Annotated in this window: 191 protein-coding genes, 5 tRNA genes, 3 pseudogenes and 2 riboswitches (1 of these 201 only partly in view); of the genes and pseudogenes, 66 read left to right on the top strand and 133 right to left on the bottom strand. The window is 71.4% G+C overall.

All coding sequences use genetic code 11. From position 1 onward, the window contains the following. From PZB75_RS24210 to PZB75_RS24175, 8 genes are all read left to right on the top strand, one after another. A protein-coding gene (locus tag PZB75_RS24210; protein WP_275537399.1) for a hypothetical protein crosses the window boundary here: on the top strand, positions 1-252 show its final stretch. 447 nt of this gene lie to the left of the window's left edge; the window shows 252 of its 699 coding nt (coding positions 448-699); its start codon lies off the left edge, out of view; the stop codon is at positions 250-252. 86 nt (positions 253-338) lie between these two features. Continuing rightward, a complete protein-coding gene (locus PZB75_RS24205) occupies positions 339-572 on the top strand; it encodes a DUF397 domain-containing protein (RefSeq protein ID WP_275537398.1) in 234 nt (77 codons plus the stop codon). Between the two features lie 451 nt (positions 573-1023). Further along, positions 1024-4077 (top strand): SCO5717 family growth-regulating ATPase, encoded by a 3054-nt coding sequence (locus tag PZB75_RS24200; protein WP_275537397.1) that lies wholly within the window; start codon positions 1024-1026, stop codon positions 4075-4077. A gap of 194 nt (positions 4078-4271) precedes the next feature. Then, positions 4272-6152: an ABC transporter substrate-binding protein gene (locus PZB75_RS24195; protein WP_275537396.1), complete on the top strand. Its 1881-nt coding sequence runs from the start codon at positions 4272-4274 to the stop codon at positions 6150-6152. Between the two features lie 2 nt (positions 6153-6154). After that, positions 6155-7237, top strand: a complete 1083-nt coding sequence (locus PZB75_RS24190) for an ABC transporter permease (protein WP_275537395.1) — start codon at positions 6155-6157, stop codon at positions 7235-7237. Continuing rightward, positions 7234-8154: an ABC transporter permease gene (locus PZB75_RS24185; protein WP_275537394.1), complete on the top strand. Its 921-nt coding sequence runs from the start codon at positions 7234-7236 to the stop codon at positions 8152-8154. The genes PZB75_RS24190 and PZB75_RS24185 overlap by 4 nt, the downstream gene beginning before the upstream one ends. After that, positions 8151-9218 carry an ABC transporter ATP-binding protein gene (locus PZB75_RS24180; protein WP_275537393.1) on the top strand — a complete coding sequence of 356 codons (1068 nt, stop codon included), beginning with the start codon at positions 8151-8153 and terminating at the stop codon, positions 9216-9218. Before PZB75_RS24185 ends, PZB75_RS24180 begins: the two co-directional genes overlap by 4 nt. Beyond that, positions 9215-10261, top strand: coding sequence for an ABC transporter ATP-binding protein (locus tag PZB75_RS24175; protein WP_275537392.1), 1047 nt, complete (start codon positions 9215-9217; stop codon positions 10259-10261). The genes PZB75_RS24180 and PZB75_RS24175 overlap by 4 nt, the downstream gene beginning before the upstream one ends. 52 nt (positions 10262-10313) lie before the next feature. Here PZB75_RS24175 and PZB75_RS24170 read toward each other — a convergent pair whose 3' ends face one another. The 9 genes from PZB75_RS24170 to rimP all read right to left on the bottom strand — a co-directional run bounded on the left by PZB75_RS24170 (position 10314) and on the right by rimP (position 22758). Continuing rightward, on the bottom strand, positions 10314-11267 hold the full coding sequence (locus tag PZB75_RS24170; RefSeq protein ID WP_275537391.1) for a bifunctional riboflavin kinase/FAD synthetase: 954 nt from the start codon (positions 11265-11267) through the stop codon (positions 10314-10316). 41 nt (positions 11268-11308) lie between these two features. Beyond that, a complete protein-coding gene (locus tag PZB75_RS24165; protein WP_275537390.1) occupies positions 11309-15367 on the bottom strand; it encodes a trypsin-like peptidase domain-containing protein in 4059 nt (1352 codons plus the stop codon). A 197-nt stretch (positions 15368-15564) separates the two neighbouring features. Next, positions 15565-16521, bottom strand: a complete 957-nt coding sequence (gene truB, locus PZB75_RS24160; protein WP_275537389.1) for a tRNA pseudouridine(55) synthase TruB — start codon at positions 16519-16521, stop codon at positions 15565-15567. Further along, complete coding sequence (gene rbfA, locus PZB75_RS24155; RefSeq protein ID WP_275537388.1) at positions 16518-16982, bottom strand: 30S ribosome-binding factor RbfA; 465 nt, start codon at positions 16980-16982, stop codon at positions 16518-16520. Before rbfA ends, truB begins: the two co-directional genes overlap by 4 nt. A gap of 73 nt (positions 16983-17055) precedes the next feature. Beyond that, a complete protein-coding gene (locus PZB75_RS24150) occupies positions 17056-17349 on the bottom strand; it encodes a DUF503 domain-containing protein (protein WP_275537387.1) in 294 nt (97 codons plus the stop codon). Between the two features lie 137 nt (positions 17350-17486). Further along, a complete protein-coding gene (infB, locus tag PZB75_RS24145; RefSeq protein ID WP_275537386.1) occupies positions 17487-20582 on the bottom strand; it encodes a translation initiation factor IF-2 in 3096 nt (1031 codons plus the stop codon). Between the two features lie 174 nt (positions 20583-20756). Next, the gene (locus tag PZB75_RS24140) at positions 20757-21035 is read right to left on the bottom strand and encodes a YlxR family protein (protein ID WP_275538846.1); all 279 of its coding nucleotides are present in this window, start codon (positions 21033-21035) and stop codon (positions 20757-20759) included. Positions 21036-21214: 179 nt separating this feature from the next. After that, positions 21215-22258 carry a transcription termination factor NusA gene (gene nusA / locus PZB75_RS24135; RefSeq protein WP_275537385.1) on the bottom strand — a complete coding sequence of 348 codons (1044 nt, stop codon included), beginning with the start codon at positions 22256-22258 and terminating at the stop codon, positions 21215-21217. A 2-nt stretch (positions 22259-22260) separates the two neighbouring features. Continuing rightward, on the bottom strand, positions 22261-22758 hold the full coding sequence (gene rimP / locus PZB75_RS24130; RefSeq protein WP_275537384.1) for a ribosome maturation factor RimP: 498 nt from the start codon (positions 22756-22758) through the stop codon (positions 22261-22263). 173 nt (positions 22759-22931) lie between these two features. Between rimP and PZB75_RS24125 the strand changes: the two genes are divergently transcribed. Genes PZB75_RS24125 through PZB75_RS24115 form a run of 3 tightly spaced genes read left to right on the top strand, consistent with a single transcriptional unit; the run spans position 22932 to position 24933 of the window. Further along, positions 22932-23483 (top strand): hypothetical protein, encoded by a 552-nt coding sequence (locus PZB75_RS24125; RefSeq protein WP_275537383.1) that lies wholly within the window; start codon positions 22932-22934, stop codon positions 23481-23483. Continuing rightward, positions 23480-23977 carry a ferritin-like domain-containing protein gene (locus tag PZB75_RS24120; RefSeq protein ID WP_275537382.1) on the top strand — a complete coding sequence of 166 codons (498 nt, stop codon included), beginning with the start codon at positions 23480-23482 and terminating at the stop codon, positions 23975-23977. The genes PZB75_RS24125 and PZB75_RS24120 overlap by 4 nt, the downstream gene beginning before the upstream one ends. Positions 23978-24030: 53 nt before the next feature. Further along, the gene (locus PZB75_RS24115; protein WP_275537381.1) at positions 24031-24933 is read left to right on the top strand and encodes an aminoglycoside phosphotransferase family protein; all 903 of its coding nucleotides are present in this window, start codon (positions 24031-24033) and stop codon (positions 24931-24933) included. A 250-nt stretch (positions 24934-25183) separates the two neighbouring features. Here the strand turns inward: PZB75_RS24115 and PZB75_RS24110 are convergent, their stop codons facing one another. From PZB75_RS24110 to PZB75_RS24055, 12 genes are all read right to left on the bottom strand, one after another. After that, on the bottom strand, positions 25184-26884 hold the full coding sequence (locus PZB75_RS24110) for a proline--tRNA ligase (RefSeq protein ID WP_275537380.1): 1701 nt from the start codon (positions 26882-26884) through the stop codon (positions 25184-25186). 118 nt (positions 26885-27002) lie between these two features. Beyond that, on the bottom strand, positions 27003-27581 hold the full coding sequence (locus PZB75_RS24105) for a GNAT family N-acetyltransferase (RefSeq protein ID WP_275537379.1): 579 nt from the start codon (positions 27579-27581) through the stop codon (positions 27003-27005). An 88-nt stretch (positions 27582-27669) separates the two neighbouring features. Continuing rightward, a complete protein-coding gene (locus PZB75_RS24100) occupies positions 27670-28515 on the bottom strand; it encodes a GNAT family N-acetyltransferase (protein WP_275537378.1) in 846 nt (281 codons plus the stop codon). Positions 28516-28744: 229 nt separating this feature from the next. Beyond that, on the bottom strand, positions 28745-29899 hold the full coding sequence (gene ispG / locus PZB75_RS24095) for a flavodoxin-dependent (E)-4-hydroxy-3-methylbut-2-enyl-diphosphate synthase (RefSeq protein ID WP_275537377.1): 1155 nt from the start codon (positions 29897-29899) through the stop codon (positions 28745-28747). Between the two features lie 139 nt (positions 29900-30038). Then, complete coding sequence (locus PZB75_RS24090) at positions 30039-31349, bottom strand: site-2 protease family protein (RefSeq protein ID WP_275537376.1); 1311 nt, start codon at positions 31347-31349, stop codon at positions 30039-30041. Beyond that, entirely contained in the window at positions 31346-32611 is a 1266-nt protein-coding gene (gene dxr / locus PZB75_RS24085) for a 1-deoxy-D-xylulose-5-phosphate reductoisomerase (protein WP_275537375.1), read from the bottom strand. Before dxr ends, PZB75_RS24090 begins: the two co-directional genes overlap by 4 nt. A gap of 164 nt (positions 32612-32775) precedes the next feature. Then, positions 32776-33270, bottom strand: coding sequence for an amino acid transporter (locus PZB75_RS24080; RefSeq protein WP_275537374.1), 495 nt, complete (start codon positions 33268-33270; stop codon positions 32776-32778). After that, positions 33267-34574, bottom strand: a complete 1308-nt coding sequence (gene aroA, locus PZB75_RS24075) for a 3-phosphoshikimate 1-carboxyvinyltransferase (protein ID WP_275537373.1) — start codon at positions 34572-34574, stop codon at positions 33267-33269. The genes PZB75_RS24080 and aroA overlap by 4 nt, the downstream gene beginning before the upstream one ends. Before the next feature lie 110 nt (positions 34575-34684). Then, positions 34685-36634: an acyl-CoA dehydrogenase family protein gene (locus PZB75_RS24070; protein ID WP_275537372.1), complete on the bottom strand. Its 1950-nt coding sequence runs from the start codon at positions 36632-36634 to the stop codon at positions 34685-34687. Positions 36635-36989: 355 nt separating this feature from the next. Further along, a complete protein-coding gene (locus tag PZB75_RS24065) occupies positions 36990-38435 on the bottom strand; it encodes an aldehyde dehydrogenase family protein (protein ID WP_275537371.1) in 1446 nt (481 codons plus the stop codon). A 424-nt stretch (positions 38436-38859) separates the two neighbouring features. Next, entirely contained in the window at positions 38860-40434 is a 1575-nt protein-coding gene (locus PZB75_RS24060; protein WP_275537370.1) for a PucR family transcriptional regulator, read from the bottom strand. Positions 40435-40668: 234 nt separating this feature from the next. Beyond that, positions 40669-43371: an ATP/GTP-binding protein gene (locus tag PZB75_RS24055; protein WP_275537369.1), complete on the bottom strand. Its 2703-nt coding sequence runs from the start codon at positions 43369-43371 to the stop codon at positions 40669-40671. Positions 43372-43624: 253 nt separating this feature from the next. On the opposite strand from PZB75_RS24055, the gene gabT reads away from it, so the two are divergent. Both gabT and PZB75_RS24045 read left to right on the top strand, forming a co-directional pair. Further along, positions 43625-44965, top strand: a complete 1341-nt coding sequence (gabT, locus tag PZB75_RS24050) for a 4-aminobutyrate--2-oxoglutarate transaminase (RefSeq protein WP_275537368.1) — start codon at positions 43625-43627, stop codon at positions 44963-44965. Positions 44966-45447: 482 nt separating this feature from the next. Then, positions 45448-46152, top strand: a complete 705-nt coding sequence (locus tag PZB75_RS24045) for a phosphatase PAP2 family protein (RefSeq protein ID WP_343286259.1) — start codon at positions 45448-45450, stop codon at positions 46150-46152. On the opposite strand, the gene PZB75_RS24040 is transcribed toward PZB75_RS24045, so the two are convergent. Continuing rightward, positions 46137-47972 carry a glycoside hydrolase family 18 protein gene (locus tag PZB75_RS24040; RefSeq protein ID WP_275537366.1) on the bottom strand — a complete coding sequence of 612 codons (1836 nt, stop codon included), beginning with the start codon at positions 47970-47972 and terminating at the stop codon, positions 46137-46139. The two genes, PZB75_RS24045 and PZB75_RS24040, sit on opposite strands and share 16 nt — an antisense overlap. Positions 47973-48057: 85 nt before the next feature. After that, positions 48058-48666: a hypothetical protein gene (locus tag PZB75_RS24035; protein WP_275537365.1), complete on the bottom strand. Its 609-nt coding sequence runs from the start codon at positions 48664-48666 to the stop codon at positions 48058-48060. Positions 48667-48972: 306 nt separating this feature from the next. Here PZB75_RS24035 and PZB75_RS24030 point away from each other — a divergent pair, with 306 nt between their 5' ends. Further along, positions 48973-49521: an NADAR family protein gene (locus PZB75_RS24030; protein ID WP_275537364.1), complete on the top strand. Its 549-nt coding sequence runs from the start codon at positions 48973-48975 to the stop codon at positions 49519-49521. Positions 49522-49714: 193 nt separating this feature from the next. On the opposite strand, the gene PZB75_RS24025 is transcribed toward PZB75_RS24030, so the two are convergent. Then, entirely contained in the window at positions 49715-50596 is an 882-nt protein-coding gene (locus PZB75_RS24025; RefSeq protein ID WP_275537363.1) for a DUF4190 domain-containing protein, read from the bottom strand. 124 nt (positions 50597-50720) lie between these two features. On the opposite strand from PZB75_RS24025, the gene PZB75_RS24020 reads away from it, so the two are divergent. The 5 genes from PZB75_RS24020 (at position 50721) to PZB75_RS24000 (ending at position 55291) form a co-directional block, all read left to right on the top strand. Then, positions 50721-51755 (top strand): adenosine deaminase, encoded by a 1035-nt coding sequence (locus PZB75_RS24020; protein ID WP_275537362.1) that lies wholly within the window; start codon positions 50721-50723, stop codon positions 51753-51755. 128 nt (positions 51756-51883) lie between these two features. Continuing rightward, positions 51884-52597 (top strand): glycerophosphodiester phosphodiesterase, encoded by a 714-nt coding sequence (locus PZB75_RS24015; protein ID WP_275537361.1) that lies wholly within the window; start codon positions 51884-51886, stop codon positions 52595-52597. Between the two features lie 274 nt (positions 52598-52871). Beyond that, entirely contained in the window at positions 52872-53387 is a 516-nt protein-coding gene (locus PZB75_RS24010; RefSeq protein WP_275537360.1) for a hypothetical protein, read from the top strand. 98 nt (positions 53388-53485) lie between these two features. Then, entirely contained in the window at positions 53486-54331 is an 846-nt protein-coding gene (locus tag PZB75_RS24005; protein WP_275537359.1) for a DUF4097 family beta strand repeat-containing protein, read from the top strand. Positions 54332-54478: 147 nt separating this feature from the next. Continuing rightward, positions 54479-55291, top strand: a complete 813-nt coding sequence (locus tag PZB75_RS24000) for an SAM-dependent methyltransferase (protein ID WP_275537358.1) — start codon at positions 54479-54481, stop codon at positions 55289-55291. A 132-nt stretch (positions 55292-55423) separates the two neighbouring features. On the opposite strand, the gene PZB75_RS23995 is transcribed toward PZB75_RS24000, so the two are convergent. Beyond that, positions 55424-56872, bottom strand: coding sequence for a gamma-aminobutyraldehyde dehydrogenase (locus tag PZB75_RS23995; RefSeq protein ID WP_275537357.1), 1449 nt, complete (start codon positions 56870-56872; stop codon positions 55424-55426). A 178-nt stretch (positions 56873-57050) separates the two neighbouring features. Here PZB75_RS23995 and PZB75_RS23990 point away from each other — a divergent pair, with 178 nt between their 5' ends. The 4 genes from PZB75_RS23990 (at position 57051) to PZB75_RS23975 (ending at position 61104) form a co-directional block, all read left to right on the top strand. Then, complete coding sequence (locus PZB75_RS23990) at positions 57051-57548, top strand: Lrp/AsnC family transcriptional regulator (RefSeq protein WP_275537356.1); 498 nt, start codon at positions 57051-57053, stop codon at positions 57546-57548. Next, entirely contained in the window at positions 57527-58906 is a 1380-nt protein-coding gene (locus PZB75_RS23985) for an aspartate aminotransferase family protein (RefSeq protein WP_275537355.1), read from the top strand. The genes PZB75_RS23990 and PZB75_RS23985 overlap by 22 nt, the downstream gene beginning before the upstream one ends. A 234-nt stretch (positions 58907-59140) precedes the next feature. Then, positions 59141-59938 carry an ATP-binding cassette domain-containing protein gene (locus PZB75_RS23980; RefSeq protein WP_275537354.1) on the top strand — a complete coding sequence of 266 codons (798 nt, stop codon included), beginning with the start codon at positions 59141-59143 and terminating at the stop codon, positions 59936-59938. Continuing rightward, the gene (locus PZB75_RS23975) at positions 59920-61104 is read left to right on the top strand and encodes a hypothetical protein (protein WP_275537353.1); all 1185 of its coding nucleotides are present in this window, start codon (positions 59920-59922) and stop codon (positions 61102-61104) included. Before PZB75_RS23980 ends, PZB75_RS23975 begins: the two co-directional genes overlap by 19 nt. Before the next feature lie 39 nt (positions 61105-61143). Here the strand turns inward: PZB75_RS23975 and PZB75_RS23970 are convergent, their stop codons facing one another. The 4 genes from PZB75_RS23970 to rlmN all read right to left on the bottom strand — a co-directional run bounded on the left by PZB75_RS23970 (position 61144) and on the right by rlmN (position 66347). Next, on the bottom strand, positions 61144-62211 hold the full coding sequence (locus tag PZB75_RS23970) for an ABC transporter ATP-binding protein (RefSeq protein ID WP_275537352.1): 1068 nt from the start codon (positions 62209-62211) through the stop codon (positions 61144-61146). Between the two features lie 2 nt (positions 62212-62213). Continuing rightward, positions 62214-63830 (bottom strand): iron ABC transporter permease, encoded by a 1617-nt coding sequence (locus PZB75_RS23965; protein WP_275538845.1) that lies wholly within the window; start codon positions 63828-63830, stop codon positions 62214-62216. Between the two features lie 92 nt (positions 63831-63922). After that, positions 63923-65026, bottom strand: a complete 1104-nt coding sequence (locus tag PZB75_RS23960; protein WP_275537351.1) for a thiamine ABC transporter substrate-binding protein — start codon at positions 65024-65026, stop codon at positions 63923-63925. A gap of 71 nt (positions 65027-65097) precedes the next feature. Further along, positions 65098-65201: riboswitch (TPP riboswitch) on the bottom strand. Positions 65202-65240: 39 nt separating this feature from the next. Then, positions 65241-66347, bottom strand: a complete 1107-nt coding sequence (rlmN, locus tag PZB75_RS23955; RefSeq protein ID WP_275537350.1) for a 23S rRNA (adenine(2503)-C(2))-methyltransferase RlmN — start codon at positions 66345-66347, stop codon at positions 65241-65243. A gap of 159 nt (positions 66348-66506) precedes the next feature. Here rlmN and PZB75_RS23950 point away from each other — a divergent pair, with 159 nt between their 5' ends. Next, positions 66507-67274, top strand: a complete 768-nt coding sequence (locus PZB75_RS23950) for a nucleotidyltransferase domain-containing protein (RefSeq protein ID WP_275537349.1) — start codon at positions 66507-66509, stop codon at positions 67272-67274. Positions 67275-67356: 82 nt separating this feature from the next. Here the strand turns inward: PZB75_RS23950 and PZB75_RS23945 are convergent, their stop codons facing one another. The 5 genes from PZB75_RS23945 to rpsB all read right to left on the bottom strand — a co-directional run bounded on the left by PZB75_RS23945 (position 67357) and on the right by rpsB (position 71984). Further along, on the bottom strand, positions 67357-68442 hold the full coding sequence (locus PZB75_RS23945; RefSeq protein WP_275537348.1) for a phosphatidate cytidylyltransferase: 1086 nt from the start codon (positions 68440-68442) through the stop codon (positions 67357-67359). Beyond that, positions 68442-68999 carry a ribosome recycling factor gene (frr, locus tag PZB75_RS23940; RefSeq protein WP_275537347.1) on the bottom strand — a complete coding sequence of 186 codons (558 nt, stop codon included), beginning with the start codon at positions 68997-68999 and terminating at the stop codon, positions 68442-68444. The genes PZB75_RS23945 and frr overlap by 1 nt, the downstream gene beginning before the upstream one ends. Positions 69000-69159: 160 nt before the next feature. Further along, positions 69160-69936: a UMP kinase gene (pyrH, locus tag PZB75_RS23935; RefSeq protein WP_275537346.1), complete on the bottom strand. Its 777-nt coding sequence runs from the start codon at positions 69934-69936 to the stop codon at positions 69160-69162. 160 nt (positions 69937-70096) lie between these two features. After that, entirely contained in the window at positions 70097-70951 is an 855-nt protein-coding gene (tsf, locus tag PZB75_RS23930) for a translation elongation factor Ts (protein WP_275537345.1), read from the bottom strand. A gap of 100 nt (positions 70952-71051) precedes the next feature. After that, a complete protein-coding gene (gene rpsB / locus PZB75_RS23925; protein ID WP_275537344.1) occupies positions 71052-71984 on the bottom strand; it encodes a 30S ribosomal protein S2 in 933 nt (310 codons plus the stop codon). Positions 71985-72432: 448 nt separating this feature from the next. Between rpsB and PZB75_RS23920 the strand changes: the two are divergent. After that, a pseudogene (locus tag PZB75_RS23920) lies at positions 72433-73089 on the top strand (M23 family metallopeptidase); the annotation flags it as partial. 91 nt (positions 73090-73180) lie between these two features. Here the strand turns inward: PZB75_RS23920 and PZB75_RS23915 are convergent. The 17 genes from PZB75_RS23915 to PZB75_RS23835 form a co-directional block, all read right to left on the bottom strand. Beyond that, complete coding sequence (locus tag PZB75_RS23915) at positions 73181-73738, bottom strand: TetR/AcrR family transcriptional regulator (protein WP_275538844.1); 558 nt, start codon at positions 73736-73738, stop codon at positions 73181-73183. A gap of 153 nt (positions 73739-73891) precedes the next feature. Further along, positions 73892-74728 carry an RNA polymerase sigma factor WhiG gene (whiG, locus tag PZB75_RS23910; RefSeq protein WP_275537343.1) on the bottom strand — a complete coding sequence of 279 codons (837 nt, stop codon included), beginning with the start codon at positions 74726-74728 and terminating at the stop codon, positions 73892-73894. Between the two features lie 241 nt (positions 74729-74969). Further along, complete coding sequence (dprA, locus tag PZB75_RS23905; protein ID WP_275538843.1) at positions 74970-76082, bottom strand: DNA-processing protein DprA; 1113 nt, start codon at positions 76080-76082, stop codon at positions 74970-74972. 239 nt (positions 76083-76321) lie between these two features. Next, positions 76322-77944, bottom strand: coding sequence for an ATP-binding protein (locus PZB75_RS23900; RefSeq protein ID WP_275537342.1), 1623 nt, complete (start codon positions 77942-77944; stop codon positions 76322-76324). Then, the gene (locus PZB75_RS23895; RefSeq protein ID WP_275537341.1) at positions 77944-78318 is read right to left on the bottom strand and encodes a YraN family protein; all 375 of its coding nucleotides are present in this window, start codon (positions 78316-78318) and stop codon (positions 77944-77946) included. The genes PZB75_RS23900 and PZB75_RS23895 overlap by 1 nt, the downstream gene beginning before the upstream one ends. Before the next feature lie 84 nt (positions 78319-78402). Next, positions 78403-78711 carry a DUF2469 domain-containing protein gene (locus PZB75_RS23890; protein ID WP_003965949.1) on the bottom strand — a complete coding sequence of 103 codons (309 nt, stop codon included), beginning with the start codon at positions 78709-78711 and terminating at the stop codon, positions 78403-78405. Between the two features lie 63 nt (positions 78712-78774). Beyond that, positions 78775-79263, bottom strand: coding sequence for an NUDIX hydrolase (locus tag PZB75_RS23885; RefSeq protein WP_275537340.1), 489 nt, complete (start codon positions 79261-79263; stop codon positions 78775-78777). Beyond that, positions 79253-79990, bottom strand: a complete 738-nt coding sequence (gene lepB, locus PZB75_RS23880; RefSeq protein ID WP_275537339.1) for a signal peptidase I — start codon at positions 79988-79990, stop codon at positions 79253-79255. The genes PZB75_RS23885 and lepB (PZB75_RS23880) overlap by 11 nt, the downstream gene beginning before the upstream one ends. Before the next feature lie 52 nt (positions 79991-80042). Then, a complete protein-coding gene (gene lepB / locus PZB75_RS23875; protein WP_275538842.1) occupies positions 80043-80945 on the bottom strand; it encodes a signal peptidase I in 903 nt (300 codons plus the stop codon). Then, the gene (lepB, locus tag PZB75_RS23870) at positions 80833-81906 is read right to left on the bottom strand and encodes a signal peptidase I (RefSeq protein WP_275537338.1); all 1074 of its coding nucleotides are present in this window, start codon (positions 81904-81906) and stop codon (positions 80833-80835) included. Before lepB (PZB75_RS23870) ends, lepB (PZB75_RS23875) begins: the two co-directional genes overlap by 113 nt. Beyond that, positions 81899-82672, bottom strand: a complete 774-nt coding sequence (lepB, locus tag PZB75_RS23865) for a signal peptidase I (protein ID WP_275537337.1) — start codon at positions 82670-82672, stop codon at positions 81899-81901. The genes lepB (PZB75_RS23870) and lepB (PZB75_RS23865) overlap by 8 nt, the downstream gene beginning before the upstream one ends. Before the next feature lie 45 nt (positions 82673-82717). Continuing rightward, the gene (gene rplS, locus PZB75_RS23860; protein ID WP_275537336.1) at positions 82718-83068 is read right to left on the bottom strand and encodes a 50S ribosomal protein L19; all 351 of its coding nucleotides are present in this window, start codon (positions 83066-83068) and stop codon (positions 82718-82720) included. 130 nt (positions 83069-83198) lie between these two features. Further along, positions 83199-84020, bottom strand: a complete 822-nt coding sequence (trmD, locus tag PZB75_RS23855; RefSeq protein WP_275537335.1) for a tRNA (guanosine(37)-N1)-methyltransferase TrmD — start codon at positions 84018-84020, stop codon at positions 83199-83201. After that, a complete protein-coding gene (rimM, locus tag PZB75_RS23850) occupies positions 84020-84631 on the bottom strand; it encodes a ribosome maturation factor RimM (RefSeq protein WP_275537334.1) in 612 nt (203 codons plus the stop codon). The genes trmD and rimM overlap by 1 nt, the downstream gene beginning before the upstream one ends. 102 nt (positions 84632-84733) lie before the next feature. Beyond that, positions 84734-84973, bottom strand: a complete 240-nt coding sequence (locus PZB75_RS23845) for an RNA-binding protein (RefSeq protein WP_275537333.1) — start codon at positions 84971-84973, stop codon at positions 84734-84736. Between the two features lie 2 nt (positions 84974-84975). Next, positions 84976-85416, bottom strand: coding sequence for a 30S ribosomal protein S16 (gene rpsP, locus PZB75_RS23840; RefSeq protein ID WP_275537332.1), 441 nt, complete (start codon positions 85414-85416; stop codon positions 84976-84978). Between the two features lie 168 nt (positions 85417-85584). Then, positions 85585-86178 carry a hypothetical protein gene (locus PZB75_RS23835; protein ID WP_275537331.1) on the bottom strand — a complete coding sequence of 198 codons (594 nt, stop codon included), beginning with the start codon at positions 86176-86178 and terminating at the stop codon, positions 85585-85587. Between the two features lie 927 nt (positions 86179-87105). Between PZB75_RS23835 and PZB75_RS23830 the strand changes: the two are divergent. Further along, positions 87106-88004 (top strand): annotated as a pseudogene (locus PZB75_RS23830) (SAM-dependent methyltransferase). A gap of 92 nt (positions 88005-88096) precedes the next feature. Here PZB75_RS23830 and ffh read toward each other — a convergent pair. The 3 genes from ffh to PZB75_RS23815 all read right to left on the bottom strand — a co-directional run bounded on the left by ffh (position 88097) and on the right by PZB75_RS23815 (position 92933). Beyond that, a complete protein-coding gene (ffh, locus tag PZB75_RS23825; RefSeq protein ID WP_275537330.1) occupies positions 88097-89650 on the bottom strand; it encodes a signal recognition particle protein in 1554 nt (517 codons plus the stop codon). 143 nt (positions 89651-89793) lie between these two features. Continuing rightward, positions 89794-91155 carry an ammonium transporter gene (locus PZB75_RS23820; RefSeq protein WP_275537329.1) on the bottom strand — a complete coding sequence of 454 codons (1362 nt, stop codon included), beginning with the start codon at positions 91153-91155 and terminating at the stop codon, positions 89794-89796. Positions 91156-91457: 302 nt separating this feature from the next. Next, the gene (locus PZB75_RS23815) at positions 91458-92933 is read right to left on the bottom strand and encodes a hypothetical protein (protein WP_275537328.1); all 1476 of its coding nucleotides are present in this window, start codon (positions 92931-92933) and stop codon (positions 91458-91460) included. Between the two features lie 423 nt (positions 92934-93356). Here PZB75_RS23815 and PZB75_RS23810 point away from each other — a divergent pair, with 423 nt between their 5' ends. Then, positions 93357-94037, top strand: coding sequence for a bifunctional DNA primase/polymerase (locus tag PZB75_RS23810; RefSeq protein ID WP_275537327.1), 681 nt, complete (start codon positions 93357-93359; stop codon positions 94035-94037). Positions 94038-94185: 148 nt separating this feature from the next. Here PZB75_RS23810 and ftsY read toward each other — a convergent pair whose 3' ends face one another. The 5 genes from ftsY to PZB75_RS23785 form a co-directional block, all read right to left on the bottom strand. After that, positions 94186-95391, bottom strand: a complete 1206-nt coding sequence (gene ftsY, locus PZB75_RS23805; RefSeq protein WP_275537326.1) for a signal recognition particle-docking protein FtsY — start codon at positions 95389-95391, stop codon at positions 94186-94188. Between the two features lie 165 nt (positions 95392-95556). Further along, positions 95557-96975 (bottom strand): sugar porter family MFS transporter, encoded by a 1419-nt coding sequence (locus PZB75_RS23800; protein ID WP_275537325.1) that lies wholly within the window; start codon positions 96973-96975, stop codon positions 95557-95559. 208 nt (positions 96976-97183) lie between these two features. Then, positions 97184-100891, bottom strand: a complete 3708-nt coding sequence (locus PZB75_RS23795) for an AAA family ATPase (protein WP_275537324.1) — start codon at positions 100889-100891, stop codon at positions 97184-97186. Positions 100892-101179: 288 nt separating this feature from the next. Then, a complete protein-coding gene (locus tag PZB75_RS23790) occupies positions 101180-101392 on the bottom strand; it encodes a hypothetical protein (protein ID WP_275537323.1) in 213 nt (70 codons plus the stop codon). 414 nt (positions 101393-101806) lie between these two features. Continuing rightward, positions 101807-102088, bottom strand: a complete 282-nt coding sequence (locus tag PZB75_RS23785; RefSeq protein WP_275537322.1) for an acylphosphatase — start codon at positions 102086-102088, stop codon at positions 101807-101809. A 149-nt stretch (positions 102089-102237) separates the two neighbouring features. On the opposite strand from PZB75_RS23785, the gene PZB75_RS23780 reads away from it, so the two are divergent. Continuing rightward, positions 102238-103167 (top strand): CAP domain-containing protein, encoded by a 930-nt coding sequence (locus tag PZB75_RS23780; protein ID WP_275538841.1) that lies wholly within the window; start codon positions 102238-102240, stop codon positions 103165-103167. 39 nt (positions 103168-103206) lie between these two features. On the opposite strand, the gene mutM is transcribed toward PZB75_RS23780, so the two are convergent. The 8 genes from mutM to recG all read right to left on the bottom strand — a co-directional run bounded on the left by mutM (position 103207) and on the right by recG (position 111154). Beyond that, positions 103207-104067: a bifunctional DNA-formamidopyrimidine glycosylase/DNA-(apurinic or apyrimidinic site) lyase gene (gene mutM, locus PZB75_RS23775; RefSeq protein ID WP_275537321.1), complete on the bottom strand. Its 861-nt coding sequence runs from the start codon at positions 104065-104067 to the stop codon at positions 103207-103209. Between the two features lie 94 nt (positions 104068-104161). Continuing rightward, the gene (gene rnc, locus PZB75_RS23770; RefSeq protein ID WP_275537320.1) at positions 104162-104986 is read right to left on the bottom strand and encodes a ribonuclease III; all 825 of its coding nucleotides are present in this window, start codon (positions 104984-104986) and stop codon (positions 104162-104164) included. Between the two features lie 19 nt (positions 104987-105005). Continuing rightward, positions 105006-105179: a 50S ribosomal protein L32 gene (rpmF, locus tag PZB75_RS23765; RefSeq protein ID WP_003965982.1), complete on the bottom strand. Its 174-nt coding sequence runs from the start codon at positions 105177-105179 to the stop codon at positions 105006-105008. Between the two features lie 2 nt (positions 105180-105181). Further along, the gene (locus PZB75_RS23760) at positions 105182-105790 is read right to left on the bottom strand and encodes a DUF177 domain-containing protein (RefSeq protein ID WP_275537319.1); all 609 of its coding nucleotides are present in this window, start codon (positions 105788-105790) and stop codon (positions 105182-105184) included. A gap of 183 nt (positions 105791-105973) precedes the next feature. Beyond that, entirely contained in the window at positions 105974-107116 is a 1143-nt protein-coding gene (locus PZB75_RS23755) for a cell division initiation protein (protein ID WP_275537318.1), read from the bottom strand. Positions 107117-107213: 97 nt separating this feature from the next. Then, positions 107214-107693 carry a pantetheine-phosphate adenylyltransferase gene (gene coaD / locus PZB75_RS23750; protein ID WP_275538840.1) on the bottom strand — a complete coding sequence of 160 codons (480 nt, stop codon included), beginning with the start codon at positions 107691-107693 and terminating at the stop codon, positions 107214-107216. 26 nt (positions 107694-107719) lie between these two features. Continuing rightward, positions 107720-108304, bottom strand: a complete 585-nt coding sequence (gene rsmD, locus PZB75_RS23745) for a 16S rRNA (guanine(966)-N(2))-methyltransferase RsmD (protein ID WP_275537317.1) — start codon at positions 108302-108304, stop codon at positions 107720-107722. Positions 108305-108907: 603 nt separating this feature from the next. After that, entirely contained in the window at positions 108908-111154 is a 2247-nt protein-coding gene (gene recG, locus PZB75_RS23740) for an ATP-dependent DNA helicase RecG (RefSeq protein WP_275537316.1), read from the bottom strand. Between the two features lie 315 nt (positions 111155-111469). On the opposite strand from recG, the pseudogene PZB75_RS23735 reads away from it, so the two are divergent. Then, a pseudogene (locus PZB75_RS23735) lies at positions 111470-112597 on the top strand (HSP90 family protein); the annotation flags it as partial. Positions 112598-112809: 212 nt separating this feature from the next. Here PZB75_RS23735 and PZB75_RS23730 read toward each other — a convergent pair. Beyond that, positions 112810-114588: a DAK2 domain-containing protein gene (locus PZB75_RS23730; protein WP_275538839.1), complete on the bottom strand. Its 1779-nt coding sequence runs from the start codon at positions 114586-114588 to the stop codon at positions 112810-112812. Positions 114589-114846: 258 nt separating this feature from the next. Between PZB75_RS23730 and rpmB the strand changes: the two genes are divergently transcribed. Continuing rightward, entirely contained in the window at positions 114847-115032 is a 186-nt protein-coding gene (rpmB, locus tag PZB75_RS23725; RefSeq protein WP_275537315.1) for a 50S ribosomal protein L28, read from the top strand. Positions 115033-115242: 210 nt separating this feature from the next. On the opposite strand, the gene thiD is transcribed toward rpmB, so the two are convergent. Next, the gene (gene thiD / locus PZB75_RS23720; protein ID WP_275537314.1) at positions 115243-116091 is read right to left on the bottom strand and encodes a bifunctional hydroxymethylpyrimidine kinase/phosphomethylpyrimidine kinase; all 849 of its coding nucleotides are present in this window, start codon (positions 116089-116091) and stop codon (positions 115243-115245) included. Between the two features lie 9 nt (positions 116092-116100). After that, positions 116101-117072 carry a thiamine-phosphate kinase gene (locus PZB75_RS23715; RefSeq protein ID WP_275537313.1) on the bottom strand — a complete coding sequence of 324 codons (972 nt, stop codon included), beginning with the start codon at positions 117070-117072 and terminating at the stop codon, positions 116101-116103. A gap of 324 nt (positions 117073-117396) precedes the next feature. On the opposite strand from PZB75_RS23715, the gene PZB75_RS23710 reads away from it, so the two are divergent. Both PZB75_RS23710 and PZB75_RS23705 read left to right on the top strand, forming a co-directional pair. Continuing rightward, positions 117397-117630 (top strand): Lrp/AsnC ligand binding domain-containing protein, encoded by a 234-nt coding sequence (locus PZB75_RS23710; protein WP_275537312.1) that lies wholly within the window; start codon positions 117397-117399, stop codon positions 117628-117630. 20 nt (positions 117631-117650) lie between these two features. Then, positions 117651-118145: a DUF3515 domain-containing protein gene (locus PZB75_RS23705; RefSeq protein WP_275537311.1), complete on the top strand. Its 495-nt coding sequence runs from the start codon at positions 117651-117653 to the stop codon at positions 118143-118145. Between the two features lie 297 nt (positions 118146-118442). Here PZB75_RS23705 and PZB75_RS23700 read toward each other — a convergent pair whose 3' ends face one another. Genes PZB75_RS23700 through PZB75_RS23690 form a run of 3 tightly spaced genes read right to left on the bottom strand, consistent with a single transcriptional unit; the run spans position 118443 to position 121423 of the window. Further along, positions 118443-119600 carry a D-alanine--D-alanine ligase family protein gene (locus PZB75_RS23700; RefSeq protein ID WP_275537310.1) on the bottom strand — a complete coding sequence of 386 codons (1158 nt, stop codon included), beginning with the start codon at positions 119598-119600 and terminating at the stop codon, positions 118443-118445. A 60-nt stretch (positions 119601-119660) separates the two neighbouring features. Beyond that, entirely contained in the window at positions 119661-120671 is a 1011-nt protein-coding gene (locus PZB75_RS23695) for an NAD(P)H-dependent glycerol-3-phosphate dehydrogenase (RefSeq protein WP_275537309.1), read from the bottom strand. Continuing rightward, positions 120668-121423 (bottom strand): lysophospholipid acyltransferase family protein, encoded by a 756-nt coding sequence (locus PZB75_RS23690; protein WP_275537308.1) that lies wholly within the window; start codon positions 121421-121423, stop codon positions 120668-120670. Before PZB75_RS23690 ends, PZB75_RS23695 begins: the two co-directional genes overlap by 4 nt. Positions 121424-121672: 249 nt before the next feature. Here PZB75_RS23690 and cofC point away from each other — a divergent pair, with 249 nt between their 5' ends. Both cofC and PZB75_RS23680 read left to right on the top strand, forming a co-directional pair. Next, positions 121673-122299, top strand: a complete 627-nt coding sequence (gene cofC, locus PZB75_RS23685) for a 2-phospho-L-lactate guanylyltransferase (RefSeq protein WP_275537307.1) — start codon at positions 121673-121675, stop codon at positions 122297-122299. A gap of 10 nt (positions 122300-122309) precedes the next feature. After that, a complete protein-coding gene (locus tag PZB75_RS23680; RefSeq protein WP_275537306.1) occupies positions 122310-122513 on the top strand; it encodes a hypothetical protein in 204 nt (67 codons plus the stop codon). A 166-nt stretch (positions 122514-122679) separates the two neighbouring features. Here PZB75_RS23680 and PZB75_RS23675 read toward each other — a convergent pair whose 3' ends face one another. The 4 genes from PZB75_RS23675 to leuC form a co-directional block, all read right to left on the bottom strand. Beyond that, positions 122680-123357, bottom strand: coding sequence for an HU family DNA-binding protein (locus PZB75_RS23675; RefSeq protein WP_275537305.1), 678 nt, complete (start codon positions 123355-123357; stop codon positions 122680-122682). A 143-nt stretch (positions 123358-123500) separates the two neighbouring features. Then, positions 123501-123728, bottom strand: coding sequence for a hypothetical protein (locus PZB75_RS23670; RefSeq protein ID WP_275537304.1), 228 nt, complete (start codon positions 123726-123728; stop codon positions 123501-123503). A 104-nt stretch (positions 123729-123832) separates the two neighbouring features. Further along, positions 123833-124426 carry a 3-isopropylmalate dehydratase small subunit gene (gene leuD / locus PZB75_RS23665; protein ID WP_275537303.1) on the bottom strand — a complete coding sequence of 198 codons (594 nt, stop codon included), beginning with the start codon at positions 124424-124426 and terminating at the stop codon, positions 123833-123835. 5 nt (positions 124427-124431) lie between these two features. Then, the gene (gene leuC, locus PZB75_RS23660) at positions 124432-125856 is read right to left on the bottom strand and encodes a 3-isopropylmalate dehydratase large subunit (RefSeq protein ID WP_275537302.1); all 1425 of its coding nucleotides are present in this window, start codon (positions 125854-125856) and stop codon (positions 124432-124434) included. Positions 125857-126028: 172 nt separating this feature from the next. On the opposite strand from leuC, the gene ndgR reads away from it, so the two are divergent. Then, positions 126029-126745, top strand: coding sequence for an IclR family transcriptional regulator NdgR (gene ndgR, locus PZB75_RS23655; protein ID WP_024490257.1), 717 nt, complete (start codon positions 126029-126031; stop codon positions 126743-126745). A gap of 195 nt (positions 126746-126940) precedes the next feature. Here ndgR and PZB75_RS23650 read toward each other — a convergent pair. The 12 genes from PZB75_RS23650 to PZB75_RS23595 all read right to left on the bottom strand — a co-directional run bounded on the left by PZB75_RS23650 (position 126941) and on the right by PZB75_RS23595 (position 137555). Continuing rightward, positions 126941-127016 (bottom strand) — tRNA-Glu (locus PZB75_RS23650). A 17-nt stretch (positions 127017-127033) separates the two neighbouring features. Continuing rightward, positions 127034-127105: transfer RNA gene (locus tag PZB75_RS23645), tRNA-Gln, on the bottom strand. A 12-nt stretch (positions 127106-127117) separates the two neighbouring features. Then, positions 127118-127190: transfer RNA gene (locus PZB75_RS23640), tRNA-Glu, on the bottom strand. 61 nt (positions 127191-127251) lie between these two features. Beyond that, positions 127252-127324: transfer RNA gene (locus PZB75_RS23635), tRNA-Glu, on the bottom strand. Between the two features lie 17 nt (positions 127325-127341). Then, positions 127342-127413: transfer RNA gene (locus PZB75_RS23630), tRNA-Gln, on the bottom strand. Positions 127414-127499: 86 nt separating this feature from the next. Continuing rightward, positions 127500-128219: an HAD family hydrolase gene (locus tag PZB75_RS23625; RefSeq protein ID WP_275537301.1), complete on the bottom strand. Its 720-nt coding sequence runs from the start codon at positions 128217-128219 to the stop codon at positions 127500-127502. A 153-nt stretch (positions 128220-128372) separates the two neighbouring features. Continuing rightward, positions 128373-131945 carry a DEAD/DEAH box helicase family protein gene (locus PZB75_RS23620; protein WP_275537300.1) on the bottom strand — a complete coding sequence of 1191 codons (3573 nt, stop codon included), beginning with the start codon at positions 131943-131945 and terminating at the stop codon, positions 128373-128375. Positions 131946-132020: 75 nt separating this feature from the next. Further along, the gene (locus PZB75_RS23615) at positions 132021-133211 is read right to left on the bottom strand and encodes a restriction endonuclease subunit S (RefSeq protein ID WP_275537299.1); all 1191 of its coding nucleotides are present in this window, start codon (positions 133209-133211) and stop codon (positions 132021-132023) included. After that, positions 133208-134728: a class I SAM-dependent DNA methyltransferase gene (locus PZB75_RS23610; protein WP_275537298.1), complete on the bottom strand. Its 1521-nt coding sequence runs from the start codon at positions 134726-134728 to the stop codon at positions 133208-133210. Before PZB75_RS23610 ends, PZB75_RS23615 begins: the two co-directional genes overlap by 4 nt. Positions 134729-134920: 192 nt before the next feature. After that, entirely contained in the window at positions 134921-136399 is a 1479-nt protein-coding gene (gene gltX / locus PZB75_RS23605; protein ID WP_275537297.1) for a glutamate--tRNA ligase, read from the bottom strand. After that, positions 136392-137177 carry a fumarylacetoacetate hydrolase family protein gene (locus PZB75_RS23600; protein ID WP_275537296.1) on the bottom strand — a complete coding sequence of 262 codons (786 nt, stop codon included), beginning with the start codon at positions 137175-137177 and terminating at the stop codon, positions 136392-136394. The genes gltX and PZB75_RS23600 overlap by 8 nt, the downstream gene beginning before the upstream one ends. Before the next feature lie 183 nt (positions 137178-137360). After that, the gene (locus tag PZB75_RS23595; RefSeq protein WP_275537295.1) at positions 137361-137555 is read right to left on the bottom strand and encodes a hypothetical protein; all 195 of its coding nucleotides are present in this window, start codon (positions 137553-137555) and stop codon (positions 137361-137363) included. Positions 137556-138141: 586 nt separating this feature from the next. On the opposite strand from PZB75_RS23595, the gene PZB75_RS23590 reads away from it, so the two are divergent. The 8 genes from PZB75_RS23590 (at position 138142) to PZB75_RS23555 (ending at position 148875) form a co-directional block, all read left to right on the top strand. Further along, complete coding sequence (locus tag PZB75_RS23590) at positions 138142-141981, top strand: sensor histidine kinase (protein ID WP_275537294.1); 3840 nt, start codon at positions 138142-138144, stop codon at positions 141979-141981. A 9-nt stretch (positions 141982-141990) separates the two neighbouring features. Then, the gene (locus tag PZB75_RS23585; RefSeq protein WP_275537293.1) at positions 141991-142404 is read left to right on the top strand and encodes a roadblock/LC7 domain-containing protein; all 414 of its coding nucleotides are present in this window, start codon (positions 141991-141993) and stop codon (positions 142402-142404) included. Positions 142405-142541: 137 nt separating this feature from the next. Continuing rightward, complete coding sequence (locus PZB75_RS23580) at positions 142542-142949, top strand: DUF742 domain-containing protein (RefSeq protein WP_275537292.1); 408 nt, start codon at positions 142542-142544, stop codon at positions 142947-142949. Next, positions 142930-143511 carry an ATP/GTP-binding protein gene (locus tag PZB75_RS23575; RefSeq protein WP_275537291.1) on the top strand — a complete coding sequence of 194 codons (582 nt, stop codon included), beginning with the start codon at positions 142930-142932 and terminating at the stop codon, positions 143509-143511. Before PZB75_RS23580 ends, PZB75_RS23575 begins: the two co-directional genes overlap by 20 nt. A gap of 362 nt (positions 143512-143873) precedes the next feature. Further along, positions 143874-147167 (top strand): nitrate- and nitrite sensing domain-containing protein, encoded by a 3294-nt coding sequence (locus PZB75_RS23570; protein ID WP_275537290.1) that lies wholly within the window; start codon positions 143874-143876, stop codon positions 147165-147167. A gap of 10 nt (positions 147168-147177) precedes the next feature. Then, entirely contained in the window at positions 147178-147591 is a 414-nt protein-coding gene (locus PZB75_RS23565; protein ID WP_073771622.1) for a roadblock/LC7 domain-containing protein, read from the top strand. 89 nt (positions 147592-147680) lie between these two features. Then, positions 147681-148313 carry a DUF742 domain-containing protein gene (locus PZB75_RS23560; protein ID WP_275537289.1) on the top strand — a complete coding sequence of 211 codons (633 nt, stop codon included), beginning with the start codon at positions 147681-147683 and terminating at the stop codon, positions 148311-148313. Beyond that, entirely contained in the window at positions 148294-148875 is a 582-nt protein-coding gene (locus PZB75_RS23555) for an ATP/GTP-binding protein (RefSeq protein ID WP_014048542.1), read from the top strand. Before PZB75_RS23560 ends, PZB75_RS23555 begins: the two co-directional genes overlap by 20 nt. A gap of 118 nt (positions 148876-148993) precedes the next feature. On the opposite strand, the gene PZB75_RS23550 is transcribed toward PZB75_RS23555, so the two are convergent. After that, positions 148994-149200, bottom strand: coding sequence for an acyl-CoA carboxylase subunit epsilon (locus tag PZB75_RS23550; protein WP_275537288.1), 207 nt, complete (start codon positions 149198-149200; stop codon positions 148994-148996). Positions 149201-149253: 53 nt separating this feature from the next. Next, complete coding sequence (locus tag PZB75_RS23545; protein WP_275537287.1) at positions 149254-150837, bottom strand: acyl-CoA carboxylase subunit beta; 1584 nt, start codon at positions 150835-150837, stop codon at positions 149254-149256. Positions 150838-151135: 298 nt separating this feature from the next. On the opposite strand from PZB75_RS23545, the gene PZB75_RS23540 reads away from it, so the two are divergent. After that, positions 151136-151762 (top strand): YceI family protein, encoded by a 627-nt coding sequence (locus PZB75_RS23540; protein ID WP_275537286.1) that lies wholly within the window; start codon positions 151136-151138, stop codon positions 151760-151762. Between the two features lie 83 nt (positions 151763-151845). On the opposite strand, the gene cimA is transcribed toward PZB75_RS23540, so the two are convergent. From cimA to PZB75_RS23520, 4 genes are all read right to left on the bottom strand, one after another. Further along, the gene (gene cimA / locus PZB75_RS23535; protein ID WP_275537285.1) at positions 151846-153453 is read right to left on the bottom strand and encodes a citramalate synthase; all 1608 of its coding nucleotides are present in this window, start codon (positions 153451-153453) and stop codon (positions 151846-151848) included. 276 nt (positions 153454-153729) lie between these two features. Then, positions 153730-155064 carry an MFS transporter gene (locus PZB75_RS23530; RefSeq protein ID WP_275537284.1) on the bottom strand — a complete coding sequence of 445 codons (1335 nt, stop codon included), beginning with the start codon at positions 155062-155064 and terminating at the stop codon, positions 153730-153732. A gap of 250 nt (positions 155065-155314) precedes the next feature. Further along, on the bottom strand, positions 155315-156403 hold the full coding sequence (locus PZB75_RS23525; protein WP_275537283.1) for a branched-chain amino acid aminotransferase: 1089 nt from the start codon (positions 156401-156403) through the stop codon (positions 155315-155317). Positions 156404-156641: 238 nt separating this feature from the next. Continuing rightward, complete coding sequence (locus PZB75_RS23520; RefSeq protein WP_275537282.1) at positions 156642-157682, bottom strand: 3-isopropylmalate dehydrogenase; 1041 nt, start codon at positions 157680-157682, stop codon at positions 156642-156644. 129 nt (positions 157683-157811) lie between these two features. Between PZB75_RS23520 and PZB75_RS23515 the strand changes: the two genes are divergently transcribed. Next, positions 157812-159389 carry a metallophosphoesterase family protein gene (locus tag PZB75_RS23515; protein ID WP_275537281.1) on the top strand — a complete coding sequence of 526 codons (1578 nt, stop codon included), beginning with the start codon at positions 157812-157814 and terminating at the stop codon, positions 159387-159389. Between the two features lie 103 nt (positions 159390-159492). Here PZB75_RS23515 and PZB75_RS23510 read toward each other — a convergent pair whose 3' ends face one another. After that, complete coding sequence (locus PZB75_RS23510; RefSeq protein ID WP_275537280.1) at positions 159493-159621, bottom strand: hypothetical protein; 129 nt, start codon at positions 159619-159621, stop codon at positions 159493-159495. A 375-nt stretch (positions 159622-159996) separates the two neighbouring features. On the opposite strand from PZB75_RS23510, the gene PZB75_RS23505 reads away from it, so the two are divergent. Next, the gene (locus PZB75_RS23505; protein WP_275537279.1) at positions 159997-160701 is read left to right on the top strand and encodes a nitroreductase family protein; all 705 of its coding nucleotides are present in this window, start codon (positions 159997-159999) and stop codon (positions 160699-160701) included. 103 nt (positions 160702-160804) lie between these two features. Here PZB75_RS23505 and pruA read toward each other — a convergent pair whose 3' ends face one another. Both pruA and PZB75_RS23495 read right to left on the bottom strand, forming a co-directional pair. Further along, a complete protein-coding gene (gene pruA / locus PZB75_RS23500; RefSeq protein WP_275537278.1) occupies positions 160805-162436 on the bottom strand; it encodes an L-glutamate gamma-semialdehyde dehydrogenase in 1632 nt (543 codons plus the stop codon). Positions 162437-162494: 58 nt separating this feature from the next. Continuing rightward, entirely contained in the window at positions 162495-163421 is a 927-nt protein-coding gene (locus tag PZB75_RS23495; RefSeq protein WP_275537277.1) for a proline dehydrogenase family protein, read from the bottom strand. 181 nt (positions 163422-163602) lie between these two features. On the opposite strand from PZB75_RS23495, the gene PZB75_RS23490 reads away from it, so the two are divergent. After that, on the top strand, positions 163603-164745 hold the full coding sequence (locus PZB75_RS23490) for a PucR family transcriptional regulator (RefSeq protein WP_275538838.1): 1143 nt from the start codon (positions 163603-163605) through the stop codon (positions 164743-164745). A gap of 101 nt (positions 164746-164846) precedes the next feature. Here PZB75_RS23490 and PZB75_RS23485 read toward each other — a convergent pair whose 3' ends face one another. The 7 genes from PZB75_RS23485 to PZB75_RS23455 all read right to left on the bottom strand — a co-directional run bounded on the left by PZB75_RS23485 (position 164847) and on the right by PZB75_RS23455 (position 175345). Then, positions 164847-165434: a TetR/AcrR family transcriptional regulator gene (locus PZB75_RS23485; protein WP_275537276.1), complete on the bottom strand. Its 588-nt coding sequence runs from the start codon at positions 165432-165434 to the stop codon at positions 164847-164849. 83 nt (positions 165435-165517) lie between these two features. Beyond that, complete coding sequence (gene serA / locus PZB75_RS23480; RefSeq protein WP_275537275.1) at positions 165518-167110, bottom strand: phosphoglycerate dehydrogenase; 1593 nt, start codon at positions 167108-167110, stop codon at positions 165518-165520. Positions 167111-167436: 326 nt separating this feature from the next. After that, positions 167437-168438, bottom strand: coding sequence for a ketol-acid reductoisomerase (gene ilvC, locus PZB75_RS23475; protein ID WP_275537274.1), 1002 nt, complete (start codon positions 168436-168438; stop codon positions 167437-167439). Positions 168439-168553: 115 nt separating this feature from the next. After that, positions 168554-169081, bottom strand: a complete 528-nt coding sequence (gene ilvN / locus PZB75_RS23470; protein WP_275537273.1) for an acetolactate synthase small subunit — start codon at positions 169079-169081, stop codon at positions 168554-168556. Between the two features lie 21 nt (positions 169082-169102). Beyond that, positions 169103-170959 carry an acetolactate synthase large subunit gene (locus PZB75_RS23465; RefSeq protein ID WP_275537272.1) on the bottom strand — a complete coding sequence of 619 codons (1857 nt, stop codon included), beginning with the start codon at positions 170957-170959 and terminating at the stop codon, positions 169103-169105. A 205-nt stretch (positions 170960-171164) separates the two neighbouring features. After that, positions 171165-173933 (bottom strand): EAL domain-containing protein, encoded by a 2769-nt coding sequence (locus tag PZB75_RS23460; protein ID WP_275538837.1) that lies wholly within the window; start codon positions 173931-173933, stop codon positions 171165-171167. A 449-nt stretch (positions 173934-174382) separates the two neighbouring features. Continuing rightward, the gene (locus PZB75_RS23455; protein WP_275537271.1) at positions 174383-175345 is read right to left on the bottom strand and encodes a 2-hydroxyacid dehydrogenase; all 963 of its coding nucleotides are present in this window, start codon (positions 175343-175345) and stop codon (positions 174383-174385) included. Positions 175346-175480: 135 nt separating this feature from the next. Here PZB75_RS23455 and PZB75_RS23450 point away from each other — a divergent pair, with 135 nt between their 5' ends. From PZB75_RS23450 to PZB75_RS23440, 3 genes are all read left to right on the top strand, one after another. Next, complete coding sequence (locus tag PZB75_RS23450; RefSeq protein ID WP_275538836.1) at positions 175481-176437, top strand: aldo/keto reductase; 957 nt, start codon at positions 175481-175483, stop codon at positions 176435-176437. A gap of 286 nt (positions 176438-176723) precedes the next feature. Next, on the top strand, positions 176724-177899 hold the full coding sequence (locus PZB75_RS23445) for a PQQ-dependent sugar dehydrogenase (RefSeq protein ID WP_275537270.1): 1176 nt from the start codon (positions 176724-176726) through the stop codon (positions 177897-177899). A 216-nt stretch (positions 177900-178115) separates the two neighbouring features. Then, positions 178116-178394, top strand: coding sequence for a DUF6191 domain-containing protein (locus PZB75_RS23440; protein WP_275537269.1), 279 nt, complete (start codon positions 178116-178118; stop codon positions 178392-178394). Positions 178395-178525: 131 nt separating this feature from the next. Here the strand turns inward: PZB75_RS23440 and PZB75_RS23435 are convergent, their stop codons facing one another. The 4 genes from PZB75_RS23435 to PZB75_RS23420 all read right to left on the bottom strand — a co-directional run bounded on the left by PZB75_RS23435 (position 178526) and on the right by PZB75_RS23420 (position 184601). Continuing rightward, complete coding sequence (locus tag PZB75_RS23435) at positions 178526-179191, bottom strand: hypothetical protein (RefSeq protein WP_275537268.1); 666 nt, start codon at positions 179189-179191, stop codon at positions 178526-178528. Between the two features lie 60 nt (positions 179192-179251). Next, the gene (locus tag PZB75_RS23430; protein WP_275537267.1) at positions 179252-179806 is read right to left on the bottom strand and encodes a GNAT family protein; all 555 of its coding nucleotides are present in this window, start codon (positions 179804-179806) and stop codon (positions 179252-179254) included. 79 nt (positions 179807-179885) lie between these two features. Beyond that, positions 179886-182138: an MMPL family transporter gene (locus tag PZB75_RS23425; protein ID WP_275537266.1), complete on the bottom strand. Its 2253-nt coding sequence runs from the start codon at positions 182136-182138 to the stop codon at positions 179886-179888. A gap of 351 nt (positions 182139-182489) precedes the next feature. Next, a complete protein-coding gene (locus PZB75_RS23420) occupies positions 182490-184601 on the bottom strand; it encodes a phospholipase C, phosphocholine-specific (protein WP_275537265.1) in 2112 nt (703 codons plus the stop codon). Positions 184602-184839: 238 nt separating this feature from the next. Here PZB75_RS23420 and PZB75_RS23415 point away from each other — a divergent pair, with 238 nt between their 5' ends. Then, the gene (locus tag PZB75_RS23415; RefSeq protein ID WP_275537264.1) at positions 184840-186729 is read left to right on the top strand and encodes a protein kinase; all 1890 of its coding nucleotides are present in this window, start codon (positions 184840-184842) and stop codon (positions 186727-186729) included. Between the two features lie 31 nt (positions 186730-186760). On the opposite strand, the gene PZB75_RS23410 is transcribed toward PZB75_RS23415, so the two are convergent. The 10 genes from PZB75_RS23410 to PZB75_RS23365 all read right to left on the bottom strand — a co-directional run bounded on the left by PZB75_RS23410 (position 186761) and on the right by PZB75_RS23365 (position 199100). Continuing rightward, the gene (locus PZB75_RS23410; protein WP_275538835.1) at positions 186761-188020 is read right to left on the bottom strand and encodes an SLC13 family permease; all 1260 of its coding nucleotides are present in this window, start codon (positions 188018-188020) and stop codon (positions 186761-186763) included. 281 nt (positions 188021-188301) lie between these two features. Next, positions 188302-189810, bottom strand: a complete 1509-nt coding sequence (gatB, locus tag PZB75_RS23405) for an Asp-tRNA(Asn)/Glu-tRNA(Gln) amidotransferase subunit GatB (RefSeq protein WP_275537263.1) — start codon at positions 189808-189810, stop codon at positions 188302-188304. Positions 189811-189826: 16 nt separating this feature from the next. Beyond that, a complete protein-coding gene (locus PZB75_RS23400) occupies positions 189827-190066 on the bottom strand; it encodes a hypothetical protein (RefSeq protein WP_275537262.1) in 240 nt (79 codons plus the stop codon). Further along, complete coding sequence (gene gatA, locus PZB75_RS23395; protein WP_275537261.1) at positions 190063-191568, bottom strand: Asp-tRNA(Asn)/Glu-tRNA(Gln) amidotransferase subunit GatA; 1506 nt, start codon at positions 191566-191568, stop codon at positions 190063-190065. The genes PZB75_RS23400 and gatA overlap by 4 nt, the downstream gene beginning before the upstream one ends. Before the next feature lie 6 nt (positions 191569-191574). Then, positions 191575-191871: an Asp-tRNA(Asn)/Glu-tRNA(Gln) amidotransferase subunit GatC gene (gatC, locus tag PZB75_RS23390; protein ID WP_014048481.1), complete on the bottom strand. Its 297-nt coding sequence runs from the start codon at positions 191869-191871 to the stop codon at positions 191575-191577. A gap of 245 nt (positions 191872-192116) precedes the next feature. Next, entirely contained in the window at positions 192117-194264 is a 2148-nt protein-coding gene (locus PZB75_RS23385; RefSeq protein ID WP_275537260.1) for a bifunctional diguanylate cyclase/phosphodiesterase, read from the bottom strand. A gap of 236 nt (positions 194265-194500) precedes the next feature. Next, positions 194501-196717, bottom strand: coding sequence for an NAD-dependent DNA ligase LigA (ligA, locus tag PZB75_RS23380; protein ID WP_275537259.1), 2217 nt, complete (start codon positions 196715-196717; stop codon positions 194501-194503). 22 nt (positions 196718-196739) lie between these two features. Continuing rightward, positions 196740-197765 (bottom strand): methionine synthase, encoded by a 1026-nt coding sequence (locus PZB75_RS23375; RefSeq protein ID WP_275537258.1) that lies wholly within the window; start codon positions 197763-197765, stop codon positions 196740-196742. 24 nt (positions 197766-197789) lie between these two features. Further along, positions 197790-198479 (bottom strand): SDR family oxidoreductase, encoded by a 690-nt coding sequence (locus PZB75_RS23370; protein WP_275537257.1) that lies wholly within the window; start codon positions 198477-198479, stop codon positions 197790-197792. An 81-nt stretch (positions 198480-198560) separates the two neighbouring features. Beyond that, positions 198561-199100 (bottom strand): TIGR00730 family Rossman fold protein, encoded by a 540-nt coding sequence (locus PZB75_RS23365; protein ID WP_275537256.1) that lies wholly within the window; start codon positions 199098-199100, stop codon positions 198561-198563. Between the two features lie 134 nt (positions 199101-199234). Here PZB75_RS23365 and PZB75_RS23360 point away from each other — a divergent pair, with 134 nt between their 5' ends. The 5 genes from PZB75_RS23360 (at position 199235) to PZB75_RS23340 (ending at position 203743) form a co-directional block, all read left to right on the top strand. Next, positions 199235-199570 (top strand): DUF427 domain-containing protein, encoded by a 336-nt coding sequence (locus PZB75_RS23360; protein ID WP_275537255.1) that lies wholly within the window; start codon positions 199235-199237, stop codon positions 199568-199570. Between the two features lie 300 nt (positions 199571-199870). Beyond that, positions 199871-201013: an LLM class flavin-dependent oxidoreductase gene (locus tag PZB75_RS23355; RefSeq protein WP_275537254.1), complete on the top strand. Its 1143-nt coding sequence runs from the start codon at positions 199871-199873 to the stop codon at positions 201011-201013. Between the two features lie 29 nt (positions 201014-201042). Next, positions 201043-201549, top strand: a complete 507-nt coding sequence (locus tag PZB75_RS23350) for a flavin reductase family protein (RefSeq protein ID WP_275537253.1) — start codon at positions 201043-201045, stop codon at positions 201547-201549. A 41-nt stretch (positions 201550-201590) separates the two neighbouring features. After that, positions 201591-202109, top strand: coding sequence for an NADPH-dependent FMN reductase (locus tag PZB75_RS23345; protein ID WP_275537252.1), 519 nt, complete (start codon positions 201591-201593; stop codon positions 202107-202109). Positions 202110-202267: 158 nt separating this feature from the next. Further along, positions 202268-203743 (top strand): aldehyde dehydrogenase family protein, encoded by a 1476-nt coding sequence (locus tag PZB75_RS23340; RefSeq protein ID WP_275537251.1) that lies wholly within the window; start codon positions 202268-202270, stop codon positions 203741-203743. Positions 203744-203960: 217 nt separating this feature from the next. Here PZB75_RS23340 and PZB75_RS23335 read toward each other — a convergent pair whose 3' ends face one another. Further along, a complete protein-coding gene (locus tag PZB75_RS23335) occupies positions 203961-204962 on the bottom strand; it encodes an AraC family transcriptional regulator (protein ID WP_275537250.1) in 1002 nt (333 codons plus the stop codon). Positions 204963-205235: 273 nt separating this feature from the next. Further along, positions 205236-206033 carry an IclR family transcriptional regulator gene (locus PZB75_RS23330; protein WP_275537249.1) on the bottom strand — a complete coding sequence of 266 codons (798 nt, stop codon included), beginning with the start codon at positions 206031-206033 and terminating at the stop codon, positions 205236-205238. Between the two features lie 216 nt (positions 206034-206249). On the opposite strand from PZB75_RS23330, the gene PZB75_RS23325 reads away from it, so the two are divergent. Genes PZB75_RS23325 through PZB75_RS23315 form a run of 3 tightly spaced genes read left to right on the top strand, consistent with a single transcriptional unit; the run spans position 206250 to position 209121 of the window. Then, on the top strand, positions 206250-207332 hold the full coding sequence (locus PZB75_RS23325; protein WP_275538834.1) for a cupin domain-containing protein: 1083 nt from the start codon (positions 206250-206252) through the stop codon (positions 207330-207332). Then, positions 207329-208186 (top strand): fumarylacetoacetate hydrolase family protein, encoded by an 858-nt coding sequence (locus tag PZB75_RS23320; RefSeq protein WP_275537248.1) that lies wholly within the window; start codon positions 207329-207331, stop codon positions 208184-208186. The genes PZB75_RS23325 and PZB75_RS23320 overlap by 4 nt, the downstream gene beginning before the upstream one ends. Then, positions 208183-209121: a maleylpyruvate isomerase family mycothiol-dependent enzyme gene (locus PZB75_RS23315; RefSeq protein WP_275537247.1), complete on the top strand. Its 939-nt coding sequence runs from the start codon at positions 208183-208185 to the stop codon at positions 209119-209121. Before PZB75_RS23320 ends, PZB75_RS23315 begins: the two co-directional genes overlap by 4 nt. 201 nt (positions 209122-209322) lie before the next feature. Here PZB75_RS23315 and mnmA read toward each other — a convergent pair whose 3' ends face one another. After that, entirely contained in the window at positions 209323-210459 is a 1137-nt protein-coding gene (gene mnmA / locus PZB75_RS23310; protein WP_275537246.1) for a tRNA 2-thiouridine(34) synthase MnmA, read from the bottom strand. 61 nt (positions 210460-210520) lie between these two features. Here mnmA and PZB75_RS23305 point away from each other — a divergent pair, with 61 nt between their 5' ends. Next, complete coding sequence (locus PZB75_RS23305) at positions 210521-211210, top strand: N-acetylmuramoyl-L-alanine amidase (protein ID WP_275537245.1); 690 nt, start codon at positions 210521-210523, stop codon at positions 211208-211210. Between the two features lie 67 nt (positions 211211-211277). Here PZB75_RS23305 and PZB75_RS23300 read toward each other — a convergent pair whose 3' ends face one another. The 11 genes from PZB75_RS23300 to PZB75_RS23250 all read right to left on the bottom strand — a co-directional run bounded on the left by PZB75_RS23300 (position 211278) and on the right by PZB75_RS23250 (position 224169). Next, on the bottom strand, positions 211278-212447 hold the full coding sequence (locus PZB75_RS23300; RefSeq protein ID WP_275537244.1) for a cysteine desulfurase family protein: 1170 nt from the start codon (positions 212445-212447) through the stop codon (positions 211278-211280). A 272-nt stretch (positions 212448-212719) separates the two neighbouring features. Continuing rightward, positions 212720-213565, bottom strand: a complete 846-nt coding sequence (locus tag PZB75_RS23295) for a thioesterase family protein (protein WP_275537243.1) — start codon at positions 213563-213565, stop codon at positions 212720-212722. Positions 213566-213707: 142 nt separating this feature from the next. Further along, complete coding sequence (locus PZB75_RS23290; protein ID WP_275537242.1) at positions 213708-214379, bottom strand: trimeric intracellular cation channel family protein; 672 nt, start codon at positions 214377-214379, stop codon at positions 213708-213710. A gap of 102 nt (positions 214380-214481) precedes the next feature. Beyond that, positions 214482-215681, bottom strand: a complete 1200-nt coding sequence (locus PZB75_RS23285) for a dipeptide ABC transporter ATP-binding protein (protein WP_275537241.1) — start codon at positions 215679-215681, stop codon at positions 214482-214484. A 5-nt stretch (positions 215682-215686) separates the two neighbouring features. Beyond that, entirely contained in the window at positions 215687-216775 is a 1089-nt protein-coding gene (locus tag PZB75_RS23280; RefSeq protein ID WP_275537240.1) for an ABC transporter ATP-binding protein, read from the bottom strand. Beyond that, positions 216772-217782: an ABC transporter permease gene (locus PZB75_RS23275; RefSeq protein WP_275537239.1), complete on the bottom strand. Its 1011-nt coding sequence runs from the start codon at positions 217780-217782 to the stop codon at positions 216772-216774. The genes PZB75_RS23280 and PZB75_RS23275 overlap by 4 nt, the downstream gene beginning before the upstream one ends. Before the next feature lie 151 nt (positions 217783-217933). Further along, positions 217934-219691 (bottom strand): ABC transporter substrate-binding protein, encoded by a 1758-nt coding sequence (locus PZB75_RS23270; protein ID WP_275537238.1) that lies wholly within the window; start codon positions 219689-219691, stop codon positions 217934-217936. 59 nt (positions 219692-219750) lie between these two features. Continuing rightward, positions 219751-220749: an ABC transporter permease gene (locus tag PZB75_RS23265; protein ID WP_275537237.1), complete on the bottom strand. Its 999-nt coding sequence runs from the start codon at positions 220747-220749 to the stop codon at positions 219751-219753. A 654-nt stretch (positions 220750-221403) separates the two neighbouring features. Then, positions 221404-222186: an enhanced serine sensitivity protein SseB C-terminal domain-containing protein gene (locus PZB75_RS23260; protein ID WP_275537236.1), complete on the bottom strand. Its 783-nt coding sequence runs from the start codon at positions 222184-222186 to the stop codon at positions 221404-221406. Between the two features lie 216 nt (positions 222187-222402). Then, positions 222403-223173, bottom strand: a complete 771-nt coding sequence (locus PZB75_RS23255) for an enhanced serine sensitivity protein SseB (protein ID WP_275537235.1) — start codon at positions 223171-223173, stop codon at positions 222403-222405. Positions 223174-223407: 234 nt separating this feature from the next. Then, on the bottom strand, positions 223408-224169 hold the full coding sequence (locus tag PZB75_RS23250) for an AAA family ATPase (RefSeq protein WP_275537234.1): 762 nt from the start codon (positions 224167-224169) through the stop codon (positions 223408-223410). A 157-nt stretch (positions 224170-224326) separates the two neighbouring features. After that, positions 224327-224427, top strand: a riboswitch (glycine riboswitch). A gap of 140 nt (positions 224428-224567) precedes the next feature. Here PZB75_RS23250 and gcvT point away from each other — a divergent pair. The 6 genes from gcvT (at position 224568) to PZB75_RS23220 (ending at position 230686) form a co-directional block, all read left to right on the top strand. Continuing rightward, positions 224568-225683, top strand: a complete 1116-nt coding sequence (gene gcvT / locus PZB75_RS23245; protein WP_275537233.1) for a glycine cleavage system aminomethyltransferase GcvT — start codon at positions 224568-224570, stop codon at positions 225681-225683. Between the two features lie 159 nt (positions 225684-225842). Next, on the top strand, positions 225843-226220 hold the full coding sequence (gcvH, locus tag PZB75_RS23240; RefSeq protein ID WP_275537232.1) for a glycine cleavage system protein GcvH: 378 nt from the start codon (positions 225843-225845) through the stop codon (positions 226218-226220). A 20-nt stretch (positions 226221-226240) separates the two neighbouring features. Beyond that, complete coding sequence (gene glyA, locus PZB75_RS23235; protein WP_275537231.1) at positions 226241-227500, top strand: serine hydroxymethyltransferase; 1260 nt, start codon at positions 226241-226243, stop codon at positions 227498-227500. 192 nt (positions 227501-227692) lie between these two features. Then, complete coding sequence (locus PZB75_RS23230) at positions 227693-229075, top strand: L-serine ammonia-lyase (RefSeq protein WP_275537230.1); 1383 nt, start codon at positions 227693-227695, stop codon at positions 229073-229075. A 192-nt stretch (positions 229076-229267) separates the two neighbouring features. Next, the gene (locus PZB75_RS23225) at positions 229268-229873 is read left to right on the top strand and encodes a GPP34 family phosphoprotein (RefSeq protein WP_275537229.1); all 606 of its coding nucleotides are present in this window, start codon (positions 229268-229270) and stop codon (positions 229871-229873) included. A gap of 210 nt (positions 229874-230083) precedes the next feature. Further along, on the top strand, positions 230084-230686 hold the full coding sequence (locus tag PZB75_RS23220) for a GNAT family N-acetyltransferase (RefSeq protein ID WP_275537228.1): 603 nt from the start codon (positions 230084-230086) through the stop codon (positions 230684-230686).

Raw genomic sequence — 230686 nt, 5'->3', positions numbered from 1 at the left:
CTGCCGTACATGAGCCCGGTGGCGCCCCGGCTGATGCGCTCGGCCGCGCTGGTGGGCATCCAGCGGGTCTCACCCGAGGAGGCCGAACAGATCGGCCGCATTCTGGGGCTGTCCCGGGCCGAGAGCGAGGCCCTGCCGACGCTGGCGGACGGTGTCACGCTGTGGGGCGCGGGGCGTGAGCGCCACTGGGTGATGACGCGCGCGACGGACGCGGAGACCGGTCTGCTGGGCACAGCACGCAGAATGGACTGAATTCTGCCCGATTTTCGCCCTCACGGACATGTGCACCGGGGAGCATGGGCGGTGCGAATGACAGGTTCGATCGAAGGGACACCGATATGGGAACCCAGCAGGAGAAGGACGAGCTGTACGCGCTCGACATCTCGGACGTGAAGTGGCTGTGCCCTCCCGGCACGGAGGACGTGGAGGAGCGGGTAGAGATCGCGCATCTGCCGGGAGGCGCGGTCGCGATGCGGTCGTCGCTGGACCCGGACACCGTGCTGCGGTACACGGAGGCGGAGTGGCGTGCGTTCGTACTGGGCGCCAGGGACGGCGAGTTCGACCTCAAGTAGGCGTGACGCGTGCCCGGGAGGGCGCGACAGGCCGCCGACGCGGCACAGGGGTGGTCACCCGCCATGGGCGGGGCCACCCCTGTGCCGCGTCGGCGGTGGTACGCGCATCGCGCGGATTCCGCCGTGAGTTGTACGGGTCTGACCGGATCGAGCGTCATGTTCCTTCGGGTGCGCTTCACTTGGGCGGGTGAGTGCTCCCCGGAGAAGGGCTGTTCCCGCCGTGCGGTGCACGGGACCGTGCCCGCCGTGCCGTGCGCGGGGTCGCTCCCGCCGTGCGGTACGGGCCTGCCGGAGCGGGGCGTCCGGCGATTAGGGTGGGTCCGGGCGCGCGAGAAGAACCTACGGGCGGGCCAAGCGCGTCCCACGGGGTAGAGCCGGGCGTATCGGACATCGGGAACGGTCGCCCCCACCCACCACGGCACAAGGGTGCTCGACCACATCAGGAGGCAGAGTGAACGGCGATCGTGACGAGATCCGCAGGGCCTGGGAGACACCCGTCGACGATCAGTCCGACGCGGAGCCCGCCGAGATGACGGGTGAGTTCACCATCGACTACACCCCGCCCGCCTGGTACACGCAGAACGCGTCGGGAGACGCGTCGGGCGCGGCGGCGGGGCCGGGCGCCTCCGTGACACCGCCCCCGCCGAGGGGGGCGCCGGTTTCCGTGCCCGGACTGCCTGACGGCAGTGGTTTCGAACCGCACCGGACGCCGGAGCCGGCCACACCCGCCTCCTCCCCTGTCCCCGTCGCGACGGCGGACGGTGACGGTGCGCCGGACCCGTTCGGGGGTGGTGATGTGGAGAGCGGGGCGACCATGCGCTTCTCATCGGCCGCGCTGAAGCGTGAGTTCGCCGAGCGTGACGCCGCCGCGGGGATCACGCCCCCGGAGACGGGTCCGGACGGAGCGGGGAGCGGGAGCTTCGATACGGCGGTCAGCCCGGGAACCGACGCCGAGGGCGCCACCGGCGCCGAAGCTGAGCCCAAGCGCGAGATGCGCTCCGGAGCCGGGCCCGAGGACGCCCCTCCAGCGGAAGCGGGCGCCGACTCCCTGTCGGGCGACTTCCCGGTGGCCGGTCCCGCGGTCTCCGACGAGGCCGACGGCGGGACAAACGGTGATCCGGACGACGGTACGGGCCCGGTCGCCCCGACGGCCGGGAACGCCTCCGGGCCGGGCACGGACGCCCGGCCCGCCACGGCCCTTGGAACAGACACGGACACAGGTGCGGGCATCGACGCCGATGCCGCCGTTATCGGTTCGGACACCGGTGCCGACGAGGACGCCGAGCCCGGTCCCGGCCATGGGCCCGATGCCGTGGTCGCCACCACCGACAGCGGACCCGCCGACACGCCCTCCCCGGAACTCCCCGTCCACGTACCCCCGCCCGCGCCGGCACCCTGGTCCCAGGCACCTTCCGCGCAGGGGGGACTGCCGCCGCTGCCGCCCGCCTTCCAGCCCGCGACTCCGCAGCCCTCCGCTCCCCCGTCGGCCCCGCAGTGGCCCGCACCGGTTCCCGCCGCCGACGTACCGGGGGGTTACGGCTTCCCACCGGGCCCGCACTCAACGCAGGTGCCACAGAGCCCGCGGACGCCGCCCGTCCAGCAACCGCCCGCGTACCCGAACACCCCTGCTCAGCAGGGCGGTTATGGGTTCCCGCAGGGCACCGAACCGCAGCCCCAGGCTCAGCCGCAGCCGCAGCCGCAGCCGCAGGCCCAGCCGTACCCGCCGCAGCCCTACCCGCCGCACCAGCACCAGCCGCAGCCCCGGAACGGTTACGGCTTCCCCCCGGCCCAGCCCCTGCCCCAGCCACCGGCCCACCCCACAGCTCAGCAGCCCCAGCCTCCGCAATTCCCCGGCCGGCTGGGCGGCGCCCCTCTGCCGCCGGTCCAGGGGACGTCTCAGTCGCCCGCACCCGTGGCAGCGCAGCAGCCGCCCGCCCCTGAGCCCGTTCAGCGGCAGCAGCCTCCACAGGCGTATCCCCCGCAGCACCCGTACGACGGTCAGCTGCCCCCACAGGCACAACCGTCCCCCCAGCCCCAGCCGTCCCACACCCCGCCCGTCGATCCACGCGCGGGCGCCGCCTGGCCCACGCCCGTCACCCACGATCAGCGTGAGCGTTCCGTCCCGGGCGCCCCGCTGGGGTACACGGCGGCCGTCGAACTGTCGTCGGACCGGCTGGTCCGGGGCAAGCAGAAGGCCAAGAGCAGCCGCAACCCCTCCTCGGCGTCCCGGTTCAAGCTCGGTGGCAAGAAGGAGGAGATCGAGCGGCAGCGGAAGCTGGAGCTGATCCGTACCCCCGTGCTGTCCTGCTACCGGATCGCCGTCATCAGCCTCAAGGGCGGTGTCGGCAAGACCACGACGACCACCGCACTCGGCTCGACCCTGGCCACCGAGCGGCAGGACAAGATCCTCGCCATCGACGCGAACCCGGACGCCGGTACGCTCGGCCGCCGGGTGCGTCGCGAGACCGGGGCGACCATCCGCGACCTGGTCCAGGCGATCCCGTACCTCAACTCCTACATGGACATCCGCCGGTTCACCTCCCAGGCGTCCTCCGGCCTGGAGATCATCGCCAACGACGTGGACCCGGCGGTCTCCACGGCCTTCAACGACGAGGACTACCGGCGGGCGATCGACGTCCTGGGCAAGCAGTACCCGATCATCCTGACCGACTCCGGTACCGGTCTGCTGTACAGCGCGATGCGTGGCGTGCTGGATCTCGCCGACCAGCTGATCATCATCTCGACGCCGTCGGTCGACGGTGCGTCCAGCGCCTCCACCACACTGGACTGGCTCTCGGCCCACGGGTACGCGGAGCTGGTGCAGCGCTCGCTGACGGTGATCTCCGGGGTACGTGAGACCGGAAAGATGATCAAGGTCGACGACATCGTGCGGCACTTCGAGACGCGCTGCCGGGGCGTCGTCGTCGTACCGTTCGACGAGCATCTGGCGGCCGGGGCCGAGGTCGACCTCGACATGATGCGTCCCAAGACCCGCGAGGCGTACTTCAACCTCTCCGCGCTCGTCGCCGAGGACTTCGCACGCGCCCAGCAACAGCAGGGGCTGTGGACGTCGGACGGCAGCAGCCCGCCGCCGCAGTACGCTCCGCCGATGCCCGGACCCCAGGGGCCGGGCCGACAGCCCTACGCGCCCGGGCAGCACCCGTCGGCGCGGCAGTCACAGCAGCCGAATCCTCAGCATCAGCCGTACGGCGGTCAGGCGCCGTCGCAACAGCCGTCTCCCCACCAGCCGTCTCCCCACCAGCCGTTTCCTCAGCAGTCGTTCCCTCAACAGCCGTATCCGCCACAGCAGCCCTATCCGGCCCAACAGCCCCCGCAGCAGTACCAATATCCGCAGTACCCGCAACCACCTCAACAGCACCAGACGCAACAGCCCCAGGCACAACAGCCCCACCCTCCGCAGCCGAGCCCCGACGACCTGCGGCAGTCGCCGCCCGGCACGGCCGGACCGGCCGGTCCGCCGTCTTCGCGACCGCCCCAGCAGTAGGCCAAGAGGTCTGGACCAATGAGGGCCCGCACCGCCCCCCGGTGCGGGTCCTTCGCGTATTACCGCAGACCACACGGGGTGTCCACGGACCGTTGACGCGGCTCGACCGCCGCTGGTAGACCTCGCATCACCAGCTGACGAACCCGAGAGCCATCCGCCATTCTCCGTGCGAGTCATGACGCGAGGTCCCGTCCATGGTCACAAGCGTTCCGCCCAGCTCTCCCCACCAGCCACGCCTTCGACTGCGCCTGCTCCTCGCCTCCGGTGTCGCCGCGCTCGCACTGGCGGCCGGATCGGTCTTACCCGGCGCTCCGCTGTCCCCGGCCGCGCAGAGCGCGCGGGCCGCCGACGGTGGAGACGGCAGGACCACGCTCACGGTCGCGGTGGCGCAGAGCGTCGACTCGTTGAGTCCGTTCCTCGCCCAGCGGTTGGTGAGCACCAGTGTCCACCGGCTGATGTACGACTTCCTGACGAACTACGATCCCCAGGACAACCACGCGATCCCCGGCCTGGCCACCACGTGGGAGCCGTCGGCGGACAAGCTGACGTGGACGTACACCATCCGCTCCGACGCCACCTGGTCGGACGGGCAGCGGGTCACCGCCGAGGACGCGGCCTGGACCTTCGACAAGATCATGACCGACGAAGCGGCGGCCACCGCGAACGGCAGCTTCGTCACCAACTTCAGGAAGGTGACGGCGGCCGGGCCGGAGAAGCTGGTCATCCAGCTGAAGCGGCCGCAGGCCACGATGACCGCGCTCGACGTGCCGATCGTCCCGAAGCACATCTGGGAGAAGGTCGGCGACTTCTCGAAGTTCAACAACGACACGGCGTTCCCGATCGTCGGTGACGGGCCGTTCGTCCTCACGGACTACAAGGTCGACAGTTACGTCAGGCTCAGGGCGAACAAGGACTTCTGGCGCGGCTCGCCGAAGTTCGACGAGATCGTCTTCCGCTACTACAAGGACCAGGACGCGGCCGTCGCGGCGCTGCGCAAGGGGGAGGTGTCCTTCGTCGCGGGCAGCCCGAGCCTGACGCCCGCCCAGTCGGCCTCGCTGAAGAACACCGAGAACATCAAGGTGAACGACGCACCGGGCAGGCGCTTCTACGCGCTGGCCGTCAACCCCGGTGCCCGCACCAAGGACGGTACGGAGTTCGGCGACGGGAATCCCGCGCTCCTCGACCAGCGGGTCCGGCAGGCGCTCTTCCTGGCCGTCGACCGCCGGACCGTCATCGACAAGGTGTTCCAGGGCCACGCGGTGGAAGGCGCGGGTTACATCCCGCCCCGCTTCTCCACGTACTTCTGGCAGCCGCCCGCCGAGCGGAAGCAGGCGTACGACCCGCGGCGGGCCGCCGCCCTCCTCGACAACGCCGGCTACCGGAAGAACGCCGCGGGCAAGCGCGTCGGCAAGGACGGCAGGCCACTGGACCTCCGCATCCTCTGCCACGCGACCGACCCCAACGACAAGGCGGTCGGCAAGTACCTCCAGGAGTGGTGGGGCGGCCTCGGCATCGGTCTGAAGGTCGACTGCCTCGACAACGTCACCGACCCCTGGTACGCCGGTGAGTACGACCTCGCCTTCGACGGCTGGTCCGTCAACCCGGACCCGGACTTCGTGCTGTCGATCCACACCTGCGCCGCCCTGCCCACCAGGCCGAGGACGTCCGCGACGACCGACAACTTCATCTGCGACAAGGAGTACGACAGGCTCTACGACCAGCAGCTCGCCGAGTACGACCCGGCGAGGCGCGCCGGAATCGTCAAGCGGATGGAGTCGCGGCTGTACGACTCCGGGTACATGAACGTCATGGCGTACCCGAACGCCGTGGAGGCCTACCGCACCGACCAGATCGAATCGATCACCACGATGCCGGCCGCCGCGGGCAACATCTGGGGACAGGACGGCTACTGGAGCTGGTGGTCGGCGGTCCCGGCCGGATCGTCGGCCGACGGTGGCGGTGGCGGTGGGTCGACGGGGGTGCTCATCGGCGTCGGTGCGGCCGTCGTCGTCCTGGCCGGTGGCGGGCTGCTGATCGCCCTGCGGCGCCGGTCCACCGCGGAGGACCGTGCCTAGCCATGAGCGCTGACGACACTCCCGCGTCCATGACGGTCGCCACGGGCGTGGACCGCGCCGGGGCCGGGGGCCCGGCGGAGGCCGGTCCCCCGGCCCGTGGTCCGCGAACCCGCGCCTATCCGCTTTACGTGGCGGGCAAGTTGGGCGGCGCAGCCGTCTCCCTGTTCGCCGTGCTGGTGACCAGCTTCTTCCTCTTCCGGCTGATACCCGGCGATCCCGTCAAGCAGATGACCGGCGGACGGCAGGTCTCGAACGAGCAGATCACCTCCATGCGACGGGAGTTCGGCCTCGACCTGCCGCTGTGGGAGCAGTTCACCCACTACTGCGGCAAGGCGCTCACCGGGGACCTCGGCACGTCGTACCAGTTCCGCGCGCCGGTCGTCGACAAGATCTCCGAGGCACTGCCCGCGACCCTGTTGCTGACCGGTACCGCCTTCGTCCTCCACACCGTCATCGGGATCTGGCTGGGTTCGCGCTCCGCCTGGCGCGGCGGATCGGCCGGGGACCGCTTCCACACCGCGCTCGCGCTGACGCTCTACTCGGTGCCGTCGTTCTGGCTGGGTCTGCTGCTGATCGTCACGCTGTCGGTGGGCGTCGGGCCGGTCCCCGGACTCTTCCCGACCGGCGGCATGGAGTCGGGCGACGGGAGCGGCTTCGGGTACGTCCTCGACGTCGGCCACCACCTGGTGCTGCCGGTCGTCACCCTCGTCGCCGTCGAGTACGCGCGCACCCTGCTGGTGATGCGGTCCTCACTGCTCGACGAGATGGACGGCGACTATCTGACGACGGCCCGCGCGAAGGGGCTGCGGGACGACCTCGTACGCCGTCGGCATGCCGTGCCGAACGCCCTGCTGCCGACCGCGACCCTGCTCTTCGTCAACCTCGGCAACACGGTGGCGGGCGCGATCCTGGTCGAGACCGTGTTCTCCTGGCCCGGTCTCGGCGGCCTCTTCTACCAGGCGCTGAGCGTGCCCGATCTGCCTCTGGTGCAGGGGCTGTTCTTCGTCTTCGCCGCGGCGGTGATCCTGATGAACACGCTCGCCGACCTGATCCTTCCGCTGCTCGATCCCAGGGTGGGCCGATGACGACCTCGGCCGACGCGGTGGGAAGCGCGGGGCCGCGCGCCCTGGCACGGGCCCGCAGGCGCCGGGCCCTCGCCCTGTTCTGGCGGCGGTACCGGCGCCGTCGTGCCGGGCTCGTCGGCCTCGCCGTTCTCGTACTGATCGCACTCCTGGCGCTGCTCGCCCCCGTCCTGGTGGGTTCGGACTCGCTGAGCGTCACCGCCGCTCCGGGCGGTCCGATGGAGTCACCGAGCGCCCGGTTCCCGCTGGGGACCGACCAGTTCGGGCGCAGCCTGCTGGCGCTGCTGCTGTGGGGCACCCGGGTCTCGCTGACGGTCGGGCTCCTCGCGGCGTTCCTCTCGGTGGCCATCGGGGCCCTGGTGGGAATCACCGCGGGGCACTTCGGCGGCTGGTACTCGACGGTGGTCATGCGGATCACCGACTGGTTCCTGGTCATGCCCACCCTGGTGCTCGCGATCGCGCTGGCCACCGTGCTGTCGCACTCCCTCTGGACGACCGTCCTGGCGATCGGCGTGACCACCTGGCCGACGACGGCCCGGCTGGTGCGCGCCCAGACGCTGTCCGTCGAGTCGCGCCCGTACGTCGAACGGGCCCGCGCGCTCGGCGGCGGCCACCGGCACATCATGTCCCGCCATGTGCTGCCGAACGTGATACCGCTGATCCTCGCCCAGACCACGCTGGTGATCTCCACCGCCATTCTCACCGAGGCGACCCTCGCCTTCCTGGGACTCGGCGATCCCATGATCGTCTCCTGGGGCGGGCTGCTCCAGGACGCCCGCGAGGCGGGTGCGGTCAGCTCCGGCGACTGGTGGTACCTCACCCCGCCCGGACTCGCCATCGCGGTGGTCGCGCTCGCCTTCACCCTGTGCGGACGCACCATCGAATCCGTACTCAACCCAAGGACGGAGAAGGGCCGTTGACATCCTCCACGACCGGTCGGCCGCTGCTCGACGTCAGGAACCTCCAGGTGACCTACGGTTCGGGCGCCCTCGCCGTCCCCGCCGTACGCGGCGTCGACCTGCGGGTGGAAGCCGGCCGGAAGCTGGGCATCGCCGGGGAGTCCGGCTGCGGGAAGTCGACACTGGCGCTGGCGCTGCTGCGGCTGCTGCCCGCGTCGGCGAAGCTGTCCGGCGAGATCCTGCTGGACGGCGAGGACGTCCTCACCATGCGATGGGGGCGGCTGCGGGCCGTGCGCTGGGCGGGGGCGTCGATCGTCTTCCAGGGCGCGATGCACTCGCTGAACGCCGTGCACCGCGTCGGCGACCAGATCGCCGAACCGGTCCTGCTCCATCGCGGGACGACCCGGGCGGCGGCCCGGAGGCGGGCCGGGGAACTGCTGGAACAGGTCGGGCTGCCCGCCGCACGGGCGAGCGCCTATCCGCACGAGCTGTCCGGCGGCCAGCGCCAGCGCGTGATGATCGCGATGGCGCTGGCCTGTGATCCCGAGCTGGTCGTCGCGGACGAGCCGACCACCGCGCTGGACGTGATGATCCAGGCGCAGATCCTCCGGCTGATCGAACAGCTCGTCGCGGGCCAGGGACTCGGCCTGATCATGATCAGCCACGATCTGGCGGTGCTGGCCGACACCTGCGACCGGCTGGCGGTGATGTACGCGGGCCGGATCGTGGAGGAGGGCCCCGCCCGGCAGGTGTACGAGAACGCCCTGCACCCCTACGCGAGCGCGCTGTCCACCGCCTTCCCCAGGATCGGCGACCCCGCGTCCCGGCACGCCCCGCGCGGTCTGCCCGGTGACCCGCCGGACCCGTCGGCGCTGCCGTCGGGCTGTACGTTCCACCCGCGCTGCCCGGTCGCCGTCGACTCCTGTGCGACACGGGACCCGGAGCTGTGGGACGCGGGAGCCGGGCGGCGGGCCGCCTGTGTGCTCGTGGGGCCGCCGGGACAGGGCCGCACCGGGGCCGCCGGAGTCACCGGGGCCGGCTCGCCGGCCGGGCACGGCACCCCGGACGTCAGGAGCACCCCGTGACCGTCCCGCCCCCTCCCCCGCCGCTGCTCGGCGCGGACGGACTGGAGGTCACCTTCCCCGGCCGGCGTGGAGCCGCCGCGGCACGGGCCGTCGACGGCGTCGACCTCGCCATCCGGCCGGGCGAGATCGTCGCGCTGGTCGGCGAGTCGGGCTGCGGCAAGACGACGCTGGCCCGCGCGCTGCTGGGGCTGGTCCCGCCGACGTCCGGCCGGGTGACATTCGACGGCGTCCCGCTCGGCTACTCGGGGCGGGCCCTGAAGGCGTACCGCAGGCGGGTGCAGCTGGTCCTCCAGGACCCCAGCGGCTCGCTCAACCCCCGGCACACGGTGTACGACGCGGTGGCGGAGGGGCTGCGCATCCACGGGTACGGGGGTGACGAGCGGGCGGCGGTCACGCGGGCGCTGTCACGGGCCGGGCTGCGGCCGCCCGAGCGGTTCCTCCTGCGCCGTCCGCGTGAACTGTCCGGTGGCCAGCGGCAGCGGGTGGTGATCGCGGGTGCGCTGGTCCTCGAACCCGAACTCATCGTGGCGGACGAGCCGGTGGCGTCGCTGGACGCGTCCGTGCGCGGTGAGATCCTGGCACTGCTGCTGCGGCTCCGGGACGAACTGGGCCTGTCCGCACTGGTGGTGACGCACGATCTGGGGCTGGCGTGGAACATCGCCGACCGGGTGGCGGTGATGTACCTCGGCCGGATCGTCGAGACCGGTGACGCGGAGAAGATACTGACGCGACCTCAGCACCCTTACACCCAGGCACTGTTGTCGGTCCTGCCGGAGGCGCAGGGCGATCCGGTGATTCTGTCGGGCGAACCGCCGGACCCGTCCCGGGTGCCGTCCGGCTGCCGGTTCCACACCCGCTGCCGGATTCTCGCCTCGGGCGAGGCGGAGCGTGCCGGGGTCGCCGACGCGTGCCGCACGGAGGACCTGCCGGTGCTCGCGGGCGACGGCGGGACCCGTGTGGCGTGCCACTGGGCGACGGCGGTCGCCGCCGCTCCACCGTCCTCCTCGGAGACCTCCGCCACGACGGAGGCGGAGCGGGGGTAGGGCCGGGGCCGGTCCCGGAGGCGGCCCGGTGCCACGGGCGCCGGGCGGCGGATCAGCCCCGTTCGGCCGCCGCCACCAGCTCGCTCGCGCGCTTCACATCGGCGGCCATCGCCACGAGCAGCGCGTCGATCGAGTCGAACTTCTCCTGGCCCCGGACGTAGGCGAGGAAGTCGACGGCGACATGGAGCCCGTACAGGTCGAGCCCGACGCGGTCGATCGCGTACGCCTCCACCGTCCGGTTCTTGCCGTCGAACTGCGGGTTCATGCCGACCGAGATCGCGGCGGGCATCGCCTCGCCGTCCACGTGCAACCAGCCAGCGTAGACGCCGTCGGCGGGGATCGCGGTGTGCGGCAGCGTCTGTACGTTCGCCGTGGGGAAGCCCAGTTCACGGCCGCGCCGCGCGCCGTGGACCACGACGCCCTCGACGCGGTGCGGGCGGCCGAGGATCTCGGCGGCCCCCGCCACATCGCCCTCGGCGGTCAGCCGACGGGTCAGCGTGGAGGAGAACGGTTCGCCGCCGCCCGCCTCACCGCTCACATACAGGTCGATGACCTCGACGCTGTAGTCGTGGGCCGGGCCCAGCTCGGTGAGGAGCTGGACGTTCCCCGCCGCACGGTGACCGAAGCGGAAGTTCGGGCCCTCGATGACCAGCCGGGCGTGCAGCTTGTCGACCAGGACCTTGGCGATGAAGTCGGCGGGCGCGAGCTTCGAGAACTCGGTCGTGAACGGCAGGATCAGCACCGCGTCCACCCCCAGCTCCGCCATCAGCTCCGCACGGCGGTGGTGCGGCGCGAGCAGCGGCGGATGGCTGCCGGGCCTGACGACCTCGCTGGGGTGCGGGTCGAACGTGACGACGACGGACGGCAGCCCCAGCTCGCGCGCCCGCTCGACCGCCCGGCCGATGATCAGCTGGTGTCCGCGGTGCACCCCGTCGTAGGAGCCGATGGTGACGACGCTGCGTCCCCAGTCCTGGGGGATGTCCTCCAAGCCACGCCAGCGCTGCACTCTCACCGCTCCTCGCCCGAACCCGTGTACGTGATTGTCGATTACGCAGGTCTAAGACTGCCATGCCCGGGCCCCCCGGCCCGCATCGGCATCGGGGTGCGGGAGCACAGCGTCTCCAGTGTCCGTCGCGCGCCGGGGCCGACCACGGCCGCCCACTCCTGCGGGGCGTCCTCCAGCCGGCCCAGGACGGACGCGGCGAATTCGGGAAACTCGCGGGCGAGTTCGGCGAGTTCCCGGTCGAAGCGGGACGCGCCCTCCGGAGTACGGACGAGGAGCGTCCCGGCCCGGTGCACCAGGGCCAGGGTGCGGGATTCCGGTCCCCGGTCCGCGCCGGCGGCGGCCCGGAGCAGCGCGGCGAGGACGTCCGGATCGGGCCGTGCGCCCTGTTCCGCTGCCAGCAGCTCCTCCAGCAGCTCCGCCCGCGCCTCCCGGGAGTCCGGGCTGCCCGGGGCGGCGAGCACCGGGGCGAGCGCGGCGCGCACCGGCCCGGGGCGGTCCCGCAGCAGACCGGTGACCAGTGGCCTGAGCAGGGCGCGGGCGGCGGGTCCGTGTTCCAGCCTGCGGTCGATGTACGCGGCGGCGGCCCCGGCGTCGTCCGGGTGGTGGTCCAGGTACTCGCGTACGAGATCCGCGGCGTGCAACGCCAGCGCCGGGGAGTCCGTCCCGGCCAGCGCCGACAGGACCTCGCCGGCTGCGTCGCCGGGCCGTGCGAGGCACTGCCGGAACGCCGCGAGCACCGGCTCGGGATGGGAGGTGAGGGCTTCGGCGAGAGCGGCCACGGAGGCGGACCTGCCGGGGTCCCCCGCGGCGAGGGCCCGCAGGGCGGCGGGCAGATGACGCTCCCGGGTGGCCGGGTCCTGGACGAGCACGGTGAGTGCGGGGCCCCGGACATCGGGCTCGTCGGGGCGCGACAACAGGGCGACGGCGCAGCGGTGCAGCAGGACGCGGTCGGCGGGGTCCGCGGTGTACGGGGCGACGGCCCGCGCGTGGGTGGCCGCGTCGGTCCACCGCTCGGGCCGGGCGTCGTCCCGGGCCCAGCGGTCCACGGCGCGGCACATCGCGGACGGCTCGTCCTCGGCGAGCGCGGCGAGGAGTTCACCGGCACGGGGATGGGCGGTCACGACGAGCGCTTCGACCAGATCGTCGACGGCGAGGTCCCTGCGGGCGTAGAGCAGGGCCTGCGCGGCGGCGGCGACCGTGGGCCGCATCGACTCCCCACCGTCGACCGCGTCGAAGGTCAGGGGGCGCTCGTCGGTGAACCAGCGGCAGAGCAGCGGCTGTACGGTCCGTGGCGCGGCGGCGAGCCGACGGGCGGCCGCGTCCAGATACCGTTCGCCGCAGTCCGCGCCGGGCGGCCCGTCGGCGGTCACGAGTCGCCGTAACAGATCGAGCCGGTCCGCCTCGGGCAGCCGCGGCCTCGGCCAGAACCACGGCCCGAACTCCGCGTACGCCGACCGCTCGCCCGGCCCGCCCGCGCGGCCGGGCCGTCGGGTGACCCACCCGGCGAGCGCCCGGAGCACTTCGAGGTAGGGGCGTGCGTCGGGCACCCGGAGCAGCGTCCCCGCGAGCAGCCGGGCGGCCCACCAGCGCGCCTCGTCCGCCCGCGCGGGGTCCACGGGGTGGGACGGCGCAGTGTCAGGGGCGGGTGCCGTGCCGGAGGCCGACGCCGTGTCAGGGGCCGGCGCCATGTCTGAAGCGGGCGCCGTGTCAGGGGCCGGCGCCATATCTGAAGCGGGTGCCGTGTCAGGGGCCGGCGCCATGTCTGAAGCGGGCGCCGTGTCAGGGGCCGGCGCCATGTCTGAAGCGGGCGCCGCAGCCGAGACAGGTGCCGCCACGGAGGCTGCCGCCGCGCGTACGGACGCGCGGGCCGTGGGCACCCGGAGAGCCGGTGGCGCCGGAGCCGGTGGCGCCGACCGGTTCAGGGCGTCGGCCAGACCGGCCATCCGGCGGGCCAGCGCGTCCGTACCGTGGCGGCGCTCCAGCAGCAGCAGCGCCTGGATCACGGGGCCGACGCGGTGCCGGGGCACGGGAAGGACCCGGGTGCCCGGCGGCTGCGCCGGACCGCCCCGCGCGCCCCTCCCCGGACGGCCCGGCACAGCCGTCGGCGTCACCGCCGCCGCGCCCGTACCCGCACCCGCACCCGCACCCGCACCCGGGGCCCGTCCGGGCATCGGCTCGGACGGTTCCCGCCGTTCGGAACGCTCCTTCTCCGGCCGCCGCTCCCTCTCCGGCCGGGGGCAGAGCCGTCCGTCCCCTCGGGCCCGGGGCGGACCGCCCCGCTCCCCCGGCATCGGCGCGTCCGCACCCCATCGGTGCACCAGCGCGTGCAGTGCCGCGTCCACGTCCAGGTGCGCCCCCTGCACCCAGTCCCCCAGCTCCTCGTGGGCGAAGCGGTAGCCCGTGCCCGCCGCGACCAGCAGCCCCTCCGTCAGGACGGCCGCCGCCCAGCCCGTGTGCCACGGGAAGATCTCCTCGAACGCGGCCCGGTCCAGTTCGCCCTGTCCCGGTCCGAGGCACCGCCTCGCCGCCTCGTGGACCCGTCCCGCAACCCGCGCCGCCGTTCGGCGTACCTCTGCGCCGCGCGGGGCGGGACCGCTCCGCGCGGTGACACGGACCGCGATGCGCAGACACATCAGGTCCAGATGGGCGGCGAACACGTCCTCGGTGCCGGGCCGTCCGGGCACATCGGCGGGTAGCTCCTCCCGCACCCCGGCGAGCAGCCGCAGGGTGAGCGGATGCCGGTCGGCGACGGGGGCCACGGCGCCGGGCGGCAGGGCGTACCGTTCACGGGCCCGTTCCGCCTGGCGCGCGGTCAGATCGCCGATCCGGACGGCCGGCGGCAGCGCGGGGGCGGGCCGTGCGGGACGGTACAGCGCGCCGGGCGGCCAGTGGGTGCCGGCCGTCCCCCAGTGCTCGGGCCGGCAGGCGATCACCAGTCGCGCCCTGTTCGCCGTCAGCCAGCCGGTCGTGGCGGTGGTCCAGCCCGCGGGGCGGTGGGCGAGTGCGGGCGGCATCTCCTCGGGGCCGTCGAGGAGCACGAGGAGTGGGCTGCCCCAGGCGACGGCGAGCCCCGCGACGCGCTCGGGGGTGGTGTCGGCCATGGCGCCCCGCGCCCCGGCGGCAGTGACGATTCGCCCGGCCCGGCGCAGGGTGCGGGCGACCGCGTCGGCCAGCGAGGTGTCGTCGGCCCGCAGATCGGCGCCGCGCAGCCGGACGGTGAGTGCCGGGACGGTGCCCCGGGCCCGGCGCGCGGCGAGCGCGGCGAGTTCCGTCGTGCGCCCGGTGCCCGGCTCGCCGACGAGTCCGAGGACCACGGGGCCGCCCGGGTCCTCGCGCGCGGCGGTGAACGCCGCGAGCTCGGCGGCGATCCCGGGACGTTCGACCGGCTCGGGCCGCGTGTCCACCGGACGGCCGACCGCCGGACCGTCCGGGGCCGTGGTCAGCCGGGACGCTCCCGCGAGGTTCAGATCGCGCCCGTACCCGGGCACCACCACCGCGTTACGGCGTACCAGCTCGGCCAGTACCGGCTCGTCGTCCCGGCCCCACAGCGGCATGGCGAGCCCGGCGGCCGGATGTCCCGCGCTCAGCCGGGTGCCGAGGACGGCGAGCACCGCGCCGGTCTCCGGGTCGACGACCGGGCCGCCCACCGCCGCACCGCCCGACCGCAGCGCGTCCCGGCCGTCGGTGCCGAGCGCCAGCTCCATCGCCTCGCCGACCGGACGGCTGCGTCCGCCGCAGGTGTAGGTGGCCGTGGCCGGCCCGAGCACCCGCGCCTCCCGCCAGCCGTGGGCGGCGATCCGTACGTACGCGCCGGGTTCGATACGGCCTCGGACGGCGATCGGCAGCGGCCGTACGCCGAGCGTGTCCGTCCCGTCGGTGCGCAGCAGTGCGAGGTCCAGCTCAGGCAGAGCGATGACGGTGTCGGGACCGGCGGGACAGGTCCGGCCGTCCGCCCCGTGCAGCACGAGGCCGGTCCGGCCGTCGACGGCCTCGTGGCTGGTGACGACCGTGCCCCGGTCGTCCGCGACGAACCCGGTGCCCCGGGGCCGTCCGTTCTGATCGCAGATCGTGATCAGCGCCGACCGGCTCCCGCTACCCATGCGTACGACGGTAAGCCGGGAATGATCACCCCATGCACCGCTGGTGATGAAAGCGCCCCCCGGCGCACCCCTTGTTCACTCCGAGCGCCCGTCCATCGGAGTGAATACGCGAGGTGAGTTGGACAGCATGTCCGAGGGGGGACGGTGGAGCGGGCGGCGGGGGCCGCCCGCTCCGCTCAGGACTCAGGGCTCAGGACTCAGGCGAAGACGGCGAGGCTCTTGGCCTTGCCCCGCTGGTCCTCGACGAGGACCAGGAAGCGGCCGTCGGGTCCGAAGACCGCGACCGGCTTGCCCTCCGGGTAGCCGGGCATGTCCACCCGCACCCCGTTGAGCAGCAGTTTGGCCCGCTTCTCGTCGACGTCCCAGCGCGGGAACGCCGACGCGGCCGCCTCGGCGACGGGCATCACGGTCAGTTCCCGCTGGTGCAGGTCGAGCGACTTCGCCGCGTCGATCCCGTACGGTCCGACCCGGGTGCGCCGCAGCGCGGTCAGATGTCCTCCGACACCGAGCCCGGCGCCCAGGTCGCGGGCGATGGCGCGGATGTACGTGCCGGACGAGCAGACGACCGAGACGACGAGGTCGACGACCGGGGTCCCGTCCTCCGCCACCGCCGGGCGGACGTCGTAGACGCGGAAGGACGAGATGGTCACCGGGCGGGCCGGGATGTCGAACTCCTCGCCGCCCCGGACCCGGGCGTACGACCGCTTGCCGTCGATCTTGATGGCGCTGACCTTCGACGGGACCTGCATGATCCGGCCGGTCAGTGCGGCGACCCCGGCGTCGATGCCCTCGCGCGTCACCCCGGAGGCGTCGGTGGACGAGGTGATCTCGCCCTCCGCGTCGTCGGTGACGGTGTCCTGGCCGAGCCGGATCGTGCCCAGGTACTCCTTCTCGGTCAGCGCGAGGTGGCCGAGGAGCTTGGTGGCCTTCTCCACGCCGAGGACGAGTACCCCGGTCGCCATCGGGTCCAGCGTGCCGGCGTGGCCGACCCGCCGGGTGCGGGCGATGCCGCGCATCTTGGCGACCACGTCGTGCGAGGTGAAGCCGGCCGGCTTGTCGACGATGACCAGGCCGTCCGGCACCCCCGCGGCGCCCTCGTCCGAGGCCGCCGTGTTCGCGCCCCGTGCCCGGGGCGTCCTGCTCCGCTCTGTCATTCGGACGCCGGGGCTTCGTTCTCGTCGGTCCCGTCGGTCTCGTCCTCGGGCTTGCGGTACGGGTCGGCGTCACCGGCGTACTTCGCACCGGTCGACACCTGGCGCACCTCCGCGTCCTTCGCCCGCGCCTTGTCGAGAAGGTCCTCGATGGTGCGGGCGTTGTCCGGCAGGGCGTCCGGGACGAAGGCCAGGGACGGCGTGTGGCGGACCCCGGTCTGCCGGCCCACCTCGGACCGGAGGACGCCCTTGGCGCTCTCCAGCGCGGCGGCCGAGGCCGCCCGCTCCTCGTCGTCGCCGTAGACCGTGTAGAAGACCGTGGCCTCCCGCAGGTCCCCGGTGACCCGGGCGTCCGTGATCGTCACGAATCCGAGCCGCGGGTCTTTGATACGCCGGTCCAGGGTCTCCGCGACCACGACCTGGATCCGATCGGCCAGCTTGCGGGCCCGCGCGTTGTCGGTCACCGGTCCGTCACTCTTCCTTCTGGGTTTTGCTTACGGTCTGACGTTGTTGCGATGTGCTGATCCACGACGGAGTTCAGTCCTCGTCGCTGTGCAGCCGCCGTCGAACCGACAGCAGCTCCACCTCGGGACGGGCCGCGACCATGCGCTCGCACCGGTCCAGCACGTCCGAGAGGTGTCCGGTCTCCCCGGAGACCATCGCGAGGCCGATCTCGGCCCTGCGGTGGAGGTCCTGGTCGCCCGTCTCCGCCACGCTCACCGCGTACTTGCGCTGGAGCTCGGCGACGATCGGACGTACGACGGAGCGTTTCTCCTTCAACGAACGTACGTCGCCGAGGAGCAGATCGAAGGACAGCGTCCCCACATACATAGGTGTCCGGATGTCCCGCCGGTTCGGGTTCGCGCCCCGCCAGTGCTTGGCGGGGACACAAGAACCGTACACGGAACGGCCGGGGCCGATCGACGGAAATACGACCCGTCGACCGGCCCCGACTGTTGAGGTACGGGTCAGCCTCGCGGCTTCTCGCGCATCTCGTACGTCGCGATGACGTCGTCGATCTTGATGTCGTTGAAGTTTCCGAGGTTGATACCGCCCTCGAAGCCTTCGCGGATCTCGGTGACGTCGTCCTTGAAGCGGCGCAGACCGGAGATGTTGAGGTTCTCCGCGATGACCTTGCCGTCGCGGAGCAGGCGCGCCTTGGTGTTGCGCTTGACCTCGCCGGACCGGACCAGCACACCGGCGATGTTGCCCAGCTTGGACGAACGGAAGACCTCGCGGATCTCCGCCGTACCCAGCTCGACCTCTTCGAACTCCGGCTTGAGCATGCCCTTGAGGGCCGCTTCGATCTCTTCGATCGCCTGGTAGATGACCGAGTAGTACCGGACGTCCACACCCTCGCGCTCGGCCATCTGCGCGGCACGCCCCGCGGCGCGCACGTTGAAGCCGATCACGATGGCGTCGGAGCCGGTCGCCAGGTTGATGTCCGACTCGGTGACCGCACCCACACCGCGGTGCAGGACCCGGATGTCGACCTCTTCGCCGACGTCGAGCTGGAGCAGCGAGGACTCGAGGGCCTCCACCGAACCGGACGCGTCGCCCTTGATGATGAGGTTGAGTTCCTGGACCAGACCGGCCTTGAGCGCCTCGTCCAGGTTCTCCAGGGAGAACCGGACACCCCTGCGGGCGAAGTTGGCGTTGCGCTCACGAGCGGCACGCTTCTCGGCGATCTGACGGGCCGTACGGTCCTCGTCCACCACCAGGAAGTTGTCGCCGGCGCCCGGGACGTTGGTGAGACCCAGTACGAGGACGGGGGTCGAAGGACCCGCTTCCTCGACGTTGCCGCCCTTGTCGTCGAGCATGGCGCGGACTCGGCCGTAGGCGTCACCGACGACCATCGTGTCACCGACGCGGAGCGTTCCGCGCTGGACGAGCACCGTGGCGATGGCGCCCCGGCCGCGGTCGAGGTGGGACTCGATCGCGATGCCCTGCGCGTCCTGGTCCGGGTTGGCCCGCAGGTCGAGCGAGGCGTCGGCGGTGAGGACGACGGCCTCCAGGAGAGCCTCGATGTTGAGGCTCTGCTTGGCGGAGATGTCGACGAACATCGTGTCGCCGCCGTACTCCTCGGCCACCAGCCCGAACTCGGTGAGCTGACCGCGCACCTTGGTCGGGTCGGCACCCTCGACGTCGATCTTGTTGACCGCGACCACGATCGGCACATCGGCCGCCTTGGCGTGGTTCAGCGCCTCGATCGTCTGGGGCATCACACCGTCGTTCGCCGCCACCACGAGGATCGCGATGTCGGTCGACTTGGCACCACGGGCACGCATGGCGGTGAACGCCTCGTGGCCCGGGGTGTCGATGAAGGTGATCTTGCGGTCCTCGCCATTGACCTCGGCGGAGACCTGGTACGCACCGATGTGCTGCGTGATGCCGCCGGCCTCGCCCGCGATGACGTTCGTCTTGCGGATCGCGTCCAGCAGGCGGGTCTTTCCGTGGTCGACGTGACCCATGACGGTCACCACCGGCGGACGGGAGACCAGGGCCTCTTCGCCGCCCTCGTCCTCGCCGAACTCGATGTCGAAGGACTCCAGCAGCTCGCGGTCCTCCTCCTCCGGGCTGACGATCTCCAGGACGTAGTTCATCTCGTCCGCGAGGAGCTTCAGCGTCTCGTCGGAGACGGACTGCGTGGCGGTGACCATCTCGCCGAGGTTCATCATCACGGCGACGAGCGACGCCGGGTTGGCGTTGATCTTCTCCGCGAAGTCGGTCAGGGAGGCACCGCGCGACAGCCGGACGGCCTGTCCGTTGCCACGGGGCAGCATGACGCCGCCCACCGACGGGGCCTGCATGGCCTCGTACTCCTGGCGCCTCTGCCGCTTCGACTTGCGACCACGACGCGCGGGACCGCCGGGACGGCCGAACGCGCCCTGTGTGCCACCGCGGGCGCCTGGACCACCGGGACGACCACCGAAGCCGGGACGGCCGCCGAAACCGCCGCCACCACCGGGACGACCGGCACCGCCGCCGCCACCACCGGGACGACCGGCGAAGCCACCGCCGCCACCGCCGCCGCCACCGGGACGACCGGCGAAGCCGCCGCCGCCACCGGGACGACCGGCGCCGCCACCGGCACCGCCGGGACGACCGCCGCCGCCCGCACCGGGACCACGGCCACCGCCGGGGCCACCGCCGGGACGCGGACCCGCGGCCGGACGCTGCGGCATCATGCCCGGGTTCGGACGGTAACCGGCGGGACCGCCGCCGGGACGGGGAGCCTGCGGACGGGGCATGCCGCCCGGAGTCGGACGGGCACCGCCCTGACCCTGGGGACGCGGAGCGCCGCCGGGACCGCCCTGCGGACGCGGGGCGCCGGGACCACCCTGGCCACCACCGGGACGCGGAGCGCCACCGCCGGGACGGGGCGCCTGGGGGCGCGCCATGCCGGTGGAACCGCCGGAGGTGAAGGGGTTGTTGCCGGGACGGGGACCCGCCGGACGCGCGCCGCCGGGGCGCGGGGCGCCCTGACCGGCCGGACGCGCCGGACGCTCGCCGCCACGGCCGCCGTCGCGCTGGCCACCGTCGCGCTGACCGCCGGCCGGGGCCGGACGGGCGGGGCGGGGGCCGGGGGTGGCACCCGCGGGACGCGGGGCCTGCTGCTGCGGAGCGGCCGGCTGGGCCGGCTCCGGAGCGGAGAACTCGGCCACGGGCACCGGAGTGACCGGGGCGGGCTTGGGCGCGGGCTTCGGGCCCGGACGGGGGCCCGCGGCCGGCGTGGGAGCCGGGGCGCTGCTCGGGGCCTCGGGGGCGGCAGGCTTGCTGGCCGGGACACCGGGCTTCGGGGCAGCGGGACGTGCCGAGGCGGCCGGGGAGGGCGCCGCGGGCTTCGAGGGCGCGGCCTTGCGGGGCGCGCCGGGCTTGGCAGCGGACTTGCCGGCGTTGCCGCCGGGCCCCTGCAGTGCGTCAGTCAACTTGCGTACAACCGGCGCCTCGATCGTCGAGGACGCCGAACGGACGAATTCACCGAGTTCTTGGAGCTTGGCCATGACGACCTTGCTCTCGACGCCGAACTCCTTGGCGAGTTCGTATACCCGGACCTTAGCCACTTCGCTCCTTTTAGGTCCGGGTTACCGCCGGACCGTCGCTACTTCATGGGCGTACTCATCGCGTACTCATCGAGTGCTCATCGCAATCTCGACCTACTTCCAACTCGCGAGGTACCTGACCGCACGGGGACCCGTGCCGTTCCGTGTTCTTGCTTCGTACGTCTTCTTGCCGTCCTACGGTCCCGTCCGCCCGACGAACCGCTGCAACGCGGTGGAATCGAACGGCCCCTGGGCCTTGAAGGCCCGGGGGAAGGCCCGGCGGCGAACCGCCAGGTCGAGACAGTCGGAGGCGGGGTGGATGTACGCACCCCGGCCGGGCAGCGTACCGCGTGGGTCGGGTACACACTCGTTCCCGTCCACCACGATGCGCAGCAGCTCACTCTTGGCCGCTCGCTCCCGGCATCCCACGCAGGTTCGCTCGGGGCAAACCAGGGCTTGCGTCCGGCCAGACACGTCCAAGTCTACCTCCCCGCACCGGCCGCACCCCTTTGGGGCAAAAACCGAACGGATGTTGTCGTGATCTCAGCGGCGTACTGCCCAGATCTATTCCCTGAGGGCGCCCCGGCGCGACCCATTTTCCGACGGCCGGACCACCGTCACCACCCGGTGACGGGCCGCGCGCCGGGACCGGATCAGTTCCGCTCGGCCCGCTCCCGGGCCCGCTCGGCGCGCTCCCGGTCGGCGGTGTCGCGCTCGGCGTCGGTCTCGGTGTCCGGGCGGATGTCGATGCGCCAGCCGGTGAGACGGGCGGCGAGGCGGGCGTTCTGCCCCTCCTTGCCGATCGCCAGCGACAGCTGGTAGTCGGGTACGACGACCCTGGCGGAGCGGGCACCGAGATCCACGATGTCGACCGCGCTCACCCGTGCGGGTGACAGCGCGTTGGCGACCATCTCGGCCGGATCGTCCGACCAGTCGACGATGTCGATCTTCTCACCGTGCAGCTCGGCCATGACATTGCGCACACGGCCGCCCATCGGGCCGATGCAGGCGCCCTTGGCGTTGAGCCCGGAACGGGTCGAACGGACGGCCATCTTCGTGCGGTGGCCGGCCTCGCGGGCGATGGCCGCGATCTCGACGGAACCGTCGGCGATCTCCGGGACCTCCAGCGCGAAGAGCTTCTTCACCAGGTTGGGGTGGGTACGCGACAGTGTCACGGACGGCCCGCGGACGCCCTTGGCGACCCGGACGACATAGCTGCGCAGCCGCAGTCCATGGGTGTACTCCTCGCCCGGCACCTGCTCCTGGACGGGCAGCATCGCCTCCATGCGGCCGATGTCGACGAGGACGTTCTTGGGGTCCTTGCCCTGCTGGACGACGCCGGTGACGACGTCGCCCTCCCGGCCCGCGTACTCACCGAACGTCTGGTCGTCCTCGGCGTCGCGCAGCCGTTGCAGGATGACCTGCTTGGCGGTGCTCGCCGCGATCCGGCCGAAGTCCGACGGGGTGTCGTCGAACTCCTTTGGCTCCTGGCCCTCTTCGAGGTCGGCCGGGTCCTCCTTCGCCCACACCGTCACATGGCCGTTCTCACGGTCGAGCTGCACCCGCGCCCGGCGGTGGCTTCCCTCGGTGCGGTGGTAGGCGATGAGGAGGGCCGACTCGATCGCCCCGACCAACAGGTCGAAGGAGATCTCCTTCTCGCGGACCAGACCCCGCAGGGCACTCATGTCGATGTCCACGGCTACGCCTCCTCTTCCTTCTTGTCCTTGCGGCTGAATTCGATCTCCACGCGCGCCTTGGCGATCTCCGCGAAGGAGACCCGGCGGGACGTGGGCCTGCGGCCCTTGACGCCCGGCACTTCGAGGTCGAGTCCCTCGTCGTCGACGCCGAGGACACGGGCCACCAGCTCGCCGCCCTCGATCAGATTGAGCTTGGCCAGACGGCCGATGTTGCGTACGTAGTGGCGGTGCTCCGTCAGCGGGCGGTCGGCGCCCGGGGAGCTCACTTCGAGGACGTACTCGCCCTCGCCCATCGCGTCCGTCTCGTCGAGCTTCGCGGAGATCTCACGGCTCAGCTCGGCGCAGGTGTCGAGCTCGACGCCCTCCTCGGAGTCCACGATGATCCGCAGCACACCGCGGCGGCCGGCCCGGGACACCTCGATCTCTTCGAGATCCAGCTCCTTGGCGCTGACGAGCGGTTCCAGCAACCCGCGCAGCCTCTCGCTCTGGGTGGTGCTCATCCGGGTGACTCCTCGGCCGCGTGTGCTGTTGTGGGGATCGTCGTGTGTCAGGTCAAAGGGTATCCGGTCCTGAGGGGTGTTGCCGTCCGCCCCTGCCCCGGCCGCGGGTACGCTCGCCTGCGGTGATCACTTCCGGACACCTTCTCAGGACACCTTCGGGCCGAGGGAGACACGTGCGGCGGACGGGGACGACGCGCAGGGGTGCGCTCACGGCGACGGGGGCCGCCGCGGTGGCCGCGGTACTGGCGGGCTGCGGAGGCGGTGACGACAGCGCCGACAACCGGCGGGCCGCCGCCGCGGCCGAGGTCCGGGCCTCGGCCGCACGGGCCGAACGGGCCCTGCGAGCGGGCGCCGCACGCGTCAGCGGGCAGCTGCTCACCGGGTACGAACAGGTCCTGACGGCCCATCCGACGACCGCGGCCCGGCTCACGCCGCTGCGCGACGCCGTGGAGCGGCATGTGCGCGCGCTGACGCCGGACGGCGGACCCACGCGGACGCCGGGTACGTCACCGCCGCCGCCCCCCGCGCCGGACCGGCCGCCGACGGCCGGTCCGGGGGCCGCGGTGAAGGAGCTGGCCGCGGCGGAGCGGCGGACCGCCGACACGCACGCCGCGACGCTGCTGAAGGCGGAGCCGGAGCTGGCCAGGCTGCTGGCGTCGGTCGCGGCGGCCGGAGCCGCCCACGCGTACCTGCTGACCGAGCTGGCCCGGGAGCTGCCCGCATGACCACGGAACCGACCACGTCCACGCCCCCACGCACGGGCACGCGGCCCGGGACCGGACCGGCCGCCGAACCGCTGCGGGCCGCGCAGGCCGCGCTGGCCGCCGAGCACGCGGCGGTGTACGGGTACGGGGTGCTGGGCGGCCGGGTCGCCACGGCGCGCGAGCCGGAGGCCACCGCCGCCCATCACGCGCACCGGGCCCGTCGGGACGCGCTGACACGGACGGTGCGCGACCTGGGCGGTGAGCCGGTGGCGGCGGACGCCGCGTACACCCTGCCGTTCCCGGTGACGGACTCGGCGACGGCCGTGCGGCTCGCCGCCGTCCTGGAGGACCGGGTGGCGGGCGTCTACTCCGATCTCGTACGGACCGCGTCCGGGCCGCTGCGGGGGGAGGCGGCGGGCGCGCTGCGCGAGGCCGCGGTGCGCGCGGTGCGCTGGCGGGGCAGCGGCGTAGCCTTTCCCGGGCTTTCCGAGAGGACCACGGACGGAACCCACTGACGCCCCGGCGCACCGGCGCACCCGCGAAGGCTCTGAGAGGGGACAAGGCACGTATGGGTTTCGAACCGCCGCAGCGTCTGGTGCGCGCACTCGCTGAGACGTACGGGGAGACCGCCGCCGCGCACTGGCTGGGCCGGCTTCCCTCGCTGACCGGGGACGCCCTGGCCTCGGGCGGTCCCGGGCTGTCCGTCGAACGGGTGGTGGCGCCCGGTGGCCGCAGCAGCCTGGTGTTCCTCGTACGGAGGGCCGACGGCACCGCGGCGGCGCTGAAGTTCGCGCCCCCGGGAGCGGCGCCCGAGCTGGAGCGGGCGGCGCTGGAGCACTGGAACGGATGGGGCGCGGTACGGCTCCTGGAGGCCGGTGACGGGCTGCTGCTGGAGCGGCTGCATCCGGAGGTCTCGCTGCGTTCGCTGCCGGAGGCGAAGGCGCAGCTGGAGGCGGCGGGCACGGTACGGCGGCTGTGGGTGGAGCCGCCGGCCGGTCACTCCTTCGAGACCGTCGCCGAGCGCACCGGGCGTCAGACGGAGCCGATGCGGGACGCCGCCGACGCGGACCCGACGCTCGCGCCGCTGGTGACCGCGGCCCTGGCGGCGCGCGCGGAACTCACCGCGCACTCCCCCGAACTCCTGCTGCTGCACGGGAACTTCCGCCAGAGCAAGGTGCTCGCGGGTGAGCGGGCGCCCTGGCTGACGGTCGGCCCGGAGCCGCTGGTCGGCGAGCGGGCGTACGACCTGGGACGGCTGGTGCGCGACCGGGTCGAGGATCTGATCGCCTCGTCGGGCGGCGCGGCGACGGCCCGGCGCCGGATCAGGAAGCTCGCCGAGTCGCTGGAGGTCGACCAGGAGCGGCTGCACGGCTGGACGCTGTTCCGCGCGGTGGAGTCGGGCACCCGCGCGGTGGTCGCGGGCCGCCGCCAGGAGGGCGAGCTGACGCTGGAGTTCGCGGGCTGGCTGTAGCCGGGGCGCCGCTCCGGGACGCGGGCGTGTGCGGACGCCACGTCACAGCGTCGCGGTCGGTCCGTCGTTCCGCCGCTCTTCGGACGGTCCACCGCGCTCGGCCGCCGTCTTCCGCGCGATGCGGGGCGGGTGTCCTGGCAGCGGGAACACGGAAGCGGCCGCTGCACGGAAACGGCCGGGCCTCCGTGCCCTGCGGGAACGGCGTGGGCCCCGCACACCACGTGTGCGGGGCCCACGCTTCCGCTGTCGCTCAGCCCTGGTCGGTGAGGCGGGCGATCGCCTCGTCGACGGTCAGCTCCTCGCGCTCGCCCGTGCGGCGGTCCTTGAGTTCGAGGACGCCCTCCGCCGAGCGGCGGCCCGCGACGAGGATCTTCGGGACACCGATCAGTTCCGCGTCGGTGAACTTCACGCCGGGCGAGACCCCCGCGCGGTCGTCGACGAGGACCCTGAGTCCCGCCGTGTTCAGCTTCTCGGCCACGTCGAGCGCCAGTTCCGTCTGGAGCGCCTTGCCGGCGGCGACGAGGTGGACGTCGGCCGGGGCGACCTCGCGGGGCCAGCACAGGCCCTTGTCGTCGGCGGTCTGCTCGGCGAGGGCGGCGACGGCGCGGGAGACCCCGATGCCGTACGAACCCATGGTGACGCGGACCGGCTTGCCCTGCTGGCCGAGCACGTCGAGGTGGAAGGCGTCGGCGAACTTGCGGCCGAGCTGGAAGATGTGGCCGATCTCGATCGCGCGGTCCAGCTGGAGGCCGGTGCCGCAGCGGGGGCAGGGGTCGCCCGCCTCGACCACGACGACGTCGAGGTAGTCGTCGACCTCGAAGTCACGGCCGCAGACGACGTTCTTCGCGTGGGTGTCGGGCTTGTTGGCTCCGGTCACCCAGGCGGTGCCGGGCGCGATCCGCGGGTCGGCGATGTAGCGGACCTTCTCCAGGCCCTGCGGACCGACGTAACCGCGCACCAGATCGGGGCGGCCCTCGAAGTCCTCGGCGGTGACCAGCTCGACGACGGCGGGCGCCAGGTGCTCGCCGAGCTTGCCGAGGTCCACCTCGCGGTCGCCGGGGACGCCGACGGCGACGATCTCGCCGTCGACCTTGACGAGGAGGTTCTTCAAAGTGGCGGAGGCCGGGACACCGAGGTGTGCCGCGAGCGTCTCGATGGTCGGGGTGTCGGGGGTGTCCAGCTCCTCGACGGGGCCGTGCGCCGAGCCGTCCACGGGAGCGGCGGTGAAGGTCACCGCTTCGGTGTTGGCCGCGTAGTCGCAGGCCGGACAATCGACGAAGGTGTCCTCACCGGCCGGGGCGGGCGCCAGGAACTCCTCGGACGCGGAGCCGCCCATGGCACCGGACACGGCGGAGACGATGCGGTGGTCGAGGCCGAGCCGCTCGAAGATCCGGATGTACGCGGCGCGGTGCAGCCGGTACGACTCGACCAGGCCCTCGTCGGTGGTGTCGAAGGAGTACGAGTCCTTCATCTGGAACTCCCGGCCGCGCAGCACTCCGGCGCGCGGACGGGCCTCGTCGCGGTACTTCGTCTGGATCTGGTAGAGGATCACGGGCAGGTCCTTGTAGGACGTGCACTGGTCCTTGACGACCTGGGTGAAGATCTCCTCGTGGGTGGGGCCGAGGAGGTAGTCGGCGCCCTTGCGGTCCTTGAGCTTGAAGAGCAGGTCGCCGTACTCCTCGTACCGCCCGCTCGCCTCGTACGCCTCCCTGGGGAGCAGGGCGGGCAGCAGGACCTCCTGGCCGCCGATGGCGTCCATCTCCTCGCGGACGATCCGGGTGATGTTCTCCAGGACCTTCTTGCCCAGCGGCAGCCAGGACCAGATCCCGGCGGCGGTGCGGCGGACGTACCCGGCCCTGACGAGCAGCTTGTGGTTGAGCGTCTCGGCGTCCGCCGGGTCGTCGCGCAATGTCTTGATCATCAATCGGGACATGCGCTGGACCTGGGCCATGGTGAACTCCTGCTCGACTGTGTCTTCCGGGGCGACGTCTTCCGGGGGGCGACCCCCCGGACCCCCGAAGGTGATGTCAGCGAGGTTAGCCGGGCGGCCCGTGCGGGCGGAAATCGATTCAGCGTCCGCGCCGCAGCGGAAGCGGGGCTCCCATCACCGCGTACGGTCTGGGGGCGCTGGGGAAGAGCACCTGCCGGGCGAGGTCCTGGTAGCCGAGGCCGCGGTACAGCGCGCGGGCCGGGCTCTCCGTGTCGACGGCCGAGAGGATGGACCGGGGCTGGTGGACGGCGTCGGTGATGGTGGTGATCAGGGCGCGGCCGGCGCCGCGGCCCTGGAACGCCGGGTGGACGTGGAGTTCGGTGATCACGAAGGAGTCGTCGAGCCAGTCGTCGCTGCCGGTGGCCCGGAGACAGGGCTCGACCACCGTCGACCACCAGTGGGTGCGGTCGTTGGGCATGCCGTAGACGAAGCCGACGAGCCTTCCGGCGGGGGTGGTGGCGCCGAGGGCCCGGGCGTCCGGGTGTTCGAGGTGGCGGAGCACGATGTGTCTGCGCACCTCGATCTCCTCCCGGCCGAGGCCGAAGGCGACGGCCTGTACGGCCAGTGCCTCGTCCACGCGCGAGGTGAGGTCGACCGGTCCGACCGTGAGGCCGGGGACCGGGGAGTGAGGAGGATCGTCTCCTGGGGCTGCTGCCATGTCGCCGACCCTACTGTTCCCGGCGCGCGAGTGGCGCGGGGCCGGGGGCCGGACCGCGCGGGCGAGGCCGCCCGGCAGGGGTACGCGGTCAGAAGAGCACGCTCATGAAGGCGCCGACCTCACGGAAGCCGACGCGGGCGTAGGACTTGCGGGCGGCGGTGTTGTAGTCGTTCACGTACAGGCTGACGATGGGTGCGACATCGGCGAGGGCGAGCCGCAGGACCGCCGCCATGCCGGTCTCGGAGAGGCCCCGGCCGCGGTGTTCCGGGGCCACCCAGACGCCCTGGATCTGGCATGCCTGGGGGGTGGCGGCGCCGATCTCGGCCTTGAAGACGACCTTGCCGTCCTCTATCCGGGCGAAGGAACGGCCGGAGCCGATCAGCTCGGCGACCCGGGCCTGGTAGAGCAGTCCGCCGTCACCGGCCAGCGGGGAGATGCCGACCTCCTCGGTGAACATGGCGACGCACGCGGGCATCAGGACGTCCATCTCGTCCTTGCGGATGCGGCGGACCAGCGGGTCGGCGGCGACCGTCCCGGAGGGCTGCTCGGCGACCATGAGCGGCTGGTTGGCCCGGACGTCGCGGGCGGGGCCCCAGGTGGGTTCGAGCAGCCGCCACAACTGGGCGGTCGGTCCCGCGGGGCCGACGATCGAGGAGCAGCGGCGGCCGGCGCGGCGGGCCCGGTCGGCGAAGGCCCGGATGGCGTCGGGAGTGGTGCAGATGGGGACGAGGTTGGCACCGGAGTAGCAGAGCGAGCGCAGTCGCCCTTGTTCGTACCAGCCCCACATCTCGCCGCCGAGCCGCCAGGGGTCGAGCCCGGCGACCCGCACACGGGACGTGACGAAGGCGTTGGTGACGGGCTCGCTCTCAAGGATGGCGAGCGCGGCACCGAGCTCGCCGGGTTCGAGGACCCGGGTGGTGGTCTGCGTCAACACGAGGGGGCCTCACCATGCGGTCTGCTGATTTCCGCACTGTACCCAAAGAGGTCGGCGGACGCCGCCGCGAGGGGTGATCCCGCTGCCCGCCGGCCCGTCGGCCGAGGGCGTACGCGGTCCGCCGCGCTCGGCCGTCGGCCCCGTCGGAGGAGGTCCGACGGGGCCGAGGCGGTGGTTCGCGATTCCCGTCCGGGCCGGTGAGGCCCCGGGTGAAGGGTGGAGGGGACGATCAGCTGATGGAGACCTCGGGCTCGCCGGAGGCGATGCCGTCCTTCTCCATCTGCTCGGCGATCTTCATGGCTTCTTCGATGAGGGTCTCGACGATCTTCGACTCCGGGACGGTCTTGATGACCTCGCCCTTCACGAAGATCTGTCCCTTGCCGTTCCCGGACGCCACGCCCAGGTCGGCCTCACGGGCCTCGCCCGGTCCGTTGACGACGCAGCCCATCACCGCGACCCGCAGCGGCACTTCCATGCCCTCCAGGCCGGCGCTGACCTGGTCCGCCAGCTTGTACACGTCCACCTGGGCCCGTCCGCACGACGGACACGACACGATCTCCAGCCGGCGCTGCTTCAGGTTCAGCGACTCCAGGATCTGGAGGCCGACCTTGACCTCCTCGGCGGGCGGCGCCGACAGCGACACCCGGATCGTGTCCCCGATCCCCTCGGACAGCAGCGCGCCGAAGGCGACCGCCGACTTGATCGTGCCCTGGAACGCCGGCCCGGCCTCGGTGACGCCGAGGTGCAGCGGGTAGTCGCACTGGGCGGCGAGCTGTCGGTAGGCGTTCACCATCACGACCGGGTCGTTGTGCTTGACCGAGATCTTGATGTCCCGGAAGCCGTGCTCCTCGAACAGCGACGCCTCCCACAGCGCCGACTCGACCAGCGCCTCCGGAGTCGCCTTCCCGTACTTCTGGAGCAGCCGCGCGTCCAGCGAGCCCGCGTTCACCCCGATCCGGATCGGGGTCCCCGCGTCCTTCGCCGCCCGCGCGATCTCCCGCACCTTGTCGTCGAACTGCTTGATGTTCCCCGGGTTCACCCGCACCGCGGCGCATCCCGCGTCGATCGCCGCGAACACGTACTTCGGCTGGAAGTGAATGTCCGCGATCACCGGGATCTGCGACTTCCGCGCGATCGTCGCCAGCGCGTCCGCGTCGTCCTGCGTCGGGCACGCGACGCGCACGATCTGGCAGCCCGACGCCGTCAGTTCCGCGATCTGCTGAAGCGTCGCACCGATGTCCGACGTACGCGTCGTCGTCATCGACTGCACCGAGACCGGCGCGTCCCCGCCGACCGCCACCGAACCGACCTGGATCTGACGGCTGACCCGTCGGTCGGCGAGCTTGGTCGGAACGGCCGGCATTCCGAGAGAAATCGCAGTCATGCGCTGAGCATCCCCAAGGTGTGGATCAACGTCCCGAGATCGGCGGGCTCCGGCCTTCGAGGTTACGTCACCAGAGGAGTGCCGGGCACATCCGTGTCGGCATGTCCGCCGGGCCGCCGCACCGCCGGCCGGTCGCGGATCAGGAGATCTTGACCGGGTTGACGATGTCGGCGACGAGGACGAGCAGGGTGAAGCAGACGAAGACCCCGGCTACGACGTAGGCGACCGGCATCAGTTTCGCCACGTCGAAGGGGCCGGGATCGGGCCGCTTGAAGACCCGGGCCGCGTTGCGGCGCAGCGCCTCCCACAGCGCCCCCGCGATGTGTCCGCCGTCGAGCGGCAGCAGGGGCAGCATGTTGAACAGGAACAGCGAGAGGTTGAAGCCCGCCAGCAGGAACAGCATCATCGCGATCTGGTTCTGCGCGGGGATGTCCAGGGTCATCACCTCGCCGCCGATCCTGGCCGCGCCGACGACGCCGACCGGTGAGTCGGCCGCGCGGTCGCCGTCGCCGAAGGCGGCGTTCCACAGGGCCGGGATCTTGGACGGCAGGGCGATGATCGAGTCGACACCGTTCTCGATCATGTCGCCCATGCGGACGACGGAGTCCCCGAAGGAGAGCGGGACGATCTCGGTCCTGGCGGCGAAGCCCAGGTAGCCGGCGGAGACGAACTCGCCGGGGACGACCTCGCCCTTCCCGTCCTTCTTCGCCACCGGGTTCTTCTTCAGCACGGCGTGCAGGGTGTGTTCCCGCCCGTCCCGCTGGACCGTGAGGGTGGCGGGGCCGATGGTCCGGCGGATCAGGTCGGAGAGGGTCGACCAGTCGTCGACCTTCTTGCCGTCGAAGGCCACGATCCTGTCACCCTTGAGCAGTCCCGCGGCCTCCGCGGGGGAGACCGGGTCGGTGGGCCGGCAGGTGTCACGGTTCGCGTTCTGCGCGATCACGCACTTCTGGACCCCGGCGACCTCGGTGGTCTGGGTCTGGAACCCGAAGGTCATCGCGACGCCGAGGAAGATCGCGACGGCCAGGACCAGGTTCATGAAGGGGCCGGCGAACATCACGATCACGCGCTTCCACGGCTTGCGCGTGTAGAAGAGCCGTTTCTCGTCGCCCGGCTGGAGTTCTTCGAACGCCGCCGACCGGGCGTCCTCGATCATGCCGCGCCACGGCGAGGTGGAGCGGGCCTCCAGGCGTCCGTCCGGGCCCGGCGGGAACATGCCGATCATCCGGATGTAGCCGCCCGCCGGAATGGCCTTGAAGCCGTACTCCGTGTCGCCCTTCCTCCGTGACCAGACGGTCGGTCCGAAGCCGACCATGTACTGCGGTACCCGGATGCCGAAGAGCTTCGCCGTCGACAGGTGGCCGAGTTCGTGCCAGGCGATCGAGAACAGCAGCCCCACGACGAACACGGCGATCCCCAGGACCGTCAAAAGGACCGACGTCATGCTCATGCGCGCGCCTCCGCTGTCGCTTTCGCCTCTGCCGAGAGTTCACGGGCCCGGGCGCGTGCCCAGGTCTCCGCATCGAGGACGTCCGCGACGGTCAGTGAAGTTCCGGTGGCGGGGGTGCCGTGTTCGGCGACCACCGCTGTGACCGTGTCCATGATGCCGTTGAACGGCAGCCGTCCGGACAGGAACGCGTCGACGCACTCCTCGTTCGCGGCGTTGAACACCGCGGGCGCGGTGGCTCCCAGGGCGCCGACGTGCCTGGCGAGTCCCACCGAGGGGAACGCCTCGGAGTCCAGGGGGTGGAACTCCCAGCTGGACGCCTTCGACCAGTCGAATGCCGGTGCGGCGTCCGGGACGCGCTGCGGCCAGCCCAGGCCGATGGCGATCGGACCGCGCATGTCCGGCGGGGTGGCCTGGGCGAGCGTGGAACCGTCGCTGAACTCCACCATGGAGTGCACGTACGACTGCGGGTGGACGACGACCTCGATCCGCTCGAACGGAATGTCGTAGAGGAGATGGGCCTCGATGACCTCCAGGCCCTTGTTGACCAGGGTCGCCGAGTTGATCGTGATGACCGGCCCCATGGCCCAGGTCGGGTGGGCGAGTGCCTGCTCACGGGTGACGTCCGCCAGTTCGGCCCGGGTACGCCCCCGGAACGGTCCGCCGGACGCGGTGACGACGAGCTTGCGGACGTCGGCGCGCGTCCCGGCGTTCAGTGCCTGGAAGAGCGCCGCGTGCTCGGAGTCGACCGGGATGATCTGGCCCGGGGCGGCCAGTTCCTTCACCAGCGGACCGCCGACGATCAGCGATTCCTTGTTGGCGAGGGCGAGCGTGCGGCCCGCCTTCAGCGCGGCGAGCGTGGGGGCGAGGCCGATCGAACCGGTGATCCCGTTGAGCACGGTGTGGCAGTCGCTCGCGGCGAGCAGGCTCGCCGCGTCCGGCCCCGCCAGGATCTCGGGCTGCGGCTCGGTGCCGTAGCGCGCGCCGAGTGCCTCGCGCAGGGCCGGTACGGCGTCCTCGGCGGCGACGGCGACCGTCCGTACCCCGAGGCTCCTGGCCTGTTCGGCGAGGAGGCCGACCCGGCCGCCCGCGGCCGAGAGCGCGGTGACACGGAAGCGGTCGGGGTTGCGCAGGACCAGGTCGATGGCCTGGGTGCCGATGGACCCCGTGGAGCCGAGGATGACGAGATCCCGGCGGCCTTCCACGGCGTCGAAGACGAGATGCGGGTCTGCGAGGGGGGCAGGGCTGTCGCTCATGGCCCCCATTGTCGCCGCTTCTCCTGTGCGGCCGGACAGGGCGCCCCCGAAGGCGCCGTCCACCACGTCGTCGGGGGCGGTGGCGGCCGGGGTGCCGGGCGTCCCTGTCCGTGCCGGTACGGGCGTACCGACGGGGCCGTCGCGGCGGGTCGGCGCCGGGCCGGTCGCGGTGGTCAGAAGGGCAGGTCCGTGCCGAACCTCTCGTGGAGCGCGGCCATGTCGAGGCGGTCGCGCCCGGCCGGTTCGTACCCCCGGTGGAACGCCACCTGCTGGCGGGCCGAGAGACAGCGGACCCGGGCGCCGCCGATGGTGCCGGTGACGAAGCACTCGGCGGGGTAGCGGTACGGCTCCGAGGGGTCGAGCGACGCCTGGAGCGCCGAGCCGTCCGGGGCGAAGTCCAGTGGGTGCAGGTCGAGTCCGAGCCCGGACGGATGGGTCATGACGAACCGGGCCGGTCGCCCGTCGAACGTTTCGGAGTATCCGGCCGCCGTCAGCGCGGCGAGGACGGCGGGCTCCTGTTCGCGGCGGTGCAGCAGGTCCAGATCGCGGTGGTCGCGGGTCTGCTCACCGAGCAGGGCGTCGACGCCCCAGCCGCCCGCGATCACGACATCGGCGCCGGCCCCGTCCAGGAGGTCGAGCACGGACAGGGCGGCGCCGATGGTCATCATGCGGGGCAGCGTAGGGGCTTCCCCGGCGCGGTGCCCGCTATTTTCCGGCGGCCCCGGTGCCCGTCGTCGGCGCCGCTCAGCTCCGCGAACGCCTCGTGGAACCCGGGGAACGTCTTCCGCACGCAGCCGGGGTCGTCGAAGGTGATGCCGGGCACCCTCAGGCCCGCCACGGCGAACGACATGACGATGCGGTGGTCGCCGTGGGTGGCGATCTCGGTGGCGGCCGGCTCGCCCGGCCGGATCTCGATCCAGTCGGGGCCCGTGCCGACCGTGATCCCCATGCGGCGGAGGTTCTGCGCGCAGGCGTCCAGCCGGTCGCACTCCTTCACCCGGGTGTTGCCGACGTTCTCGATCCGGACGGGGCCCGAGGCGAAGGGGGCCAGCGCGGCCAGGGTCGGCATGGTGTCGGAGATGTCCCGCATGTCGACGGTGAGTCCGGAGAGCGTGCCGGTGCCGCGCACGGTGGTGGAGTCGGCGGTCGTACGGACGTCGGCGCCCATGCGGCGCAGTACGTCGACGAAGCGCAGATCGCCCTGGAGCGCGCCCGTACCGAGACCCGGGACGGTGATCTCACGGCCGGTGAGGGCGGCGGCGGCGAAGAAGTAGCTGGAGGTGGAGGCGTCGGGTTCGACGGCGTACGTGGTGGCGCGGTATCCGCCGGGCGCGACGGTGAACACCCGGTCGCCGGGGCCGCCGCGGCCCACCTCGGCGCCGAAGGCGCGCATCATCGCGAGGGTGATGTCGATGTACGGGGCGGACACCAGGTCGGTGACGGTGATCCGCAGCCCCTCCGCCGTCAGCGGGCCGAGCATCAGCAGGGCGGTGAGGTACTGCGACGACTCCCCCGCGTCCAGGGTGAGTTCGCCGCCCTTGATGCCCGCGGCCTCGATCCGCAGCGGGTGGTGCCCCTCTGCCGCGCCGTGCCGCAGATCGACACCGAGGGTGCGCAGCGCCTCGGTGAGCGGGGCGAGCGGGCGGCGGCGCATCTGCGGTGAGGCGTCGAAGCGGTACGTCCCGGAGGCGCCGGCCGCCGCCAGGGTGGGCAGGAAGCGGGCGGTGGTGGCGCCGTCCCGGCAGTGGATGTCCGCGTCGGTGACGGCGGGTCCGGCCGGTCGGCCCTCGACGTGCCAGCGGTCGGCTTCCCGGGTGAGGCGGTAGCCGAGGCGGGACAGCCCCTCGGCGAAGCCGTCGGTGTCGTCGGAGAGCAGCGGGCGTACGAGGGTGGTGGTGCCGTCCGCGGCGGCGGCCAGGAAGAGGGCGCGGGCGGTGACGGACTTGGAGCCGGGGATGTGGATGACGGTCACGGTCCCTCATCCTGCCGTACGGCGGCGGGCCGGGCGGGGCGCGTCCATCGCGTGGACCCGCCCCGCCCGCCGGCCGGTTCGTCCGCTGCCCGGCCCGTCGGCCGGCCGGTTCAGCGGACGGTGCGGTGGACGTTCTCCCCGGCCGACGGGCCCGGGGTGGCGTCGGCGATCCAGGGGCCCTCGCCGCTCGGGTCGATGATGCCCCGCTCCAGCCAGTCGTACGTACCGGACAGGACGCCGTCGACCACCCGCCGGTCCAGGTCGTCCGTGTTGGACCACAGCCGGGTGAAGAGTGCCTCGATCCGGACGCGGGACTGGTGGCAGAAGGCGTCGGCGAGTTGGTACGCCTCGCGGCCGTGGTCGCCGCCGGCGCGCAGGTGTTCGGCGCGGACGCAGGCGGCGCTCATGGCGAACAGTTCGGCGCCGATGTCGACGATCCGGCCGAGGAAGCCCTGTTTGGTCTCCATCCGGCCCCGCCAGCGCGACATCGCGTAGAAGGTGGAGCGGGCCAGTTTGCGGGAGGCCCGCTCGACGTAACGCAGATGGGTGGCCAGGTCGGGATGGCCCGAGGGGGCGAATTCCCGGTAGGTGCCGGGGAGTTGTCCGGAACCGGTGGCCAGCTTCGGCAGCCAGCGGGCGTAGAACCCGGCCGCTTCGGCGCCTGCCCTCGCCTTCGCGGAGAGCGGCTTGTCGGGGTCGATGATGTCTCCCGCGACCTTCAGATGGGCGTCCACGGCCTCCCGGGCGATCAGCAGGTGCATGATCTCGGTGGAGCCCTCGAAGATCCGGTTGATGCGCATGTCGCGGAGCATCTGCTCGGCGGGGACGGCGCGTTCGCCCCGGGCGGCGAGGGAGTCGGCGGTCTCGTAGCCCCGGCCGCCACGGATCTGGACCAGTTCGTCGGCCATCAGCCAGCCCATCTCGGAGCCGTACAGCTTGGCCAGCGCGGCTTCGATCCGGATGTCGTTGCGGTCCTCGTCGGCGAGTTGGGAGGAGAGGTCGACGACCGCCTCCAGGGCGAAGGTGGTGGCGGCGATGAAGGAGATCTTGGCGCCGACGGCCTCGTGCCGGGCGACCGGCCTGCCCCACTGTTCGCGGACCGCCGACCACTCCCGGGCGATCTTGAGGCACCACTTCCCGGAGCCGACGCACATCGCGGGCAGCGAGAGGCGGCCGGTGTTGAGGGTGGTGAGGGCGATCTTGAGCCCGGCGCCCTCCGGGCCGACACGGTTGGCCGCGGGGACCCGGACCTGGTGGAAGCGGGTCACGCCGTTCTCGATGCCGCGCAGGCCCATGAAGGCGTTGCGGTTCTCCACGGTGATGCCCGGGGCGTCCGCCTCGACGACGAAGGCGGTGATGCCGCCCGGGTGCCCCTCGGACTTCGGTACCCGCGCCATCACGACCAGCAGATCGGCGATGACGCCGTTGGTCGTCCACAGCTTCACGCCGTCGAGGAGGTAGTCGGTGCCGTCCGGGACGGCGGAGGCGGCGAGCCTGGCCGGGTCGGAGCCGACGTCGGGTTCGGTGAGGAGGAAGGCGGAGATGTCGGTGCGGGCGAGCCTGGGCAGGAACGCGTCCTTCTGCTCCTGGCTGCCGAAGGTCTTCAGCGGCTGCGGTACGCCGATGGACTGGTGCGCGGAGAGCAGGGCGGCGATCGCGGGGCTGGCCGATCCGGCCAGGGCGAGGGCCTTGTTGTAGTGGACCTGGGTCAGACCGAGGCCGCCGTACCGCCGGTCGATCTTCATCCCGAGCGCGCCCAGTTCCTTGAGCCCGGCCACCACCTCGTCGGGAATCCGCGCCTCGCGTTCGATGAGGGCGCCGTCGACCGAGGTCTCGCAGAAGTCGCGCAGCCGGGCGAGGAACTCCTCACCCCGCCGGGCGTCCTCGGGGTCCGGCAGCGGGTGCGGGTGGATCAGGTCGAGCCGGAAGCGGCCCAGGAAGAGTTCCTTGGCGAAGCTCGGTTTGTGCCAGTCCCGCTCACGCGCGTCCTCGGCCACCTGGCGCGCTTCGCGCTCGGAGACCTTCGGCGTCGCGCGGGCCGTGTCGTGTGCTGCGGTCATGAGGACTCACCTCGCCGGATCGTCGGTCGGCCCGGCCGGTCCACGCGGTGGATGCCGTCCGACGTGTCCGTCGGTCCCCGGCGCGTACCGACCGGTTCTGTTCGTCCGTATGTACCCGCGTTCGACCGCCTCCACCAGAATTGGCCGGTCGGCCGGGACTCCGGCCACTCCACCGGCGGGCGGGCGGGAGGCCATCCACCATGCGGATGGCGTCCCGTCCGCCGACGTCCACGCCTCACGCGCCGGTACGAAGTCGTCCCCGGGCGGCGGACATGAGGACCGGGTCTCCGGCAGGCAGTACCGAAACCGCCGCCCGGGTGCGACGATCCAGGATCGCCGAGGGTGCGTCCGAGGATCAGAGGGCGAGGCCGGTGAGGACCAGTACGCGCTCGTAGGTGTAGTCGTCCATGGCGTAGCGGACGCCCTCGCGGCCGACGCCGGACTGCTTCGCACCGCCGTACGGCATCTGGTCCGCCCGGTACGAGGGGACGTCACCGATGATCACGCCGCCCACCTCCAGGGCGCGGTGGGCGCGGAACGCGGCCTGAAGGTCGTGGGTGAAGACGCCCGCCTGGAGGCCGTACTTCGAGGCGTTGACCGCGGCGAACGCCTCGGCCTCGCCGTCCACCTTCCGGACCGACAGGACCGGTCCGAAGACCTCCTCGCCGGCCAGGGTGACGCCGTCGGGGAGGTCGGTGAGCACGGTCGGGGCGTACGTGGCACCGTCACGGCCGCCGCCGGTCAGGAGTACCGCGCCGCCCTGGACGGCCTCGTCGACCCATGCCTCGACGCGTTCGGCCGCCTTCTCGTCGACCAGCGGGCCGACGTCGGTGGCCGGGTCCGAGGGGTCGCCGGTGGCCAGGGCCTCGACGGCGGCGACGATCTTCGGGACGAGCCGGTCGTACACCGAGGCGTCCGCGATGACGCGCTGCACGGAGATGCAGGACTGTCCGCCCTGGTAGTTGGAGAAGGTGGCGATGCGGGTCGCGGCCCAGTCCAGGTCGGCCTCGGACGCGTAGTCGCCGAGGACCACCGCCGCGCCGTTGCCGCCCAGCTCCAGGGTGCAGTGCTTCCGGGGCACCGAGTCCATGATCGCGTAGCCGACCGGCGCCGAGCCGGTGAACGAGATCACGGGCAGCCGGTCGTCCTGGACGAGGGCGGGCATCCGGTCGTTGGGGACCGTCAGCACGGACCACGACCCGGCGGGCAGGTCGGTCTCGGCCAGCAGCTCGCCGAGGATCAGCGAGGAGATCGGGGTGGCGGGGGCGGGCTTCAGGATGATCGGGGCACCGACGGCGATGGCCGGGGCGACCTTGTGGGCGCTGAGGTTGAGCGGGAAGTTGAAGGGGGCGATGCCGAGGACCGGGCCACGCGGGAAGCGGCGGGTCAGCCCGAGCCGGCCGGTGCCGCCCGGGTCGGTGTCCAGGCGCTGGGCGTCGCCGCCGTTGAAGCGACGCGCTTCCTCGGCCGCGAACCGGAACACGGAGACGGCCCGGCCGACCTCACCGCGGGCCCACTTGACCGGCTTGCCGTTCTCGGCGGAGATCAGCTGGGCGATCTCCTCGGTGCGCTCCGCCAGCCGGCGTACGACGTGGTCGAGGGCGGCGACCCGGACGTGCGCGGGGGTCGCGGCGAACTCCTCGCGCACGGCGTGCGCGGCGGCGACGGCCTCCTCGACCTGCGCCTCGGTCGGCACGCTGACGGTACCGACGAGTCGGCCGTCCCAGGGGTTGGTGACGTCGAAGCTGTCCGGTCCGTCGGCCCGGCGGCCGGCCAGCCAGAAGGAGTGGGTGGAGGTCATGGCGGGTCCGGCCCTTCGAGTGGTGGGAATCGGGTGCTGGGGAGCGGGGGTGTCGGGGACCACCGTAGGGCCGCGCCCGGAGTGCGTTCTTTGTACGTCGTGGAGCGCAGAGGTCCGGGTGTACGCCGATCCGTCCAGGAAGGTGGGGCGGCGGGGTGCCACCAGGGCGCGGAAGGGTTCCGAGGGGGAAGCCCCGACGGGGTCCTGGGGTCCCGGGGTACCTGGGGTCACAGCGGTAGTAGCGGTAGCGGCGACGATGGCGATGGCGGAACCCGGCAAGGCACGCCATGGGCACGTGGTGGAGGAGGTTCGGAAGGCACGGCGGGTGGACGCGGCCTCCCGGACACCCACCGAGGTGCCCCCGAGACACCGGCCGGGACCCGGTACGGGGTCACGCCGGAGGAGACCCGCCTCGACCCCGGCCTCACTCCCCCGCGGCCGATGTCACCTTCAGTGCCAGCCACAGCTCCATCCGGGCGTCCGGGTCGTCCAGGGAGCGGCCCAGGATCTCCTCCACGCGGCGCATCCGGTAGCGCAGGGTGTGCCGGTGGACGCCCAGATCGGCCGCGGCGGCGTCCCACTGGCCGTGCCGGGAGAGCCAGGCGCGGAGCGAGGCGACCAGATCGCCCCGGCCTTTCGCGTCGTGCTCGTACAGCGCCCGGAGCGTGCCGTCGGCGAAGGCCCGTACCGCGTCGTCAGCGAGGAGCGGCAGGACCGACCCGGCCGCCAGTTCCTCGTGCTCGACCAGGGCCCTGCCCCTGCGGCGGGCGACCGAGAGCGCCTGTTCGGCCTGCTTGTAGGCGGCGGCGACGGTGACCGGGCCCGCCGGGGCTGACAGGCCGACGGCGATCTCACCGTCCTCGGCCGCCGCGGGCTCACGCGGGGTCCGCTGGTCCTGTGCCGCCGCCTGGGCGGCGCAGGCGGCGACCGCGGCGCCGCCGTCCGCGGCGAGCACCACGAGCCGGTCGCCCTCGGGCACCGCCAGGACCGCCTCGCCCGAGCGGACCGCCGCGGACTCCATGGCCTCGGCGAGGAGCGCCAGCGTCGGCGTCGCGCCGGGCGGCGCCTCGGCGATCAGCAGCCGGAAGGGGGCGTCGAGCAGCCCCCCGTACAGATCTCCGGCGACCGCCCGCGCGTGGTCGGGCTGGCTGGCGAGGAGCATCCGCAGGACCGCCGCGCCCAGCCGCTGTTCGGCGCCCTGGAGCGAGCGCGAGCGGTGCGTGGTGAGGGTGAGCAGGGCGACGGCCGAGTGCACGGCGTACCGCTCGGCCGTGCCGAGCGCGGCCCCGGTGCCCACGGCCAGCGCGCCGCGGGCCCGGCGGCCGGTGCCCAGGGTCTGGAGTTCGACCCGGTCGTCGGTGTCGCCGACGACCATGCTGGCCGGGGCGGGCCGCTCCCGCAGCCTTCCGACCTCCGGGGTGAGGCGGGCCGCGCGGCGGGCGGCCCAGTCGGGTGCGGCGGCCACCACGGCGCCGCCGGAGTCGTACAGCGCGGCCCAGCCGTCGACGTGGGCGGCGAGCCGGGTGAGGAGTTCGGCCGGCCCGTCGCCCATGAGGGCGGCCCGGGTCAGCTCGCGCTGGGCCTCGAAGCCCGCGGTGACGGCCCGGTACTGGTCGGCCGCGATGGCCGCCGACACGGCCTTGGCGATGGCGATGAAGGGGGTGCGGCGGGGTACTTCGAGGAGTGGCAGCCCGGTCTCGTCGGCGGCGTCGATCAGGGCCCGCGGTATGTCGTCGTGGTGCACGCCGACGGCGAAGCCGAGCCCGACGACACCGGCCCCGGCCAGCCGTCGCACGTACCGCCGCATCGCCTCGGTGTTCTCGGCGTCGAGGTTGGCGGCGGTGACGAGGAGGAGTTCCCCGCCCTCCATGTACGGGACCGGGTCGGCCAGCTCGCTGGCGTGCGCCCAGCGCACCGGGGCGTCGAGCCGGCCGGCCCCCGCGCGGACCGTGAGCTTGAGCGCCGAGTGCTGGACGAGCGAGGCGAGAGTGGGGGGCATGGGACCGCAGGACCTTCGGAGTCGATTACGCCGTCCCGTACGAACGGCCGCTTTCGATTCTGCCAGGAAGGCAGGGTTCGCCGTAACCTCGCCCGTCCCCGGACCATCCGTTTCAGGTCCGGACCGGCGCGAACCAGCCCTTTCGCACCCTCTCGGGCCCTGGTCGCCCGGACCGTCTCCGGGGACCCCGGCGCCAACTCCCCCGGGTCACCAAGGCGCCCCGGCCCTCGCTCCTCAGGGCCCGGACCGCTCCGGCTCCCGCCCGCCGAGCTCCACCAGCAGCGGCGGCGCGTGCTCACCGTCCACGGACGTCAGGGACAGCACGGCGTGCCCGGCCGGGACCCGGTGGGCGAGTTCGGAGGCCGACCAGCGTTCCCGCTCGACCTGCCGCACGGTCACCGCGTCCGTGGTGACGGCCTTCCCGGTGACCAGCTTGCGCACGGCGTGGACGGCCCTGGTGAACGGCTGGTCGGCGAAGACGGTGTGCTGGGCGACCTCACGGGTCTCCACCCATTCCTTGCCCCACGCGTCCGCGAACCGCCTGCCGTCCCAGGTGGTGACCCCGGCGAAGGCCATGCAGCAGCCGACCGCGCCGAGCAGCGCGGTGTGCAGCCCCTCGGCGACGTCGTCGATGGTGCGCAGCGCGAGGACCGCGCCCGCGTTCACCGAGCGCAGCCGCCGGATTCCCCGGACGGTCTCCGGGGTGAGGGTGTGCGTCGCGTCGTCCAGGATCAGGCAGGCGAAGAGGGAGCGGTCGGCGCGGGCCGCGGTGATGGCGGTGAACTGGGCGAGGACGAGCCGGGCGAGCAGCCGGGACGCCTCGGCGTGGGCGCGCTCCGGGAGGTCGACGCGGACGCGCAGCGGCAGGAGCCCGAGGGAGCGCAGCGAGAACGGCCTGGTCTCGGCCCCGGTGAGGAAGAATCCGGCGAACGCGGGCCGGTCGAGCAGGGCGATCCGGTCGGCGAGCAGCGGCCCGGGATCGCCCGATCCTCCCGACTGCCGTGCGCGGGCGTCGAGTTCGCGCAGCATCGCGTGGTGGCCGCCCAGGTGGAGCGCGCGCCGGAGTGCGGTGACGGCCTCGGAGGCGCCTTCGAGGAGTTCCCGGAGTTCGGGTACGGACGGGAAGTGGCCGTGGACGGTCCGGAAGGGCCCGATGAGCTGGGCGAGCGCGGTGGCCGCGCGCCGGCTGTCCAGGGTGTCGACGTCGCCGACCAGGCCCTGGGCCAGCACCGCCGCCGCCTCGTCGGGGTCGGTGGTCCCGCCGTACAGGTCGAAGTCGTGCACGGACGCGGGGTCGCCGATCCTGACGACGACGTCGTAGGCGTCGTCCGGGCCGAGCGGGGTCCCGGCGGCGCAGACGACGATGACCGCGGCCTGTCCGGCGAGGGTGCGCAGGGCGAGGGACTCGACGACGGGCCGCACCAGCAGGGCCGACTTGCCGGAGCCGGAGGGGCCGACCGCCAGCAGGGAGGTGCCGAGGAGCCCGGGGTCGAGGGCCATGCCGATGCCCCGGCGTTCGTACGGGTTACGGGGGTCGTCGGCGCACCTGCCGATGCGGACCTGGCCGGTGAGCAGATCGTGCCGGGCGGTGCGCCGGGGCAGATCGCGGGCGCCCGAGGGGTGTGGACAGGCGGCGGCGCCGGCGCGCAGCACGGCGCCGGTGAAGGAGTCCCGCAGATCGGGACGGGTCCTGGCGACGGACCAGGCGTGGCTGATCCGGGCACAGTCCACGTCGTTCATCCCGCCGGTGCGGACCTCGGCGGTCAGTGTCTCGGCGGCGTCCCTCTGCCCGGCGGCCCGGAGGTCCGGCCACTGGTCGGGGGTGGCGGGGCTCTCTCCCGGCGGGGGCGGCGCTCCGGCCGGGGACTCCTGGCCGGTGGGGTCCTGGCGGCGCCTGGCGGCGAGGAACACGCGCCAACGGCCGAGCCGGGCGAACGGCCACAGCACGCCCACGCTGATCAGAAGGTAGATGAGGTAGACGGTGGCCTGGGACCCGTAGATCTCGCCGCCCGCGACGGCCGCCACCAGGATCAGGGCAGGCCGGGCGACGGGGACGACCGGCTTCCAGACGAGGACGAGCGCGAGGACCGCCCCGGCCGCCGTGGTCCCGGCCAGGAAGGACGGTCCCCGGTCGGCGATATATCGGCGGAAGATGCCGGACCAGTTCCCCAGGCGCCCACAGCCGTAGACGATCAGCCAGAACGCGAGGGCGTTGTACACCGCGATGGCGCGCTCGGCGCCCACCGTCCTGGGGCCGCCGAAGCTTCCGGCGTACCACCAGTCGGCGGGGGTGAACAGCTTGAGCGGGACCAGCCGGTAGGGGATGTAGCCGTTGCGCCAGAGCGACCAGACCAGCATGCCGGACAGTACGGAGATCAGCAGACCGACCAGCAGCGCGCGGGGGGAGACGTCCTCGGACGCCTCGGGCGGGCGCGGCACATGGCCGTAACGCCAGACGCCCGGGGCCTCGGGGCGCCGGGGGGTGCGCAGCCACTCGACGAGGCGGGACCCGGTCACCGCCGGGCCGGACACCCCGGGGCCGCCCACGGACTTCGGCGCGGCGGCCGGGTTCCGGTGCGGCGGGAGGCGCGCGGGTTCCGGATGGGTGGGCGGGTACGCGGGGCCCCGACGCGCCGAGGGGTGCACGGAGTCCTGGCCGCGCCTCGGCGGGTACACCGGGTCCTCGCCACGCGTCGGCGGGTACGCGGGGTCCTGGCCACCGGCCGGCGGATACGCGGAGTCGGCGGTGCCCGCCGAGGGACGCACGCGGTCCTCGCCGCCCGTCGGCGGATGCCCGGAGTCCTCGCGCGCCGGCGGGTACACGGGCGCGGGCGGCGCGGGCACCGGGGGCGGGAGCGGAGGGAGTGGTGGCGCGGCCGGGTGGGGCACCGGCTGCGCGCGGGTGCCCCGTGGGTCGTACATGCCGTCGGTGTCCATGAACCGCTGCCCCCTGACCAGCCAGCCCGCCCTGTGCACCGGTCAATCTAGTGCCCGCGCACGGAGAGTTCAGCAGGACGCCCGGACCGTGCCCGGGTGGTGGGGCCGTCCCGGCCCCCGGAGGACGCGCATCTGTCCGTGACGGACAAGGACGCCCTCCTCAACACTCCCGATCGGAGCATGCCCGCGCCGTCGCCCCGCCCCTAGCCTGCAGGAAAACAGTCATGTCCGACACACCCCCCGGGAGCCCCGCATGACCGCTGTTCCGCAGGAGCGCCGCCTCGTCACCGCCATCCCCGGCCCGAAGTCGGCCGAGCTCCAGGCCCGCCGCGTCGCGACGGTCGCCGCCGGGGTGGGGTCCACCCTGCCGGTGTTCGTCGCCCGTGCCGGTGGCGGCATCGTCGAGGACGTGGACGGCAACCGTCTGATCGACTTCGGTTCCGGTATCGCCGTGACCTCGGTCGGCGCCTCCGCCGAGGCCGTCGTGCGCCGGGCCTCCGCCCAGCTCGCCGACTTTACGCACACCTGTTTCATGGTCACTCCGTACGAGGGATACGTGGAGGTCTGCGAGCAGCTGGCCGAGCTGACCCCGGGCGACCACGCCAAGAAGTCCGCCCTGTTCAACTCGGGCGCCGAGGCCGTCGAGAACGCGGTGAAGATCGCCCGCGTCCACACCGGGCGAACGGCGGTGGTCGTCTTCGACCACGGCTACCACGGCCGGACCAACCTCACGATGGCGCTGACGGCCAAGAACATGCCGTACAAGCAGGGCTTCGGCCCGTTCGCGCCGGAGGTGTACCGGGTGCCCGTGGCGTACGGCTACCGCTGGCCGACCGGTGCGGAGAACGCCGGTGCCGAGGCGTCCGCCCAGGCGATCGAGCAGATCAGCAAGCAGATCGGGGCCGAGAACGTCGCGGCGATCATCATCGAGCCGGTCCTCGGCGAGGGCGGGTTCATCGAGCCGGCGAAGGGCTTCCTGCCGGAGATCGCCCGGTTCGCCCGGGAGAACGGCATCGTCTTCGTCGCGGACGAGATCCAGTCCGGCTTCTGCCGCACCGGCCAGTGGTTCGCCTGCGAGGACGAGGGCATCGTCCCGGACCTGATCACGACGGCGAAGGGCATCGCGGGCGGTCTGCCGCTTTCCGCCGTGACCGGACGCGCCGAGATCATGGACGCGGCGCACTCCGGCGGTCTGGGAGGCACCTACGGCGGGAACCCGGTCGCGTGCGCCGGGGCGCTCGGCGCGATCGAGACCATGCGCGAGCTGGATCTCAACGCGCGGGCGAAGCGCGTCGAGGAGGTCATGAAGGACCGTCTCGCCGAGATGCGGGCCAAGCTGCCCAACGGCGACCTCATCGGCGACATCCGCGGCCGGGGCGCCATGATCGCCATCGAGCTGGTGAAGCCCGGCACGAAGGACCCGGCACCGGAGGCCACCGCGGCGCTGGCGAAGGCCTGCCACGCCGCGGGGCTGCTCGTCCTCACCTGTGGCACGTACGGCAATGTGCTGCGCTTCCTGCCGCCACTGGTGATCGGCGAGGAGCTGCTGAACGAAGGGCTCGACATCATCGAGGGCGCCTTCGCCCAAGTCTGAGCCGGCACGGGACCGGGGGCGACGCATCCCGCACCCCCGGACACCTTCCGCTCACCGGCCTCGCCCGAGAAGCCGGAAGCCGCCCCGCCGGCCGCGATCCGGGTACGGCCTGTGAAGAACGTGTGGGAGCCCGATGGCGGGATCGCCTTCCGGCTGTCGTGCCTCCCCGTACGGCGTTACGGTTTACGCAGATGAGAGAGACACCCCGTCCGCAGGACATCGCGGACGTCACCGGGCCGGCGCCTTCCCGGCACCGCCCCGGACGTGCCTTCGCGCACACCGCCGGAGCCTCGGACTCCGGAACTCCTCACCGATCGGGCAGCCGCGCGCCCCACACCCCCCGGGGCGCGCGGCACGCCGGTCGAGTCTGCCGTCCCGGAACCACCCCCCCTGTTCCGGGGCGGCCGACTTCTTTCCGCCCGTGGCGTCGTCCCGGGCGCCGCACGGGGCCGGGACATCGTCCCGGATTCCTCGCACCCGCCGTGTTCGTGGCCCTGCTCGGCCTGTTCGCCCTCGTCAGCGCGGAGATCGCGACCGACGGTCCGTTGCGCGCGGCCGACGAGCGGGCCGGGCGGGCCGTCGTCGGGCACGGCCCCGGCCGGTTGACGGAATTCCTCGCCGATCTCGGCGACGTCCAGGTCGCCCTGCCCGTCCTGGTGGGTGCGATCGGGTACGCGCTGTGGCGCGGAGCGCGCCGCGCGCCGGTGTACGCCGCCCTCGCCATGGTCGCGGTACCCGCCGTGCTCGTCCCGCTGAAGGCCGCCTTCGCCCGGTCGGGACCGCTGACGGAGGCCACCGGATACTACCCGTCCGGACACACCGCGACCGCCGCCGTGGCGTACTGCGGTGCGGCCCTGCTGATCCGCGCCGTGCTCCGCACCCCGCCGGACCCCGCTCCCCGTACCCCGCCGCGGGCCCTGCCCCACGTGGGAGCGCCCAGGGCCGTTCCCGTCCGGTGGGCCGTTCCCTTCCGGGCCGTTCGCGTCCGGGCCGTTCTCGTCCGGGCCGTACGGAAAGCGCCGATGCCCGTCGCCGTCATGGTGACGGTGGCGACGGGCATCGGCCTCGTGCTGCGCGGCTATCACTGGCCGCTGGACGTGCTCGGCAGTTGGTGTCTCAGTGGACTGCTGCTCTTCCCGCTCGGCTGCCGCGCCCGCCGGGAAGGGCGGGCTCAGCTACCGAAGTAGCTGTCGAAGTTGTTCGAGAACTGCCAGTTGTTGTAGCGGTCCCAGTTGATCGACCAGGTCATCAGGCCGCGCAGTCCGGACCAGGTGCCGTGGGTCTGGTAGCTGCCGCAGTCGGTCTTCTTGGTCAGGCAGTTGAGCGTCTTGGTGACCTCGGCCGGTGAGGTGTGGCCGTTGCCCGCCTGGGTGGACGCCGGCAGGCCGATGGCGACCTGGTCGGGACGGAGCGCCGGGAAGACCTTGGTGGTGTCGCCCGCCACCGGGAACCCGGTGAGCAGCATGTCGGTCATCGCGATGTGGAAGTCGGCGCCGCCCATCGAGTGGTACTGGTTGTCCAGACCCATGATGGAGCCCGAGTTGTAGTCCTGGACGTGCAGCAGGGTCAGGTCGTTGCGCAGGGCGTGGATGACCGGGAGGTAGGCCCCGGCGCGCGGGTCCTGACCGCCCCAGGGACCCGAACCGTAGTACTGGTAGCCGAGCTGCACGAAGAAGGTCTCGGGGGCCATGGTGAGGACGAACTTCTCGCCGTACTTGGCCTTGAGGCTCTTCACCGCGGAGATCAGGTTGACGACGACCGGGGTGGTCGGGCTGCGGAAGTCGGTGTCACCGGTGTTCAGCGAGAGCGAGTGGCCCTCGAAGTCGATGTCCAGACCGTCCAGGCCGTACTCGTCGATGATCTTGCCGACGGAGGAGACGAAGGTGTCACGGGCGGCGGTGGTGTTGAGCTGCACCTGGCCGTTCTGGCCGCCGATCGAGATCAGCACCTTCTTGCCCTTGGCCTGCTTGGCCTTGATGGCCGCCTTGAACTCGGCCTCGGACTCGACGTTCGGGCACTCGGTGACCGGGCAGAGCTTGAAGCGGATGTCGCCGGAGGTGACGGAGGTCGGCTCGCCGAAGGCGAGGTCGATGACGTCCCACGAGTCGGGTACGTCCGCCATGCGGGTGTAGCCCGAACCGTTGGCGAAGCTGGAGTGGAGGTAGCCGACGAGCGCGTGGGCCGGGAGGCTGCCCGAGCCACCGCCGTCACCGCCGCCGCCGCCGGTCGAGGTGGTGACCGTGATCGCGGCCGACTTGGCGGACTCGCCCGCCTCGTTGGTCGCGGCGACCTGGAAGCTGTACTGGGTCGACGCGGCCAGTCCCGTCACCGTGGTGGAGGTGCCGGTGGGTGAGAGGACCTTCTTGCCGCCCTGGTAGACGGTGTAGCCGGTGGCGCCGCTGGAGGCGGACCAGGAGAGGTCCACGGTGGACGCGGTGGCCGTACCGGCCTTCAGCCCGGCGGGGACGGCCGGCAGGGCGACCGGGTCGCCACCGGGACCGACGAGGCTGAAGTCGTCGACGTAGTAGGCGGGGGTGCCGTACCAGCCGTGGGTGTAGACCTTCACGGAGGAGGTGGAGGCGCCGGTCTTGAACGTGGTGGAGAGTTTCGTCCAGGTGCCCGCGGACTGCGTCCAGGTCGACACGTCGGTGGTACCGGTGCCCTCGGCGCCGAGGTAGACGTAACCGCCCTGCACCCAGGAGCTGAGGGTGTACGTGGAGTTCGGCTTGACCGCCACGGCCTGGGAGCACTTCGCGTTGTCACTGCCGGCCGGGGTCGCCTTCAGCGCCGAGGTGCCGCTGTGGACGGGGGTGCTGACGGCGACGCCGCTGCCTCCCGTGCAGCTCCAGCCGTCGAGACCTGCCTCGAAGCCGCCGTTGCGCGCCAGTTCGCCGTCGGCGGCCGAGGCGGACGGTGCGATGGCGGCCAGACAGCCTGCGGCGAGCAGTGTCGCCGAGAATGTCGCCAGAAGTCCGGAAAATCGGGCGGGGGGTCCCGTGCGTTCCACAACAGCCTCCGTGCGGGGGGTAATTGAGTGTGGCGCGCACAACATGGTCCAGACCAATCCGGTTGTCAAGACCTCTGGCAGCACGTCAGGGGAGGCGGCCCTCTTCGTCCCGCCCGTCAGGGCCGCCACTCCAGGGACGGCGCGGCTCCCCCGCCCCACGCGGGCGTCCGGTGTGCGGGTCGCCGTGTCCGGTAGCCGTCACGGCCGCCGCCTCGTGCATCGCGAGTTCCAGCCGCGCGACGTCGGTGAGGGCGCCGGAACCGTCGGGCGGAACCAGCCAGCGGACCCCCGCGCCGGCCGGGCCGACAGACCGGCCGGGGTGCGGGGCAGCGGTCCGGCCGGGGTACGGAGCAACCGCCCGGCCCGGATGCGGGACCGCGATCCAGGTGCCGGCCCCGACCCCACGCGTCCCCGTGCCGACCCAGCGATCGGCCGCACCCGGCGCCACGAAGAAGCCCGTGCGGGCACCGGAGGCGTCGCCGAGCACGGGACCCGGCCGCCCGGCGAACCGGGTGAGCACATCGAGCGTCGGACGCCCCAGCCCTTCCGGCAGGACGAGCACGTCCCAGCGCCGCCCGGCCGGAAGGAGCACGATTCCTGCCGGGTCGCGTTCCCAGGCCCACCGGCAGGCCGCTGGATCGAGTGCCACCGATACGAGCCAGTCGACTGCCGCCTTCACCTCCGAGCCGGCCATCGGCCCACCGCCCTTCATCCGTGCGCGGCGGCGTTCTGCCACCGCGTCGTACCGGGGAGAGCGAGGTGACGCCGATTCATGACGCGAGTTCGGCTACCGATCAGTAGTGAAGTGGGTCACACCAAGATCATCGAGGTCGGACTCCCCGCTCGACCGCCGGATTCCCGGCCGGACCGCCGCATGACCGGCGGCGGGATCGCGTAGCCCGGCGCCACGCTCTCCCACTCCGCACTATCGTCCCGAGGCGGTCCGCACCCCGGGAAAACCCCGTACCGGGGTGTCAGTGGCGGCTGCCACACTCGCGGCATGGAGCACATCGACGATCTGGTGGCGAGGGCCGCACGCGGTGAACGGGTCACGTACCTGCCGTTCTGGGGGCACCGCCCACGCCCGGACGGCCGGATCGGCGCGAGCTGCCTCAACCAGTGGTGGCCGTCACCCTTCACGGCCGACGGGGTGGCGTACGCGACGGCCGAGCACTGGATGATGGCCGGAAAGGCGCGGCTGTTCGGGGACGCGGAGGCCGAGCACCGGGCACTGACCGCGAGCAGCCCGGCCGCCGCGAAGAAGGCGGGCGGACTGGTCCGTGATTTCGACGAGGCCGTCTGGGCGCGTGAGCGGTTCGGGCTGGTGGTGGCGGGCAATGTGCGGAAGTTCGACAGCGATCCGGAGCTGCGGACGTTCTTGCTGAACACCGGGGAGCGGGTGCTGGTCGAGGCCGGCCCGGTGGACCGGACATGGGGCATAGGTCTGGCCGTGGACGGCCCCCGGGCCGAGCGCCCGGCCGACTGGCGTGGTCCGAACCTGCTGGGTTTCGCGCTGATGACGGCCCGTGAGGAACTATGGGCGGGGTGAGGGCACCAGCCCCGGAAGTCGGCGGCCTCAAGGACTCGGAGACACAGGGATTCAGGCCGCCGGGGTGCGTCGGCCCGCCTCCGGTGGTGACGCGGACCCGCGTGGCACGTCCGCGCCCGCAGGTCGCGGTGCTCCCCCGGGAGCGCCCGCGCCCCACGGGCGGAGAACGTGCGGTGCCGTGCCCGACGGCGGATCAGCGGGGGGCGTCGATGACCAGCGTGGTGGCGTACGAGTCGTCGTACGGGTACGTGTCCTCGTCCTCGAAGGACTCCCCCTGGGAGATCGCCCAGATCATGAAGCCCAGGAACGTCGCACTGACCGCGATGCCGACCGCGCCGAGGACGACCCCGGCGATCGCCATGCCGCCGTTGTTCGCCTCGCCCCGCTTCGCGCGGCCACGGCCGAGGAGACCGAAGACCAGCGCCAGGACACCGAGGACGATGCCGAGACCCCACAGACAGAATCCGACGACCGAGATGATGCCGAGCACCAGGGCTGCGGTGCCCATCCCGTTCGCGGGCGCGGGCCCCCACTGGTTCTGGCCGTATCCGGGATATCCCGGATAGCCGTACGTCGAGGCCGGCGCCGCCGGGTAGCCGTACTGGCCGCCCGGCGGGGCCGTCGGACCGAGGCCGTTCGGCGCGGTCGGCGGCGGCGGTACGTATCCGGGCATCGCCCCCGACGCGTCCGACGTGCTCCCCGGGTACTGCCACGGGTTCGCCCCCGCGCCGGCTCCGGGCGGCGAGCCGTCGACGGCGCCCGTGAACGTACCGGACTGCGCCGCGCCCGGCTGCTGCCAGGGATTCGCACCGGGCGCCTGGCCCGCGCCCGGTATGGGGTCGTGCGCGGAGCCGAAGTGCGGGGGCACGGGTGCCGTCGGCGACTGGGCCTGCTCCGGCCCGGCGCCCGGCATCGACGTGACCGTCGGCTGGTCGTGCACGGCCGGCCGGCGCGGTTCCCCCGATGCCTGTCCGGTGCCGCCACCGGGCTTCCCCAGCGAGACCCTGCTGTCCGGCGCGGCCCATGGATCGCGTGGCGCGGCCCCGCCTCCAGGCTGTTCTGTGTTGTCTGACATGGGCCTCCCCCATCGTGGTCCCGTCATGCTACGGGCCGCTCTCACCCGTTCGGCCCCATGCCTACGATGATCGGTGCCACCGGCCTGCCCAGCGGCCGGACAGGATCACCCACGGAGGAAACCGATGACCGCTCTGCACCCCTTCATCGCAGGGCTGCCCAAGGCCGAGCTCCATGTCCACCACGTCGGCTCCGCATCCCCCCGTATCGTCTCGACGCTCGCCGGGCACCACCCCGACTCCAAGGTCCCGACCGACCCCGAGGCACTGGTCGACTACTTCTCGTTCACGGACTTCGCGCACTTCATCGAGGTCTACCTCTCCGTCGTGGACCTGATCCGCACCCCGGAGGACGTCCGGCTGCTGACCTTCGAGATCGCCCGGGACATGGCCAGGCAGAACATCCGGTACGCGGAGCTGACCGTCACCCCGTTCAGCTCGACCCGGCGCGGCATCCCGGAGCAGGGGTTCATGGAGGCCATCGAGGACGCCCGCAGAGCGGCCGAGAGCGAGCTGGGGGTGGTGCTGCGCTGGTGCTTCGACATTCCCGGCGAGGCAGGTGCCGAGGCGGCCGCGGAGACCACCCGGCTCGCCCTGGACCTGCGCCCCGAGGGCCTGGTCTCGTTCGGTCTCGGCGGCCCCGAGATCGGTGTGGAGCGCCCGCCGTTCAAGCCCTACTTCGACCGCGCGATCGCGGAGGGACTGCACTCCGTCCCGCACGCGGGCGAGACGACCGGGCCCCGGACGATCTGGGACGCGCTCACCGAGCTGCGGGCCGAACGCATCGGTCACGGCACCAGCGCCGTACAGGATCGGAAGCTGCTGGCCCACCTCGCCGAGCACCGCATCCCGCTGGAGGTGTGCCCGACGTCCAACATCGCCACCCGCGCGGTCGCCGACCTGGACGCGCACCCGGTGAAGGAGATGGTCGCCGCGGGTGTGCTGGTCACCATCAACAGCGACGACCCGCCGATGTTCGGCACGGACCTCAACAACGAGTACGCGGTCGCCGCCCGCCTCCTCGACCTCGACGAGCGGGGCCTCGCCGACCTCGCGAAGAACGCGGTGGACGCCTCGTACCTCGACCCGGCGGGCAAGCGGAAGCTGGCCTCCGAGATCGACACGTACACGGCGCAGTGGCTGTCGGCCACCGGCCGCTGACGCGGCCCCGGCCCGGAGCCACGGATCAGGGGCCATGAGGCGCCGCGGCTCCGGGAATCCGGTCCCCCCAGCCCCGCGACCCGCGACCCGCGACCCGCGACCCGCGACCCGCGACCACAATGGAACACATGACCACCACCGTCACCGCCGTGGGGCACCGGGGCGACCCCTATCGTGCCCGCGAGAACACCCTGCCCTCGATCCGCTCCGCCCTCGAACGGGGGGCGGACGCGGTCGAGATCGATGTGCGGGTCACCCGTGACGGCGTACCGGTGCTGCTCCACGACGCCACCCTGGAACGCCTGTGGGGTCATGACATCCGGCTGGACCGGCTCCCCCACCAGGAGCTGACCCGGCTGACCCGAGGGGGAGTGCCCACCCTGGCCGAGGCACTGTCGGCCGTCGGGGCGCACCGGGTGATGATCGATCTGCCCGGCTCCACCCGGGAGTCGGTACGGAGCATCGTGGGCGTGGTCCACGAGTGCGGGGCCGCCGAGCGCGTGTACTACTGCGCGGGTCCGGACGCCATGCTGCGGGTGCGGGCCGCGGACCCGGGCGCCGAGATCGCGATGACCTGGACGACGCTGGCACCGCCGCGCGCCGCGCTGCTCACGGCGGTCCGGCCGCGCTGGCTGAACTACCGGTTCGGCCTCGTCGGCCGGGAGCTGGCGGACCGTGTCCACCGTGACGGGCTGCTGGTGTCCGCCTGGACGGCCGACACCAAGCGGATCATGCGCCGTCTCGTGGCGCACGGGGTCGACTCGATCACCACCAACCGGGTCGACGCCCTGCGTGCCGTGCTCGCCGCCGACCTCGTCCCCCCTGACGGTCCGGTGCGTTGAGGCGGATCGAGCACAAATGTGTGGCTGGCATTCCGACGAGTTCCGATCATGCGGCGCCAAGGCGGCACCATATGGCACCACTCAGGCGCCCCCCATGACGTCATTGTCGCCAGCACGAGCCAACCGTCGACAGTCTTACGCCTCGGCACGTCCACCTTTCACTACCTCGCCGACCTGCGGAAACCTGAACTCGGGGACCCTCGGACCCTTCCACCGACCACTGGATCGATATCGACCCTTGCCAATGGTGCCACTCTGATGCCACCATGACGCCATGGACCTCACGCCCTATGTCGACACACTCCGCCGGGAACTCGCGGTGGCCGCCGAAGCCGGCGGGAAGGAAGCCCGGGAGCTGGCCGAGCGGCTGACCGCTCCACTGGAGTCGGCAGCCCGCCTGACACTGCTGAACGTGCTGTCCGCCGCCATGGACGAGATCACCCGCGAACTCGCCCCCGGCTCGGTCGACGTACGGCTGCGCGGGCTCGACCCCGACTTCGTGGTGACGCCGCCGGGTGGTGCCCGGTTCGAGGGGCCGGGCGCGCGGCCCGAGCCGCTGAAGGCCCCGGCGTCCGCCGACACCGAGGACGGCACCACCGCACGGGTCAACCTGCGCCTTCCGGCCCACCTCAAGACGCGCGCCGAGGAGGCGGCCTCGCGCGAGGGCCTGTCGGTCAACGCGTGGCTGGTGCGCGCGGTGAACGCGGCCGTCGAAAGCGGCGACATCCGGGCCCGCTCCACCGCGTCGAACCGGAACGGCGGACAGCACTACACCGGCTGGGTCCGCTGAGACCGCCCCGTAGCGCCGGTGCCGGCCCCGCACGCACCGCACCACCGTGCGGACACATACGTCGAAGACTTCGCGAGCAACCCAGAGGCGGGACAGTCATGCCTTCTTTCGAGACCCCGGAACCCATCTCGGCGACCGTGCAACTCGGCGCGGGAGCCGTCCAGTTCCTCGCCGCCGACCGCGTCGACACCGTCGTGGAGGTGCTGCCCACCGATCCGGGGCGGGACGCCGATGTGCGGCTCGCCGAGCAGACGCGGGTGACGTACGAGGGTGGGCGGCTGCACATCAAGGCGCCCAAGCAGCGCTCCTTGTTCGGCCGGACGCCGTCCGTGGACGTCGTCGTCGAACTGCCCGCCGGCTCCCAGGTGGAGTCGGACGCGGCCTGGGCCGACTTCCGCGCCGAGGGACGGCTCGGCGAGACACGTGTGAAGACCTCGTCGGGCGACATCCAGCTGGCCGAGACCGGACCGCTGCGCCTGCACACGTCGTACGGGCGCATCACGGTGGACCACGCCAGGGGCGACGTGGAGGCGCAGACCGGTTTCGGCAACATCCGCATCCGCGCCGTCGAGGGCAATGTCGTACTGAAGAACTCGCACGGCACGACGACCGTCGGCGCCGTCGCCGGACAGGCCAGGATCAGTGGCGCCAACGGCGACATCGTGGTCGAGCGGGCCGGCACCGGATTGCGCGCCACCACTGCGCACGGGACGCTCCGGGTCGATGAGGTCGCCCGTGGTTCGGTGGAGCTGGAGACCTCGTCCGGCGACATCGAGATCGGGGTACGGGCCGGTACCGCGGCCTGGCTGGACGCGAGTTCCGGACACGGCCGGGTGCGCAATCTGCTGACCGCCTCCGACACCGCCGGGGAAGCCGAGGACAAGGTGGAGGTGCGGGCCCGTACCCGCTACGGCGACATCGAGGTCCGGCGCGCCACTGCCTGACCACGCCGATCTCCGCCGACGGGGCGGCCGGGTCCGGACGCAGCCGCCGGGATGTGCGCGGGCAGGCACAAGTCCCCCGCCCACCAGGCGGCTTGACGCATCCGGCATGATGACAGCCCCGACCGTGCCGACCGCAGAGGAGCAGCGGTGACCGATTCGCACACCGACAGCCCGCATGCCCGCGTCCGTTCAGACATCGCCCACAACGCGCGGGTCTGGAACTACTGGCTGGGCGGCAAGGACAACTACTCCGTGGACCGCGCGGTCGGCGATCAGGTCACCGGCATGTATCCGAGCATCGGTGAAGTGGCGCGCGCGGACCGGGCGTTCCTGGGCCGGGTGGTCCGCCATCTCGCGGGCGAGGCGGGCATCCGGCAGTTCCTGGACATCGGCACCGGTCTGCCGACCGCGGACAACACGCACGAAGTGGCCCAGCGCACGGCGCCGGACGCGCGTGTGGTGTACGTCGACAACGACCCGATCGTGCTGGCGCACGCCCGCGCGCTGCTCACGAGTACGCCCGAGGGCGTCACGGAGTACATCGACGCGGACGCCCATCACCCGGAGCGGATACTGGACGCGGTGGAACCGACGCTGGATCTGACCCGGCCGGTCGCGGTGATGATGCTGGGCATCCTCAACTTCGTGCTGGACACGGATGAGGCGCTGTCGGTGGTGCGGAGACTGATGGCCCCGCTGCCGTCCGGGAGCTATCTGGTGCTCACCCATCCCACGCTGGAGCTGGGCGGGGAGGGGAACGACGCGGCGATGCGGTTCTGGAACGAGAACGCCACGCCGCCGATCACCGCCCGGAGCCGCGCGGAGTTCGCCGCGTTCCTTGAGGGGCTGGAGATCGTCGAGCCGGGCATCGTGTCGTGTGCTCGCTGGCGTGACGAGCCGTCAGGGGGCGGCGCCCCGGCCGATGTGGCGCAGTTCGGCGCGGTGGCGCGCAAGCCGTAGGACGGACCCGCGCACCTCGCCGGCCTCCGCGGAAGACGAACGGAGACGTACGGGGACGGCGTACGGCCACGATCGGCGCACGACCGTGGAGACGGGCCCCGGGCGGGGGCCCGTCTCCACGCGCCGGGCGGGTCAGCCGTCGAGCGAGGTCATCACGTGCTTGATCCGGGTGTAGTCGTCGAAGCCGTACGCGGAGAGGTCCTTGCCGTAACCGGACTTCTTGAAGCCGCCGTGCGGCATCTCGGCGACGAGCGGGATGTGGGTGTTGATCCACACGCAGCCGAAGTCGAGGTTCTTGGACATCCGCATCGCGCGCGAGTGGTCCTTCGTCCACACCGATGAGGCGAGGGCGTACTCGACGTCGTTCGCGTACTCCAGCGCCTGGGCCTCGTCCGTGAACGACTGGACGGTGATGACCGGGCCGAAGACCTCGTTCTGGACGATCTCGTCGTCCTGCTTGAGGCCGGAGACGACGGTCGGGGCGTAGAAGTAGCCCTTGTCGCCGACCCGGTGGCCGCCCGCCTCGACCTTGGCGTGGGCGGGCAGCCGGTCGATGAAGCCACTGACCTGAGCCAGCTGGTTCGCGTTGTTGAGCGGGCCGTACAGCACGTCCTCGTCGTCCGGGAGCCCGGTCCTCGTGTCGGCCGCGGCCTTGGCGAGAGCGGCGACGAACTCGTCGTGGATGGACTCCTGGACGAGCACCCGGGTGGCTGCCGTGCAGTCCTGGCCCGCGTTGAAGAATCCGGCGACGGAGATGTCCTCGACCGCCTTGGCGATGGCCGCGCTGTCAAGGTCCTCGAACACCACGACCGGGGCCTTGCCGCCCAGTTCCAGGTGGACGCGCTTGACGTCCTTGGCCGCGGACCCGGCGACCTGGATGCCGGCCCGTACCGAACCGGTGATGGACGCCATCGCCGGGACCTTGTGTTCGACCATCGCGCGGCCGGTGTCGCGGTCGCCGCACAGGACGTTGAAGACACCCTTGGGGAGGATCGTGCCGATGATCTCGGCGATCAGCACGGTCGACGCCGGGGTGGTGTCGGACGGCTTGATGACCACGGTGTTGCCCGCGGCGAGCGCCGGGGCGAACTTCCACACGGCCATCATCATCGGGTAGTTCCACGGCGCGACCTGCGCGCAGACGCCCACCGGCTCGCGGCGGACGATGGAGGTCAGGCCCTCCATGTACTCCCCCGCCGAGCGGCCTTCGAGCATCCGGGCGGCCCCGGCGAAGAACCTGATCTGGTCCACCATCGGCGGGATCTCCTCGGTCCTGACGAGACCGAGCGGCTTGCCGGTGTTCTCGGACTCGACGGCGATCAGATCCTCCGCACGCTCCTCGAAGGCGTCCGCGATCCTCAGTAGGGCCCGCTGCCGCTCCGCGGGCGTCAGGTCGCGCCATGCCGGAAAGGCGTCGGCCGCGGCCTCCATGGCGGCATCGACATCGGCGCTGCCGGAGAGCGGGGAGGTCGCGTAGACCTCCTCCGTCACCGGGTTGACGATGTCGACGGTCCGTCCGTCGGCGGCGTCCCGGAACTCCCCGTTGATGTAGTTGCGCAGGCGGCGTACCTCGGTGGTCACAACCACCCCTCCTGTCAGATGTCCGATGGGTGAGACACCCACCCTAATCGGTACCCTGACGCTTTCGACATACGCACTCCCCCGAATCTGCGGAAACAGTTCCGTTCAGGTCTTCTGACAACGGATTTCGTCGAAGGAAGGTTGCGAAAGGGACGAGGAGCTGTGCAGAGTGGGTGTTGTGGCCAGCCGTAGCACAGATCCCAGAACCGGGAACGGACCGTCCCCCGCGGTCGACGCCGTCTCCCTCGCGATCATCGAACAGCTCCAGGAGGACGGACGCCGTCCGTACGCCGCGATAGGCAAGGCCGTCGGCCTGTCCGAGGCGGCCGTGCGCCAGCGGGTGCAGAAGCTGCTCGACCAGGGTGTGATGCAGATCGTCGCCGTCACCGACCCGCTCACCGTGGGCTTCCGGCGGCAGGCGATGGTCGGCGTCAACGTCGACGGGGACCTCGAACCCGTCGCGGAGGCCCTGGCGGCCATGACCGAGTGCGAGTACGTGGTGATGACCGCGGGCTCCTTCGACCTGATGGTCGAGATCGTCTGCGAGGACGACGACCATCTGCTGCGCACCATCAGCACCCGCATCCGGGCCATCCCCGGAGTGCGCTCCACCGAGAGCTTCGTCTACCTCAAGCTCAAGAAGCAGACCTACATGTGGGGAGCCCGAGAGCCGTGACCAAGGACCTCAGCAGAGCCGCGTACGACCATCTGTGGATGCACTTCACCCGCATGTCGGACTACGAGGACGCGCCCGTGCCGACCATCGTGCGGGGCGAGGGCACGTACATCTTCGACGACCGGGGCAGGCGCTGTCTGGACGGCCTGTCCGGTCTGTTCGTGGTCAACGCCGGACACGGCCGCGAGGAACTGGCCGCGGCGGCGTACAAGCAGGCCCGGGAGCTGGCCTTCTTCCCCGTGTGGTCGTACGCACACCCGAACGCCGTGGAGCTGGCCGAACGGCTCGCCGGCCACGCCCCGGGCGACCTCGACAAGGTCTTCTTCACCACCGGCGGCGGTGAGGCCGTCGAGACCGCGTGGAAGCTGGCGAAGCAGTACTTCAAACTCACCGGCAGGCCGACCAAGTACAAGGTCATTTCGCGCGCGGTCGCCTACCACGGGACCCCGCAGGGCGCCCTGTCGATCACCGGACTCCCCGCCCTCAAGGCCCCGTTCGAGCCGCTGGTGCCCGGGGCGCGCAAGGTGGCGAATACCAACATCTACCGCGCGCCGCTCTTCGGCGACGACCCGGAGGCGTTCGGCCGCTGGGCCGCCGACCAGATCGAGCAGCAGATCCTGTTCGAGGGCCCGGACACCGTCGCCGCGGTCTTCCTGGAACCGGTGCAGAACGCGGGCGGCTGCTTCCCACCGCCACCCGGCTACTTCCGGCGGGTCCGCGAGATCTGCGACACGTACGACGTCCTGCTCGTCTCCGACGAGGTGATCTGCGCCTTCGGGCGCCTGGGCACGATGTTCGCCTGTGACAAGTTCGGCTATGTGCCGGACATGATCACCTGTGCCAAGGGCATGACATCGGGCTACTCGCCGATCGGTGCCTGTCTGGTCTCCGACCGGATCGCGGCGCCGTTCTACGAGGGCGGCAACACCTTCCCGCACGGCTACACCTTCGGCGGCCACCCGGTCTCCGCCGCCGTCGCCCTCGCCAACCTCGACATCTTCGAACGCGAGAGCCTGAACCAGCACGTCCTCGACAACGAGAACGCGTTCCTGATGACCCTGCGGAAGCTGCACGACCTGCCGATCGTCGGCGACGTCCGGGGCGACGGCTTCTTCTACGGGATCGAGCTGGTGAAGGACAAGGCCACCAAGGAGACCTTCACCGAGGAGGAGACCGAGCGCGTCCTGTACGGCTTCCTCTCGAAGGCCCTGTACGACAACGGCCTGTACTGCCGCGCCGACGACCGCGGCGACCCGGTCATCCAGCTGGCGCCGCCGCTGATCTCGGACCGGTCGACGTTCGACGAGATCGAGGGCATCCTCCGGGTGGTCCTGACGGAGGCCTGGGCGAAGCTCTGAACCGTCTCGCCACGCGGTCCCGCCCGGAACACGTCGGCGTCCTGGCGCCAGCGCCCCCGGCCCACCGTCCGCACGGCCCGGGTGCCCCCATTCGAGTGGGATGGGGGCACCCGGGCCGCGTGCTGTCCGCGCACCCCGGTCCGACTCCCTACCGTGCCGAGTGACCGATCGGCCCCGCCTTCGCTCCCCCCGGACGGGGGAACGGGAAAACTGATCCGAACCGAGGTGTACGTCATGGTGACTCCGCCGGACAACGACGTGATCTGGGCGCGTTCCCTGCACCACTCCCACAACGGCTCGCCCGGACTCGGCGGGGTCTCCCTCGGCATCCGGGACGGCGAGATCCTTGCCGTGACCGGTCCGCGCGGCAGCGGCAAGACGACCCTGCTGCACTGCCTCTCCGGCCAGCTGGTGCCCCAGCGGGGCGAGGTGTGGTTCAACAGCGTCCCCGTCCACACGATGGGCCCCCGGCTGCGCGAGCGGCTGCGCCGGGAGCGGTTCGGCTGGATCGCCCCCGAACCACAGCTCGTGCCCGAGCTGAACACCTGGGAGAACGCGGCTCTGCCGCTGCTGCTGCGCGGCGTATCGCACCGGGTGGCGAAGAAGGCCGCCATGGAGTGGCTGGACCGCCTGGACATCGCCATGTGCGCCAAGACGCGACCGCACGCCCTCCTCCAGTCGCAGCGCCAGCGCACCGCCATGGCCCGCGCCCTCACCGCCGCCCCGGCGGTGATCTTCGCCGACGAGCCGACCGCCACCCTGCACCGCACCGAGCGGACCCATCTGCTGCGCACCCTGACGACGGCGGCCCGCTCGCACGGCATCACCGTGGTGCTCGCCACCCACGACGCCGAGATCGCGGCGCTCGCCGACCGCACGGTCCCGCTGCTGGACGGCCGCCGCGTCACCACCGTCGCCCTGCCCCCGGGGTCCGACATCCCGGCGGCAGGCACGTCCGCCGGAAAAGTGGGGGCCGCCGTGTCCGGGGACGAAGACACGGAAGGCCGCACGGCGTGCTCGCTCTCCGTCTGACCCGGGGCGCCCACCCCCTGGTCCTGCTGCGTCGTCTGCTCGTCGCCGCCGCCTCCGCCGGGGTCGGATTCCTGCTGCTGTGCGTCCTCGGATACGCCGCCGGGCACCCCGAGCACGCCGCGGCGGCCGCGACCCGGCTGCTGTGGTGCCTCGTACCCCTCGCCGCCACCGTGCAGTTCGCGGTGGCGGTGGCCCGCACGGACCCCGGCACCCGGCCCCGCCCCGGGCTCTCCGCGGTCGGCCTCGGCCCGGCCCGGCTGACAGTGATCGCCGCGGTCTCCACGGCTGTCTCCTGCCTCCTCGGCTCCATGGTCGCGCTGCTCTTCTTCCTCCATCTGCGCGGCGACCTCTCCGGAATGCCCTTCGACGGGGCGGCGGCCGGGCTCCTGGGCGCGAACGTCCCGCTGCCACTGGCCGGCGCGCTCACCCTGCTGGCCCTGACCCCGGTGGCCGCGGCGACGGCGAGCGCGCTGGCCCTGCGCAACCGTCCCACGACGGCCGCCGACGCCACCTCGGGCGAGTTCTCCGGGGCGGGCGCCGCCGAGGACACCGCCCCGGCCGCGCCACCCAGCGGTCTGCCCTGGGGCGTGGCGCTGACGGCGGCCGGACTCGCCGTCGAGTCGTACACCGATCACGGCCCCACCGGGGGTCTGCTCCCGCTGCCCGGCAGGCTCGAATCCGCCCCGGCCTTCGTGCTCGCCGGATGGGCGCTGACGGCGGTCGGCCTGGCCCTGGCGGGCCCCGGCCTCACCCACCTCTGCGGCAGGCTGGTGCAGGCGGTGCGCCCCGGCGGCGTACGGCTCCTGGCGGGCCGGATGCTGATGAGTGAGGCGCACCGGATCGGACGGCCCCTCGGCGTACTGTGCGCGGTGCTGTCCGGGATCGTCGCGGCGGCCTCACTGTCCGGCGCCGGGCAGCGGGTCTTCGGGCCGCTGACCGTGCTCGGCGCGGTACTCGTCGTCGGCTGCACCACCGCGACGCTGCTGACCTCGGCGCTGGAGACGAGGCAGACCCGCGCCCGCACGACGGACACCCTGCTGCGGCTCGGTGCGCCGGCCGCGTCGCTACGGGGTGCGACGGCCCTGCGCACCGGCGCCCTGCTGGCCTTGTTCGCCCCACTGACCTGGGCGATCGCCGCCCTGGCCGCGCTGCCGCTGAGCGCCTGAGCACCTGTCCGCCTGAGCGCCTGAGCGCCTGAGCGCCGGCTAACGAGCGGTCGGCGCGGACGGCCCGGCCGCCTGTCCCAGGGGTACGGGGCCGGGCAGCACCACCGACTCCGCCGCGTCGAACGTGACCCCCACGGCGGCCCCCTCGTCCGGTGTGTCCCGCAGCGCGCACTCGGCCTCCAGGACCGGCCCTTCGTCGGGGCTCAGCCGTACGGTGACGTGGTTGCCCCGGAAGGTGCGCGCGCCGACCACGCAGCGCAGACCGTCCGCCGGGTCGCCGATCCGCACCCCCGCGGGACGGATCAGCAGATCGCACGTCCCCTGCCGGGACCCGCCCGGCACCGGCACCTTCCCCCAGGCCGTGTCGGCCACCGTGCCCGTCACCGTCGCGGGCAGGACGTTGTCGAAGCCGAGGAACCTCGCCACGAAGGCGGACGCGGGGCGCTGCCAGACCTCCAGCGGCGTACCGGCCTGGGCGATCCCGCCGTCCCGCATCACCACGACCCGGTCGGCGAGCGCGAACGCCTCGCCCTGGTCATGGGTGACGGCGAGCACCGTCGTACCCAGCCGGCCGAACAGCAGGCGCAGTTCGACCACCAGGCGTTCGCGCAGACTGCGGTCGAGCTGGCCGAGCGGTTCGTCCAGCATCAGCAGCTTCGGCCGGGGCGCCAGCGCGCGGGCCAGCGCGACGCGCTGCTGCTCGCCGCCGGACAGTGCGGCGACCGCCCGGCGTCCGGCGCCCGGCAGCCCCACCAGATCGAGGAGTTCGCCTACCCTGCGGGCCTGCTCCCCGCGCCCCGCGCCTCGCATCCGCAGCCCGAACGCGACATTGGCGCCGACATCGCGGTGCGGGAACAGCTGGTGGTCCTGGAACATCAGGCCGAGGCCGCGGCGGTGCACCGGTACCCCCGACTGGTCCGCCCCGTCGAGCAGCACCCGGCCGCCGTCCAGCGGCTGGAGCCCGGCGACGCACCGCAACAGGGTCGACTTGCCGCTGCCGCTGGGGCCGAGCACGCACACGATCTCGTGCTCGGCGACCTTCAGATCGACGGCATCCAGCGCGGTCCTGCCGCCGAAGCGGACAGTGGCCGATTCGAGTGTCAGCATTCTCAGAACTCCCCGGATCGGTCGGTGCGGATACGTTCGAGCAGCAGCAGCGAGACCGCGCACACCAGCATGAGTACGGTGCTCAGGGCCATCGCCTGCCCGTAGTTGAGCTCACCGGGCCGGCCCAGCAGTCGCGCCACGGCGACGGGCAGGGTCGGATTGTCCGGGCGTGCGATGAACACCGTCGCCCCGAACTCCCCCAGCGACACGGCGAACGCGAAGCCCGCCGCGACCAGCACCGCCCGCCGCACCAGCGGCAGATCGACCTCCCGCCAGGCCCGCAGCGGCGACGCGCCGAGCACGGCGGCGGCCTCCCGCAGCCGGCCGTCCACCGCCCGCAGGACGGGCAGCATGGTCCGTACGACGAAGGGCACGCCCACCAGCGCCTGGGCCAGCGGCACCAGGACCCACGAGGTCCGCAGATCGAGCGGCGGCTTGTCCAGGGTGATCAGGAACCCGAATCCGACGGTGACGGCGGACACCCCGAGCGGCAGCATCAGCAGCGCGTCGAAACCGCGCACCAGCCGTCCCGCGCGCCGGGTCAGCGCAGCCGCCGCCAGCCCGCCGACGACCAGCGCGATGACGGTGGCGACCAGTGCGTACCGCAGGGAGTTCCAGATCGCCTCGATCGGCGCCACCAGGAACACACCGCCGGCGGCGTCGACCGACCCGAGGGCGCGGTAGAAGTCGAAGCCGTGGCCGCCGCCGGGCACGGCCAGTGACCGCTCCACGAGCACCCCGAGCGGCAGCAGGAGCAGCACCACGACGGTCAGCAGCACCCCGCCGAACAGCGTCCACTGTCCGGCGCCGCGCGGGCGGCGCGCGGTCTGCGCCGGATCGACCAGCTTCAGCGCCGTCTCCCTGCGGCGCACGGTCCTGGCGTGCACGGCGAGGATCGCGCCGACCGCGGCGAACTGGACCAGCGTCAGCACGGCGGCCGTCGGCAGGTCGAGGAACTGGGCGGTCTGCCGGTAGATCTCCACCTCCAGGGTGGAGAAGGCCGGGCCGCCGAGGATCTGCACGACACCGAAGGAGGTGAAGGTGAAGAGGAAGACCATCAGCGCGGCGGCGGCCACGGCGGGCGCGAGGGCCGGCAGGGTGACCCGCCGCCAGGCCGCGAACCGCCCGGCGCCCAGGACCCGGGCGGCCTCCTCCTGGCGCGGGTCGAGCTGCGACCACAGTCCGCCGACGGTCCGCACGACCACCGCGTAGTTGAAGAAGACATGGGCGAGGAGGATCGCCCACACGGTGGTGTCGAGGCGTACCCCCCACATCTCGTCGAGGAGGCCGCCCCGCCCGAGGAGCGCCAGGAACGCCGTGCCGACGACCACGGTCGGCAGCACGAACGGCACGGTGACGACCGCGCGCAGCAGTTGCTTGCCGGGGAAGTCGAGGCGGGCGAAGACGTACGCGCCGGGCAGCGCGATCAGCAGGGTGAGCGCCGTCGAGGCGAGCGCCTGCCAGCCGGTGAACCAGAGGACGTCGAGGATGTCCGGCCGGGCCAGCACCTCGCCGAACCGGCCGAACTGCCAGACACCGCCGGTCTTCAGTCCCCGGCCGACGATCGCGACGACGGGGTAGGCGAAGAACAGCGCGAAGAAGGCGAACGGCACGGCCATCAGGGCGAGCCGTGTCACCGCGTCCCGGCGTGCCCGGCCGCCGGGGCGCCCCGCCTCCCCGCGCGCGCCCACCCCGCGGCCGGGGGGCTTCGTTACTTCACGACGAGCGAGGACCACGACTGGACCCACTGCTCACGGTTCTTGGAGATCTTCTCCGGGTCGACCGTGGCCGGCTTGTCGACCTTCGCGCCGAACCTGGTGAAGAGTTCCGGCAGCTTCGCGTCCTTGACCACGGGGTTCACGAACATGGTGAGCGGCATGTCGTCCTGGAACTTCTCGCTGATCAGGAAGTCCAGCAGGGCCTTGCCGCCCTCCTCGTTCTTCGCCCCGGTCAGCAGACCCGCGAACTCCGTCTGCCGGAAGCAGGTGCCGGTGGCGACGCCGGTCGGCGCCTCGGCCGGCTGCGGCTTCGCGTACAGCACCTCGACGGGCGGGCTGGAGGCGTACGACACGACGAGCGGGCGGTCGGCCTTGGCCTTGCGGCCGCCCGCGGAGCCGGAGAACTCCTCGTTGTACGCCTGCTCCCAGCCGTCGACGACCTTGACCCCGTTGCTCCTGAGCTTCTTCCAGTAGTCCTCGTGGCCCCCGTCGCCGTAGGCGGCGACCGTGCCGAGGAGGAAGCCTAGACCGGGCGACGAGGTCGCCGGGTTCTCGGTGACGAGCAGGTTCTTGTACGCGGGCTTCACCAGGTCGGCGAAGCTCTGCGGCGGGGCGAGCTTCTTGTCCGCGAAGTACTTCTTGTCGTAGTTGACACAGATGTCGCCGGTGTCGACGGGCGTGACCCGGTGCTTGTCCCCGTCGAGCCGGGCGTCGGGCGAGACCCGGTCGAGGCCCTTCGCCTCGTACGGGGTGAACAGCCCGTTGTCGAGGGCGCGTGAGAGCAGGGTGTTGTCGACGCCGAAGAACACGTCGCCGCGCGGGGAGCCCTTGGTCAGGATCTCCTGGTTGAGGGCGGCTCCGGCGTCACCGCTCTTCAGTACCTTGACGGTGTAGCCGGTCTCCTCGGTGAACGCCTTCAGCACGGCGGGGGAGGCGGCGAACGAGTCGTGGCTGACCAGGGTGACCGTCTTCGACCCGGTCCCCTTCGACGCGCCGCTCCCGGCGCCGGAGTCGTCTGAACCGCCGCAGCCGGCCAGCGCCGTGACGCCGAGGGCCGCGGCGAGCGAGATCGCGGCGGTCTTCGTGGTGGTGTGCATTCATTCCTCCTGGGGGTGACCAGGAAGAGACGCGGCCCTGCCCGCTCCGGAGAGCGGGCAGGGCGCAACAGCTCGAGTAACGACCGAACTTCCTACCCGGAATGACCCGGGCGAGGTTCAGAGGGTCTGCGGCGTGCCGCACTCTCAGCGCTGTGGCGCTCCCCTGTCGGAATATGAAGTTGGTTCGGCCCAGGCTACACGTGCCTTTTCGGCCTCAGCGCTCGGCCGCCGCCAGCTGCCCGCAGGCCCCGTCGATCTCCTGACCACGGGTGTCCCGGACGGTCACCGGCACCCCGTGGGCGGCGATCGCCTCGACGAACGCCTTCTCGTCCTCGGGCCGGGAGGCCGTCCACTTCGAACCGGGCGTCGGGTTCAGCGGAATGAGGTTGACGTGCACCCGCTTGCCCTTGAGGAGCCGGCCCAGCAGGTCACCGCGCCACGCCTGGTCGTTGATGTCACGGATCAGCGCGTACTCGACGGAGATCCGGCGGCCGGACTTCTCCGCGTACTCCCACGCGGCGTCCAGCACCTCGCGCACCTTCCACCGGGTGTTCACCGGTACGAGCGTGTCGCGCAGCTCGTCGTCGGGGGCGTGCAGCGAGACGGCCAGACGGCACTTGAAGCCCTCGTCGGCGAACCGCAGCATCGCCGGGACCAGTCCGACCGTGGAGACGGTGACGCCCCGCTGCGAGATCCCGAGCCCGTCGGGCTCCGGGTCCGTCAGCCGCCGGATCGCGCCGACCACCCGCTTGTAGTTGGCGAGCGGTTCGCCCATGCCCATGAACACGATGTTGGACAGCCGCGCCGGACCGCCGGGGACCTCACCGTCGCGCAGCGCCCGCATGCCGTCCACGATCTGGTGCACGATCTCGGCGGTCGACAGGTTACGGTCCAGGCCCGCCTGCCCGGTCGCGCAGAACGGGCAGTTCATCCCGCAGCCGGCCTGTGACGAGACGCACATGGTGACGCGTTCGGGGTAGCGCATCAGGACGGACTCGACGAGCGTCCCGTCGTGCAGCTTCCACAGCGTCTTACGGGTGGTGTCGTCGTCGCAGCTGATGTGCCGTACGACGGACATCAGGTCCGGGAACATCGCGTCGGCGAGCTTGTCCCGCGATCCGGCCGGGATGTTGGTCCACTCGGACGGGTCGTGCGCGTACCGCGCGAAGTAGTGCTGCGACAGCTGCTGGGCGCGGAACGGCTTCTCACCGATCGCGGCGACGGCCTCCTTGCGCTCGGCAGGCGTGAGGTCGGCGAGGTGCCGCGGCGGCTGCTTGGCCCCGCGGGGCGCGACGAAAGTGAGTTCTCCGGGCTTAGGCATGGTTCCTCCAGTGTCGCAGACACGCCGCGTGCCGAAGGTCGCCGTCGGTCCGGGCGGCTCCGGTGCTCCCGTGCGGGAGCGGCCGGTGGGATCGGCCGCGACCGGAGCGAACAGGAAAATGGTCCGCGGTCCGGTGTCCGCCCGCCTACCCTCACGTCCATGCGCTTCGACGACGAACACTCCTTCCTCGTTCACGTCACGGACCGGCTCGCCGGCCTGCCGGGGGTGCGGGCCGTGGCGTTGGGGGGCTCGCGGGCCGCCGGCACGCATCGGGCCGACAGCGACTGGGACTTCGCCGTCTACTACCGGGGGACCTTCTCCCCCGACGCCCTGCGCGCCCTCGGCTGGCCCGGGGAGGTCTCCGGGATCGGCGAGTGGGGCGGTGGCGTGTTCAACGGCGGAGCGTGGCTCCGGGTCGGCGCCCGGCACATCGACGTGCACTACCGCGACCTCGACGACGTGGAGCATCAGCTCGCGCAGGCCCGCCAGGGGCGGTTCGCCGTCGAGCGGCTCATGTTCCACCTGGCCGGAATCCCGACCTATCTGGTCGTCGCCGAGCTGGCCGTCAACCAGGTGCTGCACGGACAGCTGCCGCGCCCCGACTTCCCCGCGGAACTGCGGCGCACCGCGCCCGCTCAGTGGTGGAACGCGGCCCGGCTCACCCTCGACTACGCACGCACCGCCCACGCCGAGCGGGGCAACCTCACCGACACCGTGGGAGCGATCGGCGTCGCCGCCTGCCAGACGGCGCACGCGGTCCTGGCAGCGCGGGGGCAGTGGGTCACCAACGAGAAGACGCTGCTCGACCGTGCGGGACTGAGGGGCGTCGACCGCGTCCTGGCCGGGCTGTCCCCCGTACCGGAAGACCTGACCCGTGCCGTCGACGAGACGCTGTCCCTGCTGGAGCGGGCCGTCGAAACGGCCTGAACGCGGTGAGGGCCCGCCGTGGACGGCGGGCCCTCACCGGGAACGACGACGCGCTCCCGGTACGCGGAGTGCGCCCTCCTCGTCAGCCGGAGCCGACGAAGATCACCAGCAGCAGCCAGACGACCGGTGCGGACGGCAGCAGCGAGTCGAGCCGGTCCATGATCCCGCCATGCCCCGGCAGCAGCGTGCCCATGTCCTTGATCCCGAGGTCCCGCTTGATCATGGACTCGCCCAGGTCACCGAGGGTGGCACTGGCCGCGACGGCGAGGCCGAGCAGCAGCCCCTGCCACCAGGCGCCGTCGTCGATCAGGAACTCCATGCACAGCGCGCCGGCGACCATCGCGAAGGAGACCGCTCCGAACAGGCCCTCACGGGTCTTCCCCGGACTGATGCGCGGCGCGAGCTTGTGCTTCCCGAAGCGCCAGCCGACGGCGTACGCGCCCGTGTCACTGACCACCGTCAGCAGCAGGAAGGTGAGGACCCGCCACGGGCCGTCGTCCGCCGCCAGGAGCAGGGCGACGAACGTCGCCAGGAACGGTACGTAGAACGCGGCGAAGACACCCGCCGTGACGTCCTTGAGGTAGCCCTCCGGTGGCGCCGTCATCCGCCACACGAGTACCGCGAGGGCGGTCAGCGCCATGGCGATCCACGCGCCCTGGGCCCCCCACACGTAGCCGGACACGACCATCGCCGCGCCACCGACGGCGAGCGGGACGAGCGGTGCCTTGAGCTCCTTGCGTTCCGCCAGCCGCGAGGTGAGCTCCCACAGACCGATGACCACGGCGACGACGATCACGCCCACGAACACGGCCTTCACCACGAAGAGCGAGGCGATGACCACCACGCCGAGCCCCACGCCGACCCCTATGGCGGCGCGCAGATCGCGGCCCGCGCGCTTCTTCTGCGGCGGGGGCGGCGGCGGGGTGGACATGGGCTCCTGCGGCATCTCGTCGCGGAACGGGGGACCGCCCGGCTGGGCGGCCCCCCGGTCCCGGTCGTCGGGGTCGTCAGCGTCTCTACCTGCGTCGGGAACGTCCGGCACGATGGGCATGGGCCGAGTCTGCGGGGCGTCGCGTACATCGTGAACGGGACCCGCCGGGGCGGAACCCATCTCGGACGTACCCCGATGACCGGCTCCCGGCGAGGCGCCCCAGGAAGAGTCGTTCATCAGACTTCGAGCAGCTCGGCTTCCTTGTGCTTGAGCAGCTCGTCCACCTGCGCGACGTACTTCGCGGTGGTGTCGTCGAGCTCCTTCTCGGCGCGGCGTACCTCGTCCTCGCCGGACTCCTTGTCCTTGACCAGCTTGTCGAGGGTCTCCTTGGCCTTGCGGCGGACCGCGCGGATGGAGATCTTGGAGTCCTCGGCCTTCGTCTTCGCGACCTTGATGTAGTCGCGGCGACGCTCCTCGGTGAGCTCCGGGAAGTTCACCCGGATGATATTGCCGTCATTGCTCGGGTTGACCCCGAGGTCGGAGTCGCGGATCGCCTGCTCGATGTTGCGCAGCGCGCTCTTGTCGAACGGGGTCACGACCGCCATCCGCGGTTCGGGAACCGAGAACGAGGCGAGCTGGTTGATCGGGGTCAGCGCGCCGTAGTAGTCGGCCACGATCTTGTTGAACATCGCCGGGTGCGCACGGCCGGTGCGGATCGCGGCGAAGTCCTCTTTCGCGACCACGACGGCCTTCTCCATCTTCTCCTCGGCCTCGAGGAGGATTTCTTCGATCACCACGTGCTCCTGCGTGTCTTGATCGGGTCCGGCATGACCGGGCCCTGCGGGTCCTGCGTCGCGTCCTCACCTGCACGGTGTCCGACCGGCAGGCCGTTGTCCATCCTTGGGGGCTTCTTCCCGGACGGCCTCGGTGGTCTCCCCGGGCCGGTGCCCGGTCTCAGGCCCGGGTGTCCTGGTCGCTCACGAGCGTGCCGATCTTCTCACCCTTGACCGCGCGGGCGATATTGCCCGCCGCGGTCAGCTCGAAGACGAGGATCGGCAGCTGGTTGTCTCGGCAGAGCGTGATGGCGGTGGCGTCCGCGATCTTGAGATCGCGGGCCAGCACCTCGCTGTACTCCAGCGCGTCGAACTTCACCGCGCCGGGGTTGGTCTTCGGGTCGGAGTCGTACACCCCGTCCACCCCGTTCTTCCCCATCAGCAGCGCCTCGGCGTCGATCTCCAGGGCGCGCTGCGCGGCGGTGGTGTCGGTGGAGAAGTACGGCATGCCCATGCCCGCGCCGAAGATGACCACGCGGCCCTTCTCCAGGTGTCGCACGGCGCGCAGCGGGATGTAGGGCTCCGCGACCTGTCCCATGGTGATGGCGGTCTGGACGCGGGAGTCGATGCCTTCCTTCTCCAGGAAGTCCTGGAGCGCCAGGCAGTTCATGACCGTGCCGAGCATGCCCATGTAGTCGGACCGGGCCCGGTCCATGCCGCGCTGCTGGAGCTCGGCACCCCGGAAGAAGTTGCCGCCGCCGATGACGACGGCGATTTCCGCGCCGTCGCGGACGACCGCCGCGATCTCCCGGGCGATGGCGTGGACGACGTCGGGGTCGACGCCGAGCCCTCCGCCGCCGGCGAACGCCTCTCCGGACAGCTTCAGCATGAAGCGTCCGGTCACCTTGCCCTCGTCACGCTTGTGGTCGCCTTTGGCGGCGTCCGGGCCGTTGTTCATGGGGATATCTCCTCGTGCACATACGAAGAAGGCCATTGCCGGTGGGTCTGGTGTCCCTCAGCGGCAATGGCCTCCTCGTCAGATCTGCGGTCGTCCGGCGGGTGTGCGGCCGGCGACTGCACTAGACCCTATCGGGGGCCACCGTCGTTCGCGTGCCGGCTCAGAGACCGACCTTGATGCGCGAGAAGCGCTTCAGCTGGACACCGGCCTCGTCCAGGACCTTCTGGACGGACTTCTTGTTGTCCTTGGCGAACGCCTGCTCCAGGGCGACGACGTCCTTGAAGAAGCCGTTGACGCGACCCTCGACGATCTTCGGGAGGGCGGCCTCGGGCTTGCCCTCCTCGCGCGAGGTGGCCTCGGCGACGCGGCGCTCGTTCTCGACCGTCTCGGCCGGGACCTCGTCGCGGTTCAGGTACTTCGGGGCGAAGGCGGCGATGTGCTGCGCGACGTCCTTGGCGACCGCGGCGGCGGCCTCGTCGGACGCGGAGCCCTTGTCCAGCTCGACGAGCACGCCGACCTGCGGCGGGAGGTCGGGCATGGTGCGGTGCATGTACGCGGCCACGTAACCGCCCGTGAACTGCGCGAAGCGGTCCAGGACGATCTTCTCGCCGAGGTTGGCGTTCGCCTCGTCGACGTACGCCTGAACGGTCTTGCCGGCCTCGATCTCGGAACCGAGCAGAGCGGCCAGGTCGGCCGGGGAGGTCGCGGCCACGTGCGCGGCGAGCGTGTTGGCGACGGCCTGGAACTTGTCGCCCTTGGCGACGAAGTCCGTCTCGCACTTCAGCTCAAGGAGGACGCCGGACGTCTTGTCCTCGGAGATGAGGGAGACGACGGCGCCGTTCTCGGCAGAGCGGCCCTCGCGCTTGGCGACGCCCTTCTGGCCCTTGACACGGAGGAGTTCGACGGCCTTGTCGACGTTGCCGTCGCCCTCGTCGAGCGCCTTCTTGCAGTCCATCATGCCGGCGCCGGTGAGCTCGCGGAGCTTCTTGACGTCAGCGGCGGTGTAGTTCGCCATGAGTCTGTGTTCTCTCTCGAAGTCTGAAAGATCTACGGGTGAACGGCGGGGGCGGCGCTCGTGGCGCCCGCCCCCGCCGTCTTCAGCCGTGACGGAGGTGTCAGGCCTGCTCGGCGTCCGCAGCGGGCGCCTCGGCGGCCGGGGTCTCGGCCTCGGCCGGGGTCTCGGCGACGGCCTCGGCGGCCGGGGTCTCCGCGTCCGCGGCCTTCTCGGTCTCGGCGGAGCTCTGGACCTCGGCGGCGGCCTCGTCCTTCTTGTCGCCGTCGAGCAGGTCACGCTCCCACTCGGCCAGCGGCTCGCCGGCGGCCTTCTCGCCCGGCTTCGAGTCGCCGGTCGCGGCGCCGGAACGGGCGATGAGGCCCTCGGCGACGGCGTCGGCGATCACACGGGTGAGCAGGGTGACGGAGCGGATCGCGTCGTCGTTGCCCGGGATCTTGTAGTCGACCTCGTCGGGGTCGCAGTTGGTGTCGAGGATCGCGACGACCGGGATGTGGAGCTTGCGCGCCTCACCGACGGCGATGTGCTCCTTCTTGGTGTCGACGATCCAGACGGCGCTGGGCACCTTCGACATCTCGCGGATACCACCGAGGGTCTTCTCCAGCTTGGCCTTCTCGCGGGAGAGGACCAGGAGCTCCTTCTTGGTGAGGCCGGAGGCGGCCACGTCCTCGAAGTCGATCTGCTCAAGCTCCTTCAGACGCTGAAGGCGCTTGTAGACGGTCGAGAAGTTGGTGAGCATGCCACCCAGCCAGCGCTGGTTGACGTACGGCATGCCGACGCGCGTCGCCTGCTCGGCGATGGCCTCCTGGGCCTGCTTCTTCGTACCGATGAACATGATCGAGCCGCCGTGGGCGACGGTCTCCTTGACGAACTCGTAGGCGCGGTCGATGTACGACAGCGACTGGAGCAGGTCGATGATGTAGATGCCGTTGCGCTCGGTGAAGATGAAGCGCTTCATCTTCGGGTTCCAGCGACGGGTCTGGTGACCGAAGTGGACGCCGCTTTCCAGCAGCTCCCGCATCGTGACGACGGCCATGGCCGTACTCCTTGAGGTACTCGGTTGTCGCGACCGCAGGATTGCGGCCGCGCCTGACGCCCCGACGCGCCGTGCCACGAGGGACCGAGGAGCGCGGCCATCAACCAGAGGGGTGGTGGCGGGGCGTGCGAAGTCGACCCGGTGACCCGGATCGCCACAAGAAGTGTACGGGACCCGTCGAGTGCCGGGTGACGGCGATGTCCACAACGGCTCGGTGGTCCACAGATCCGTTCCATGATCCCCGCGAACTCGTCCGGTGCGCGACCGTTTCGCCATGCGAACAAGACCTGACCTGGACGGACTTCGCCGCGACCCGTGGCATCGGCGGCACGGCCGGTGCCGGTCCGGTGCCCGGCCCCGGGAGCGGCGGGAGCGGCGACCGGGCACGTGGCCGGGGCCGCGCCGGCCGGGGCCGCGCGGGCGGGACCGGGGTCGGCCGGGTCTGTGGATGTGTATGTGGGCGTGCGCGTGGATGCGGGTGTGGGCGTCGACGGCCGCGCTGGCGGCTCTGACGGTGCCCGCGCTGCCGACGGTGTGGTCAGCGTGGGCGGTGTCGTCGGTACGGGCGGTGTCGTCGGTACGGGCGGTGTCGCCGGTGTCGGCGGCGGTCGCGCCGCTCGGGGCGCGGGCGCGGGTTGCCGGCGCCCCCGCCCCGGAGGGCGGGCGGGTGTGGCCGCTCGCGGGACGCCCCGTGGTCGTACGGGGATGGGAGCCGCCCGCCACGATGTACGGGCCCGGCCACCGCGGCGTGGACCTCGGGGCGGTGGCCGGAACACCGGTGCGCGCCGCCGCGGCCGGGCGGGTCTCGTTCGCGGGGAAGGTGGCGGGGCGCGGCGTGCTCGCGATCGAACTGGCCGGGACCGGCGAGCCGCCGCTGCGCACGACGTACGAGCCGGTGAGCGCCCTGGTCGCGCGGGGGGACGAGGTGGCCGCCGGCGATGTGGTGGCCACCCTGGAGACGGAACGCTCCCACTGTCCGGGCGTATGTCTGCACTGGGGGCTTAGGCGTGGTGGCGCCTATCTCGACCCGCTGTCGCTGCTGCCCCCGTCGCTGCTCGGCCGCGGACCGTCCCGGCTGTTGCCGGTGTTCGGCGTACCCGAGCCGACGGCGGAACCCGGCGGACCGCTGCCGGAGGAAGCGGCGAGCGGCGAGGAGAGCATGGGGAGCGGAGCGGGGCGACGCCCAGGGCCCGGCATCAGCCTCGTACGCCTCGCAGAACCATCCCGACGGTGGTGTTCGCGATCAGCTCCGGCTCCTCCGCCGCGCCCAGTTCGATGCGACGGACGGCGGCGTCCACCGAGCCCTGCAACAGCATGGCCGCCAGTCTCGGCTGTCCATGCCCCAGGTCACCCAGCGCTTCGACGATCATGCCGATCAGACCGCCGTGCGCGGCCCGGATCTTCTCGCGGGCGCCTGCGTCCAGCTCGCTGGCCGAGATCGCGACGACGGCCCGGTGCCTTCGGTCACCGACGAGTTCCAGCTGACGGCGTACATAGGCCTCGATCTTCGCCTCGGGGCCCTCCGCTTGCTCCATCGCACTCTCGACGTCGGCCGCCCAGACGGGGAAGTCGACGGCGCACAGCTCCTCGACGACAGCTGCGCGGGAGCGGAAGTACTCGTAGACGGAGGACCTGGCGAGGCCCGTGCGCTCGGCGAGGGCGGGAAAGGTCAACGCCTCCGTCCCGCCCTCGGACAGCAGGGAGCGTGCGGCGTCCAGGAGGGCGCCGCGCTGCATGGTCCGGTGCTCGGCCACGGAGGCCGCTCGAATCCTGGGCACGGTTCCACTCTACGGCGGCACCCGTTCGGGACGGCGGGGACCGCCGTGTTCTGTTGGCCGAAGCCGCGTGGATCGGTCACCTCGGGGTGCCGGACCCGGGCCGCCGCGGGCCTGGGCCGCGCGGGCCGGTCAACGGCCCGCGTCCGCCAGCTTCGCCCGGAGCTGGAGCACCGACTTGGTGTGGATCTGGCTCACCCTGCTCTCGGTGACGCCGAGGACATTGCCGATCTCGGCGAGGGTCAGGCCCTCGTAGTAGTAGAGGGTGACGACCGTCTTCTCACGCTCCGGAAGCGTGTTGATCGCGCGGGCGAGCATCCGCCTGAGTTCGCGGTCCTCCGCGACCTCCACCGGGTTGTCGGCGGCGGTGTCCTCCAGCGTGTCCATCAGACTCAGCCGGTCGCCGCCCTCACCGCCGACGTGCAGCAGCTCCTCCAGGGCCACCACATTTGCCAGTGACAACTGGCTGAAAACCGCGTGCAGTTCCTCCAGGGCGATGCCCATCTCCGCGGCGACCTCGGCCTCCGAAGGGGTGCGCCGCAGCTGGGCCTCCAGCGTGGCGTACGCGCGCTCCACGTTCCGCGCCTTCTGGCGCACCGAGCGCGGAATCCAGTCCAGGGCCCGGAGTTCGTCGATCATCGCGCCACGAATCCTGGTGATCGCGTAGGTCTCGAACTTGATGGCCCGCTCGATGTCGAACTTCTCGATGGCGTCGATCAGCCCGAAGACCCCGGACGAGACGAAGTCGGCCTGTTCGACGTTGGACGGCAGCCCCACGCTCACCCGGCCCGCGACGTACTTCACCAACGGTGAGTAGTGCAGGATCAACTGCTCCCGCAGCCGCTCGTCGCCCGTGGACTTGTACGAGCGCCACAACTCGTCGAGCGAGGAGGGAGCGGGAGGGCGCACAGTGCCACGCGCAGCGGGTGGTACTGCCGCACGGTCAGACCCGGAGGTGTGCTGGGGCATGTGGTGCCTTGAGCCGTTCTGCTGTGAAGTGCCGAGGGACTTGCGTCTGGGGGGAATCCTTGTGAGCGTAGCGTGACTGAAGTGTCGCAGTGCGCGCAGGCCAGGGGATCGCTGCCGCTCCGTGCGTCCCATGGGACACGCCCGGGGACCCGGTGCCGTCACGCTGTGCGTCGGCACCGGGAGCCCTGTCGGCGCGGCCGCCGAGGCGGCCCACCTCACCTTTTCACCCGAATGCCCCAGGTCAAGTATCGCCTCGCCGGGTGTCCTCGCCGCGTGTCGGACGCGGCGTCAATCGCCACCCCTCGCCTCCCCGTTCGACGAACCCCAGTGAGTGGAGCTCGTACAGCCTGGCGAGCGCCTCATCGACGGTGGTTCCCGCCGCGCGCGCCACGTCCCGCGCGTCGGCGGAGTCCCGGTACGGGAGGGCGTCGAGCACCGCCGCGGTCGCGGTCGCCAGCAGATCACGGGGCAGCACAGGACCACGTCTGCGAGGCGCCAACTCACCGATTTCTCCGACGAGTTCCACGATCTCCGAGGCGTCGGTCACCAGCACGCCCTCACCACGCAGGAGTTCATGGACCCCTGCTGACAGACCGCTCGTGGCCGGGCCCGGCACTCCCATGACGAAGCGTCCGATGCGCTGGGCATCGCGGGCGGTGACGAGGGAGCCACTGCGGTACTCCGCCTCGACCACCACCGTGCCCCTGGTGAGCGCGGCGATCACCCGGTTCCGGAGGATGAATCTGCTGCGTGTGGGGTGCTCGGACGGCGGCAGTTCACCGACGACCAGCCCTTGTTCCACCACCCGACCGATCAGCTCGGTGTGTCCGCGGGGGTAGGCGACGTCCACCCCGCAGGCCAGTACCGCCACGGTCGCGCCACCGGCCGCGAGGGCGCCCCGGTGCGCGGCGCCGTCCACCCCGAAGGCAGCCCCGGAGACCACCACCCATCCTCTTTCCGCGAGCCCCGCCCCGAGGGTCGCCGCCATGTGCGACCCGTACGGTGTGCAGGCACGCGCCCCGACGACGGCGACCGAGCGCAGCGCCCAGAGCCGCAGATCGGGCCGTCCCCGCACCCAGAGTCCGATGGGTCTGGCATCACCCAGGTCGTCCAGTTGGCTGGGCCACTCCCGGTCGCCGGGACAGACGAACCGGCCGCCGGCCTCGGCGACAGCTGTCAGGTCGCGTTCCGGTTCCACCCTCCCGGCCCGCAGCCGGTAGGCGCCGAGCCTCTTCGGCGTCATTCCGCCCAGTGCTTCGGCGGCCGTCCCGTCGGACGCCCTGAGTCGCCGTAACAGCTCGACCGGGCCGATCTCGCGCAACCAGCGACCGCCGCGCTCGTCGCCGGGCTCCATGATCCGGGTGAGCGCCGCCCGCGCCAACCGCTCCGGCTCGCCGGGCCCGGCTCCACGGACACCGTTCGTACCGGCGCCACCCACGCCCGCCACATCCGCATCCCCGCTGACACCACCACCGGCCGCCGCACCAGCACCAGCACCAGCACCAGCACCAGCACTCACGCAACCACCCGCGCCGGCACCCGTGGTACCGGGCCCCGCGCGCGTCTCCCCCGGTGCGCTCCCGGCACGCGCCCTCATGACGCCCCCGTCTCCGTCGGAACCCCCCGCTGGACCCCGGTCCGCAGTTCCAGGGCCACCGCCACGTCCCGGGCGTCCGGCCGCTCCGCCCCGCGCAGATCCGCGACGGTCCAGGCCACCCGGAGCACCCGGTCGAGTCCGCGGGCCGTGAGCATGCCCCGCTCCATGTCACGCTCGGCCGCCAGCAGCGCCCCGGGGGCCGCGAGCAGCCGCGTACGCAGTTCATGGCCGGGCACCTCACTGTTGGTGGTCCAGGGGGTGCCCGCGAGCCTGGCCGCGGCCCGTGCCCTGGCCTCCCGGACCCGGGCGGCGACCACCGCCGTCGATTCGCCCCGGCCGCCGCGTCCCATCAGGTCCTCCCGACGCACCGGATCGACCGTGACCCGCAGATCCACCCGGTCGAGGAGTGGCCCCGACAGCCGGGCCTGGTACCGGCGGACCGAGGACGGCGGGCATTCACAGCCCGCGCCGGTCAGCGAGTGCCGCCCGCAGGGGCAGGGATTCGCGGCCAGGACCATCAGGAACCGCGCGGGCAGCCGCACCACCCCGGCGGCCCGCGCCACCACCACGTGCCCCGACTCCAGCGGCTGGCGCAGCGCGTCCAGTGCCCGGACGGAGAATTCCTGCGCTTCGTCCAGAAAAAGCACGCCACGGTGAGCCAACGAGACCGCTCCCGGCCTCGGCAGTCCGTTGCCGCCGCCGATCAGTGACTGCATGGTCGCCGAGTGGTGCGGGGCGCAGTACGGCGGCCTGCTGACCAGCGGTTCACCGGGTGGGAGGATGCCCGCCACCGAGTGGACCGCGGTGACCTCCAGCGATTCCGGGCCGGTCAGTGGTGGCAGGATCGCCGGAACGCGTTCGGCCAGTATCGTCTTGCCGGCCCCCGGCGGCCCGGAGAGCAGCAGGTGGTGCCCGCCCGCCGCCGCTACCTCCAGCGCCTTGCGGGGTCTCTCCTGTCCCGCCACGTCCGCCAGGTCCGGCCGGTGCTCCTCGCCCGGCGCGGTCCCCCGGGCGAGTCCCGTGCCGATGCCCGCGCCGGGCACCAGGAGTCCGGCCGACATCGTGTCGGGGCGTCCTTCGTCGAGTGCCGGTTCGTCGGGCACCGGTTCGTCGCACAGCACCGCGATCAGCTGCCGCAGGCTGCGTACCCCGAGGACGGAGATCCCCGGCACCAGCGCCGCCTCGCCCGCGGTCTGCTCCGGGACGACGACCTGCCGGTATCCCGCCTCGGCGGCCGCCAGCACGGCGGGCAGCACACCGCGCACCGGCCGCACCCGGCCGTCGAGGCCGAGCTCCCCGATCATCACCACATCGGCGATGGCCGCGGGGTCGATCCGCTCCGCCGCGCCGAGCACCGCGCTGGCAACGGCGAGGTCGAAACCACTGCCGCTCTTGGGCACCGAGGCCGGGGAGAGCCCGACCGTGAGCTTCTTCTGCGGCCAGTCGGCGCCCGAGTTCACCACGGCCGCCCTGACCCGGTCCCGGCTCTCGATCAGGCTCTTGTCCGGCAGCCCCACCAGGGCGAACGCCGCCACGCCCGGTTCCAGGTCCGCCTGGACCTCCACCACCACGCCCTCGACGCCGACCAGCGCCACGGAGCACGCCCGCGCGAACCCCATCAGGCCACCCCCCGCGCGTGCTCGGCGACCGGTGCGCCACGCCTGGGCAGCAGCACCCCGACGAGATCGATCCGGACCCCGCCGGACGGCGGCCCCCCGTGCGCGGCGAGCCAGCGCGCGGTCAGCCAGCTCTCGGCGAGCCCCCGCAGCCGCTCCGCCTTGACCGGTGTGACGGCCGCCATCGGATGCTCGAAGGACCCGGCCCTGCGGGTCTTGACCTCGCAGACGACCAGTGCGTCGCCGTCCATGGCGACGATGTCGATCTCACCGGCCCGGCAACGCCAGTTGCGCTCCAGCACCGCCATCCCGGCGTCCACCAGCAGCCGGACCGCCAGATTCTCGCCGTACCGCCCGAGTGCCCCCCGTGCGTTCATATCGGCACCACCTCCGGCACCGACTCTGACGCGTCGCGGCCGAACTAGTGGATCTTGGTGGACAACTCCGCCGTTGTGGAAAACTCAGCCACCCGGAAGCTCCAGATCGCTCTTGTTGAGCTCCTCGATGTTGACGTCCTTGAACGTCAGCACCCGCACCTGCTTGACGAAACGGGCGGGCCGGTACATGTCCCAGACCCAGGCGTCCGCCATCGACACCTCGAAGAACACCTCGCCCTGGACCGAGTGCACCTGCATCTCGTAGTCATTGGTGAGGTAGAAGCGGCGCTCGGTCTCGATCACGTATTTGAACAGACCGACGACATCGCGGTACTCCCGGTAGAGCTTCAGCTCCATCTCGGTCTCGTACTTCTCGAGGTCCTCGGCACTCATGGCATGTTCCCCTTCAGCCGTGCGTCCCCCCATTGTGCGCCGACGCTTCGCGCCCCCTGGCGATCAGACGATTTCGGGGGCGAGAACCAACGGCGTACACGGAGGACCCTCTTCGAGCAGCATGCGAAGCAACTCGGCGAGTCTGGTCGGGTACACCGTCTCACGCGCCGCCGACAGTTCGGCGGAGGTCCACCATCTCAGGCCCGAGACACTGCGTCGCTCCAGCTCGGTGAACCCGCGCCGGTCGGTGACGGTCCGTTCCGTACGGGCCAGGAAGTACCACTCGTCCTGGTCCCAGCGGCGTCCGTCGAACGGGAACGAGCAGATCCGCTGCCAGATCACCGGCCCCAGCTCGACCTCCGTGATCCCCGTCTCCTCCGCCAGCTCGCGCAGCGCGGCCTGCTCCCGGGTCTCGTCCCCCTCCAGCCCGCCACCCGGTGTGAACCACCAGCTGTCCGAGGGGTCGCCGGGCTCGAAGCCGTGCATCAGCAGCACCCGGTCGTCCGGGTCGAGCAGTACCACACGGGCGACCCTGCGCCTCTCAACGGGCATCGGCGGCGGCCTTCGCCCGCTTCGCACGGCCCGTCCTGGCCGCGATCGGGCCGTACGCGGCTCCTCCCACGATCAGCAGGACGCCGGCCACCAAGGCCCCCAGTTGAAGCCGCAGCGGTCCGGCGGACGACACTCCTCCGGGCAGTCCGGCGAACGCCTCCGGCCGCCCGATCATGCCGTCCATCGGCCAGGCGACGGCGTCCACCCTGGCCCGTACGGCGCTGCGCGGCACCGAGCCCTGGCCCGGGTCGTCCAGATGGACCCGGGAGTCCAGTGAGCCGCCGCGTTCGTCCCCGAGGAGGAACAACTGTCCCTCGGGCACCTCCGCGGTGAAGTTCTTCAGCGAGGCGGGACCCTTCGCCAGGTACGGCTCGTCGATCGCCCGGCCGTCGACCGTGAGTCGGCCGTCCGGGCCGCAGCAGGCGACCGTGTCGCCGCCGACCCCGACCACCCGCTTCACCATCGGCAGATCTCCCCACTCGCTGTCCGTGAAGACGACCACGTCACCGCGGCGGACCTCGTCGCCGGCTATCCGCTCCGCGAGCACCCGGTCCCCCGCGCGCACCGTCGGAGTCATCGACCCGGTCGGCACGGTGTACGGCTTGTAGACCACCGCCGCCCAGGCGAAGCCGCCCAGGAAGAGCACACAGCCGACGGCCACGGCCAGCCCGGACAGCGTGCTGCCGAGCCGGCCGTGGCCGTCACCCGTACGTCCTGTTCCGCTCATCGCAGCGCTCCCCCGCCTCGGAGATCGACAATCGCTGGCCCGAGTCGGCACCCTACCTGTCGGTACGCCCGCCGGTCAGCCTCTTCCTGCGCCACAGCACGAGCGGCAGCGCACCGGCCACCCCGAGTGCCGCCGGGGCGATCCCGGCCGCGGCGTTCAGGCCCGGCTGGTCGAAGGTCTTCGGAACGGGCAGCGTCGCCCAGCGGTTGACCGGCCACGCCACGACGATCGCCCGGCCGACGACCTCGTCCGTGGAGACGGTGCCCTGGCCGGGCAGCTCCTGGTGGTAGCGGGAGTCACGGGAGTCCTGGCGGTGATCGCCCATCACCCAGATCCGGCCCTTGGGGACCTTGATCGGCCCGAACGGCACGTCGTCGCAGGCCGTGTTGCCGGGGTAGATGAACGACTTGTCGTCCAGTGCCTTGCCGTTGACCGTGACCGGGCCGTCCTTCTTGCACTCGACCGTGTCGCCCCCGATCGCGATGACCCGCTTGATCAGGTCCTTCTCCTCCGCGGACGGCATCAGCCCGATGAAGCTCAGGAACTTCTGCGCCACGTTCGGCTCGGGGCTCTCCGCGTCGTCCAGCCAGCCGCCCGGATCGTGGAAGACCACGACCTCGCCACGCTCCGGCTCCGCTCCGAACCACGGGGTCAGTTTGTCGACCAGAACCCGGTCGCCCTTCTGGAGCGTGTCCTGCATCGACTCCGAGGGGATCGAGAACGCCTGCACCAGGAACGTCTTGATCAGCAGCGCCAGGATCAGCGCGACGCCGATCAGCAGGGGCAGCTCCTTCCAGAACGAGCGCGGCTTCTTGGGAGCCGAGCCGCCGCCGTCCGGTGAATCACCGTCGTCCCGGTTCCGGTCCGTCGTCTCCGGCGTCTCCGCCGCGGACGACTCGCTGTGCTCCGGCCGGTCCTCGGGCCCGTCGTGTCCGGATCGTGCGCCGACCGCCAAATCCCCCACATCCACTCCTCACTCCGTGCGACCGCCTGCGCCCTAGCCGGTGCAGGCCCACCACTCCCATAACGAGCGGGAGTTCCGCAGGGGTCGGGAGCGGGACCTTTCCGTTCAGATCCTGGGAGGACACACTATTCGACGGGCCTGTGGACTCGGCCGTTCCGGCGCGCGCGTCCGGCACCGAGGCGTACGTCCCGGGTCTCGCCAGCCCGCTCCAGCGGCCGAACGGCCAGGCGATCACGAAGGCCCGCCCCACCACCCGGTTCAGCGGGACCGTGCCTTGACCGGGTTCGTCCAGGTGGAACCGGGAGTCAGCCGAATCGGACCGGTGGTCGCCCATCACGAAGAGACGACCGGCCGGAACCTTTACCTCGAATTTGAGCGAGGACGGCTGATCTCCGGGATGTACGTACGGCTCTTCGAGCGGTACGCCGTTGACCGTGACCCGCCCGTCCCGCGCGCAGCAGCTCACCGTGTCGCCGCCGACCGCGACCACTCGCTTGATCAGGTCCCGGTCGTCGTCCGACGGCAGCAGCCCGATGAACGTCAGCGCCTGCTGGGCCTGTTTGAGGACGACGGGTGGGTCCTTCTTCCCGTCGCTCTCCTGACGCAGCCAGTCGCCGGGGTCCTTGAAGACGACGACGTCTCCCCGCTCCGGCTCGGAGCCGAACCACGGGGTCAGTTTGTCGACCAGGACCCGGTCGCCGATCCGGATGGTCTGCTCCATCGATCCGGACGGGATGACGAAGGCCTGCACCAGGAACGTCTTCAGGACCAGGGCGATGACCACCGCCGCGGTGAGGAAGAGGGGGATCTCCGTGACGGCCGACCTGCGACGGCGTCGTCTGACCCGCCGGGCGAGTCTGCGGCGCTCGGCGCGGGTGGGCGGCGGGCGGCCCCCGGCGGACGGGTCGCCGTCCGGGGCGGATGTTCCACCGCGCCTGCCCCGGCTACCCATGGGCCCGGCCCGGTGCCCGTACGCCGTCGAACGCGTCGGTGCCCGGCAGGGAACCCAGCCGGCCCAGCGGCCAGCCGAGCCAGTCCACCCGCCCGATCACCTTGTCGACCGGCACCATGCCGCCGCCCGGCTCCCCCAGGTGGTCCCGCGAGTCACGCGACCGGCTCCGGTGGTCGCCCATCACCCAGAGGGTGCCGTCGGGGACCACGATGTCGAAGGTCACCGCGGACGGCACGTCACCCGGGTGGAGGTAGTCCTCGTCGACCGGGCGGCCGTTCACCTGGAGCCTCCCCCGCGGGTCGCAGCAGACGACCCGGTCGCCGCCCACACCGACCACCCGTTTCACGAAGTCCGTGTCGGCGGGTTCCGTCAGTCCCAGCGAGGCTCCGGCTCCGCGGAGCAGACCGGTGACGGGGTTCCGGCCGGGCGCCTCCCGTACGAAGGAGCCGGTGCCGTCGAACACCACGACGTCACCACGGCCCGGCGCGGAGCCGAACCGGTACGCCAGCTTGTTGACCAGCACCCGGTCCCCCACCCGCAGCGTGGACTCCATCGAGCCGCTGGGAATGCGGAAGGGCTGGATCACAAAGGCGCTGAAGAGCAGCAGGAACACCATGCAGACGCCCCCGAGGAGCCCCACCCGCCCCCACGACGGCGACGACGACCCGATGCGCTCCGTGAGACGCGAGAAGCGCGACCTCTCCTCCGGCCCCGTAGGGGGTGTGGAGGAACGGTCGCGCTCCGTGTGCTGGTCTTCCGTGTCCATCGGGGCCAGAGCCTATCCGGCCGTCCCACGGACCCCGGAGTGGGATCAGCGGTCGCGCTTCTCCTTGATCTTCGCGGCCTTGCCGCGGAGCTCACGGAGGTAGTACAGCTTCGCGCGGCGGACGTCACCACGGGTGACCAGCTCGATCTTCTCGAAGATCGGGCTGTGCACCGGGAAGGTGCGCTCGACGCCGACGCTGAAGGAGACCTTGCGGACCGTGAAGGTCTCGCTGACGCCCGCGCCCTGACGACGGACGACCACGCCCTTGAACTGCTGGATACGGGAGCGGTTGCCCTCGATCACTCGCACGTGGACGTTGATGGTGTCACCGGGGCGGAAGGCCGGGAGGTCCGAACGCAGGGAGGCGGCGTTGACGCCATCGAGCAGGTGAGACATTTTGTCTGCTTTCTTCGTCGATGCCACAGGTCATCGACGGGAGTTCGTGAGGAGATCCGGGGTGCTGATCGCGTCGGGTGGACGTCTTTCCCCCTGTGGCAGGGGCGCACACCGGACGTACAGCAGCGGCCTATTCTTCCACGGCCTCGGGTCTGCGCCAAAATCGGCCGTCGGGCCGCGGTGACCAGCCGAGGATGGAGAGCGTTTCGCGGTCCTTCTTGTCGAAGCCGGCCGCGTCACAGCGCTCGATGAGATCGGGCCGGTTGAGCGCGGTACGACGGAACGCCTCGTCCCTGCGCCAGCGCGCGATCCTGCCGTGGTGGCCGCTGAGCAGGACGTCCGGGATGCCCCGGCCGCGCCACTCGGGCGGCTTGGTGTAGACGGGCCCCTCCAGGAGATCGGCCATCGCCCCGGGCGCGAAGGAGTCGTCGCGGTGCGATTCGGCGTTGCCCAGGACGCCGGGCAGCAGCCGGGCCACCGCCTCCGTGATCACCAGGACCGCGGCCTCCCCGCCCGCCAGGACGTAGTCGCCGATGGACACCTCGTGGACCGGCATCCGGGTCGCGTACTCCTCCGTCACCCGCCGGTCGATGCCCTCGTAGCGCGCCGGGGCGAAGATCAGCCACGGCTGTTCGGACAGCTCGACGGCCAGCTCCTGGGTGAAGGGGCGGCCACTGGGTGTGGGCACCACCAGGACCGGGGAACGCGCCCCGGCCTCGTACCCGCTCGCCAGCACGTCGTCGAGGGCGTCGCCCCACGGCTCGGTCTTCATGACCATGCCGGGCCCGCCGCCGTACGGGGTGTCGTCGACCGTGTTGTGCCGGTCGTACGTCCAGTCCCGCAGATCGTGCAGGTGCACGTCGAGACGCCCCCGGGCGCGGGCCTTGCCGACCAGTGAGACGTTCAGCGGATTCAGGTACTCCGGGAAGATCGTGACGACGTCGAGACGCATCAGTCCTCGTCCCCCGGCTTGTCGGCCTTGGCGGACTTCTCGGCCTTGGCGGGCTCGTCCGTCGTCCCGGACTCGTCCCGCGCCGAGGCGACCACGGCCTGGCTGTCGTCGATCAGGCCGGGCGGCGGGGTGATGACCGCGCGCTGCTCCGCCAGATCGATCTCGGCGACGATCTCCTCGACGAACGGGATCATCACCTCGCTGCCGTCCGGGCGCTCCACGATGAAGAGGTCCTGCGACGGCAGATGCGTGATCTCGGTGATCCGGCCGATTCCGGTGCCGTCCGCGAGCACCACGTCAAGGTCCATCAGCTGATGGTCGTAGAACTCCTCGGGGTCCTCCGGCAGGTCCTCCGGGTCGACGTCCGCGATGAGCAGGGTGTTGCGCAGGGCCTCGGCCGCGGTGCGGTCGCGCACTCCTTCGAAGCGCAGCAGCAGCCGGCCGCTGTGCACCCGGCCGGTCTCGATCGTCAGCGGTCCGGTCGAGGCCGGGTCGGTCGCCAGTACGGCTCCGGGGCCGAGTCTCAGCTCGGGCTCGTCCGTACGGACCTCGACGGTGACCTCACCCTTGATGCCGTGGGCGCGACCGATCCGCGCGACTACCAACTGCACCTTGTGTCTCTCCTGTCGTGTGCCCGCGGCACTGCTCCATGGACGACGACGGGCCGGGGCGGGCGCGTGGCCCTCCCCGGCCCGTGCCGGTGTTCAACTCTGTCAGCGAGCCTGATCCACATCGACGAGGTCGACGCGGATACCACGGCCGCCGATGGCACCCACGACCGTACGCAGCGCGCGGGCGGTGCGGCCGTTACGGCCAATCACCTTGCCGAGGTCGTCGGGATGGACCCGGACCTCCAGCACACGACCACGTCGCAGGTCACGCGAGGCGACCCGCACATCGTCGGGGTTGTCGACAATGCCCTTCACGAGGTGCTCGAGAGCCTCCTCGAGCATGCTCAGGCCTCGGTCGACTCGGTGGACGTGGCGTCAGCAGCCTCGTCCGCCTTCTTGTCGGCCTTCTTCGCCTTCTGAGTGATGGCCTCACCCTTGGACTCGTCGCCGCCGTCCTTGGTCAGAGCCTCGAACAGGGCGCGCTTGTCGGCCTTGGGCTCCGGCTGCAGCAGCGGCGCGGGGGCCGGGAGACCCTTGTGGGCCTGCCAGTCACCGGTGAGCTTCAGGATGGCCATGACCGGCTCGGTCGGCTGGGCGCCGACGGACAGCCAGTACTGGGCACGCTCCGAGTTGACCTCGATGCGCGACGGGTTCTGCACCGGGTGGTACAGGCCGATCTCCTCGATGGCCCGGCCGTCACGGCGGGTACGGGAGTCGGCGACGACGATGCGGTAGTGAGGCGAACGGATCTTGCCCAGACGCTTCAGCTTGATCTTGACTGCCACGGAAGTGGTGTCTCCTGGTCTTGACGTGGTTGGGCACAACTAGATGCCACGTGGGGTTGCGGTACTCGGAGTGCCCGATGGACGCGTCAGCCGGAGGAGAGAGGGGTCCTGTGCGACTGTCGAGTACAGCTTGCCATTGTGCCACACCGCATCAGGCCGCCCCACCGCTCACCCCACGGCGACCGCCGCTTCCGGAATACGGAAGGGCTTGCCGCAGCCGCCGCAGACGATCGGCGCCTGGGCGAGCACCGAGGGCACCACGCGCACATTGCGACCGCAGTCACAGACGGCCTTGACCCTCACTCCTCCCCCGGAGGAGCCGTGCCGCGCGGCGGGCCCGCGGAACGAACGCTTGGTGTCGGCCGCGGTCGCGACCGTGTGCGCCTTCAGCGCGCGGTGCAGTCGCTCGGCCGTCGGCCGGTACCTCCGCTTGGCCTCCGGATTGAGCGTGACGAGCGAGAAGCCGCTGCTGGGGTGGGGTTCCTCGGCGTGATCGAGGCCCAGCTCCTCGGCGATCGCCAGGAACCGTCGATTGTGGTAACGGCCGGCCCGTGAGGTGTCGCGGACACCTCGCGCGGCGGCGATGCCATGGACTGCCTCGTGGAGCAGTCGTTCGAAGGAGAGCTCGGCGCCACAGGCGGACGACGACTCTCCGATCAGGGACTCGGGAGCGGCAAGATCGGGCAGCTCGGGGTGGTACCGCTGAATGTCGGCCCACGCCTGCGCCAGCTCTGCGGCAAGTACAGGTGGTGTCGTGCTCACGTCGTGACAACGAGCCTGGGGCCTCCGGTGTTCCTATTCCGGGGCATCCCAAATAATTTGCACGTACCAGTCAGTTGCCCTTGATGCGTCCGGACGCGGGCGGGTGCGCAGATCTGCGGAGAAGAGTCACAGCTCACACCAAGCTGGTACGTAGCGGCGCGGACGCGCTCCGGCGCGCGGGGGCCGGATTCCAGGCGCCCGCGTGCGAACGGCGCGCGGCGATGGCGCGACCTCGGACCGGAGCCGGCCGGCTCGCACAGGCCGACGCACCGCGCGCCCCGGCGCCGCCGGCCTCGGCCCGCGCCATCCCGGCGTTCCGGCGTCCCGGCGTCCCGGCGTCCGCCACGGTCGGCGCACGGGCCCACGACGGCGACAGTACCTCCGGTCCCGGCCCCCGGCGGCATCCACCGTCCGTCCTCGGCCACCACACGACCGGGCGGCGGTCCGCGCGGTGTCCCGACCGGGACCGGCCCCCTTCTCCGGCGCCCGACCGGCCGACGCGGCCGTACACCTCGGGTGATCACGGCGGAATCTGGCGTACGGCTCTCGACGTGCCGTACCCGGCGCCCCGGATGAGACTGGGAACGAAGCGCGAGAACCGGACTTTCCGGTCGTCGGCACCTTGGCCGACACGGCGCGTGGGCGACCCTTTTCCGCCGTCTCCGTGCCCGTGAGCGGCCACCGGCCGGGACCAGGACGGGGCGCCGGCAGGGACGGGCCGCCGACCCCCTGGCTCGCACCGCGACGACGCGGACCGCACCCAGCCGGGGTCCGCCGCGCCGGTACACGCCTCCCGGCAGAGGCTGACCGGGACGGGACGTCCGCGGGTACCCACCCGGTGCTCACGACGGCTCGTCCGGTACGACCAGCATCACGACGCGCTCACTCGGACACGACCTGGCCGCTCGGCGGATCGGGGCCCGTTCCATGACACCTGCGCTCGTCCGGACCCACCCGGCGCCCCTGCCCCCGCGGCCCGGTCACCGTGCCCACGACTGGGCCACCACCCAGGAGCCGATGCTCGCGCCGCTGTACGAGGCGGTGTACGACAGGCTGGAGGTCGGTGCGGGGACCCGGCTGCTCGGACTCGGCTGCGGCTCCGGACTCGCGCTGCTGATCGCGGCGGACCGTGGGGCACGCGTCACCGGGCTCGACACCGACCGTGAACGGCCGGCCCTGGCCCGCGGGCGGCTGCTCCCCGGACCGGTGCCGTCCGGCACGGAGGCCACCAGCACGGAGACGACGGGCGGGGCGGACCCGACCGGTGCGGCCCATATCGCTACCGCGCCCGGTGCCGGCCCGGTGCGACTGTCGAGCGCCGCGCCCGCGACGACCGCACCGGCCGGGGAGGGCCCGTACACCCTGCTCACCGCGTTCACCCCGATCGTCTGCGCGGCCGAGGAGCCCCCGGCGCTGATGTCCGCGCTGCGGTCCGCCGTGCCGCTCGTGGCCAGAGGGGGCGCCGTCGTGCTGACGGGCTGGGGCCCGCCCGAGCGGTGCGCCACGGCGGACGCGCCGGATGACGCACCGGCTCGCCGCACCCCGCCGGTCGTCGCGGCCGGGGCGGGACGACCTGGAGGAGGTCGCCCACCGGGCAGGTCTGCGGCCCGACGGCTCGGGGCGGGTGTCGTGGTCCGTTCGGATACCCGGACCTGGACCGAGCGGTACGCGGCCTGTTGTCCACCGGGCTGCTCGACGCCGCGATACGGGTCACGGACCCCGCCCGGGTGGAACGGGAACTGCTCACGTCGCTCAGCCCGCATCTGCGGTCCGACGGGACGGTCCGGATGCCGAACGTCTTCCGCCATCTGGTGTGCCGCGTCTGACCCCGGCCTCCCGTCCGCCGAGCACCCGGGAGGGAACGCGGAAGGGCGGCCACCACCTCGGCGACCGCCCCGCACACACGCGCTTGCGGGCCTCAGCCCATGAACTTCTTGAACTCGTCGGGCAGCTCGAAGTTCTTGTCCTGCTCCCCGGCCGGCAGCCCGAACGCACCGCCCTCGGCGGCGGCCTGCTCTCGCCGGGCCACCGCGGCCTGCTCCTCGGCCTTCCGCTTCATCGGGTTGCCGCTCTTGCGCTTGCCCTTGGCCTGCTTCTGCTGCTTCTTCTGCCGACCGGGCCCGCCCCCCATGCCAGGCATCCCCGGCATACCAGGCATTCCGCCGCCCTGCGCCATCTTCGACATCATCTTGCGGGCCTCGAAGAACCGTTCCACGAGGTTCTTCACCGCGGACACCTCGACGCCGGAGCCCTTGGCGATACGGGCCCGCCGCGAACCGTTGATGATCGTCGGCTCCGCGCGCTCACGCGGGGTCATCGACTTGATGATCGCGGCGGTACGGTCCACGTCACGCTCGTCGATGTTGTTGATCTGGTCCTTGATCTGTCCCATGCCGGGCAGCATGCCGAGCAGCTTGCCGATGCTGCCCATCTTCCTGACCTGCTCCATCTGCGACAGGAAGTCGTCGAGCGTGAAGTCCTTGCCCTTGCTGCTCGCCAGCTTGGAGGCCATTTTGGCGGCCTCTTCCTGGCTGAACGTCTTCTCCGCCTGCTCGATCAGGGTGAGGAGGTCACCCATGTCGAGAATGCGGGACGCCATGCGGTCGGGGTGGAAGGCGTCGAAGTCCTCAAGCTTCTCACCGTTCGACGCGAACATGATCTGCTTGCCGGTGACGTGGGCGATCGACAGGGCCGCGCCGCCCCGGGCGTCGCCGTCGAGCTTGGAGAGCACCACACCGTCGAAGCCGACACCGTCCCGGAACGCCTCGGCGGTGTTGACCGCGTCCTGGCCGATCATCGCGTCGACGACGAAAAGGACCTCGTCGGGGCTGACGGCGTCGCGGATGTCCGCGGCCTGCCGCATCAGCTCCTGGTCGATGCCCAGACGGCCCGCGGTGTCGACGATGACCACGTCGTACTGCTTCGCCCTGGCGTGCTCGATCGAGTCCTTCGCGACCTTCACCGGGTCACCGACACCGTTGCCCGGCTCGGGGGCGTAGACCGCGACACCCGCCCGGTCGGCCACCACGCTCAGCTGGTTCACGGCGTTCGGGCGCTGGAGGTCACAGGCGACGAGCAGCGGGGAGTGCCCCTGGCCCTTGAGCCAGAAACCGAGCTTTCCGGCGAGGGTCGTCTTACCGGCACCCTGGAGACCCGCGAGCATGATCACCGTGGGCGCGGTCTTGGCGAACCGCAGCCGCCTGGTCTCGCCACCGAGGATGCCGACAAGCTCCTCGTTGACGATCTTGATCATCTGCTGCGCGGGGTTCAGCGCCTGCGAGACCTCGACACCGCGCGCCCGTTCCTTGACCTTGGCGATGAACGAACGCACGACGGGCAGCGCGACATCGGCTTCCAGCAGGGCGATACGGATCTCGCGCGCCGTGGCGTCGATGTCCGCGTCGGACAGACGGCCCTTGCCCCTGAGGTTCTTGAAGGTCGCGCTAAGGCGGTCGGAGAGAGTATCGAACACGGCGCTCGTCGGTCCTCAGGGTCGGGGGCGGGGCAGGTCGGTCGCCCTCCAGGGTATCCGGCCCCCGGGTGACGCGAAGCCCTCACCCGGTACTCGTACCGGAAGAGGGCGTTCCGCGTGGTCGTGGCCGTTGCCCCCGGGGCTCAGTTCAGTGCCCGTTCGATCTCCCGGGTGTCCGGTTCCACGAAGGGGGCCGCGGCGCGGGGCGCGGGGCCACCGTCCGTGCCACCGCTCATGTCGCCGAAGTCGTAGGCCATCTCGGCGTGCTCGGCCCGGTCGATCCCGGAGACCTCCTCCTCCTCGGTCACCCGCATCCCGATGGTGCGGTCGAGTGCGAGGGCGAGAAGCGCGGAGACGACCAGGGAGTACGTGAGGACGACGGCCACCCCGACGGTCTGCTTGCCGAGCTGGCCGAGGCCGCCGCCGTAGAAGAGGCCCCTGGCGTCGGACTGGACGCTTCCGGTGGCGAAGAGCCCGACGAGGAGCGATCCGACGACGCCTCCGACGAGGTGGACGCCGACGACGTCGAGGGAGTCGTCGTAGCCGAACCTGTGCTTGAGGCCGACGGCCATCGCGCACAGCACCCCCGCGACGGCTCCCACCGCCAACGCGCCGAGCGGGCTGACCGCGCCGCCGGACGGCGTGATGGCGACGAGTCCGGCGACCGCTCCCGAGGCGGTGCCGAGGGTGGTGAAGGAGCCGTGGCGGAGCTTCTCGTAGCCGAGCCAGGCGAGCATCGCGGCGGCGGTGGCGACCTGGGTGTTGACGAACATGACCGCGCCGACCCCGTCGTCGTTGCCCAGCCACGATCCGGCGTTGAAGCCGAACCAGCCGAACCACAGAAGCCCGGCGCCGAGCATGACGAGGGGCAGACTGTGCGGTCGCGCCGGCTCCTTCCCGAAGCCGGCGCGTCTGCCGATGACGAGGATCACACCGAGGGCCGCGGCGCCCGCGTTGATGTGGACGGCGGTGCCGCCCGCGAAGTCGATGACACCGAGTTCGAGGAGCCGGCCGCCGGGGCCCCACACCCAGTGCGCGACCGGGAAGTAGACGACCGTGACCCAGAGCGCGACGAACAGCGCCCAGGAGGTGAACCTCACCCGGTCGGCGAGGGCGCCGCTGATCAGTGCCGGGGTGATCACGGCGAACATCAGCTGGAAGACCGCGAAGACGTGGACCGGGATGGTGGAGCCGCCCCAGAGTTCGGCCACCGCGATCCCGCTGAGGCCCAGGTAGTCACCGTTCCAGCCGATGACGGAGCCGACATCCGTGCCGAAGGTGAGACCGAATCCGTAGAGCACCCACAGGACCGTGACGATCCCGAGGCTGACGAAGCTCATCATCAGCATGTTGAGGGTGCTCCTGATCCGGACCATGCCTCCGTAGAAGAAGGCCAGGGCCGGGGTCATGAGCATCACCAGGGCGGAGCAGATGAGCATGAACCCGGTGTTGGCGGCCGACAGCCGGGGGGCTGCGGCGGCCTGCGTCAGGATGTCTGGGAGCATCGGCGTCTCCTCGTCGTCGGCGCGCCCTGGCGGGGCGCGGTCCGCGGGCCCGCGCGGGACGGCGCGGGCCGTGGTGTTCCATGAGGTTGGCCCGGCGCCGTTTCCGCCGGCGGCGCCCGCTGTTTCACCGCGGTGACGAAGAGGTGTGGTGTGTTACGCCTCCGTGAACACCTGGACACCGGCGTGGGCGCGCCCGGGGTCAGGTACGTGGACCGGCCACGGCAACCGTCCGGTGACCTGGCAATGGGGGAGCCGAGTCGGCAGTACGGGACGGTTGTCGTGACCGGGGTGCGGGGTGCCGGTCAGACCGCTTCGGCGGTTTCCGGCAGCTGCTCGGTGAGCAGGTCGGTGAGCTGCGTGACGTGGGGAACGTCGCCGAAGTCCCTGGCGGCCGTGTCGACGGTCTTGCGCAGCCGGGTGTTGACCCGCTCCGAGCGGACCTTCCTGGCGATGCGCAGGGCCCGCTCGGCCAGCACGGTGGACTCCTCCGGCTCGCGCTTGAGCAGATGGACGGTGGCCATGCCGATCAGGTTCAGCGCGTACGACCGCTGGTGCTCGTCGTCCTCGCCGAAGAGGGCGACGGCCTTCTCCATGACGGGTGCGGCCATGGAGGCGTACGTGGGGCTGCGGCCCGCCACATAGGCGAGGTCGCGGTACGAGTGGGCGTTCTCGGCGTGGAGTTCGGCGTCGGAGAAGAAGCGAATCCAGTCGGGCTCGGGTTCACCGTCGATCCCGGCGTCGAGGAAGGTGTCCTCGGCCATCCGCACCGCTCGCTTGCACTTGCCGGGCTGGCCCATGTTGGCGTAGGCGCGGGCCTCCATCGCGTACAGCATGGCCTGGGTGCGGGCGGTGGCGCAGTCGCGGCTGCCGTACTGCGCCAGGTGGATGAGTTCGAGGGCGTCGTCGGGGCGTCCGAGGTGGATCATCTGGCGGCTCATGCTGGAGAGGATGTACGAGCCGAGCGGCTTGTCACCGGCCTCCTTGGCGGCGTGCAGGGCGAGCACGAAGTACTTCTGGGCGGTGGGCTGGAGGCCGACGTCGTAGCTCATCCAGCCCGCCAGCTCGGCGAGTTCGGCGGCGCACCGGAACAGCCGCTTGGCGGTGGCGTCCGGCTGGGGCTCCTGCAACAGGTCGGTGACCTCGTGGAGTTGGCCGACGACGGCCTTGCGGCGCAGTCCGCCGCCGCACTGGGCGTCCCACTGGCGGAACATCGCGGTGGTCGACTCCAGCAGGTCCAGCTCGGGCCGGGAGAGCCGGGACGGTCGCGGTGCCGGGGCGGGTGCCTCGGGCCCGGCCCCGGCCGCCGTGGGTACGGGCACCAGCCAGCGCTGCATGGGTTCGACGAGGGCGGGTCCGGCGGCCAGGGACAGCGAGGAACCGAGGAAGCCCCGGCGGGCGAGCATCAGATCGCTGCGGGAGAACTCGCTGAGCAGGGCGACGGTCTGCGGGCCCGCCCAGGGCAGGTCCACTCCGGCCACCGACGGTGACTGGTGCGCGGAGCGCAGCCCCAGGTCCTCGACGGCCACGGCGGTGCCGAAGCGTTCCGAGAAGAGTTCGGAGAGGATGCGCGGGATCGGCTCGCGCGGCTGTTCGCCGTCGAGCCAGCGCCGTACCCGTGAGGTGTCCGTACTGATGTGGTGGGCGCCCATCTGCCGTGCGCGGCGGTTCACCTGCCGGGCCAGCTCGCCCTTGGACCAGCCGCTGCGCAGGAACCACGAACCCAATTGCCCGTTCGGACGCTTGCCGGCATTCGTATCGCCTGCGCCGCTGCCACTCACTGGAACGCCCCCATCCCGCCGAATACTGTCGCGCGAACCACTATCAGAATGCCGTGAGTCGGCGCTTCCCGTACGGGAGTTGCGCATCATCGAACGTGAAATCGAGTTGCCTCAGGCATACCCACGGGCGCACATACTCGCACGCTCCGTGTACCGACGGTAATCCTACGATCACCCTTGCGGGGAGGGCGCCTGCGGAAACGCCACCATTCGCCACCCCTTCGAATGAACACGACGCTGGTCGGGCGCGATTCACTTGACGGACACCGATCCGACACGGCGCATTGGCGCATTCGGGGGCGCGTGAACCACACAGTACGACTCGGGCACGCCGCGTACGCCGTTATGCAGATCGCCACTACGGATAGTTATTAGATCACTCCCTTTCGTAACCACCCACCAGTTGGACCCGTTGGAGGGGGCATGGGCTTCACGATCGGCATCCGCGAGAGGCGGTCCGGCTCTCGGCGGCGGGGCCGTCCGCACGTGTGCACGACGGTGGCCGAGTACACCGGACTGTGGGGATGGGACGTCGTGCCGGGCGCCCGGTCGGCGGCCGACGGCTGCTCGTGCGGCGACGCGCTCTGCCCCTCCCCCGGCGACCATCCGCTCGGTTCCGCGACCGAGGTCCCCGCGGGCGCCACGCTCGACGAGGTGACGCGCGCCTGGGCGGACGCGCCCGACGCCCCGGTGCTGCTGCCCGTGGGCCGTGCCTTCGACATCCTGGACGTCGCCGAACCGGCCGGGCGGCGGGCCCTGATGCGGCTGGAGCGGATGGGGCTGCCGCTCGGCCCGGTGGCCGCCACCCCGGCCGGACGGGCACAGTTCTTCGTCGCCGCGGGAGCCGCCACCGAACTCCCCGGGCTGCTGTACCGGATGGGCTGGGACGACGCGGGGCTCGATCTGCGGGCGCTGGGTCCCGGCGACCACATCACCGCTCCGCCGTCCGACCTCGGCGGCCTGGGGCCGGTGCGCTGGCTCCGCCCGCCGACGCTGGACACGGCGGGCGCACCGCCGCGGGCGCGACTGCTGCTCGGCACACTGGCGTACATCTGCCACCGTTCCCGGCCGCCGCTGTCCGAGTTCACGCGTCCGGGGGTCTGAGAACCGCCGAGGGACCGGGGACCGGCCCGGAGCCCGGGAATCGGCCGGCGGCCGACGGCGGCCGAGGACGGATCGTCATGCGAACGGGCGGGTGGCGGACCCCCTTCCGGTCCGCCACCCGCCCGTGGAACAACAGGTATGCGGGTCGTCAGTCGCCGATCAGCGCGTCGACGAACGCCTCGGGCTCGAACGGGGCGAGATCGTCCGGCCCCTCCCCCAGGCCCACCAGCTTCACCGGCACACCCAGCTCACGCTGGACGGCGATGACGATGCCGCCCTTGGCGGTGCCGTCCAGCTTCGTGAGCACGATGCCGGTGATCGCCACGACCTCGGCGAACACCCGCGCCTGCACCAGGCCGTTCTGCCCGGTCGTGGCGTCGAGCACCAGCAGGATCTCGTCGAGCGGGCCGTGCTTCTCGACGACCCGCTTGACCTTGCCCAGCTCGTCCATCAGACCGGTCTTGGTGTGCAGTCGGCCCGCGGTGTCGATGAGCACCACATCGGCGCCCGCGGCGATGCCCTCCTTCACCGCGTCGAAGGCGATCGACGCGGGGTCGCCGCCCTCGGGGCCGCGCACGGTCCGGGCACCGACCCGCTCGCCCCAGGTCTGGAGCTGGTCCGCGGCGGCGGCCCGGAAGGTGTCGGCCGCGCCGAGCACCACGCTGCGCCCGTCGGCGACGAGCACCCGGGCCAGCTTGCCGGTGGTGGTGGTCTTGCCGGTGCCGTTGACACCGACGACCATCACGACGCCGGGTGTGTCGGCGTCGCTCTCGGTCCTGACCGCACGGTCGAAGTCGGTGCCGAGCAGGGCGAGCAGTTCCTCGCGCAACAGGGCGCGCAGGTCCTCGGGGGTACGGGTGCCGAGGACGCGTACCCGCTCGCGCAGCCGCTCCACCAGCTCCTGGGTGGGGGCGACGCCGACGTCGGCGGTCAGGAGCGTGTCCTCGATCTCCTCCCAGGTGTCCTCGTCCAGGTGCTCGCGCGACAGGAGCGTGAGCAGCCCCTTGCCGAGGGAGTTCTGCGAGCGGGCGAGCCGGGCCCGGAGCCGTACCAGACGGCCCGCGGTGGGCTCGGGTACGTCGAGGACCACGGCTTCCGGTTCGACGAGGACCGGGGCACCCTCGACGGGGACCTCGGTGTCGGGGAGCTCGACCTCCTCGATGGTGCGGCGCGCTTCGTCGCGCGGTGTCTCGGCCTCCTCGCCGACACCGGGCTCGGCGGGAGGAGTGATGGTCGGCGTGCTCGACGGCGCCGAGGGCGGCAGCTGCTTCTTCTTGCGGCTGCTGACCACGAGCCCGCTGATCAGACCGACCGCGACCAGGGCGATGAATACAGCAAGGATGACGATTTCCATAACCCGTCCAGTATCGGCCACGGCCGTCGACATGGAACGTCCCCGGGGGAAGGCCCATGATCCGAACGGGCGTAATGCACCTTTTGGTGGCACATCCTCCGCTGCCCCGCGCCAGCGCCCAGCCGCGCCGGACGGGCCGGCCGGGACCCCGGCGCGGGTGAGGGATCAGCCCATCTCCTCCAGGGTCTTGCCCTTGGTCTCCCGCACGAACTTGAGCACGAAGGGGATCGAGAGCACCGCGAAGAAGGTGTAGATCATGTAGGTGGCCGAAAGGTTCCATTCGGACAGGCTCGGGAAGCTCGCGGTGATCGCCCAGTTGGCGATCCACTGCGCGGACGCGGCGACACCGAGTGCGGCGGCGCGCAGCCGGTTCGGGAACATCTCACCGAGGAAGACCCAGACCACGACGCCCCACGACAGGGCGAAGAACAGTACGAAGACATGGGCGGCGATCAGCGCGACGACACCCTGGGTGTTGGGGAGTTTCCCGTCGACCAGATCGGCGGAGAAGGCCCACGCCTCGAAGGCCAGGGCGATCGCCATACCGGTGGAGCCGACCAGGGCGAGCGGACGGCGGCCCACCCGGTCGACCAGGACGATGGCGATCACCGTACCGATGATGTTGATGATCGAGGTGGTGAAGGAGTAGAAGAACGAGTCGGACGGGTCGATGCCCACGGACTGCCAGAGCGTCGCCGAGTAGTAGAACGCCACGTTGATGCCGACGAGCTGCTGGAACACCGACAGGCCGATGCCCACCCAGACGATCGGCAGGAAGCCGAAGCGGCTGCCCAGCAGGTCCTTGAAGGACGACTTGTGCTCGCGGTGCATGGCGGTGCGGATCTCCTCCACCCGGGCGTCGAGGTCGATCTTCTCGCCCTCGACCTCGGAGAGGATCTTCTTCGCCCGGTCGGCCTTGCCCACGGAGATGAGGAAGCGCGGCGACTCGGGGATCGCCAGCGAGAGCAGCCCGTACAGCACGGCGGGGACGACCATCACGCCGAGCATGACCTGCCAGGCTTCCAGGCCCATCAGCTTGCCGCGCTGGTCGCCGTCGGCGGCGTTCAGGATGCCCCAGTTGACCAGCTGCGACACGGCGATGCCGATGACGATCGCGCCCTGCTGGAAGGACCCGAGCCGGCCCCGGTAGGCGGGCGGGGAGACCTCCGCGATGTAGGCGGGGCCGATCACCGAGGCCATTCCGATGGCGAAGCCGCCGATGACGCGCCAGATGGCCAGGTCCCAGAGGGCGAACGGCAGCGCGGAGCCGACCGCGCTGATCGTGAACAGGGTGGCCGCGATCTGCATGCAGCGGATTCGGCCGATCCGGTCGGCGATCCGGCCCGCCACCGCGGCGCCGATGGCGCAGCCGATCAGTGCGATGGCGATGACCTGCGCGAGGGTGGCGGAGCCGACGTCGTACCGGTCCCGGATCGCCTCGACCGCGCCGTTGATCACGGAACTGTCGTAACCGAAGAGGAAGCCGCCCATCGCCGCGGCGGCCGTGATGAAGATGACATGGCCGAGGTGGTCCGGATGGGCCGCTCGGGCCGCGGAATCCGGCGACTGCGAGGTACTGCTCACGTGAACTCCTGATGCCTGGCCGCGTCGTCAGGCGTGGGGGGCGAACTCTTCCAGTGGCGCACAACTTCACGCCCGCCACCACGTGAAGCCGGGCCGGTCCGGAGGGAGAACACGCGTTCACAACTCGACGGCACATGGTGATCAGGTGCAGTCGTGTACCCGGAAAATCCACAGAGCCGCACGGACACCCGGATGATTGTGTGAAGAATCAGCGGAGGCGCTGGCTGATGACCTTGGAGACCCCGTCGCCCTGCATCGACACCCCGTACAGCGCGTCGGCGACCTCCATCGTCCGCTTCTGATGCGTGATCACGATGAGCTGGGAACTCTCCTGGAGCTCCGCCATGATCCGGATCAGCCGCTGGAGATTGGTGTCGTCGAGCGCGGCCTCGACCTCGTCCATCACGTAGAACGGACTCGGTCTGGCCTTGAAGATCGACACCAGCAGCGCCACCGCCGTCAGCGACCGCTCGCCGCCCGAGAGCAGGGACAGCCGCTTCACCTTCTTGCCGGGCGGCCGGGCCTCGACGTCCACGCCGGTCGCGAGCATGTTGCCCGGTTCGGTGAGCACGAGCCGCCCCTCGCCGCCCGGGAAGAGCCGTGAGAAGACGCCTTCGAACTCGCGGGCGGTGTCCCGGTACGCCTCTGTGAACACCTGCTCGACCCGCTCGTCGACGTCCTTGATCACCTGCATCAGATCGGCCCGGGTCTTCTTCAGGTCCTCCAACTGCTCGGAGAGGAACTGATGCCGTTCCTCCAGCGCGGAGAACTCCTCAAGGGCGAGCGGATTCACCTTTCCGAGCTGTTGGTACGCCCGTTCGGCCGATCGCAGCCGCTTCTCCTGCTCGTCCCTGACGAACGGCCTCGGACGGTTACGGGGGTGCTCCGGGTCCTCCGGCAGTTCCTCGCCCTCGGCGGCGGGCGACGGCGGCACGGGCTGGTCGGGGCCGTACTCGGCGGCCAACGCGGCCGGCTCGACACCCAGTTCCTCCAGCGCCTTCGCCTCCAGCTGCTCCATCCGCAGCCGCTTCTCCGCGCCCAGCACCTCACCCCGGTGGACGGAATCGGTCAGCTTGTCCAGCTCGCCCGCCAGCTCCCGGCCCCGGTTCCGCTCGGCCGCCAGCTCGCGCTCGCGTTCACCCTTCGCCGCCTCCGCGGACGCGCGCTCCTCCTCGGCCCGTACGACGGAGACCTCCACATGGGCGAGGAGCTGGCGCGCTCCGGAGGCGACGGCGGACGCCACTTCCGCCTCGTGCCGCAGCCGGGCACGGCGCCGCTCCGCACGGGCACGGGCCTCCCGCTCGGCGCGCGCCCCCCGGTCGAGGGAGTCGGCGCGGCCCGCGAGCCCCTTGACGCGCTCCTCATGGGTACGGACCTGGAGACGCGCCTCCATCTCGGTCTGGCGGGCGTTGGCCCCGTCGGCCGCGAGCCGGTCCCGTACGGCGGTGTCCGGCTCCTCGTCCCCGCTCTCCCCGAACGGGGACGCCTCCTCGGCGACGAGAAGGCGTTCGGCGAACTCCTCCGCCTCAGCGGTGGCCCGCTCCAGGGCCTCCTGGGCACGGGCGGCGGAGGCGGTCGCGCGCTCGGCCTCCCCGGCGGCGCCCCTGGCCTGCCCGGCGAGCCGCCCGAGCTGCTGGGCCACCCCGGACTTCTCCCGCTCGGCGGCCCGCCGCCGCTCCCCCAGCTCCTCGACCCGCGCGGTGCGCTCGGCGCGCAGCTCCTCGGCGACGCGCTGGGCCTCGGCCAGTTCCTCGCACCGTACGGCCAGCTCCGCCAGCTCGGCCGCGGCCTCGTCGACGGAGGCCCGCACCTCCAGGAGGCTGGGCGCCCCGGCGGACCCGCCGTGCGCGAAGTGCGCGCCGAGCACATCGCCCTCGTCGGTGACCGCGATCAGCTCGGGGTGTACGGAGACGAGATCCTCGGCGTCCTCCAGCGTGGGGACGACCACCATGCCCGCGACCAGCCGCCGTACGGAGCCCATCAGCTGGCGCGGCCCGCGCACCAGGTCGGCCACGACGGGCGGCGCTCCCGGCACGGCCGGGGAATCCACGGCCGGGGCGCCCGTCGTGGCCGGAGGATGCGAGACCGGGGAGTCCATGGCCGGGGAGTCCATGGCCGGGGCGCCCGTCACCGAAGGGGCCGTGGCCGAGGAATCCATGGCATGGACGTCCCCGCCCGGGAGGTCCCTCGCCGTCGCCGCCCCGCCCATCAGCAGTGTGGCGCGCCCCGCGTCCTGTTTGCGCAGCAGCCTGATCGCGTTCGCCGCCGTCACCGGGTCCGCCACCGCGACGGCGTCCGCCGCGACGCCCAGCGCCGCCGCCACGGCGAGTTCGTGGCCCGGGACCACCGTGAGCAGTTCCGCGGCCGGGCCGAGCAGCCCGGAGAGCCGGTCCCGGGCGCCGAGCAGGGCTCCCGTACCGTCCTTGCGGCGCAGGCCCAGCGCCAGTGCCTCGTGGCGGGCCGCGACCGCCGCCCGCCGGCGTTCGGCGGCGGTGGACGTCTCGCGGGCGGCGGCCAGTGCCGTGTCCGCGTCGGCCAGTTCCCGCTTGACCCGATCGTGCCGCAGCGCCAGCTCCGCGTCGTCCGCGTCGAGTCCGTCGACCTCGGATTTGAGCTGTTCGTACTCCCCCTGGGCGGCGGCCGCCCGGCCGCGCGCCTCGTCCCGGGCCTGCGCCAGCCGGTCGATCTCCGCCTGGGCCGAGCCCGCCCGGCCGCGGGCCGCGTTGACCTGGCCGGTCAGCCGGGCCAGCCCCTCACGCCGGTCCGCGATGGCCCGGGCGACGTCCTTCAGTCTGCGTTCCTCGGCCGCCAGCTCCCGTTCCAGCTCGGCCCGGTGGGACGCGGTGTCCTCCAGCGCGTGTTCCGCCGCCGCCAGGGCCGCGACCAGTTCGGCCTCCTGCTCACGGACCCGGGCGGCCTCGCGTTCCATGTCCTCGGGGTCCCGGCCGCGCCGCTCCTCCTCCGGGGCGTTCACCGCGCTCTTCACCCGGGCGTCGGCCAGCGAGACCGTGCCCCGTACCCGCTCGGCGAGCTGCGACAGCTCGTACCACGTCTGCTGGGCCCTTCGCAGCCGGGGCGCCAGTCGTCCGACCGCGTCCTCCAGCCCCGCCTCACGTGCCAGGGCCGCCTTGAGCTCGGCCTCCGCGGCTTCCTTGCGCCGCTTCAGTTCGGCCTCGTCGGCGATCTCGGCGCGCAGCGCCTCGCGCAGCCGCACGAGGTCGTCGGCGAGCAGCCGCAGCCGTGCGTCACGCAGGTCCGCCTGGATGACGGCCGCCCGCCGCGCCACGGCGGCCTGCCTGCCGAGCGGTTTCAGCTGCCGCCGCAGTTCGTCCGTGAGGTCCTGCACGCGCGCCAGATTGGCCCGCATCGCGTCGAGTTTCCGCAGAGCCTTCTCTTTCCGCTTGCGGTGCTTGAGCACCCCGGCGGCTTCCTCGATGAACGCGCGGCGTCCCATCGGGTCGGCGTGCAGTACGGAGTCCAGCTGGCCCTGCCCGACGATCACATGCATCTCGCGGCCGATACCGGAGTCCGAGAGGAGTTCCTGGATGTCGAGCAGCCGACAGGTGTCACCGTTGATCTGGTACTCGCTGCCGCCGTTGCGGAACATGATCCGGGTGAGGGTGACCTCGGCGTACTCGATGGGCAGCGCGCCGTCGGAGTTGTCGATGGTGAGTGACACCTCAGCCCGCCCGAGCGGTGGCCGCCCGGTGGTTCCGGCGAAGATCACGTCCTCCATCTTGCCGCCGCGCAGCGTCTTGGCCCCCTGCTCGCCCATGACCCAGGAGAGGGCGTCCACCACATTGGACTTGCCGGACCCGTTGGGGCCGACGACACAGGTGATCCCTGGTTCGAACCGCAGCGTCGTGGCGGAGGCGAATGATTTGAAACCACGGAGGGTCAGGGCCTTGAGGTGCACGCGGCCGGACTCTACCTTTCACTCTCGGTTTCACCGTTGAAGGCGCAGGGCACATCAGACGGTAAGGGAAAGGCGGTACGCGCGAATGCGCGCGGACCGGCGGCCGGAGGGGAACCGGGCCCCGGCGGCCGGGGCGGAAAAGAAAGAAGGGACGCCGAAGCGTCCCTTGCAAATCCTGCGCATAGGATCAAGAGCACCGAAGTCCGGCGATCGACGGTTCGGTGTTGAACCGAGAGTGCACAGCGGCTGACGCCGACCGTCCGTCGGCCCCTGTCGGGGCCCGCCGGATCAGGTGAGCGCCGGCTCCGCGCGGGGCACGTCGATGCCGATGCTGTCGAGCAGCGACTCCTGGTGCTGAGCGGCGGCGTTCAGCGCGTCGTTCTCGTCCTGAATCCGTACGAGCTCTGATTCGAGATCCTGGACACGCTGCTGGAGCCGTCGCATCTCGGCGAGGAGTCGCGGGTCGGAACCGCCGACATAACCGAGAAGCGCCTTTGCCATGATGAATGGTCCTCCACACTGATGACCGACCGAAGCGGTGGGGGTCGTGAGGGAATCGCACCCGCGGTGCTCAGCAGTGCTGCGTACTTCTGCACTGTCTTCACTGCGGTTCTGCTGCCAACAGCGCTGCCGAACAGCTGGGGTGCGCGGGGTTTTCAGCGTCTCACCAAAAAGTTTGACGGTCAACACGATCACACCCCATGGAGGCGGGTGTCCCGGGGGCGCGCGGCCCGACGATCATGCGGCGCGGCTCTCCTGCGGGATTCCGGGGGCGTGGGGATCACCCCTATCGGCGCAGCCTGGCACGGGAACCGATTCTTGGCAACTACCAGGTCACTTCCGGTGCGGGCCCCGGTCGGACCGGGTCCGCCACCCCGCCCGGCCAGGCGGGCACGGGCGGGATCGGGCACGTCGTCAGCGGATCGCGAAGCCGTCGTATCCGCCACGGGGCGTGTCCCAGATCTCACTGACTCCGTCGACCCGTCCGGGTGTGTCGTCGGACCGCAGCCATTCCAGCAGGCGTCGGCAGCCCTCATGTGGCCCCTCCGCCACGACCTGCACCCTGCCGTCCTCCAGATTGACGGCGAAACCGACGAGACCGCCGATCTCCAGGGCCCTCGCCCTGGTGAACCAGCGGAAGCCCACTCCCTGCACCCGCCCGCGCACCCACGCGGTGAGTCGTGCGTCTTCATTCATGGGAGCACGCTAACCGGCCAATTCCCCAGGGAGCACTTCCGCCCCATACGTCATGGCGTACAGTCCCGTCGAAATGAGTCTCACCCGATCGGGTGAGGGCCATTGGGACGATGTCCCATGACGCCGAGAGCATGAGAAAGGCACAGCAGATGGGACGCCATCGCCGCTCCGCCGAGGGTTCCCCCGCGCACCCGGTTCGTGACGACGGTACGGACGAGGCGTCCCGCCCGCAGGACCGGGGCGCCCGCCGGAGGAAGCGCGCGGCGGTGCCCGTACGCTCCGGGCTGCTCGGCGCCTCGGCCGCGATGGCGGTCGGCGCGGTCGCGGTCGCCTCCGGTCTGCTGCCGGGCGGCGACATCTACGCCATGGGCGGTGCGCCCGCCGACCAGGTGCGCTCGCAGGATTCGGGCGACCTCGACGCGCAGGGCGGCTCCCAGGACCGGCCGTCGACCGGGCGGGGCCCCGACGGGGCGTCGGCGAGCCGCGGCAACGAGCGCACCGGAGCACCGACGAGGTCCGCCTCCGGAACTCCCGCCGCGCCCTCCGCGTCGGTCGGCGCCCGGTCGGGCACGGAGGGCTCCCCGAAGGCGTCGACGGCCCCCTCGGCCACGGCCGGTGAGGGCGCGGGCGCCCCGGTCGGAACGGCGACACCCTCGCAGCCGGCCCGCACCCCGACGCCCCAGGCGTTCGCCCCTCCCGCCGACTCCGCCCCGCAGGCGGCCGTGCTCGCCCTGGTGAACCAGGAACGCGCGAAGGCCGGCTGCGACCCGGTGCACGCGAACGCCGCCCTGGCATCACTCGCGCAGGCGTTCAGCGAGGACATGGCCGCCCGGAACTTCTTCGACCACACCGACCCCGACGGGGCAACACCCTGGGACCGCGCCACCAAGGCGGGCGTGCGGGGACTCGGCGGCGAGAACATCGCCCGCGGCCAGGCCGACGCCCAGACGGTCATGAACTCCTGGATGGCCAGCGAAGGCCACCGGGCGAACATCCTGAACTGCGACTACAAGACGCTCGGCGTGGGAGTGCACTTCGGCACCGGCGGCCCGTGGTGGACGCAGGACTTCGGGTTCTGAGCGCGCCGGGCCCGGAGCATGGACCGGCCCGGGCCGGGGCTACGCCTCCGCGCGCGGCGGACGCTGGCAGCGGGGGCAGAAGTAGCTGGACCTGTTCATCCACGGGCGGCGCCGCATCGCCGTGCCGCAGCGGTGGCAGGGCTCGTCCTCCCGGCCGTAGGCGTCGAGGGACCGGTCGAAGTACCCGGACTCGCCGTTCACATTGACGTACAGGCTGTCGAAACTGGTGCCGCCCTGACCGAGTGCCGCGGTCATCACGTCCCGGACGTGGCCGAGGAGTTCGACGGATCTGGGGCGGGGCAGGGTCGCGGTCGGCCGGTCGTAGTGCAGCCTGGCGCGCCACAGCGCCTCGTCCGCGTAGATGTTGCCGACCCCGCTGATCAGCGACTGGTCGAGCAGGGCCCGCTTGACCGTCGTACGGCGCAGTCGCAGCGCCGTGTGGAACGCCGCGTCGTCGAAGGCCGGGTCGAGGGGGTCGCGGGCGATGTGCGCGATGGTGTCGGGCAGACCGTCGGCGGTGTTCTCGTGCAGGGAGAGCCCGCCGAACGTCCGCTGGTCGACGAACCGCAGCTCGGTGCCGAGCGCGTCGTCGAAGCGGATTCGCACCCGCAGGTGCTTCTCGTCGGGGGCCGAACGTGGCTGTACGAGCAGCTGGCCGCTCATGCCCAGGTGGCCGAGGAGCGAGGTGTTCACGTCGTCGAGCGGCACCCAGAGGTATTTGCCGCGTCGCATGGCCGTGCCGAAGCGGTGGCCCCGCAGCCGGGCCGTGAAGTCCACACCGCCCGCGAGGTGGCGGCGGACCGCCCGCGGGTGCAGGACCTCGACCTCGGTGACGGTGCGGCCGGTGACCCAGCGTTCGAGGCCACGCCGGACCACTTCGACCTCGGGCAGCTCGGGCACGGCGACGCTCCTGGGGCTCGGGGGATGTGGGGCGGGAACGGCCCCGGACAGGGAGAACCCCCCGGTGCGCGTGGCACCGGGGGGTTTCCCGGGGTCAGGCCGGAGTGGCGTCCGTGGACGGCTCGGGGTCGCCAGGGGTGTCGGCGCCCCCTGCGTCGGCGGTGGTGTCGGCCACCGCCTCCCGTGCCTCCGCGGCGGCGCTGATCTCGCGCCAGGCGGATTCCGCCGCCTGCTGCTCCGCTTCCTTTTTGCTGCGGCCGGTGCCGGTGCCGTACGAGACACCACCGACGCGAGCGGCAGCAGTAAAGGTCTTCTCGTGGTCCGGGCCGGTCTCCGTGACGAGGTACTCGGGGACTCCGAGGCTCTCGCTCGCGGTGAGTTCCTGGAGGCTGGTCTTCCAGTCCAGGCCGGCACCGAGGTTCGAGGACCTGTCGATCAGCGGGTCGAAGAGCCGGTGGACCAGCTCCGAGGCCGCTTCCAGGCCCTGATCGAGATAGACCGCGCCGATCACCGCTTCAAGGGTGTCGGCGAGGATGGACGCCTTGTCCCTGCCACCCGTGCCCTCTTCACCACGGCCGAGCCGGATGAAGGAGCCGAGTTCGAGGCCGCGGCCCACTTCCGCAAGCGCACGCGAGTTGACCACCGCGGCCCGCAACTTGGCCAGCTGGCCTTCGGGCAGGTCGGGGTGGGTGCTGTACAGCGTGTCCGTGACCACCAGGCCGAGCACGGAATCCCCGAGGAATTCCAGCCGCTCGTTGGTGGGCAGACCGCCGTTCTCGTACGCGTACGAACGATGGGTCAGCGCACGTACCAGAAGGGCGGACTCGAGGTGGTACCCGAGCCGCCCTTCCAGAAGCGTGTGGGACGAGGCTGTGTTGACGTTGTCTGCCTGCTTCTTGGCTTGGGACAACTCAGACATCGGGCCTCTCACCAGCCGCTCAGACCTCGAGGACCTGGCGCTTGTTGTACGTGCCGCAGCTCGGGCACGCGATGTGCTGCAGCTTCGGCTCCTGGCAACGCTCGCACGAAACCAGAGTGGGGACCGCAGCCTTCCACTGCGACCGGCGGTGGCGCGTGTTGCTGCGCGACATCTTCCGCTTCGGAACAGCCACGGCTACTTCTCCTGCTTCTCGTCGACGCCCGCTTCGGCGCCGCCCATGTTGTCCTTCTCGCCGTCCTGATCGGTCTCGGCGAGTCCTTGCAATGCCGCCCAACGAGGGTCGAGGGCATCGTGGTGGTGGTCCGGGTTCTCGTCCAGCCTGGCCCCGCATTCGGAACACAGACCGGCACAGGACTCCCGGCACACCGGCTGCAGCGGAAGTGCGAGCACCACCGCGTCACGCAGCACGGGTTCGAGGTCGAACAAGCCGTCCTCGAGGAAGTACCTGTCCTCGTCGTCCTCGGCGTCGTCGGCCGGGTCCGCCGCTTTGCCACGGCCCCGGTCATCGGCGTCAGGGTACGAGAACATCTCCTGGAAGTCCGCTGCGACCTTGAGGCGCAACGGCTCCAGACACCTTACGCACTCCCCCTCGGCCGATGCACGGGCGGTGCCCGTGACGAGCACCCCTTCCATGACCGACTCAAGACGGAGGTCGAGCTCCACGGGCGCGCCTTCCGGCACACCGATGACATCGGCGATACCGAGGTCCTTGGGTGCCTCCACCGAGCGGGTGAGCCGCTTGAGGGCACCGGGACGCCGCCCCAGCTCTCGTGTGTCGAACACGAGGGGGTTGCGGTGGTCGAGGTGGCCGTTCAGGGCGTCTCCTGCTTTCGGATCGTGTGCGGTGTGGGAGGGCCGGCCGATTCGGAGTCGAAGCGGGCAGCCGGGATCGCGGACATACGGGCGACCGAAGAGCCAGGATACTGGACGCCCCGCCCAGCTCCCAATCCGGTCCGTTCCGGTCGGTCAGCGCTCCTGCTCGTACCGGCGCAGCTGCTCCAGATCGATCATGCTCGTGTCGAACAGACTGGTCTCGTCGAGCGCGCTCTCGCCCTGCGGGAACGGCTGCGGCGGGTGGGGTGGCAGCGGGGGCTGCTGCTGCCAGCCGTACTCCTGCTCCGGCGCCGGCTCCTGGGGGTGGTACTGCTCGTGCTGCTGCCCGTGCGCCTGCTCGGGGAACTGCCCGTGCCCGCCCTGCTCGTAGCCCTGCTGCTGGTAGCCGCTGTACGGGTCCGGCTGCTGGTAGCCATACCCGTCCTGGTGGGGCTGGTCCTGGTACGCGTACGTCTGCGCGTACTGGGGCTGGGCCTGGGCCGGGATCGGATCGGGCGCCGGGTACTGCGGCCGGGACCCCGGGCGCGACGGCTCCGGGGAGATCTCCGCGAGGCCCGCCAGATAGTCGGCGTCACTGGTGTGACCGCTCCGGCCGCCGGCCGCGTCCTGCGCGGCCATGTGCGCCCCGAGGTCGTCGGACGCGACCCGGCCCTGGAGCTTCTGACGGCCCCTGCCGACCGCTTCCAGGGTCTTGGCGAGCACGGCCTCGAAGGCTCCGAGCTTGGTGTCGACGTACTCGTCGGCCCGCCGCTGGAGCGTGCCGGGATCGGTGCTGCGCTCGGGGGCCTCGGCGAAGTCCGGGTCCTCGTGCCCCCGGCCGTCGAGCCCCTGGCCGCGGCCGAGGAGCTTCTCACGGCCCCGGTCGACGGAACCGATGGTCTTGGTGAGGACGACCTCGAAGTTGGCGAGCTTGCTGTCGACGTACTCGTCGGCCTCGGTGCGGATCTCGTCGGCCTCCCTGCGGGCCTCGGCGAGGATGCGGTCGGCCTCGTCCTGGGACCGCCGGGCGATCTCGGTGTCGGAGACCAGCGTGCCCCGCTGGGCCCGCGCGGACTCGATGATCCGCTCGGCCTCCTGGCGGGCCTGCTCGACGAGCTGTTCCCGGCCGCCGATGAGCTCTTCGGCGTGGGCCAGCGAGCCGGGCAGTGCGTCCCGCACCTCTGCGAGCATGGCGAGCAGTTCGGCGCGGTTGACCACGCACGAGGCCGACATGGGCATGGACCGGGCGCTGCCGACCGTGTCGACGATCTCGTCGAGCTTCTTCTGCACGTCCACCGTGTGCTCGCCACTCTCTGCTGCTGTTGGAGACGGACGGGACGACTGTAAGGCCAGTCGCGCCCCGTCCGACACCCGCTGACGGGGCGTCAGCCGGTCACCGTTCGCCGAGCCTGGCCAGAAGCGCGGTGTGGACCTCCGGGGGCAGCAGGTGCGAGACGTCACCACCCCAGGTGGCGACCTCCTTGACCAGTGAGGACGACAGGAAGCTGTAGGTGGGGTTGGTCGGCACGAAGAGTGTTTCGACACCGGACAGGCCGTTGTTCATCTGGGCCATCTGGAGCTCGTAGTCGAAGTCGCTGACGGCCCGCAGGCCCTTCACGATCGCCGGGATGTCCCGCTGTTTGCAGAAGTCGACCAGCAGCCCGTGGAAGGACTCGACCTCGACGTTGCCGAAGTCGGCGGTGGCCCCGCGGATCAGCTCCATCCGTTCGTCGACCGTGAACAGCCCTTTCTTGGACTGGTTGATCATCACCGCGACGTGTACGACGTCGTACAGCTTCGAGGCGCGGCCAATGATGTCGAGGTGTCCGTTGGTGATGGGGTCGAACGACCCCGGACAGACGGCGCGGCGCAAATCGAGTCCCTCGCTCTCCGGTCCGGTCATCGTGCGTCTTCGCACGTAAGGGCCGCGCGACCGTACCAAAGCGTCCCTTCGCCGTAGCGACGGGCCCGCAGTGGCTCGAATCCCCCGGGCCAGTTGAATTCTCCGCCTCTGGTGCTGCGTTCCACGGTGACGAGGGCGTCCTCCATGAGCCACCCCTGGGCACGGAGTGTGATCAGTATCTCGCGGAGATCGTCGTCGGTGACGGCGTACGGGGGGTCCAGGAACACCACGTCGTACGGGCCGTCGGGCGCCGGTCCCGTCACGATCTGTTCCGCTTTGCCGGTCCGGATCTCGGCGCCGGGCAGGCCGACCGCGCGGGCGTTGTCGCGGACGGTACGGCAGGCGCGGGCGTCGGCCTCGACGAGCAGGACGTGGGACGCGCCCCGGGAGAGCGCTTCGAGGCCGACGGCGCCCGAGCCGGCGTACAGATCGGCGACACGGATGCCCTCCAGGGTGCCGAGCAGGGCCTCCCAGGTGGAGAACAGCCCCTCACGCGCGCGGTCGGACGTGGGGCGGGTGCCGGTGCCTGGCGGGACGGCCAGGCGGCGTCCGCCGGCCGTGCCGGCGATCACGCGGGTCATGGGTGTCGGTCCTCGGGTCGGGGCGGCGCGCAGGGTGCTGCGGGCGCCGTGACACCCACGATATGGCGTCGGGTCGCGACGGGGCGTACGGCCGTGTGCGGGCCGGGGCCGGTGGCCGGCCCGCACACGGCCGCCGAGGCGCGGCGGATCGTGCCCCGGGGGCCACCGGTGGCCCCCGGTCCGCGCACGGCTACGTGCCACCGGTGGCCCCCGGTCCGCGCACGGCTACGTGCGCCCGTACGGCTCCGGCGCGATGGCGTGACACGGCCATGGCAACGACGCCCAGCGGCTCGTATTCGATGACGGTCAGGCTGGAGGTACCCGCGAGCGGCACGGCGGTTTCCCAGCTCGGGGTCCGTCCCGACCATCCCTGTCCCGCCCCGCCCCGCCCTGCCCTGTCCCGTCCTGTCCCGTCCCCGACATGCTCTGCCGGTCGTCTGCGGCCCGAGGTCCCGGGGCGCCTCCCCGTTCATGAGAACGCGAGTCCCTGTCCTCGGAACCTCGTCCGCCGGTCGTGCTGCCGCCGGTACCGCCCGTAACGTTCGTGCCCGTGCCCGTACGTACTCGCCCGTACCCGCTCCTACGGTCCAGGGCCCTGTCCGCTCAGCCCTTGTCGAGGTATTCCTCGCGGTCCTTGTCGAGCAGGGCGTCCAGCGCGGTGCGCAGTTCCGGGAGGTGCGCCAGCTCCGGGTCGGCGGCGACGACCGCGACGGCCTCCTCGCGGGCCGCCGCGATGACCTCCTCGTCGTCGATGACGGTGAGCACCCGCAGGGACGAGCGGACGCCGGACTGGGCCTGGCCGAGCACATCGCCCTCGCGGCGCTGTTCGAGGTCGATCCGGGACAGCTCGAAGCCGTCCAGGGTGGCGGCGACGGCCGCGAGCCGGGCTCGGGCGGGGCTCGCCTCGTGCGCCTCGCTGACCAGCAGGCACAGGCCGGGGGCCGAACCGCGTCCGACGCGTCCGCGCAGCTGGTGGAGCTGGGAGACGCCGAACCGGTCCGCGTCCATGATCACCATCGCGGTGGCGTTGGGGACGTTGACCCCCACCTCGATGACGGTCGTGGCGACCAGGACGTCGACCTCGCCCGCGGTGAAGCGGCGCATGACGTCGTCCTTGTCCTCGGGGGACATCCTGCCGTGCAGCACCTCGACGCGCAGACCGGCGAGCGCGCCCTCGGCCAGCTGCTCGGCGACCTCCAGGACCGCGAGCGGCGGACGCTTCTCGGCGTCGTCCGCGGCCGGCTTCCCGCCGCCGCCCTTGGCGCCCCTGACACTCTTCGCGCCCTCGGCGGGGGCGGATTCGCCGCCGGATTCGGCCGCGTCACCGATGCGCGGGCAGACGACGTACGCCTGGTGTCCCTTCCCGACCTCCTCGCGGACGCGTTCCCAGGCCCGGCTGAGGAAGTGCGGTTTGTCCTTGGCGGGGACGACGTGGGTGGCGATCGGGGAGCGTCCGGCCGGGAGCTGGTCCAGTACGGAGGTCTCCAGGTCACCGAAGACGGTCATCGCGACCGTGCGCGGAATGGGCGTCGCGGTCATCACCAGCAGATGCGGCGGCCGGTCGCCCTTGGAGCGCAGGGCGTCGCGCTGCTCCACCCCGAAGCGGTGCTGCTCGTCGACGACCACCAGGCCCAGGTCGTGGAACCGCACCTTGTCCTCGATCAGCGCGTGCGTGCCGATCACGATCCCGGCCTCGCCGCTGACCAGGTCGAGCAGGGCCCGGCGGCGGGCCGGGACACCCATCGAACCGGTGAGCAGCACCACCCGCGTGCCCTGGTCCGAGCCGCCGAGCATGCCTCCCTCGGCCAGCTCGCCCATCATCTCCGTGATGGACCGGTGGTGCTGCTGGGCGAGCACTTCGGTGGGCGCGAGCAGGGCGGCCTGGCCGCCCGTGTCGACGACCGCGAGCATGGCGCGCAGCGCGACCATCGTCTTGCCCGAGCCGACCTCGCCCTGGAGGAGGCGGTGCATCGGGTGCTCGGTCGCCAGGTCGTCGAAGATCTCCCCGGAGACCTTCAGCTGGCCGTCGGTGAGGGTGAACGGCAGCTTCGCGTCGAAGGCGTCGAGCAGTCCGCCGGGGGCGGGTCTGCGGGCCACGGCCGGCAGTTGGGTCTCGGCGTGCCGTCGTCGGGCGAGGGCGACCTGGAGGACGAACGCCTCGTCCCACTTCAGCCGCTGCCTGGCGTCCTCGACGTCGGCCCTGGTCCGCGGCCGGTGGATCTTCAGCAGCGCCTCCGGCAGGGGGACGAAGCCCCGGCCCTCGCGCAGCGCGGGCGGCAGTGGGTCGGTCGCGTCCTGGGCGCTGGGCAGCACGGCGTCGACGGCCTTCGCGATCCGCCAGGAGTCGATCTGCTTGCAGGCCGGGTAGAGCGGCAGCAGGCGTCCGGCGAAGGCGTCCACCGCCTCCGTCGCCTCGTCGGTGTCCTCGGCCTCCAGCAGTTGGTACGTGGGGTGGGCCAGCTGCGTCTTGCGGTTGAAGACGGTGACCTTGCCCGCGAACATGGCCCGCCGGCCGGGCAGCAGGTCCTTGTGCGGTTTGTGGATGCCGTTGCCGAAGAAGACCAGCTGGAGGCGGCCGCTGCCGTCCGTGATGGTCACTTCGAGGCGCTTGCCCCTGCCGTTGTTGAACACCATGATCCGGGCGTCGGCGACCTGGGCGACGACGGTGACGTGCTCGTCGAGCGGGAGGTCGGCCAGCGCGGTGAGCCGGCCGCGCTCCTCGTACCGCCGCGGGTAGTGGTGCAGCAGATCACCGACCGTACGCAGGTCGAGGTGTTCGGCCATCACCTTCGCGGTGGCTCCGCCGAGCAGCTTCTTGAGGGGTTCATCGAGCGCGGACACGGGGTCCATTGCACACCACGCCACTGACAGATGTCCGGCGGGCGCCCCGTGGGCCGCGCGGAACCGCCGGCCGGAACGGGCCCCCGGGCCCCCTCGGGCCGTCCGTCCGGATCATGCCGGGTCCCGTGTCCCGGCGCCTCGCACCGCCGCGTCTCCGTCGGCCGGCCCGGCTCCGCCGCTCCTCCCCACCCGCCACCGCGGCATACCCGCCCCGATACCGGCCCGGCCGGGCACCACCAGGATCAACTCCCACCTTCTTCGCGATCACCTCCCACGCGATCGCCCGACCCGCGCCGTCGCCCGTCCCCCACCGGCGCGGCGACGATGACCTCCGAGACCTCAGCCACTTCCCCGTCCCCCGAGTCGCCGTCCTCTCCCCCGCCGCACACCTTCCAGGTGGATCTGCGGGGTCTGGTCGATCTGCTCTCCCATCACCTCTATTCCTCTCCCCGTGTCCATCTCCGCGAGCTGTCGCAGAACGCGGTCGACGCCATCACCGCCCGGCGTGCCGAACAGGCCGACGCCCCCGCCGTGGTGCGGCTCTCCGCCGAGGACGGCCGACTGCGGGTGGAGGACAGCGGGATCGGCCTGACCGAGTCCGACGTCCACAGCCTGCTCGCCACGATCGGCCGCAGCTCCAAACGGGACGGCGCGGCGGGTCTGGCCTCGGCGCGCGCCGATTTCCTCGGACAGTTCGGGATCGGGCTGCTGGCCTGCTTCGTCGTCGCGGTGGAGATCCGGGTGGTGAGCCGGTCGGCCCGGACCCCTCAGGCACCGCCCGTGGAGTGGCGCGCCCCCGACGACGGCTCGTACACCGTGCGCACGCTCGACGACGGCGCGCGCCCCGAACCGGGGACCACGGTCGAGCCGACCGCCCGTCCCGGGAGCCGTGACTGGGTCAGCGGGGAGCGGGTCCTCGGGCTCGCCCGTGAATTCGGTTCGCTGCTGCCGTACGACGTGCGGGTCGGCGAGGTCCGGGTCACCGACCCGCCGGCGCCGTGGGACCGCCCGTATCCGGGTCCCGCGGTCCGGCGGGGCGCGCTGGGGCGCCACTGCCACGAGCAGTTCGGCTTCTCGCCGCTCGACGCGATCGAGCTGGATCTTCCGGCGGCCGGGGTCCGCGGTGTGGCGTACGTCCTGCCGTCGGCCGTGAGTCCGGCGCGGCGCGCGGGGCACCGGGTGCATCTCAAGGGGATGCTGCTGACGGACCGGGCGGACGAACTGCTGCCGGGCTGGGCGTTCTTCGTGCGCTGTGTCATCGACACGGACAGCCTGCGGCCGACCGCTTCGCGGGAGGCGCCGTACGCGGACGAGACCTTGGCGGCGGTACGGGAGGCACTGGGCGGGCGGATCAGGCACTGGCTGACGGATCTGGCGGCGGGTGATCCCGGGCGGCTGGCGGAGTTCCTTTCGGTCCGCCAGCTGGGCGTGAAGTCGCCGGCGCGGCACGACAGTTCGATGCGGCGGGCGGTACGGGAGTGCGAGACGGCGCTGAAGGCCGCGCCGGACGAGCTGCCGAACTCGCCGACACCCGCCGGCAGACCGGCGAACTGCTCGTCAACGACTGCGAGCAACCGCTGGACGACACCGACGAGGGGCCCGCTCGCCCGGCCGCCGGATGGAGCGGGGTGGGCGCCCTGCCCTGCTCGACACCTGCTCGACGCCTACTCGACGCCGATCAGGAGGGGCGCGCTCTGGTGGCCGCCCCGGTAGACGGTCGTGTCGACCGCCAGATACCCCTCGCGCACATGGTCCTCCAGCAGCCCGGCGAGGCTGTCCGGGACGTCCTCGCCCAGGACCAGCGTGACGAGTTCGCCGCCCGCCGCCAGCATCCGGTCCAGCACCGCTCTGGCCGTGCCGGGCACGTCGTGGCCGATGACCGCGACGTCGCCGTCGATCAGGCCCAGGATGTCGCCCGCCTGGCAGATGCCCGCCATGGTCCAGGACTGCCGTTCGGCGACGGCCAGTTCGGCGTACCGGGTCGCGCCCGCGGCGGCGGTCATCGCGACCACGTCCTCGTCGAAGCTGCGGCCCGGTTCGTGGACGGCGAGCGCGGCGATGCCCTGGACAGCGGCGCGGGTGGGAATCAGGGCGACCCGGACCCCCTCGGTGCGGGCCTGCTCGGCGGCGACCGCCGCGGTGTGGCGCAGTTCCGCGTCGTTGGGCAGCAGGACCACCTCGCGTGCGTGGGCGCGGCGGATGGCGTCGACCAGTTCGCCGCTGGCCGGCGGCTCTCCGGGGCGGGCCAGCACCGTCGTCGCCCCCGCCTCCACGCAGAGTCCCGCGAGGCCGTCGCCGGGGACCACCACCACGACCCCCCGCTGGACCGGCTCGCGGTGCGGGCGGGCCCCGGAGACCGCGTTGGCGCCGAAGTGGGTGATCCGGATGCGGTACGGCCGCCCCGCCTCGATCCCCGCCTCGATGGCGGCCCCCGCGTCGTCGACGTGCACGTGGACGTTCCAGAGCCCGTCGCCGCCCACCACGACCAGGGAGTCACCGAGCCCGTCGAGCCGGGACCGCAGCCGCGTGACCGCGTCGTCGTCGGCCTCCAGCAGATAGATCACCTCGAAGGCGGGACCACTCTCCGGGCCGCCGTCCGCCGCGCCCGCGGGGCACGCCCCCGGCCCGCCGTCCCGTTCGTCGCGCGCACCAGCGTCCGGCCCGTCGTCCGGCTCAGGGCCCGAGCCGCCGGCCGCGGCCGGACACGTCACGCCGGACGCGTCGCCGGACACCGCGTCGAAGTCGGGCCCCTCGCCGAGCGCCGCGTCGGCGCCCGCCGCCGGGACGATCGCGGGCGTCCGTACCGGCGGTTCCCCCGCCACGGCCTCCACCAGCGCGCCCAGCACCGCCACCAGCCCCCGTCCGCCGGCGTCCACGACGCCCGCGCGCCCCAGTACGGCCAACTGCCCGGGGGTCGCGTCCAGCGCCGTGCACGCCCCCGCGTACGCGGCCCGCGCCACCGCGGAGGTCGCGCCCGCTGTCCGCCCGGCGGCCTCGGCGGCGGCGGACGCCACCGTCAGCACCGTGCCCTCGACGGGATGGGCGACAGCCTGCCGGGCCGCCCGCGCCGCCCGGTCGAACGCCGTCCGCAGATGGTCCGCGTCACCCCCGTCGGCCAGCACCCCCGCCATGCCCCGCAGCAACTGGGCCAGGATGGTGCCGGAATTGCCCCGGGCCCCGATCAGCGCCCCGTGCGCCATGGCGTGTACGGCGTCGGCGGCGGCCGGGACCGAGGGCCCGGTCTCATGGGCGGCGAAGACCGCCTCCACGGCCGCGGCGGCCGATTCGACGGTCAGATAGAGGTTCGTGCCGGTGTCCCCGTCCGCGACGGGATACACATTGATCGCGTCGATCTCCTGGCGCTCCCGGCCCAGCGCTTCCAGCGCCAGTGAACACCAGGTCCGGACCGTGACGGCGTCGATGGCCTCGGCGGACTGCGGCACCTGATGGTCCTCCTTGAAGCGGCCGTGGGGGGCTGGCTGCACCGCAGATTAGCGTCCGGACGGGGCGGACCGCGGGCACAGGGGCGGCGTGGGGAGCGGTGAAACCCGTGGTAGTTTCGTTCTACCGACGCAGCCGTTGTATGCTGCTTCGGTTGCCCGATGAGAGTCGGGCCATTCCTCCGGTACCGCCACTTCAGTCAAATGAATCCGGCGTACCGGAATTCACTGTAAGTGCACCTGAAGTCTTTGGAGTGACCCGTGGCTGCCAACTGCGACGTCTGCGGCAAGGGGCCGGGCTTCGGCAACAGTATTTCGCACTCGCACCGCCGTACGTCCCGTCGCTGGAATCCCAACATCCAGCGCGTGCGTACCGTGGTCGGTCGGACGCCGAAGCGGCTCAACGTCTGCACCTCGTGCATCAAGGCCGGCAAGGTCGCGCGCTGACGTACCCGTCGTAGCGCAGCCTTCCGGTTGCCCAAGAAGCCGGTCCACCTCGGTGGACCGGCTTTTTGCTGTGTTCAGCCGACTCGCTCACGGCGTCCGCTCCCCGGGCCGGCCGCCCGCTCCTGCGCGTCGCGCGCCCCGAACACCGGTCCCGAGGCCGCGTCCAGCCCCCCGGGCCGGCCCCCCGCGCACCGCCCCCCGGCCCGGCCGTCAGCCGGTACCCGTGCCGCCGCCCTCCCCGCGCGTCCGCCACCCGTGGTCCACGGGGCCTATCCCCGCGCCCAGCGGAAAGCCCGCCTCGATCGCCCCGGTGACGTACGCCTTCGCCCCGCGCACCGCCGTCGGGACGTCCTGGCCGTGCGCGAGACCGGTGGCGATCGCGGAGGCGAGGGTGCATCCCGTGCCGTGCGTGTGCCGGTTGTCGTGCCTCGGCGCGCGCAGCCAGTGCTCCTCGGCGCCGTCGGTGAGCAGGTCCACCGCCTCGCCCGGCAGGTGCCCGCCCTTGATCACCACCCAGCGCGGCCCGTGGGCGAGTATCCGGGCGGCGGCCCGCCGCATGCCGGCCTCGTCGGTGACCGTGAGGCCGGTGAGCTGGGCCACCTCGTCGAGGTTGGGGGTGGCGACCGTGGCCGTCGGCAGCAGCAGCGTGCGTACGGAATCCAGCGCCTCCGCCGCCAGCAGCGGATCACCGTGCTTGGAGACCCCCACCGGGTCCACGACGACCGGCGCGTCCGTCGAGGCGAGGAGGCCGGCGACGGTCTCCACGAGCGCCGCCGACGCCAGCATGCCGGTCTTCACCGCCTGGACGCCGATGTCGTCGACGACACTGCGGTACTGGGCGCGCACCGCCTCCACGGGCAGTTCCCACGCACCCTGCACCCCCAGCGAGTTCTGCGCGGTGACGGCCGTCAGCACGCTCATGCCGTGCGCCCCGAGGGCGAGCATCGTCTTCAGGTCGGCCTGGATGCCCGCACCGCCGCCGGAGTCGGAACCGGCGACGGTGAGCACCCGGGGCGGTACCCGTCGCGGGGCCCGGGGAGTTGTCCGTACGCTTCGCATACCGCGAATCTACTGGGCGTCCTCGATGTCCCCGAAGTGGTCCCAGCCGCCCCGGCTCGTCCAGGGCGCCCCGTCCACCGTCACGTACGGCAGCGCCGACGGCTTGAGGACCTCGCCGATCACCCTCCAGCGGGCGGGCAGTTTCACGTCCGCCGGGAACGTCGCGACGATCGCGTGGTCCTCTCCCCCGGTGAGCACCCACTGCAAAGGGTCCACGCCGACGGCCTGGCCGATGTCCGACATCTGCGAGGGGATGTCGATGAGCCCCGAGCGCACATCGATCCGGACCTCGCTGGCGGCGGCGATGTTCCCGAGGTCGGCCACGAGTCCGTCGCTGACGTCCGTCATGGCGGTGGCGCCGAGCCCGGCCGCCGCGGGTCCCGCGTGGTACGGCGGTTCGGGGCGCCGGTGGGCCTCGACGAACGCGCGGGGCGAGCGGAAACCCCGGGAGAGGACGGCGTATCCGGCGGCGGACCAGCCGAGCCATCCGGTGACGGCGACGACATCGCCGGGCCGGGCGCCGGAGCGGGTGACGGGTTCGTGGTTGCGCAGATCGCCGAGCGCGGTGATCGCGACGGTGATGGTGTCGCCGCGTACGACGTCGCCGCCGACCACCGCCGCCCCCGCGACCTGGCACTCGTCGCGAATACCGTCCATCAGTTCGCCCGCCCAGGTCACCGGGAGTTCGGGGGGTACGGCCAGACCGAGCAGCAGCGCGGTGGGCACGGCGCCCATCGCCGCGATGTCGGCGAGGTTCTGCGCGGCGGCCTTGCGCCCGACGTCGTACGCCGTCGACCAGTCGCGGCGGAAGTGCCGTCCCTCCAGCAGGAGATCAGTGCTGGCCACGACTCTGCGGTCGGGAGCGGCCACGACCGCGGCGTCGTCGCCGGGGCCGAGCCGTACCGCCGGAGTGGTGGTGAGCCGGGAAGTGAGCTCTCTGATGAGCCCGAACTCCCCCAACTCGCCCACGGTTCCCTTCACCGAGTCTCACCTCTCATGTATCGCGCCGGACAGGCGTCCGGGCTGCTTCGGCGGCCATGGTTCCGGAACCGGGCCCAAGGGCGCCGCCGGGAGCAGTCTGCCCCGGGAGTTCCGGCATGTCTGTCCCCCGTCCGCACCCGTGCGCCCGCGGTCGCGGGCCGTCGTCGCTGTCGGTACCGTCAAGTGCTACGTCAACTTCTGTCTTCCGTACGCCACGCTGTGGACGCCGTACGACCCCCAGGTCTCCCCGCGGCCCTCGGCGACGCGATAACGTGGCGTCCCCTTTCCCCCCCACATGATCCTCGTGGTCGTCCTGGAGGTTCCGTGGTACAGGCGTACATCCTTATTCAGACCGAGGTGGGCAAGGCGACGGCCGTCGCCCGGTCCATCTCCGACCTTCCGGGAGTGATCCAGGCGGACGACGTCACCGGCCCCTACGACGTGATCGTCCGGGCGCAGTCCGACACCGTCGACGAACTCGGCCGCATGGTGGTCGCGAAGATCCAGCAGGTGGACGGGATCACCCGAACCCTGACCTGTCCGGTCGTGCACCTGTAGCCCCCGTCTACGCTGGGCCGGTGACGTCCTACCGGCTTCGGCTCCGCAGTCCCCTGTTCCTCGGCCCATCCACCGCCGTCGTGCTCCTGGCCGCGGTGGGCTGCTCCGTCACGGACGCCGAGGCGTCGATCACGGTCCCCACCCCGTCGTCCAAGGTCGCGGCCCACTGCCGCGCGCTGCACAAGGAGCTGCCGGGGACCGTCGCGGAGCTGGACCGGAACGACCCCCGGCCCGCGTCCGAACTCACCGCGGGCTGGGGGCGGGGGGACGGGGCGATCGTACTGCGCTGCGGCGTCCCCCGGCCCGCCAGGATGGACGACCCGGACGCCCGAGCCGTCGAGGTGAACGGCGTCAACTGGCTGCTGGAGCAGTCGGGCGACGCCGGACCGCGGTTCACGACCACGTACCGCAAGGCGTACGTCGAGGTGACCCTTCCGAAGGAGTACGCCCATGACGCCGGTCCGCTGACGGCGTTCGCCGCGCCCGTCCTGGCGACGGTCCCCGACAGCGTCTAGTGCCGTTACCGGCCATGTTTGCCCCGAAGGAGCGTCGTCCGGCGCTTGCGGCCGCAAGGCGGCCGGACGTTCTGAGGGGCCCTGGTCCTCAAGACCTTGGGGGAGGAGCTACCAGGGCTTTTGGCCAACGCGGCGAGGATGGGGCCTCCCCCGGTCGAGCGGAGCCGAGAGCTCGGGGAAGTGCTGGGCGACGCGACAGGGCAAAGCCTGCCGGTAACGGCACCAGTGCCGTTACCGGCTGCCGTTCGCGACAGGACGAAGCCCGCCGCGAACGGCATGCGCCGACGGGTACGCGCCTCAGCGCAGCCCGGTCGACCGGTGCAGGGCCGCCTCGATCAGCCGCCCCACCAGTTCCTGGTAGCTCACACCGCTCTCCTGCCACATCTTCGGGTACATGGAGATCGGGGTGAAGCCGGGCATGGTGTTGATCTCGTTGATGACGAAGCCGTCGTTCTCGGTGAGGAAGAAGTCGGCGCGCACCAGCCCCTCGCAGGACGCGGCCTCGAAGGCGGCGATGGCCAGCCGCTGGACCTCGGCCGTCTCCTCCTCGGTGAGCGGCGCCGGGACGAGTCCGGGCGCCGAGTCGATGTACTTCGCCTCGAAGTCGTAGTACGCGTGCGAGGTGACCGGGGGGATCTCGGCGGGCACGCTGGCGCGTGGTCCGTCCTCGAACTCCAGCACCCCGCACTCGATCTCACGGCCCCGCAGCAGCGATTCGACCAGGAACTTGGGGTCGTGGCGGCGGGCCTCCTCGATCGCCTCGTCGAGTCCGGCGAGGTCGTCGACCTTGGTGATGCCGATGGAGGAGCCGGCGCGGGCGGGCTTCACGAACAGCGGCCAGCCGTGTTCACCGGCGAAGTCCACGATCCGCGCCCGGACGGCGGCGGGGTCCGTCTCCCAGGCACGCGGGCGGAACACCAGGTAGGGGCCGACGGGCAGCCCGAACGAGGTGAACACCCGCTTCATGTACTCCTTGTCCTGGCCGATCGCCGAGGCGAGGACACCGGCGCCCACGTACGGCACGCCGGAGAGCTCCAGCAGGCCCTGGAGCGTGCCGTCCTCGCCGTAGGGGCCGTGCAGGACGGGGAAGACGACATCGACCTCGCCGAGCGCCTTGGGGACGGACCCGGGTTCACTGTGGACGACCTCGCGGTCGCCGGGATCGACGGAGAGCACCACGCAGCCCTCGGTGCCCTCGGCCAGCTGGTCCACGTCGGGCGTCCGCCGGTCGCTGATCGCCATGCGTTCGGGCTCGTCGGCGGCGAGTACCCAACGGCCGTCCACGGTGATGCCGATCGGCAGGACGTCGTACCTGGTCCGGTCGATGGCGCCGAGGACGGCGCCGGCGGTCACGACGGAGATCCCGTGTTCGGAACTGCGACCGCCGAACACGACGGCCACCCGCGGCTTGCGGCCCTGCTGCTCAGGGCTCTGGGGGAGGTTCTTGCTGCTCATATCGCGATGAGCGTACCTGCTGGTACCCGCCGAGTCAGCGTCGCTCCGGCCTGTCGCGGGTCAGCGTCGCTCGGCCTTGGCGCTGCGCGACATCAGCTCCGCGAGCGCGACCATCGGCGGTTTGCCCTCGTGGACGATCCCGACGACCGTCTCGGTGATCGGCATGTCGACGCCGTGCCGGTGCGCCAGATCCAGCACCGACTGGCAGGACTTGACGCCCTCGGCGGTCTGCCTGGTGACGGCGATGGTCTCCTGGAGCGTCATGCCGCGGCCGAGGTTGGTGCCGAAGGTGTGGTTGCGCGACAGCGGGGACGAACAGGTCGCCACCAGGTCGCCGAGGCCGGCGAGTCCGGAGAAGGTCAGCGGATCGGCCCCCATGGCCAGACCCAGCCGGGTGGTCTCGGCGAGGCCGCGGGTGATGAGCGAGCCCTTGGCGTTGTCGCCGAGGCCCATGCCGTCGGCGATGCCGACGGCGAGACCGATGACGTTCTTGACCGCGCCGCCCAGCTCGCAGCCGACCACGTCGGTGTTGGTGTACGGGCGGAAGTACGGGGTGTGGCAGGCGGCCTGGAGACGCCGGGCGACGGATTCGTCCCGGCAGGCGACGACGGCGGCGGCGGGCCGGCGCTCGGCGATCTCCTTGGCGAGGTTGGGGCCCGTGATGACCGCGATCCGGTCCGCGGAGACCTTGGTGACGCTCCCGATGACCTCGCTCATCCGCTCGGCGGTGCCGAGTTCGACGCCCTTCATCAGCGAGACGAGGACGGTGTCGGACTCCAGGTGCGGCGCCCAGTCGGCGAGGTTGGCGCGCAGTGTCTGCGAGGGCACGACCAGGAAGGCGAATTCGGCGCCGCGCAGGGCCTCGACGGGGTCCGTGGTGGCCCGGACGGTCGCGGGGAGTTCGATTCCCGGCAGGTAGTCGGGGTTGGTACGGGTGGTGTTGATCGCCTCCGCGACCTCGGCGCGGCGCCCCCAGAGGGTGACGTCACAGCCGGCGTCGGCGAGGATCATGCCGAAGGCCGTACCCCACGAGCCGGTTCCGAAGACAGCGGCTTTCACGGGGTGGGTCACTGGGGTCCCTTTCCTTCGGCTGCCCTGCGGCTCTGTGCCGCGCGGGCCTTGCGGTGATCGTAGGGCTCGGCCGGGGCCTTCTCGCCGCGTACCTCCTCCAGCTGCGCGGTGACCGCGGCCATGATGGTGTCGGTCACCGCGCGCAGCACCTCGGCCGTCGGTTCCCGGTCGTGGAACCGCGAGAGGTCGACGGGCGGTCCGGCCTGTACGCGCAGGGTCTTGCGGGGGAACAGCCGGAGCTTCTTCTCCTCGGCGTACGGCGGCATCGCGTCGTTGGCGCCCCACTGGGCTACGGGGACGACCGGGGCCTTGGTCAGCAGCGCGACGCGGGCGATGCCGGTCTTGCCCGCCATCGGCCATATACCGGGATCGCGGGTCAGCGTGCCCTCGGGGTAGAAGGCGACGCACTCGCCACGCTCGATGGCGGCGACGGCGGCGCGGAAGGCGTCCTTCGCGTTGGTGGTCTCGCGGTAGACCGGGATCTGTCCGGTGCCGCGCAGCATCATCCCGATGAAGGGTGTCCTGAAGAGACCGGCCTTCGCGAGGAACCGGGGCACCCGGCCGCTGTTGTACTGGAAATGCCCGTAGGAGAGCGGGTCCAGATACGAGTTGTGGTTGACCGCGGTGATGAATCCGCCCTCGGCCGGAATGTGCGCCATTCCCCGCCAGTCCCGCTTGAACAGAACCACCAGTGGCGGTTTCGCGATGACCGCGGCCAGGCGGTACCAGAAGCCGATTCTGCGGCGGGACACTCGGACACCTTCCTCCGGGACGACTGGGACGACATCGCCGGGACCGGTCCGCTGCCCGGCCACCGACGGTCAAGTCTCTCCCCAGCCCCCGGCTCTGTCGAGAACACCGTACGCCCCGCATTCCCGGCCGGTCCTCCGGGTTGTCGCGTCCGGCGGGTGAGAATGTGACGCGACGCGTACGAAGCGTACGAAGGGAAGATCGCCACGAACACCGACACGCACACCGACCCGAGCGGCCACTGGTCCCTGGTGGTTCCGCTGAAGCCCCTCGCGCGGGCCAAGAGCCGCCTGGGGCGGGCCGTGGGCGACGCGCTGCGGCCGGGGCTCGCGCTGGCGTTCGCGCAGGACACCGTGGGCGCGGCGCTGTCCTGCCCGGCCGTACGGGATGTGGTGGTCGTCACGGACGACGCGGCGGCCGGTGCCGCGCTCTCGGCGCTGGGGGCGCGGATCGTGGCGGACGGACCGGCCGGAGGACTCAACGCCGCGCTCACGCACGGTGGGCGGGCGGCGCGGGCCGCCTGGCCGGGCGCGCCGGTTGCCGCGCTCAACGCGGATCTGCCCGCGCTGCGTCCCGGGGAATTGGCACGGGTCCTCGATTTTTCCGTGCGATTTCCCCGAACATTTGTCACCGATGCCGCGGGAATCGGTACGACATTTCTGTCCGCCGCCGCGGGCGTGGAATTGTGCCCGGCTTTCGGCGGGCCTTCCAGGGCCCGGCATCTGTCGTCCGGAGCCGTGGAGAACACGCTTCCCGGTCTCGATTCGGTACGCCAGGACGTGGACACCGGCGACGATCTGCGGGCCGCGCTGGTCCTGGGCGTGGGCCCGCACACGGCGGACCGCTGGGCCGCGAGGACGCGTGCCGTGGACCGATAGGATTCCGGCCATGCAGGCGACCGCGTACACGTACGACTCCGACACCCGCACCGGCAGTGTGCTGCTCGACGACGGCACCCCGGTGGACTTCGACGCCCCGGCCTTCGACGCGGGCGGTCTGCGGCTGTTGCGGCCGGGACAGCGGGTACGGATCGAGGTCACCGGCGACGGGGCGGCCCGCCGGATCACCCTGGTGACGCTCCAGACCTTCTGAACCTCCTGAACTTCCCGGTCCTTCCGGTCTTCCCGCTCCTTCCGGCTCTCCTGGTCCTTCCCGGCTCTCCGGGCGGTGTGACACCGCCGGCCCGGCCCCGGACAGCCCGCGGGCCGGGCTCCCCGAGGGGAACCCGGCCCGGCGCGTATGAGTAACCCCGCGGCGCTCACTTCTTCCGTGCAGTGGCCTTCTTGGCCGTGGTCGTGCGCGCCGTGGTCTTCTTCGCGGGCGCCTTCTTCGCCGTCGCCTTCGTGGCGGGCGCGGTCTTCGCCGCGACCGTCTTCTTCGCCGCCGTCTTCGCCGGAGCGGTCTTCTTCGCGGCGGCTGTGGTCTTCTTGGCCGGCGCGCCGGTCTTCTTGGCCGCCGTCTTCCTGGCCGTGGTCGCCGTGGTCTTCTTCGCGGGCGTGGCGGCCTTCTTCGCCGCCGCCGCCGCCGTGGTCTTGCGCGCGGTGGCCTTCTTCGCGGTCGCCTTCTTCGCCGCCGCCTTGGCCGTCGTACGGGTGGAAGACCCGCCCGACAGGCTGCCCTTGGGCGCCTTCTTCACCGCCACGTCGTTCTTGGGGAGCTTCTTCGAGCCGCTCACCAGGTCCTTGAACCCCTGTCCCGCGCGGAAGCGGGGCACCGAGGTCTTCTTGACCCGTACCCGCTCACCCGTCTGCGGGTTGCGGGCGTACCGGGCCGGACGGTCGACCTTCTCGAACGAGCCGAAGCCGGTGACCGAAACCCGGTCCCCCGCGACAACTGCACGGACGATGGCGTCGAGTACCGCGTCGACAGCGTCCGCTGCCTGCTGGCGGCCGCCGACCTTGTCGGCAATCGCTTCTACGAGCTGCGCCTTGTTCACGTCTTCCCCTTCGGAGACATTGCCAGAACGAAAGTGTTCAAGCTTTTTCGCACGTTAGGCAGATATATACCGCAAATCAAACACGAAACGGGCTAATCACCCTAGTGCCGCAACGAAGTCGACCGATGCGGAGTTCCGCCCAGTCAGTCACCCTCGGGGAATCGGCCCTCATCGAGGTCCTTCATCAACCGGTCCAGGCGCCTTGCCGCGCCAGAGAGATCGTGTTTGGCCGCCGCCGTGATGATCAGCAGCTTCCGGGACAGCGCCATCCTTACGCCCTCCGGGACTTGCAGTGCGCGCACTCTTGTGTGCGCTTCCTTCAATTGGTCGGCGACTGCCCCGTAGAGCTTGAGTTGGCTGTCGCGTTCCATGCACCGATTGTGCCATCTGGGGCGAGTTGTCGCCCGACGGGGTCTCAACAAGCGACTGCGCCCCCTACCAGATGGCAGAGGGCGCAGTCCTGTAAACGCTCTACTCAGGCGTTAATTGTACGTGGCTTGTGGCTGGGCCTCGCCGCCTCGTAGGCCGCGATGTCCGGCTCGTTCTGCAGCGTGAGGCTGATGTCGTCGAGCCCGTTCAGCAGCCGCCAGCGGGCGTTCTCGTCGAGTTCGAAGTCGGCGGTGATGCCCTCGGCACGGACCTGGCGGCCCTCCAGGTCCACGGTGATCTCGGCGGTGGGATCGGCCTCGGTCAGGGCCCAGAGCGCGTCGACGACCTGCTGGTCGAGCACCACCGTGAGCAGGCCGTTCTTCAGCGAGTTGCCCCGGAAGATGTCGGCGAACCGGGAGGAGACGACCGCCTTGAAGCCGAAGTTCTGGAGGGCCCACACGGCGTGCTCACGGGACGAACCGGTGCCGAAGTCGGGGCCCGCCACCAGGACCGTCGCGCCCTGGTGGGCGGGGCGGTTGAGGACGAAGTCGGCGTCCTTGCGCCAGGCCTCGAAGAGCCCGTCCTCGAAGCCGTCGCGGGTGACCTTCTTCAGCCAGTGCGCGGGGATGATCTGGTCGGTGTCGACGTTGCTGCGGCGCAGCGGGACGGCCCGGCCGGTGTGCGTGGTGAATGCTTCCATGGTTCTCAGACTCCCGCGGGGGTACGGACGTCGGACAGGTCGGCGGGCGCGGCCAGATGGCCCAGCACCGCGGTGGCCGCGGCGACCTGCGGCGAGACCAGGTGGGTCCGGCCGCCCTTGCCCTGCCGGCCCTCGAAGTTGCGGTTCGAGGTGGAGGCGGAGCGCTCGCCGGGGGCGAGCTGGTCGGGGTTCATGCCGAGACACATCGAGCAGCCCGCGTGGCGCCATTCGGCCCCGGCGGCGGTGAAGACCTTGTCCAGGCCCTCCTCGACGGCCTGGAGCGCGACCCGCACCGAACCGGGGACGACCAGCATCCGTACACCGTCGGCGACTTTGCGGCCGTCCAGGATGGCCGCGGCGTTGCGCAGGTCCTCGATGCGGCCGTTGGTGCAGGAGCCCACGAAGACGGTGTCGACCCGGATGTCGCGCAGCGGCTGCCCGGCGGTCAACCCCATGTACTCCAGGGCCTTTTCGGCGGCGAAGCGCTCCGAGGCGTCCTCGTACGAGGACGGGTCGGGGACGTTCGCGGAGAGCGGGGCTCCCTGGCCGGGGTTGGTGCCCCAGGTGACGAACGGGGCCAGCTCCTCGGCCTTGATGAAGACCTCGGCGTCGAAGACGGCGTCGTCGTCGGTGCGCAGCGTCTCCCAGTAGGCGACCGCCGCGTCCCAGTCGGCGCCCTCGGGGGCGTGGTCGCGGCCCTTGAGGTAGTCGAACGTGGTGCGGTCGGGGGCGATCATGCCCGCGCGCGCACCGGCCTCGATCGACATGTTGCAGATGGTCATCCGGGCTTCCATCGACAGCTTCTCGATGGCCGAGCCGCGGTACTCCAGGATGTATCCCTGGCCGCCGCCGGTACCGATCTTCGTGATGACGGCGAGGATCAGGTCCTTCGCGGTGACGTCCGCGGGCAGTTCGCCGTCGACCGTGATGGCCATGGTCTTCGGGCGGGCCATCGGCAGCGTCTGGGTGGCCAGGACGTGCTCGACCTGGCTGGTGCCGATGCCGAACGCCAGCGCGCCGAAGGCGCCGTGCGTGGAGGTGTGGGAGTCGCCGCAGACCACGGTGGTGCCGGGCTGGGTCAGTCCCAGCTGCGGGCCCACCACGTGTACGACACCCTGCTCGACATCGCCCAGCGGGTGCAGCCGGACGCCGAAGTCCGCGCAGTTCTTGCGCAGGGTCTCCAACTGGACGCGGGAGACCGGGTCGGCGATCGGCTTGTCGATGTCGAGGGTCGGGGTGTTGTGGTCCTCGGTCGCGATGGTGAGATCGAGGCGCCGCACCGGCCTGCCCGCCTGACGCAGACCGTCGAAGGCCTGCGGGCTGGTCACCTCGTGCAGCAGGTGCAGATCGATGAAGAGAAGGTCGGGCTCGCCCTCCGCGCGCCGGACGACGTGGTCGTCCCAGACCTTTTCCGCGAGTGTCCTACCCATCGCTTTCCCTCCGGCCGGCTTCTTCGCCGGCCCAACTAGAGATTCGGTGCGCCGCCGTACGGCCCCGTACGGGCCGGTGGCTGCGGGCCGTTGTGCGGCCGCCCGTACAGGTTGGCAACTTCCCGGGAAAATTGAACTTGCGTTTCACAGAGTGAGACGCGAGTATCGTTGCATGGACAACTCTAGCGGCGTCGGCGTTCTCGACAAGGCGGCTCTGGTATTGAGCGCTCTGGAGTCCGGTCCGGCCACCCTCGCCGGGCTGGTCGCGGCGACCGGGCTCGCACGACCCACGGCCCATCGGCTGGCCGTGGCACTGGAACACCACCGGATGGTGGCGAGGGACATGCAGGGCCGGTTCATTCTCGGCCCCAGGCTGTCGGAGCTCGCGGCGGCGGCCGGCGAGGACCGGCTGCTGGCGACGGCGGGCCCCGTGCTCACGCATCTGCGCGACATCACCGGCGAGAGCGCCCAGCTCTATCGCCGCCAGGGTGACATGCGGATCTGTGTGGCCGCCGCCGAACGTCTCTCCGGTCTCCGGGACACCGTGCCGGTCGGCTCGACCCTCACCATGAAGGCCGGTTCCTCGGCCCAGATCCTGATGGCCTGGGAGGAGCCGGAGCGGCTGCACCGGGGCCTCCAGGGCGCCCGGTTCACGGCGACGGCGCTCTCGGGCGTACGCCGCAGGGGCTGGGCCCAGTCGATCGGCGAGCGGGAACCGGGCGTCGCCTCGGTGTCCGCTCCGGTGCGGGGCCCCTCGAACCGGGTGGTGGCGGCGGTCTCCGTCTCGGGGCCGATCGAGCGGCTGACCCGTCACCCGGGCCGGATGCACGCCCAGGCGATCATCGACTCGGCCGCGCGGCTGAGCGAGGCACTGCGCCGCACCGGCTGACCCGTACGCGCTTCCCCTGACACGTACGCGCTCCTCCCTCCGTCATCCCGGAGGGCCGCCCCAATGTCGTGGCGGCCCCCTCCCACCAGCCCGCGACGGCGCCCGGCCCCGGCCGACGAAAGCACCCCGGATGTGCGAACTCCCCGCGCACAGAAGCGAAAAAGCCCCTCACCGAAGTGAAGGGCCTCTTACGTGTGGTACCCCCGACCGGATTCGAACCGGCGCTACTGCCGTGAGAGGGCAGCGTGCTAGGCCGCTACACAACGGGGGCGTGTACTACATCTTGCGCTGGGCTACCAGGACTCGAACCTAGAATAACGGTACCAGAAACCGTTGTGTTGCCAATTACACCATAGCCCATGGTCGTACAAGTACCCCCGACCGGATTCGAACCGGCGCTACTGCCGTGAGAGGGCAGCGTGCTAGGCCGCTACACAACGGGGGCCCTAGCGATCCTGCATCATGATCAAAGGGTGCGACCCAGGTGATCACGCGGAAAGGATCTGTACCCCCGACCGGATTCGAACCGGCGCTACTGCCGTGAGAGGGCAGCGTGCTAGGCCGCTACACAACGGGGGCGTGTACTACATCTTGCGCTGGGCTACCAGGACTCGAACCTAGACTAAGGGAACCAGAAACCCTCGTGCTGCCAATTACACCATAGCCCACCAAAACTCAAACCCTGGAGGGTTCTCGTCCGGCTTGCGCTTCCCGGCCGGATCTTTCGGCCCGCCCGGGCGGCGCAGGAAGAACATTACCCGAAGGTGTCCGGCGCTCCAAAACGGGTATGACCCGCCAGCAGGCCGGGGAGCTGGTCCAGGCCCGTGATACGGGCCAGTTCGGGCCGTCCGCCGAGCCGTCCGCGGTCCAGCCAGATCCCGGTGAGTCCGGCGGCCACGGCGCCGCCCGCGTCGATGTCCGGCTCGTTCCCCACGTACACGACCTCGTGCGGATCGAGCGCCAGCGCCTCGCAGGCCGCGTGGAAGGCACCGGCCTCAGGCTTGGACAGGCCCAGTTCGGCCGCGCACAGCACCGTCTCGAACCGGTCCCGCACCCCGAGCACACTGAGCTTGCGCTCCTGGTGGTGGAGCGACGAATTCGACAGAACCGCGTGCCGGAAACCGTCCGCCAGCGCGTCGAGCACCGGGACGGCGTCCGGGAAGAGCGCCCAGGCCGACTCGAAGTGCCCGACATGGCGCGCGAACCAGTCGTCGGCCTCGTCGTCGGTGAGCGGCCGCCCGAGGAAGTCCCGCGCCCGGTCCCGGCGCTGCCCGAGCCAGTCCGTCTCCCTCGCGGCGAACCGCTCCCACTGCCGTCTGGTGATCATCTCCCAGGCCGCGGCGGCCTCCTGGACCGAACCGTAACCATCGGGCAGTCCCTCGGCCTCGATGTGCCGGCTCAGCCCGGTGGCGGCGGCCGAGGTGTAGTCGAAGAGCGTGTCGTCGACGTCCCAGAGGACGGCACGGATAACCATGCCCACGAATCTACCCTTCGTGGGCATAGCCCTCCCAGGGTGTCCGACGCTGTCCGACGCCCCCTGTCCCACACGCCGTCGCCGTCATGGGCACGGGGCGTCGTCGCCGCTGCTGGTCCCCTCCATGGCGACGGCGGCGACGGAGGGGACCGGTCATCCGGCGGGTGTCAGCGCAAGCGCGTGGGTCCGGAGCTGCTGGAAGACGGTGATCAGGCCGTCGATGGCCTCCTCCTCGAACAGGTCCCCCGGCCCTCCGGAGGCACGGTCGGTGAAGGGCCCCTCGTAGAGGTCACCGATCTCCACGTTCCCCCTCTTCGCCACCACCTGAATGATGAGATCGACGAAATCCAGCTGCGCGGCACTCAGCCGCCTCGCGGCGATGAACTCCGCGAACGCCCCCCGGGCCGCGTCCCGGTCGATCCCGCAGACCGAGCGCACGAACACTCCCAGGCCACCGGCGGCCGCCCGGACCTCGTCGAGATCGTCCGGGGACGCCACCGCCTCGGCCAGGAAGTCCTCCTCCAGGGCGGCGAGGTCCTCCTGAGTGATCTGCTCGTTGTGCCGCAGCTTGCGAACGGCCGGCTGGTCCTCGTGCCGCAGGAGGTGGACACGGGCCTTCTGCCGGAAGCGCTGCTCGTCGGTGCCGACCGGGACGCCCCGGATCTCCGCCTCGGTCATCTCGCCCAGCTCGTCCTCGAAGTCCGTGAAGACGACCTTCCGCTTGGCCTTGTCGTCCGTGAGCCTCACCAGGACGCGCAGTGCGCGGCGCATCTGTTCCAGCATCGGCAGGGTGGCGTCCTGCCACCAGTCGTCGCCGGAGACGGCCTCCAGCAGGGCCGCCTGAGCGGCGACCGCCGGGATGTTCGTCTTGCCGAGCAGGTCGCCCGCGATCTCCTGGACCCCGCCCCGCAGCTTCGCGTACTCCCTGCCGCCTTCGAGCGCGGCGAGCTGAAGGCCGTACGCCATCAGGTCGAAGCGCTTGGCCTCCTCGCCGTTCTCCTTCTCGTCGGGGTGGAACTCGCTCGGCAGCGCAAGCAGATGTCCGCGGATCGCCGCGTCCGCGTCATCGTCGATCCGGTGCCAGTTGGCGAAGTCGGCGTAGAGACCGGCCTCCCGGCGATGCGGGCGGACCAGGAAGTTGTCCCGGTTCATGCCGGCCACCGTCCGGTGGAGGCGGTGCGCCGTGGACCAGCGCACTTCCGCCTCGGTGCCGGCCGCGTCCGCTCCCCCGTCGCGGGCCGGGTCCGGCTGCTCGCGCCGGTCGAGCGCGCGTACGAGGTCGAGTTGGCGCCGGAGCAGCCTCTCGCTCAGGGAGACGGCCCGGCGGCCTTCGACGGGCGCGAGGCCGCTGTTGAAGAAGTCGATGTTCCCGCAGAAGTCGAAGACCCGGAAGTTCCGCTTGGCGTGCGCGGGGTTGGTGTCGTCCGGCCCGTAGAGCCGCGGGCGAAGACGGGTGCCGCGGCCGATCATCTGCCAGAACTTGGTCTTGGAGAACACCGGCTTGGCGAAGACGAGGTTGACCACTTCGGGTACGTCGACGCCGGTGTCGAGCATGTCGACGGAGATGGCTATGTCCGGCCGGTCCGCCGGGTCGGAGAACTTCTCGATCAGGGACTGGGCGTAGGTCTCCTTGTACGTGATGACCCGGGCCGTGTGCCCCGCGCCCCGCGGGTAGTTCGCGTTGAACCGCTCCTCGATGAAGCGGGCGTGGTCGTTGTTCTTGGCGAAGACGATCGTCTTGCCGATCCGGTCACCGCCCTCGACCCGATCGCCGTGTGTCATCAGGACTTGCAGCATCTTGTCCACGGTGTCCGCGTTGAACAGGAACTTGTTCATCTCGTGGCGGCTGACCGCGTCGGGGACGTCACCGTCCTCGGACCACTCCTTGGCGTCCCACTCGGCCTTCTCCTCCTCGGAGAGGTCGTCGTAGCGGATGCCGCGTTCCATGAACCGCAACGGCACCTTGACCGGCTTCGCCGGCACCAGGTAACCGTCCTCCACCGCCTCGTCCAGCCCGTACGAGTCGGTGGGCACACCGTCCTCCAGCTGGAAGAGCCGGTAGGTGTTGCGGTCGATCTCGTCCTTGGGCGTGGCGGTGAGACCGAGGAGCAGCGAGTCGAAGTACCGGAAGATCTCGGCGTACTTGTCGTAGACCGACCGGTGCGCCTCGTCGATGACGATCAGGTCGAAGTAGCCGGGGCCGAAGCGGCGGCGTCCGGTCGCGTCGGTGGCGTCGATCTGCCGCATCATCGTCTGGTACGTGGAGACGAAGACGTGCGCGGAGGCTTCCTTGTCGTCGAGGAGGCTGGCCACCGGAGTGTTCGGAAGGTGCTCCTTGAACGCCTTGACCGTCTGGTTGACGAGTGCCTGGCGGTCGGCGAGGAAGAGTACGCGCTGGGCCCAGCCGGCCTTCTTGAGCTGGTCGACGAGCGCCACGGTGGTGCGGGTCTTGCCGGTGCCGGTCGCCATGACGAGCAGGGCCTGGCGCTGCTTGTCCCGCTCGAAGGCGTCGCCGACCCGGCGGACGGCCCGGAGCTGGTAGGGGCGTCCGGCGATCTTCTCGTTGACCGGGGTCGTGGAGAGGGACTTGCGGCCGGCGCGCTGCATGATGCGCCAGCGCAGCTGGTCCTGGGTGAGGAAGCCCTGGACCGTGCGCGGGGGGTGGCCCAGGCCGTCGTCCCAGAGGTACGTCTCGTAACCGTTGGTGTAGAAGATCACCGGACGGTGGCCGTCGAACCGCGCGGCGAGCGCGTCGGCGTAGAGCCTCGCCTGCTGCTGGCCCTCACGGGCGTCCCGCCGGGTCCGTTTGGCCTCGACGACGGCGAGGGGCCTGCCGTCGTCGCCCCACAGCACGTAGTCGACGTATCCCTTGCCCGTCTTGGTGGGCATGCCCGTGACCGGGTACTCGGTGTCGGTTCCGGGTCGCAGGCCGTCCCAGCCGGCTTCCTTGAGCAGGAGATCGACGAAGGCGTCGCGGGTGGCCGCCTCGTCGTAGTCGTGGGTGTCGCGGACGGCCTGGTTGACGGTCTTGGCGGCGGCGATCCGGGCGCGCAGTTCGGCGATCTGCCGGGCCTGGTCCTCGTTGCGCTCGCGTTCGGCGGCCAGTTCCTCGGCCTGCTGCTTGTAGCGGCGTCTGTCGGCTTCCTCCTCCGCCTTGAGCTCGGCCTGTTTCCTGAGGCGTGCCTCGGGCGAGAGCGGGCGCGGGATGACGCCTGTGTCGAAGTCCATGCCCGCGGCGGGAAGGTCCTGGACCTGCCGGGCGTAGGTACGGGCGAACCAGTAGAGCGAGTGGAACAGCTCGCGGACGCTGACCACCGCCATCTGCGGGGTGGCGGGCGCGGGCTTGTGCACGGCGTGGTTGCCCTGGCGCCGGATGATGTCCATCTTGGCGTTCACGGCCGGGCCGACGAGCGTCCGGAAGGTCGGCTCGTGCAGCATGGCCGCGAGGTCCGTCTTGTGCGGGGCCCTGAGGGACGGGTCCTTGTCGTACATCCAGTGGGCGGCCTGCTCCAGGACGCGGCGCGCGTAGAAACAGGCGGCGCGGGGATCGGCGTACACAAGCCGCTCGGCGTGTGCGGCCTCGGCGTGGAGAGCGGGCCACTCGGCCCTCAGGAAGGCGAAGTTGCCCGGCGGCCGGCCGACGGCCGACGCCGTCCTCCCGCCTCGCCGCTCCTCGGCCCCCTGGTTGTTCCGGTCATCCGGCACGCCCTGCTTGTCGCTGCCCATGGCGGTACGGCGCTCCTCTCCCCTGTGGTGCGTAACGCGGTGTGCTGACGGCGCACGGGCCGTCGTTCCTTCGGTCTATGCGGCTTCCCGGTCCCACAGCCGGCCGGAGAAGGCGCGGTGCCGGAGGGAGGCGAAGAGCTCGTCGAGGGCGGCGAGTTGGGCCCGGTGGGTCACCTTGCACGCCTCGATGGCTTCGATCCGCCGGGCGAATTCCTCCTGGAGGCCGATCGGCGGAATCTCGCACTCGAACTCCAGGAGTTTGGCCTTGGAGATGTTCAGCATGGAGGCGGCGCTTCCCGACGCCAGCTCCTGAAGCCTTCTGCGCTTGGGGGGGAAGGTGAGCAGGCCGTGGAGGTACACCTTGTTCACCGGAGCGCCGTCGGCGACGACCAGCCGGAAGACGAGGTCGGGCATCAGCAACCGCTCGGGGGTCGAGCGGACGTAGGCGCACGCGGCGACCAGGTCCGGCGTGTTCTTCCGGCTGAGGAGCAGGTCCCCCGCCGCCACCTCGTGCCGGGTGTCCGGGACGGACCCGCTCGGCAGCGCCTTGTTCTCGCCGGGGACGAACACACAGCGCGTGACGGCGCCCAGCTTCAGGACGCCCCACTCCCCCGGGCCGGCCGGACGGTCCAGGCACTTCGGGCTCTTCCCGCTGTCGACGCGGAGCAGGAACTCCTTCATCTTCGAACGGTCCCAGCCCCGGGGGTTCGCCAGGGGGTCGCCGAACATGTCGAGGAAGACCGACCGGGCGAGGTCGTCGAGCAGTGCGATCGCCTCTCGCCGCCCGGTCCGGAGAGCGTCGACCCGGTCCAGGACAGCGGCGACGCGGCGCTGTTCGGCGAGCGGGGGGAGCGGCACCTCGATCTCGCGCAACGTCTTCACGGAGAGGTGTTTCACCGTGGCGTACGGGGTCGCGTCCTCGATCTCCTTGAGGACCGCGGGCAGGAATCCGACCAGGTACCCCGTGTCGAGCAGGTCGGACGTGTTGACGATCTTGCACACCCGCTGGTTCAGCAGGGCCTTGCCGCCGCGCCAGGGCGCCAGGGAGAACTCCCCGTCCATCCCGATGAGCTGGTCACCGTCGCAGACGATGAAGTCGGGGTCGTAGTCGCCGCTGTAGAACGTGGACGAACGGCCGCTCTTGACATCGCGGATGCGCACGACGGGAAGCCCGTCGCCGTCCGTGTTGAAGAAACTGGACTTGAAGGCGAACCCGGACAGGAATGACACATGGTCGCCGAGTCGCACCACCGCGGGAGGGTTCACCGCAGCATCCCCCTCAGCTCGGCCGTCCCCTGGGCGATCTCCGTGTCCAGCCGCTCCAGGTCGGCGAGGATCTCCAGCGGTGCCCGGGCCGTGATCTCCTTGTGGACGGACTCCTTGTAGCGGTTGATGCTCAGGGCGTAGTCCTTGGCCTCGATGTCGGCCCTGGGAACGCAGAAACTCTGCTCGGTGCGGGCACGGACACGCTCCGTGCCGTCGCGCTCGAACCAGCGGGCGAGGACGTCGGGGAGGTTGTTCCTGACCCGCTCCTCCTCCGTCAGCGGGTCGCCCACCGGGCGTACGCCCAGGCGGTCCTCCGTCAGGAGCGGGACGCGCTTGTCGTCGAGGCTCTGGCCGTCCGCCTGGACGTCGTAGAACCAGACGTGGTCCGTACCGCCGCTGTCGGTCCGGGTGAAGAAGAGAATCGCGGTCGAGACCCCGGCGTACGGCTTGAACACGCCGCTGGGGAGTTTGACGACCGCGTCGAGCTTCTGGTCCTCGACCAGCATGCGGCGCATCTCCCGGTGGGCCTTCGACGCGCCGAACAGCACACCGTCGGGCACGATGACCGCCGCTCTGCCACCGGGCTTGAGGAGCCGGAGGAAGAGAGCCAGGAACAGCAGCTCCGTCTTCCTCGTCCGCACGACACGAAGCAGGTCCGCGGCCGTGGACTCGTAGTCCAGGCTGCCCGCGAACGGCGGGTTCGCGAGGATCAGGGAGTACTTCTCCGCGTCGTCGCTCGCGGACTCGGCGAGCGAGTCACGGTGCCGGATGTCCGGGTTCTCGACGCCGTGCAGCAGCATGTTCATGGACCCGATGCGCAGCATCGTGGAATCGAAGTCGAAGCCGTGGAACATCGACTCGTTGAAGTGCCTGACCTGCTCCGCGCCGAGCAGTGCCTCTCCGTGCTCACGCTTGACGTACGAAGCGGTCTGCACCAGGAAGCCCGCGGTGCCGCACGCCGGGTCACAGACCTCGTCGCCCGGTCGGGGCTGTGTCATCTCGACCATCAGGTCGATGATGTGGCGGGGGGTGCGGAACTGGCCGTTCTGGCCGGCCGAGGCGATCTTGGCGAGCAGGTATTCGTAGATGTCGCCCTTGGTGTCACTGGACCCCATGGAGATGTCGTCCAGCAGGTCGACGACCTTCGCGAGGAGGTTGGGACTCGGGATCGTGAACCGGGCGTCCCGCATGTGGTGCGCGTACGTCGAATCGTCGCCGCCCATGCGTCGCAGATACGGGAAGACGCCCTCCGAGACGATCCGGAACATGATCTCCGGGTCTTTGACCTTGAAGTTCTTCCAGCGCAGATCCTGCTGGCCGTCGGTGAAGAACGGGTCGGGGTCGGGCTTCTTCGTGTGCGTCGCCCTGTTGTCCTTGCGCGTCTGGAGCTCGTCCAGCCGCTTGACGAAGAGCAGCGATGTGATCTGCTCCATCACCTCCAGCGGATTGGAGATGCCCCCCGACCAGAACGCGTCCCAGACACGTCCCACCTTGCTCTTCAGCTCACCGGTAATCACCCGGTGAGCTTACTTCCGCCCTCTGACACTCCGGGTCCCGGCGGACCGCTTCCGGCCGCGGCGGACCGCTTCCGGCCGCGGCGGGTCACGACGTTCCGGGCCCGGCCGGCCGTGAGCACCGACGCCGTGAACGGCCGGAGGCCGGGACCCCGCTGGGGGACTCCCGGCCTCCGGCCTGTGTGCGTGCGGGCGTTACGCGGTCAGCTTGGCCAGGGCCGCGTCGACGCGGTTCAGGGTCTTCTCCCGGCCCAGGATCTCCAGGGACTCGAAGAGCGGCAGGCCGATCGTGCGGCCGGTGACGGCCACGCGGACCGGGGCCTGGGCCTTGCCGAGCTTCAGGCCGTGCTCCTCGCCCGCGGCGAGGATCGCGTTCTTCAGGGCGTCGGCGTTCCACTCGGCGTCGGCCAGCTTGGCGCGGGCCGTGACGAGAAGGGCGTCGGAGCCCTCCTTCATCGCCTTGGCCCAGGAGGTCTCGTCCGTCACGGGCTCGTCGAGGAAGAGGAAGTCGACGTTGGCCGTGATGTCCGAGAGGACGGTGACCCGGGTCTGCGCGTAGGGGGCGATCTCCGCGAACCGTTCCGCGTCGAAGGACTCCGGGGTCCAGGGGGCGTACGGGGCGCGGAGCCAGGGGCCGCACGCCTCGGTGAACGCCTTCACGTCGAGCCTGCGGATGTGCTCGGCGTTGATGTGCTCGCACTTCTTCAGGTCGAAGCGGGCCGGGTTGGCGTTGACGTCCTCGATGTCGAACGCCGCGACCAGTTCCTCGACCGTGAAGATGTCGCGGTCCTCGGCGATCGACCAGCCGAGCAGGGACAGGTAGTTGAGCAGGCCCTCGGGGAGGAAGCCGCGCTCGCGGTAGAGGTTGAGCGACGCCTGCGGGTCGCGCTTGGAGAGCTTCTTGTTGCCCTCGCCCATGACGTACGGCAGGTGGCCGAAGTGCGGGGTGGTGCCGTTGCCGACACCGATCTCGGCCAGCGCCTTGTACAGGGCGAGCTGGCGCGGGGTGGAGGAGAGCAGGTCCTCGCCGCGCAGGACGTGGGTGATCTCCATCAGCGCGTCGTCGACCGGGTTGACCAGCGTGTAGAGCGGGGCGCCGTTGGCCCGGACGATCCCGTAGTCCGGCACGTTCTCCGGCTGGAAGGTCAGCTCGCCGCGGACCAGGTCGGTGAAGGTGAGCGGGCCGTCGGGCATCCGGAAGCGGACGATGGACGTCCGGCCCTCGGCCTCGTACGCGCGGACCTGCTCGGCGGTGAGGGCGCGGCAGTGACCGTCGTACCCCGACGGCCTCCCCGCCGCGCGGGCGGCGTCGCGGCGGGCGTCCAGCTCCTCGGTGGTGCAGTAGCAGTGGTACGCGTGGCCGGCCGCGAGGAGCTTGTCCGCGACGTCCCGGTAGATGTCCATGCGCTGCGACTGGCGGTACGGGGCGTGCGGGCCGCCGGTCTCGGGGCCCTCGTCCCAGTCGAACCCGAGCCAGCGCATCGAGTCGAGCAGCTGGTCGTAGGACTCCTCGGAGTCACGGGCCGCGTCGGTGTCCTCGATGCGGAAGACCAGGGTGCCGCCGTTGTGCCGGGCGAAGGCCCAGTTGAAGAGGGCGGTGCGGACCAGGCCCACATGGGGGTTGCCGGTCGGGGAGGGACAGAAACGTACGCGGACGTTCGCGTCATTAACCACGCTTGATCACCTTGTTGGTGAGAGTGCCGATGCCTTCGATGGTGACGGCGACCTCGTCGCCGACATGCAGGGGTCCGACCCCCGCGGGCGTGCCGGTGAGGATCACGTCGCCCGGGAGCAGTGTCATGGCCTCCGTGATGTGGACGACCAGATCCTCGATGGAGCGGAGCATGTCGCTCGTACGGCCCAGTTGGCGTTGCTCGCCGTTGACCGTGGCCTGGACGGCGAGGTCGCTGGGGTCGAGGTCGGTCTCCACCCAGGGGCCGAGCGGGCAGGAGGTGTCGAACCCCTTGGCCCTGGCCCACTGCTTCTCACGCTTCTGGGCGTCGCGGGCGGTGACGTCGTTGGCGCAGGTGTAGCCGAAGATGACGTCCTTGACCCGCTCGCGCGGCACTTCGCGGCACATGCGGCCGATGACCACGGCCAGTTCGGCCTCGTGGTGCACTTCGTTCGAGAAGGAGGGGTACACGATGGCGTCGCCCGACCCGATGACCGAGGTGGTCGGTTTGAAGAAGGCGACCGGGACCTCGGGGATCTCGTTGCCGAGTTCGGCGGCGTGCTCCGCGTAGTTGCGGCCGATGGCCACGACCTTGTTGGGGAGCACGGGCGGCAGCAGCCGGACCTTGCTCAGCGCGACCTTGGTGCCGGAGAGCTCGAAGTCGGCGTACGGGATGCCCTTGATGATGTCGAGGACGAGACCACCGGGACCGGCGGCCGCGTCACCCTCGACCGCGCCGAAGGCGACATTGCCGTCGATGGAGAACCTGGCGATGCGCACGGGATGCTGTCGCCCCTCACTTCGTTGCTTGCCGGAAACTGAACCGTTCCAGGCTAACGCCCCGGCCACCTCGGCCGGATTCCGCGGCGGGGTGTCGGGGCGTTCGGGGACGCGGGGATCGGGGCTGTTCAGCGGTCTTCCGGGGCGTCCTCGGCCCGGGTGCGGGAAGCGCCGTCCCAGGTGTCAGACCGTGGCGGAGGGGGCTGCCGCGGCGGGGGCGTCCATCAGGACGGTGCGGCGGGGGTTCGCCGTCCGGGTGGGCAGTTCGACGGCGTGCTCCGGCCGCTCGGGCGTCCGGAGCGCTTCGGCGTCCTTGAGGTGCGCCAGCGTCGTGCGCCGCGGGTTGGCCGTGTTGCGGAACGTCATCGTCGTCTTCATCTGCGGTTCGGACCTCGTCGTTGTGGGCAGTCCCCGAGGGGGCCGCTTGTCGGATTCGCCATCCCTGTAAAGCGCCAGGCTAAACATCCAATTCCCCCAGCCGCCCGGGAAGGTGCGGCGATCATCATGTGAGTTTGCTCACCAAGTGAGTAGCAATTGCCCTATTTCGGACAGCTGATCCTGTCGGGCATACCTCTCACCAGTCACGAAATCATCCCATTCCTCTCCTGATCATGTCGACTGGGACACCTCGCACCACTGAGCGAATACCGCGCAATCGTCCGCTTTGCCCGTGAAGATTATCCACGGCTTGTCACACTTTCATCACAAGGCGTCACCCAGGTCACAGCCCGGTACATGGGCCTTGTTGGAGATCCGGCACTGTGCTGGAATTCCACGCACCGCCGCGGGTTCTCGACAGACCGGCGCGTAGGGGCGCAACGCAGCGCCGAGCCGAGTGGCGGCGGATAGGGGGAAGTACGCCGGTCACTCACGACCACCGCGGGGCGCGTCGAGCGCCCCAAGACGCCGACACCGTCCCGCCCGCCCAGGCGGAGGGACGCCTGGTCCAGAGGTTGCGACGCTAGTGCAGGGACGTTTCAAGAGGGATGGCGCTGGGTCTCCCCAGGCCCGCCAGGGCCGAGGGGAAGCTCCGGCGGAACAGGAGCCGCGCGGCGGGAACGACCGCGGTTCCTCGCCCCAGCACGCCCAGAATCCCGGACCGGCCCCGGCCGGTGACACCGGCGACCGCGCTCAGCGCCAGGGAGCCGCCACGAACAACGGCGGCGACCGCGCCCCGCAGTCCGGTCCGCAGCCCAGGACCGCCGCCGACCCGGCCGCGGCCGGCCGGTCCCGGGGCCCTGTGGACACCGGTTCGCGTCTCGCCCTGCGCAACTGGCGCATCAGCACCCGTCTGGTCTCCCTGCTCGCCCTCCCCGTGGTCGCGGCGACCACCCTGGGCGGTTTCCGCATCAACGAGTCCATGCAGGACATGCAGCAGCTGGAGCACATGCAGCTGCTCACCCGCATGACCAAGCAGGCGACCGCGCTCGCGCAGGCCCTCCAGGTCGAGCGTGACCAGTCGGCCGGTCCGCTGTCCAACGGCACCAAGGCCACCGACTACAAGGTCACCGCGCCCCGGAAGAAGACGGACGACGCGAAGAACGCCTTCTTCGAGGCGACCAACGAGATCGGCGACACCGACGGGGACGAGGCGCTGGAGGGCATCCACTCCAGCGTCAACCAGATCGCCACCCAGCTCGGCCAGATCCGCGACATCCGCAAGGACGCGTACGCGGGCAACCAGCCGAGCCTCCAGACCGTCGACGCGTACAGCCAGCTGATCACCTCGCTGCTCAGCCTGTCGCAGGACATGGCGCAGGCGACCAGCAACCCGGAGATGATCAAGCGGACCCGCGCCCTGGCGGCCTTCTCCTCCGCCAAGGAGTACGCGTCGATCCAGCGCGCGATCATCGCCGCCGCGCTGCCCGGCAGCCGTACCGGCGCGCCCCACCTCAACAAGAACGACCAGCAGTTCGGCCGCGCCGCGCTGCGCAAGGAGAGCCTGGCCCGCAACTCGTTCGCCGCGATCTACGAGAACACCGGGCACAGCGCCGACGAGCTGACCGCTCCGCTGGAGAACGGCAACCCCGAGATCAAGTCCGCCGACACCTACGCCAAGCGGGTGCTCGACACCACGAACGACCTGTCCGGGCCGCAGCGTACGTACCTCGACTGGTACGAGCAGAGCTCGACCAAGATCAAGACCATGGAGACCATCGAGGAGACGCTCCTCAGCGACATGGAGGCCAAGGCCCGGGAACTGCGCGAGGAGTCCCAGCGCGAGGCCATCATCAACGGTGCGCTGATCGTGCTGGTCCTCGGGGTCTCGCTGGTCGGCGCCTTCGTCGTCGCCCGGTCCATGATCCGCTCGCTGCGGCGCCTCCAGGACACCGCGACCCGGGTCGCCCAGGACCGGCTGCCCGAGCTCGTCAAGCAGCTCTCCGAGTCCGACCCGCAGGACGTCGACACCTCGGTCGAGTCCGTCGGTGTGCACTCCCGGGACGAGATCGGCCAGGTCGCCGCGGCCTTCGACGACGTGCACCGCGAGGCCGTCCGGCTCGCCGCCGAGCAGGCGCTGCTGCGAGGCAACGTCAACGCGATGTTCACCAACCTCTCGCGCCGCAGCCAGGGCCTGATCCAGCGCCAGCTCTCGCTCATCTCCGAACTGGAGTCCCGCGAGGCCGACCCGGACCAGCTGTCCTCGCTCTTCAAGCTCGACCACCTCGCGACCCGTATGCGCCGCAACGGCGAGAACCTCCTCGTCCTCGCGGGCGAGGAGCCCGGCCGCCGCTGGACCCGTCCGGTGCCGCTGGTCGACGTGCTCCGCGCCGCCGCCTCCGAGGTGGAACAGTACGAGCGCATCGAACTGGCCGCGGTGCCCGCCACCGAGGTCGCGGGCCGCGTCGTCAACGACCTCGTGCACCTGCTCGCCGAGCTGCTGGAGAACGCCACGTCGTTCTCCTCGCCGCAGACGAAGGTGCGGGTCACCGGTCACGCGCTGCCCGACGGGCGGGTGCTCGTCGAGATCCACGACACCGGTATCGGTCTCTCCCCCGAGGACCTGGCCGCGATCAACGAGCGACTGGCCTCGCCGCCCACCGTGGACGTCTCGGTCTCCCGCCGCATGGGTCTGTTCGTGGTCGGCCGGCTGTCGCTGCGCCACGGCATCCGCATCCAGCTGCGGCCGTCCGACTCCGGTGGTACGACCGCGCTGGTCATGCTCCCCGTCGATGTCGCGCAGGGCGGCAAGCAGCCGCCCTCGAAGCAGGGCCTCGGACAGCAGCAGGGCGGCGCCCCCGGCGGTCTGCTCGCCGGCGGTCCGGCCACGGGAGCGGGCAACGGCTCGCGTCCCGGCCTCGGTGGCGGCCCGGCCGCTCCGGGCGGACGGCTCCCCGCGGGCGGCGGCGCGCAGCGCGGGCAGGTCGGCGCGGGCTCCGGTCCGCGAGCCGCGCTCCCGGCGCGCGACGGCGGCCCCCGCAGGCCCCAGCAGGATTCCGGTGTGCCCGACGCCCCGCGTCCGGAGCGCCCGGAACCGCCGCGTCAGGGCGGCGGTCTCGCCGGTGCCTTCGGCGGCGGCGCCCGGCTCGGTGCCCGTGGTGGTCAGGGCCGGGGCGACGGCTCCGGCCGTACGGACTCGGGTCAGCCCGGTCTGTTCGGCCAGCGCCCGCAGATCCAGCAGAACCGGCCGCCGCAGCAGGCCCCGCAGCAGCAGGGACAGCACGGGCAGGGCGGCCAGGACGGCTTCCAGCAGACCGGTGACCCCGGCCACCGGCTGCCGCCCCCCGGCGGCCCGCGCGCCGAGCTGCCCGGCGGCAACCCGCAGCCGCAGCGCGCGCAGGCCCCCGGCTGGGGCGCCCAGGAGCAGCCGGGCGCTCCCCGGCGCGCACCGCTCGACGACGCGCCGCGTGGTCACGACGAGCACGGGTCCACCGGCCAGTTCGACCGGCCGATGAACCCGCTGAACTCCCGTGGGCCGGTGGACGACCGCCAGAACCCCGCCGCCACGGCGGAGTTCGCCCGTCCCGACTTCTCCGCACCGCAGACCCAGCAGATCCCGCAGGTGCCGCAGGTCCAGCAGGGCCACCACGCCGCGCCGCAGCAGGACCCGGCCGGCACGGCGCAGTTCCCGCGCCTGGACTTCTCGGCGCAGCCGCAGGCTCCGCAGCAGGACCCCGCGAGCACCTCGCAGTTCGCCCGCCCGGACTTCGGGCACCAGCCCCCGCAGCACCAGGGACTGCCCGCACCGCGCCCGCACGGCCAGGGCCCCGAGGACCACCGGGCCCGCCAGGACCGTCTGCCCGTGCGCCCGGCCGACGAGTCGCAGCAGCTGCCCATCCCGGTGCGGCAGCCGCACCAGCAGGAGGAGCTGCCCCCGGCGGGTCCCGGCGACGGTCGTACACCGCTGTACGACACCCTGGAGACGAACTGGTTCCACGGACCGCACCAGGGCGTCCAGCCGCAGGCCGCCGAGCCGGAGCAGCAGGCTCCGGCCGCCCCCCAGTACTCTGCCGAGTCCTCCGCTCCCGCCGCGCCGCGGCGTCCGGCGGGCGACACCGGCAGTAGCAGTTCCTGGCGCGCCTCGCCGAACGACGAACTCGTACGGCAGGCGGAACGGGTCAAGAAGCCCGCGGCGGGCGGGGTCACCACCTCGGGCCTGCCGCGCCGGGTGCCGCGTGCCAACCTGGTACCGGGCACCGCTCAGCAGCAGAACCATCAGTCAGGTCCCCAGGTCTCGCGTGCGCCCGATGACGTGCGCGGACGGCTGACCAATCTCCGCCGGGGCATCCAGCAGGGGCGCCAGGCCAACAACGGCCCGTCGACCGGCAGTTTCCCGATCGGCCCCACTCACCAGCAGGAGCGTTAGTTGAGCCCGATGAGTCAGGCCGCACAGAATCTGAACTGGTTGATCACCAACTTCGTGGACAACACCCCCGGGGTGTCGCACACGGTGGTGGTCTCCGCCGACGGACTCCTGCTGGCGATGTCCGAAGGTTTCCCACGCGACCGCGCCGACCAGCTGGCGGCCGTCGCCTCCGGTCTGACCTCGCTGACCGCCGGCGCCTCCCGGATCTTCGAAGGGGGGGCCGTCAGTCAGACGGTGGTGGAGATGGAGCGCGGTTTCCTCTTCCTCATGTCCATATCCGACGGTTCCTCACTGGCCGTTCTCTCCCACCCGGACGCCGACATCGGTCTGGTCGGGTACGAGATGGCGCTTCTGGTCGACCGCGCGGGCACTGTCCTCACCCCGGACCTCCGTGCCGAACTCCAGGGCAGTCTGCTTCACTAGGCGGCCCGTGGACCGGTGACACCAACCAGGTGTCCCCGGTGCACAAACCCTCAACCCTCGTCCGTCCGGCCGCCCAGTTCCCCCACCGGCCCCTTCAGACGGCAAGCCGACACTCTGCTGTCACGCCCGGAGGATTCATGACCCCGCCACCCGCCTCACCCGATCCGTACGGCGCTCTGCATCACGCGTCGTACGACGGTGAAGGCGACCAGCCGCTGGTCCGTCCCTACGCCATGACCGGCGGCCGGACCCGGCCGCGTTACCAGCTCGCGATCGAGGCCCTGGTCAGCACCACCGCCGACCCGGCGCATCTGAGCACCCTGCTCCCCGAACACCAGCGGATCTGCCACCTCTGCCGCGAGGTCAAGTCGGTGGCGGAGGTGTCGGCCCTGCTGTCGATGCCGCTCGGCGTGGCGCGCATCCTCGTCGCCGACCTGGCGGAAGCCGGAATGGTGGCCATCCACCAGCCGGGCAACGGAGAGGCCGGCGGCGCGCCGGATGTGACACTGCTCGAAAGGGTGCTCAGTGGACTTCGCAAGCTCTAGCGGCGGTGCGGCACGGGCCACTACCTCCGCGAAGATCGTGGTGGCAGGGGGCTTCGGCGTGGGTAAGACCACGTTCGTCGGTGCCGTTTCGGAGATCAATCCGCTGCGCACCGAAGCCGTGATGACGTCCGCGTCCGCGGGCATCGACGACCTGACGCACACCGGGGACAAGACCACCACCACGGTGGCCATGGACTTCGGCCGCATCACCCTGGACCAGGACCTGATCCTGTACCTCTTCGGCACCCCCGGCCAGGACCGCTTCTGGTTCATGTGGGACGACCTCGTCCGCGGCGCCATCGGCGCCGTCGTCCTCGTCGACACCCGCCGCCTCGCCGACTGCTTCCCCGCCGTCGACTACTTCGAGAACAGCGGACTCCCCTTCGTCATCGCCCTCAACGGCTTCGACGGACACCAGCCCTACACCCCCGACGAAGTACGCGAAGCACTCCAGATCGGCCCCGACACCCCGATCATCACGACGGACGCCAGGCATCGTGCGGATGCCAAGAGCGGTCTGATCACGCTGGTCGAGCACGCCCTGATGGCACGGCTCAAGTAGCACGGCCCGGGTGGTCACGTGGTGTTCGCGGGCCGTGACGGTTGTCGCGGCCGGACGGGGGCGGCCTGTGTCGTTTGACACGAACCGCCCCCGTATTCATAACGTTTCGACAGAGAATTGGCTCAACTTCGGCACCCGACGCATCCGACCGGTACCACTGTGCTCATCTGAGTCCCGCCATTTGACGGGGCTCGCTCTTTATGCCCCTTTTATCTGAGGCTTGCGCCACTCCGGGGTACCGGATTCAACTGTTTGGAAGGCGGCCGGTACCCGTGCTGCAATTCGACAAAACTCCCGAGTAGTACGGGCCTGAACGAAACACGGCACAGCGTAGGTGCCGACGCCGAGAGGTTGTTGGTCGAGTGAGGCGAAGGAACGAGGGCCCCGCGGCCCAGCTGGAGCGGGGCAACTTCACGCCGCCGCCGCGGGCCGTCGCATCACCCGGCGCCCCTGCGGACGGCGGTCCCCCCGTCGGCGGCAACGGCGGCAGCCGGCTCTCCCCGCGCAACTGGCGGGTGCCCACCCGGCTGAACGCGATCCTGCTGATCCCGGTCATGGTCGGCCTGGTCATGGGCGGCTTCCAGGTGAAGGGTTCGATCGACACCTGGCGGGAGGCCCAGGACGCCGAGAGGACCGCGCTGATCGTGCGCGCGGCCTCGGAGTACGGCCAGGCGCTGCTCAACGAGCGTGACCTGTCCGCGCAGCCGCTCCTCGCCAACGAGCGTGACGACGAGGGTGTGGCGCAGGTCCGTGCCACCACCGACGCCGCCGCCGCGAAGTTCGACCGGGCCGTGCGGAGTCTGCCCGGGAACCAGGGTCTGGAGCGTCGCCTCAAGCTGTTCCGCCAGGAGGAGCCCACCCTCCCCGATCTGCGCAAGACCGCCTTCGCCAAGGCCATGGACCCGGTGCGGACGGAGGAGGGCTACACCAAGGTCCAGCACTCGCTGATGGAGTTCTCCAACGAGCTCGGGTTCGGCACCGGGAACGTCAGCAGTTACGGGCGTACGGTCTACGCGATCGAGCTGGCCAAGGCCGCAGAATCGCTTCAGCGCGCCATCGGCATGCATCTGCTGGTGCGTCCCAGCGCGGACCGCGCCACGTTCGACGCCCAGGTCCGGACCTTCAGCTCGTACAACTACATGGAGACCATCGCCCTCGCGGAGTTCGTCTCCGGCGGCACGGAGGCCGACGCGGACCGGCTGAAGCAGGTCATGGCCGCCAAGGCCGTCGAGAGCGAGAAGAAGCTCAGGACCGTCAAGGAGCAGGCCGAGGCCGCGGGGCAGCCGTTCGTCGCGCCGCCCGTCGTCAACGGGTCCGCCTACGACGGCATGGCCGAGGAGATCGGCCTGGGCAGGACGCGGGCCCAGCTGAAGGCGAAGGGCATCACGCCCGAGATGTGGATGGCCGCCAGCACCGCGAAGTTCGAGGGCTACAGCACGGTCGAGGCCGAGCTCGTCGACCGGGCGGTGACCGAGGCCGCGGACATCTCGGCCGGTGCCAGGAACGACGCCTTCATCAACGGCGCGGCCGTCGTCGTCGCGCTGCTCGCCGCCTTCGTGCTGGCCGGGCTCATGGCCCGGCAGATGAGCCGGTCGATGCGTCGGTTGCGCACCGCCGCCTTCGACGTCGCCGAACAGCGGCTGCCGTCGCTCGTCGACCAGCTGTCCCGGACCGATCCCGGCCGGGTCGACACCCGGGTCCGGCCGATCCCGATCGACAGCCACGACGAGATCGGCGAGGTCGCCCGCGCCTTCGACCAGGTGCACCGCGAGGCCGTCCGGCTGGCGGCCGAGCAGGCCATGCTCCGGGGCAACGTCAACGCGATCTTCACCAATCTGTCGCGCCGCAACCAGTCGCTCATCGAGGGCCAGCTGACCCTCATCACCGATCTGGAGAACCGCGAGGCCGATCCGGACCAGCTGGCGACCCTCTTCCGGCTGGACCACCTGGCGACCCGGATGCGCCGTAACGGCGAGAACCTCCTCGTCCTCGCGGGCGAGGAGCCCGGCCGCCGCTGGAACCAGCCGGTGCCGCTGGTCGACGTGCTCCGCGCCGCCGCCTCCGAGGTGGAACAGTACGAGCGCATCGAGCTGTCCGGGGTGCCGGAGACCGAGATCCACGGCCAGTCCGTCACCGACCTCGTGCACCTGCTGGCCGAGCTGCTGGAGAACGCCACGATGTTCTCCTCGCCGCAGACCAAGGTGCGGGTCAACGCGACCCGGCTGCCCGACAGCCGGGTGATGATCGAGATCCACGACAAGGGCATCGGTCTGACCGCCGAGGACTTCGCGGACATCAACCACAAGCTGGCCAACCCGCCGACCGTGGACGCCGCGGTGTCGCAGCGCATGGGCCTCTTCGTGGTCGGCCGGCTCGCCGGCCGGCACGACATCCGGGTCCAGCTGCGTCCCTCGGGCGAGCAGGCCGGGACGACGTCCCTGGTGATGCTGCCGGACGCGATCACTCACGGCGGTGGTGGCGAACCCGCCGAGGGCCAGGACGACTTCACCGTCTCGTCGATCATCCCGGAGCAGCAGTCCTTCGAGCCGGAGCCCCAGCGGGCCGATGCCCGGACCGCGGCGGATCTCGGCTTCGACGACTCGCGTTACGAGCGGCCGCCGACCGATCCGGTCGGCCGTTCACTGCTGCGTGAGGAGCGGCGGGCCGCGCTGGGTACGCCTTCGGGCGAGCCCGGCCCGGCGGCCGAGGCGTACCCGCCGCGGCAGGCTCCCTATGACGGCCTTCAGCCGCCCTACGGCGCGCAGCCCGCGTACGACGGGTCGGAAGCCGGGTACGACGGCCCCGCGCAGCCGTACGAGCAGCCGTACGAGCAGCAGCAGGCGGCGTACGCGCCGCAGGAGCCGTACCAGCAGCAGACGCCGTACCCGTCGGAGTACGGGGCGTACCCGCCCGCCACCGGTCCCGTCGAGCCGGACGTCCACCCGGGCCAGGGCGCGTACGGTCAGCCGGCCGGTCACGACCCGCTGGGCGGCCATCCGGAAGCCGCGTACGGCGTCGCCGACGGCGTGCTGCCGCAGTACGGCGAGGAGTTCGGGCAGCGGACCGACCGGTCCCCGCTCGCCGCGTGGCCGGAACAGGCCGGGTATCAGGGCGGGTACGAGCCACTGACGCGGACCGAAGCGGAATCTGCGCCGACCGAGCCCGCCGAGGCGCCCGAGCGCGTAGGCTTCGATCGTCCGGGCCCCACCCACAACTCCGGGCACGAGCTGACCGAAGCGGGTCTGCCGCGCCGGGGCGGCCAGCAGCACAGGCAGCCTCCCGCCGGCGCCGACGACCAGCCCGTCGCCGCGGGACAGCCGCCGCAGCAGCGGGAGTCGACGCCGCCGCGGCAGCCTTCCGCGCAGCAGGACGGCGACGGTTCCGACGACTGGCGCTCGACGAACGACGAGCGCTGGGAGCGGGCCGAGAAGCTTCGTGAGCCGAAGGCGGGCGGGGTCACCCCGTCCGGTCTTCCCAGGCGGGTGCCCAAGGCGAACCTGGTCGAGGGCACGGCGGAGCAGACCCAGCAGGGCGGCCCCCAGGTCTCCCGCGCTCCCGAGGACGTCCGCGGCAGGTTGAGCAATCTGCGGCGGGGGGTCCTGCGGGGACGCAACGCAGGTTCGGACACAAGTAATACCTACAACCAGGAGCGTTAGTGTGAGCCCGATGAGCCAGGCGGCGCAGAATCTGAACTGGTTGATCACCAACTTCGTGGACAACACCCCCGGGGTGTCGCACACGGTGGTGGTCTCCGCCGACGGACTCCTGCTGGCGATGTCCGAGGGTTTCCCACGCGACCGCGCCGACCAGCTGGCGGCCGTCGCCTCCGGTCTGACCTCGCTGACCGCCGGCGCCTCGCGGATCTTCGAGGGCGGCGCGGTGAACCAGACCGTGGTGGAGATGGAGCGGGGATTCCTCTTCATCATGTCCATCTCGGACGGTTCCTCACTGGCCGTGCTCGCCCACCCGGACGCCGACATCGGTCTGGTCGGGTACGAGATGGCGCTTCTGGTCGACCGCGCGGGCGGGGTCCTCACCCCGGACCTCCGCGCCGAACTCCAGGGAAGCCTTCTCAACTGACAGAACGGACAGTGCGCTTCCCGCCACCGCGCCATAGGGTGCGGTGGCGCGGCCCCATCGGGAGCGGCGAGGAAGACGGAGGAGGAGACGTGGCAACACCACCGGACGGCAACCCCCATGACGGTACGCACCGCGTTCCGGGCGCGTACGGCGAGAACCGTTTCGCCGCCCCCTCCGCGCAGGACGGGTACGGCTCCCAGGAGCCCTACCGGCCGCACCGGTCACCTCAGCCCTCTCAGGCGCAGGATTCGCAGTGGCCGCCGCGGTCGCATCGACCGCCGTGGCAGCAGCAGTCCCCTCGCGGTCATTCACCCCAGCGGCCACCGGGTGTCCAGCCGGAGCAGCCGTGGGGAACCCAAGAGCCTGCCGCGCCCGCGGCGCACAATCCGCTGGTCCGTCCGTACGCCATGACCGGCGGCCGGACGCGTCCGCGTTACCAGCTCGCCATCGAGGCGCTGGTAAGTACGACGGCCGATCCGTCCCGGTTGCAAGGGCAGTTGCCCGAACACCAGCGGATCTGCCGGCTGTGCTTCGAGATCAAGTCGGTTGCCGAGATCTCGGCCCTTCTCTCGATCCCCCTCGGCGTTGCCCGAATCCTCGTAGCCGACCTGGCAGAGGCCGGACTCGTCGCTATCCATCAGCCCGGCGGCGACGAGACCGCCGGCGGCCAGCCAGATGTGACACTGCTCGAAAGGGTGCTCAGTGGACTTCGCAAGCTCTAGCGGCGGAGCAGCACGCTCCACTACCTCCGCGAAGATCGTGGTGGCAGGGGGCTTCGGCGTGGGTAAGACCACGTTCGTCGGTGCCGTTTCGGAGATCAATCCGCTGCGCACCGAAGCCGTGATGACGTCCGCGTCCGCGGGCATCGACGACCTGACGCACACCGGGGACAAGACCACCACCACGGTGGCCATGGACTTCGGCCGCATCACCCTGGACCAGGACCTGATCCTGTACCTCTTCGGCACCCCCGGCCAGGACCGCTTCTGGTTCATGTGGGACGACCTCGTCCGCGGCGCCATCGGCGCCGTCGTCCTCGTCGACACCCGCCGCCTCGCCGACTGCTTCCCCGCCGTCGACTACTTCGAGAACAGCGGACTCCCCTTCGTCATCGCCCTCAACGGCTTCGACGGACACCAGCCCTACACCCCCGACGAAGTACGCGAAGCACTCCAGATCGGCCCCGACACCCCGATTCTCACCACGGACGCCCGCCATCGCGCGGACGCCAAGAGCGCGCTCATCACGCTGGTCGAGCACGCCCTGATGGCACGACTGCGGTAGGCGGGCGGGACCGGTCGGGCGGTCCCCCGGCTCACGCGGAAGGCCCCGCGCTCCTTGAGGAGCGCGGGGCCTTCGGCGTGGTGCGGGGCCGGGCGGGTGGGGTCCCGCTCCGGGGAGTTCAGCCCTGCCAGCTGTGCGGGGCGCGGAAGCCGGGGGTGCGTTCCAGGCGGCGCCAGCCGGCGGTGTCGCTGCCCCGGCGGACGGTGGCGGCGGCGGGCCGGGCGGCGGCGCGGGCGAGCAGGACGGCGGTGATGGCAGCCAGCTCCTCGGGGTCGGCGTGCCCCTTCTCGACGCGCAGCACTGACTCGGCGGAAGTGATGCTCATGAGGTGGTCTCCGTCTCTTGTGGTCTCGGCGTCTTCGGCCCCGCTCCGCAGGATCACTGCGGGGGGTTGCCGTGCTTGCGGGACGGCAGGTCCGCGTGCTTGGTCCGGAGCATCGCGAGTGAGGCGATCAGGATCTCGCGCGTCTCGGCGGGGTCGATGACGTCGTCGACCAGTCCGCGCTCGGCGGCGTAGTACGGGTGCATCAGCTCGGCCTTGTACTCCTTGACCATCCGGGCACGCATGGCGTCGGGGTCCTCGGCGTCGGCGATCTGACGGCGGAAGATGACGTTGGCGGCGCCCTCGGCGCCCATCACGGCGATCTCGTTGGTGGGCCACGCGTAGGTCAGGTCGGCGCCGATGGACTGGCTGTCCATCACGATGTACGCGCCTCCGTAGGCCTTGCGCAGGATCAGCGAGATCCGCGGCACGGTGGCGTTGCAGTACGCGTAGAGCAGCTTCGCACCGTGCCGGATGATCCCACCGTGCTCCTGGTCCACCCCGGGAAGGAAGCCGGGGACATCCAAAAGGGTGACGATGGGGATGTTGAAGGCATCACACATCTGGACGAACCGCGCGGCCTTCTCGGACGCCTCGATGTCCAGCACGCCGGCCAGTGACTGCGGCTGGTTGGCCACGATGCCGACGACCTGGCCGTCGAGCCGGGCCAGGGCGCAGATGATGTTGCGCGCCCAGCGCTCGTGGATCTCCAGGTGATCGCCGTCGTCGACGAGCTCCTCGATGACCTTGTGCATGTCGTACGGGCGGTTGCCGTCGGCGGGGACCAGGTCCAGCAGCACGTCACCGCGCCGGTCGGCCGGGTCGTCGCTCGGGACGGCGGGCGGGTTCTCCCGGTTGTTGGAGGGGAGCATCCCGATGAGGTAGCGCACCTCGGCGATGCAGGTCTCCTCGTCGTCGTACGCGAAGTGCGCGACGCCCGAGGTCTCGGCGTGCACGTCGGCGCCACCGAGGCCGTTCTGGGTGATCTCCTCGCCGGTGACCGCCTTCACGACGTCCGGTCCGGTGATGAACATCTGCGAGGTCTCGCGGACCATGAACACGAAGTCCGTCAGCGCCGGGCTGTACGCGGCGCCGCCGGCGCACGGGCCGAGCATCACGCTGATCTGCGGGATGACACCGGAGGCACGGGTGTTGCGCTGGAAGATGCCGCCGTACCCGGCGAGCGCCGAGACACCCTCCTGGATGCGGGCGCCGGCGCCGTCGTTCAGCGAGACCAGCGGCGCACCTGCCGAGATGGCCATGTCCATGATCTTGTGGATCTTCGTGGCGTGGGCCTCGCCGAGCGCCCCGCCGAAGATCCGGAAGTCGTGCGCGTACACGAAGACCGTACGGCCGTCGACCGTGCCCCAGCCGGTGATGACACCGTCGGTGTACGGCTTCTTCGCGTCCAGGCCGAATCCGGTGGCCCGGTGCCTGCGCAGCTGCTCGACCTCCTTGAACGAACCCTCGTCCAGGAGCAGCGCGATGCGTTCCCGGGCGGTCAGCTTGCCCTTCGCGTGCTGCGCCTCGGTCGCGCGGTCGCTCGGTCCGCGCCTGGCCTGTTCGCGCAGTGCGCGCAGCTCGGCCACGCGGCCACGCGTGTCACTCGGCTCGGCGGGGGTCTCGTCCACAACGGTCATGCGTCGACCCTACGAACTCCGCCAAGAAAACCCGACGTCAAATTCACACAGTCTCCTGGCCCGTTTCCTGGTGAAGGTGAACAGAAGACGCCTTCGACGGAGGCCAAGTACCAGCTCACAGAGGTTTGCCTTTGTATGGGGTCCACAAAGGTCACTATGTGGCATACGGCACATGGAGACAGGCGCGGAACCGATCCGACCTTAGATGTTGAAATTTGAACAAGACAGGTCTACAGTCAATCTCGTTGAAGGTTAAACATCTTCGATCATCTGTCGATCCCGTCCCCGAGGAGGAGCCATGGCTCTGTTCAACCGCAAGCACGCCGACGACACCCGGTCCGCCACCACCGCCACGGTTCCCGTGGACCCGGCGCTGGCCGCCCTCACCGGGGAGTACACGATCGACCCGTCGCACAGCCGCATCGGCTTCTCCGTGCGGCACGCCATGGTCACCAACGTCCGGGGCTCCTTCGGTGACTTCGAGGGTTCCCTGACCCTGGACGGCTCCGCCCCGGAGAACTCGGCCGCGGCCATCGACGTCAGGATCGCCGGCGTCGACACCGGCATCGGCGACCGCGACGGGCACCTGCGCAGCGCCGACTTCTTCGACGCGGACCGGTTCCCGCTGATGAGGTTCCGCTCCACCCGCGCCGAACAGCTCGGCGGCGACACCTACCGCGTCACCGGCGACCTCACGATCAAGGACGTCACCCGCCCGCTCTCCATCGACCTGGAGTTCAACGGCTCCGCGACCGACGTCTACGGCAGCGAGCGCGTGGGCTTCGAGGGCGGCGCCGAGATCCTGCGCTCCGACTGGGACCTGACCTGGAACGCCGCGCTGGAGGCCGGAGGCGTGATGGTCAGCGACAAGGTCCGGCTGACCTTCGACATCTCCGCGGTCAAGGTCGCCGCGCCGCAGGGCTGACCCAGTGCACGGCCGACGCGCCGGGGGCCGGGACGGAACCGAAGAGGTCTTCCGTCCCCGCCCCCGGCGTTCCGCGTGGCCGGCTACTCCGTCGGCTCGACCCCGGCCCGCAGCAGGCCGTAGGTGTACGCGTCCTCCAGCGCCTGCCAGGACGCCGCGATGATGTTCTCCGCGACCCCGACGGTCGCCCACTCCCCCGCGCCGTCACCCGTGGTGATCAGGACCCGGGTGGTGGAGTCGGTACCGGTGCGGCCCTCCAGGATGCGCACCTTGTAGTCGACCAGTTCCAGCTTGGCGAGCTGCGGGTAGATCCGCTCCAGCGCGACACGCAGCGCGCGGTCCAGCGCGTTGACCGGACCGTTGCCCTCGGCGGTCGCGACGATCCGCTCGCCCTTGGCCCACAGCTTCACGGTCGCCTCGTTGGCGTGCGTGCCGTCGGGCCGGTCCTCGACGATGGCCCGCCAGGACTCGGTACGGAAGTGGCGCCGCGCCTGCCCGTCGACCTCGGCGCGCAGCAGCAGTTCGAAGGAGGCGTCGGCGGCCTCGTACGTGTAGCCCTTGAGTTCGCGCTCCTTGACCCGTTCGACGACCCGTCCGACCAGCTCGCGGTCGTCACCGAGGTCGATGCCGAGTTCCTTGCCCTTGAGCTCGATCGAGGCGCGGCCCGCCATGTCCGAGACGAGCATCCGCATGGAGTTGCCGACCAGCGCGGGGTCGATGTGCTGGTACAGGTCCGGGTCGACCTTGATCGCGGAGGCGTGGAGCCCGGCCTTGTGGGCGAACGCGGAGACCCCGACGTAGGGCTGGTGGGTGGAGGGGCTGAGATTGACGACCTCGGCGATGGCGTGCGAGACGCGGGTCATGTCGGCGAGCGCGCCCTCGGGCAGGACGGTCCTGCCGTACTTGAGCTCCAGCGCGGCGACCACCGGGAACAGGTTGGCGTTGCCGACCCGCTCGCCGTAGCCGTTGGCGGTGCACTGGACGTGGGTGGCGCCCGCGTCGACGGCGGCCAGGGTGTTGGCGACGGCGCAGCCGGTGTCGTCCTGGGCGTGGATGCCGAGCCGGGCTCCGGTGTCGGCGAGGACGGTGGAGACGACGGCCTGGACCTGGGCGGGCAGCATCCCGCCGTTGGTGTCGCAGAGGATGACGACGTCGGCGCCCGCCTCGGACGCGGCGCGGACCACGGACTTGGCGTACTCCGGGTTGGCGCGGTAGCCGTCGAAGAAGTGCTCGCAGTCGACGAAGACCCGGCGGCCACGCTCGCAGAGGTGGGAGACGGTGTCGCGGACCATCTCCAGGTTCTCTTCGAGCGTGGTGCGCAGGGCCAGTTCCACATGGCGGTCATGGGCCTTCGCCACCAGGGTGACGACCGGGGCGCCCGATTCGAGCAGGGCTCTCACCTGCGGGTCCTCGGCGGCCTTGGCGCCGGCCCTGCGGGTCGCGCCGAAGGCGACGAGCTGGGCGTTGCGGAATTCGATCTCCTGCTGGGCGCGGGCGAAGAACTCGGTGTCGCGGGGGTTGGCCCCCGGCCAGCCGCCCTCGATGAATCCGACGCCGAAGTTGTCCAGGTGCCGGGCAATGGTGAGCTTGTCCGCGACCGTCAGGTTGATGCCTTCACGCTGGGCCCCGTCGCGCAGTGTGGTGTCGAAGACATGGAAACTGTCGTCGCTGGCCTTGGCCTTGGTGGTCATGCTGGTCTGACTCCTGTCGGATGAGTGGCTCCGGACGATCTGGCTCCACTTGCCCCCATCATCCCGGGTGCCTCGTTCCGGCCGAGGTGAGGGCCGAAAACGAAAAAACCCCTCGCGGGTGCGAGAGGTCTGCGCGCGGGTCTGGGGCACGGTGGCCATGCCGTACTCGGGTGTACGGAACAGTCACTGCGGACCGGCGCGCCTGCTGCCGATAATCATGGCGAACGAGGACACGGAGGAAGTCTCGCACACCGCCGCCGCCCCGTGTGCCCCGTCTCAGGATGCGGGCGTGACCCCCGCCGCGTCGGACGTCACCGGCCGTACGGTCTTCTCCGGTACGGCCCCGACCCGGCCGAGGTCGATGTCGCGGGTCTCGCGCATGGTCAGGTAGACGACCAGCGAGACGGCGGCGCAGCCCGCCACGTACCAGTAGAAGCCCGACTCGGCGCCCGCCTTCTTGAACCAGAGCGCGACGTACTCGGCGGTGCCGCCGAAGAGGGCGCTGGCGACGGCGTACGGGAGGGCGACGCCGAGGGCGCGGATGCCGGTCGGGAACAGCTCGGCCTTCACGCAGGCGTTGATCGAGGTGTATCCGGTGACGACGAGCAGGGCGAGCAGCGCCAGCCCGAAGGCGGGCCAGAAGGTCCCCGCGTGCCGCAGCAGCGTCATGATCGGCACGGTCAGGAAGGTCGAGCCGACGGCGAAGGTGATCAGCAGCGGACGGCGGCCCACGCGGTCGGAGAGCATCCCGGCCAGTGGCTGGACGCACATGAAGACGAAGAGCGCGCAGAAGCTGACGAGCGAGGCGGTGGACTTCTCCATGCCCGCGCTGGTGGAGAGGAACTTCGTGAGGTAGGTCGTGTACGTGTAGTACGCGACGGTGCCGCCCATGGTGAGCGCGACCACCAGGAACGCCTCGCGCCGGTGCCGCCACAGCGCGGTGAGCGTGCCCCGGTCGTCCTGGCCGGCGGCGCCGGAGTCCGCGTACACCTCCGTCTCCAGCATGGAGCGGCGCAGGTGGAAGACCATGGCCGCGCCGGCCGCGCCGACGACGAACGGGATGCGCCAGCCCCAGCTGTGCAGGGCCGCCTCGGACATGGTGCGCTGGAGGACGATCTGGAGGCCGAGGCCGACGAGCTGGCCGGCGGTCATGGAGACGTACTGGAAGCTGGAGGCGAAGCCGCGCCTCTCGGGGGCGGACGCCTCGGTGAGGTAGGTGGCGCTGGCGGCGTACTCACCGCCGACCGACAGACCCTGGAGCAGCCGGGCGGCCAGCAGGACCGCGACGCCGCCGTATCCCGCGACGTCGTAGGTCGGGGCCACGGCGATCAGGACGGCGGAGGCCGACATCAGGGTCACGGTCAGGGTGAGCGCGGCCTTGCGGCCCTTGCGGTCGCCGATCCGGCCGAGCAGCCAGCCACCGACGGGCCGCATGAAGAAGCCGACCGCGAAGATGCCCATGGTGTTCATGAGGTTCGCGGTCCCGTTGCCCTCGGGGAAGAACGAGTCGGCGAAGTAGACGGCGAAGGTCGCGTACACGAACCAGTCGAACCACTCGACCATGTTCCCCGCGGAGCCGATCCAGATCCGCTGCCATCGCTGACGTCCCATGGTCGGTCACCGTGCCGCAGCGCCGGGGAGCGCGACAAGGGCGCGCGCCGCGACGGTCCGGCGTACGTACGTGCGCCCCCGTCCACGGAAGGGGGACTTCCGGGCACGGGCCGTGGCGTGAGGTGGTGAGGGCACCGAGACGCGGAACGACGTCGCAGGACCCGGTGACCTGGGCGCTCCGCGGGCCCGGGAGCGACGCAGGCCGCGCCCGGGGTGAGGGCGCGGCCTGGTGCGTTCGGCGGGCAGGGGGTCAGCCCAGTTCGTGCATCCAGCCGTGCGGGTCCGCCGCGGTCCCGCGCTGGATGTCCAGCAGCGCCTCGCGGAGCTTCAGGGTGACCGGGCCGGGGTTGCCGTCGCCCTGGGTCCAGTCGCCGCCGTTCGACCTGACCGAGCCGACCGGGGTGATGACGGCGGCGGTGCCGCAGGCGAAGACCTCGGTGAGGGTGCCGTTCTCGGTGTCGCGCTTCCAGTCCTCGGTGGTCACGCGGCCCTCCTCGGACCGGAGACCGAGGTCCTGGGCGATGGCGAGCAGCGAGTCACGGGTGACGCCGGCGAGGAGGGAGCCGGTCAGCCGCGGGGTGACGACGCGGTCGCCGTACACGAAGTACAGGTTCATGCCGCCCATCTCCTCGACGACCTTGTGCTCCAGCGCGTCGAGCCACACGACCTGGTCGCAGCCCTTCGCGGCGGCCTCGGCCTGGGCGAGGAGGGAGGCCGCGTAGTTCCCGCCGGTCTTGGCGAAGCCCATGCCGCCGGGGACGGCCCGGACGTAGTTCTCGGAGAGCCAGACGGAGACGGGCTTCACGCCGCCCTGGAAGTAGGCACCCGCCGGGGAGGCGATGACGATGAAGAGGTACTCGTTGGCCGGTTTCACACCCAGCCCGACCTCGTTGGCGATCATGAAGGGGCGCAGGTAGAGCGATTCCTCGCCGCCGTGTGCCGGAACCCACGCCTTGTCCTGCTGGACGAGCGCGTCGCACGCCTCGATGAACGTCTCGACCGGCAGTTCGGGCATGGCGAGCCGGCGGGCGGAGACCTGGAAGCGCTCGGCGTTGCTCTCGGGACGGAAGGTGGCGACCGAACCGTCGGGCTGCCGGTACGCCTTGAGCCCCTCGAAGATCTCCTGCGCGTAGTGCAGGGTCATGTTCGCCGGGTCCATGGACAGCGGCGCGTACGGCGTGAGCTGGGCGTCGTGCCAGCCGCGGCCCTCGGTCCACTTGATGGTCACCATGTGATCGGTGAAGTGGCGGCCGAAGCCGGGGCTGGCCAGGATCGCCTCGCGCTCCGCGTCGGACAGCGGGTTCGAGGAGGGCTTGAGCTCGATCGTGGGCGTCGTCATGATGCGTCCTTCACCTTTTGTGTGTGAGGGACCGCGCTCACGTCCTTCCTGCCGGACAGGTATGAGGACGTCCGAGTTTTCCCGCAAGCCCCGGCCCCGCGTTCGATTATCGCTCGCGGGTGGCCGTGCGTGAAATGGCGTGATCGCGGTCCTGGGTTCGATGGTGACACCCGGGGCCGCACAGGAGAAGCCGCCGGGTGCTGTCGCGACCCGGCGGCTTCGAGGTGGAGTCGTCGGGTCAGCCCGCTACGCGTACCGCGAGCGCGTCGCCGATCTCGTCGGTGGTGCGGGGGCTGTCTCCGCGCTCCGCCAGGTCGGCGGAGACGGCGTCCTCGATGCGCAGGGCCTCGGGCTCGTGGCCGAGGTGGCGCAGCAGCAGGGCGACGGAGAGGATCGTGGCGGTCGGGTCGGCCTTGCCCTGGCCCGCGATGTCGGGGGCCGAGCCGTGGACCGGCTCGAACATCGAGGGGAAGGCGCCCGTCGGGTTGATGTTGCCGGAGGCGGCCAGGCCGATTCCACCGGTCACGGCGGCGGCGAGGTCGGTGAGGATGTCACCGAAGAGGTTGTCGGTGACGATGACGTCGAAGCGATCCGGCTGGGTGACGAAGAAGATCGTCGCCGCGTCGACGTGCAGATAGTCGGTGGTGACCTCGGGGTACTCGGCGCCGACCCGGTCGAAGATGTTCTTCCACATGTGGCCCGCGTACACGAGGACGTTGTTCTTGTGGACCAGCGTCAGCTTCTTGCGGGGGCGCGCGTTCGCGCGCTCGAACGCGTCACGGACGACCCGCTCGACCCCGAACGCCGTGTTGAGGCTGACCTCGGTGGCGACCTCGTGCTCGGTGCCGGTGCGCAGCGAGCCGCCGTTGCCGGTGTACGGGCCCTCGGTGCCCTCGCGGACGACGACGAAGTCGATGTCGGGGCGGCCGGCCAGCGGGGACGCGGTGTTCGGGAGGAGCTTGGAGGGGCGCAGGTTGACGTAGTGGTCGAAGGCGAACCGCAGCTTCAGCAGCAGACCGCGCTCCAGCACACCGGAGGGCACGGACGGGTCGCCGATCGCGCCGAGCAGGATGGCGTCGTGGCCCTTGAGGGCTTCGAGTTCCGCGTCGGGGAGGGTTTCACCGGTGCGGTGCCAGCGCTGGGCGCCGAGGTCGTACTCCTTGGCCTCCAGCTTCACGTCCTGCGGAAGGACGGCGGCCAGGACCTTGAGACCCTGGGCCACGACCTCCTGGCCGATACCGTCACCAGGGATCACTGCGAGATCGATGCTGCGAGACATGTCGGCACCCTACGCCGCGTCCCATCCCATGACATCAGGTGTCCACCATACGGACAGATGGTGAGCTGTACGTGTGCCGTTCACCTGATCGAAGTGATCCGGTCGATCAGTGGGTGGATGTTTTCGGCCATGGACATCCCCCGTTTCGGAATCCCCGAGAAGCTCGCCGACCGCATGAGCATGGCGGAGCAGCACGACTACCTCCGCTCCCGGCTGACCCGGCGCGGAGTACTGCGTACGAGCGTGGCGACCGCCGCGGTCGCGGGCGCCGGCCTCTCCACGGCGGGCCTCGCCGCCTCCCCCGCCCAGGCCGCGCCGACCGTACCGGTCCGGCGCTCGACGACGCAGGTGGACGGTTCGCTGGTCGCCCCGTTCGGCCGGCACCTCGCGTACGGCGCCGACCCGAGGACGCAGATGCGGGTCTCCTGGCAGGTGCCGTTCGCCGTACGGCGTCCGTACATCCGGATCGGCCTCAAGCCGTGGGCGCTGAGCCGGAGGATCGACGCCGAGGTGCGGCACCTGACCACCCCGGTGCTGAACGGCGGCAAGATCGCGGCCGCCGAGCAGTTCTACGTGCACGCGGGGCTGGACCGGCTGCGGCCCGGGACGACGTACTACTACGGCGTCGGGCACACCGGTTTCGACCCCGCCGATCCCGGCAACCTGGGCACGCTCGGCACCTTCACCACCGCGCCCTCGCACGCCGAGTCCTTCACCTTCACCGCCTTCGGCGACCAGGGCGTGAGCTACCACGCCCTCGGCAACGACCAGCTGATCCTGGGCCAGAACCCGGCGTTCCATCTGCACGCGGGCGACATCTGCTACGCCGACCCGTCCGGCTCCGGCCGGGAGACCGACTCGTACGACGCGCGCACCTGGGACCAGTTCCTGGCGCAGACGGAGACGGTGGCGAAGACCGTGCCGTGGATGGTGACGACCGGCAACCACGACATGGAGGCGTGGTACTCACCGGACGGCTACGGCGGGCAGAACGCCCGCTGGTCGCTGCCCGACAACGGCCCGGACCCGGTGCGGCTGCCCGGTGTCTACTCCTTCACGCACGGCAATGTCGGGGTGATCGCGCTCGACGCCAATGACGTCTCGTACGAGATCCCCGCCAATCTCGGCGTCAGTGACGGCCGCCAGACCCGCTGGCTGGACCGGCGGCTCGGTGAGCTGCGCGCACGTCACGACATCGACTTCCTCGTGGTCTTCTTCCACCACTGCGCGTTCTCGACGACGAACTCGCACGCCTCCGAGGGCGGGGTGCGCGAGGCATGGGTGCCGCTGTTCGAGAAGCACCAGGTGGACCTGGTCATCAACGGCCACAACCACGTGTACGAGCGCACGGACGCGATCAAGCGCAACGCCGTGTCCCGGAAGGTCCCCATCGGCGAGCGCACCGATCCCACCAGGGACGGCATCGTGTACGTCACCGCGGGCGGTGCCGGGAAGTCGCTGTACAACTTCCCGGCACCCGACAGCTACGAGGGGCACGTCCAGGACCAGGACAGCGTGAAGACGTACCACTGGGTCAAGGGCGGTGCGAAGGAGACCGAGACCGTGGAGTGGTCGCGGGTGCGCTACACCGGCTACTCGTTCCTGGCCGTGGAGGTACGGGCGGGGCGGCAGGCCCGGATGAGGGTCAGCGCGCTGGCCGAGTCGGGCGAGCGCATCGACCACTTCGAGATCGCCCGGGGCCGCTGACCGGCGGACCGGCCGCCGGTGAAACCGGCCGGTCGGCGGTACGGGGGCCGGTCGGGGTGCGGGCCGGTACGGCAGCTGGTCGGCGCGCGGGTTCCACCGGTCCTCAGTGACCGGTGGAACCGCCGTTGTCCCTGCGGTCGAGGGCCCGCTGCAGGGCGGCGGCGGCGTTCTTCCGCTCGGCCTCGCTCGGGCGGTGGGCGTGACGGACGCGGCGGACAGTCGTCTCTGCCATGGTGGATCGACTCCTTGAGATCGTTGAGATCGCGAGAACTGCGAGATCGAGATTTCGAGGTGCCGGAAGGGGCGGGGAGCGGGCGCCGCAGGGATTGCCTGCGCGGGGCGCGCGTTCACGACCGCCGATCGCTGGATCAGCGAGACGTTCGGCTCCTACAAACGTAAGTCAGGTCGGCCGCTCTGTCTCCACAATTACTCGGGCTTCCTACTATCTGAGACGGAGCGCTCCCGCACCCACCGCTCCCAGCCCCCGGCCATGGCGGCGGAGGCTGACCGACCGGACCCGGTGCCGGGCGGCCGGCCACCGCGGCTCGGCCGGATTTGACCGGCAGCCCTCTGGTCCCCGGCCGACCGGCACCGCAGACTGCGTGCCATGTCACAACCCACATCCCAGCAGTGGACGCCCATCCATGGCGCCCCGTACCGGTCCGTCCCCTACCACCCCGAGCGGATGCCGGCCGATGAGTCCCTGACCAACGCGGCCCGGCTGAGGCTGCGCATGGACGAACGCAGGACCGTACGACGGTTCTCCACCGACCCGGTGCCCGAGCAGGTGATCCGGGACGCGGTCGCCTGCGCGTCGACCGCCCCGTCCGGCGCCCACCAGCAGCCGTGGACCTTCGTCCTGGTCAAGGACCCCGACGTGCGGCGACGCATCCGGGAGGCCGCCGAGCACGAGGAGAAGATCAGTTATGACGGCCGGCTCGGCGAGGAGTGGCTGGCCGCGCTGCGGCCGCTCGGCACGGACGCCGTGAAGACGCACCTGACGGACGCGCCCGGACTGATCGTGGTCTTCCAGCAGCGGTACTGGCTGGGCGAGGACGGCACCAAGCACAAGCACTACTACGTCGACGAGTCGGTCGGCATCGCCGTCGGCATGCTGCTCTCCGCCCTGCATCTGTCGGGTCTCGCCGCGCTGATCCACACGCCGAGCCCGATGCGGTTCCTGCGCGAGGTGCTGAACCGGCCGGAGAACGAGAAGGCGTTCGCGGTGATCCCGGTGGGCTACCCGGCCGAGGACTGCCGGGTGCCCGACCTGGTGCGCAAATCGCTGGACCAGGTGATGGTCGAGATCTGACCCCGCCCGGCGGGGGCGGGAACGGCAACCGCCCCCGTCCGGCGTGGGGGGCCGGGACGGGGGCGGGGACCCGTGGCGGAGCCGGGCGGCTCCGGTGGGGATGTCAGCCCTGGTGGGGGTAGACGTAGTCGGTCGGCGGGACCAGCGTCTCCTTGATGGCGCGGGTCAGCGTCCAGCGCTGGAGGTTCTGCGGGGCGCCCGCCTTGTCACAGGTGCCCGAGGCCCGGCCACCGCCGAAGGGCTGCTGGCCGACGACGGCGCCGGTCGACTTGTCGTTGATGTAGAAGTTGCCCGCGGCGTACCGCAGCTTCTCCATCGTGTACGCGGCGGCGGCACGGTCGTTGGCGATGACCGAGCCCGTCAGCGCGTAGTCCGACACGGACTCCATCTGCTCCAGCATCGCGTCGTACGCGTCGTCCTCGTAGACGTACACCGCGACGATCGGACCGAAGTACTCGGTGGTGAAGACCTCGTTGGCCGGGTCGTCGCACTCGATGACGGTCGGGCGGACGAAGTAGCCCACCGAGTCGTCGTAGGTGCCGCCCGCGACGATCGTGCAGGACGGGTCGGCCTTCGCGCGGTCGATGGCCGCCTTGTTCTTGGCGAAGGACCGCTCGTCGATGACGGCGCCGATGAAGTGCGACAGATCGGTGACGTCACCCATGGTGATGGAGTCGACCTCGGCCGCGAACTCCTCCTTGAAACCGGAGTTCCACAGGGAGGCCGGGATGTACGCCCGGGAGGTGGCCGAGCACTTCTGGCCCTGGTACTCGAAGGAACCACGGGTCAGCGCGGTCTTCAGGACGGCACGGTCGGCCGACGGGTGGGCGACCACGAAGTCCTTGCCGCCGGTCTCGCCGACGAGGCGCGGGTAGGTGCGGTACTTCTCGATGTTCGCGCCGACCGTCTTCCACAGGTGCTGGAAGGTGGGGGTCGAGCCGGTGAAGTGGATACCGGCCAGGTCGCGGTGGTTCAGGGCCACCTCCGAGACGGCGATGCCGTCACCGGTCACCAGGTTGATGACGCCCTTGGGCAGCCCGGCCTCCTCCAGCAGCTCCATCAGCAGCACGGCGGCGTGGGTCTGCGTCGGGGACGGCTTCCACACCACGACGTTGCCCATCAGGGCGGGCGCGGTCGGCAGGTTGCCCGCGATGGCCGAGAAGTTGAACGGCGTGATCGCGTAGACGAAGCCCTCCAGCGGGCGGTGGTCCATGCGGTTCCACACACCGGTCGAGTTCGCCGGGGGCTGCTCGGCGAGGATCTGGCGCGCGTAGTGCACGTTGAAGCGCCAGAAGTCGATCAGCTCGCAGGGACAGTCGATCTCGGCCTGCTGGGCGGTCTTCGACTGGCCGAGCATGGTCGAGGCGGCCATGGTGGCGCGCCACGGGCCCGCCAGCAGCTCGGCGGCGCGCAGGATGATCGCGGCGCGGTCGTCGAAGGACATCGCGCGCCACGCCGGGGCGGCGGCGAGAGCGGCGTCGATCGCGTCCTGCGCGTCCTGCTCGGTGGCACCGGCGAACGTACCGATGACGGCCTTGTGGTTGTGCGGCTGTACGACATCGACGCGCTCGCCGCCGCCCATCCGCTTCTCGCCGCCGATGGTCATCGGCAGGTCGATCGGGTTCTCCGAGAGCTCCTTGAGCTTCGCCTCCAGCAGGGCGCGCTCGGTGGAGCCCGGGGCGTAGGAACGGACCGGCTCGTTGACCGGCGCGGGAACCTGGGTCACAGCGTCCATGGGTGCCTTGTCTCCTTGCGTCAGGGGTTCGTCAGGGGGTCGGGGATCAGCCCGGAGGTCAGCCCTTGGTGATCATCGAGCGGAGGAAGAACAGCAGGTTGGCCGGGCGCTCCGCGAGCCTGCGCATGAAGTACCCGTACCAGTCGGTGCCGTACGCCGTGTAGACGCGCATCCGGTGTCCCTCGGCCGCCAGCCGGACGTGCTCCTCGCTGCGGATGCCGTACAGCATCTGGAACTCGTACTCGTCCAGCTTGCGCCCGGACCTGCGGGCCAGCTCCTGGGCGATGGCGATGATGCGCGGGTCGTGCGACCCGATCATCGGGTAGCCCTCGCCCTCCATCAGGATCTTCACGATGCGGACGTACGCCTTGTCGACCTCGGCCTTGTCCTGGTACGCGACGGTGGCCGGCTCCTTGTACGCGCCCTTCACGATACGCACCCGGCTGCCCGCGGCGGCGAGCCTGCGGGCGTCGTCCTCGGTGCGGAACAGGCACGACTGGATCACACAGCCGGTCTGCGGGAAGTCCTTCCGCAGCTCCTCGTGGATGGCGAACATCGAGTCGAGGGTGGTGTGGTCCTCCGCGTCCAGGGTGACCGTGGTGCCGATCGCGGCGGCGGCCTCGACGACCGGGCGGACGTTGGCGAGCGCCAGCTCATGGCCGCCGTCCAGGGCCTGGCCGAACATGGAGAGCTTGACCGACATCTCGGCCCTGGTGCCCAGGCCGAGGTCCTTCAGCCGCCCGATCAGCTCCAGATAGGCGTCGCGCGCGGCCGCGGCGTCGGCCGGTTCGGTGATGTCCTCGCCGACCACGTCCAGGGTCAGTTCGAGACCCTTGTCGGCGGCGTCCTCGATGACCGGGACGACCTGCTCGACGGTCTCACCGGCGATGAACCGGTCGACGACCTGCTTGGTGCCCGGGGCGACCGACACGAAGCGACGCATCTGGCCGCTGCGCGACGCGGCGAGGATCACGGAACCCAGCACGGGGACACCTCCACGGAAAAGTATGAAAGGGGGCTGTGGCAGGCCAAGGGGAACAGACCGGTACAGCACGGAGAACCACCGTGAAATCTAAGGATTCCACCGCCGCTACGCCATCGACAGGTGTCACGCATCCGTGGCCGCCATCTCAGACATATGTCTGAAGAAGTGCGAGGATGGCGGGGTGAAGGGTGATTACCAGGAACTGGTCGACGAGATCTCCGGGCTGCTCGGCGCCCCCGCCACACTGGAGAACCGGGACTTCGGCCTGGTGGCCTTCGGCGCGCACGACAGCGACGACGACACGGCGATGGACCCGGTCCGCACCCGCTCGATCCTGACCCGGCGCTCCACCCCCGCCGTCCGCGCCTGGTTCGAGGGCTTCGGCATCACCCGGGCGACCGGCCCGGTCCGCATCCCGGCGACCCCCGAGGCCGGGGTGTACCGCAGCCGGATCTGTCTGCCGGCCCGCCACCGGGGAGTGGTGCTCGGTTACGTGTGGCTGCTCGACGCCGAGCCCGGACCGACCGAGGCGCGGCTGGACGCGGCGATGGAGGTGGCGGCCCGGATCGGGGCGCTGCTGTCCGAGGAGGCGCGGGCGGGCACGGACCTGTCCCGCGAGTTCGGCGCGGTGCTCACCGCCGCGCACGGCTGGCAGCGCGACATGGCGGTGGCCGCGCTGCGGACGGCCCTCGGCGCCGACGCGGACGGACTGCACACCCTGGTCGGCATCGGCCCCTGGGCCGGCGAGGCCCCCTCCGCCCGTACGGTCACCTCGGCGGCGGCGCTCGCCACCGTCGCGTCGGACTCCGGCGACCTGTCCCTCGCCGTCCTGGTCCGGCTGCGCTCCCCCGACGTACTGGACCCGGCGGTCACCGCGGCCGACCGGCTGCGCGCCCTCGCGGGACCGGCCGCGACGGCCGGGATCGCCGCACCCCGCCGCGGCCTGTCCGAGCTGACGGCGTCCTGGCACGAGGCGTCGGCCGCGGCCCGCGCCGCCCACGCGGAGACCCGGTACGGTCCGGTCGCCGACTGGGCCTCCATCGGCCCGTACCGGCTGCTGACCGCGCTGCCCGCGCTCCCGGACGCCGCTCCCGACCACGCCGTCCGCACCCTGCTCAGCCCGCCGCACACTGAACTGGCCCGGACCGCCGAGGTGTTCCTCGACTGCGCGGGCCAGGCGAGCCGCACGGCGACCGAGCTGGGCATCCACCGGCAGACGCTCTACTACCGGCTCTCCCGGGTCGAACAGCTCACCGGCCTCGATCTGAACGACGGCGAGGACCGGCTGCTGCTGCACATGGCGTTGAAGAGGGCCCGGATCTGAGGGAGTCGCGTGCCCCCGCCGGGCTCCTTCGGACCGCGCGGCCCCGGTCCGTACAGCCTCGGTCCGTACGTCCTCGGTCCGTACGGCTTCAGACCGGCGCCTCAGGTCTTGCGGCCCTCCAGGACCACCTTGAGACCGTCCGTCAGGTCCTGCGCCGACGGCGCGGAGTCGCCGTCGATCATCCACTGCACCATCACGCCCACCAGGAGCGCCTGACAGAACAGCCCGACCACCCGGGCGCGTTCCGGGTCCGTCCCGGGGTCGATGCCCAGCATGTTCTCGGCGAGTCCGTCCCGTCCCTCGCGCTGCGGGCCCGCCAGCGCCCGCTGGAGTTCCGGATCGGTGTCGATGCGGGAGACGACCTCCATCTGGAGCTGCCAGACCGGCCGGCTCTCCTCGTACGAATCGATGACCCGGCCCCACACCTCGCGGAACTGGTCGAACGGGTCCCGCCGCTCTCCGGCACTCTCCGCGACCTGCGGGGGCACCTCGCTGATCAGGTCGCCCCACTCCTCGGTCAGCTTGATGAACGCCTGGTTGAGCAGGGCCTCCTTGGAGCCGTAGTGGTAGCCGATGGAGGCGAGGTTGGTGCCCGAAGCGGCCACGATGTCGCGTGCCGTCGTCCGGGAGTACCCCTTGTCCAGCAGGCAGCGCTTGGCGCCTTCGAGCAGATCCTCACGATGTCCCATGACAGCAGCGTACCCGGCGTCCAGACGCGTGTGTGAGACAAGCGTCTATACGCCGGGCACGGGGGCTCGACCGGGCAGGCGGCTCAGTCGGTGAGGTTCACCGAGCGGGCGGAGGCCGCGCCGATCTCCTCGGAGATCTCGTTCAGGATCGACTGCGGGACGTCGTCGTCGACGGTGAGCACGACCAGCGCCTCGCCGCCCGCGTCCGCGCGCGAGACCTGCATGCCCGCGATGTTGAGGCCGCCCTCGCCGAGGATGCGGCCGACGGTGCCGACGACGCCGGGACGGTCCTGGTACCGCAGGACGACCATGTGGTCGGCGAGCGCCAGGTCCACGTCGTGCTCGCCGATCGCGACGATCTTCTGGAGGTGCTTGGGACCGGACAGCGTGCCGGAGACCGAGACCTCCTCACCGTCCGACAGTGTGCCCCGGACGGTCACCACGTTGCGGTGCTCGGAGGACTCGGAGCTGGTGGTGAGACGGACCTCGACACCGCGCTCCTGCGCGAAGAGCGGGGCGTTGACGTACGACACGGTCTCGTCGACGACGTCCTCGAAGACACCCTTGAGCGCGGAGAGTTCGAGCACCTTCACGTCGTGCTGGGTGATCTCCCCGTACACCTCGACGTCGAGGCGGACGGCGACCTCGCCCGCGAGCGCGGTGAAGATCCGGCCCAGCTTCTCGGCGAGCGGCAGTCCGGGGCGCACGTCCTCGGCGATGACCCCGCCCTGGACGTTGACCGCGTCCGGCACCAGCTCGCCGGCGAGGGCGAGCCGGACGGACCTGGCGACGGCGATACCCGCCTTCTCCTGGGCCTCGTCGGTGGAGGCGCCGAGGTGCGGGGTGCAGACGACCTGGTCGAACTGGAACAGCGGGGAGTCCGTGCAGGGCTCCTTCGCGTACACGTCCAGACCGGCGCCCGCGACGCGGCCCTCCTTGAGCGCGGAGGCCAGCGCCTCCTCGTCGACGATCCCGCCGCGCGCGGCGTTGACGATCCGCACCGTCGGCTTCACCTTGTGCAGCGCGTCGTCACCGATCAGCCCCAGCGTCTCGGGGGTCTTCGGGAGGTGCACCGTGATGAAGTCGGCCACCTCCAGCAGCTCGTCCAGGGTGAGGAGCTTGACGCCCATCTGCGCGGCGCGGGCCGGCTGCACATAGGGGTCGTACGCGACGATCTTCATGCCGAACGCCGACATGCGCTGTGCGACCAGGACACCGATGCGGCCGAGGCCGACGACGCCGAGGGTCTTCTCGCTCAGCTCGACACCGGTGTACTTCGAACGCTTCCACTCGCCGTTCTTCAGGGCGGTGTTGGCCTGCGGGATGTGCCGCGCGGTGGCGACGAGCAGACCGCAGGCCAGCTCGGCGGCGGTGACGATGTTGGAGGTCGGTGCGTTGACGACCATCACGCCGGCCTTGGTGGCCGAGGAGACGTCGACGTTGTCGAGACCGACGCCCGCGCGGGCGACGACCCGCAGCTTCCTGGCGGCCGCGATGGCCTCGGCGTCGACCTTGGTGGCGGAGCGCACCAGGATGGCGTCGACATCGGCGATGGCGGGGAGCAGTTCGGCGCGGTCCGCGCCGTTGCAGTGCCGGATCTCGAAATCCGGACCCAGAGCATCGACCGTGGCAGGCGACAGCTCTTCAGCGATGAGTACGACAGGTTTCGAGCTCACGTGAGTCCTCACTGGTCCAATGCGGACGGCCGTCCCGACGGCCGCAGGCGGTGGAGGGGCTAGCCGCGTGGAAGACGCACGACACTGTGTGCCCTGACGCGTGTATGTGTGGAGAAGTGTAGTCACTCGCGGGGCGCGTTCTGTGCCCCGATGGAAGGATCACCCACACGGGATGGACGACTTGTACACACGTACGGAGCCGACTCCTCCAGCGGTGAGAACGGCGGACGGTGCCGCCGGACGGCCCGCGGGGACCGTCCGGCGACCGGCGCCGTGACCGGCGGCGTCCGCCCGGGGGCGGAGCTCGCCGGGAGCGGCACCAGGAGTTACGCGTCCTCGTTGTCGACCCAGCTCATGAGCTTGCGCAGCTCACGGCCGGTGGTCTCCAGCAGGTGGTCGCTGTCGGCCTTCTTGTACTCGTTGTACTTGGGCAGGCCGTTGTGGTACTCGGCCATCCAGTTCTTGGCGAACGTGCCGTCCTGGATCTCCGCGAGGACCTTCTTCATCTCGGCCTTGGTGGCGTCCGTGATGATCCGCGGGCCGGTGACGTAGTCGCCCCACTCGGCGGTCTCCGAGATGGACCAGCGCATCTTCTCCAGGCCGCCCTCGTACATGAGGTCCACGATCAGCTTCAGCTCGTGGAGGCACTCGAAGTACGCGATCTCCGGCTGGTATCCGGCCTCGGTCAGGGTCTCGAAACCGGCCTTGACCAGAGCGGCGGTGCCACCGCAGAGAACGGCCTGCTCGCCGAAGAGGTCGGTCTCGGTCTCCTCGGTGAAGGTCGTCTTGATGACGCCGGCGCGGGTGCCGCCGATGGCCTTCGCGTACGAGAGGGTCAGCGCGAACGCCTTGCCCGAGGCGTCCTGCTCGACGGCGGCGATGCACGGAACGCCGCGGCCCTCCTCGTACTGACGGCGGACCAGGTGACCCGGACCCTTCGGGGCGACCATGCAGACGTCGATGCCCTCGGGGACCTTGATGAAGCCGAAGCGGATGTTCAGGCCGTGACCGAAGAACAGCGCGTCGCCGGCCTTGAGGTTGTCCTTGATGGAGTCCTCGTAGACCTTGGCCTGGATCGGGTCCGGGACGAGGATCATGATGACGTCGGCCTCGGCGGACGCCTCGGCCGGGGTCACCACACGCAGACCCTGCTCCTCGGCCTTGGCCTTGGACTTCGAGCCCTCGTGCAGACCCACGCGGACGTCGACACCCGAGTCACGCAGCGACAGCGCGTGGGCGTGGCCCTGGCTGCCGTAGCCGATGACCGCGACCTTGCGGCCCTGGATGATGGACAGGTCGGCATCGTCGTCGTAGAACAGCTCGGCCACTGGGTTTTCTCCTTGGTGTGCTGGTGTTGCGTCCCACCGTACGGCGGGGTGCGTCTCTGTCGTTTTCCGGTCCCGCCGCGATGGAGCCGGCGGGACGACTCTTGCGCGTCGGCGACTACGCCGTACGGTCGAGGGCGCGCAGCGAACGGTCGGTGATCGACCGCGCGCCCCTCCCCACGGCGATGGTGCCGGACTGGACGAGCTCCTTGATGCCGTACTGCTCCAGCATCTTGAGCATCGCCTCCAGTTTGTCGGCTCCTCCGGTCGCCTCGATCGTGACGGCCTCCGGGGAGACGTCCACGGTCTTGGCGCGGAACAGCTGGACGATCTCGACGATCTGGGAGCGGGTCTCGCTGTCCGCGCGGACCTTCACCAGGACGAGCTCGCGCTGGATCGCAGCGGTCGGCTCGAGTTCGACGATCTTCAGGACGTTGACCAGCTTGTTGAGCTGTTTGGTCACCTGCTCCAGGGGCAGGTCCTCGACATTCACGACGATGGTGATGCGGGAGATGTCGGGGTGCTCGGTGGTACCGACCGCGAGCGAGTCGATGTTGAAGCCGCGTCGGGAGAACAGGGCGGTGATCCGGGCGAGAACACCGGGCTTGTTCTCGACGAGGACGGAGAGTGTGTGCTTGCTGGACATGGGGCGGTCTCTCTCTGTCTCTCAGTCGTCTTCGTTGTCGCCGAAGTCGGGGCGGACTCCCCGGGCGGCCATGACCTCGTCGTTGGAGGTGCCCGCGGCGACCATCGGCCAGACCATGGCGTCCTCGTGGACGATGAAGTCGACCACGACGGGGCGGTCGTTGATCGCGTTGGCCTCGGCGATGACCTTGTCCAGGTCGGCCGGGTCCTCGCAGCGGATGGCGTAACAGCCCATGGCCTCGGACAGCTTGACGAAGTCCGGCACGCGGGTGCCCTTGGACGGGTTGCCGTCGACGTCGGTGCCCGAGTGCAGCACGGTGTTGGAGTAGCGCTGGTTGTAGAACAGGGTCTGCCACTGGCGGACCATCCCGAGCGCGCCGTTGTTGATGATGGCGACCTTGATCGGGATGTTGTTGAGGGCGCAGGTGGTGAGTTCCTGATTGGTCATCTGGAAGCAGCCGTCACCGTCGATCGCCCAGACCGTGCGGTCCGGCATGCCCGCCTTGGCGCCCATGGCTGCCGGGACCGCGTACCCCATCGTCCCGGCGCCGCCGGAGTTGAGCCAGGTGGCGGGCTTCTCGTACTGGATGAAGTGCGAGGCCCACATCTGGTGCTGGCCGACGCCCGCCGCGAAGATGGTGTCCTCGGGGGCGAGTTCGCCGATGCGCTGGATGACCTGCTGCGGCGAGAGGCTGCCGTCCTCCGGCAGGTCGTAGCCGAGCGGGTAGGTGTCGCGCCAGCGGCTGAGGTCCTTCCACCAGGCGCTGTAGTCGCCGGTACGGCCCTCGGTGTGTTCCGCCTGGACGGCCTGGACGAGGTCGGCGAGGACTTCGCGGGCGTCCCCGACGATCGGCACGTCGGCGGCGCGGTTCTTGCCGATCTCCGCCGGGTCGATGTCGGCGTGGACGATCTTGGCGTACGGGGCGAAGCTGTCGAGCCTGCCGGTGACGCGGTCGTCGAAGCGGGCTCCGAGCGCCACGATCAGGTCGGCCTTCTGGAGCGCGGTGACGGCGGTGACCGCGCCGTGCATCCCGGGCATGCCCACGTGCAGCGGGTGGCTGTCGGGGAACGAGCCGAGCGCCATCAGGGTGGTGGTGACGGGGGCCCCGGTCAGCTCCGCGAGCATCCGCAGCTCCGCGGTCGCGCCCGCCTTCATCACGCCGCCGCCGACGTACAGCACCGGGCGCTTGGCCTGGGTGATGAGCTTGGCGGCCTCGCGGATCTGCTTGGCGTGCGGCTTGGTCACCGGGCGGTAGCCGGGCAGGTCCATCGTGGGCGGCCAGCTGAAGGTGGTCCTCGTCTGGAGGGCGTCCTTGGCGATGTCGACGAGGACGGGGCCCGGCCGGCCGCTGGAGGCGATGTGGAACGCCTCGGCGATGGTGTGCGGGATGTCCTCGGCCCGGGTGACCAGGAAGTTGTGCTTGGTGACCGGCATGGTGATGCCGCAGATGTCGGCTTCCTGGAAGGCGTCCGTGCCGATGGCCTTGGAGGCGACCTGGCCGGTGATCGCGACCAGCGGGACCGAGTCCATGTGCGCGTCGGCGATCGGCGTGACCAGGTTGGTGGCTCCCGGCCCCGAGGTCGCCATGCAGACGCCGACCTTGCCGGTGGCCTGCGCGTAACCGGTCGCCGCGTGTCCGGCGCCCTGCTCGTGCCTGACCAGGACGTGACGGACCCGGGTGGAGTCCATCATCGGGTCGTACGCCGGAAGGATCGCACCGCCGGGAATACCGAATACCGTGTCCGCGCCCACTTCCTCCAGAGACCGGATGAGTGACTGCGCGCCCGTGACGTACTCGACGGGGGCGGACGACGGTCCGCCGCTACGGGCTCGCGGCTGGGGGTGGTGGGCCCCGGTGGCCTGCTCGGTCATCGGCATTCTCTTCTCGAAGCTGAGGTTTTTGCGGGGTTCGGGAGGTGTCGGTGCAACAAAAAACCCCTCGTGCCGTGAGGCAAGCGAGGGGAGCGCGCCGGTGCGGTCTGCGGAGTCTTCGGTGACGGACTCCGCTTCAGCCGACGCGCTTTCCAAGTACGAGAATTCGGGTGCGCATGGCATAGACCCTCCCTCCGGCGCGCTCGGTGTGTCAAGTGGGTGGGACGGGCGTCTCACCATGTGAACTGCTGAGGAGTGGGATCGGGCCACCGGTCAGGACGTGCCGGGTGAGCGGATCGCCCGGCACGGGGAACTCGCCGCGCGCCAGGACGCACCGCAACCGGTACTCGTCGAGCGGTCCGGAGAACGCCGCGCCCTGCCCGTGCGTGCAGCCCAGTGCGCGCAGCGCGAGTGCCTGCTCCGGGGTGTCGACCCCCTCGGCGACGGACTGCATCCCGAGGTCACGGGCGATCCGCAGCAGCCCGCCGGTGATCTTGTGCAGCCGGGGCGACTCCACGATGCCGTCGACGAGGCCGCGGTCGAGCTTCAGTACGTCGACGGGGAGCCGGCGCAGCGCGTTGATCGCGGCGTATCCGCTGCCGAAGCCGTCCAGCGCGATCCGTACGCCGAGTCCGCGCAGCGCGGTCAGCCGCTGTTCGAGGTCGTCGAAGGGGATGTGGGGGTCGCTGTCGCCGATCTCCACCATCAGCGTGCCGGAGGGCAGGACGTGCCGGGCGAGAAGGGCTTCGACCGAGCTGAAGGGAAGCGTCCCGTCGGTCAGCCCGCGGGCGGAGAGGCGGACGGACACGGTGACCGAGTGACCGGCCCCGGCCCGGTCCGCGGCCTGTCCGACGGCCTCTTCGAGGAGCCACCGGCCCAGCTCGGCACCGCGGTCACCGCCCTCGGAGGCGCGCAGGAACTCGGCCGGGGTGAAGAGGACGCCCTGCGCGGAGCGCCAGCGGGCCTCGGCGGCGACGGCGGCGACGGTCCCGCTGGAGAGGTGGACGACGGGCTGGTGGAGGAGGGCGAACTCGCCCTCGCGCAGCGCGGTGCGGAGCCGGGTGGCCAGTTCCGAGCGGCGGATCACGTCGGCCTGCATCTGTGGCGCGTACAGCTCGACCCGGTCCTTGCCGCTCGCCTTGGCGCGGTACATGGCGAGGTCGGCGTTGCGCATGAGGTCGTTGGGGGTGATGCCGGGCTCGGCGAAGGCGACGCCGATGGAGGCGGCGACGGCGACCTCGTCACCGCCGACGCGGTACGGCTCGGAGAGCGTGAGGCGCAGCCGGTCGGCGATCTCATGGACCTGGTACTCGCGGCCGGCCTGGTCACCGCCGCCGTCACCGAGGATGAGCGCCGCGAACTCGTCGCCACCGAGCCTGGCCGCGGTGTCCCCGGCCCGCACCGAGTCCTGGAGACGTCGGCCGGCCTGGACGAGGAGTTCGTCGCCGGCCTGGTGGCCGAGCCGGTCGTTGACGGCCTTGAAGCCGTCGAGGTCGATGAAGAGCACGGCGGTGCCGGGGTCACCGGCCCTGCGGCCCTCCAGGGCCAGGCGGACCCGCGTGGTGAACAGCGCCCGGTTGGGCAGGCCGGTGAGCGGGTCGTGTTCGGCGTTGTGCTGCAACTGGGCCTGGAGGCGGACCCGTTCGGTCACGTCCCGGCTGTTGAGGATGAGCCCGCCCTGGTGGCGGTTGACGGTGGACTCGACGTTGAGCCAGTCGCCGGAGCCCGATCTGAACCGGCACTCGATGCGGGTGGTGGGCTCCTCGGCGGGCGGGGCGGCGAGGAACCTCCGCACCTCGTGGATCACGCGCCCGAGGTCGTCCGGGTGGATGATCGAGGCCAGTTCGGCGCCGACGAGGTCGTCGGCGTCCCTCCCGTACACCCCGGCGGCGGCCGGGCTGACGTAACGCAGTATGCCGGTCGGGGCGGCGATCATGATGACGTCGCTGGAGCCCTGCACCAGGGAGCGGAAGTGGTTCTCCTTCTGGGCGAGTTCCTGGGTGAGGGCGATGTTGTCTACGAGCATGATGCCCTGGCGGACGACCAGGGCGAGCACGACGGCGCATCCGGTGAAGACGACGACCCGGTCCACCCGGTGTCCCTCGACGACGTTGTAGAGGATGCCGAGGGTGCAGACGGCCGCGGCGAGGTAGGGCGTCAGCGCGGCGAGCGAACCGGCGATGGGGCGGCCCGTGGTGGGCCGGACGGGCGGCCGGGGGCGCTGCCCGCAGCCGGCGCGGCGGGCGCCCCAGGGCGCGTACGCCAGGAGCAGCGAACCGGTGAACCAGCCCGCGTCCAGGACCTGCCCCGAGTGGTAGGTCTGGCGCAGCAGCGGCGAGGTGAACAGGGCGTCGCACAGCACGGTCAGCGCGAGGGCGGCGATGGCGGTGTTCACCGCGGAGCGGTTGGCCCCGGCCCGCCGGAAGTGCAGCGCGAGCACCATGCTGACCAGCACGATGTCCAGCAGCGGGTAGGCCAGCGAGAGGGCGGCGCGGGCGACGCTCTCGTTGCGGAAGCCGACCGCGTGGGCGGTGTGCGCGAGCGCGAGGCTCCACGAGAGCGTGAGCAGCGATCCGCCGATCAGCCAGGCGTCCAGTCCCAGACAGACCCAGCCGGCCCGGCTGACCGGTCGGCGGGCGAGGACGAGCAGGCCCACGATGGCGGGCGGCGCGAAGCAGAGGAAGAAGGCGTCGGCGAGCGAGGAGCCGGGCACGGGCCGCTCCACCACCACCTCGTACCACCCCCAGACGGCGTTTCCGCCCGCGGCCATCGCGGAGGAGACCGAGAAGAGCAGCCAGGCGGGCCGGAACCGGCCGCTGCGGGTCCGGGCGTAGAGCAGACAGGAGACGGCCGCGATCAGGGCGGCGGCGCTGAGGCCGAAATCGCCCATCATCTTGGCGAGCCGGGGGCTGCCCCAGCCGAGGGCCGCCCCCACGCCGTACCCGGCGCAGACGAGGCCGAGCAGAATGCGCGGCACCAGGCGGGCGCGGGCGCCGGCACGCGTACCGGCTCCCGCCGTCCCGGTCGGTGCCCCGCCCTCCGTCCCCCCGGTGACCGACCCGGGGGACGGCTCCGGACAGGGGGGCGGCTGACTGCACAGCAGTGTTCCGAGGCCGCTCACCGAGGCGCTCCCGGCGACGCGGGCCTGAGGAGGTGTCTGCGCACCGGGAGGAGGCGTCTTCCGGGCCTCGGGGCTCCCGGCGTCCGCCGCCGACCGCCCTGCCACGCCGGATCGTTCGTCCCTTGACCGTGCATCGCCCGTCGCCCCCCTCGCCTTCACATGCTCACCGCCACCGTCCCTGCCACGGCGCGGCCCCCGATTCGGGACGATACACCAGACTCGTCACTCAGGGACATAGCTTATCTACTCTCAGTGACGATACGAGGTGCTGTCGCCACCCTGCGCAGCGAAGTGGCCCCACAGCGTGGTCAGCCGGTGGTGAGCACGAGGTTGCGCAGCGGCTCCCCCGCCGCGAACCGGGTGAGCTGACCGGCCAGCAGACGCCTGGCGCGCGGCAGGAACGCCGAGGTGCTGCCGCCCACATGAGGCGTGATGAGGACGTTCGGAGCATGCCAGAGAGGATGGCCCGCGGGCAGCGGTTCCGGATCAGTGACGTCGAGGGCGGCGCGCAGGCGGCCGGACTCCAGTTCGGCCAGCAGGGCCCCGGTGTCCACGACGGGGCCGCGCGCGACGTTCACCAGGAGCGCCCCGTCCGCCATCGCGGCGAGGAACGGGGCGTCCACCAGCCCTTGTGTGGCGGGGGTGAGCGGGGTGACCAGGACGACGACATCGGCTTCGGGCAGCAGCGCGGGCAGCTCGTCGATCGCGTGTACGGGACCGCGCGCGGTGGTTCGCGCGGAGCGCGCGACGCGCACCAGCCGCGCGCACTCGAAGGGTTCGAGCCGGTCCTCGATGGCGGCGCCGATCGCCCCGTACCCGACGATCAGGACGGACTTGTCGGCGAGCGCGGGATAGAAGCCGGTGCGCCAGTCCTCGTTGTCCTGGCCGCGCACGAAGCCGGGGAGGTCGCGCAGGGATGCCAGGATCAGGGCGAGGGCCAGCTCGGCGGTCGACGCCTCGTGGACCCCCTTGGCGTTGCACAGCTGAACGCCGGGCGGCAGCTGCCCGAGGTGGCGCTGGACGAGGTCGGTGCCGGCGGAGAGGGTCTGCACCACCCGTACACCGCTCAGTACGGCGAGCGGGCGGACGGCGACCTCCGGCCCCTTCAGGTAGGGGACCACGTAGAACGCGCAGTTCGCGGGGTCGGCTGGGTAGTCCCGCCCGCCGTCCCAGAAGTGGTAGTTGAGACCCTCGGGGAGTCCGTCGATCCCGTCGATCGCGATCGGCAGCCATACGTCCTGATTCCGGGGCGATGTCCTGGTGGAAGTCATGGCCAGGAGGCTATGCGAAGCGTGACCGGCCGACGGCAGAGGTTAGTTTGGGGTGCGGTGGGGCCCCGCGACGGCGGGACCGAGGAAGGGTTCGGGGAGTTGGAGCGCAGGACTATCGGTGCGGCGGCGCTCGCCGTGGGCTCGGTCGGGCTCGGCTGCATGCCGATGAGCTGGGCGTACAGCGCGTCCCAGCAGCGCGGCGACCGCTCGTTGCGTACCGTGCACGCCGCACTCGACGCGGGCGTCCGACTGCTCGACACGGCCGACATGTACGGCCCCTTCACCAATGAGCTGCTGGTGGGCAGGGCGCTGAAGGGCCGGCGGTCCGAGGCGTTCGTCTCCACCAAGTGCGGGCTGCTGGTGGGCGATCAGCACATCGTGGCCAACGGCCGCCCCGGCTATGTGCGGCGGGCCTGTGACGCCTCGCTGCGCCGGCTCCAGACCGATGTGATCGATCTGTACCAACTGCACCGGGCCGACCCCGAGATACCGGTGGAGGAGACCTGGGGCGCGATGGCCGATCTGGTCTCGGCGGGAAAGGTGCGGGCGCTCGGTCTGTGCGCGGTCGGTGCGCGTGCCTCGCGCCGGTCGGGGGCGCGGACGCATGACGGAACGATCCGCCAACTGGAGCGGGTGCAGCAGGTGTTCCCGGTGAGCGCGGTGCAGGCGGAGCTGTCGGTGTGGTCGCCGGAGGCGCTGGAGACCCTGCTGCCGTGGTGCGCGGCGCGGGGTGTGGGTGTGCTGGCGGCGATGCCGCTGGGCAACGGTTTCCTGACCGGCACGCTGACGCCCGGTCAGGGTTTCGAGCCGCAGGACCTGCGGGCCAGGCATCCCCGGTTCACCGCGGAGATGATGGCGGCGAACCAGCCGGTGGTGGCGGGGCTGCGCAGGATCGCGGAGCGGCACGGGGCGACGGTGGCGCAGGTGGCGCTGGCGTGGGTGCTGCGGCAGGGCGCGCACGTGGTGCCGGTGCCGGGGACGAAGCGCGAGGAGTGGGCGGTGGAGAACGCGCGGGCGGCGGACGTGGAGCTGACGGCGGGGGACCTGGCGGAGATCGACGCGCTGCCCCGGGCGCGGGGGTCGTGGGACTGAGCCGAGCGGTACGGGGCCGGGGCGGTACGGGGACCAGGGGTACGGCGACGAGGAGTACGGGCACGGGCGGTACGGGCCCCGCGTGGCCGGCCGGCTCCGTTGGGCGGACGGGTGATGTCGGTGTCGGCCGGGGAAACTTCGGCGACTTCGGGAACCGGGCGGCCGGCCGCGGTGTAAGAACAGTAGTCATGCCGCCGTCGAAGGGACCGATGCTGTGCGCGGTGCTGTGCTGGGATCTGGGCGAGGGTCTGCCGTACCTCGGGGAGCCGTCGTACGAGGGCGGGTCGTGACCGCGCTGTTCGCCGCGTCGCTGCTGCTGTCCGCCGGGTGTGCACCGGACGGCGGTCCGGCGGGCGGGGGGTCGGACGGGTCGGCGTCACCCCGGTCGTCACCCGCCTCTTCGGCGTCCGCCGCGCCCTCCCCCTCGCCGTCGGAGGATGTGGCCGAGCCGCCGCCCGCCAAGGGGTCGGTGAAGGTGGTGTCGACGCTCGCGGAGGGCCTGAACTCTCCGTGGGGGCTCGCGGAGCTGCCCGGTGGTGATCTGCTGGTGACCTCCCGTGACCAGGGCACGATCACCCGGATCGACGGCACGACCGGGAAGAAGACGCTGCTGGGCTCGGTGCCCGGGGTGTCGGCGTCCGGTGAGGGCGGGCTGCTGGGCCTGGCGGTGTCGCCGACGTACGGCACCGATCATCTGCTCTACGTGTATTTCACGACCGCGTCCGACAACCGCATCGCCCGTCTGCTGTACGACGAGGACGAGACGGCGGGCCGGATGCTCGGGGCGCCCGACACGATCGTGCGGGACATCCCGAAGGGGGCCGTGCACAACGGCGGCCGGATCGCGTTCGGCCCGGACCGGATGCTGTACGCGGGCACCGGCGAGACCGGGGACGACGGGCTCGCCCAGGACAAGGAGTCGTTGGCCGGGAAGATCCTGCGGATGACACCGGACGGTGAGCCGGTGCACGGCAATCCGTCGGCGGACTCCCTGGTGTACTCGTACGGGCACCGCAATGTGCAGGGCCTGGCCTGGGACGGGCGGAAGCAGCTGTGGGCGTCGGAGTTCGGGCAGGACACCTGGGACGAGCTGAACCGCATCGTGCCCGACGGCGACTACGGCTGGCCGGAGGTCGAGGGCACGAAGGGCAGGAAGGGGTTCATCGACCCGGTCGCCCAGTGGAAGACGTCCGAGGCGTCACCGAGCGGGATCGCGTTCGCCGGGGGATCGATCTGGATGGCGGGCCTGCGCGGTGAACGGCTCTGGCGGATTCCGCTCTCCGGTGACGCGGCCGGGGAACCTCTGGCGGCCCCCCAGTCGTTCCTGGAAGGGAAGTACGGCCGTCTGCGTACCGTGCTCGCCGCGGGCGGCGACAAGCTCTGGCTCGTGACCAGCGAGACGGACGGCCGTGGCACCCCGAAGCCGGGAGACGACAGGATTCTGGTGCTGGAGGTGCGGTGACGTCGTCCGCGGGGGACGGCCAGGGTCTCTCGTCCGGACCGGGCCGGATCAGGGAGCGGGCCGGTGCCGTGCGCCGCGAGGCGGAGGAGGCAGTCATGGCGGAGCCGTGCCGACCGACGACAACGCCGCGAGGTGCGGTGCCCGAGCCCGCGAGCCCGGCCTGACCCGAACGGAAGGCCCTGAGGGGCGACAGCCCCGCTGGAAGGAGCGCGGCCGGTGTTCAACTTCTTCGAGGAACTCTTCGCCCCCGGCCGTAAACACGCCGCCGAGGAACAGAAGCGGCTGGAGCTGAGCCGGGTGGATCTCGGTGTCGGCGACCCCGGGCGCGGGCCGATAGACCTCTCGTCGGGCAAGGTGACCGTCCGGGCTCCGGATTCGGAGTCCGGGGCGACGCCGGAGGGCGGACGAGAAACGGGTGCCGAGGCCGCCACCTCGGAAGGCCCGGACCCGGAGAAGGACACGGGTCCGGGCGGGGGCGCCGACGACGGCCGGTGACCGGGCCGGTCGTCCGGCCGTGCGCACTCCGGGCGGAGGCGGCGGCGGTGAGCCGATGCCGCCCCGCGCCGCCCCCGGGGCGGCGCGGGCCCCGGGGGCGGCCCCGCCCGGCGGCGGTGCGGTGGTTGTGCTCAGCCTGCGGCGGGTGTGGCGACGGTGGGCAGGGCGACGAAGAGATCGAAGTACATGCCGACCGAGAGCAGCACCCCGATCACCCCGAGCACCACACCGGCCAGGGCGACGGCGCGAATCCAGCCAGGCTGCGGGTGGGCGCTGGGGGCGCCGAAGGCGGGTCGTACGAGCGCGAAGACGCCCACCAGCAGGGCCACCAGCGCGAAGACGCCGTTCACGAAGGCCGTGGTGTGCCAGGCGTCCCCGTAGATCTCGGAGATCTGCTGGGCCGCGCTGCCGCCCGACCCGGTGTGGATCTGGCCGAGCAGCGTCTCGCGCTCGGCGGCGACCCGGCTGGTCCAGCCCCCGGTGAGCGAAACCACGCCGAGCGCGGCGGCGACGACGGCCGTCGCGCCCGCGCCGATCCAGGACGACTCCTTGGTGTGCGGATCGTCCTCCGCCGCTTCGTCGTCGAGACTCTCGGCATCGGCGTCGGTGCCCGCGTGGGCCCCGGGCCCGCTCCCGTCGGCGGTCTCGCTCCCGTCCGGGGCGTCCGCCGGCTCGGACGCGGCCCGGTCCTGGGCTTCGGGTGCTTCGGGTGTGGTGGTCGCCTCCGTCGCGGTCCTGTTCTCGCGGTCGTCGTCCGCGGCGGTGACTGTGGGGGTCTTGGGAGTCGTGGGGTTCATGAGGCGCACGCTAGGCGCCGCGCATGAGAACCCGCTTAACGTTTCGCCCGCCCCGGCCGCTCACCGTTTCGCGCGGCGCCACTCCGGCGCCAGTACGGACCAGATCTCGGTGTCCTGGCGTACGCCCCGGTACGGCGTGTCCTCCCGCAGCACCCCGTCGCGGGTCATGCCGAGCCGCTGGGCAACGGCCACACTGCGGGTGTTCGCGGAGGACGCGCGCCACTCCACCCGGTGCATCCCGCGCTCCTCCACCGCCCAGTCGATCAGCTTCCGCGCCGCCCGGGTCACCAGGCCCCGCCCCTGACCGGCGGGCTCCAGCCAGCAGCCGACCTCGCAGACGCCAGAAGCGGCGTCGAAGGCGGGGAACATCACGCCGCCGACGAGTGTGCCGTCCAGCCGGATGCCGTATATCCGTCCGGTGTCGGTCGCCTGCCGGTCCGCGTACCGCTGGAGCAGTGCGCGCGCCGACTCCAGGTCGGTCGCGTACGAGGCGAACGGAATCCACGGGTCCACGAGATCCCGTGCCCGGTCCATATGGGCGAGGAATTCCGGCGCCTGCCAGATCTCCAGCGGGCCCAGTTCGGCCCCGTCGTCCCCCAGGGACACCGCGAACATCGTCCTCCCCTTCCGTCGTCTCCGTCTGCGCCGCGCCAGGTGCTCCGCCGGTCTCGGCCGGCCGCCGTGGCCGTACGTCTCAGCGGACGCGTTCGAGCGGCACGGGCTCGGCGGCCCCGGCCCGTTCGGCCGGTCCGGCGCCGTCGCCCGTACGCGCTCCCGGGATCTTCGCACGGGGCGCCGCCGCGTGGTCCGGTGGCTCGATGCTGATGTGCGGCAGCCGCCGGTCCAGCCAGCGGGGCAGCCACCAGTTCGCACCGCCCAGCAGATGCATCAGCGCGGGCACCAGCAGGGTACGCAGGACGAACGCGTCCAGGGCGACCGCCGCCGCGAGCGCGATGCCGAACATCGCGATGACCCGGTCGCCGCTGAGCACGAAGGCGAGGAACACCGAGATCATGATGACGGCGGCGGAGTTGATCACCCGGCCGGTCTCGGCCAGTCCGACCCGTACCGCACGGCGGTTGTCACGGGTCTCCAGCCACTCCTCCCGCATCCGGCCGACCAGGAAGACCTGGTAGTCCATGGAGAGCCCGAAGAGCACGGAGACCATGATCACCGGCAGGAACGGTTCGATCGGACCGGCGCTGCCGAGTCCCAGCAGCTCGCTCCCCCACCCCCACTGGAAGACGGCGACGACCACCCCGAACGACGAGGCCACGGCGGCGATGTTCATCACGGCCGCCTTCAGCGGGATGCCGACGGACCGGAACGCCAGCAGCAGGAGCAGACAGCCGAGCCCGATGACCACCCCGATGAAGAGGGGGAGTTTCCCGACGGCCACCTGCCCGAAGTCGTCGTAACCCGCCGTCACTCCGCCCACCTCGACCTGGAGCGAGGTGTCGTGCTCGGCCTTCGGCAGCACCTGGGCGCGCAGACGCTCGACGAGTTCGCTGGTGTGCTGCGACTGCGGCGCGGTCGTCGGTACGACGGTGACGAAGGCGGTGTCCCCGCTGCCGTTGTACGTGACCGGGCCGACCGAGGCGACCCCCTCGGTGCCGCGCACGGCGGCGGGCAGGCCGTCCATGGCGAGCCGGTCGTCGGCGCCGTCGAGCCGCGCGGCCAGCGTCAACGGCCCGTTGACGCCGGGCCCGAATCCGTCGGCCAGCAGGTCGTACGCCTGCCGGGTGGTGGACGAGGTCGGGTTGTTGCCCTGGTCCGAGGTGCCCAGGTGCAGCGAGAAGGTGGGGATCGCGAGGACCAGCATCACCGCTGCGGCGCAGGCGCCGAGCAGTTTGGGATGCCGTTCGACGAACACGGCCCACCGGGCGGCGAGACCCGACGGGGTCTCGGGGCGCGGTCCGTGTTCGGCGAGCTGCCGCCGTTCGCGCCGGCTCAGCGCCCGCATCCCGATGAAGGACAGCAGGGCGGGCAGCAGCGTCACCGAGGCGGCGACGGTCAGGACGACGGTGAGCGAGGCGGCGATGGCGACGCCGTTGAGGAAGCTGAGCCGCAGGATCAGCATCCCGAGCAGGGCGATGCAGACGGTGGCCCCGGCGAAGACGACGGCCCGCCCGGTGGTGGTCACGGCGTGCCGTGCCGCCTCGTCGGGCGCCATGCCCCGGCGGAGCCCCGTGCGGTGCCGGGTGACGATGAACAGGGCGTAGTCGATCCCGACACCGAGCCCGATCAGCATGCCCAGCATCGGGGCGAAGTCGGCGACCGTCATCACATGCCCCAGCAGCACGATCCCCGCGTAGGCGGTGCCGACGGAGACGAGCGCGGTGGCGATGGGCAGCAGGCTGGCGGCGAGCGATCCGAAGGCCAGGAAGAGCACCGCCCCCGCGACCACCACTCCGATGATCTCGCTGAGGTGCACGGACGAGGTCTCGGTCAGGGCGATCGCGCTGCCGCCCAGCTCCACCTGGAGTCCGTCGCCGGACGCCTCCTTCGCGGTGTCGACGACGGCCCGCGCCTGCTGCGGCGTGATGTCGTCGGCCTGCTGGTCGAAGGTGATCGTGGCGTAGGCGGTGTGCCCGTCCGCGCTGATCCGGTCGGCGCCAACCGCCCCGTACGGGCTGCTGACACCGCCGACACCGGGCAGTTCGGCGATCTCGTGGAGCGTCCGGGTCATCGTCTGCCGGACGTCGGTGGCCCGGACGGTGCCGTCCGGGGTGTGCCAGACGACGGTGTCCGTATCACCGCCGAGGTCGGTGAACCCCTCGGTGAGGAGGTCGGTGGCGCGACCGGCTTCCGTACCCGGGATGTCGTAGTCGTTGGTGTACGCGGAACCGGCGACACCGGCCGCGGTGGCGGCTCCGCCGAGTGCGGCGAGCCAGATGAGGAGGGCGACGAGACGGTGCCTGATGCACCACCGGGCGATGGCTGCCAACGGACGTTCTCCCTGAGGGTTCGATGGATCTTGCTCGGGGAGATCGGGGAGAACTGCCCGTGAAGAACACATGACCTGCGGAGACAACTCTCGCAGCCGAACGTGATCCTTTGTCCGTTTCGTGGCCTTACTCACATGGACACGAGGGCATAAGACGGACATGAGTCCGCTCGTCGGCACGGCGGCCCGGAGCACACTTCCGGTCGCTCCGGACCGCCCCCGTCATCACTCCGGAGCGTGTTTCCTCTCGCTCCGGACCACCGCTTCCCCCTCGCTCCGGACCACCGCTTCCCCCCTCGCTCCGGACACGGCTTCCTCCCTCGCTCCGGGGCCGGCCTCCCCGTCCCGCCCTCACCCCGAGACGCTGGCCCTGCCGTTCTCGATGTGCCCCATCAGCCGCCGCCGGAAGGTGGCGTCCCCCTCCGCGGTGACGGCGAGGTCGTACCAGCCGTGCGCGTCGGCCGACGAGTGGACCACCGTGCGTTCGCGGCCGGGTTTGACGGTGATCCGCCGGGTCCAGTCCCGCAGGTCCGCCTCGTCGACATAGCCGAGCGGGCGCACGGTGAAGGTGAGCGTCGTCCGCCCGGTGTTGCTCAGGGTCAGGTGCAGATCGCGCTCATGGGCGTCGATCCGGGACGCCACCTCGGCGGTCCCGCCGGCCCGCCCCGCGAACTCCCGGCGGAAGCCGTTCGGGCCGGTGACCGTGAAGCGGTAGGCGTCCCCGTCGAGAGGCACCCGCCACTGCGCGGTGCCCTTCACATCGCGGTGCTGCGGCACCGGGAACTCCCCGGCGTACGGGTAGAGCGTGAAGTGCGCCGACGACCGGCCGGTGTTGCGGAGCGCGATCCGCACGGCCCCCTTCACCGTCGTCGCCTGCGCGTCCGGCTGGTACGGCAGCGGCCTCGCCGGGCGGGTCCCCGCCTCCTGCACGGGCATGCGCTGCGCCAGCGGCGGTCGCGGCGACCAGCGCCCGCTGAACGCCGGTACGGCGCCCGGCCGTGCCACGTCCGGCCGCCGCCCGGCCCGGCCGAAGTCGAAGGCCGAGGTCAGATCGCCGGTGACGGTGCGCCGCCAGTCGCTGATGTTCGGCTCCCGGACCCCCGTCCAGCGCTCCAGGAAGCGGATCACCGAGGTGTGGTCGAAGACCTCGGAGCAGACATGGCCGCCGACCGTCCACGGCGACACCACCAGCAGCGGCACTCGCATCCCCAGCCCGGTGGGCCTGCCCTGCCAGCGCTCCTCGGTCACCTCGGGCGGCGCGACCGGCGGCGGCACGTGGTCGAAGAAGCCGTCGTTCTCGTCGTAGTTGACGAGTACGACGGTGTGCCGCCACACATCGGGGTGCTTGCCCAGCGCGTCGAGGACCTTGTAGACGATCGTGGCGCTGTGGACCGGCGACGACACGCTCGGATGCTCGGAGTCCACGGCCGACGGCACCAGATAGGAGACCTCCGGCAGCGTGCCCGCCGCGACGTCGGCGGCGAACGCGTCCGCGAGCGTCCCCGTCTCCACCCGGCGCAGCGCCCGCTCGAACAGGCTGCGTTCGCGGCGGTTCAGCGTGGCGACGCCCGCCTCCAGCCGGGCGAGCAGCCCGGCCCGCTCCCGCGGATCGTCCGTACCGCGCACGGCCGCGTAGAAGGACTCCATGTACGTGTGCCCGCCGGTCTTCGCCAGCGCCTTGCGGGCCACCGCCTTGAACGTCGTGAAGAACTCGATCTGGTTGTCGGTGAAGTTCTCCCACTCGGTGTACGTGCGCCAGCTGCGCCCGGCCTTCTCCAGCCGTTCCGCGTAGGTGCTCCAGCCGTATCCGGGATGAGCGGCCTCGTCGTACGCGTCGTTCCCGACGGCCCGCGCGCCGTTCGGTTCGAAACCCGTCCTCCCGCTCCACAGGTGGTTGCGGTTGGGGCTGGTGGAGGAGTGGATGGACGAGTGGTAGGCGTCGCAGACGGTGAAGGTGTCGGCGAGTTCGTAGTGCAGGGGCAGATCGCGGCGGTCGTAGTAGGCCATGGTGGCGGCCGACTTGGCGCCGACCCAGCCGTTCATCCAGCCGTCGGCCCACGCCTTGGCGCCGCCGTTCCAGGAGTGGTCGAGCGCACCGATGTACTGGAGGTCCTTCTTCTGCGCCTCGGCCGCCTCCCGCACCGGGAAGGGCAGTACGGAGGTGCCCCCCGCCCCCGGCTGCTCGAAGACCGGCTTTCCACCGGGCAGTTCGACGGCGTTGCGGTCGCCGAAGCCGCGTACCCCGCGCAGCGCACCGAAGTAGTGGTCGAAGGAACGGTTCTCCTGCATCAGGATCACCACGTGCTTGACGGCGTGCAGTCCACCGCCGGCGAAACCCGGACCGTGCGCGGGCCGCGCGATGGCGGTCTGCAGGGACGGTGGCAGCAGCGAACCGGCCGCCCCCGCCCCGAGGGCGCCGCCGCCGAGCGCGAAGAGCCGTCGCCGTGAGATGTCCGTGGTCAAGTGAGCCTCCCGAGTCCGTTCGTACGGCGGGGAAACTAATCAAGCCGGATGGCGGCGCGAAGGCGTCCGTGCGACCCCGGGGTGAACGTCCGCCCCTCCCCCGGCCGGCCTCCCTCGCAGGCGCGTGTCACGTGTCGCCGGTCACTTCCCGGGGCTCCCAGGATTGACGGGCCGTTGACCTGGGTACCGCGCACGCGGCAGTCTAAGGACCTGCCAATCGTGTTGACCGGGGGGACAGTTGAACAGCGCTTCGCATCACATCGGACCGGATTCCGCACCGGACCGGTACCGCCTGCTCAACTCCATCGGGAGGGGCGGCGAAGCCGTCCTCTACCGGGCGGAGATCGAGCTGGGCGGGGAGCCCGAGACCGTGGTCGTGAAGGTCCTGGACTCGAAGACCACGATCACCATCGAGCAGTTCCAGCGGCTCAGCGCCAAGTGGCAGGAGCAGGCGGAACTGCTGCGGTTCGTGAACCGGCCCGGGGTGGTCGGGGTGCGCGAACACTTCGAGGGCCCGCCGATCCACGGTTCCGGGGAGTCGGGGACCGCCGCGGGCCGTGCCCTCGTCCTCGTCATGAACCACGTCGGCGGACTCGACCTGCGGGACTGGCGGGCGGAGCGCACGCTCTCCTCGCACGCCGAGCGGCGCGAGGTGCTGCGGACGCTCGAACAGCTCGCGGACGTGCTGGACTGGCTGCACTCCGGGAAGGCCGCGCCGTCCGGGCGGACCGTGGTCCACGGTGACCTCTCGCCCGGCAATGTGATGGTCGACGCCCACGGCCAGGCCACCCTCGTCGACTTCGGGCTGAGCAAGCTGACCGCCGACCACCAGACGGCGGAGGTCTGGTTCACACCTGGCTACGCGGCCCCCGAGGTGTTCGAGGGCAAGCGGTCGCCGGGCACGGACAAGTACGCCTTCGGCGCCATCGCGTACTTCCTGCTGAGCGGACAGGCCCCGCCCAGCTCCCCGGAGCAGCTGCGGGCCGCGCTGGGGGCGCTCCCTGAGGTCGCCGCCGTCGAACCGGAGCGGGCCGAACGCATCCTGAGCGTCTGCGCGGCCGACCCGCACCAGCGGCCGGAGACGCTGACGGCCTGGGTGAAGGACGTACGGTCGGCCGTGGTGTCGACCACCAGGTCCGGGCCGTCCGTGCGGGACGCCGCGCCCCCGCTCCCGTCGGCCGCGCCGGCCGCGCACGCCGCTCCGGCCCCGGAGCCGCCGGCCGTGCCGAAGCCGCCACTGCTGCCGCCGCCGTCGGCGGAGCCCGCCCCGGGCGGATTCGGGCCACCGATCACCGCGTCGGCCGACCCCGGGGTGCCGCTGCCCAGCACGGTCCCGCCCACCGGGCCGGCCGGCCCGGACGGCCCGGCCGGCCCGGCCGGCCCGGCCGGACCCGTGGAGCCGGTGGGTCCGAACGCCACGACGCCGCAGCCCTACCCGGACCCGGCCTCCCTGTCGCTGCCGCCCGTGAAGAAGAAGCGGCGGGTGCTGGCACCCGCGCTGGCCGTGCTGCTGGCGGCCTCGATCGGTGTGAACGTCGTCCAGGGGCTGACGAAGGACGACGGCGGTACGAAGACGGGGGCGGCGCCCGGACCGACCGTGACCGTCACCGAGACGGCCGCCACGGACGGATCGTCCGGCGCTTCCGGCGATCAGGTGAACGGGGACGGCGAGGAGACGCCGGCGGACGCCTCCCCCAGCCCGTCGGTGGACCTGGCGGAGGTGACGGACGCCAAGGAGGTGGCGCTGACCACCGTCCAGAGCGTCGACAAGACCGACGCCGAACTCATCGTGGGCGAGGCGACGTTCAACGGGAAGTACTACAACGACACGCTCCTGGTGGACAAGTCCGGTTACAACTGCGGGGTCACCGAGTACAACCTCGGCCGCAACTGGAACACCTTCGACCTCGTCGCGGGCATCGACGACTCCACCAGGGACAAGGTCGCCCGGCTGGAGATCAGCGTGGACGGCAAGTCCCTCTTCGCGGCCAACGTCACCCTGGGCCACCCGCAGGCGCTCTCCCTGGACGTCAGGAACGGGCTGCGGCTGGTCATCTCCTATCCGGAGGTCGCGGACACCTGCCCCAACAGTCTTCTGGCACTGGGCTCGCCCGTCCTCAGGAAGTAGCCCCGACCGCTCCTCCGGGCCCTACGGCCCGTCAGGGGCCGATCAGCGCCAGCGCGCCCCACAGCGCCACCGTCGACGCCACCAGGGTCGCCGGTACGGTCAGCAGCCCGAGCCGGGTGAAGTGCCCGAGCTCGGGCTCGACGCCGTGGGCGCGGAGAATCCGGCGCCACAGCAAGGTGGCGAGCGAGCCGACATAGGTGAGGTTCGGGCCGAGGTTCACGCCGATCAGGGCGGCGAGCACCGGCCCCGGACCGGCCGCCGCGACCACCGGCAGCAGGGCCAGGATCGCGGGCAGGTTGTTGATCAGATTGGCGAGCACGGCCGCCACGGCGGCCACCACCAGCAGGGCGGGCAACGACGCCCCTTCCGGCAGCAGCCGTTCGATGCCGGAGCCCAGCCCGTTGTCGACGACCGCCCTGACCACCACGCCCAGCGCCAGCACGAAGAGACAGAACAGCGGACCGGCCGAGCGCACCAGTCCCACCACCGTCGTCCTGCGCTGTCCCAGGGCCCGCGCCGCGAGGACCACGGCCCCGGCCAGCGCCGCCCACAGCGGCTCCACCCCGGCGAACGAGGTGACGGCGAACCCGGCCAGGGTCAGGGCGAGCACCACGAGCGTGAACACCGGTACGCCGGGCCGCTCGGCCACCGGCTCCGGCGGGTGCGCCCCGGCCGCCAGGTCCGCCGCGAAGACCCGGCGGAGGACCAGGTACTCGACGCCGACGGCCGCCAGCCAGGGCAGCGCCATCAGCCCGGCGAACCGGGTGAAGGACAGCCCGCTCGCGGTGAACGCCAGCAGATTCGTGAGGTTGGACACCGGCAGCAGCAGGGAGGCCGAGTTGGCGAGGTGGGCGCAGGCGTAGACGTACGGACGCGGCCTGGCCCCGACCCTGGCCGCGGTGGCGAGGACGACGGGGGTCAGCAGGACGACGGTCGCGTCCAGGCTGAGGACGGCCGTGACGACGGCGGCGACGGCGAAGACCCCGCCGAGCAGCGGCCCGGTCCGTCCGCCGCAGGCGCGGGCGACGAGGTCACCGGCGGCCGTGAACAGCCCCTCGTCGGCGCAGAGCCGGGCGAGCACCAGGATCGCGGCGAGGAAGCCGACGACCGGCAGCAGGGTCTCCAGCTGGGCGCGGGCGTCGGACAGCGACACCGCGCCGGCCAGGACGACGATCACGGCGGCGGGCACGGCGACGACCGCCTCGGGCAGCCCCCGGGGGCGTACGACGGCGAACGCCAGCACTCCGAGCAGCAGCGTGACGGAGACGGTCTCGGCGGTGACGGTGTTCAGCGGACTCTCCCGGGCTGCGGAACCATCGGGGCGGGTGGACGGGCGGGGGCCCGCCGGAGGCGCCGCGACGACGGAACGGCCGCGGCGGGCACGGCGACCGGGGAGACCCGGCCCGGGACCGGCCCACGGGGTGCGGGTGGAACCGGTGAAGGGGCGGCGCACCCCGCTCACGGGAGGGGCGCCGCCCCTTCACTCACGTACCACGCGCGACGTCACGTACCGCGTACGGCACGACGTCACGCACCGCACGCGACATCACATGGCGCGCGCGGCGGCCGGATTCAGCCCTCGACGCCGAGCTTCTCCAGGATCAGCTCACGCACCCGGGCCGCGTCCGCCTGGCCCCGGGTGGCCTTCATGACCGCGCCGACGAGCGCGCCCGCCGCCGCGACCTTGCCACCGCGGATCTTGTCCGCGACGGCCGCGTTGGACGCGATGGCCTCGTCCACGGCCGCGCCCAGCGCGCCCTCGTCGGAGACCACCTTCAGGCCGCGCTTCTCGACGACGGTGTCCGGGTCGCCCTCGCCCGCGAGGACGCCCTCCAGGACCTGCCGGGCCAGCTTGTCGTTGAGGTCCCCCGAGGCGACGAGCGCGGCGACCCTGGCGACCTGGGCCGGGGTGACGCCCAGCTCGTCGAGACCGCGGCCGGTCTCGTTGGCGTTGCGGGCCAGCTCGCCCATCCACCACTTGCGGGCCTGGTCCGAGGGGGCACCGGCCTCCGTCGTGGCGACGATCAGGTCGACCGCGCCCGCGTTGAGGATCGACTGCATGTCGTGCTCGGAGACGCCCCACTCCTCGCGGAGCCGGTTGCGGCGCACCCGCGGCAGCTCGGGCAGTCCCTCGCGCAGTCCCTCGACCCACTCGCGGGAGGGGGCCACCGGAACCAGGTCCGGCTCGGGGAAGTAGCGGTAGTCCTCGGCGTTGTCCTTGATGCGGCCGGACGTGGTGGAGCCGTCCTCCTCGTGGAAGTGCCGGGTCTCCTGGAGGATCGTGCCGCCCGCGTTCAGCACCGCCGCGTGGCGCTGGATCTCGAAGCGGGCCGCGCGCTCCACGGAACGCAGCGAGTTGACGTTCTTCGTCTCGGAGCGCGTACCGAACTTCTCGGTGCCGTTGGGGCGCAGTGAGAGGTTCACGTCGCAGCGCATCTGGCCCTGCTCCATGCGGGCCTCCGACACACCGAGCGCCTTGATCAGCTCGCGCAGCTCGGCGACGTACGCCTTGGCGACCTCGGGGGCCCGCGCGCCCGCGCCCTCGATCGGCTTGGTGACGATCTCGATGAGCGGGATGCCCGCGCGGTTGTAGTCGAGCAGCGAGTGGGAAGCGCCGTGGATGCGGCCGGTGGCGCCGCCGACGTGGAGCGACTTCCCGGTGTCCTCCTCCATGTGGGCGCGCTCGATCTGCACGCGGAAGGTCTCGCCGTCCTCCAGCTGGACGTCCAGATAGCCGTCGAAGGCGATCGGCTCGTCGTACTGGGAGGTCTGGAAGTTCTTCGGCATGTCCGGATAGAAGTAGTTCTTCCGGGCGAAGCGGCACCACTCGGCGATCTCGCAGTTCAGCGCGAGGCCGATCTTGACGGCGGACTCGACGCCGATCGCGTTGACGACCGGGAGCGAGCCCGGCAGCCCGAGGCAGGTCGGGCACGTCTGGGAGTTCGGCTCGGCGCCCAGCTCGGTGGAACAGCCGCAGAACATCTTGGTCTTGGTGCCGAGCTCGACATGGACCTCAAGGCCCATGACGGGGTCGTACGTCGCGAGAGCGTCCTCGTACGACTCCAGGTCAGTGACAGTCACGGTGAAGCTTTCCCTCTCAGCCCAGCAGGACGTCGTCGTCGCCGAGGCGCTTGAGTTCGCGCAGCAGCAGGACGATTCCGGTGGCGATGCCGGCGGCGGTGACGACGGCGTCGACCAGCCGGAGCGTGTCGTTCTCCTCGCGGGCCAGCTTCGCCTGCTTGAAAACGCTCAGCGCACCGAAGGCGGTGGTGCCGATGGACAGATACGTACCGGCCTTGGACTTCTTGAATCCCTTGGCCTTGGTCAGTGCGCTCACAGCGACGGAGCCTCCTCAAGCAGCGGGTGCCCCCACTTTTCCACGAAGGCCGCCTCCACGGCGGCACCGACCTTGTACAGCCGGTCGTCCTTCATGGCGGGGGCGATGATCTGCAGACCGACCGGCAGGCCGTCCTCCGGTGCCAGGCCGCAGGGCAGCGACATGGCGGAGTTCCCGGCGAGGTTGGTCGGGATGGTGCAGAGGTCGGCGAGGTACATCGCCATCGGGTCGTCGGCGCGCTCGCCGATCGGGAAGGCGGTGGTCGGGGTCGTCGGCGAGACGATCACGTCGACCTGCCCGAACGCCTTCTCGAAGTCCCGGGTGATGAGGGTGCGGACCTTCTGCGCCGAACCGTAGTACGCGTCGTAATAGCCCGAGCTGAGCGCGTAGGTACCGAGGATCACGCGGCGCTTGACCTCGTCGCCGAAGCCGGCCTCGCGGGTGAGCGCGGTGACCTCCTCGGCGGACCGGGTGCCGTCGTCGCCGACCCGCAGGCCGTACCGCATGGCGTCGAAGCGGGCCAGGTTCGAGGAGCACTCGGACGGGGCGATCAGGTAGTACGCCGACAGGGCCAGGTCGAAGGACGGGCAGTCCAGCTCGACGACGGTGGCGCCGAGCGACCTGAGCAGTTCGACGGCCTCGTCGAACCGCTGGACGACACCGGCCTGGTAGCCCTCGCCCGCGAACTGCTTGACGACGCCGACGCGCATCCCTTCGACGCTGCCGTTGCGGGCGGCCTCGACGACCGGCGGGACCGGGGCGTCGATGGACGTCGAGTCGAGCGGGTCGTGCCCGGCGATGGCCTCGTGCAGGAGGGCCGCGTCCAGGACCGTGCGGGCGCAGGGGCCGCCCTGGTCGAGGGAGGACGAGAAGGCGACCATGCCGTAGCGGGAGACCGCGCCGTAGGTGGGCTTGACGCCGACCGTGCCGGTGACGGCGGCGGGCTGGCGGATGGAACCGCCGGTGTCCGTGCCGATGGCGAGCGGGGACTCGAACGCGGCCAGGGCCGCCGAGGAGCCGCCGCCGGAGCCGCCGGGGACGCGGGTGAGGTCCCACGGGTTGCCGGTCGGGCCGTAGGCGCTGTTCTCGGTGGAGGACCCCATGGCGAACTCGTCCATGTTGGTCTTGCCGAGGATGACGACGTCGGCGGCCCTGAGCCGCTGGGTGACGGTCGCGTCGTACGGCGGGACCCAGCCTTCGAGGATCTTCGAGCCGACGGTGGTCGGCATGTCCCGGGTGGTGAAGATGTCCTTCAGCGCGAGCGGTACGCCGGCCAGCGGGCCCAGCTTCTCGCCCGCGGCCCTCTTGGCGTCGACGGCGCGGGCCTGGGCGAGGGCGCCCTCGCGGTCGATGTGCAGGAAGGCGTGGACCTTCTCGTCCACGGCCTCGATCCGGGCCAGGTGGGCCTCGGTGACCTCGACGGCCGTCAGCTCGCCGGAAGCGATCTTCCCGGCGATCCCGGCGGCGGTGAGCTTGATGATGTCCGTCTTGATGTCCGTCATGACTTCTTAGTCCTCCCCCAGGATCTGCGGCACCTTGAAACGCTGCTGCTCCTGGGCCGGGGCGCCGGAGAGCGCCTGCGCGGGGGTGAGCGACGGACGGACCTCGTCCGCCCGCATGACATTGGTCAGCGGCAGCGGGTGGGAGGTCGGCGGTACGTCTTGGTCGGCGACCTCGGAGACGCGGGCGACCGCGCCGATGATGTCGTCGAGCTGTCCGGCGAAGTGTTCGAGCTCTTCGCCCTTCAGCTCCAGACGCGCCAGCCGGGCGAGGTGGGCGACCTCCTCGCGCGTGATGCCAGGCATGCAGCGATCCTCAGGGGTTGGTGTGCGGTTTTGGCCCAATCCTATGGGGTCGCCCAAATCCTCGGGCGCCACCCACGGAACACCCGCCACGGAACCGCGCGGCCCGCCCCGGGCACCTCCGGCACGCACCGCCGTCCCCTCGGCGTACACCGGGTGTTTCGGGCATGCGCCGGGGTCCCCGGGCGGGCTTCGCGGTACGCACGGTGGCGGGTACGGGGCCGTGCGGGACCAGGGGCGGGACCGCGTCAGGCCGGGGCGGGGCCCGAGTTGACCGTGCGGCCGGAGGGCCGCTGCTCCGGTTCCGCCGCACCGGCCGCCGCGGCGGCCGCGGCCTCCAGCTCGGCGGGGCGGCGCCAGCCGTGTTCGCCGCGGGCCCACAGCCAGGCAGTGGTCTCGTGCGGGGGCATCGCCGCCGCGACCAGCCAGCCCTGCACCGCGTCGCAGTGCAGATCGCGCAACCGCTCCCACGTCTCGTCGTCCTCCACGCCCTCCGCGACGACCAGCAGCCCCAGGGAGTGCGCCAGATCGACCGTGCAACGGACGATCTCCGCGTCCTCGTTGTCGATGGCGAGCCGGGCCACGAACGACCGGTCGATCTTGAGTTCACTCACCGGCAGCCTGCGCAGATGCACCAGAGAGGAGTAGCCGGTGCCGAAGTCGTCGAGCGACATCTTCACGCCGTGGCCGGTGAGCGCGGCGAGCGTGTCGGCGGCGCGCTGCGGGTCCTCCAGCAGCACGTGCTCGGTTATCTCCAGTTGGAGCGCTCCCGCCGGAACGCCGTGCCGTGCCAGCCGCGCGGCGACCGCGCCCGCGAAGCCCGGGGTGTGGACGTCGCGCGGGGAGACGTTCACCGCGACGGGGACGAACAGGCCCTTCGCCCGCCACCGGGCGACCTGGGCGAGCGCCGTCTCCAGGACGTACTCCGTGAGGTGCGGCATCAGTCCCGACGACTCGGCGATGGCGATGAACTCGTCCGGGGGGACCCGGCCGCGCTCCGGATGCACCCAGCGCACCAGCGCTTCGAGTCCGGCGACCTGTCCGTCGAACCGGACCTTCGGCTGGTAGTGCAGCTCGACCTCGCCCGCGTCCAGGGCGCGCCGCAGATCGCCGAGGAGACCGAGCCGGTCGGGGGTGTTGCTGTCCCGCTTCGACTCGTACACCTCGACCCCGGTACGGTCCCGCTTCGCCTGGTACATCGCCACGTCGGCGCGGCGGAGCAGCCCTTCGGCGTCCAGCGCGTGGTCGGGGTAGACGGCGACGCCCGCGCTCGCCTCAAGGACCAGCGTGAGGCCGTCGAGGTCGAGCGGGGAGGAGAGTTCGGCGACGAGGTGGCGGGCGACCCGCTGGGCGCTGGTGGCGGAGTCGGCGGTCGGCAGCAGCACGGCGAACTCGTCGCCGCCGAGCCGGGCTGCCTCCGCTCCCCTCGGCAGCGCCAGCCGCAGCCGGTCCGCGATCTGCAACAGCAGCCGGTCACCCGCCAGATGCCCCAGGGTGTCGTTGACCGCGCGGAACCGGTCGAGGTCGATCAGGACGAGCGCCGACCGGACTCCGACGGACTCGGCCTCCTCCAGCGCCGCCCAGGCCCGCTCCAGCAGCCACTGACGGTTGGGGAGCCCGGTGAGCGGGTCGCGCAGCTGCTCCTCGGCCCTGGCGCGGGCGATCCAGAGCGTCGAGTCGAGGGCGATCAGCGGGACGGCGAACAGCGGCAGCAGCACCGGCTGGGCCAGTGCGACGACGCAGATCAGCGGGGCGATGCCGAGGAGGGCGACGGCGACGAGCCCCTGCCGGAGCATCGCCGTGCGGGCGATGGTCGGCAGTCCGCCGGCGTGCGGTGCGCGGGCGTACCAGAGCAGGGCCCGGGTGACGAGCAGGTACATGGCGGCGGCGAGCAGCACCTCCGGGACCGCGTCCGCGTTCCAGTGGCGGGGGCGCCAGGGCGACTCGACGGTCGGGACCACGTCGAACGCGGCGAGGACCAGCGCCGCCGCCCCGATGCCGAGTATGTCCACCGCACCGTGCAGGATGCCCTGCCACCAGCGGTGCCTGCGGGCCACGCCCACCAGCACCACGACGACCAGACTGACGAGACCGGCGGGCACCCAGCCGTAGAGCAGCAGTACGGCCAGGGTCAGCGCGGCCCCCGACCCGGTGCCGCCCCACCAGCGGTCGCGGCCGAGCGCGACGAGATGGCCGACGACGATCCCGGTGAGCACGGTGAGGGACCAGCCCACCGCCCCGGACGGGAAGAGCGCCCGGCCGTCGCGCACCGTGTCGCAGAGGCCGATGACGAGCTGGACCGTGGCGACCGCCACGATGGCCGCGCCCACTTTTCGGGTGAGGCCGACGGAACCTCGCAGCCGTGACCCCGGAGCGGCGCTCTCGGTCGGTTTCATTCCGTCCCTCTCACAGCCGGCGGTGCCGATGTCACGCGATGGCCCCCGCTCCCATGCCATCACGACCCAATTCCCACCACGCAGCCGTGCACGGCAGGCGCACACATCAACACTAGGCCGCCGAAGGCTCCGAAGGGCACCGCTCTGCAGCTCTTGCCCGAATGAGGACCAACCCTTTTCCCGGGTCCGCCGTGCTCCGGACGGGTGGCGGTGGCCCGCCGACCGCGTCCTTCACCTCAGGTTTCGCCGTTCTGCCCGCTCTCTTCACCGGCCGGCAGCGCGGCCTCGCGAGCGGCGTCGGAACCCTGTTCGAGCAGTACAGCGAAGCCGTCCTCGTCCAGAACCGGAACTTTCAGCTGCATCGCCTTGTCGTATTTCGAGCCCGGGTTGTCGCCGACGACGACGAAGGAGGTCTTCTTCGAAACGGAACCGGTCACCTTCGCCCCCCTGCTCTGCAACGCCTCTTTCGCGCCATCGCGGGTGTGGCCGGTAAGCGTGCCTGTGACGACGACGGTGAGTCCTTCGAGCGGTCGCGGTCCCTCCTCCTCGCCCGCGCGCTCGTCCTCCGTCCGGACCCCGGCCGCCCGCCACTTGCGCAGGATCTCGCGGTGCCAGTCCTCGGCGAACCACTGCTTGACCGAGGCGGCGATGACGGGCCCGACCCCGTCGGCGTCGGCCAGCTCCTGTTCGCTCGCCTCGTCGATCCGGTCGATCGAGCGGAACTGGCGGGCCAGCTCCGCGGCCGCCACCGGGCCGACGTGGCGGATCGACAGTCCGGTGAGGATGCGGGCCAGCGGGCGCCGCTTGGCCTCCTCGATGGCTTCCAGCATGGCCAGGGCGTTCTTCTTCGGCTCGCCCTGCTGGTTGGCGAAGACCGTCGCGACCTTCTCCTCGCCGGTCTTCGGATCGCGCTTGGGCAGGCCGCTGTCCTGGTCCAGCACATAGGCGCGGATGGGCAGCAGTTCCTCGATGGTCAGCCCGAAGAGGTCGCCCTCGTCACGCAGTGGCGGCTCGGTGGGTTCCAGCGGTCTGGTGAGGGCGGCGGCGACGACATACCCGAAGTGGTCGATGTCCAGGCATTTGCGGCCCGCGAGGTACGCGATCCGCTCCCGCAACTGGGCAGGGCAGGAACGGGCGTTGGGGCAGCGGACATCGATGTCGCCCTCCTTCATGGGGCGCAGCGCGGTCCCGCATTCCGGGCACTCGGCCGGCATCTCGAACTCGCGCTCGCCGCCGTCCCGCAGGTCGACGACCGGGCCGAGGATCTCCGGGATGACGTCGCCCGCCTTGCGGAGGACCACGGTGTCCCCGATCAGGACGCCCTTCGCCTTCACCACGTTCTGGTTGTGCAGGGTGGCGAACTCGACCTCGGAGCCCGCGACCTCGACGGGCTCCACCTGGGCGTACGGCGTGACCCGGCCGGTGCGGCCGACGCCGACCCGGATGTTGACCAGCTTGGTGTTGACCTCCTCCGGCGCGTACTTCCAGGCGATCGCCCAGCGGGGGGCGCGCGAGGTGGAGCCCAGCCGGCCCTGGAGCGGGATCTCGTCGAGCTTGACGACGACGCCGTCGATCTCGTGCTCCACGGAGTGCCGGTGCTCGCCGAAGTACGCGATGAACTCCCGTACACCGTCGAGGGAGTCCACGATCCTGTTGTGCCGGGCGGTGGGCAGGCCCCATTCCCGCAGGAGTTCGTAGGCGTGGGAGAGGCAGTCGATGTCGAAGCCCTCGCGGGCGCCGATGCCGTGCACCACCATGTGCAGCGGGCGTCCCGCGGTGACCTTGGGGTCCTTCTGGCGCAGCGAACCGGCCGCCGCGTTGCGCGGGTTGGCGAAGGGCTTGTCACCGGCCTCGACCAGCCGGGCGTTCAGCCCTTCGAACGCCTCCATCGGGAAGAAGACCTCACCACGGATCTCGACCAGGTCCGGAATCCGGTCGCCCGTCAGCCGGTGCGGGATCTCGGCGATCGTCCGGACGTTGGGCGTGATGTCCTCGCCGACGCGGCCGTCGCCCCGGGTGGCGGCGCGGGTGAGCCGGCCGTGCTCGTAGGTGAGGTTGACGGCGAGGCCGTCGATCTTCAGCTCGCACAGGAAGTGGTAACCGGGTGTGCCGACGTCCTTGGCGACGCGCTCGGCCCAGAGCGCCAGCTCCGCGTCGTCGAAGGCGTTGTCCAGGGAGAGCATCCGCTCGCGGTGCTGGACGGAGGTGAACTCCGTCTTGTACGGCCCCGCGACCTTCTGGGTCGGCGAGTCCGGCGTGCGCAGTTGCGGATACTCGTCCTCCAGCCCCTCCAGTGAGCGCATCAGCCGGTCGAACTCGGCGTCACTGACGACCGGTTGGTCCTTCACGTAGTACCGGAAGCGGTGCTCGTCGATCTCTTCGGCGAGGCGCGCGTGGAGCGCCTGCGCCTCCGTCGGCACCGCGATCCGCTGCGCCTGCTGTTCGCCGGCCATCGTCCCGTCCTCCCGTAGCCCGTCACTCAGGGTTGTCTGCGAGCGATCTCGCCGCCCGGACGCAGTGGGCGAGCGCGGCGCGGGCGTACGAGGGCGAGGCGCCCGCGAGCCCGCACGACGGAGTGATCACCACGGACTCGCTGAGAGTCCCCGGATTCAGCCCCAACCTGCGCCACAACGTCCTGACCCCCATGACGCTACCGCCCGGGTCCGACAATTCGTCCGAGGCCGCGTCCGCACCGGGGACGACTCCGAGGAGGAGCTGGGTGCCGCCCTCGACGGCTTCCCCGATCGCTTCTTCCTCACGCTCGGTGAGCAGTGAGAGGTCGAAGGAGATGCCGTCGGCCCCGGCCCGGCGCAGCAGGGCGAACGGCACGTCGGGCGCGCAGGAGTGGACGACCGCCGGACCGTCGCCGTCGGCCGCCATGACGTCGCGCAGGGTGTCCTCGACGACCTGGCGGTCCACGGCCCGGTACGTGCGGTAGCCGCTGGCCGTCCTGACCCGGCCGAGCAGCACGGCGGTCAGCGACGGTTCGTCGAGCTGGAGCACGACCTCGGCGCCGGGCACCCTGCGGCGTACCTCCGCGAGGTGCCCGCGCAGCCCTTCGGCGAGCGAGCCCGCCAGGTCCCGGCAGGCTCCGGGATCACCGAGGACGGCCTCCCCACCGCGTCGTTCCAGCGATGCCGCGAGCGTCCACGGGCCGACGGCCTGGACCTTGAGCGGGCCCCGGTATCCCTGGGTGAACTCCTCCAGGGCGTCCAGGTCCTCGCCGAGCCAGGAACGGGCGCGGCGGGTGTCACGTCCAGGACGGTCACCGAGCCGCCAGCCGCTCGGCTCGACATGGCCGTACATCTCGACGAGCAGTCCGACGGTCCGCCCGATCATGTCCGCGCCGGGACCACGCGCGGGGAGTTCGGGCAGATGCGGCATGCCCTCGCCGTCCGCCAGGGAACCGGTGACGGTCTTGGACGCCTCCCGGGCGTCTCCCCCCGGCATGGACCCGATTCCGGTCGCCCGGCACATCCTGAAACCGCTCTTCTCGCTCACACGGGAAGCCTACGGGGCGGCCGGTCAGCGGCCCGGCCGGACCGTCAGGTCGTTGACCTCCGCGTCGCGCGGCAGGTCGAGGGCCATCAGGATCGTCGTGGCCACGGACCCGGGGTCCATCCAGCGGTCCGCGTCGTACTCCTTGCCCTCCTGCTGGTGGACCTTCGCCTGCATCGGGCTCGCGGTGCGCCCCGGATAGACGGAGGTCACCCGGACGCCGTTGGCGTGTTCCTCGTGGCGCAGCGAGTCGGCGAGCGCCTTCAGGCCGTGCTTGCTCGCGGCGTACGCGCCCCACTCGGCGTGTGCGTCGAGTCCGGCGCCCGAGTTCACGAAGAGGACGTGGCCCTTGGCCATGCGCAGCTGCGGCAGCAGGAGGCGGGTCAGCTCGGCGGGGGCGACCAGATTGGTGTTGAGCTGGAAGTGCCATGCCCGGGGCGTGAGTTCACCGATCCGGCCCAGCTCGACGACGCCCGCTACGTGCAGGAGGGAGTCGATCCGGTCCGGCATGGTCTGCTGCCCGAACGCCCAGGAGAGCCGGTCGGGGGTGCCGAGGTCGCCGACGAGGGTCCGCGCGCCGGGGTGGAGCGCGGTGAGTTCCCTGGCACGGCCCGCGTCCCGGGCCAGCGCCACGACGTCGTCGCCCCGCTCCAGCAGGCGGCGGGTGACGGCGGCCCCGATACCGGAGCCCGCGCCGGTGATGAGATGAGTGGACATGGACCGATGATCGCACCGGCGGTCCGTCGCGGCCTCCCCGGCCCGCCCGCGCCCCCGCGGGGCACCGCGGGTCGTCGCAGCTCACCGCAGTCCCTGGGACTCCTCCAGATAGGCGAGGGCGCCCACGCCGTCCTCGGCGAAGAAGACCAGGTCGGTCAGGGGTACGGGCAGGAAGCCCTCCTCCTCCATGCGCTGGAACTGCTGGCGCAGCCCGTCGTAGAAGCCCGCCGTGTTGAGCAGGACGACCGGCTTGATGTGCTTGCCGTGCTTCTTCAGCTCCAGGATCTCCGTCGCCTCGTCGAGCGTCCCGGTGCCGCCCACCATGATGACCACGGCGTCCGCCTTCGCCAGGAGCAGCGCCTTGCGCTCGGCGAGGTCCCCCGCGATCACCATCTCGTCGGCGTCGGCCCTGGCCTTCGCGGAGAGGAAGTCCACCGATACGCCGACGAGCCGGCCGCCGGACTCCCGCACCCCGTCCGCGACGACCTTCATCAGACCGCTCTCCGAACCGCCCCAGACCAGCGTGTGGCCGCCCCGGCCGAGGAGTTCGGCGAATTCACGGGCGGGCCGGGTGTAGCGCTCGTCGAGGTCGGCGGCGGAGAGAAAGACACAGATCTTCATGGGGTCCACGCTAAGGGCTGTCCCGTACTCCACCAGGGACGGGACAGCCCTTGAGCGGTGCCACCGACAGTGACGACGTGACCCGTACGGCGGCGGCCGGGAAGAATCCGGCGTCCGGGGCGGCTGGACCACGTATGACATCCACACCTGGACACCGCATCACCGTCGAGCCCGGCACCGAGCATGTCCGCGCGGTGCACGACGGTCAGTTGCTCGCCGAGAGCCACCGTCCGCTCGTGCTGCGCGAGACGGGCTGTCCGCCGCGGTACTACCTGCCGCCGGAGGACGTCCGCGCCGAACTGCTCACGCCGTCGGACACGCGTACCCACTGCCCGTTCAAGGGCGACGCCTCGTACTGGTCGCTGCCGGACGCCGCGGACCTGGTCTGGGCCTATCCGGAGCCGAAGGAGCAGGTCGCCGCGATCAAGAACCACTACTGCTTCTACGACACCGAGGTGGTCACCGGCTGACCGTCGCCGGGGCGACGGACCGCCCGCCGCCCCGGCACATCACGCACCCTCGCCCCTCGCCCATTCGCCCGCCCCACGCCCGGTCCCGCGCGCCTTCCCCGGCCCCCCGCTCCCCCGGCCGGTCGCCCGCGCGACGCCCCGCGCCGTCCCGTGCCATGACCGTTTCCCGGTGTTTCGTTTGTCGGCCTCCGTGCATTCGTATTGTGGATAGCCCCTTCCACACGTTCCTGCCTACTTTGTCGTCACGTGTTTCGAACCCTGCCGCCAGATGGTGTCGCGGCCACGAAAACAGGAGACGACATGAACGCCCGAACCGCTCCCGGACTTTCCTACGACGAACTCGTCGCGGCGCGCAGTGCCAGCGGTGTCCCCATGTTCAACGACAACAGGATGAAGCTGGGAATATTCGGCTCGAACTGCAGTCACGGGCTGATGGCGACCCACGCCGAGTCGTCGTACGAGCTCTCGTGGCAGCACACCCAGCAGATCGCGCAGATCGCTGACAGGCTCGGTTTCGAGGCGATGCTCCCGGTCGCCAGATACCGGGGCATGGGCGGCGAGACCAATTTCAACGGCTCGAACTTCGAGACCCACACCTGGGCGGCCGGTCTCGCCCAGGCGACCGAGAACATCATGGTGTTCTCCACCACCCACGTACCGACCAAGAACCCCATCGTCGCGGCGAAGGAATCGGTCACGGTCGACCACATCTCCAACGGACGCTTCGGCCTCAACATGACCATGGGCTGGTACAAGGCGGAAATGGAAATGTTCGGCGGAACGCAGCGCGAGCACGACGCGCGCTACCGCTACGGCTCCGAGTGGATCACCATCGCCAAGCGCATGTGGACCGAGGGCGAGGGCGTCAACTTCCACGGTGAGTTCTTCGACATCAAGGACGCCTTCTCCGACCCCAAGCCGATTCAGCAGCCGTACCCCGTGCTGGTGAACGCCGGCAACTCGCCGGACGGGCTGGAATTCTGCGCACGCGAATGCGACTTCAACTTCATCGCCTTCGCCGATCCGGCCGAGGCGAAGGAGACCGCTGCCCGGGTGCGTTCCATCGCTCATTCCCACAAGCGGGACCTGGGAATTCTCGGCTACGGCAACATCATCTGCCGTGACACCGAGAAGGAGACGAAGGCTCTCCTCGACCACATCCTCGAAAAGGGGGACTGGGAGGTGGCCAAGATGGTCTCGGGCGGGCTCGGGAGCGAGAGCGGTTCGTTCGACCGGATCAAGGCCCTCCAGGAGCGGTTCATCCTCGGCTACGGCGGATATCCGCTGATCGGCACGCCGGAGCAGATCGTCGAGCAGTTGGCCGGTCTTTCCCAGGCGGGTGTCGACGGCATGATGATCGGCTTCCTCGATTACGTGCAGGAGCTCGAATACTTCGGCGAGCGCGTTCTCCCCCTGATGAGGGAAGCGGGCCTGCGGGGCTGAGAACGACAGGGGATCAGGGAGGTCTGGGAATGACGAACTCTTCCGGCGCGGACGTGCGGAACTACAGGACCGTGCTCGGCCATTTCTGCACCGGGGTCACCGTGGTGACCTCGATCGACCGCGGAGGTCCTGCCGGATTCACCTGCCAATCGTTCTCCGCGCTCTCCTTGGACCCGCCCCTGGTGCTGGTGTGCGTGCGGAAGGAGTCGGCGACCTGGCCGGGCATCCGGAGATCGGGGCGGTTCGCGGTCAGTGTGCTGGCCGCGGATCAGCGGTCGATCGGCGACCGGTTCGCGCGTTCGGGTATCGACAGGTTCGCCGGCACCGAATGGCGGCCGTCCCCGGCCGGGTTGCCCCTCATCAGCGGCGCTCTGGCATGGATCGAATGTTCCGTCACCGACGAGATCGACGCCGGTGACCACACCGTCGTGGTGGCCGCCGTCACCGGACTGGAAACCGGTACGGCGGGCGCCCCACTGCTGTTCCACCGGGGCAGGTACCTCGAATTCGACATGAGGGAAGCAGCGATCGGATGAGACTCGCAACCGTCTACGGAAGTCCCACACCGCCCGGGAGGATGGCACGTGCTCTCGGGCTGGTCGAGAACGGCGTCCGCGACCGTCACCCCGGCTGGAGCGTGGAGCGGATCGGGCCCCGGGAACCGATCGGTCCGGTGGTGGCCACCTGGGACGAGGACGCGGTGAGGCTGATCGGCGAGGCCGACGCCGTCGTCGTGGCCTCACCGGTCTATCGCGGATCGATCACGGGAACCCTCAAGCTCCTGATCGACATGCTGCCGAACGAGTCGCTGCGCTCGAAGCCGGTGGGGATTCTCACCGTCGCGGCGGCGCCGCACCACTTCCTGTCGGCCGAACGCCATCTCCGCGACATCCTCGGCTGGTTCGGCGCGGTCACCGCACCGAACAGCGCCTTCTTCGTGGACTCGGCCTTCCGCACGGACGAGGTGGACGCCGAAGTCCTCGCCGCCCTGGGCGAATTCGCCGATCAGGTGCTGACGCTCTCGGAGTGTCTGGGCGGTCGGCGGTTCGGTCCCGACCCACTGACGGTCCGGTACGCGAAGAGGGCCGCCGGCTGAGGCGGCCGGTGACGCGTCGCGTCACCGGTCCGCCGGCACCGCCGGCACCGCCCAGAAACCGCCCTCGCCCAAGCCTCCGCCCGAGCAGCCTTCACCCGGGCCTCCGCAGGCCCTCACCCCAGCTTTCGCCCAACGAGCAGTGAGCAGGAAGGAACGTCGTGACCACCAACGTCGCGGAAAGCAAGCCCCTCGGCCAGGAGACAGGACCCGCCCGGCACCACATCGGCGGGCAGTGGGTCACCTCTGCCACGACAGGCGTCTCCGTCTCGCCCGCGGACGGGCGGACGCTCGGCACCTACTACGAGGTGGAGGAGGCGCAGGTCCAGGACGCCATCAGGATCGCCAAGGACACCTTCGCGACCCACCAGTGGCGGACCGACCGCCAGTTGCGTGCCCAGGTGCTCAGCGAGATGGCCGACCGTGTCGAGGCCGCGACCGACGAGCTCGCGCACCTGCTCGCCCGGGAGAACGGCAAGATCCTTCCCGAGGCGCGCTTCGAGCTGAGCCTGACACCGTCGAAGCTGCGGTACTACGCCGCGCAGGCCCTCACCGACTCGGGGAGCGGCGGCCGGGTGCGCCCGGGTGTCTACTCCATCCTGCTGGCGGAGCCGGTGGGTGTGGCGGGTGTCATCGTCCCGTGGAACTCCCCGGTGGTGCTGTCCGTGCGGTCCTTCGCCCCGGCACTCGCGGCCGGCTGCACGGTGGTGATGAAGATGGCCGCGCAGACGGCCCTGGTCAACACCCGGCTCACCGAACTCCTCACGGACTGCCCCTCGTTGCCCGCCGGTGTGCTCAATGTGTTCAACGAGTCCGGCAGCGTGGGTGCCAAGCTGCTGGTCTCCTCGCCCGATGTGGCCGCCCTGAGCTACACGGGCAGCACCGACGTCGGTCGGCGGATCATGGCGGACGCCGGTCCGACCCTGAAGCGGCTCTCCCTCGAACTGGGCGGCAAGACACCCATGATCGTCTTCGAGGACGCGGACCTCGACGCGGCCGTGGGGACGATCGCCGCCGGGATCACCACGTTCAGCGGCCAGTTCTGCATGACAGGCAGCCGGGTTCTCGTACAGGCGTCGGTGGCCGACGAGGTGCGGGCGAGGCTCGCCGAGGCCCTGAGCGGGGTCAAGGTCGGACCGGGCGACGCCCCCGATTCGCAGATGGGTCCGCTGATCGACGTCGCGAGCCGGGACAGGCTGGAGGCGCTGATCGAGGAATCGCTCGGCGACGCCGAGGTCATCGTGGCGGGCGGCCGTCCCGACGACGAGGGCCTGGCCCACGGGGCGTACTACCGTCCGGCGCTGCTCGGTGTGCGGGACACCGACTCGCCCCTCGTACAGAGGGAACTCTTCGGTCCGGTCGCCACGTTCGAGACCTTCGCGTCGGAGGAGGAGGCGGTACGCAAGGCCAACGCCACGCGGTACGGCCTCGCGGCGTCGGTGTGGACCGCCGACGGAGCACGCGGACTGCGCCTCGCCGACGCGCTGGAGGCGGGAACGGTGTGGACGAACGGCTGGGCCGTCGTGCTCGACCAGTTCGAGGAGGGCGGCTGCAAGCAGAGCGGTCTCGGCCGGCTGAACGGCAACCGGGCGCTGACGGAGTTCCAGGAGTACAAGCACATCGTCCAGGTGGTGTGAACCCGGCGCCGTGAGCCTCGGTGGTGGAAGCGGGTCCGCGCGGTACGGGCCCGCTTCCACCATGGCCGCGAGCGACGGGCCCGGTACGGGGGCTCCCGACGGTCCCGGCCGGCGGTACGGGTGGTCCCGGCACGCCTCCGGGACCGCACCGCGTGGGACCCAGGCGCCCGCGTACCCGCCCGAAGGCCGGCGGTCGCGCCGTTCCGTGCCCGGCGGCTCAGGAACTCCTGGTCCTGCGCAGCGTCTCCGACGGGGATTCCGCGTACACCGACCTGTACAGCGAGGAGAACCGTCCCAGGTTGTGGAAGCCGTACGCCGAGGCCACGTCGGTGACCGTCGTCTCGGCCGAGCGCGGGTACAGCAGCTCGTCGCGGACCCCGCGCAGCCTGATGTCGCGCAGATACTGCGAAGGGGTGCAGCCCAGGTTGTTGAGGAAGTGCAGTTGCAGGGTGCGCGCGCTCACCCCGGTCGCCGTGGCCACATCGGTCGGCGTCGGGAGTTCCCCGGCGTGGTCGTGGATGTAGTCGAGGGCGCTCTTCAGCGTGCTCGACCTGAGGGTCCCGTCGGTCCGCTGGAGCAGCGCCTGATGCGGCCCGGCAGCCGCCACCAGGAGATTCGTCAGAAGCATGGATTCGAGCTGGCGGCGGGAGTCCGCGTTCCGCGCGAGGACCCCGTCCTCGTCCCATTCCGTCCTGACGAATTCGATGCAGCGCAACAGGCCCTTGCCGGCCCGGGAGTCCAGTTCGATCACGAGGTCGAAGTCGATGGGGCCCGTGACCTGCGAGCGGGTCAGGGCGGCGAGGTGCCCCTCCAGATCGGCCCGGGGGATCTTGAGGGCGAACTGCGCGGCATCCGCCGCCCAGGCGATCGTCTGGGCGCGGTGGGGCAGCAGCATCGCCGCGTGCGCCATGCCCCGGGTCGTCCCCCGGTCGCCGTTCTCGCGCGTGACCAGGCTGCTGCCCGCGAGCGTGATGTTGATGTGGTACCAGTGCTCGCTCGCCGGGAGCGCGATGTGCGCCTCGGTGCCGTAGGTGAGGTATCCGAGGGTCACACCGCCGAGCTGGACGGCGTTCAGGCGGGCGTCGAGGCCGTTCCTGTCGACCGGGGTCAGCGTGTGCGGCTCGTACACCTCGGCCACGACCTGCTGGGCGAGGTCCACATCGCCCGTGCGGAGCCGGCCGTGCTGCTGGAGCGGTTCGGAAGATCTTGAGAATGACACGGCCATCAAAACTCCCCGGGCAGACGATCAGCATCCGGCAGGCGGACTCGTTGTGGTCACTCCTGTGCGTGTGGTCGCTCGCCCGGCGCTGTGGGGGCGACTCCTCAGGTGATGTCGGCCGACGTACCGACGGCCGTTATGGGGTACAACGTTCTAATAGCACGAATCGATCCCTTCTTGTCCGCGTACTCCGGCGACGACCGTCCCGATACTCCGCACCCGGGACTCCGCCGACAACCGTCCGGCCGTACTCCGCCGACGACCGTCGCACCGCTAGCGGCCGTCCCGCCGCGCGCGGTCGGCCGCACCGACCTCCCGACGGGCGTCCCGGCAGCTCCGCAGCAGCCGTGCGGACAACGCGTCGACCCCGCCCGACTCGGCACGGACCGAGGGAAGAGCGACGGCGAGGGCCACGTGGTGTCCGTCGACGACACCGACGGAGGCACCGATGGCGGTCACCCCGGGCTCACTCTCGTCCTGGTTGAAACCGAAGCCCTCACGGCGGACGGTTTCGAGTTCGCGGCGCAGCGCGGGCAGGTCGCGGATCTTCTCGCTGGGCGGGGGCGGCAGTCCGGGTGACGGGGGCAGTCCGCCCGAGTGCAGCGCGTCGACGGCGCCCGGCTCCAGATCGGCGAGCATGGCCTTGCCGCCGGACGTGCGGTACGCGGGCATGCGCACACCGACGCGCAGGCCCACGCGCAGCGACCGGACACCCTCGATCCCGTCGAGGAACAGCACCTCGGTGCCGGTGCGCACCATGAGGTGGACCGTCTCGTTCACGGCCCCGTAAAGGCTCTCCAGGTGCGGGCGCATCCGGTCCGGCAGCGGCGGCGCGGTGCGTGTCCCCGCCGGGAGGGCGTGGTGGCCCGGCCGGTACACCCTGTCGTCGCCGCGCACGGCGAAGCCCCGGTGACACAGCGTGGCCAGCAGCCGGTGCGCCGTGGACGGCGCCACTCCCAGCTCCCGCCCCGCCTCGGTCACGCTCAGCCGGCCGCGCTCGGCCAGCAGCGTCAGCAGGACCAGCGCGCGGTCCACCGCTTCGACGCGATATGAGTTCGTATTCTGCTCCACAGAATAATAGTAGGGATTCTTTGCGTCATACGCAAAGGTGTGCCTATCGTCTTCCATGTCAGGGCGGGAGCCCGCGGCCCTGCCGCTGAGGCCGCGCGGACGCCCGAGGCGGAACGACGAGGCTCACACGCGCCGTACGGGCGCGCCTGAAGAGGAGGGGTCACGATGACAGCCCAGGAACAGCCTCCGACCGGTCACGGATCGGTCGTCAACCGGATGACACAGGGCGACAGCCCCGAACTCACCCGGCTCTACGAGGACTTCGAGGCCGAGAACCTGATCCCGCTCTGGACCCGGATCGACGACCTGATGCCGACGCACCCCCGGCCCGCGGCCGTCGCCCATGTGTGGCGCTGGTCCACGCTCCATCCGCTGGCCAGGCGTGCCGGAGACCTGGTCCCGGTCGGACGGGGCGGCGAGCGCCGGGCGATCGCGCTGGCCAACCCCGGGCTTCCCGGCCGCCCGTACATCAGCCCGACCCTGTGGGCGGCGATCCAGTACCTGGGCCCGAAGGAGGCCGCGCCCGAGCACCGGCACGCCCAGAACGCGTTCCGCTTCGTCGTCGAGGGGGAGGGCGTGTGGACGGTCGTCGACGGCGACCCCGTCCGGATGTCCCGCGGTGACTTCCTGCTGACCCCGGGCTGGCGGTTCCACGGGCACCACAACGAGACCGACCGGCCGATGGCGTGGATCGACGGTCTCGACATCCCGCTCACCCACTACGTCGATGCGGGGTTCTTCGAGTTCGGCAGCGAGCGCGTCACCGACCGCGCCACTCCGGACTTCTCCCGGAGTGAACGCCTCTGGTGCCACCCGGGGCTGCGCCCGCTCTCCGGGCTGCGCGACACCGTCTCGTCGCCGATCGGCGCCTACCGGTGGGAACACACCGACGCGGCACTGACCCAGCAGCTCCTGCTCGAAGAGGAGGGCCATCCCGCCACCGTCGAACAGGGCCACGCCGCCGTCCGCTACACCAACCCCACGACCGGCGGCGATGTGATGCCCACGATCCGGGCCGAGTTCCACCGGCTCCGGGCGGGCACCGAACTCCCCGTCCGGCGGGAGGTCGGCTCCAGCGTCTTCCAGGTGTTCGAGGGCAGCGGCCGGGCGGTGCTGAACGGCCAGGAGCACCAGCTGACCAAGGGCGACCTGTTCGTGGTGCCGTCGTGGGTGTCCTGGACCCTGCGGGCCGACGAGCAGTTCGACCTGTTCCGATTCTCGGACGCTCCGGTCATGGAGCGTCTGCACTTCGACCGTACGCACTTCGAGCGCACGCACAGTGAAGGAGACCAGCGATGAGGCTCGCGACCATACGTCTGGGCGGAGCGACACGACGTCCGGACGGAGCGACCGCCGCCGTCCGTGTCGAGGGCACGACCGCCGTGGAGACCGGATTCGGCGATGTCGGCGCACTTCTGCGGGCCGACGGCCTGGGCCGGGCGGCCGAGGCCGACGGTCCCCGGCACGACTTCGCCGCCGCGGACCTCGCACCGGTCGTCCCGCGCCCCGGCAAGATCGTCTGCGTCGGGCTCAACTACCGCAACCACATCCTGGAGATGGGCCGCGAACTGCCCGAGTACCCCACCCTGTTCGCCAAGTACCCCGAGGCCCTGATCGGGGCCCGGGACGAGATCCTGCTGCCGCCCGAGTCCGACAACGTCGACTGGGAGGGCGAACTCGCCGTCGTCATCGGCCGGCGGGTGCGCCGCGCGTCCGCCGAGGAGGCCGAGGCCGCGATCGCCGGGTACTCGGTGCTCAACGACATCACCATGCGTGACCACCAGTACCGCACCACGCAGTGGTTCCAGGGCAAGACCTGGGAGAACAGCACCCCCTTCGGACCGGTCATGATCACACCGGACGAACTGGCCCCGGGGACGGTGATGACGACCGGGCTGGACGGCGAGGAACTCCAGAGCACACCGATCGACGACCTCGTCTTCGGCCCCCCCGAGCTGGTGCGCTACATCTCCACGATCTTCACCCTGCTGCCCGGGGACGTGATCGCCACCGGCACGCCCGGCGGGGTCGGACACGCCCGCAAGCCGCCTCGCTACCTCCGGGCCGGCCAGACCCTGACCACCGGCATCGACGGCATAGGCGAACTGGTGAACGTCGCCGTCAACGAACCGGACGAAGCGGCGCGGGCATGAGCGACGCGGGCGGCAGCGGTACGGGCACGACCGGCACGGACGCGACCAACGCGGGCGGAAACGGTACGGGCACGACCGGCACGGACGCGACCAACGCCGGCGGAAACGGTACGGGCACGACCGGCACGGACGCGACCAACGCCGGCGTCAGCGGCACGGGCACGGGCGGCACGCTCCAGGACGCCCGGGCGGCCCTGCGGGAACGCCAGGGCCCCGGCGCCCGGTACGACTCCCCGCAGGCCCCCGCCCGGGAACTGGCCTGGGCGCGGCTCGGCACCGCGTACATCACCCGATGTCTCGACGACCTGACCGACTCCCAGCTGGACGGCCCGTCCCTGCTGCCCGGCTGGACCCGCCGCCACGTCGTCGCCCACGTCGGGTACAACGCCCGCGCGCTGAGCCGGCTCGTGGAGTGGGCGGGCACGGGGACCGAGACGCCCATGTACGCCTCCCCGGAACAGCGCGACGCCGAGATCCTGCGGGGCGCCACCCTCCCGGCCCACGCCCTGCGGAGCCTGTTCGTCCACAGCGCCGCCCACCTCGACGTCGAGTGGCGCGATCTGCCGGGCCCGGCGTGGGACGCGCGGGTCCGTACCGCGCAGGGGCGTGTGGTGCCCGCGCGGGAGACGGCCTGGATGCGCGCCCGTGAGGTGTGGACGCACGCCGTCGACCTGGACGGCGGCGCGAGCGTGCGCGACTTCCCGCCCGACCTCATCGACGCGCTGCTCGCCGACGTCCTGCGGGCCTGGGAGCGACGCGGGGAACGCGTGGACCTCACCCTCGCTCCCCCGGGCGCGGAACGGGTCGTCGTCGGCACCGGCGGCCCCACGGTCACGGGCGCCCCGAGCGCTCTGGTCCGCTGGCTCACCGGCCGCGGGGCGCACGGGGTGACCAGCGACTCCGGCGGCCTCCCGGTCGTCCCGCGCTGGTTCTGACCGGCGACGGCCCGACGCGCGCTGGTCCGGACCGGCGACGGCCCGGACCGCCGCCGCACGCCTTCGGGACCGTCCCCCGGAGGACCGCCCCCGGACGACCGCGTCCCGGGGGCGGTGGCGTGTCCGGGCGGCCTGCCCGGCGTGGCCGGAGGCCGCCGGGAAGCGGCCGGTCACCACGCCCCAGGTCACCCGGTCACGGGATCAGTGCGTCTGAGCCGTCGCCGTCTCGCGGCGCGCCGTGGTCGCGATGGTGGCGGAGCCGACGACCCGCGTCCCGTCGTACAGCACGACCGCCTGGCCGGGTGCCACGCCCCGTACCGGTTCGGTGAAGGTGACGCGCAGTTCCTCGCCGTCCACCAGCTCCGCCGTCACCTCGGTCTCGCCTCCGTGGGCGCGGAGCTGAGCGGTGTACGTGCCCGGCCCGGTGGGGGCCGTGCCGCACCAGCGGGGCCTGATGGCCGTCAGGGCGACGACGTCGAGAGCCTCCACCGGGCCGACCGTCACCGTGTTGTTCACCGGGGAGATGTCGAGGACGTAGCGCGGCTTGCCGTCGGCGGCGGGGTGGCCGATGCGCAGGCCCTTGCGCTGGCCGATGGTGAAGCCGAAGGCGCCCTCGTGGGTGCCGACCTTCGTACCGGACTCGTCGACGATGTCGCCCTCGGCCGTGCCGAGCCGGCCGGCAAGGAAGCCCTGGGTGTCACCGTCGGCGATGAAGCAGATGTCGTGGCTGTCGGGCTTCTTGGCGACGGCCAGGCCGCGCCGTTCGGCCTCGGCCCGGATCTCGTCCTTGGTGGTGAGGGTGTCCCCGAGGGGGAACATCGCGTGGGCGAGCTGGCGCTCGTCCAGGACGCCCAGCACATAGCTCTGGTCCTTGGCCATGTCGGAGGCGCGGTGCAGCTCCCGGCCGCCGTCCCCGGTCGTCACGACCGTGGCGTAGTGGCCGGTGCAGACGGCGTCGAAGCCGAGGGCGAGGGCCTTGTCCAGCAGCGCGGCGAACTTGATCTTCTCGTTGCAGCGCAGGCAGGGGTTGGGGGTGCGGCCCGCCTCGTACTCCGCGACGAAGTCCTCCACGACGTCCTCACGGAAGCGTTCCGCGAGGTCCCAGACGTAGAAGGGGATTCCGATGACGTCCGCCGCGCGGCGTGCGTCGCGGGAGTCCTCGATGGTGCAGCACCCGCGTGCTCCGGTACGGAACGACTGCGGGTTCGCGGACAGGGCGAGGTGCACACCGGTCACGTCGTGGCCCGCTTCGGCGGCGCGGGCGGCGGCGACTGCGGAGTCCACCCCGCCCGACATGGCGGCGAGCACACGGAGAGGGCGCTGAGAGGTCTGAGTCATAGCTCCACCAGGGTACGTGGCGTCGGGAAACGAAAGCTCCCGGATATGCGTTGACGACCACATGGGGACCAAGGGCACGACAGGAGCGGGCGGAGGCGGGCGGCCTCTGAGCAGACGGGCGCTGCTGATCGGCGGCGGCGCCACGGCGGCGGGCGCGGCGGCCGTGGCCGTGGAGCGGCTGACGCGCTCCTGGCACCCGGGGACGGGGCAGCCGCGCGAGCCCGGTCAGGTGGACTACCCGGGGGCGGGCTGGACGGCGGCCTCCGAGGCGAACTGGCGACGGGCCGACCGCCCCGTCGACTACCGCGTGGACCGGGTGGTCGTCCATGTGACGCAGGGCAGCTTCCGCAGCGCGGTGAAGGTCTTCCGGGACCCCGGCCACGGCGCGGCGGCGCACTACATCGTCGGCAAGGACGGGCGGGTGGAGCAGATGATCCGAGAGCTGGACGTGGCGTTCCACGCGGGGAACCGTCTGTACAACGAGCGCAGCGTCGGCATCGAGCACGAGGGGTTCGTGGACCGGCCGCAGGACTTCACGACTGCGATGTACGAGTCGTCGGCGCGTCTGACGGCGGCGATATGCGGGCGCTACGGCATACCCGTGGACCGCGAGCACCTCATCGGCCATGTGGAGGTGCCGGGCACCGATCACACGGACCCGGGGCCGTACTGGGACTGGGACCGCTATCTGCGGCTGGTACGGACGGCGGCCCGGCCCGGATCGGCGGGTCCCCGGGCGTCCACCGGCTGAACCCCCGGCCACCGGTCGTCGGCCACCCCGTCGGCACCGGCCACCGGGGCCGGGGCCACGCGGCCCCTCAGCTGAGTCCGGCCGTCCTCGCCCGCTCCACGGCCGGACCGATCGCCCGGGCCACGTCCTCGACGTCCTGCCCGGTCGAGGTGTGGCCGAGCGAGAAGCGCAGCGTGCCACGGGCCAGGTCGGGGTCGGTCCCGGTGGCCAGCAGCACATGGCTGGGCTGGGCGATCCCGGCCGTGCAGGCGGAACCGGTGGAGCATTCGATGCCCTGCGCGTCCAGCAGGAGCAGCAGGGAGTCGCCCTCGCAGCCGGGGAAGGAGAAATGGGCGTTGGCCGGGAGCCTGCCGCCCGGGGCCGGGTCACCGCCGAGCACGGCGTCCGGGACCGCCTCGCGGACGGCCGCGACGAGGCAGTCGCGCAGCCCGCCGATCTCCCGGGCGAAGTCCTCGCGCCGCTCGGTGGCGAGCCGTCCGGCGAGCGCGAAGGCGGCGACGGCGGGTACGTCCAGCGTGCCGGAGCGGACATGGCGTTCCTGACCGCCGCCGTGCAGGACGGGCACGGGGGTGTACTCGCGGCCCAGCAGCAGCGCGCCGATGCCGAAGGGGCCACCGATCTTGTGCGCGGTGACGGTCATCGCGGCCAGCCCGGAGCCGGCGAAGTCCACCTCGACCTGCCCGACCGCCTGCACCGCGTCGGCGTGCAGCGGTACGTCGAACTCGCGGGCAACGGCAGCCAGTTCACGTATCGGCATGATCGTGCCGATCTCGTTGTTGGCCCACATCACGGTGGCGAGCGCGATGTCGCCGGGGTCGCGGAGGATCGCCTCGCGCAGCGCCTCCGGGTGGACCCGCCCGTGGGCGTCGACCGGGAGGTGTTCGACGGTCGCGCCCTCGTGCTCGGCGAGCCAGTCGACCGCGTCGAGCACCGCGTGGTGTTCCACGGGACTGGTCAGGACTCTGGTGCGGCGTGGGTCGGCGTCCCGGCGGGACCAGTAGAGGCCCTTCACGGCGAGGTTGTCGGCCTCGGTGCCGCCGGAGGTGAGGACCACCTCGCTGGGGCGTGCGCCGAGGGCGTCGGCGAGGGCTTCCCGCGACTCCTCGACGGTACGGCGGGCCCGGCGCCCGGCGGCGTGGAGTGAGGACGCGTTACCGGTGACGGCGAGCTGCGCGGTCATCGCCGCGATCGCCTCCGGAAGCATCGGGGTGGTCGCGGCGTGGTCGAGGTAAGCCATGGTGGGGCCGATTCTACGAGCCCGGCCGGGCACCGCGGGCCGCGCGGACCCCGGCCGGGTCCCGCGCGGCCCGCATCCGGACACCTGGCGTGCGGGGCCGCTCCCGGTGGGGGCGGGACGAAACCGGTACGGACCGTTCCGGAGGACACGCCCGTCATCACGTGGCGACGGCCCACGACGCAGCCGCTCCCGTACGGGACGGGCAGCGCGTACGGGGACCGGCCGCGCTCGGCCCGCTCCCGGCCGGCCTCCTTCGCCGGCTCCGCGCCGGATCAGCCGCGGGGCGCGCGGGCCAGTTGGCGGGACTGGGCGACCAGCCGGTCCGCGCTGTCCCAGACGTCCGCGTCCTCCTCCAGATAGCCGCCCGCGAGGTTGCGGGTGGTGATGGAGACGCGCAACGGGCCGGGCGCGGGGCGGCAGCGGACGTGGGCGGTGAGTTCGACGGTCGGGGTCCAGCCCTTGAGCCCCAGGTCGAACGAGGTCGGCGGCAGCGCGTCGACGGTCAGCAGCAGCGAGTACGGGTCGGCGTCACGGCCGTCCGCCAGCCCGAACCAGCCGCGCACCTCACCCTTGCCCGAGGGGACGCCGACGGCCCAGCCGACGGTCGCCGGGTCGAGCCTGATGTCGAGCCGTTCGGTGATGGCGGAGTCGCCGGGGATGGCGGCCGGGCCGTCGGCGGGGCCGAGGCACCGCTCGACGGGCGGCAGCCGCGGCGGCACGGCCGTCGTGCGCACCTCGTCGGAGAGGGTGGCCAGGTCGCCGAAGGTGGCGAGGACCCGGAGGCGTTCGACCTCGGTGCCGTCCGCCTCGTACTGGACGAGGGACGCCTGGCCGGTGGCGAGGGTACGGCCGGCGCGGACGACCTCCGTCCGGATCACGGCGGGCCCGGGGACGGACGCGGTCAGGTAGTGGGCCGACACCGAGAAGGGGTCCGGGTGCGGGAGGGCGTCACCGAGGGCGCGCCCGATCATGGCCAGCAGATAGCCGCCGTTGACCGCTCCGAGGATGGTCCAGCCCGTCGAGAGCTCCGCGTCGAAGACGCCTTCCTCACGGAGGGTGACGGCGGTGTCGCGGTCGAACTCGCTGTTCCCGATGGTTGCCCGTGCTGCCTGTGCCATGGCACGCACCGTACACCGATTGTATTACCGAGCGGTAGCTTTGCTGATCGCGCGAAGGGCCGCGAAGGGCCGCACGCCCCCTGACGCCCCCCTGGACGGTCCGGAACGACACACGAGAAGTCGGCCACCGGGCGGCGGGCGGTCAGCCCGAGGCCGGGCCCTCCTCGGCGGCGGCCGAGCGACGGTTGTACGCGCGCGGCGCCCGCCAGTGGTAACGCAGCGCCAGCAGACGCAGCACGAAGGCGGTGATCACGGCGGCGCCACCGGTCAGCGCGTTGAGGGCGTCGAAGCGGATGCACAGCACGGTCGTCACGGCCCCGACGATCGCGGGCACGGCGTACAGATCCCGGTCCCAGCGGAGCAGGGACGGCACCTCGTTGGCGAGGACGTCCCGCAGCACACCGCCCCCGACCGCGGTGGCCAGCCCCAGGGCGGCGGACGCGGTGAGGCCGAGGCCGTAGTCGTACGCCTTGACCGTGCCCGCGACGCAGAACAGACCGAGGCCCGCCGCGTCGAAGACGTTGACGCCGACCTGGATGCGCTCGACGTGCGGATGCAGGAAGAACACCAGCCCGGCGGCGAACAGCGGAGTGACGAAGTAGCCGAGATCGGTGAAGGCCGCGGGCGGGATCGCTCCGATGATCACATCACGAAGCAGCCCCCCGCCCAGCGCGGTCACCTCGGCGAGCACCGCGATGCCGAAGACATCGAAGTTCTTGCGTACGGCGAGCAGCGCGCCGGAGATCGCGAAGACGAAGATGCCCACGAGATCGAGCGCGTGCTGGACGGAGGGCGTGAACAGTTCGTTGAGCACCCGACATTTTTACGCACGTTCAGACATACACACGAATGTGGATGCCCGCCCGCACGCACACAGGTGCGCGTCGGCACGGACGCCCACCGCGGACACGGCCGCTCAGGCGCCCTTCGCGCCCGCGTCCGGGTCCGACACCTCCGGCTCCCCCTCCGGCTTCTCCGACCGCACATCCGGGGTCCTCGGCTCCACGGGCGCCTCGGGTTTCACCGTCACGACGGCCAGCGACTCGCGCGCCCCCGGCAGCACCGTCTCCCCCGGCGCCTGGTCCGGCGCGTTCTCCGGGTGGTGGCAGGCCACCTGGTGGCCGGTCTTCAGGGCGACCAGCGGCGGCTCCTGCGTCGTGCAGACGCTCGTCGCCTTCCAGCACCGGGTGTGGAACCGGCAGCCGCTCGGCGGCGAGATCGGCGACGGCACATCGCCCTTGAGCAGGATGCGCTCGCTCTTCACGCCGCGCCGCCGCGGGTCCGGCACCGGCACCGCGGACAGCAGTGCCTTCGTGTACGGGTGCATCGGCGAGGTGTACAGCGAGGACCGGTCGGCGAGTTCGACGATCTTGCCGAGGTACATGACCGCGATCCGGTCGGAGACGTGCCGGATGACGGAGAGGTCGTGCGCGATGATCACGTACGTCAGTCCGAGCTCGTCCTGGAGGTCGTCCAGCAGGTTCACCACCTGCGCCTGGATCGACACGTCCAGCGCGGACACCGGTTCGTCGGCGACGACGAGCTTCGGGTTGAGCGCCAGGGCGCGCGCGATGCCGATGCGCTGGCGCTGACCGCCGGAGAACTCGTGCGGATACCGGTTGTAGTGCTCCGGGTTGAGGCCCACCAGGGCCATCAGCCGCTGGACCTCCTTCTTCACCCCTCCCTCGGGGGTGACGTTCTGGAGGCGGAACGGGGTGGAGACGATCCCGCCGATGGTGTGGCGCGGGTTCAGCGATCCGTACGGGTCCTGGAAGATCATCTGGACGTCACGGCGCATCGGGCGGATCTTCCCCGCCGACATGTGCGAGATGTCCTGGCCCTGGAACTCGATCCGGCCGTCGGTCGGCTCCAGCAGCCGGGTGATCAGCCGGCCCATGGTCGACTTCCCGCAGCCGGACTCACCGACCACGCCGAGGGTTTCGCCCGCGCGCACGTCGAAGGAGATGCCGTCGACCGCCCGGACCGCCGACGACGCCCGCCCGAACAGGCCCTTGCGCACCGGGAAGTGCTTGACCAGGTTGTCCACCTTGAGCAGGGGTGCGGACGCGGGCGAAGAATCGGCCTGTCCCGGGATCGTCGCCCCGGGCTTCGTCATATCAGTCACAGCTTCGGCGCAATCTCTTCGGTCCAGATCCGGGTCCGCTCCTCCTGCGTCATATGACAGGCGGAGAAGTGCCCGGCACCGGTCTCGTGCAGCTCGGGGCGCTCGGTGCGGGTGATGTTGTCCTTCGGGACGTCCGCGTACGGGCAGCGCGGGTTGAACGCGCAGCCGGACGGGATGTTGATGAGCGACGGCGGCTGGCCCTTGACCGGGATGAGCCGTTCGGTCTGGTCCCGGTCGATGCGCGGCATCGAGCCCAGCAGCCCCCAGGTGTAGGGGTGCCGGGGCTCGTAGAAGACCTTCTCGGCCGGGCCCCGCTCGATGCAGCGTCCGCCGTACATCACCAGGAGTTCGTCGGCCATCTCGGCCACGACGCCCAGGTCGTGGGTGATCATGATGACGGCGGAGCCGAACTCCTTCTGGAGGTCCCGGATCAGGTCCAGGATCTGCGCCTGGACGGTGACGTCCAGCGCGGTCGTCGGCTCGTCCGCGATCAGCAGCTCGGGGTTGTTCACCAGGGCCATCGCGATCATGGCGCGCTGGCGCATACCGCCGGAGAACTCGTGCGGATAGCTGTCGTACCGCTTGTGCGGCTCGGGGATGCCGACCCGGTCCAGCATCTCGACCGCCCGGGTGCGGGCCACCTTCTTGCTGACCTTGTGGTGGACCCGGTACGCCTCGACGATCTGCGAACCGACCTTGTAGTACGGGTGCATCGCGGACAGCGGGTCCTGGAAGATCATCGCCATCTTGCGACCGCGCAGGGTGCGCACCCGGTCGTCGTCGGCGCCGATCAGCTCCTCGCCGTCCAGCCAGACCTCGCCGGAGATACGGGCGTTGGTGGCCGTGCGGTGCAGGCCCATCACACCGAGCGAGGTGACGGACTTCCCGGAGCCGGACTCGCCGACGATGCCGAGGGTCCGGCCGGCCCGGACGTCGAAGCTGACGCCGTCGACGGACTTCACCACACCGTCGGCGGTGTCGAAGTGGATGCGCAGATCCCGTACGGAGAGGAAGGCGTCCCCGGCGCCGGAGACCGCGGCGGCCACCGGCTCGCCCGGTGCCTCGGTCTTGGAAACCTCACTCACGAGAGCCTCACCCTGGGGTCGATGGCGGCGTACACCAGATCCACCAGCAGATTGCAGAAGACGATGAAGAAGGCCGCGCACAGCGTCACGCCCATGACGATCGGCAGGTCGTTGTCCTGCACGCTCTTGATGGCGTAGGCGCCCATGCCGGGGAAGGAGAAGACGGTCTCGGTGATGACGGCGCCACCGAGCAGCAGTCCGAAGTCCATGCCGAAGATGGTGACGATCGGGGTGAGCGCGGCCCGCAGACCGTGCTTGCCGATGACCGCTCTCTCCCGGAGTCCCTTGGCACGCGCGGTCCGGATGTAGTCCTCGCCCATGGTCTCCAGCATCCCGGCCCGGGTGAGCCGTGCGTAGAGCGCCGAGTAGAGGAACGCGAGCGAGCACCAGGGGATCAGCAGGTTCCACGCCCACTCGGCGGGATTCTCCGTGAACGGTACGTACTCGATGCCTTCCCAGACCGGCCACTGCACGGTGAGGACGCCGAGCGCCAGCATGCCCGTGAAGAAGATCGGGAGGGAGACGCCGGCGAGGGCGACACCCATGAAGAAGCGGTCCAGCAGCGAACCCCGCTTGAGCGCGGAGACCACACCGATCGCGACACCGCTGAGCAGCCAGATCACGGCCGCGCCGACGGCCAGCGACAGGGTCACCGGAATGCGGTCGGTCAGCTGGGGCCACACCTCGATGTGACGCTTGAACGAGTAACCGAAGCAGGGGGCGTTGCACTGCGAGGCGTCGGGACCGAAGTGGTAGGTCGCGCCCACGAAGATCTGCTTGAGGAAGTGCCAGTACTGCGCGTAGAGGGGCTGGTCGAGGCCCAGGTTGTGCTTGACGGCGGCAATGGACTGCGCGTTGGCGTCCTTGCCGACGTACTGGGCGGCCAGTTGGTCCATCGTCTGCCCGGCGAGGCGGGGGACGAGGAAGAAGATCGCGAAGGTGACTGCGCTGACGATCAGCAGCAACAGCACCGCGCCGAAGACGCGTCGAATGATGTACGCAGCCACAGCTGTCCGGCGGCGGTGTCCGCCGGGCCGGGGAGCCCCCTCACGGGAGCGCCCGGCCCGGCGGACACCGAAACCTTCACCTGCCTTTCGAACTTACGGGGGTACGGGGGTCGCCCCCCGAATGAATCAGCCCGGCGGACAGGGCCGGTACCTACTTGTCGGAACCCATGAGCACGTAGTCGTACATGCCGAGGTACGCCTGGGTGACCGTGACGTTCGTCGCGGACTCCGAGCGGAGCAGCAGGTTCTTGCGGTAGATCAGCGGGACGGCCGACGCGTTCTCCGCGACCATCTTGTCGACCTCGCCCCACGCCTTCTCACGGGAGGCGGTGTCGGTGTTGGCGATCCCGTCGTTCAGCGCCTTGTTGATCGCCGGGTCGTTCAGTTCCTGGACGTTGTTGCCACCGGTCGGCTTGATGGCCGAGCCGTTGATGATCTGGTCCAGGAAGCCGAAGCCGGTCGGCCAGTCGGCGCCCCACGCGGTCATGATCATCCCGAGCTTGTGCTCGTGGACGTAGCTCGGGTTACCGGCGAAGTTCTGGAAGTACTTGCCGCCCGGGAACGTCTTGATGTTGGCCGTCACGCCGATCTTCTTCAGCGAGGCCTGGACCGCGGTGACCATGGACATCTCGGCCGGACGGTCGGAGCGGGCCGAGATGTTGGTCTCGAAACCGGCCGGCTTGCCGCAGGCCTTCAGCTCTTCCTTGGCCTTGGCGATGTCGCCCTTGCTGCCCTCGGAGGGGTACAGGTCGAACTTGTTGTAACCGCTGACGGTCGGCGGCAGCAGGGTCGACGCGACGTCACCCTTCGGGTCACCGCCCTGGGCGGCCTGGACGGACGCCTTGTCGATGCCCCACTGGACGGCCTTGCGGCAGTGGATGTTGTTGAACGGCTCCACGTTGACGTTCAGACCGATGTACGAGGTGGCGCCCGCGTACGGGTTGTCGGTCTGCTTCTTCAGCTTCTGGTTGGTCAGCACCTTGGGCTGGGTGGCCGGCGCGACACCGGTACCGGCCGCGTCACCGGTCAGGTTGTCGGCGAGGAGGTCGTTGTCGACGGTCTCCTGCTTGACCTTGAACCGGATGTTGATCTTGTCCGGCAGCGCCGGGCGGATCGGGTCCGTCTTCGGGTCCCAGTTCGTGTTGCGGACGAGGGTGGCGCTCTTGCCCTCCTCGTACTTCTCGAACTTGTACGGGCCCGAGGAGACGATGTGCTGCACGTACTCGGCGCCCTTGTCCTTCGCGGCGGGCACGGGGGCCGTCTGCGAGAAGGTCGCCAGGTAGTCGAAGTCCGCGAAGGCGTCCTTCAGCTTGAAGACGATGGTGACGTCGTCCGGGGTCTCGATGGACGCGATACCGGCCGGGCTCTTGTCCTTGTACGGGCCCTGGTACTTCTCGCCGCCCACCAGGTGCGCCTTGAAGTACGTCGGTCCGTTGGACAGGGCCTCCGGCGCGAAGTTGGAGCGCTCGATGGCGTACTTGACGTCCTTCGAGGTGATCGGCGTGCCGTCCTCGAACTTCAGCCCCTTCTTCAGGGTGTACGTCCAGGTCTTGGCGTCCGGGCTGGGCTTGCCCAGGGACTCGGCCAGGTCCGGGACGACCTCCAGGCCCTCCTTGCCCGCGGCGGGCTTGAAGCTGGTCAGCGTACGGCCGTACAGGCGGGCGAAGTTCTGCACCCAGCCGTAGTACGTGTTACCGGGGTCGAGGGAGTCCGGCTCGTCCGACAGGGAGTACGTGACCGTACCCCCCTTCTTGTCGGACTTGTTGACGATCGAGGTCAGCGCGGCGTCGGTGGCCCCGCTGCCACCCTTGTTGCTCTTGCTGTCGTTGTCCGAGCCGCCACACGCGGTGGCCCCCAGCGTCAGTGCCACAGCTGTGGCGATCACAGCTGCTGCTTTTTTGGTCTTCACCTGAGGAATGCCCCCTCAATCGATGGTTGCGGCTGATGTGTTGACTGTTTTCGCCGCGATTACTTGCTGCGCGGGTCGAGGGCGTCTCGGAGCCCGTCGCCCAGCAGGTTGAACGCCAGAACGGTGACGAAGATCGCCAGACCCGGCACGATCATGTACTGCGGGTCCGCCTGGTAGATCTCGGCGGCGGTGGAGAGCATGCCGCCCCACGACGCCTGCGGCGGGGCGATGCCCACACCCAGGTAGCTGAGGCCCGCCTCGAAGAGGATGTTGGTCGGGATCAGCAGGGTGGAGTACACCAGGATCGGCGCGACCAGATTGGGCAGCAACTCCCGGAACAGGATGAAGGGCCCACGGGCGCCGAGGCTTCTGGCCGCTTCGACGAACTCGCGTTCTCGCAGGCTGAGCGTCTGGGCACGCACGATGCGGCCCATGTACGGCCAGCTGAAGAAGCCGATCACGAAGATCAGCACCGCGATGCGCAACGGGAGTCCGGTCAGTCCGAACGCGCCGTCCTGGAGCGAGGCCGAGATGGAGATGGCGAAGAGAAGGAGGGGGAACGCGAGGAAGACGTCCATCGTCCGGCTGATGAGGGTGTCGGCCCAGCCGCCGTAGAAGCCGGCCGTCACGCCCATGAACACGCCGATGATCACGGACACCAGGGTGGCGCCGCCGGCCACCAGCAGTGACACCCAGGAGCCCTCGATGATCCGGGCCAGGATGTCGCGTCCGTACTGCGGGTCGACACCGAGCGGATGATCCCAGCTCATGCCGCCCCACGCACCCTTGGGAGCGAGCAGCGCGGGGTCGATCAGGTCCTGGTGGAACTCGTTCGGGTCGAGCCCGAACACCGCTTGGATGGGCTTGGAGAGCACGGCCAGGAGGATCAGCAGCACGACGATCACGCCGCCGGCGACGGCGACCTTGTCGCGTCTGAATCTGTTCCAGGCGATGCGCCCGAGTGAACGGCCCTCGATCTGCGCTGACTTGGCGCCCTTCAGCACAGACTCCGGCTGAGCTTCGGCCTGCGATCCGGTGGTCTCAATGGGTGCGGTCATCGTCCCTCGTGCTTGCCCTTGCCGACGGTTGCCGACGATGCGTGGCTGCCATCCGGGGCGACGGTACGGGCCGCTGCGGTGGTGCCGTGTGTCTTCCGTATTGCCGGGTGATTCGTGTGATGCGAGTGATTCGCCGAGGGATGGGGCCGGTGCTGCGGCACGCACTGCGTGGACGGTCCGGCTTCCCTCTTTCGGGCGAGTGTTCAACGCTGTCGCGATCACCCGCCAGTCCTGACGAGGAATGTTTGCTCAAACGTGATCCGGGCAATGGGCTTACCGTTATCCGGACAGCGGTCTTCCGCGAGCGGTTCGACCGCCCTCAATGGCCGGATAATTACGAGGAGTTGCCCGGGGGTGGGCGGGTGCACGGAGAATGCGGGACGTTGGCCGCCGGTGGGTGGGTTTGCCCCTGGGACGTACCCGCACGGGTGTGACGGACGGGTACGGGGGCGGGCGGGTGTCCCTCTCCGGGGCGCGTGCGCGACCGGCGTGATCACGACGCGGAGACCCACGGGGTACGTGGGGCGCGTGGGGCGCGTGGAGCAGTGGGTCACGGGCCGCGGACGATCCGGGTCGGGGTCACGCGGGGCGGACCGTCCGGGCCGGGGTCATGCGCGGCGGACCACCCGGACCACCCGGACCGGCCGGAAGGCCCTACGGGAACGGGTAGCCGTACCCGGGCGCCGAGGCGGGCGGCTGCCCCGCCGGGACGTGCGCCTCCCGGTCGTAGAACGGCCGGGAGTTGGCGCGCAACCAGATCGCGACCGGGTCGTACTCGTCGGACATCGCGACGGTGGACACGGGCAGCCCGTCCGGGACCGCGCCGACCGACTGCCGCATCATGGCGCGGACGGCCTCGACGGAGTGCGGTCCGGTGTCGTACAGATCGAGGCCGATCGCCAGATACGGCACTCCGAGCGCGGGCTGAACCCAGGCGCGGCGCAGCGCGCGGACGGCCGGGGTGCGGTGGGCGCTCTGGCTGAGCAGGGCGTAGAACTGCGGCATCTCCACGGCGGGTTCGGAGAGCCGGAGCGGGCCCGCGGGCATCCGGTCGAGACCGGTGGCGATCCGGCGCAGGTCGAGCCAGGGGATGCCGACACCGCCGCCCGGGGCGTGCGGGTTGAGCCAGATGCCCCAGCGGTCGGGGAAGAGGGCGCGGGCGATGTCGCGTCCGGCGACCACTTCGTGGGATCTGTTCCAGCCGCTGGCGGAGAGTTCCTGGGCGGAGGTCACACAGGGGGCGTAGCCCAGCCCCTCGATCTCCATGTTTCCGTACTGCGCGTCGGGCGAGCCGGGCCGGCCGTGCCAGAGGAGCATCCAGATCCGGTCGGCGGCGAGTGCCTGGAGCAGCGCCTCGTACGCGTCGTAGCGGCCGGGGGTCACCTGGCGCAGCATGTGCTCGACCTGCCCGGTCGCCGCGGTGCCTGACGCACTCACCCTGGGTCCCGCCCCTCTTCGACTCTTCGGTCCACTGCGCGGCCCCGATCCGCACCCGGGCACACGGGCTCGGCCCCGGGGTCCGCCCAAGCCATCAAACCAGCTTATGCGTCGCCACTGACACCGGCTTGACGTCACGGGTTGACGCGTCATGTTGACGCGGCGGGGGCGGAAGGACCGCGGCGGAGGGGCGCGGCCGGCGGCGCGAAGACCGGACTACCGCTCCTCGCGCCGGTAGAACGGCCGGACCTTCTCCAGCATCCAGTCACCTACCGGGTCCCGCGCCGCGTCGAACAGCACCAGGTTGACCTGCCAGGGCACCTCGGCCCGGCCGAGCGCGCGGCCCAGGGCGTCCATCGGGGCCTGGAGGGCCGGGCCGTCCCAGGCGGACAGTTCGACGCCGACGAAGAGGACCGGGGCGTCGCCCTCGACGCTGGCGAGCGCCCGGCGAGCGGTGCGGACGACACCGCACTCCTCGAACTCACCGGCGGCCGCCGCGAGGAAGTCGACGGGCTCCTCCTGCCAGTCCGGCTCGTACAGCCTGACCCGGCCGCCGGTGGCGGAGCCGTCCAGCGGGGTGCGGCCGGCCCGGCAGAGTTCGGCGACGGCGGGCGGCGGCAGCGGGGCGCCGACCGCGCCTCCGGGGTTCACCGCGATGCCGAGCTGCGGGGGCAGCCCCCGGGCGAAGTCGCGGGCGGGCGCCACGGTGAAGGACATGTGCGTGCCGACGCACAGCGCGAACTGCTGTTCGGAGCTGAACACGGGGACGTACGGGGCCCCCTCGATGTCCAGCGTCGGCAGGTCGAGGGAGGCGCTGTCCGGGCCGCCGCCGTTGGGGAGCGGTATCCAGAGGTGGCTGCGGCCGAGCACTTCGACGAGCCGGCCGCCGGCCTCGGCGGCGCCGAGCGACGCCGTCAGCGCCTCCTCCAGCTCATTGGCCGGCCATCCGCCGTACGGAGGTGTCTGGATCGGTGCCGGAACGTCCACTGCTTCCCCTTCTCGCCCATGCTGTGCGGCAGCACTCTAGTACCGCTCCCGGCAAGCCCTGCCCCGTCGCGCGGCCCAGCACGCACGCTCACCGCGTCGGCCAAAAGCCCTGGTAGCCCCTCCCCCAAGGTCTCGCGGACCAGGGGGAATCCGCTCCAGGACTTCCGGCCGTCCCGCGATCGCACGCACCGGACGGCGCCCCGCGCCGGACGGGCCCGGGGCCTCTCGTCCGGGTCAGGCCGGAACCGGCGCGGGCGGAGGTCCCTGAGGCGTCATCGGCCCGGCGAACGACAGCCCGGTCAGCGCCCCGGCCGCCGCGCGGTCCAGCAGGACCGCCGACGAGCAGCCCGGGGGCAGGACGCCCTCCTCGGCGGCGCGCAGCAGCCGGGCGACCGCCGCGCGGTGGCGGGCGAAGGCGTAGCCCGAGACCCCGCGTCCGCGCCGGCGCTGGCCGTCCCTGGCGGTCTCGGGAGTGACGTCGAGAAGGATCAGATGGAGGGTGCGGCCCCGGCGCAGGGCCCCCCGGGCCAGCCAGCGGCGTACCCATGCCTGGTGACCGCAGTCATGGACGACGAGGGACGCGCCGGTGAGCAGGGCCCGCCGCAGCGCGCGGTAGTGGGCGATCCGGACCAGGGGCCGGTAGAGGGTGTAGGGGCATAACCGGGGCAGCGTCCGGGCCCAGCGGTCCCGGACGTCCTGGGAATCGATCGCGCGCACGTCCACGGTCCGCCGGATGAGGGTGGACTTGCCGCTGCCGGGCAGTCCGGAGACCACCACCACGTCCCCCGCGCCGAAGTACAGGACCCGTGGCCCGTCCCCCGGCCCCGCCGCCCGCAGGTCCCGGACGACGGGGGCGTGCGGGCCGGGTGTGTCCGGCGCGCTGCCGGGCGCCTCCCGGCGCGTCCGCGCGCATGTCTCCCGGTCCGGTGCGCCCTGTTGCGCGGGAAGCTCCCCGTGCACGCCCCCCGCGGCCGTCGCGTACCGCCGCAACGTCATCGCACTCCCCCTGTCGGGTCACACCACGCCTGCTCAAGAAGTGTAAAGAAAAGGCAATGTCCCACAACCGCCCCCGTGCCGCGTTCCGTCGGGCACCGGGGCCCCACTCCGCCGCGATGCGTGCGATGATGGCCCCGCCAACTGCATACAGGCCGCTCGAATCCGCGCGGGAGAGTTCCGGGCACCCCTCAGGTGTCCGGGCGCCGAAGGAGCAAGATCCTCCCTTGAATCTCTCAGGCCCCGTACCGCGTGGATGAGGCACATCTGAAAAGCGAGTCGCTCCGCGGCTCCACCCAAGGTGCAAGCCGACCCCCTACGGGGCCTCTCGGCGAACCTCTCAGGTTCCGATGACAGATGGGGAGGGATCGTCCTCGTCGTCATGCCTGGGAGCCACACCTATGAGCACTGTCCCCCGTCTCACCGCCCTCGACGCGCTGCATCGTTCGCTGGGCGCGACCATGACCGATTTCGCGGGCTGGGACATGCCGCTGCGGTACGCCAGCGAGCGCGACGAGCACAACGCCGTACGCACCAGGGCGGGGCTCTTCGACCTGTCGCACATGGGTGAGATCACCGTCACGGGCCCGCAGGCCCTCGCGGCCCTCGACTTCGCGCTGGTCGGCAACATCGGGACCGTCGGCGTGGGCCGCGCCCGGTACACCATGATCTGCGCGGAGGACGGCGGAATCCTGGACGACCTGATCGTCTACCGCCTCGGCGGGAGCGAGTACCTGGTGGTCGCCAACGCCGGGAACGCGCAGACCGTGCTCGACGCGCTGACCGCCCGCGCCGAGGGCTTCGACGCCGAGGTGCGCGACGACCGCGACGCGTACGCGCTGCTCGCCGTGCAGGGCCCCGAGTCCCCCGCGATCCTGGCCGCGGTCACCGACGCCGACCTGGACGGTCTGAAGTACTACGCGGGCCTGCCCGGCACGGTCGCGGGGGTCCCCGCCCTGATCGCCCGCACCGGTTACACCGGGGAGGACGGCTTCGAGCTCTTCGTCGCCCCCGAGCACGCCGAGGGGGTGTGGCGGGCGCTGACCGAGGCCGGCGCCCCGCGCGGACTGATCCCCTGCGGACTGTCCTGCCGCGACACCCTGCGCCTGGAGGCGGGCATGCCGCTGTACGGGCACGAGCTGACCACCGTCCTCACGCCGTTCGACGCGGGCCTCGGCCGGGTCGTGAAGTTCGAGAAGGAGGGTGACTTCGTGGGCCGCGAGGCCCTGGAGGCCGCCGCCCGGCGTGCCGAGGCGACCCCGCCCCGCAAGCTCGTCGGCCTGATCGCCGAGGGCCGCCGGGTGCCGAGGGCGGGCTTCGCCGTCGTGGCCGGCGGACAGGCCGTCGGCGAGGTCACCTCGGGCGCCCCGTCGCCGACCTTGGGCAGGCCGATCGCCATGGCCTACGTGGACGCGGCGCACGCCGCTCCCGGCGCCCCGGGCGTCGGGGTGGACGTCCGGGGCACCCATGAGCCCTACGAGGTCGTGGCGCTGCCGTTCTACAAGCGCCGGAAGTGATCTGCCCGCCCCCACCAAGGGCACCGGGCACAGCACCACCGGGCACCGCCACGGGCGTGCCCGCGTACACACCGGCCCGCGCCGGACGTGACGCATTCGCGTCTCACACCGTAAGACCACCGTCCACCAGCACTCCCCGCGTACAGGAGAATTCAGGTCATGAGCAACCCCCAGCAGCTGCGGTACAGCAAGGAGCACGAGTGGCTGTCGGCCCTCGACGACGGTGTGGCCACGATCGGCATCACGGAGTTCGCGGCCAACGCGCTCGGTGACGTCGTCTACGCCCAGCTCCCCGAGGTCGGCGACACGGTGACCGCGGGTGAGACCTGCGGCGAGCTGGAGTCGACCAAGTCCGTCAGCGACCTGTACTCGCCGGTGACCGGTGAGGTCACGGCCGCGAACCAGGACGTCGTGGACGACCCCTCGCTGGTCAATTCCGCTCCCTTCGAGGGCGGCTGGCTGTTCAAGGTACGCGTCGCGGAGGAGCCGAAGGACCTGCTCTCCGCGGACGAGTACACCGAGTTCTCCGGCAACTAAAGACCCCAAGGGACCACCTGATGTCGCTTCTCAACTCCTCCCTGCACGAGCTGGACCCGGACGTCGCCGCCGCCGTCGACGCCGAGCTCCACCGACAGCAGTCCACCCTCGAAATGATCGCCTCGGAGAACTTCGCTCCGGTCGCGGTCATGGAGGCCCAGGGCTCCGTCCTCACCAACAAGTACGCCGAGGGATACCCGGGCCGCCGCTACTACGGTGGCTGTGAGCACGTCGACGTGATCGAGCAGATCGCCATCGACCGCGTCAAGGACCTGTTCGGCGCCGAGCACGCCAACGTCCAGCCGCACTCGGGCGCGCAGGCCAACGCCGCCGCGATGTTCGCGCTGCTCAAGCCGGGCGACACGATCATGGGCCTGAACCTCGCCCACGGCGGTCACCTGACCCACGGCATGAAGATCAACTTCTCCGGCAAGCTCTACAACGTGGTCGCCTACCACGTCGACGACACCGGCGTCGTGGACATGTCCGAGGTCGAGCGGCTGGCCAAGGAGTCGAAGCCCAAGCTGATCGTGGCCGGCTGGTCCGCGTACCCCCGTCAGCTGGACTTCGCCGCCTTCCGCCGCATCGCGGACGAGGTCGGCGCGTACCTGATGGTCGACATGGCGCACTTCGCGGGCCTGGTGGCCGCGGGCCTGCACCCCAACCCGGTGCCGCACGCCCATGTCGTCACGACCACCACGCACAAGACCCTCGGCGGTCCGCGCGGCGGCGTCATCCTGTCGACGCAGGAACTCGCCAAGAAGATCAACTCCGCGGTCTTCCCCGGCCAGCAGGGCGGCCCGCTGGAGCACGTGGTCGCGGCCAAGGCCGTCTCGTTCAAGGTCGCGGCGACCGAGGAGTTCAAGGAGCGCCAGCAGCGCACCCTGGACGGCGCCCGCATCCTGGCCGAGCGCCTGGGCCGGCCGGACGTCACCGAGGCCGGGGTCTCCGTGCTCTCCGGTGGTACGGACGTCCACCTGGTCCTCGTCGACCTGCGCCACTCGGAGCTGGACGGCCAGCAGGCCGAGGACCGTCTCCACGAGGTCGGCATCACGGTCAACCGGAACGCCGTCCCGAACGACCCGCGTCCCCCGATGGTGACCTCGGGTCTGCGGATCGGTACGCCGGCCCTGGCCACCCGCGGCTTCCGGACCGAGGACTTCACCGAGGTCGCGGAGATCATCGCCGCCGCCCTGAAGCCGTCCTACGACAGCGCCGACCTCAAGGCCCGCGTCATCGCGCTCGCCGAGAAGTTCCCGCTGTACCCCGGCCTGAAGTAGTGCCGCCCCCGGCGACGCGGCCGGGGAAGGCACCGGGCCGGCCCAGCGGCCCGACGACGTACCCCGGGGGCACCGCGCACACTGAACAGTGGGCGCGGTGCCCCCGCCCTTGCCCCGCCTGCGGGCCCGCACCGGCCCGTACCGCACCACCCCGGCAGACAACGACGTCTACCAACCCTTAGGAGTCATCCCGTGGCCATCTCGGTCTTCGACCTGTTCTCGATCGGCATCGGCCCGTCCAGCTCCCATACGGTCGGCCCGATGCGCGCGGCGGGCATGTTCGCGCGCCGCCTGAAGAACGAGGGCCTGCTGGCCCACACCGTCTCGATACGGGCCGAACTGTTCGGCTCGCTCGGCGCCACCGGGCACGGCCACGGCACCCCCAAGGCCGTGCTGCTCGGTCTGGAGGGCGAATCGCCCCGTACCGTCGACGTCGAGACCGCCGACGACCGCGTCGCCGTGATCCGTTCGACCGGCCGGCTCAATCTGCTCGGCATGCACGAGATCGCCTTCGACGCCGACGAAGAGCTGGTCCTGCACCGCCGCAAGGCCCTCCCCTACCACGCCAACGGCATGACGATCGCGGCGTCCGACCTGGACGGCACGGTCCTGCTGGAGAAGACCTACTACTCGGTCGGCGGCGGTTTCGTCGTCGACGAGGACGCGGTGGGCGAGGACCGTATCGTCCTCGACGACACCGTCCTCACACACCCCTTCCGTACCGGCGACGAGCTGCTGCGACTGGCCCGGGAGACCGGCCTCTCCATCTCCGCGCTGATGATGGAGAACGAGAGGGCGTGGCGCACCGAGGACGAGATCCGCAGTGGGCTGCTGGACATCTGGCGCGTGATGCAGTCCTGCGTCTCGCGCGGCATGACCCGTGAGGGCATCCTGCCGGGCGGCCTGAAGGTCCGCCGCCGCGCCGCGAACACCGCGCGCCAGCTGCGTGCCGAGGGCGATCCGCAGGCCCGCGCCATGGAGTGGATCACGCTGTACGCGATGGCGGTGAACGAGGAGAACGCCGCGGGCGGCCGGGTCGTGACGGCTCCGACCAACGGCGCGGCGGGCATCATCCCCGCCGTCCTGCACTACTACATGAACTTTGCGGCGGGCGGCGCCACCGAGACGGAGAAGGACGACGGTGTCGTCCGCTTCCTGCTCGCCGCCGGTGCCATCGGGATGCTGTTCAAGGAGAACGCCTCGATCTCCGGCGCCGAGGTCGGCTGCCAGGGTGAGGTCGGCTCGGCCTGCTCGATGGCCGCGGGCGCGCTCGCCGAGGTCCTGGGCGGCACCCCGGAACAGGTCGAGAACGCCGCCGAGATCGGCATGGAACACAACCTCGGCCTCACCTGCGATCCGGTCGGCGGCCTGGTCCAGATCCCCTGCATCGAACGCAACGGCATGGCCGCGGTCAAGGCCGTCACGGCGGCGAAGATGGCACTGCGCGGCGACGGCAGCCACAAGGTCTCCCTCGACAAGGTCATCAAGACCATGAAGGAGACGGGCGCGGACATGAGCGTGAAGTACAAGGAGACGGCGCGCGGCGGGCTCGCGGTGAACATCATCGAGTGCTGAGGTTCTAGGCCCTGACCAGGGCATTTCCATCTTTCAGCGCTGTCAGGTCCCACTACCGCCTCACGAAGGGGCTCCGGCCGCGCGGGCCGGGGCGATACTGATCGTGACAGTCGCCCCGCCGCCGGGCCGGGTCGGATGTGGGCCGGGTCGGCGGGGGCGGGTCTCTGTCGTCGTCTTCGAGGGGAGCCGTTCATGACCACCGCGAAGGACCTGTTCACCATCGCCGTGGACCCGAGGTCGGAACGTCCTGTGGGGCAGGGTGACCTGTCGCTCGCGCTCGCGGGAGCCGAGCTGATCGATCTCATCGGTGCGGGGGCGGTCGCCGTGGACGGTGACCGCATCGTGCCGGGTCTGTCGCCGGTGCCGGACGACCGGCTCCTGGGCGAGGCTGCGGCGGGACTCACCAGGCAGGCGCCCTACGAGCGGATCGAGGACTGGCTGTGGCGCCGGGGCCGAGACCTCTCCGCCGTGTACCAGGCCGCCCTGGAGGAGAGCGGTGAGCTGACGCGGAAACGAAGCGGCCGGTCGCCCTTGGGCTCGGAGCGCGTGGAACCGGTCGATACGCCCGCGCGCCGCCGGGCAGCCGACCGCTGGGAGGAGAAGGAACCCGTCCTGTTCGCCCTCGCCTCGGTCGTGGGCATCGAGGGCGAACGATTCGAGGATGAGCCCGGCCTCGATGACGAGGCGGTGACGACCGTGGTGGCCGTTGTCCACGACGCGGTGATGGAGCTGGAGGCCGTACGCCAGAGGCGGTCCATCGAGAAGGCGGCCTTCGCCAACCTCTGGCGCGGACCGTGAGCCGGTTCAGGATGCGGAACCGGATTCGGGCCCAGGCCCGGATTCGGGTCCGGGTCCGGGGGCAGCGGGTGGACGACGTCGGGGGACCGGGTCGAGTGCTCCACCACTCGTCCTGGGCGCACCGCCGGACCGGGCCGACCGGTCGGAGGCTGCTGCCGCTGTCGGTCGTCCGAGGCTGCTGTCCGGCGGGCGTGCGACAGGTTGCCCGCCATGGCTGAGCTCGGACCCGTCGCCCGGCCGGCTGACCCGATCAGGACCGAGCGGCTCGTGCTCCGCGAGCCCAGGGCCCGGGACCGTACGGCGTTCATCGAGCTGTTCGCCTCACCGGAGGTGGGCACCTACATCGGTGGCCCCCGACCGCGTACTGAGCTCGAACGCGTGGTGCCCGAGGTGCCCGGGCGGCGCCCCGGCCTCTTCGTGGTCGATCTCGACGGAACGATGATCGGCATGATCACGTTCGATCGGCGCGAGGCGGAACGTCCGGGTCACGTCCGTCCGGATGCCGGGGAGGCCGAGCTCGGCTGCATGTTCCTGCCGGAGGCATGGGGACGCGGATACGCCGCCGAGGCGTGCGCGGCGGCACTCGACCGGTTCGCCGACGCGCTTCCCGGCGAGCCGGTGGTGCTCTGCACACAGACCGCCAACGTCCGCTCGATGCGCCTCGCGGCGGAGCTGGGGTTCACCGAGGTGGAGCGGTTCGAGGAGTACGGGGCCGAGCAGTGGTTCGGCGTGTGGTCCGCGATCGTCCCGTCCCGTTCCGCTCCACCCGGCTCGATCCGGAAGCCCACCGTCTCGGAGCGCGGGCACCGGTAG

Source organism: Streptomyces sp. AM 4-1-1, from assembly GCF_029167625.1.
GTDB lineage: Bacteria > Actinomycetota > Actinomycetes > Streptomycetales > Streptomycetaceae > Streptomyces.
The sequence above is the reverse complement of the archived record's forward strand: the minus strand, read 5'-3'. Positions and strand labels throughout refer to the sequence as shown.

What these genes read in the sequence shown, in the direction of transcription:
- PZB75_RS23900 (WP_275537342.1), bottom strand. Translation starts at nt 77,944, where the DNA reads ATGGGGTTCGCGCGGGCGTGCTCCGTGGCGCTGGTCGGCGTCGAGGGC.
- leuC (WP_275537302.1), bottom strand. Translation starts at nt 125,856, where the DNA reads ATGGGTAGGACACTCGCGGAAAAGGTCTGGGACGACCACGTCGTCCGG.
- tsf (WP_275537345.1), bottom strand. Translation starts at nt 70,951, where the DNA reads ATGGCGAACTACACCGCCGCTGACGTCAAGAAGCTCCGCGAGCTCACC.
- PZB75_RS23435 (WP_275537268.1), bottom strand. Translation starts at nt 179,191, where the DNA reads ATGAACCCCACGACTCCCAAGACCCCCACAGTCACCGCCGCGGACGAC.
- PZB75_RS23970 (WP_275537352.1), bottom strand. Translation starts at nt 62,211, where the DNA reads ATGCTGACACTCGAATCGGCCACTGTCCGCTTCGGCGGCAGGACCGCG.
- PZB75_RS23225 (WP_275537229.1), top strand. Translation starts at nt 229,268, where the DNA reads ATGACCACCGCGAAGGACCTGTTCACCATCGCCGTGGACCCGAGGTCG.
- PZB75_RS23355 (WP_275537254.1), top strand. Translation starts at nt 199,871, where the DNA reads ATGAACGCCCGAACCGCTCCCGGACTTTCCTACGACGAACTCGTCGCG.
- PZB75_RS24060 (WP_275537370.1), bottom strand. Translation starts at nt 40,434, where the DNA reads ATGCCCCCCACTCTCGCCTCGCTCGTCCAGCACTCGGCGCTCAAGCTC.
- PZB75_RS23780 (WP_275538841.1), top strand. Translation starts at nt 102,238, where the DNA reads ATGGGACGCCATCGCCGCTCCGCCGAGGGTTCCCCCGCGCACCCGGTT.
- pruA (WP_275537278.1), bottom strand. Translation starts at nt 162,436, where the DNA reads ATGGACGCTGTGACCCAGGTTCCCGCGCCGGTCAACGAGCCGGTCCGT.
- PZB75_RS23950 (WP_275537349.1), top strand. Translation starts at nt 66,507, where the DNA reads ATGCGCTTCGACGACGAACACTCCTTCCTCGTTCACGTCACGGACCGG.
- PZB75_RS23485 (WP_275537276.1), bottom strand. Translation starts at nt 165,434, where the DNA reads ATGGGACATCGTGAGGATCTGCTCGAAGGCGCCAAGCGCTGCCTGCTG.
- PZB75_RS23360 (WP_275537255.1), top strand. Translation starts at nt 199,235, where the DNA reads ATGACATCCACACCTGGACACCGCATCACCGTCGAGCCCGGCACCGAG.
- PZB75_RS24030 (WP_275537364.1), top strand. Translation starts at nt 48,973, where the DNA reads ATGGAGCACATCGACGATCTGGTGGCGAGGGCCGCACGCGGTGAACGG.
- PZB75_RS23670 (WP_275537304.1), bottom strand. Translation starts at nt 123,728, where the DNA reads ATGGAACGCGACAGCCAACTCAAGCTCTACGGGGCAGTCGCCGACCAA.
- rlmN (WP_275537350.1), bottom strand. Translation starts at nt 66,347, where the DNA reads ATGCCTAAGCCCGGAGAACTCACTTTCGTCGCGCCCCGCGGGGCCAAG.
- PZB75_RS23945 (WP_275537348.1), bottom strand. Translation starts at nt 68,442, where the DNA reads ATGAACGACTCTTCCTGGGGCGCCTCGCCGGGAGCCGGTCATCGGGGT.
- PZB75_RS23430 (WP_275537267.1), bottom strand. Translation starts at nt 179,806, where the DNA reads ATGTTCGCGGTGTCCCTGGGGGACGACGGGGCCGAACTGGGCCCGCTG.
- PZB75_RS23620 (WP_275537300.1), bottom strand. Translation starts at nt 131,945, where the DNA reads ATGGGCAGCGACAAGCAGGGCGTGCCGGATGACCGGAACAACCAGGGG.
- PZB75_RS23265 (WP_275537237.1), bottom strand. Translation starts at nt 220,749, where the DNA reads ATGACCGCACCCATTGAGACCACCGGATCGCAGGCCGAAGCTCAGCCG.
- lepB (WP_275537339.1), bottom strand. Translation starts at nt 79,990, where the DNA reads ATGAGCGGAACAGGACGTACGGGTGACGGCCACGGCCGGCTCGGCAGC.
- PZB75_RS23845 (WP_275537333.1), bottom strand. Translation starts at nt 84,973, where the DNA reads ATGCTCGAGGAGGCTCTCGAGCACCTCGTGAAGGGCATTGTCGACAAC.
- PZB75_RS24025 (WP_275537363.1), bottom strand. Translation starts at nt 50,596, where the DNA reads ATGTCAGACAACACAGAACAGCCTGGAGGCGGGGCCGCGCCACGCGAT.
- PZB75_RS24055 (WP_275537369.1), bottom strand. Translation starts at nt 43,371, where the DNA reads ATGGACACCGACGGCATGTACGACCCACGGGGCACCCGCGCGCAGCCG.
- PZB75_RS23220 (WP_275537228.1), top strand. Translation starts at nt 230,084, where the DNA reads ATGGCTGAGCTCGGACCCGTCGCCCGGCCGGCTGACCCGATCAGGACC.
- PZB75_RS24110 (WP_275537380.1), bottom strand. Translation starts at nt 26,884, where the DNA reads ATGGCCCAGGTCCAGCGCATGTCCCGATTGATGATCAAGACATTGCGC.
- rplS (WP_275537336.1), bottom strand. Translation starts at nt 83,068, where the DNA reads ATGTCTCACCTGCTCGATGGCGTCAACGCCGCCTCCCTGCGTTCGGAC.
- rimP (WP_275537384.1), bottom strand. Translation starts at nt 22,758, where the DNA reads ATGAGCACCACCCAGAGCGAGAGGCTGCGCGGGTTGCTGGAACCGCTC.
- PZB75_RS23300 (WP_275537244.1), bottom strand. Translation starts at nt 212,447, where the DNA reads ATGGCTTACCTCGACCACGCCGCGACCACCCCGATGCTTCCGGAGGCG.
- PZB75_RS23580 (WP_275537292.1), top strand. Translation starts at nt 142,542, where the DNA reads ATGACCCCGCCACCCGCCTCACCCGATCCGTACGGCGCTCTGCATCAC.
- PZB75_RS23385 (WP_275537260.1), bottom strand. Translation starts at nt 194,264, where the DNA reads ATGAAACCGACCGAGAGCGCCGCTCCGGGGTCACGGCTGCGAGGTTCC.
- recG (WP_275537316.1), bottom strand. Translation starts at nt 111,154, where the DNA reads ATGGACCCCGTGTCCGCGCTCGATGAACCCCTCAAGAAGCTGCTCGGC.
- PZB75_RS23785 (WP_275537322.1), bottom strand. Translation starts at nt 102,088, where the DNA reads ATGAATGAAGACGCACGACTCACCGCGTGGGTGCGCGGGCGGGTGCAG.
- PZB75_RS23515 (WP_275537281.1), top strand. Translation starts at nt 157,812, where the DNA reads ATGGACATCCCCCGTTTCGGAATCCCCGAGAAGCTCGCCGACCGCATG.
- PZB75_RS23365 (WP_275537256.1), bottom strand. Translation starts at nt 199,100, where the DNA reads ATGAAGATCTGTGTCTTTCTCTCCGCCGCCGACCTCGACGAGCGCTAC.
- dprA (WP_275538843.1), bottom strand. Translation starts at nt 76,082, where the DNA reads ATGGAGCCCGGCGACGAGCGCGGCGGTCGCTGGTTGCGCGAGATCGGC.
- PZB75_RS23315 (WP_275537247.1), top strand. Translation starts at nt 208,183, where the DNA reads ATGAGCGACGCGGGCGGCAGCGGTACGGGCACGACCGGCACGGACGCG.
- PZB75_RS23550 (WP_275537288.1), bottom strand. Translation starts at nt 149,200, where the DNA reads ATGAGCATCACTTCCGCCGAGTCAGTGCTGCGCGTCGAGAAGGGGCAC.
- PZB75_RS24205 (WP_275537398.1), top strand. Translation starts at nt 339, where the DNA reads ATGGGAACCCAGCAGGAGAAGGACGAGCTGTACGCGCTCGACATCTCG.
- PZB75_RS24065 (WP_275537371.1), bottom strand. Translation starts at nt 38,435, where the DNA reads ATGACCTCCACCCACTCCTTCTGGCTGGCCGGCCGCCGGGCCGACGGA.
- PZB75_RS23895 (WP_275537341.1), bottom strand. Translation starts at nt 78,318, where the DNA reads ATGAACGCACGGGGGGCACTCGGGCGGTACGGCGAGAATCTGGCGGTC.
- PZB75_RS24120 (WP_275537382.1), top strand. Translation starts at nt 23,480, where the DNA reads ATGACCACGGAACCGACCACGTCCACGCCCCCACGCACGGGCACGCGG.
- PZB75_RS23525 (WP_275537283.1), bottom strand. Translation starts at nt 156,403, where the DNA reads ATGACGACGCCCACGATCGAGCTCAAGCCCTCCTCGAACCCGCTGTCC.
- gatC (WP_014048481.1), bottom strand. Translation starts at nt 191,871, where the DNA reads ATGCCTGGCATCACGCGCGAGGAGGTCGCCCACCTCGCCCGGCTGGCG.
- PZB75_RS24115 (WP_275537381.1), top strand. Translation starts at nt 24,031, where the DNA reads ATGGGTTTCGAACCGCCGCAGCGTCTGGTGCGCGCACTCGCTGAGACG.
- thiD (WP_275537314.1), bottom strand. Translation starts at nt 116,091, where the DNA reads ATGCGAAGCGTACGGACAACTCCCCGGGCCCCGCGACGGGTACCGCCC.
- PZB75_RS23625 (WP_275537301.1), bottom strand. Translation starts at nt 128,219, where the DNA reads ATGGTTATCCGTGCCGTCCTCTGGGACGTCGACGACACGCTCTTCGAC.
- PZB75_RS24190 (WP_275537395.1), top strand. Translation starts at nt 6,155, where the DNA reads ATGAGCGCTGACGACACTCCCGCGTCCATGACGGTCGCCACGGGCGTG.
- PZB75_RS23585 (WP_275537293.1), top strand. Translation starts at nt 141,991, where the DNA reads ATGAGTCAGGCCGCACAGAATCTGAACTGGTTGATCACCAACTTCGTG.
- dxr (WP_275537375.1), bottom strand. Translation starts at nt 32,611, where the DNA reads ATGGGGGCCATGAGCGACAGCCCTGCCCCCCTCGCAGACCCGCATCTC.
- PZB75_RS23505 (WP_275537279.1), top strand. Translation starts at nt 159,997, where the DNA reads ATGTCACAACCCACATCCCAGCAGTGGACGCCCATCCATGGCGCCCCG.
- PZB75_RS23370 (WP_275537257.1), bottom strand. Translation starts at nt 198,479, where the DNA reads ATGTCCACTCATCTCATCACCGGCGCGGGCTCCGGTATCGGGGCCGCC.
- PZB75_RS24005 (WP_275537359.1), top strand. Translation starts at nt 53,486, where the DNA reads ATGCCTTCTTTCGAGACCCCGGAACCCATCTCGGCGACCGTGCAACTC.
- PZB75_RS24015 (WP_275537361.1), top strand. Translation starts at nt 51,884, where the DNA reads ATGACCACCACCGTCACCGCCGTGGGGCACCGGGGCGACCCCTATCGT.
- PZB75_RS23250 (WP_275537234.1), bottom strand. Translation starts at nt 224,169, where the DNA reads ATGACGTTGCGGCGGTACGCGACGGCCGCGGGGGGCGTGCACGGGGAG.
- cimA (WP_275537285.1), bottom strand. Translation starts at nt 153,453, where the DNA reads ATGACCACCAAGGCCAAGGCCAGCGACGACAGTTTCCATGTCTTCGAC.
- PZB75_RS23345 (WP_275537252.1), top strand. Translation starts at nt 201,591, where the DNA reads ATGGCACGTGCTCTCGGGCTGGTCGAGAACGGCGTCCGCGACCGTCAC.
- PZB75_RS23790 (WP_275537323.1), bottom strand. Translation starts at nt 101,392, where the DNA reads ATGGCAAAGGCGCTTCTCGGTTATGTCGGCGGTTCCGACCCGCGACTC.
- PZB75_RS23700 (WP_275537310.1), bottom strand. Translation starts at nt 119,600, where the DNA reads ATGAGCAGCAAGAACCTCCCCCAGAGCCCTGAGCAGCAGGGCCGCAAG.
- PZB75_RS24195 (WP_275537396.1), top strand. Translation starts at nt 4,272, where the DNA reads ATGGTCACAAGCGTTCCGCCCAGCTCTCCCCACCAGCCACGCCTTCGA.
- PZB75_RS24020 (WP_275537362.1), top strand. Translation starts at nt 50,721, where the DNA reads ATGACCGCTCTGCACCCCTTCATCGCAGGGCTGCCCAAGGCCGAGCTC.
- PZB75_RS23320 (WP_275537248.1), top strand. Translation starts at nt 207,329, where the DNA reads ATGAGGCTCGCGACCATACGTCTGGGCGGAGCGACACGACGTCCGGAC.
- PZB75_RS24185 (WP_275537394.1), top strand. Translation starts at nt 7,234, where the DNA reads ATGACGACCTCGGCCGACGCGGTGGGAAGCGCGGGGCCGCGCGCCCTG.
- PZB75_RS23285 (WP_275537241.1), bottom strand. Translation starts at nt 215,681, where the DNA reads ATGACGAAGCCCGGGGCGACGATCCCGGGACAGGCCGATTCTTCGCCC.
- ftsY (WP_275537326.1), bottom strand. Translation starts at nt 95,391, where the DNA reads ATGGAAATCGTCATCCTTGCTGTATTCATCGCCCTGGTCGCGGTCGGT.
- PZB75_RS24150 (WP_275537387.1), bottom strand. Translation starts at nt 17,349, where the DNA reads ATGTATGTGGGGACGCTGTCCTTCGATCTGCTCCTCGGCGACGTACGT.
- PZB75_RS23350 (WP_275537253.1), top strand. Translation starts at nt 201,043, where the DNA reads ATGACGAACTCTTCCGGCGCGGACGTGCGGAACTACAGGACCGTGCTC.
- PZB75_RS23465 (WP_275537272.1), bottom strand. Translation starts at nt 170,959, where the DNA reads ATGCCGATGACCGAGCAGGCCACCGGGGCCCACCACCCCCAGCCGCGA.
- gatA (WP_275537261.1), bottom strand. Translation starts at nt 191,568, where the DNA reads ATGACGGACATCAAGACGGACATCATCAAGCTCACCGCCGCCGGGATC.
- PZB75_RS23810 (WP_275537327.1), top strand. Translation starts at nt 93,357, where the DNA reads ATGGGCTTCACGATCGGCATCCGCGAGAGGCGGTCCGGCTCTCGGCGG.
- PZB75_RS23305 (WP_275537245.1), top strand. Translation starts at nt 210,521, where the DNA reads ATGGGGACCAAGGGCACGACAGGAGCGGGCGGAGGCGGGCGGCCTCTG.
- PZB75_RS23820 (WP_275537329.1), bottom strand. Translation starts at nt 91,155, where the DNA reads ATGCTCCCAGACATCCTGACGCAGGCCGCCGCAGCCCCCCGGCTGTCG.
- gcvH (WP_275537232.1), top strand. Translation starts at nt 225,843, where the DNA reads ATGAGCAACCCCCAGCAGCTGCGGTACAGCAAGGAGCACGAGTGGCTG.
- mnmA (WP_275537246.1), bottom strand. Translation starts at nt 210,459, where the DNA reads ATGACTCAGACCTCTCAGCGCCCTCTCCGTGTGCTCGCCGCCATGTCG.
- gabT (WP_275537368.1), top strand. Translation starts at nt 43,625, where the DNA reads ATGACCGCTGTTCCGCAGGAGCGCCGCCTCGTCACCGCCATCCCCGGC.
- rnc (WP_275537320.1), bottom strand. Translation starts at nt 104,986, where the DNA reads ATGTCTGAGTTGTCCCAAGCCAAGAAGCAGGCAGACAACGTCAACACA.
- gcvT (WP_275537233.1), top strand. Translation starts at nt 224,568, where the DNA reads ATGAGCACTGTCCCCCGTCTCACCGCCCTCGACGCGCTGCATCGTTCG.
- PZB75_RS24105 (WP_275537379.1), bottom strand. Translation starts at nt 27,581, where the DNA reads ATGGCAGCAGCCCCAGGAGACGATCCTCCTCACTCCCCGGTCCCCGGC.
- PZB75_RS23325 (WP_275538834.1), top strand. Translation starts at nt 206,250, where the DNA reads ATGACACAGGGCGACAGCCCCGAACTCACCCGGCTCTACGAGGACTTC.
- whiG (WP_275537343.1), bottom strand. Translation starts at nt 74,728, where the DNA reads ATGCCCCAGCACACCTCCGGGTCTGACCGTGCGGCAGTACCACCCGCT.
- rsmD (WP_275537317.1), bottom strand. Translation starts at nt 108,304, where the DNA reads ATGACCCGCGTGATCGCCGGCACGGCCGGCGGACGCCGCCTGGCCGTC.
- PZB75_RS23295 (WP_275537243.1), bottom strand. Translation starts at nt 213,565, where the DNA reads ATGGCACAGGCAGCACGGGCAACCATCGGGAACAGCGAGTTCGACCGC.
- PZB75_RS24035 (WP_275537365.1), bottom strand. Translation starts at nt 48,666, where the DNA reads ATGGCCGGCTCGGAGGTGAAGGCGGCAGTCGACTGGCTCGTATCGGTG.
- lepB (WP_275537337.1), bottom strand. Translation starts at nt 82,672, where the DNA reads ATGGACACGGAAGACCAGCACACGGAGCGCGACCGTTCCTCCACACCC.
- PZB75_RS23885 (WP_275537340.1), bottom strand. Translation starts at nt 79,263, where the DNA reads ATGCCCGTTGAGAGGCGCAGGGTCGCCCGTGTGGTACTGCTCGACCCG.
- PZB75_RS23595 (WP_275537295.1), bottom strand. Translation starts at nt 137,555, where the DNA reads ATGAAGACGACGATGACGTTCCGCAACACGGCCAACCCGCGGCGCACG.
- rpsB (WP_275537344.1), bottom strand. Translation starts at nt 71,984, where the DNA reads ATGGCCGTCGTCACGATGCGGGAGCTGCTGGAAAGCGGCGTCCACTTC.
- ilvN (WP_275537273.1), bottom strand. Translation starts at nt 169,081, where the DNA reads ATGTCCAGCAAGCACACACTCTCCGTCCTCGTCGAGAACAAGCCCGGT.
- PZB75_RS23455 (WP_275537271.1), bottom strand. Translation starts at nt 175,345, where the DNA reads ATGACTTCCACCAGGACATCGCCCCGGAATCAGGACGTATGGCTGCCG.
- trmD (WP_275537335.1), bottom strand. Translation starts at nt 84,020, where the DNA reads ATGCGTCTCGACGTCGTCACGATCTTCCCGGAGTACCTGAATCCGCTG.
- glyA (WP_275537231.1), top strand. Translation starts at nt 226,241, where the DNA reads ATGTCGCTTCTCAACTCCTCCCTGCACGAGCTGGACCCGGACGTCGCC.
- PZB75_RS24010 (WP_275537360.1), top strand. Translation starts at nt 52,872, where the DNA reads ATGGACCTCACGCCCTATGTCGACACACTCCGCCGGGAACTCGCGGTG.
- PZB75_RS23680 (WP_275537306.1), top strand. Translation starts at nt 122,310, where the DNA reads ATGCAGGCGACCGCGTACACGTACGACTCCGACACCCGCACCGGCAGT.
- lepB (WP_275537338.1), bottom strand. Translation starts at nt 81,906, where the DNA reads ATGGGTAGCCGGGGCAGGCGCGGTGGAACATCCGCCCCGGACGGCGAC.
- ligA (WP_275537259.1), bottom strand. Translation starts at nt 196,717, where the DNA reads ATGGCCGGCGAACAGCAGGCGCAGCGGATCGCGGTGCCGACGGAGGCG.
- PZB75_RS23545 (WP_275537287.1), bottom strand. Translation starts at nt 150,837, where the DNA reads ATGACCGTTGTGGACGAGACCCCCGCCGAGCCGAGTGACACGCGTGGC.
- PZB75_RS24165 (WP_275537390.1), bottom strand. Translation starts at nt 15,367, where the DNA reads ATGGGTAGCGGGAGCCGGTCGGCGCTGATCACGATCTGCGATCAGAAC.
- pyrH (WP_275537346.1), bottom strand. Translation starts at nt 69,936, where the DNA reads ATGAACAACGGCCCGGACGCCGCCAAAGGCGACCACAAGCGTGACGAG.
- PZB75_RS23540 (WP_275537286.1), top strand. Translation starts at nt 151,136, where the DNA reads ATGGCTCTGTTCAACCGCAAGCACGCCGACGACACCCGGTCCGCCACC.
- leuD (WP_275537303.1), bottom strand. Translation starts at nt 124,426, where the DNA reads ATGGAAGCATTCACCACGCACACCGGCCGGGCCGTCCCGCTGCGCCGC.
- PZB75_RS23510 (WP_275537280.1), bottom strand. Translation starts at nt 159,621, where the DNA reads ATGGCAGAGACGACTGTCCGCCGCGTCCGTCACGCCCACCGCCCGAGC.
- ispG (WP_275537377.1), bottom strand. Translation starts at nt 29,899, where the DNA reads ATGACTGCGATTTCTCTCGGAATGCCGGCCGTTCCGACCAAGCTCGCC.
- PZB75_RS23960 (WP_275537351.1), bottom strand. Translation starts at nt 65,026, where the DNA reads ATGCACACCACCACGAAGACCGCCGCGATCTCGCTCGCCGCGGCCCTC.
- PZB75_RS23980 (WP_275537354.1), top strand. Translation starts at nt 59,141, where the DNA reads ATGGTGACTCCGCCGGACAACGACGTGATCTGGGCGCGTTCCCTGCAC.
- PZB75_RS24070 (WP_275537372.1), bottom strand. Translation starts at nt 36,634, where the DNA reads ATGACCGCAGCACACGACACGGCCCGCGCGACGCCGAAGGTCTCCGAG.
- PZB75_RS24090 (WP_275537376.1), bottom strand. Translation starts at nt 31,349, where the DNA reads ATGAGCATGACGTCGGTCCTTTTGACGGTCCTGGGGATCGCCGTGTTC.
- PZB75_RS23565 (WP_073771622.1), top strand. Translation starts at nt 147,178, where the DNA reads ATGAGCCAGGCGGCGCAGAATCTGAACTGGTTGATCACCAACTTCGTG.
- PZB75_RS23520 (WP_275537282.1), bottom strand. Translation starts at nt 157,682, where the DNA reads ATGTCTCGCAGCATCGATCTCGCAGTGATCCCTGGTGACGGTATCGGC.
- PZB75_RS23890 (WP_003965949.1), bottom strand. Translation starts at nt 78,711, where the DNA reads ATGAGTGCCGAGGACCTCGAGAAGTACGAGACCGAGATGGAGCTGAAG.
- PZB75_RS23965 (WP_275538845.1), bottom strand. Translation starts at nt 63,830, where the DNA reads ATGGCCGTGCCGTTCGCCTTCTTCGCGCTGTTCTTCGCCTACCCCGTC.
- PZB75_RS23530 (WP_275537284.1), bottom strand. Translation starts at nt 155,064, where the DNA reads ATGGGACGTCAGCGATGGCAGCGGATCTGGATCGGCTCCGCGGGGAAC.
- truB (WP_275537389.1), bottom strand. Translation starts at nt 16,521, where the DNA reads ATGACAGAGCGGAGCAGGACGCCCCGGGCACGGGGCGCGAACACGGCG.
- PZB75_RS24080 (WP_275537374.1), bottom strand. Translation starts at nt 33,270, where the DNA reads ATGATGACCATCGGCGCCGCCCTGTCCGTGCTCGACCTCCTGGACGGG.
- ndgR (WP_024490257.1), top strand. Translation starts at nt 126,029, where the DNA reads ATGGACAACTCTAGCGGCGTCGGCGTTCTCGACAAGGCGGCTCTGGTA.